Origin of the sequence: Paraburkholderia sp. MM5482-R2 (assembly GCF_050436125.1) — a bacterium.
GTDB lineage: Bacteria > Pseudomonadota > Gammaproteobacteria > Burkholderiales > Burkholderiaceae > Paraburkholderia > Paraburkholderia tuberum.
This window is the reverse complement of sequence record NZ_JBNDLP010000002.1, coordinates 806158-1036843: the sequence shown is the minus strand read 5'-3', so window position 1 is coordinate 1036843 and position 230686 is coordinate 806158. Positions and strand designations below refer to the sequence as shown.

Annotated in this window: 204 protein-coding genes, 1 tRNA gene, 5 pseudogenes and 1 riboswitch (2 of these 211 running past the window's edge); of the genes and pseudogenes, 99 read left to right on the top strand and 111 right to left on the bottom strand. The window is 64.2% G+C overall.

Annotated features, from left to right (window positions below):
* The 17 genes from OKW37_RS07805 to ureG all read left to right on the top strand — a co-directional run.
* A protein-coding gene (locus tag OKW37_RS07805) for a hypothetical protein (protein ID WP_429407172.1) crosses the window boundary here: on the top strand, positions 1–909 show its 3' portion. 90 nt of this gene lie to the left of the window's left edge; only the last 909 of its 999 coding nucleotides appear in the window; the start codon falls outside the window, past its left edge; the stop codon is at positions 907–909.
* Positions 910–926: 17 nt separating this feature from the next.
* On the top strand, positions 927–1298 hold the full coding sequence (locus OKW37_RS07800; protein ID WP_429407174.1) for a hypothetical protein: 372 nt from the start codon (positions 927–929) through the stop codon (positions 1296–1298).
* Between the two features lie 533 nt (positions 1299–1831).
* A complete protein-coding gene (gene urtA / locus OKW37_RS07795) occupies positions 1832–3130 on the top strand; it encodes an urea ABC transporter substrate-binding protein (RefSeq protein WP_184020929.1) in 1299 nt (432 codons plus the stop codon).
* Between the two features lie 291 nt (positions 3131–3421).
* A complete protein-coding gene (urtB, locus tag OKW37_RS07790; protein ID WP_429407176.1) occupies positions 3422–5056 on the top strand; it encodes an urea ABC transporter permease subunit UrtB in 1635 nt (544 codons plus the stop codon).
* Position 5057: 1 nt separating this feature from the next.
* Positions 5058–6257: an urea ABC transporter permease subunit UrtC gene (gene urtC / locus OKW37_RS07785; protein WP_184059694.1), complete on the top strand. Its 1200-nt coding sequence runs from the start codon at positions 5058–5060 to the stop codon at positions 6255–6257.
* On the top strand, positions 6257–7120 hold the full coding sequence (gene urtD / locus OKW37_RS07780; RefSeq protein ID WP_187611808.1) for an urea ABC transporter ATP-binding protein UrtD: 864 nt from the start codon (positions 6257–6259) through the stop codon (positions 7118–7120). Before urtC ends, urtD begins: the two co-directional genes overlap by 1 nt.
* A 50-nt stretch (positions 7121–7170) precedes the next feature.
* A complete protein-coding gene (gene urtE, locus OKW37_RS07775) occupies positions 7171–7863 on the top strand; it encodes an urea ABC transporter ATP-binding subunit UrtE (protein WP_429407179.1) in 693 nt (230 codons plus the stop codon).
* A 73-nt stretch (positions 7864–7936) separates the two neighbouring features.
* A complete protein-coding gene (locus OKW37_RS07770) occupies positions 7937–8296 on the top strand; it encodes a hypothetical protein (RefSeq protein WP_429407181.1) in 360 nt (119 codons plus the stop codon).
* 58 nt (positions 8297–8354) lie between these two features.
* Positions 8355–8552, top strand: coding sequence for a hypothetical protein (locus OKW37_RS07765; RefSeq protein ID WP_184059700.1), 198 nt, complete (start codon positions 8355–8357; stop codon positions 8550–8552).
* 71 nt (positions 8553–8623) lie between these two features.
* The gene (locus OKW37_RS07760) at positions 8624–9493 is read left to right on the top strand and encodes an urease accessory protein UreD (RefSeq protein WP_429407183.1); all 870 of its coding nucleotides are present in this window, start codon (positions 8624–8626) and stop codon (positions 9491–9493) included.
* 214 nt (positions 9494–9707) lie between these two features.
* Complete coding sequence (locus tag OKW37_RS07755; protein ID WP_429407185.1) at positions 9708–10520, top strand: transporter substrate-binding domain-containing protein; 813 nt, start codon at positions 9708–9710, stop codon at positions 10518–10520.
* A gap of 161 nt (positions 10521–10681) precedes the next feature.
* The gene (gene ureA / locus OKW37_RS07750; RefSeq protein ID WP_008923043.1) at positions 10682–10984 is read left to right on the top strand and encodes an urease subunit gamma; all 303 of its coding nucleotides are present in this window, start codon (positions 10682–10684) and stop codon (positions 10982–10984) included.
* 25 nt (positions 10985–11009) lie between these two features.
* Positions 11010–11315, top strand: coding sequence for an urease subunit beta (locus OKW37_RS07745; protein ID WP_018419648.1), 306 nt, complete (start codon positions 11010–11012; stop codon positions 11313–11315).
* 87 nt (positions 11316–11402) lie between these two features.
* The gene (gene ureC / locus OKW37_RS07740; RefSeq protein ID WP_429407187.1) at positions 11403–13109 is read left to right on the top strand and encodes an urease subunit alpha; all 1707 of its coding nucleotides are present in this window, start codon (positions 11403–11405) and stop codon (positions 13107–13109) included.
* 2 nt (positions 13110–13111) lie between these two features.
* On the top strand, positions 13112–13747 hold the full coding sequence (ureE, locus tag OKW37_RS07735; RefSeq protein WP_429407189.1) for an urease accessory protein UreE: 636 nt from the start codon (positions 13112–13114) through the stop codon (positions 13745–13747).
* The gene (locus OKW37_RS07730; protein ID WP_184059806.1) at positions 13734–14414 is read left to right on the top strand and encodes an urease accessory protein UreF; all 681 of its coding nucleotides are present in this window, start codon (positions 13734–13736) and stop codon (positions 14412–14414) included. Before ureE ends, OKW37_RS07730 begins: the two co-directional genes overlap by 14 nt.
* A 20-nt stretch (positions 14415–14434) precedes the next feature.
* On the top strand, positions 14435–15097 hold the full coding sequence (gene ureG / locus OKW37_RS07725) for an urease accessory protein UreG (RefSeq protein WP_429356728.1): 663 nt from the start codon (positions 14435–14437) through the stop codon (positions 15095–15097).
* A gap of 231 nt (positions 15098–15328) precedes the next feature.
* Here the strand turns inward: ureG and waaA are convergent.
* The 4 genes and pseudogenes from waaA to OKW37_RS07705 form a co-directional block, all read right to left on the bottom strand.
* Positions 15329–16643 (bottom strand): annotated as a pseudogene (waaA, locus tag OKW37_RS07720) (lipid IV(A) 3-deoxy-D-manno-octulosonic acid transferase).
* Positions 16644–16731: 88 nt separating this feature from the next.
* Entirely contained in the window at positions 16732–17616 is an 885-nt protein-coding gene (locus OKW37_RS07715) for a Kdo hydroxylase family protein (protein ID WP_184020906.1), read from the bottom strand.
* Positions 17617–17696: 80 nt separating this feature from the next.
* The gene (waaC, locus tag OKW37_RS07710) at positions 17697–18698 is read right to left on the bottom strand and encodes a lipopolysaccharide heptosyltransferase I (protein WP_184059725.1); all 1002 of its coding nucleotides are present in this window, start codon (positions 18696–18698) and stop codon (positions 17697–17699) included.
* Between the two features lie 175 nt (positions 18699–18873).
* Positions 18874–20268 carry a phosphomannomutase/phosphoglucomutase gene (locus OKW37_RS07705; RefSeq protein WP_429407194.1) on the bottom strand — a complete coding sequence of 465 codons (1395 nt, stop codon included), beginning with the start codon at positions 20266–20268 and terminating at the stop codon, positions 18874–18876.
* A 342-nt stretch (positions 20269–20610) separates the two neighbouring features.
* Between OKW37_RS07705 and OKW37_RS07700 the strand changes: the two genes are divergently transcribed.
* From OKW37_RS07700 to galE, 4 genes are all read left to right on the top strand, one after another.
* Positions 20611–21873 (top strand): oligosaccharide flippase family protein, encoded by a 1263-nt coding sequence (locus OKW37_RS07700; protein WP_429407196.1) that lies wholly within the window; start codon positions 20611–20613, stop codon positions 21871–21873.
* Entirely contained in the window at positions 21870–22700 is an 831-nt protein-coding gene (locus OKW37_RS07695) for a glycosyltransferase (RefSeq protein WP_429407198.1), read from the top strand. The genes OKW37_RS07700 and OKW37_RS07695 overlap by 4 nt, the downstream gene beginning before the upstream one ends.
* 143 nt (positions 22701–22843) lie before the next feature.
* Positions 22844–23992, top strand: a complete 1149-nt coding sequence (locus tag OKW37_RS07690) for a glycosyltransferase family 4 protein (RefSeq protein ID WP_090803349.1) — start codon at positions 22844–22846, stop codon at positions 23990–23992.
* Between the two features lie 13 nt (positions 23993–24005).
* On the top strand, positions 24006–25028 hold the full coding sequence (galE, locus tag OKW37_RS07685; RefSeq protein WP_429407200.1) for a UDP-glucose 4-epimerase GalE: 1023 nt from the start codon (positions 24006–24008) through the stop codon (positions 25026–25028).
* 108 nt (positions 25029–25136) lie between these two features.
* Here the strand turns inward: galE and OKW37_RS07680 are convergent, their stop codons facing one another.
* On the bottom strand, positions 25137–26690 hold the full coding sequence (locus OKW37_RS07680) for a hypothetical protein (RefSeq protein WP_429407202.1): 1554 nt from the start codon (positions 26688–26690) through the stop codon (positions 25137–25139).
* Positions 26691–26881: 191 nt separating this feature from the next.
* On the bottom strand, positions 26882–28447 hold the full coding sequence (locus OKW37_RS07675) for a methyl-accepting chemotaxis protein (protein ID WP_429407204.1): 1566 nt from the start codon (positions 28445–28447) through the stop codon (positions 26882–26884).
* Positions 28448–28695: 248 nt separating this feature from the next.
* Here OKW37_RS07675 and OKW37_RS07670 point away from each other — a divergent pair.
* Positions 28696–29797: pseudogene (locus OKW37_RS07670) on the top strand (MraY family glycosyltransferase).
* Positions 29798–29925: 128 nt separating this feature from the next.
* Here OKW37_RS07670 and OKW37_RS07665 read toward each other — a convergent pair.
* The 9 genes from OKW37_RS07665 to OKW37_RS07625 all read right to left on the bottom strand — a co-directional run bounded on the left by OKW37_RS07665 (position 29926) and on the right by OKW37_RS07625 (position 37465).
* On the bottom strand, positions 29926–30183 hold the full coding sequence (locus OKW37_RS07665) for a hypothetical protein (RefSeq protein WP_429407206.1): 258 nt from the start codon (positions 30181–30183) through the stop codon (positions 29926–29928).
* The gene (locus tag OKW37_RS07660) at positions 30164–30682 is read right to left on the bottom strand and encodes a DUF2778 domain-containing protein (RefSeq protein WP_429407208.1); all 519 of its coding nucleotides are present in this window, start codon (positions 30680–30682) and stop codon (positions 30164–30166) included. Before OKW37_RS07660 ends, OKW37_RS07665 begins: the two co-directional genes overlap by 20 nt.
* Before the next feature lie 364 nt (positions 30683–31046).
* A complete protein-coding gene (locus OKW37_RS07655; RefSeq protein ID WP_429335865.1) occupies positions 31047–31196 on the bottom strand; it encodes a hypothetical protein in 150 nt (49 codons plus the stop codon).
* Between the two features lie 79 nt (positions 31197–31275).
* A complete protein-coding gene (locus OKW37_RS07650; protein ID WP_429407210.1) occupies positions 31276–31803 on the bottom strand; it encodes a DUF2778 domain-containing protein in 528 nt (175 codons plus the stop codon).
* 493 nt (positions 31804–32296) lie between these two features.
* Entirely contained in the window at positions 32297–32554 is a 258-nt protein-coding gene (locus tag OKW37_RS07645; protein ID WP_184045459.1) for a hypothetical protein, read from the bottom strand.
* Positions 32535–33053: a DUF2778 domain-containing protein gene (locus OKW37_RS07640; protein WP_184059745.1), complete on the bottom strand. Its 519-nt coding sequence runs from the start codon at positions 33051–33053 to the stop codon at positions 32535–32537. Before OKW37_RS07640 ends, OKW37_RS07645 begins: the two co-directional genes overlap by 20 nt.
* A gap of 488 nt (positions 33054–33541) precedes the next feature.
* Positions 33542–35422 carry a polysaccharide biosynthesis protein gene (locus OKW37_RS07635; protein ID WP_429335862.1) on the bottom strand — a complete coding sequence of 627 codons (1881 nt, stop codon included), beginning with the start codon at positions 35420–35422 and terminating at the stop codon, positions 33542–33544.
* An 11-nt stretch (positions 35423–35433) separates the two neighbouring features.
* Positions 35434–36456, bottom strand: coding sequence for an MraY family glycosyltransferase (locus OKW37_RS07630; protein WP_429407213.1), 1023 nt, complete (start codon positions 36454–36456; stop codon positions 35434–35436).
* Positions 36457–36505: 49 nt separating this feature from the next.
* Positions 36506–37465 carry an NAD-dependent epimerase/dehydratase family protein gene (locus OKW37_RS07625; RefSeq protein WP_090803328.1) on the bottom strand — a complete coding sequence of 320 codons (960 nt, stop codon included), beginning with the start codon at positions 37463–37465 and terminating at the stop codon, positions 36506–36508.
* A gap of 636 nt (positions 37466–38101) precedes the next feature.
* On the opposite strand from OKW37_RS07625, the gene OKW37_RS07620 reads away from it, so the two are divergent.
* Genes OKW37_RS07620 through OKW37_RS07605 form a run of 4 tightly spaced genes read left to right on the top strand, consistent with a single transcriptional unit; the run spans position 38102 to position 45621 of the window.
* Positions 38102–39073: a glycosyltransferase gene (locus OKW37_RS07620; protein WP_429407215.1), complete on the top strand. Its 972-nt coding sequence runs from the start codon at positions 38102–38104 to the stop codon at positions 39071–39073.
* Complete coding sequence (locus OKW37_RS07615; RefSeq protein WP_429407217.1) at positions 39070–41277, top strand: glycosyltransferase; 2208 nt, start codon at positions 39070–39072, stop codon at positions 41275–41277. Before OKW37_RS07620 ends, OKW37_RS07615 begins: the two co-directional genes overlap by 4 nt.
* Positions 41270–44506 carry a glycosyltransferase family 4 protein gene (locus OKW37_RS07610; protein ID WP_429407219.1) on the top strand — a complete coding sequence of 1079 codons (3237 nt, stop codon included), beginning with the start codon at positions 41270–41272 and terminating at the stop codon, positions 44504–44506. Before OKW37_RS07615 ends, OKW37_RS07610 begins: the two co-directional genes overlap by 8 nt.
* The gene (locus tag OKW37_RS07605) at positions 44503–45621 is read left to right on the top strand and encodes a glycosyltransferase (protein WP_429356708.1); all 1119 of its coding nucleotides are present in this window, start codon (positions 44503–44505) and stop codon (positions 45619–45621) included. The genes OKW37_RS07610 and OKW37_RS07605 overlap by 4 nt, the downstream gene beginning before the upstream one ends.
* A 65-nt stretch (positions 45622–45686) precedes the next feature.
* Here OKW37_RS07605 and OKW37_RS07600 read toward each other — a convergent pair whose 3' ends face one another.
* The 4 genes and pseudogenes from OKW37_RS07600 to OKW37_RS07585 form a co-directional block, all read right to left on the bottom strand.
* Positions 45687–46592, bottom strand: a complete 906-nt coding sequence (locus OKW37_RS07600; protein WP_187615944.1) for a hypothetical protein — start codon at positions 46590–46592, stop codon at positions 45687–45689.
* Positions 46589–47180: pseudogene (locus OKW37_RS07595) on the bottom strand (histidine phosphatase family protein). Before OKW37_RS07595 ends, OKW37_RS07600 begins: the two are co-directional and overlap by 4 nt.
* A gap of 14 nt (positions 47181–47194) precedes the next feature.
* A complete protein-coding gene (locus OKW37_RS07590; protein WP_429407222.1) occupies positions 47195–48196 on the bottom strand; it encodes a glycosyltransferase in 1002 nt (333 codons plus the stop codon).
* 49 nt (positions 48197–48245) lie between these two features.
* Positions 48246–49235, bottom strand: coding sequence for a glycosyltransferase family 4 protein (locus OKW37_RS07585; protein ID WP_184045969.1), 990 nt, complete (start codon positions 49233–49235; stop codon positions 48246–48248).
* 513 nt (positions 49236–49748) lie between these two features.
* Between OKW37_RS07585 and OKW37_RS07580 the strand changes: the two genes are divergently transcribed.
* The 6 genes from OKW37_RS07580 (at position 49749) to OKW37_RS07555 (ending at position 56931) form a co-directional block, all read left to right on the top strand.
* Complete coding sequence (locus tag OKW37_RS07580) at positions 49749–50705, top strand: class I SAM-dependent methyltransferase (protein WP_429407224.1); 957 nt, start codon at positions 49749–49751, stop codon at positions 50703–50705.
* A gap of 42 nt (positions 50706–50747) precedes the next feature.
* The gene (locus OKW37_RS07575) at positions 50748–51821 is read left to right on the top strand and encodes a zinc-dependent alcohol dehydrogenase (protein ID WP_187611839.1); all 1074 of its coding nucleotides are present in this window, start codon (positions 50748–50750) and stop codon (positions 51819–51821) included.
* A gap of 77 nt (positions 51822–51898) precedes the next feature.
* Positions 51899–53050: a methyltransferase domain-containing protein gene (locus OKW37_RS07570; protein ID WP_429407225.1), complete on the top strand. Its 1152-nt coding sequence runs from the start codon at positions 51899–51901 to the stop codon at positions 53048–53050.
* Positions 53051–53252: 202 nt separating this feature from the next.
* Entirely contained in the window at positions 53253–55388 is a 2136-nt protein-coding gene (locus tag OKW37_RS07565; RefSeq protein WP_429407226.1) for a hypothetical protein, read from the top strand.
* Positions 55389–55574: 186 nt separating this feature from the next.
* Positions 55575–56525 (top strand): glycosyltransferase family 2 protein, encoded by a 951-nt coding sequence (locus tag OKW37_RS07560; protein ID WP_429407227.1) that lies wholly within the window; start codon positions 55575–55577, stop codon positions 56523–56525.
* Positions 56518–56931 (top strand): GtrA family protein, encoded by a 414-nt coding sequence (locus OKW37_RS07555; protein WP_429407229.1) that lies wholly within the window; start codon positions 56518–56520, stop codon positions 56929–56931. Before OKW37_RS07560 ends, OKW37_RS07555 begins: the two co-directional genes overlap by 8 nt.
* A gap of 266 nt (positions 56932–57197) precedes the next feature.
* Here the strand turns inward: OKW37_RS07555 and OKW37_RS07550 are convergent, their stop codons facing one another.
* From OKW37_RS07550 to OKW37_RS07470, 17 genes and pseudogenes are all read right to left on the bottom strand, one after another.
* Positions 57198–57596: a GtrA family protein gene (locus OKW37_RS07550; RefSeq protein ID WP_429407231.1), complete on the bottom strand. Its 399-nt coding sequence runs from the start codon at positions 57594–57596 to the stop codon at positions 57198–57200.
* An 82-nt stretch (positions 57597–57678) separates the two neighbouring features.
* Positions 57679–58419 carry an SDR family oxidoreductase gene (locus OKW37_RS07545; protein WP_429407233.1) on the bottom strand — a complete coding sequence of 247 codons (741 nt, stop codon included), beginning with the start codon at positions 58417–58419 and terminating at the stop codon, positions 57679–57681.
* Positions 58416–59732, bottom strand: coding sequence for an FAD-binding oxidoreductase (locus tag OKW37_RS07540; protein WP_429407235.1), 1317 nt, complete (start codon positions 59730–59732; stop codon positions 58416–58418). Before OKW37_RS07540 ends, OKW37_RS07545 begins: the two co-directional genes overlap by 4 nt.
* Before the next feature lie 3 nt (positions 59733–59735).
* Positions 59736–61161, bottom strand: a pseudogene (locus OKW37_RS07535) (UbiA family prenyltransferase).
* A gap of 332 nt (positions 61162–61493) precedes the next feature.
* Positions 61494–62627, bottom strand: a complete 1134-nt coding sequence (locus tag OKW37_RS07530) for a glycosyltransferase (protein ID WP_429407239.1) — start codon at positions 62625–62627, stop codon at positions 61494–61496.
* On the bottom strand, positions 62624–63877 hold the full coding sequence (locus OKW37_RS07525) for a glycosyltransferase (RefSeq protein ID WP_429407241.1): 1254 nt from the start codon (positions 63875–63877) through the stop codon (positions 62624–62626). The genes OKW37_RS07530 and OKW37_RS07525 overlap by 4 nt, the downstream gene beginning before the upstream one ends.
* Positions 63870–64991 carry a non-hydrolyzing UDP-N-acetylglucosamine 2-epimerase gene (gene wecB / locus OKW37_RS07520; protein WP_429407243.1) on the bottom strand — a complete coding sequence of 374 codons (1122 nt, stop codon included), beginning with the start codon at positions 64989–64991 and terminating at the stop codon, positions 63870–63872. The genes OKW37_RS07525 and wecB overlap by 8 nt, the downstream gene beginning before the upstream one ends.
* Positions 64988–66565: a polysaccharide deacetylase gene (locus OKW37_RS07515; RefSeq protein ID WP_429407245.1), complete on the bottom strand. Its 1578-nt coding sequence runs from the start codon at positions 66563–66565 to the stop codon at positions 64988–64990. Before OKW37_RS07515 ends, wecB begins: the two co-directional genes overlap by 4 nt.
* Complete coding sequence (locus OKW37_RS07510; RefSeq protein ID WP_429509788.1) at positions 66562–67944, bottom strand: phenylacetate--CoA ligase family protein; 1383 nt, start codon at positions 67942–67944, stop codon at positions 66562–66564. The genes OKW37_RS07515 and OKW37_RS07510 overlap by 4 nt, the downstream gene beginning before the upstream one ends.
* 190 nt (positions 67945–68134) lie before the next feature.
* Positions 68135–68911 (bottom strand): ABC transporter ATP-binding protein, encoded by a 777-nt coding sequence (locus OKW37_RS07505; RefSeq protein ID WP_429407247.1) that lies wholly within the window; start codon positions 68909–68911, stop codon positions 68135–68137.
* 4 nt (positions 68912–68915) lie between these two features.
* Positions 68916–69734, bottom strand: coding sequence for an ABC transporter permease (locus OKW37_RS07500; RefSeq protein WP_429356691.1), 819 nt, complete (start codon positions 69732–69734; stop codon positions 68916–68918).
* Between the two features lies 1 nt (position 69735).
* The gene (locus OKW37_RS07495) at positions 69736–71151 is read right to left on the bottom strand and encodes a mannose-1-phosphate guanylyltransferase/mannose-6-phosphate isomerase (protein WP_187611851.1); all 1416 of its coding nucleotides are present in this window, start codon (positions 71149–71151) and stop codon (positions 69736–69738) included.
* Positions 71152–71437: 286 nt separating this feature from the next.
* Entirely contained in the window at positions 71438–72364 is a 927-nt protein-coding gene (rfbD, locus tag OKW37_RS07490) for a dTDP-4-dehydrorhamnose reductase (RefSeq protein ID WP_429407250.1), read from the bottom strand.
* 9 nt (positions 72365–72373) lie between these two features.
* Positions 72374–72925: a dTDP-4-dehydrorhamnose 3,5-epimerase gene (gene rfbC / locus OKW37_RS07485; protein ID WP_429356688.1), complete on the bottom strand. Its 552-nt coding sequence runs from the start codon at positions 72923–72925 to the stop codon at positions 72374–72376.
* The gene (rfbA, locus tag OKW37_RS07480) at positions 72910–73803 is read right to left on the bottom strand and encodes a glucose-1-phosphate thymidylyltransferase RfbA (RefSeq protein ID WP_184065112.1); all 894 of its coding nucleotides are present in this window, start codon (positions 73801–73803) and stop codon (positions 72910–72912) included. The genes rfbC and rfbA overlap by 16 nt, the downstream gene beginning before the upstream one ends.
* A gap of 10 nt (positions 73804–73813) precedes the next feature.
* Complete coding sequence (rfbB, locus tag OKW37_RS07475; protein WP_090803281.1) at positions 73814–74875, bottom strand: dTDP-glucose 4,6-dehydratase; 1062 nt, start codon at positions 74873–74875, stop codon at positions 73814–73816.
* Positions 74876–75277: 402 nt separating this feature from the next.
* The gene (locus OKW37_RS07470; protein ID WP_429408474.1) at positions 75278–76189 is read right to left on the bottom strand and encodes a GDP-mannose 4,6-dehydratase; all 912 of its coding nucleotides are present in this window, start codon (positions 76187–76189) and stop codon (positions 75278–75280) included.
* 234 nt (positions 76190–76423) lie between these two features.
* On the opposite strand from OKW37_RS07470, the gene OKW37_RS07465 reads away from it, so the two are divergent.
* Positions 76424–77296, top strand: a complete 873-nt coding sequence (locus OKW37_RS07465; protein ID WP_429407252.1) for a symmetrical bis(5'-nucleosyl)-tetraphosphatase — start codon at positions 76424–76426, stop codon at positions 77294–77296.
* A gap of 36 nt (positions 77297–77332) precedes the next feature.
* Here OKW37_RS07465 and OKW37_RS07460 read toward each other — a convergent pair whose 3' ends face one another.
* The 9 genes from OKW37_RS07460 to OKW37_RS07420 form a co-directional block, all read right to left on the bottom strand.
* Positions 77333–78190 carry a lysophospholipid acyltransferase family protein gene (locus tag OKW37_RS07460; protein ID WP_429407254.1) on the bottom strand — a complete coding sequence of 286 codons (858 nt, stop codon included), beginning with the start codon at positions 78188–78190 and terminating at the stop codon, positions 77333–77335.
* Between the two features lie 38 nt (positions 78191–78228).
* Positions 78229–79509 carry a dihydroorotase gene (locus tag OKW37_RS07455; protein WP_187611856.1) on the bottom strand — a complete coding sequence of 427 codons (1281 nt, stop codon included), beginning with the start codon at positions 79507–79509 and terminating at the stop codon, positions 78229–78231.
* 60 nt (positions 79510–79569) lie between these two features.
* On the bottom strand, positions 79570–80595 hold the full coding sequence (locus tag OKW37_RS07450) for an aspartate carbamoyltransferase catalytic subunit (RefSeq protein WP_090803276.1): 1026 nt from the start codon (positions 80593–80595) through the stop codon (positions 79570–79572).
* A complete protein-coding gene (iscB, locus tag OKW37_RS07445) occupies positions 80592–81998 on the bottom strand; it encodes an RNA-guided endonuclease IscB (RefSeq protein WP_429407256.1) in 1407 nt (468 codons plus the stop codon). The genes OKW37_RS07450 and iscB overlap by 4 nt, the downstream gene beginning before the upstream one ends.
* Positions 81999–82458: 460 nt before the next feature.
* Positions 82459–82998, bottom strand: coding sequence for a bifunctional pyr operon transcriptional regulator/uracil phosphoribosyltransferase PyrR (pyrR, locus tag OKW37_RS07440; RefSeq protein ID WP_184062182.1), 540 nt, complete (start codon positions 82996–82998; stop codon positions 82459–82461).
* Entirely contained in the window at positions 82985–83425 is a 441-nt protein-coding gene (gene ruvX, locus OKW37_RS07435) for a Holliday junction resolvase RuvX (RefSeq protein WP_429407259.1), read from the bottom strand. The genes pyrR and ruvX overlap by 14 nt, the downstream gene beginning before the upstream one ends.
* A gap of 10 nt (positions 83426–83435) precedes the next feature.
* Positions 83436–84014 (bottom strand): YqgE/AlgH family protein, encoded by a 579-nt coding sequence (locus OKW37_RS07430; protein WP_090803272.1) that lies wholly within the window; start codon positions 84012–84014, stop codon positions 83436–83438.
* Positions 84015–84322: 308 nt separating this feature from the next.
* Positions 84323–85729: a hypothetical protein gene (locus OKW37_RS07425; protein ID WP_184062184.1), complete on the bottom strand. Its 1407-nt coding sequence runs from the start codon at positions 85727–85729 to the stop codon at positions 84323–84325.
* A 378-nt stretch (positions 85730–86107) separates the two neighbouring features.
* On the bottom strand, positions 86108–86278 hold the full coding sequence (locus tag OKW37_RS07420; protein ID WP_006047743.1) for a rubredoxin: 171 nt from the start codon (positions 86276–86278) through the stop codon (positions 86108–86110).
* Between the two features lie 382 nt (positions 86279–86660).
* Between OKW37_RS07420 and OKW37_RS07415 the strand changes: the two genes are divergently transcribed.
* Positions 86661–87524 carry a hydroxymethylpyrimidine/phosphomethylpyrimidine kinase gene (locus OKW37_RS07415; protein WP_090803266.1) on the top strand — a complete coding sequence of 288 codons (864 nt, stop codon included), beginning with the start codon at positions 86661–86663 and terminating at the stop codon, positions 87522–87524.
* A 308-nt stretch (positions 87525–87832) separates the two neighbouring features.
* Here OKW37_RS07415 and OKW37_RS07410 read toward each other — a convergent pair whose 3' ends face one another.
* Positions 87833–88000: a hypothetical protein gene (locus tag OKW37_RS07410; protein ID WP_429407261.1), complete on the bottom strand. Its 168-nt coding sequence runs from the start codon at positions 87998–88000 to the stop codon at positions 87833–87835.
* A gap of 21 nt (positions 88001–88021) precedes the next feature.
* Between OKW37_RS07410 and OKW37_RS07405 the strand changes: the two genes are divergently transcribed.
* Positions 88022–89041 carry a chondroitin 4-O-sulfotransferase gene (locus OKW37_RS07405; RefSeq protein WP_429407263.1) on the top strand — a complete coding sequence of 340 codons (1020 nt, stop codon included), beginning with the start codon at positions 88022–88024 and terminating at the stop codon, positions 89039–89041.
* Positions 89042–89067: 26 nt separating this feature from the next.
* On the top strand, positions 89068–89706 hold the full coding sequence (cysC, locus tag OKW37_RS07400; RefSeq protein ID WP_429407265.1) for an adenylyl-sulfate kinase: 639 nt from the start codon (positions 89068–89070) through the stop codon (positions 89704–89706).
* Between the two features lie 203 nt (positions 89707–89909).
* On the opposite strand, the gene groL is transcribed toward cysC, so the two are convergent.
* The 4 genes from groL to OKW37_RS07380 form a co-directional block, all read right to left on the bottom strand.
* Positions 89910–91550 (bottom strand): chaperonin GroEL, encoded by a 1641-nt coding sequence (groL, locus tag OKW37_RS07395; protein ID WP_184062186.1) that lies wholly within the window; start codon positions 91548–91550, stop codon positions 89910–89912.
* Between the two features lie 53 nt (positions 91551–91603).
* A complete protein-coding gene (gene groES / locus OKW37_RS07390; RefSeq protein ID WP_008923887.1) occupies positions 91604–91894 on the bottom strand; it encodes a co-chaperone GroES in 291 nt (96 codons plus the stop codon).
* Between the two features lie 533 nt (positions 91895–92427).
* Complete coding sequence (locus tag OKW37_RS07385; protein ID WP_429407267.1) at positions 92428–93138, bottom strand: FkbM family methyltransferase; 711 nt, start codon at positions 93136–93138, stop codon at positions 92428–92430.
* Positions 93139–93552: 414 nt separating this feature from the next.
* Positions 93553–93942 (bottom strand): hypothetical protein, encoded by a 390-nt coding sequence (locus OKW37_RS07380; protein WP_429407269.1) that lies wholly within the window; start codon positions 93940–93942, stop codon positions 93553–93555.
* Positions 93943–94292: 350 nt separating this feature from the next.
* Between OKW37_RS07380 and OKW37_RS07375 the strand changes: the two genes are divergently transcribed.
* Both OKW37_RS07375 and OKW37_RS07370 read left to right on the top strand, forming a co-directional pair.
* Entirely contained in the window at positions 94293–94916 is a 624-nt protein-coding gene (locus tag OKW37_RS07375) for a hypothetical protein (protein WP_429407271.1), read from the top strand.
* Positions 94917–94999: 83 nt separating this feature from the next.
* Positions 95000–96469, top strand: coding sequence for a hypothetical protein (locus OKW37_RS07370; protein WP_429407273.1), 1470 nt, complete (start codon positions 95000–95002; stop codon positions 96467–96469).
* A gap of 96 nt (positions 96470–96565) precedes the next feature.
* On the opposite strand, the gene OKW37_RS07365 is transcribed toward OKW37_RS07370, so the two are convergent.
* The 5 genes from OKW37_RS07365 to OKW37_RS07345 all read right to left on the bottom strand — a co-directional run bounded on the left by OKW37_RS07365 (position 96566) and on the right by OKW37_RS07345 (position 104167).
* Positions 96566–98809, bottom strand: a complete 2244-nt coding sequence (locus tag OKW37_RS07365; protein WP_429407275.1) for a polysaccharide biosynthesis tyrosine autokinase — start codon at positions 98807–98809, stop codon at positions 96566–96568.
* A 49-nt stretch (positions 98810–98858) separates the two neighbouring features.
* Positions 98859–99998: a polysaccharide biosynthesis/export family protein gene (locus OKW37_RS07360; protein ID WP_429407277.1), complete on the bottom strand. Its 1140-nt coding sequence runs from the start codon at positions 99996–99998 to the stop codon at positions 98859–98861.
* A gap of 40 nt (positions 99999–100038) precedes the next feature.
* Complete coding sequence (locus tag OKW37_RS07355; protein ID WP_429407279.1) at positions 100039–101424, bottom strand: undecaprenyl-phosphate glucose phosphotransferase; 1386 nt, start codon at positions 101422–101424, stop codon at positions 100039–100041.
* Positions 101425–101479: 55 nt separating this feature from the next.
* Entirely contained in the window at positions 101480–103081 is a 1602-nt protein-coding gene (locus OKW37_RS07350; RefSeq protein WP_429407281.1) for a sugar phosphate nucleotidyltransferase, read from the bottom strand.
* Between the two features lie 90 nt (positions 103082–103171).
* Positions 103172–104167, bottom strand: a complete 996-nt coding sequence (locus OKW37_RS07345; protein WP_184062422.1) for a helix-turn-helix domain-containing protein — start codon at positions 104165–104167, stop codon at positions 103172–103174.
* 878 nt (positions 104168–105045) lie between these two features.
* On the opposite strand from OKW37_RS07345, the gene OKW37_RS07340 reads away from it, so the two are divergent.
* Entirely contained in the window at positions 105046–105195 is a 150-nt protein-coding gene (locus OKW37_RS07340; protein WP_176109418.1) for a hypothetical protein, read from the top strand.
* Between the two features lie 288 nt (positions 105196–105483).
* Here OKW37_RS07340 and OKW37_RS07335 read toward each other — a convergent pair whose 3' ends face one another.
* The 9 genes from OKW37_RS07335 to OKW37_RS07295 form a co-directional block, all read right to left on the bottom strand.
* Positions 105484–106986, bottom strand: coding sequence for an MFS transporter (locus OKW37_RS07335; RefSeq protein WP_184062194.1), 1503 nt, complete (start codon positions 106984–106986; stop codon positions 105484–105486).
* Between the two features lie 61 nt (positions 106987–107047).
* Positions 107048–108295 carry a CaiB/BaiF CoA transferase family protein gene (locus OKW37_RS07330; protein WP_184038399.1) on the bottom strand — a complete coding sequence of 416 codons (1248 nt, stop codon included), beginning with the start codon at positions 108293–108295 and terminating at the stop codon, positions 107048–107050.
* Positions 108292–109308 (bottom strand): hydroxymethylglutaryl-CoA lyase, encoded by a 1017-nt coding sequence (locus OKW37_RS07325; RefSeq protein ID WP_429407284.1) that lies wholly within the window; start codon positions 109306–109308, stop codon positions 108292–108294. Before OKW37_RS07325 ends, OKW37_RS07330 begins: the two co-directional genes overlap by 4 nt.
* A gap of 244 nt (positions 109309–109552) precedes the next feature.
* Complete coding sequence (locus OKW37_RS07320; protein ID WP_184038395.1) at positions 109553–110446, bottom strand: LysR family transcriptional regulator; 894 nt, start codon at positions 110444–110446, stop codon at positions 109553–109555.
* A 194-nt stretch (positions 110447–110640) separates the two neighbouring features.
* Entirely contained in the window at positions 110641–111144 is a 504-nt protein-coding gene (locus OKW37_RS07315) for a lysozyme inhibitor LprI family protein (protein ID WP_429356670.1), read from the bottom strand.
* A gap of 73 nt (positions 111145–111217) precedes the next feature.
* Positions 111218–111385 carry a glycoside hydrolase family protein gene (locus OKW37_RS07310; protein ID WP_409259510.1) on the bottom strand — a complete coding sequence of 56 codons (168 nt, stop codon included), beginning with the start codon at positions 111383–111385 and terminating at the stop codon, positions 111218–111220.
* Positions 111386–111950: 565 nt separating this feature from the next.
* Positions 111951–112880: a 3D domain-containing protein gene (locus tag OKW37_RS07305; RefSeq protein ID WP_429407287.1), complete on the bottom strand. Its 930-nt coding sequence runs from the start codon at positions 112878–112880 to the stop codon at positions 111951–111953.
* 2 nt (positions 112881–112882) lie between these two features.
* Positions 112883–113314, bottom strand: coding sequence for a hypothetical protein (locus tag OKW37_RS07300; protein WP_429407289.1), 432 nt, complete (start codon positions 113312–113314; stop codon positions 112883–112885).
* Positions 113315–113443: 129 nt separating this feature from the next.
* A complete protein-coding gene (locus OKW37_RS07295; RefSeq protein WP_429407291.1) occupies positions 113444–113617 on the bottom strand; it encodes a hypothetical protein in 174 nt (57 codons plus the stop codon).
* Positions 113618–113738: 121 nt separating this feature from the next.
* On the opposite strand from OKW37_RS07295, the gene OKW37_RS07290 reads away from it, so the two are divergent.
* Together OKW37_RS07290 and OKW37_RS07285 are read left to right on the top strand one after the other, a co-directional pair.
* Positions 113739–114386 (top strand): LysE family translocator, encoded by a 648-nt coding sequence (locus tag OKW37_RS07290; protein WP_184062202.1) that lies wholly within the window; start codon positions 113739–113741, stop codon positions 114384–114386.
* Positions 114387–114641: 255 nt separating this feature from the next.
* A complete protein-coding gene (locus OKW37_RS07285; protein ID WP_090803240.1) occupies positions 114642–115430 on the top strand; it encodes a sulfite exporter TauE/SafE family protein in 789 nt (262 codons plus the stop codon).
* 41 nt (positions 115431–115471) lie between these two features.
* Here OKW37_RS07285 and OKW37_RS07280 read toward each other — a convergent pair whose 3' ends face one another.
* Together OKW37_RS07280 and OKW37_RS07275 are read right to left on the bottom strand one after the other, a co-directional pair.
* On the bottom strand, positions 115472–115720 hold the full coding sequence (locus OKW37_RS07280) for a hypothetical protein (protein ID WP_184055491.1): 249 nt from the start codon (positions 115718–115720) through the stop codon (positions 115472–115474).
* Positions 115721–116069: 349 nt separating this feature from the next.
* Positions 116070–116414, bottom strand: coding sequence for a BON domain-containing protein (locus OKW37_RS07275; protein WP_184055489.1), 345 nt, complete (start codon positions 116412–116414; stop codon positions 116070–116072).
* Between the two features lie 564 nt (positions 116415–116978).
* Here OKW37_RS07275 and OKW37_RS07270 point away from each other — a divergent pair.
* The 3 genes from OKW37_RS07270 (at position 116979) to OKW37_RS07260 (ending at position 120350) form a co-directional block, all read left to right on the top strand.
* Positions 116979–118382, top strand: coding sequence for a TAXI family TRAP transporter solute-binding subunit (locus OKW37_RS07270; protein ID WP_429407294.1), 1404 nt, complete (start codon positions 116979–116981; stop codon positions 118380–118382).
* 160 nt (positions 118383–118542) lie between these two features.
* The gene (locus OKW37_RS07265; protein ID WP_184062204.1) at positions 118543–119199 is read left to right on the top strand and encodes a 2-hydroxychromene-2-carboxylate isomerase; all 657 of its coding nucleotides are present in this window, start codon (positions 118543–118545) and stop codon (positions 119197–119199) included.
* A 200-nt stretch (positions 119200–119399) separates the two neighbouring features.
* Positions 119400–120350 (top strand): LysR substrate-binding domain-containing protein, encoded by a 951-nt coding sequence (locus OKW37_RS07260; RefSeq protein ID WP_090803229.1) that lies wholly within the window; start codon positions 119400–119402, stop codon positions 120348–120350.
* On the opposite strand, the gene xdhC is transcribed toward OKW37_RS07260, so the two are convergent.
* From xdhC to xdhA, 3 genes are read right to left on the bottom strand one after another with little or no spacing between them, the layout of a single operon-like run.
* The gene (gene xdhC / locus OKW37_RS07255; RefSeq protein ID WP_429407296.1) at positions 120347–120937 is read right to left on the bottom strand and encodes a xanthine dehydrogenase accessory protein XdhC; all 591 of its coding nucleotides are present in this window, start codon (positions 120935–120937) and stop codon (positions 120347–120349) included. The two genes, OKW37_RS07260 and xdhC, sit on opposite strands and share 4 nt — an antisense overlap.
* Positions 120938–120968: 31 nt before the next feature.
* Positions 120969–123338, bottom strand: a complete 2370-nt coding sequence (gene xdhB / locus OKW37_RS07250; RefSeq protein WP_429509786.1) for a xanthine dehydrogenase molybdopterin binding subunit — start codon at positions 123336–123338, stop codon at positions 120969–120971.
* A gap of 34 nt (positions 123339–123372) precedes the next feature.
* The gene (gene xdhA / locus OKW37_RS07245) at positions 123373–124890 is read right to left on the bottom strand and encodes a xanthine dehydrogenase small subunit (protein WP_429407298.1); all 1518 of its coding nucleotides are present in this window, start codon (positions 124888–124890) and stop codon (positions 123373–123375) included.
* Between the two features lie 386 nt (positions 124891–125276).
* Between xdhA and OKW37_RS07240 the strand changes: the two genes are divergently transcribed.
* Positions 125277–126488, top strand: coding sequence for an MFS transporter (locus OKW37_RS07240; RefSeq protein ID WP_184055477.1), 1212 nt, complete (start codon positions 125277–125279; stop codon positions 126486–126488).
* A 115-nt stretch (positions 126489–126603) separates the two neighbouring features.
* On the opposite strand, the gene OKW37_RS07235 is transcribed toward OKW37_RS07240, so the two are convergent.
* The 6 genes from OKW37_RS07235 to OKW37_RS07210 form a co-directional block, all read right to left on the bottom strand.
* Positions 126604–127893 (bottom strand): oligosaccharide flippase family protein, encoded by a 1290-nt coding sequence (locus OKW37_RS07235; RefSeq protein ID WP_090803222.1) that lies wholly within the window; start codon positions 127891–127893, stop codon positions 126604–126606.
* 31 nt (positions 127894–127924) lie between these two features.
* Positions 127925–129661, bottom strand: coding sequence for a hypothetical protein (locus tag OKW37_RS07230; RefSeq protein ID WP_429407301.1), 1737 nt, complete (start codon positions 129659–129661; stop codon positions 127925–127927).
* 58 nt (positions 129662–129719) lie between these two features.
* The gene (locus tag OKW37_RS07225) at positions 129720–130634 is read right to left on the bottom strand and encodes a glycosyltransferase family 2 protein (protein WP_429407303.1); all 915 of its coding nucleotides are present in this window, start codon (positions 130632–130634) and stop codon (positions 129720–129722) included.
* Between the two features lie 157 nt (positions 130635–130791).
* Positions 130792–131997: a hypothetical protein gene (locus OKW37_RS07220; RefSeq protein ID WP_184062219.1), complete on the bottom strand. Its 1206-nt coding sequence runs from the start codon at positions 131995–131997 to the stop codon at positions 130792–130794.
* A 4-nt stretch (positions 131998–132001) separates the two neighbouring features.
* Positions 132002–133102, bottom strand: a complete 1101-nt coding sequence (locus tag OKW37_RS07215; protein ID WP_429407305.1) for a glycosyltransferase — start codon at positions 133100–133102, stop codon at positions 132002–132004.
* 142 nt (positions 133103–133244) lie between these two features.
* The gene (locus OKW37_RS07210; RefSeq protein WP_429407307.1) at positions 133245–135464 is read right to left on the bottom strand and encodes a GNVR domain-containing protein; all 2220 of its coding nucleotides are present in this window, start codon (positions 135462–135464) and stop codon (positions 133245–133247) included.
* Between the two features lie 221 nt (positions 135465–135685).
* Here OKW37_RS07210 and OKW37_RS07205 point away from each other — a divergent pair, with 221 nt between their 5' ends.
* The gene (locus OKW37_RS07205) at positions 135686–136069 is read left to right on the top strand and encodes a hypothetical protein (RefSeq protein ID WP_090803213.1); all 384 of its coding nucleotides are present in this window, start codon (positions 135686–135688) and stop codon (positions 136067–136069) included.
* A 463-nt stretch (positions 136070–136532) separates the two neighbouring features.
* On the opposite strand, the gene OKW37_RS07200 is transcribed toward OKW37_RS07205, so the two are convergent.
* The 5 genes from OKW37_RS07200 to OKW37_RS07180 form a co-directional block, all read right to left on the bottom strand.
* Positions 136533–137777, bottom strand: a complete 1245-nt coding sequence (locus OKW37_RS07200; RefSeq protein ID WP_184062222.1) for a glycosyltransferase — start codon at positions 137775–137777, stop codon at positions 136533–136535.
* 92 nt (positions 137778–137869) lie between these two features.
* Complete coding sequence (locus OKW37_RS07195; RefSeq protein ID WP_184062424.1) at positions 137870–138754, bottom strand: polysaccharide deacetylase family protein; 885 nt, start codon at positions 138752–138754, stop codon at positions 137870–137872.
* A gap of 61 nt (positions 138755–138815) precedes the next feature.
* Positions 138816–140069, bottom strand: coding sequence for an NAD(P)-binding domain-containing protein (locus tag OKW37_RS07190; RefSeq protein WP_429407309.1), 1254 nt, complete (start codon positions 140067–140069; stop codon positions 138816–138818).
* A 34-nt stretch (positions 140070–140103) separates the two neighbouring features.
* Complete coding sequence (locus OKW37_RS07185; protein ID WP_429407311.1) at positions 140104–141093, bottom strand: carboxylate--amine ligase; 990 nt, start codon at positions 141091–141093, stop codon at positions 140104–140106.
* Between the two features lie 719 nt (positions 141094–141812).
* Positions 141813–143036 carry a pyridoxal-phosphate-dependent aminotransferase family protein gene (locus tag OKW37_RS07180; RefSeq protein WP_184062225.1) on the bottom strand — a complete coding sequence of 408 codons (1224 nt, stop codon included), beginning with the start codon at positions 143034–143036 and terminating at the stop codon, positions 141813–141815.
* Positions 143037–143259: 223 nt separating this feature from the next.
* On the opposite strand from OKW37_RS07180, the gene OKW37_RS07175 reads away from it, so the two are divergent.
* A complete protein-coding gene (locus OKW37_RS07175) occupies positions 143260–144255 on the top strand; it encodes a 2-hydroxyacid dehydrogenase (RefSeq protein ID WP_018419530.1) in 996 nt (331 codons plus the stop codon).
* A 44-nt stretch (positions 144256–144299) separates the two neighbouring features.
* Here OKW37_RS07175 and OKW37_RS07170 read toward each other — a convergent pair whose 3' ends face one another.
* Complete coding sequence (locus OKW37_RS07170; RefSeq protein ID WP_429407314.1) at positions 144300–144881, bottom strand: plasmid fertility inhibition factor family protein; 582 nt, start codon at positions 144879–144881, stop codon at positions 144300–144302.
* A 140-nt stretch (positions 144882–145021) separates the two neighbouring features.
* On the opposite strand from OKW37_RS07170, the gene OKW37_RS07165 reads away from it, so the two are divergent.
* The 5 genes from OKW37_RS07165 to OKW37_RS07145 all read left to right on the top strand — a co-directional run bounded on the left by OKW37_RS07165 (position 145022) and on the right by OKW37_RS07145 (position 150253).
* On the top strand, positions 145022–145840 hold the full coding sequence (locus OKW37_RS07165) for a crotonase/enoyl-CoA hydratase family protein (protein ID WP_429407316.1): 819 nt from the start codon (positions 145022–145024) through the stop codon (positions 145838–145840).
* 99 nt (positions 145841–145939) lie between these two features.
* Entirely contained in the window at positions 145940–146332 is a 393-nt protein-coding gene (locus tag OKW37_RS07160) for an SRPBCC family protein (RefSeq protein ID WP_429407318.1), read from the top strand.
* A gap of 198 nt (positions 146333–146530) precedes the next feature.
* A complete protein-coding gene (locus tag OKW37_RS07155; RefSeq protein WP_429407320.1) occupies positions 146531–147688 on the top strand; it encodes an MFS transporter in 1158 nt (385 codons plus the stop codon).
* A gap of 71 nt (positions 147689–147759) precedes the next feature.
* Positions 147760–148344 carry a hypothetical protein gene (locus OKW37_RS07150; RefSeq protein ID WP_260321293.1) on the top strand — a complete coding sequence of 195 codons (585 nt, stop codon included), beginning with the start codon at positions 147760–147762 and terminating at the stop codon, positions 148342–148344.
* Between the two features lie 112 nt (positions 148345–148456).
* Positions 148457–150253 carry a PQQ-binding-like beta-propeller repeat protein gene (locus OKW37_RS07145; RefSeq protein ID WP_429407322.1) on the top strand — a complete coding sequence of 599 codons (1797 nt, stop codon included), beginning with the start codon at positions 148457–148459 and terminating at the stop codon, positions 150251–150253.
* A 107-nt stretch (positions 150254–150360) separates the two neighbouring features.
* Here the strand turns inward: OKW37_RS07145 and fahA are convergent, their stop codons facing one another.
* The 3 genes from fahA to OKW37_RS07130 form a co-directional block, all read right to left on the bottom strand.
* Positions 150361–151659 (bottom strand): fumarylacetoacetase, encoded by a 1299-nt coding sequence (fahA, locus tag OKW37_RS07140; protein WP_184062232.1) that lies wholly within the window; start codon positions 151657–151659, stop codon positions 150361–150363.
* Positions 151656–153002, bottom strand: a complete 1347-nt coding sequence (gene hmgA, locus OKW37_RS07135) for a homogentisate 1,2-dioxygenase (RefSeq protein WP_187611083.1) — start codon at positions 153000–153002, stop codon at positions 151656–151658. The genes fahA and hmgA overlap by 4 nt, the downstream gene beginning before the upstream one ends.
* Before the next feature lie 62 nt (positions 153003–153064).
* Entirely contained in the window at positions 153065–153205 is a 141-nt protein-coding gene (locus tag OKW37_RS07130; protein WP_184062434.1) for a hypothetical protein, read from the bottom strand.
* Between the two features lie 267 nt (positions 153206–153472).
* Here OKW37_RS07130 and OKW37_RS07125 point away from each other — a divergent pair, with 267 nt between their 5' ends.
* Positions 153473–154306, top strand: coding sequence for an EAL domain-containing protein (locus tag OKW37_RS07125; protein WP_184062236.1), 834 nt, complete (start codon positions 153473–153475; stop codon positions 154304–154306).
* 41 nt (positions 154307–154347) lie between these two features.
* Here the strand turns inward: OKW37_RS07125 and OKW37_RS07120 are convergent, their stop codons facing one another.
* Positions 154348–155133 carry an IclR family transcriptional regulator gene (locus tag OKW37_RS07120; RefSeq protein WP_429407325.1) on the bottom strand — a complete coding sequence of 262 codons (786 nt, stop codon included), beginning with the start codon at positions 155131–155133 and terminating at the stop codon, positions 154348–154350.
* Positions 155134–155227: 94 nt separating this feature from the next.
* On the opposite strand from OKW37_RS07120, the gene OKW37_RS07115 reads away from it, so the two are divergent.
* Complete coding sequence (locus OKW37_RS07115; protein WP_429407327.1) at positions 155228–156418, top strand: acyl-CoA dehydrogenase; 1191 nt, start codon at positions 155228–155230, stop codon at positions 156416–156418.
* A 74-nt stretch (positions 156419–156492) separates the two neighbouring features.
* Here OKW37_RS07115 and OKW37_RS07110 read toward each other — a convergent pair whose 3' ends face one another.
* A complete protein-coding gene (locus tag OKW37_RS07110) occupies positions 156493–157131 on the bottom strand; it encodes a peroxiredoxin (protein ID WP_429356645.1) in 639 nt (212 codons plus the stop codon).
* Positions 157132–157479: 348 nt separating this feature from the next.
* Here OKW37_RS07110 and OKW37_RS07105 point away from each other — a divergent pair, with 348 nt between their 5' ends.
* From OKW37_RS07105 to OKW37_RS07095, 3 genes are all read left to right on the top strand, one after another.
* Positions 157480–157782, top strand: coding sequence for a DUF883 family protein (locus tag OKW37_RS07105; protein WP_026225611.1), 303 nt, complete (start codon positions 157480–157482; stop codon positions 157780–157782).
* 131 nt (positions 157783–157913) lie between these two features.
* A complete protein-coding gene (locus OKW37_RS07100) occupies positions 157914–158303 on the top strand; it encodes a phage holin family protein (RefSeq protein ID WP_429356644.1) in 390 nt (129 codons plus the stop codon).
* A 57-nt stretch (positions 158304–158360) separates the two neighbouring features.
* Positions 158361–158876, top strand: coding sequence for a DUF3318 domain-containing protein (locus OKW37_RS07095; protein WP_184034343.1), 516 nt, complete (start codon positions 158361–158363; stop codon positions 158874–158876).
* A 79-nt stretch (positions 158877–158955) separates the two neighbouring features.
* Here the strand turns inward: OKW37_RS07095 and OKW37_RS07090 are convergent, their stop codons facing one another.
* The 7 genes from OKW37_RS07090 to glyA all read right to left on the bottom strand — a co-directional run bounded on the left by OKW37_RS07090 (position 158956) and on the right by glyA (position 163771).
* Positions 158956–159387 (bottom strand): type IV pilin protein, encoded by a 432-nt coding sequence (locus tag OKW37_RS07090; protein ID WP_429407330.1) that lies wholly within the window; start codon positions 159385–159387, stop codon positions 158956–158958.
* A gap of 22 nt (positions 159388–159409) precedes the next feature.
* Positions 159410–159880, bottom strand: a complete 471-nt coding sequence (locus OKW37_RS07085; RefSeq protein WP_429407332.1) for a pilus assembly PilX family protein — start codon at positions 159878–159880, stop codon at positions 159410–159412.
* A gap of 128 nt (positions 159881–160008) precedes the next feature.
* Positions 160009–160815, bottom strand: a complete 807-nt coding sequence (locus tag OKW37_RS07080) for a PilW family protein (RefSeq protein ID WP_429407334.1) — start codon at positions 160813–160815, stop codon at positions 160009–160011.
* Positions 160812–161261, bottom strand: coding sequence for a type IV pilus modification PilV family protein (locus OKW37_RS07075; protein ID WP_429407336.1), 450 nt, complete (start codon positions 161259–161261; stop codon positions 160812–160814). The genes OKW37_RS07080 and OKW37_RS07075 overlap by 4 nt, the downstream gene beginning before the upstream one ends.
* Positions 161258–161824 (bottom strand): GspH/FimT family pseudopilin, encoded by a 567-nt coding sequence (locus OKW37_RS07070; protein WP_429407338.1) that lies wholly within the window; start codon positions 161822–161824, stop codon positions 161258–161260. Before OKW37_RS07070 ends, OKW37_RS07075 begins: the two co-directional genes overlap by 4 nt.
* Positions 161825–162037: 213 nt before the next feature.
* Positions 162038–162520, bottom strand: coding sequence for a transcriptional regulator NrdR (gene nrdR / locus OKW37_RS07065; RefSeq protein ID WP_008919734.1), 483 nt, complete (start codon positions 162518–162520; stop codon positions 162038–162040).
* 3 nt (positions 162521–162523) lie between these two features.
* A complete protein-coding gene (gene glyA, locus OKW37_RS07060; RefSeq protein ID WP_429407340.1) occupies positions 162524–163771 on the bottom strand; it encodes a serine hydroxymethyltransferase in 1248 nt (415 codons plus the stop codon).
* A gap of 178 nt (positions 163772–163949) precedes the next feature.
* A riboswitch (ZMP/ZTP riboswitch) is annotated at positions 163950–164076 on the bottom strand.
* A 247-nt stretch (positions 164077–164323) separates the two neighbouring features.
* Here glyA and ydfG point away from each other — a divergent pair.
* From ydfG to OKW37_RS07010, 10 genes and pseudogenes are all read left to right on the top strand, one after another.
* Positions 164324–165070, top strand: a complete 747-nt coding sequence (gene ydfG / locus OKW37_RS07055; protein WP_090803174.1) for a bifunctional NADP-dependent 3-hydroxy acid dehydrogenase/3-hydroxypropionate dehydrogenase YdfG — start codon at positions 164324–164326, stop codon at positions 165068–165070.
* A gap of 103 nt (positions 165071–165173) precedes the next feature.
* A pseudogene (gene ybgC / locus OKW37_RS07050) lies at positions 165174–165639 on the top strand (tol-pal system-associated acyl-CoA thioesterase).
* Positions 165640–165826: 187 nt separating this feature from the next.
* Positions 165827–166504, top strand: a complete 678-nt coding sequence (tolQ, locus tag OKW37_RS07045) for a protein TolQ (protein WP_090803171.1) — start codon at positions 165827–165829, stop codon at positions 166502–166504.
* Between the two features lie 10 nt (positions 166505–166514).
* Positions 166515–166961, top strand: coding sequence for a protein TolR (gene tolR / locus OKW37_RS07040; protein ID WP_184062426.1), 447 nt, complete (start codon positions 166515–166517; stop codon positions 166959–166961).
* Positions 166958–167995: a cell envelope integrity protein TolA gene (gene tolA, locus OKW37_RS07035; protein ID WP_184062256.1), complete on the top strand. Its 1038-nt coding sequence runs from the start codon at positions 166958–166960 to the stop codon at positions 167993–167995. Before tolR ends, tolA begins: the two co-directional genes overlap by 4 nt.
* A gap of 138 nt (positions 167996–168133) precedes the next feature.
* Positions 168134–169426 carry a Tol-Pal system beta propeller repeat protein TolB gene (gene tolB / locus OKW37_RS07030; RefSeq protein WP_429407343.1) on the top strand — a complete coding sequence of 431 codons (1293 nt, stop codon included), beginning with the start codon at positions 168134–168136 and terminating at the stop codon, positions 169424–169426.
* A gap of 32 nt (positions 169427–169458) precedes the next feature.
* Positions 169459–169965: a peptidoglycan-associated lipoprotein Pal gene (gene pal, locus OKW37_RS07025; protein ID WP_018419502.1), complete on the top strand. Its 507-nt coding sequence runs from the start codon at positions 169459–169461 to the stop codon at positions 169963–169965.
* 20 nt (positions 169966–169985) lie between these two features.
* Complete coding sequence (gene ybgF, locus OKW37_RS07020; protein ID WP_184034372.1) at positions 169986–170735, top strand: tol-pal system protein YbgF; 750 nt, start codon at positions 169986–169988, stop codon at positions 170733–170735.
* 183 nt (positions 170736–170918) lie between these two features.
* Positions 170919–170994, top strand: a tRNA-Lys gene (locus OKW37_RS07015).
* Positions 170995–171321: 327 nt separating this feature from the next.
* The gene (locus OKW37_RS07010; protein WP_429407345.1) at positions 171322–173064 is read left to right on the top strand and encodes a hypothetical protein; all 1743 of its coding nucleotides are present in this window, start codon (positions 171322–171324) and stop codon (positions 173062–173064) included.
* A gap of 100 nt (positions 173065–173164) precedes the next feature.
* Here the strand turns inward: OKW37_RS07010 and OKW37_RS07005 are convergent, their stop codons facing one another.
* From OKW37_RS07005 to OKW37_RS06995, 3 genes are all read right to left on the bottom strand, one after another.
* Positions 173165–174547 carry a sensor histidine kinase gene (locus OKW37_RS07005; RefSeq protein WP_429407347.1) on the bottom strand — a complete coding sequence of 461 codons (1383 nt, stop codon included), beginning with the start codon at positions 174545–174547 and terminating at the stop codon, positions 173165–173167.
* Entirely contained in the window at positions 174525–175247 is a 723-nt protein-coding gene (locus OKW37_RS07000; RefSeq protein WP_429407349.1) for a response regulator transcription factor, read from the bottom strand. The genes OKW37_RS07005 and OKW37_RS07000 overlap by 23 nt, the downstream gene beginning before the upstream one ends.
* A gap of 148 nt (positions 175248–175395) precedes the next feature.
* Positions 175396–176124, bottom strand: a complete 729-nt coding sequence (locus OKW37_RS06995) for an acid phosphatase (RefSeq protein ID WP_429509784.1) — start codon at positions 176122–176124, stop codon at positions 175396–175398.
* A gap of 119 nt (positions 176125–176243) precedes the next feature.
* On the opposite strand from OKW37_RS06995, the gene OKW37_RS06990 reads away from it, so the two are divergent.
* The 8 genes from OKW37_RS06990 (at position 176244) to OKW37_RS06955 (ending at position 184273) form a co-directional block, all read left to right on the top strand.
* Positions 176244–178415: a TonB-dependent receptor gene (locus OKW37_RS06990; protein WP_429407353.1), complete on the top strand. Its 2172-nt coding sequence runs from the start codon at positions 176244–176246 to the stop codon at positions 178413–178415.
* A gap of 14 nt (positions 178416–178429) precedes the next feature.
* The gene (locus tag OKW37_RS06985; protein ID WP_184062266.1) at positions 178430–179119 is read left to right on the top strand and encodes a MotA/TolQ/ExbB proton channel family protein; all 690 of its coding nucleotides are present in this window, start codon (positions 178430–178432) and stop codon (positions 179117–179119) included.
* A 2-nt stretch (positions 179120–179121) separates the two neighbouring features.
* Complete coding sequence (locus OKW37_RS06980) at positions 179122–179520, top strand: ExbD/TolR family protein (RefSeq protein ID WP_090803146.1); 399 nt, start codon at positions 179122–179124, stop codon at positions 179518–179520.
* 1 nt (position 179521) lies between these two features.
* Positions 179522–180250: a TonB family protein gene (locus tag OKW37_RS06975; RefSeq protein WP_429407355.1), complete on the top strand. Its 729-nt coding sequence runs from the start codon at positions 179522–179524 to the stop codon at positions 180248–180250.
* Between the two features lie 85 nt (positions 180251–180335).
* Positions 180336–181415 carry a hypothetical protein gene (locus tag OKW37_RS06970; RefSeq protein WP_429509782.1) on the top strand — a complete coding sequence of 360 codons (1080 nt, stop codon included), beginning with the start codon at positions 180336–180338 and terminating at the stop codon, positions 181413–181415.
* A 577-nt stretch (positions 181416–181992) separates the two neighbouring features.
* Complete coding sequence (locus OKW37_RS06965; RefSeq protein ID WP_429407359.1) at positions 181993–182652, top strand: hypothetical protein; 660 nt, start codon at positions 181993–181995, stop codon at positions 182650–182652.
* A gap of 234 nt (positions 182653–182886) precedes the next feature.
* Positions 182887–183261 (top strand): hypothetical protein, encoded by a 375-nt coding sequence (locus OKW37_RS06960; protein WP_429407361.1) that lies wholly within the window; start codon positions 182887–182889, stop codon positions 183259–183261.
* A 193-nt stretch (positions 183262–183454) separates the two neighbouring features.
* Positions 183455–184273 carry a mechanosensitive ion channel family protein gene (locus tag OKW37_RS06955; RefSeq protein WP_429407363.1) on the top strand — a complete coding sequence of 273 codons (819 nt, stop codon included), beginning with the start codon at positions 183455–183457 and terminating at the stop codon, positions 184271–184273.
* A 123-nt stretch (positions 184274–184396) separates the two neighbouring features.
* Here the strand turns inward: OKW37_RS06955 and OKW37_RS06950 are convergent, their stop codons facing one another.
* The gene (locus OKW37_RS06950) at positions 184397–185068 is read right to left on the bottom strand and encodes a VTT domain-containing protein (protein WP_176078921.1); all 672 of its coding nucleotides are present in this window, start codon (positions 185066–185068) and stop codon (positions 184397–184399) included.
* Positions 185069–185262: 194 nt separating this feature from the next.
* Here OKW37_RS06950 and mutL point away from each other — a divergent pair, with 194 nt between their 5' ends.
* A complete protein-coding gene (mutL, locus tag OKW37_RS06945; protein WP_429407365.1) occupies positions 185263–187359 on the top strand; it encodes a DNA mismatch repair endonuclease MutL in 2097 nt (698 codons plus the stop codon).
* Between the two features lie 47 nt (positions 187360–187406).
* Complete coding sequence (gene miaA / locus OKW37_RS06940) at positions 187407–188348, top strand: tRNA (adenosine(37)-N6)-dimethylallyltransferase MiaA (RefSeq protein ID WP_429407367.1); 942 nt, start codon at positions 187407–187409, stop codon at positions 188346–188348.
* Between the two features lie 121 nt (positions 188349–188469).
* On the opposite strand, the gene purM is transcribed toward miaA, so the two are convergent.
* Positions 188470–189537, bottom strand: a complete 1068-nt coding sequence (purM, locus tag OKW37_RS06935) for a phosphoribosylformylglycinamidine cyclo-ligase (protein WP_090803131.1) — start codon at positions 189535–189537, stop codon at positions 188470–188472.
* On the opposite strand from purM, the gene OKW37_RS06930 reads away from it, so the two are divergent.
* The 7 genes from OKW37_RS06930 (at position 189536) to panB (ending at position 194997) form a co-directional block, all read left to right on the top strand.
* A complete protein-coding gene (locus OKW37_RS06930; RefSeq protein WP_184062286.1) occupies positions 189536–189739 on the top strand; it encodes a hypothetical protein in 204 nt (67 codons plus the stop codon). The genes purM and OKW37_RS06930 overlap by 2 nt on opposite strands.
* 74 nt (positions 189740–189813) lie before the next feature.
* Complete coding sequence (gene hda, locus OKW37_RS06925) at positions 189814–190566, top strand: DnaA regulatory inactivator Hda (protein ID WP_090803130.1); 753 nt, start codon at positions 189814–189816, stop codon at positions 190564–190566.
* Positions 190559–191245: an HAD family hydrolase gene (locus OKW37_RS06920; RefSeq protein WP_090803128.1), complete on the top strand. Its 687-nt coding sequence runs from the start codon at positions 190559–190561 to the stop codon at positions 191243–191245. Before hda ends, OKW37_RS06920 begins: the two co-directional genes overlap by 8 nt.
* Positions 191242–192873, top strand: a complete 1632-nt coding sequence (gene pcnB, locus OKW37_RS06915; RefSeq protein WP_429407369.1) for a polynucleotide adenylyltransferase PcnB — start codon at positions 191242–191244, stop codon at positions 192871–192873. Before OKW37_RS06920 ends, pcnB begins: the two co-directional genes overlap by 4 nt.
* Positions 192874–192924: 51 nt before the next feature.
* A complete protein-coding gene (folK, locus tag OKW37_RS06910) occupies positions 192925–193467 on the top strand; it encodes a 2-amino-4-hydroxy-6-hydroxymethyldihydropteridine diphosphokinase (RefSeq protein WP_429407371.1) in 543 nt (180 codons plus the stop codon).
* The gene (locus tag OKW37_RS06905) at positions 193464–194144 is read left to right on the top strand and encodes a deoxynucleoside kinase (protein ID WP_090803123.1); all 681 of its coding nucleotides are present in this window, start codon (positions 193464–193466) and stop codon (positions 194142–194144) included. Before folK ends, OKW37_RS06905 begins: the two co-directional genes overlap by 4 nt.
* 37 nt (positions 194145–194181) lie before the next feature.
* A complete protein-coding gene (gene panB / locus OKW37_RS06900; RefSeq protein ID WP_429407373.1) occupies positions 194182–194997 on the top strand; it encodes a 3-methyl-2-oxobutanoate hydroxymethyltransferase in 816 nt (271 codons plus the stop codon).
* A 48-nt stretch (positions 194998–195045) separates the two neighbouring features.
* Here the strand turns inward: panB and pabB are convergent, their stop codons facing one another.
* The 4 genes from pabB to grpE form a co-directional block, all read right to left on the bottom strand.
* Positions 195046–196932 (bottom strand): aminodeoxychorismate synthase component I, encoded by a 1887-nt coding sequence (pabB, locus tag OKW37_RS06895; protein WP_429407375.1) that lies wholly within the window; start codon positions 196930–196932, stop codon positions 195046–195048.
* Positions 196933–196950: 18 nt separating this feature from the next.
* Positions 196951–198090, bottom strand: a complete 1140-nt coding sequence (dnaJ, locus tag OKW37_RS06890; RefSeq protein WP_018419484.1) for a molecular chaperone DnaJ — start codon at positions 198088–198090, stop codon at positions 196951–196953.
* A gap of 269 nt (positions 198091–198359) precedes the next feature.
* A complete protein-coding gene (gene dnaK / locus OKW37_RS06885) occupies positions 198360–200309 on the bottom strand; it encodes a molecular chaperone DnaK (protein WP_018419483.1) in 1950 nt (649 codons plus the stop codon).
* Positions 200310–200640: 331 nt separating this feature from the next.
* Positions 200641–201228 (bottom strand): nucleotide exchange factor GrpE, encoded by a 588-nt coding sequence (gene grpE / locus OKW37_RS06880; RefSeq protein WP_429407377.1) that lies wholly within the window; start codon positions 201226–201228, stop codon positions 200641–200643.
* Between the two features lie 365 nt (positions 201229–201593).
* Here grpE and OKW37_RS06875 point away from each other — a divergent pair, with 365 nt between their 5' ends.
* Positions 201594–201755, top strand: coding sequence for a hypothetical protein (locus OKW37_RS06875; protein ID WP_167368620.1), 162 nt, complete (start codon positions 201594–201596; stop codon positions 201753–201755).
* On the opposite strand, the gene OKW37_RS06870 is transcribed toward OKW37_RS06875, so the two are convergent.
* The 3 genes from OKW37_RS06870 to hrcA all read right to left on the bottom strand — a co-directional run bounded on the left by OKW37_RS06870 (position 201727) and on the right by hrcA (position 204414).
* A complete protein-coding gene (locus OKW37_RS06870; protein ID WP_184055537.1) occupies positions 201727–202134 on the bottom strand; it encodes an RNA-binding S4 domain-containing protein in 408 nt (135 codons plus the stop codon). The two genes, OKW37_RS06875 and OKW37_RS06870, sit on opposite strands and share 29 nt — an antisense overlap.
* Positions 202135–202142: 8 nt before the next feature.
* Positions 202143–203213 (bottom strand): ferrochelatase, encoded by a 1071-nt coding sequence (hemH, locus tag OKW37_RS06865; RefSeq protein ID WP_429356621.1) that lies wholly within the window; start codon positions 203211–203213, stop codon positions 202143–202145.
* A 181-nt stretch (positions 203214–203394) separates the two neighbouring features.
* Positions 203395–204414 carry a heat-inducible transcriptional repressor HrcA gene (hrcA, locus tag OKW37_RS06860; protein WP_090803113.1) on the bottom strand — a complete coding sequence of 340 codons (1020 nt, stop codon included), beginning with the start codon at positions 204412–204414 and terminating at the stop codon, positions 203395–203397.
* A gap of 210 nt (positions 204415–204624) precedes the next feature.
* Between hrcA and OKW37_RS06855 the strand changes: the two genes are divergently transcribed.
* Complete coding sequence (locus tag OKW37_RS06855; protein ID WP_184055543.1) at positions 204625–205527, top strand: NAD kinase; 903 nt, start codon at positions 204625–204627, stop codon at positions 205525–205527.
* A 66-nt stretch (positions 205528–205593) separates the two neighbouring features.
* Positions 205594–207261, top strand: a complete 1668-nt coding sequence (recN, locus tag OKW37_RS06850) for a DNA repair protein RecN (RefSeq protein ID WP_429407380.1) — start codon at positions 205594–205596, stop codon at positions 207259–207261.
* A 105-nt stretch (positions 207262–207366) separates the two neighbouring features.
* Here the strand turns inward: recN and glnE are convergent, their stop codons facing one another.
* Positions 207367–210162 carry a bifunctional [glutamate--ammonia ligase]-adenylyl-L-tyrosine phosphorylase/[glutamate--ammonia-ligase] adenylyltransferase gene (gene glnE, locus OKW37_RS06845; protein ID WP_429407382.1) on the bottom strand — a complete coding sequence of 932 codons (2796 nt, stop codon included), beginning with the start codon at positions 210160–210162 and terminating at the stop codon, positions 207367–207369.
* Between the two features lie 264 nt (positions 210163–210426).
* Between glnE and OKW37_RS06840 the strand changes: the two genes are divergently transcribed.
* From OKW37_RS06840 to OKW37_RS06815, 6 genes are all read left to right on the top strand, one after another.
* Positions 210427–214689: a YhdP family protein gene (locus tag OKW37_RS06840; RefSeq protein ID WP_429407384.1), complete on the top strand. Its 4263-nt coding sequence runs from the start codon at positions 210427–210429 to the stop codon at positions 214687–214689.
* Positions 214690–214842: 153 nt separating this feature from the next.
* Positions 214843–215706 carry a carbon-nitrogen hydrolase family protein gene (locus OKW37_RS06835; RefSeq protein WP_184062298.1) on the top strand — a complete coding sequence of 288 codons (864 nt, stop codon included), beginning with the start codon at positions 214843–214845 and terminating at the stop codon, positions 215704–215706.
* 87 nt (positions 215707–215793) lie between these two features.
* Positions 215794–217260 (top strand): metalloprotease TldD, encoded by a 1467-nt coding sequence (gene tldD, locus OKW37_RS06830; RefSeq protein WP_090803105.1) that lies wholly within the window; start codon positions 215794–215796, stop codon positions 217258–217260.
* Between the two features lie 415 nt (positions 217261–217675).
* Positions 217676–218749 (top strand): 3-deoxy-7-phosphoheptulonate synthase AroG, encoded by a 1074-nt coding sequence (gene aroG / locus OKW37_RS06825; protein WP_090805593.1) that lies wholly within the window; start codon positions 217676–217678, stop codon positions 218747–218749.
* A 203-nt stretch (positions 218750–218952) separates the two neighbouring features.
* Positions 218953–219297, top strand: a complete 345-nt coding sequence (locus tag OKW37_RS06820; protein ID WP_184055553.1) for a type II toxin-antitoxin system RelE/ParE family toxin — start codon at positions 218953–218955, stop codon at positions 219295–219297.
* Positions 219294–219626: a helix-turn-helix domain-containing protein gene (locus OKW37_RS06815; RefSeq protein WP_090803102.1), complete on the top strand. Its 333-nt coding sequence runs from the start codon at positions 219294–219296 to the stop codon at positions 219624–219626. The genes OKW37_RS06820 and OKW37_RS06815 overlap by 4 nt, the downstream gene beginning before the upstream one ends.
* Before the next feature lie 54 nt (positions 219627–219680).
* Here OKW37_RS06815 and OKW37_RS06810 read toward each other — a convergent pair whose 3' ends face one another.
* Complete coding sequence (locus OKW37_RS06810; protein WP_429407386.1) at positions 219681–220235, bottom strand: cob(I)yrinic acid a,c-diamide adenosyltransferase; 555 nt, start codon at positions 220233–220235, stop codon at positions 219681–219683.
* Positions 220236–220458: 223 nt separating this feature from the next.
* On the opposite strand from OKW37_RS06810, the gene OKW37_RS06805 reads away from it, so the two are divergent.
* From OKW37_RS06805 to proC, 6 genes are all read left to right on the top strand, one after another.
* Positions 220459–221877, top strand: a complete 1419-nt coding sequence (locus OKW37_RS06805; protein ID WP_429356615.1) for an FAD-linked oxidase C-terminal domain-containing protein — start codon at positions 220459–220461, stop codon at positions 221875–221877.
* A gap of 167 nt (positions 221878–222044) precedes the next feature.
* On the top strand, positions 222045–223538 hold the full coding sequence (locus OKW37_RS06800) for an FAD-linked oxidase C-terminal domain-containing protein (RefSeq protein WP_090803097.1): 1494 nt from the start codon (positions 222045–222047) through the stop codon (positions 223536–223538).
* Between the two features lie 182 nt (positions 223539–223720).
* The gene (gene glcE, locus OKW37_RS06795; RefSeq protein WP_090803095.1) at positions 223721–224809 is read left to right on the top strand and encodes a glycolate oxidase subunit GlcE; all 1089 of its coding nucleotides are present in this window, start codon (positions 223721–223723) and stop codon (positions 224807–224809) included.
* Between the two features lie 8 nt (positions 224810–224817).
* Positions 224818–226044 (top strand): glycolate oxidase subunit GlcF, encoded by a 1227-nt coding sequence (glcF, locus tag OKW37_RS06790; protein WP_184062304.1) that lies wholly within the window; start codon positions 224818–224820, stop codon positions 226042–226044.
* 36 nt (positions 226045–226080) lie between these two features.
* Complete coding sequence (locus OKW37_RS06785) at positions 226081–226779, top strand: YggS family pyridoxal phosphate-dependent enzyme (RefSeq protein WP_429407389.1); 699 nt, start codon at positions 226081–226083, stop codon at positions 226777–226779.
* 76 nt (positions 226780–226855) lie between these two features.
* Positions 226856–227671, top strand: a complete 816-nt coding sequence (gene proC / locus OKW37_RS06780) for a pyrroline-5-carboxylate reductase (protein WP_429407391.1) — start codon at positions 226856–226858, stop codon at positions 227669–227671.
* 132 nt (positions 227672–227803) lie between these two features.
* Here proC and ubiA read toward each other — a convergent pair whose 3' ends face one another.
* The 4 genes from ubiA to OKW37_RS06760 form a co-directional block, all read right to left on the bottom strand.
* Positions 227804–228667, bottom strand: a complete 864-nt coding sequence (gene ubiA, locus OKW37_RS06775; protein WP_429407393.1) for a 4-hydroxybenzoate octaprenyltransferase — start codon at positions 228665–228667, stop codon at positions 227804–227806.
* Between the two features lie 233 nt (positions 228668–228900).
* Positions 228901–229398: a Dps family protein gene (locus OKW37_RS06770; RefSeq protein WP_184034504.1), complete on the bottom strand. Its 498-nt coding sequence runs from the start codon at positions 229396–229398 to the stop codon at positions 228901–228903.
* Positions 229399–229551: 153 nt separating this feature from the next.
* Positions 229552–229716: a hypothetical protein gene (locus OKW37_RS06765; protein ID WP_184034506.1), complete on the bottom strand. Its 165-nt coding sequence runs from the start codon at positions 229714–229716 to the stop codon at positions 229552–229554.
* Positions 229717–229812: 96 nt separating this feature from the next.
* Positions 229813–230686, bottom strand: the 3' portion of a protein-coding gene (locus tag OKW37_RS06760) for a catalase (protein WP_429407395.1). It continues 581 nt past the right edge of the window; only the last 874 of its 1455 coding nucleotides appear in the window; its start codon lies off the right edge, out of view; the stop codon is at positions 229813–229815.

Genomic DNA, 230686 nt, shown 5'->3' with positions numbered 1-230686 from the left:
GATTATCTGATCGCTGCCGATCCGGGCAGCGACTTCGTATCGATCGTCGACATACCTATGTCCTTGTCCGTGTTTGAGATGCACTCCGTGGAGCTGCGCTGTCAGAGGCCCTTGGGTGCTTGTTATGTAATCTGTGATGAGTGGCATTTCAAGGCGTGCCTGAGGAAGGCCGCCGACCTCGAGAGGGCCAAAGCAGATACCAGGGAATTTCTCGGTATCGCCGGACTGAACCATAGCGAGTGGGAACGGGACCAGGATCTGATCAAAAGCATTGGGCGGCGTCTGTCCCTACCGTTTCAAGCTTTCCGAGACCGTGACCCTGACACCGATGGCTGGTGGGTCATCAATGCGCTTCTCGCAGAGGTGCGGCGGGGAGGCCTGCTTGCCGTCAAAGGCCGTCGTGCTGACCTGTTTCCGCAAACCCATAGCACGCCGCTGACGAATTTTGCGGTGAGGGCAGCCGATCTCCCGAACGACAGACTCATACGGTCCGGCCCGTACGAGCAGGTCACGCGGCAAGTCCGGTTGTTTGCCGCACCTGCCGCCGCGTCTGGTCGCAGTAGCGACGGCAGTCTGCTCGATGTCGCTGTCGCCGTGATCGGTGCGCGAGCCGGCGATGGAGACGCATCGACGCTGCTTGGTGACGCGCAGCCGTTCGAATACCAGTCGGGTATCGCTGATGTTGACTCATTCGACATTGCCAAAACTCCAAACGAGGGCGAGCCGGGAACGTGGTACACGAATCCGGGCAGTGGGCAGATGCGGCTATTCGGAGATGATGGGAAACCTGTTGTAGACCTGGATTTCGACCATTTTCACAATGGCATGAAACCGCACGCACATAACTGGAATGGCAGCGCGCGAGACGGTGGGGGCTTGGTTGTACCCTTCAGTCCTTGGAACCCCTGATGGATGGATGACCCAAGATGAAAATCATTGAACAGTACGTATCATTTCACGACTGGTACCTGCTCGGTATAGCAGCGGACATGGACAAGGAGGTTGTCGAACTTCGTCTGATGTTCGATAACAAGAAAGACCGAGTACGGCTGTTGTTCGGCGGGGCCACCCGATGTTGGGCCAACGACTTTCTGATACAGAACATCGTCTACTCAATCAAGGTGCTAACCGATTTCAATTCGGATGAGTACCGGAAGGCACTAGCCTCGCTGGACAAAGCTTACTCGTGGGGGACAGGGAAGCCGTTGAAAAACATTGCGGTTCTTGAGGCCACACTAGGCGCTGAATTACTTATAGAGTTTGATTCCCTTGAAGTAGAACCCGAATCATCGGTTTAGGACACTGGCACGATAGCAGGCACTGGCATCGTGCTTACAAGGCAACTATCCGCTTCCTATAAAGAATGCCGGCTTGTCTATGGCCCCGGTGGAATCGTCAAGCAGATTAGCTGCGACTAGCAAGTCCCCCTGAAGGCTGACATATCGGATGGGCTGTCGGGGGCGCGTTCTGTCGTCATGCACAAAGACGCGGCGCCCCGATGCCGCCGATGCACCGCCCATGCACCGCCGATGCCCCACGCGCGCCAGCGGCGCTTCGCTGGCGGCAAAGTGCGCTTCGTCGCGGCGCGACACGCACCCGAACGAGGCGCGGCGCGCGCGACTGCACCACTTTCGCGCCGCGGCATCGATGGCTCGACGCGCCGCCCTCGCGCCGATAGCCGCGCCGCAACGGGCATCGCACGCGCATCGCACCGAATATGTCACATGGCATGTGCCTTGCAGTAGACGATCGGCTAGTCGTGCGAGCTCAGCCAGGCTGGCTGAAATCGACGCTCATAAAACAGTGACCATCAATGACAAGGGGAAAGCACATGAAACGTCGCAGTCTGTTGAAGTTCGGCTCCATGTCCGGCGCGCTCGCGCTCGCGGGCCGTGTGCCGTTCGCGCACGCGCAGTCCGATAGCGGCCCGATCAAGGTGGGCATCCTGCATTCGCTGTCCGGCACGATGGCGATCTCCGAAACGTCGCTGAAAGACACCGCGTTGATGACGATCGCCGACATCAACAAGAACGGCGGTGTGATGGGCCGTCAGATCCAGCCCGTGGTCGTCGACCCAGCGTCGAACTGGCCGCTGTTCGCCGAGAAGGCGCGCCAGCTTCTGACTCAGGACAAGTGCGCGGTCGTGTTCGGCTGCTGGACCTCGGTGTCGCGCAAGTCGGTGCTGCCGGTGTTCGAGGAGCTGAACGGCCTGCTGTTCTATCCGGTGCAGTACGAAGGCGAGGAAATGTCGCGCAACGTGTTCTATACGGGCGCCGCGCCGAACCAGCAGGCGATTCCCGCGACCGAATACCTGATGAGCGCCGAAGGCGGCGGCGCAAAGCGCTTCTTCCTGCTCGGCACCGACTATGTGTATCCGCGCACGACCAACAAGATCCTGCGCGCGTTCCTCAAATCGAAGGGCGTGCAGGAAGCCGACATTCAGGAGGTCTATACACCATTCGGCCACAGCGACTATCAGACCATCGTCGCGAACATCAAGACCTTCTCGCAAGGCGGCAAGACCGCGGTGATTTCGACCGTGAACGGCGATTCGAACGTGCCGTTCTACAAGGAGCTCGGCAACCAGGGGCTGAAGGCGTCGGATGTGCCGGTCGTCGCGTTCTCGGTCGGCGAAGAGGAGCTGCGCGGCATCGATACGAAGCCGCTCGTCGGCAATCTCGCGGCCTGGAACTACTTCATGTCGTTGCGCAACCCGACCAACGAGAAGTTCAAGAAGCAATGGGCCACGTGGGTCAAGGACAACAACCTGCCGGGCGGCACGAAGCGCGTGACCAACGATCCGATGGAAGCGACCTTCGTCGGCATGCATATGTGGAAGCAGGCGGTCGAGAAAGCAAAGAGCACCGAGGTCGACAAGGTGCGCGTCGCGATGGTCGGCCAGACTTTCGCCGCACCGTCGGGCTTCACGCTGGAGATGGACGGCAACCACCATCTGCACAAGCCGGTGATGATCGGCGAGGTACGCGCGGATGGCCAGTTCAACGTCGTGTGGCACACCAAGGGACCGATTCGCGCGCAACCGTGGAGCCCGTTCATCGCCGGCAATGCTGGCAAGCCGGATGTGGTCAGCTCGATTCCGGCGTTCCTGCGGCGCTCGCGCGTCGCATGACGTGTCGGCGTGAGCCTCGTTGCGGCTCGCGGCGGCGGTGGGGCGCGCGGGTCACCGCGCGGGTATCGCCGCTCCGGTCGCGACGCGCGACCTGCGTGCCGACGCGCGCGCGGCTCGCGCGTGACCCAGACGCCCTGCGCTTCGCGCCGCCGCCGCGCGTTCGCTGCGTCGCGCGGCGTGACCGCGCACGCCAATGCGCGGCAACGTCCCGCTGAAGCGGCGGCGACGTCTGACGCGACGCCCTCGCGCTCTCGAGCGGCTCATCGATTCAACCCAGTGCAAAAGGCCATCATGGCGTTTTCATTTCCGACTTCCGTACGACGACGCGGCGCGACGCTCCTGCTGCCGCTCGCGGTCCTTCTCGCCGCCGCGCCGGGCGCCGCATTCGCGCTGACCCAGGCCGACGTCGCGCCGCTCGCGGGCGACGACTTCGAGGCGAAGTCCGCCGCGATCGACAAGCTGATCTCGACGCACGATGCCGCGTCGCTCGCGGTGCTCAAGGCGCTCGCCGACGACAACGCGCTCGCCACCGACGCAGGCGCGGTACTGCTGCAGGACGGCGACGCCACCCGCGATGCCGTCACCGGCCAGCCCGTCGCCACGAGCGACGCGCAACCGGTCACGCTGAACAACCTGCTGCGCTCGAAAGTGGCGGGCGCGCTGTCGGGTCTGCAACTCGCCTCGCCCGATCAGGCGACGCGCGCAGCCGCCGTCGATGCGCTGCTGCAAAACCCCGATCCGTCGATCAAGCCACTCGTCGACGCGGCGCGCGCAAAAGAAACCGATCCCGCTCTGAAGAAACGTCTCGACACGCTGTGGGCGATGAGCGCATTGCACGACCCGGATCCGGCCAAGCGCCTCGATGCGGTGCAACTGGTCGCCGCGCGCCACGACCTCGACATGAACGAACTGCTGCGCCCGTTGGTCGCGAAGAAAGCCGACGGCACGTTTGCCGAAGCCGACGAACGCGTGCGCGCGGCCGCGCAAAGCGGCATCGATGAGCTCGATGCGATCCAGCGCCGCAGCCAGATCGCGGGCACGCTGTTCGCGGGGCTGTCGCTCGGCAGCGTGCTGCTGCTCGCCGCGCTCGGCCTCGCCATCACATATGGCCTGATCGGCGTGATCAACATGGCGCACGGCGAATTCCTGATGATCGGCGCGTACGCGACCTATGTCGTGCAGAACCTCGTTCAGCGCTTCGCGCCTAACGCGTTCGACTGGTATCCGCTACTCGCGATACCGGCCGCGTTCGTCGCGGCGGCGCTGGTCGGCATCGTGCTCGAACGGCTCGTGCTGAAGCACCTGTACGGCCGCCCGCTCGAAACGCTGCTGACCACCTTCGGCGTGAGCCTGATCCTGATTCAGGCCACCCGCATGCTGTTCGGCGCGCAGAACGTCCAGGTCGTCAATCCGTCGTGGATGAGCGGCGGCGTCACCGTGCTGCCGAATCTGATCCTGCCGTACAACCGGCTCGCGATTCTCGCGTTCTCGCTGATCGTCGTCGCGATCGCGTGGGCCGTGCTCACGCGCACGCGGCTGGGTCTGTTCGTGCGCGCAGTCACGCAGAACCGTCGCATGGCCGCGTGCGTCGGCGTGAAGACCGCGCGCGTCGATTCGTATGCGTTCGCGTTCGGCGCGGGCATCGCGGGGCTCGGCGGCTGCGCGCTGTCGCAGATCGGCAATGTCGGGCCGGACCTCGGCCAGAGCTACATCATCGATTCGTTCATGGCGGTCGTGCTCGGCGGCGTCGGCCAGCTCGCGGGCACCGTGCTCGGCGGCTTCGGGCTGGGACTCGTCAGCAAGGCGATCGAACCGTTCTGGGGCGCGGTGCTCGCGAAGATCGCGGTGCTCGTGCTGATCGTGCTGTTCATCCAGAAGCGTCCGCAGGGCATGTTCGCCTTGAAGGGCCGTAGCGCGGAGGCATGAGATGACATCGGCTACTTCATCGGCAGACCCCGCTTCCGCTTCGTCGTCGCGCGCCGGCGCCGCCGGCGCTGGCGGCGCGCGCGAGTCCAACACCGGCTTCGCGCTCGGCCTGCCACCGCGGCCCGCGCTGTTGTCGCGTCGCGCGTGGCTCGCGCTGATCGCGCTGATCATCGTGTTCGGCCTCGGCGTGCCGTTCGCCGCGCTGGTGATTCCGGAGACGAGCGCCTTGCATCTGTCCGCGTATGCGATGACGCTGACCGGCAAGTTCATGTGCTATGCGATCGCCGCGCTCGCACTCGATCTGGTGTGGGGCTACTGCGGCATCCTGAGTTTGGGTCACGCTTTGTTCTTCGCGCTCGGCGGCTACGCGATCGGCATGTACCTGATGCGCGCGATCGGCCACGATGGCAAGTACGGCAGCGATCTGCCCGACTTCATGGTGTTTCTCGACTGGCACCAGTTGCCGTGGTACTGGCAGGGCACGCAACATCTCGGCTACGCGCTCTTGCTCGTCGTGCTGGTACCCGCCGTGCTCGCGTGGGTGTTCGGCTTCTTCACGTTCCGCTCGCGCGTGAAGGGTGTCTATCTGTCGATCATCACGCAGGCCATGACCTTCGCCGCGATGCTGCTGTTCTTTCGCAACGAGACGGGCTTCGGCGGCAATAACGGCTTTACCGACTTCAAGCGCATCGGCGGTTTTCCGATCACGCATCAGGGCACGCGCGCCGCCTTGCTGCTCATTACGTTCGCGGTGCTGATCGCCGCGTTCATCGGCGCGCGCGCGATCGTCACGTCGAAGCTCGGCCGCGTGGTGAGCGCGGTGCGCGACGGCGAAACGCGGCTGATGTTCCTCGGCTACAGCCCGCTCGCGTACAAGCTGTTCGTGTGGACCGTGTCGGCGGTGCTGTGCGGCATCGCGGGCGCGTTGTACGTGCCGCAGGTCGGCATCATCAATCCGGGCGAGATGTCGCCGGGCAACTCGATCGAAATGGCGATCTGGGTGGCGGTCGGCGGACGCGGCACGCTGATCGGCCCCATCATCGGCGCGTTCGCCGTGAACGGTGCGAAGAGTTTCTTCACGGCGAACTTCCCCGAATACTGGCTGTTCTTTCTCGGCCTGATCTTCGTGCTGGTGCCGCTGCTGCTGCCGAACGGCATCATGGGGCTCGCCGATCTGCTGACGCGTAAAAGGGACCGCTGATGAACGAAAACCCGATGGTTCCCGATCTGGATTTACCCGAAGCACCACCGGAACGCTCGCTGAGCGGCGTCGCGAGCATGGGACACGCGGTCGTGCCCGGCGAGATCGACGTATCGCACGGCACGATCCTCTACCTCGAAGACGTGACGGTCAGCTTCGACGGCTTTCGCGCGCTGAACGCGCTGTCGCTCGCGATCGACGCGGGCGAACTGCGCTGCATCATCGGCCCGAACGGCGCGGGCAAGACGACGATGATGGACGTGATCACGGGCAAGACCGCGCCCGATCACGGCAAGGTGTTTCTCGGCCAGTCGATCGATCTCACGCGCATGAACGAACCGGCGATCGCGCGCGCCGGCATCGGCCGCAAGTTCCAGAAGCCGACCGTGTTCGAGCAGCATCCGGTGTGGGAAAACCTCGAACTCGCGATGAAGACCGACAAGGGCTGGTGGGCGTCGCTGCGCGCGCGGCTCGATGGCGACGCGCAGGCCCGCATCGAGGAAACGCTCGCGCTGATCGGGCTGGAAAGCGAAGCGCGAAGGCTCGCCGGCGAGCTATCGCACGGCCAGAAGCAGCGCCTCGAAATCGGCATGCTGCTGATGCAGCAACCGGCGCTGCTGCTGCTCGACGAACCCGCGGCCGGCATGACCGACGACGAAACGATGCAACTCGCCGAATTGCTCAACCACCTGCGTGGCACCTGCTCGATGATGGTCGTCGAGCACGACATGGAGTTCGTCGCGGCGCTCGCGGGCGACACAGGCAAGGTGACGGTGATGGCCGAAGGCCGCGTGCTCGCGCACGGCACGCTCGACGAAGTCAAGCGCGACGAGACGGTGATCGAGTCTTATCTAGGCCGCTGATTGCTGCTGGAAGCGGCACCGCATCGTCAACCCGACAGGACGACTGAACAATGCTCGAAGTAGACCGACTGAACCAATACTACGGCGGCAGCCATATTCTGCGCGACGTGAAGCTCACGGTGCCCGACGGCAAGCTGACGGTGCTGCTCGGGCGCAACGGCGTCGGCAAGACCACGCTGCTGCGCTGCCTGATGGGCGTCGTGCCCGCGAAAAGCGGCGCGATCGCATGGCGCGGCGAACAGTTGATGAAACTGCCGACCCATGCCCGCGTCGCTCAGGGGCTCGCCTACGTGCCGCAGGGCCGCGATATCTTTCCGCGCCTCACCGTCGAGGAAAATCTGCTGGTGGGCGCCGCGAGCAGAAAGGCGCCGAAGAAAATCCCCGAGCGCATCTACGAGCTTTTCCCGGTACTGAAGGACATGCGCAACCGGCGCGGCGGCGATCTCTCCGGCGGTCAGCAGCAACAGCTCGCGATCGGCCGCGCGCTGATGAGCGAGCCGCAACTGCTGATCCTCGATGAGCCGACCGAGGGCATCCAGCCGTCGATCATTCAGGACATCGGCCGCACGCTGCGGCAGCTCGTCGAGGACATGGGCATGACGGTGCTGCTGGTCGAGCAGTACTACGACTTCGCCAAAGCGATCGCCGATCGTTACTGGGTGATGAGTCGCGGCGAAATCGTCGCGGGCGGCGACGGCGCGAACATGGATGCGGATGGGGTAAGGGGATTGATTGCCGTGTAAGCGAGCTCAAGTTATCCGCCGCGCAACCGTTACACAGGCTAGGCAACCGCAACGGTTCGACGAGGTGGACACCATGGACGACAACAAGCAGGCCAGACGCGAGTTTTACAGAAACCCAGCCTCCTATTGCAGGGTGATGAACGTCGTGTCGGCGGTCACTTTTGGTCTATTCGAAGTAGACAGCGGCGGTACGGTCGGCATGCTGTCGGTGCGCTGGGAGAAGCTCGGCAACGAACTCGCGCCGCAGCTGCACGCGTATTACGACAGCTGGCACGTGCTCGCGTCGTTCCCCGACGTTCTCGCGAGAATGGCCGGGACGACCGGGCCGTCGTGTTCGCCGGAAGCTTTCTGTCAGCTATTGCTCGACTGCGGATTCATCAATCGCGCGGAACGGGGCGTAGACGATCACGCCGAGCCGACACTCGTACGCTAGACGCCGCCGCGATACGGCCTGGGTCGGCGACACAATATCGATATAGAGGGAGAAAAGCATGTCCGTGACGGTTCACGTCGAATATCAGTATTGCCAACATGGCAAGAAAGCAATCCAGACAGGCAGCGACTCGTTGACCGTCCAGGAAAACACCCCCCGCGCGATCCTTGCGTTGCTGCGACTGTTGCATCCGCAGTGGGAGGGCATCAAGGTGCTGTCGGTGACCGAAGCCTCGCCCGAGAGTACCGCGTCGTAGCCGCTGCCGCGGCTTGCGCGCTTCGACACGCGTGCTATCCTCGTCGCACGCCGATTCCCCCATCCATCCGCATGTCGCTTCACGAAAACCACGCCACGCTCGCCGCCGCGCACCCGCCGTGGCGCGCGCGACTCGAACTCGGCTTCGTCGGCGGCGACGCTCGCACGACGCTCGCGCACCGGCTGCACGACGGACCGCTGCGCGTGCAACGGCCGCTCTATCCGGAAGGCCCGTCGATCTGTCACGCGGTGATCGTGCATCCGCCCGGCGGCGTCGCGGGTGGCGATCAGCTCGACATCGACATCACGCTCGCCGCGCAAACGCATGCGGTGCTGACGACGCCGGGCGCAACCAAGTGGTACAAGTCGAACGGCCGCGCGGCGCGGCAGCGCATCGCGCTGCGTGTCGGTGAGCACGCGAAGCTCGACTGGCTGCCGCAGAACAACATCGTGTTCGATCACGCGAACGCGCACCTCGATTTTTCGCTGACGCTCGGCGCCGGCGCGAGCGCAATCGGCTGGGACGCGACCCAGCTCGGACGCCAGGCGGCCGGCGAACGCTGGTCGGCGGGTAGCTTGCGCGCGGTGTCGCGCATCGTCGGCGCGAATGGCGAGCTGCTGTGGTTCGAACGCGCGAGCCTCACCGCCGACGATCCGCTGCGCGACGCGCCGCAGGGGCTCGCCGGCTTTCCGGCCTACGGCACGCTGTGGGCCGTAGGCGCCGCTTGCGACGACGCGCTCGCCGAATCGCTGAGCGCGCAACTGCCGTTCGACGACACGTTGCGAGCAGCCGCCTCGTGCGTGACGAACGGCGTGCTGCTCGTGCGCGCGGTGTCGCGCTCGATGGAAACGCTGCAGCACGCGCTCACGCGCTGTTGGCTGCAATTGCGGCCGGTCGTGCATGGTGTCGCGGCGGTGCCGTTGCGGATCTGGTCGACCTGACAGCGCGGCTTCCCGCTTTCGTCTTCATCACGCTCTTTGCGCACCAAGGCGGCGCACGCGCACGCCCCAACCATGTGCGCGAACCGGCGTAGCACGCCGCCCCGCCACGCCGCATAGGGGTGGCACACAGCTTGCGTGCACTCGCCACTTCGCGGCCGGCCACGCTGAAGCCAGCGACGACCCGACACCCACGACACCACCACTGCTCACGCCCATGACCCGCACTCTCTCCCGCTCCGCGCGCCGCGCCTTCCTAGCCGCATTGCTCGCCTTGCCCATCGTCGCCGATCTCGCGTTTCATGCGGGCCCCGCGCACGCCGACACGCTCGACAACATCGCCAAGGCCGGCGTGCTGAAGGTCGCCGTGCCCGAGGACTATCCGCCGTTCGGCTCGGTCGGCCCCGACATGAAGCCGCAGGGCTATGACATCGACACGGCCGCGCTGCTCGCCAAAGCGATGAACGTGAAGCTCGAACTCGTGCCGGTCAACAGCGCGAACCGCATTCCGTATCTGCAAACGGGCAAGGTCGACCTCGTGATCTCGTCGCTCGGCAAAACGCCCGAGCGCGAGAAGGTGATCGACTTTTCGAGCGCGTACGCGCCGTACTACCAGGGCGTGTTCGGTCCCGCCGACATCAAGGTGAGCGGTCCCGCCGATCTCACCGGCAAGACCGTCGGCGCGACGCGCGGCGCGCTCGAGGAAATCGGTCTCACGCAGATGGCGCCGAACGCGACGATCAAGCGCTTCGAGGACAACAACGCGACGATCGCCGCGTTCCTGTCCGGCCAGGTGCAGTTGATCGCGGCCGGCAACATCGTCGCGGCCGCGATCCTCGCGAAGAATCCGCCGCGCCGTCCGGAGCCGAAGTTCGTGATCAAGAACTCGCCGTGCTTCGTCGGCATGAACAAGAACGAGCCGCGCCTGCAACAGAAGGTCGATGCCGCGATCGCCCAGGCCAAACACGACGGCACGCTCGGTGCGATGTCGAAAAAGTGGTTCGGCGCACCGCTGCCCGCCGATCTGTAATTTTGCAGACGCGGTGGCATGCGCGGTCGCAAACGTAGTTGTAAGCGCGCCGTTAGCCGGACTTGATACCGTGACCGGATGATCGCGCGACGCCAGGCCCCCGTCACCGCGACGCGACCACGACGCCGCCACGACACATCAAACGCCGAGACCCACACCCGATGAAGCTGACACCTCGCGAGAAGGACAAGCTGCTGATCTTCACCGCCGCGCTGCTCGCCGAACGGCGCCGCGCGCGCGGCCTCAAGCTGAACTATCCGGAGGCGGTCGCCTTCATCACCGCCGCGCTGATGGAAGCCGCGCGCGACGGCAAGAGCGTCGCCGAGGTGATGCACTATGGCACCACGCTGCTCACGCGCGCCGACGTGATGGAGGGCGTGCCCGAGATGATCCCCGACATCCAGGTCGAAGCGACGTTTCCCGACGGCACCAAGCTCGTCACCGTCCATCACCCGATTCCCTGAACTCCTCTTCGTCAAGGCAGGCCCCATGATTCCCGGCGAACTCCTCATCGACGACGGCGAGCACGAACTGAACGCGGGCCGCGCGACGGTCACGGTGGTCGTGTCGAATACCGGCGACCGTCCCGTGCAGATCGGCTCGCATTATCATTTCTACGAGGTGAACGACGCGCTGTCGTTCGATCGCGAAGCGGCGCGCGGCTTTCGCCTGAATATCGCGGCGGGCACCGCGGTGCGCTTCGAGCCCGGTCAGGAGCGCACGGTCGAACTCGTCGCGCTGGCCGGCGAGCGCATCGTCTACGGCTTCAACGGCAAGGTGATGGGCAAGCTGTGATGCGCTGCCCGCGCCCTGGCGTTTCGACCGCCCTGCTCCGCCTTGCCTTGCCTGTCGCTCGCTTGTAGCTCATTCCGGACCCACACCATGACACTACGCATTGGCCGCCGCGCATACGCGGAGATGTTCGGCCCTACCACCGGCGACCGCGTGCGCCTCGCCGACACCGAACTGCTGATCGAGATCGAGCGCGACTTCACGACCTACGGCGAAGAGGTCAAGTTCGGCGGCGGCAAGGTGATTCGCGACGGCATGGGCCAGTCGCAGCGCGTGCATGCCGAGGTCGTCGATACCGTCGTGACGAACGCGGTGATCCTCGATCACTGGGGCATCGTGAAGGCCGACATCGGCATCAAGGACGGCCGCATCGCGGCGATCGGCAAGGCCGGCAATCCCGACATCCAGCCGAACGTGACGATCGCGATTGGCGCGGCCACCGAAGTGATCGCGGGCGAAGGGCTGATCGTGACCGCGGGCGGCATCGATACGCACATCCACTTCATCAGCCCGCAGCAGATCGAGGAAGCGCTCGCGAGCGGCGTGACGACGATGCTCGGCGGCGGCACCGGCCCCGCGACCGGCACCAATGCGACCACCTGCACGCCGGGGCCGTGGCATCTCGAACGCATGCTGCAAGCGGCCGACGGCTATCCGATGAACCTCGGCTTTCTCGGCAAGGGCAACGTGAGCCAGCCGACACCGCTGACCGAACAGATCGCCGCGGGCGCGATCGGTTTGAAGCTGCACGAAGACTGGGGCACGACGCCCGCGGCGATCGACAACTGCCTTGGCGTCGCCGACGATACCGACACGCAGGTCGCGATCCACACCGATACGCTAAACGAAGCGGGCTTCGTCGAAGCGACCGTCGCCGCGTTCAAGGGCCGCACGATCCACACGTATCACACCGAAGGCGCGGGCGGCGGCCACGCCCCGGACATCATCAAGGTGTGCGGCGAAGCGAACGTGCTGCCGTCGTCGACGAATCCGACGCGGCCCTACACGGTCAACACGCTCGACGAGCATCTCGACATGCTGATGGTGTGCCATCACCTCGATCCGTCGATTGCCGAAGACATCGCGTTCGCCGAATCGCGGATTCGCCGCGAGACGATCGCCGCCGAGGACATCCTGCACGATCTCGGCGCGCTGTCGATGCTTTCTTCGGACTCGCAGGCGATGGGCCGCGTCGGCGAAGTGATCATCCGCACGTGGCAGACCGCGCACAAGATGAAGGTGCAACGCGGCGCGCTGCCCGAGGACAACGCGCGCCACGACAATTTCCGCGCGAAACGCTATGTCGCGAAGTACACGATCAATCCGGCGATCACGCACGGCATCGCGCATGAAGTCGGTTCGATCGAACCGGGCAAGTGGGCCGACCTCGTGTTCTGGGAGCCGGCGTTCTTTGGCATCAAGCCGTCGCTGATCCTGAAGGGCGGCATGATCGCGATGGCGCAGATGGGCGATCCGAATGCATCGATTCCGACGCCGCAGCCCGTGCACTATCGCGAGATGTTCGCGACGCGCGGCGGAGCGCTGGGCCGTACGTCGCTGACCTTCGTGTCGCAACTCGCCGCCGATGCGAATGTGGCCGAACGCTATGGTTTGCACAAGCGCATCGTCGCGGTGAAGAACTGCCGCAACGTGACGAAGGCCGACATGATTCACAACGCGTGGCGCCCGAACATCAGCGTCGATCCGGAAACCTATCAGGTGATCGCCGACGGCCAGTTGCTGACCTGCGATCCGGCCTCCGTGCTGCCGATGGCGCAACGCTATTTCCTGTTCTGATCATGCGTACACTGAACAAACTTCTCGCGCCGCATCTGAAGATCGCGCCGGTACTCGTCAAGCGCGCGCCGACCTTGACGCTCGCGTTCGATGAACGTCGCAAGAGCCGTCTCGCCGCGACGCTCGATGACGGCGAGGAAGTCGCATTGCTGTTGCCGCGCGGCACCGTGCTGCGCGATGGCGACGTGCTCGTCGCCGATGATGGCGGGCTCGTGCGTGTCGTTGCGGCTGATGAAGCCGTGCTTGTCGTACGCGCATCGGACGCGTTGACGTTGACGCGCGCCGCCTATCACCTCGGCAATCGTCATACGCCGGTCGAAGTGGGCGCCGATTATCTGAAGCTCGAATACGATCCGGTGCTCGCCGACATGCTCAAGCGCATCGGCGCGACGGTCGAGCAGGTGTCGCTGCCGTTTCAGCCTGAAGCCGGGGCGTATGGCGGTGGACATAAGCATGGGCACGACGAGACGTTCGCCGAGGACTATGCGATCGCGCAGCAGGTGTTTGGTGAGCATCATGGGCATGAGCATGCTCATGCCCATGAGGGCTCTTCGCACTCGCACGATCACGACCATGACCACGTGCACGACGAATCGTGCGGACATGGACACCACCCGCATCGTCATGCGCATCGCTGAATTCACCGCGCTGCTGCATCTCGCGTCGCCAGCACTGCCGATCGGCGCGTTCAGCTATTCGCAGGGTCTCGAAGCGGCGATTGAAGTGCAGCTCATCACCGATGCCGACTCCGCGCGCACGTGGATTGAACGCGGCCTGACCGACGTGCTCGCGCGCGGCGAGTTGCCGTTCCTCGCGCAGCAGATCGAACGCTGGCGCACGCACGACGCCGTGGAACTCGCCGACGCCAACGCCGAATTCCTCGCGAGTCGCGAGTCCGCCGAACTGCGCCGCGAAACGGAGCAGATGGGCTGGTCGCTGCGACAGCTGTGCGTGTCGCTCGAATGGGGCGATGTGGCAAGACGCGCGACGCTCGCGTCGCTGACGCCACTCGCGCAGCCGAGCGCGTTCGCATTCGCCGCTCACGCGCACAATGCTCCGGTCGATGCCGCGCTCGCCGCCTATGCGTTCAGCTGGGTCGAGAACCAGGCCGCCGCCGCGTTGAAGGCGGTGCCGCTCGGCCAACTCGCGGGGCAACGCATCATCGTCGCGCTGCGTGAGCCGATCGAGGCGGCCGTCGCGCGCGCGCTCGCGACCTCGCGTGACGACCTCAACACGTTCGCGCCGCAGCTCGGCATTCTGTCGGCGCGCCACGAGTCGCAGTATTCGCGGCTCTTCCGCTCGTAGCACGATTCCCACGATCCATCATGAACGCATCTCATCATTCCGCTTTCCATACCGCGAGCCAGATCCGCACGAAGAAGCTGCCGCCGCTGCGCGTGGGCGTCGGCGGCCCGGTCGGCTCGGGCAAGACCACGCTGCTCGAAATGCTGTGCAAGGCGATGCGCGACCAGTACGACCTCGTCGCGATCACGAACGACATCTATACGAAAGAGGATCAGCGTCTGCTGACCGTCGCGGGCGCGCTGCCGGCCGAGCGCATCATGGGCGTCGAGACGGGTGGCTGCCCGCACACCGCGATCCGCGAGGACGCATCGATCAACCTCGAAGCGGTCGACCGCATGCTCACGCGTTTTCCGGACGCGGACATCGTGTTCATCGAATCGGGCGGCGACAACCTCGCGGCGACCTTCAGCCCGGAGCTGTCGGACCTGACGATCTACGTGATCGACGTCGCCGGCGGCGAGAAGATTCCGCGCAAGGGCGGACCTGGGATCACGAAGTCGGATCTGCTCGTGATCAACAAGACGGATCTCGCGCCGCTGGTTGGCGCGAACCTCGATGTGATGGCATCCGATGCGAAGAAGATGCGCGGCGAGCGACCGTTTGTGATGTGTAATCTGAAGGCGCTCGAGGGCCTTGATGATGTGGTGAAGTTTATTGAAAAGAAGGGATTGTTGAAGGTGTAAGCAAGTGACGCTTCACTCGCCAGGATGGCATTCGCGCAGGACACACCTCCGCAGGAAGAGGAAGCGGTCGACGCCGTAGCGCCGACACAAGCCCCATAAGCGACGAGTCTGTCGCGAAGCAGCAATAACACTCGGACGGTTCGTATCACATAAGCAAGCGTTAGCCACAAAGTGCGTGGCGCTTGCGGCTTGAATAATTCGCTCGGCGCGGTCGTCACCGGCGTTCCGGGACTACTCCGGCAACAACGCCGCCAACACATCCACCGTCCTCGCCGTCGCCCCGCGATGCCTCGCCGCAAACGCGGCAGCCGCGCCGCCCATCGCGAGCCGCCGCGACTTGTCGCCGAACAGCTCGCGCAGCGCGCGCGCCAGATCGGCCGGGTCCTGCACCCGCACGGCGGCGCCGGCCGCGACCGCATCGGCGGTGGCTTGCGTGAAGTTGAAAACGTGCGGCCCGATCAGCACCGGCACGCCGACCGCGCACGCTTCGATCAGGTTCTGTCCGCCAAGCGGCAACAGACTGCCGCCGATAAACGCAAGATCCGACGCCGCGTAGTAAGCGCCCAACTCGCCCATCGAATCGCCGAGAAGCACGTTCACGTCGCGAGGCAACGGCGCCACGCCATCGTCGGCGGTGCGCGCCGCCGACGCGACCTTCGCATCGGGCGCCCAACTCGATCGCCGTTCGAGCCGCAACCCCGCTTTCTCGACGAGCGCCGCGACTTCATTGAAGCGCTGCGGATGACGCGGCACCAGAATCAGCAGCGCATCGTCGATGCCGAGCGCCGCGAACGCCTCGAGCACGAGCGCTTCTTCGCCCTCGCGCGTGCTCGCCGCGACCCACACGGGCCGCGTGCCGATCGCCGCGCGCCACGCGTGGCCGCGTGCCGCGAGTTCGGGCGGCGTGCTCATGTCGAACTTCAGATTGCCGAGCACCGCGACATTGCGCGCGCCGAGCGAGGTCAACCGCTCGGCATCGGACGGACTCTGCGCGAGCACGCGCGCGAAGCCGCCGAACACGTCCTTCGTCGCACCGCCGAATTTCGCCGCGCGCTTGAACGAACGTGCCGACATCCGCGCGTTGGTCAGCACGAGCGGCACGTCGGCGCGACGGCACTCGTCGATCAGGGTCGGCCACACCTCGGTTTCCATCACGAGACCGAGCGACGGCCGCCACCCGCGCAAGAAGCGCCGTACCGCATGCGGCATGTCGTACGGTAGATAACTGCGCAACACGCGGTCGCCGGAAAATCTCGATGCCGGTCGCGCGGCCGCTCGGCGTCATGTGCGTAAGCAGAATGCGCGCGTCGGGGCGCGCCTTCATCAGCGCATCGATCAGCGGCTGCGCGGCGCGCGTCTCGCCGACCGACACCGCATGCACCCAGATCAACGGCGCGCTGTCCTCCAACAAGCGCCCGCGCGAATAACCGAAGCGCTCGCCGATATGCTGGCGATAACCGCGCTCCTTACGCGAACGGATCAACAGACGCAGCACCGCAAGCGGCGCGATGAGCCACCAGAGCGCGCGATAGATCGCCCTTAGCATCGGCGCCCCGCGTGATTCGGAAAGCGCAGCGCGCTCACGCGCGCGATGCGGGCCGGCATCTGCCCGGCCCTCGAATCGACCGCCGCGCTCAAACCAGCGCCCTGCCCTTCAGGCGCTCGAGAATGCCGAGCGGCGCGCATTCCGGCTGCGCCATCGCCTTCACTGGCAGGAAGAAAGTCTGCTCCAGCATGAACTGGCCGGACATCACCGCATGCGAGGTCTGGTCGGAGAAGCACACCCACACGCTGCCCGGTGGAAACGGCATGGTCTGTTGCGGGCTCGTCTTCTGATAGTCGAGGTCGGCCTTCATGCCGTCGTGCAGACTGAGCATCAGATGATCGTATTCGCTGCGCAGCGATTTGGTCACGTGCAGCAGATTCAGCAGCCACGCGGAGCCGGGCATCTGCGGCTTGATACGCGGCAGGAAGCGCTGCGCCATATCCTCGAACGGCTCGCCGACGCGCCATACGCGCGGCACGCCATGGGGATTGACGTTGGTGAACACGCGCAGGATGCGCTCGCCGTAATTCGGCCGCGACGGAAACGCGTCGACGTGCAGACGGCTATCGTCCTTGCGCCACGAGGTTTCGCGAGTCTCGACCTGATGCAGCCGCAGGCTCGTCGGCGCGACCCGCAGCTTGCCGCTGTACTCGGGAAAGAGCCCGTCGACGAGCGTGCGCGCATTCGCCTGATAACGCGCGATCAACGCGCGCACCGCCGACTGCGTGACCGCATCGCCGGCCACGCCATGCAGCGCGCCGCCGTTCGGTTCGAGGCTGATGTTCTTGCGGTTCGGATCGGCGAGCGCCGGGTCGAGCAGCGCCTGCTCGCCGCCGTCGATCGCGAAGCGCAGGTTCGGGAAGTACAGCACCTTGCCGCGCTCGACGCCGGCGAGCAGCGTCTCTCGAGGCACGGACAGGTTGCAGCCGTGCCAGTCGGCGTTCGCTACTTCGATGATCTGGGTTTCGTTCATGGTCGCCCTTTGGAACGGAGGGTGCGCAAGGCGAAGCGCACCGACAGGATGCAGCAGGTGCTGATGCCGGCCGGCCCGGGTCACAACAGCCCGAAGCCGGCAAGCACCGACTTCACCTGCTGCAGCGTAGGCGGCTGCCCCGCCGCGCCGAGATTGACGACGTTCGGCGACCAGTAGCCGCCGGTGCGCCACGCGGTCGAGAAATTGTACAACTCGACCGTGGGCCGCTTCAGCGCCGCCGCGATATGGACCAGACCTGTGTCAACCCCGACCGTCGCGGCCGCGCCATCGATCAGCCCCACCACCGCCGGCAGCGACAGCTTCGGTGGCACGATCGCGGCCGCGCCGAACTCCTTCGCGAGCCGCTCGCTGGTCGCGCGCTCGGCGTCGCTGCCCCACGGCAGCACGATCGACGCGCCGCGCCGCACCAGCGCCTGCCCGAGTTCGATCCACGCGGCATCGGGCCACTGCTTGTCGGCGCGCGAAGTCGCGTGCACGAACACCACGTACGGCACCGGCAGATTCAGATTCGCCTGCGACAGCGCGAGCGCGGCACGGCCCGTGTCGAGACCGAAGTCGATGTCGTCGGTGGGTTGCGGCGGCGGATCGTTCAGCGCCGCGGCCACCAGTTGACGCGTGCGTTCGACCACGTGCGTGCGCGGCGCGATCGGCACGCGCCGCCCGTAGAAAAAGCGCACCGGCCATTCGTAGCCGGCGCCTTCGGTACGGTTGCCGAGGCCGACGAGCGGTCCGCGCGCCATGTTCGCGAGCCACGCGGTCTTGATGAGGCCCTGGCAGTCGATCACCAGATCGTAGTGCTCGGCGGCGAGCGCGCGGCGAAACGCGCCGATCTCACGCCAGTTGTCGACGGACAGGATGCGCTTGCGCCAGCGCCGCAGCGACACCGGAATCGCGCGCCGCACACCGCTCACGAGTTCCACGAGCCCGACGAAGCTTTCCTCGACGAGCCAGTCGATCTGCGCGTCGGGATGGCGGCGCCGGATGTCGGCGATCACGGGCATGTTGTGAACGACGTCGCCCAGCGACGACACCCTCACGATCAGTATCTTTTGCGCGCTCAAGAGTGAGAAAACCGGCTATCCGGCTCGAAGATGCGTTGAAAGGACCGCAATTCTAGCGCGCCGTCCATGAAAGACATGAAAAACGCGGCGCGGTAAGGCAACCCGCGCCGCGTTCGGTAGGGGCGACGCTTCGAGCCGTCTTGACGAACTTCGAAGCGCAGCGCCGCATCAGCCGTCAGAACGGCAGTTTCGCATCGGCCTTCTCCGCGAGAATCACGCGGCGGAAGTCGTCCTGGATGCGTTTAAGCGCCGCGTCGTTGTCGGCCTCGAAACGCATCACCACGACCGGCGTCGTGTTCGACGAACGCGCGAGGCCGAAGCCGTCCGGATACTCGACGCGCAGACCGTCGATCTTCACGACGTTGTCCGCACCGGTGAACTTCGCGTTCTGCTGCATACGCGCGATCAGCTCGAAGTTCTCCCCTTCCTCGAGTTTCAGCTGCAGCTCGGGCGTGGAGTGCGAGTTCGGCAGCGAGTTCAGCAGCTTGCTCGGGTCGGCGACACGCGTGAGGATCTCGAGCAGACGCGCTCCCGTGTACAGGCCGTCGTCGAAACCATACCAGCGGTCCTTGAAGAACACGTGGCCGCTCATTTCGCCAGCCAGCGGCGCGCCGGTTTCCCGCAGCTTCGCCTTCACGAGCGAGTGGCCGGTCTTCCACATCAGCGGCTCGCCGCCCTTGTCCTTGACCCACTTCGCGAGATTGCGCGTGCACTTCACGTCGTAAATGATCTGCGCGCCCTTGTTGCGTGACAGCACTTCTTCGGCGAACAGCATCAGTTGACGGTCCGGGTAGATGATCTGGCCGTCTTTGGTGACGACGCCGAGGCGGTCGCCGTCGCCGTCGAACGCGAAGCCGATTTCCGCATCCGTTTCCTTCAGCGCGCGAATCACGTCTTCGAGGTTCTCCGGGTGCGCCGGGTCCGGGTGGTGATTCGGGAAGTTGCCGTCGACTTCAGTGAACAGTTCGACGAGTTCGCAGCCGAGCTTCCCGAACAGCTTCGGCGCGAGCTCGCCGGCCACGCCGTTGCCGGTATCGACGACGATCTTGATCGGACGCGCGAGCTTCACGTCGCTCGCGATGCGCTCGAGATACGCGTCGGCGATGTCGTACTCGGCGTAGCTGCCGCTGCCGTCGGCGAAGTTCTCGTCGACGATGCGCTGATGCAGCGCGAGAATCTGCTCGCCGTAAATGGCCGCGCCGCGCAGCACCATCTTGAAGCCGTTGTAGTCCGGCGGATTATGGCTACCCGTCACGACGATGCACGAGTCGACGCGCCGCTCGCCGCCCGCCAGTTTCAACGGTACGCTCGCCGCGAAGTAGCCGACCGGCGTGGGCACCATGCCCACGTTCACGACATCGACGCCGGCCGCACGCAGGCCGTCGGACAGCGCCCCGATCAGCTCGGGGCCCGACAGGCGTCCGTCGCGCGCGACCACGACCGCGTCGCCGCCCTGCGCGCGCACTTCGCTGCCGAATGCGCGACCGATGGAACGCGCGGCGTCGGCGTCGAGCGTCTTGCCAATGACGCCACGAATGTCATACGCCTTGAAAATGGATTTGGAGATCATGTTGGCTCACTTGCGTGCAATGGAAAATTTTGACCTGCGCACCGACCTCGACCGGTAACAATCGCCGGTTAAAACGCGGTAAAAATTCGCGTTAAAAACCACGGTAATACTCACGTTAAAAACACCTGTTACCGCGCCTCGATGCGCCCTTGCCGGAAGCGGTCCGGTTCCAACTTATAATTGCGTTTTTCTGACCAGCCTGAATACCGCCATTCTAATGCTTAGACGCCCTCCATTTGTAAAGTTGCCGTGGCTGCCGGCCGGGCGGGCGAATGCGCATAGCGCCGCATGCATGGCCGTGCGAGGCGGCTTGACCGACGCGCAGCGGCGAGCGGCCAACGGATGCTGACGGTCAAGCGCTTCGCCAATCCCGACGTCACCCGAGCGTTTACGAACATCGTCTGGCTGGGTCTCGAGCGGCTCACGCAGATCGGCGTCGCAATCGTGATCAGCGGCATGCTCGCGCGTTACTTCGGGCCCGAAACGTTCGGCAAATGGCAGTACGCGAATACGCTGCTGCTGGTACTGTCGCCGATCACCTGGGTCTGCGGCGCGGAAATCCTCGTACCGACCATCGTCAACCGGCCGCCCGAACAACTCGGCACCGTCCTCGGCAGCGCGTTCGCGTTGCGCATCTCCGTCTCGGCCGTTGCGCTGCTGCTCACGTGGCTCGGCATTGCGCTGCACTTCTTCGAACCGCTCGTCGGTGCGATGCTCGCCGGCCTCGCGGTGACGATGCTGTTTCGCGAGCCGTTCGTCGGCGTGATCAACGCGTGGCTGCAAAGCATGACCTACAGCAAGCCGCAATTGCTGACCAGCATGAGCACCGCGGTGATCAAGGCGGCTCTCGTCTATCTGCTGGTGCGCGCGACGGCCGCGCCCGCGCGTTTCGGCTGGCTGTGGGCGCTCGAATCGGCGGCGATCGGCGCGGTGCTGTTGCTCTACTTCATGCGCCGGCATGGCGGCAAGCTGGGCTGGCATGTCGAACGTTCGCTCTTCAGGCACTTCGCGAGCGCGGGCACCGTGTTCTGGCTCGGGCTCATCTGTATGTATCTGTTTCTGAAACTGGACCGGCTGATGCTCGAGCGCGCGATTTCGTTCGCCGACCTCGGTCGCTACTCGGCCGCCCAGCAGTTGAATGAAAACTGGATCACGCTCGCGCTGATGCTCGCGCAAACCATTGCGCCCGCCTTCGTCTACCGCGTGCAAGGCATCGCGCAGCTGCGCCGCAACATGTGGCGGCTCACCGCGCTGACCGCCGTGCTGATGGTGTGCGGCGCGTTCGTGCTCGATCTGCTCGCGGGCTTCATCATCCGCCGTGTGTTCGGGCCGGACTTCGAAGGCGCGATCGAAATCTTCCGCTGGGCCGTGTGGCTGTCGGTGCCCGCCGGCGTCGAGGCGATCGGCAATCTGGTCGTGCTCAAATATCAGGCCAAGTTCGTGTTGCTCGCCAAGTGGCTGCTCGCGCTCGCCGTCGCGTTCGCGGTCAATCTGCTGGCGATCCCGCGGCTCGGCGCGTATGGCGCGCTCGTCGGCCTCGCGGCCGGCTATCTGGCGGCCGCCTCGGTCAATCTTTATTACATCCGTTTCAAATTGCGCCCATGACGAATTCATCCGCCACCGCGCAAACCACGCTCGACGACGTCGCGGTGCTGATACCCGCCTATAACGGTCAGGCGGACGTCGATTCTACGCTCGCGTCGTTCGAAGAAAGTGCGCTGGTGCACGTACTGATCGTCGATGACGGCAGCACGCCGCCGATCGTCGCGCCCACGCTGCCGAACCTGAAGATCGAAGTGCTGCGCATGGCGCAGAACGGCGGCATCGAGCGTGCGCTGCGAACCGGCATCGACGCGCTCGCGCAGCGCGGCTTTCGCTATGCGGCGCGCATCGACGCGGGCGATCGCGCGGTGCCGCAGCGGCTCGCAAAGCAGCGCGCGTTCATGCAAGCGCATCCGAACGTGGCGGGCCTCGGCATGTGGACCCAGGTCGTCACGCGCGCGGGCGAGCCGCTTTTCATGCTGACGCCGCCGGCCGAGCCGAACGTGGTCCGGCGCCAGCGCTTTTTCCGCTCGTGCCTCGCGCATCCGTCGATGATGCTGCGTATCGATGCCGTCCGCACAGTCGGCAACTACCGCGCCGCGTATCGTTCGGCGGAGGACCTCGATCTGTTCGTACGTCTGATGGAACGCTATGACTGCGCGAATCTGCCTGAACTCGGCCTTTTCTATGAGCTGAACGAAGGCGGCATCAGCGCGACGAAACGGCGCCGGCAGATCGGTTCGACGCTGCGTTTGCAGTTGCGCTACTTCAACGTGGCCAATCCTTACGACTGGTTGGGCCTCGCGAAGAATCTGTTGCATCTGATGCTGCCTTATCGCACGTTGCAGCGGGTCAAGCGCGCGCTGCTCACGCCGCGCGCAAACCGTTGAGTCGCGCCGCGTGTGAGCGCTGTCGTTGTCGTTGTCGTTGTCGCTGTCGCTGTCGCTTCATTCGCTGAGGTTTGCGCCGCATCGTAGGGCGCTGTCTTCGTATCAATGGTCCACACTTCATTCAACGCCCGGCATTTCTTCGCATGAAGCCCTCTTTCAAGTCGACGCCCGCGCTACGCATTACACTCGTTTGCAACACGGCCTGGGCAATCTATACCTATCGGCAAGGGCTGATCCGCACGCTGATCGGGCGCGGCGTCGACGTGACGGTGCTCGCGCCGCGCGACCGCACCTTCGAGTTGCTCGCCGCGATGGGCTGCCGTTGCATCGAGCTGCCGATGGCGTCGAAAGGCACGAGTCCGGGCGAAGATCTGCGCACGCTCGTCGCGCTGTATCGGCAGTACAGGACCATCCGTCCGCATGTCGTGTTTCACTACACGATCAAGCCGAACATCTACGGCTCGATCGCGGCGAAGCTGGCTGGCGTGCAGTCGGTGGCGGTCACCACCGGGCTCGGCTACGTGTTCATCCAGCACAGCCGCGCCGCGCAGATCGCCAAAAGGCTGTATCGTTTCGCGTTCCGCTTTCCGCGTGAAGTGTGGTTCCTGAATCGCGACGATCAGGCCGCGTTCATCGACGGCAAGCTGCTCGTGCATCCGGAGCGCGCGCGGCTGTTGCACGGCGAGGGCGTCGATCTCGAACAGTTCGCGTTCACGCCGCTGCGCGAGCGCGCGGAGTTTCGCTTCGTGCTGATCGGGCGGCTGCTCTGGGACAAAGGCGTCGGCGAATACGTCGAGGCCGCGCGGCAATTGCGCGCGCGCTACCGCCACGCGCGCTTTCAACTGCTCGGGCCGGTCGGCGTCGACAATCCGAGCGCGATCACGCGCGAGGAAGTCGCCGCGTGGGAACAGGAAGGCGTGATCGAATATCTGGGCGAGGCGCACGACGTGCGGCCGTTCATCGCCGATGCCGATTGCGTGGTGCTGCCGTCGTATCGCGAAGGCGTGCCGCGCACGCTGATGGAAGCGTCGGCGATGGGCCGGCCGATCGTCGCGACCGACGTGCCCGGCTGCCGCGAGGTGGTGGCCGACGGCGTCAACGGCTTGTTGTGCGAAGCGCGCAATGCGCAGAGCCTTGCCGCGAGTCTCGCACGCATGCTCGACATGAGCGGCGCGGAGCGGCGCGCGATGGCGGAACGCGGCCGGCAGAAAGTCGCGACCGAATTCGACGAACGCATGGTCGTCGAAACCTATAAAGACCTGGTGCAAAAAATCACGGGTGTTTTACTTTAATGGGAGCAACAGCATGACCATGAAGGGCACGATTCTGGTAACGGGCGGCGCGGGTTTCATCGGCTCGCACACCTGCGTCGAACTGCTGAACGGCGGCTACGACGTCGTGGTGATCGACAACCTCGTGAACAGCAAGCGCGAAGCGGTGCGGCGCGTCGAGAAAATCACCGGCCGTGCGGTGAGCTTCTACGACGACGACGCGCGCGACGCAGCCGCGCTGCAGCGGATTTTCGATGCGCATCCGATCACCGGCGCGATCCATTTCGCGGCGCTGAAAGCGGTCGGCGAGTCGGTCGCGAAGCCGATCGAGTACTACGCGAACAACGTCGGCAGCCTGCTGACGCTACTCGGCGTGATGCGCGATCGCAACGTCAAGCAGTTCGTGTTCAGTTCGTCGGCAACGGTGTACGGCGTGCCGAAGAGCTCGCCTATCGACGAATCGTTCCCGCTGTCGGCGACCAATCCGTATGGTCAATCGAAGCTGATCGCCGAGCAGATCCTGCGCGATCTCGAAGTGTCGGACCCATCGTGGCGCATCGCGACGCTGCGCTACTTCAATCCGGTCGGCGCGCATGAAAGTGGCCTGATCGGCGAAGATCCGGCCGGCATTCCGAACAACCTGATGCCGTACGTCGCACAGGTCGCGGTCGGCAAGCTCGACAAGCTGCGCGTGTTCGGCGGCGACTACGAGACGCCCGACGGCACCGGCGTGCGTGACTACATCCACGTGGTCGATCTCGCGCGCGGGCATCTCGCCGCGCTCGATGCGCTCGTCGAGCGCGATGCGAGCTTCGTCGTCAATCTCGGCACGGGCCAGGGCTATAGCGTGCTCGACGTGGTGCGCTCGTTCGAGAAGGCCTCGGGGCGGCCGGTGCCGTACGAGATCGTCGCGCGCCGCCCGGGCGACGTCGCGCAGTGTTTCGCGGACCCGAGCGCGGCCGAGAAAATCATCGGCTGGCGCGCGCAGTTCGGCATCGAGCGCATGTGCGCGGACCACTGGCGCTGGCAGTCGACGAATCCGCAGGGGTTTGCCTGACGTACGTGACGCGATCGCCGTCGCGCCGGCCCGATCGATGAGTCGGGCGGGCGCCCGGCCCGCGTCACCGCCCTATCGCGCACGCGCCACCAGCGCGTGCGCTCTTTCTTACTCCGCGGATTCGCGCGGATAAAAATACAGGCCGGAAACGTTCACCGCGCCGGTCAAGCCTTCCTTCGGCACCGCCGACACCAGAAAACGCCGGTGGGGGCCTCGCATTTCGTCGGGCGTGCAGCGCGCCGACCGAGTGAACACGAGCTGCCAGTTTTGCGCGATGCAAAACGGTACGCTGCCCTGGCGTTTGCCATACGCTTCGATGCCCACCAGAATAGGCCACAGCCGTTCCCAATCCGCGGATCCATCGAGGTCGAGAACAGTCACGCCGCCCCCCGCTTCGAGAGTGCGGATAGCTGCGTAAGCAGCGGGAATTCGAGGATCGTTGTACTGGGAAACGTTTTCAGGCGGCTGATGAATCCGGATCGCAGTGAAAGCCGCCACGGCCACACAAACGATCACGGCAATGGGCGCGGTCGCAACCGTCACATTGTCGAGGAAACGCTTCGCCAGCAACGTGAGCGCCAGAGCAGGAACGACGTAGTAGAAGATCCCGACATAGGTCAGTGAAAGATCGTCGACTCCGAAAACGGCATAAAAGACAAAGGCGGCTGTCGCGCTGGCCAGCGCCAACGACAATGCCCGCTCAGGTGCGACGCGGCTTTCATTGTCGCGCGCGGGATCGTTCGTCACGAGAACAGCACAAGCCGCCGCGCCCAGCAGAATACCGAACAGTCCGTTACTCCAGAAAAGACCGGCAAAGCGCGCGGCGTCCACTAAACGATTGGCTTGGTGGGCACGGCCAAAAGCGGCATATTCAGCGAGCGGCCCGGGAAAATGAAGGATCGTCTGGATCGCGAGAGGAATCAGGAAAATCACTACGATCGCCGACGCAACAGCGATCGTTCGAAAATTGCTCGCGAGGTAATGCCGGCTCAACACCCGGGTCCCATTGGAACCCGATCTGAACGAAATCCAGGTATTGGCTATCAGCGCGCACGCCAGCATGATGCCCGTCATACCAAGAAAAGAAGCATGACCGTTCAGAAGAAATCCAAGGCTCACGGCAAGCAGCAGAAGCCCGTCTGCGCGTCCCATGATCAATGCGCCGACGGACACCGTGAACGCCGCAAAAGCAAAGTAATAGAGATGTGGGAACCAGGGACCGGCAAAGGCCTGGTAGTTGATGTAAGCGGTGACACCGACGAATAAGGCCGTGGTGAGGACGGCTGCCGCAGTGGCTCCCCTCGTCGCCGGCTGCATCCTGATCAAAAGCGTCCCGATTGCCGCGATCCAGAAACCGGAAAGCAGCGCAACCGCATGGATCTGACCGGAAAACGGCGACGCGACCGAGCGCGTCAGGTCGAAAAATACGATCTCGCCCGCGGCAAGCGCGTAAAGAAACGCGGGGCCGGGATGATTGAACCCGACGCGCGAGTAATGTCCGACGAGCAGCTTCAGATGCTTCGCGTCGACGATCAGCAACGAGTTCGCCGCAAAGTCTCCGACCTCGTGCAGTTGCGCGGACGGAAAGGTCTGACCGAACACGATAATGAACAGCCCGACACAGAGCGCCGAAAGAAGAAATGCTGCCAACCCTTTGAGCATCGAACACCTGTTTTCGAGTTATCCAACGCTTGGCCATGATCGGGTGCGGTTCCCCGATCAACCACTTCCACTTGATGAAGAACATGGAAGAAACCGGCAGCACCAGCGGAGGTCGAGATGGAAAACAGGATTCTAAGGTAGCTGTCGGCGCGCTATGTCATCGACAGCCAGACGTTTTTCCGGGCTGGACTCTAAGCCGCCGCGCCCGACTCCTCAAGCCGAAACACGGCAATGGCCTCCTTCAGAACGATGGCCTGCTCTTCCAGCGACTTCGCCGCGGCCGCCGCCTGCTCGACGAGCGCCGCGTTGTGCTGCGTGACCTCGTCGATCTGCGACACCGCCTTGTTGACCTGCTCGATGCCGTCGCTCTGTTCGAGCGCCGACGCCTCAATCTCGCTCATCACGCCGGTCACGCGCTCGACGGCCTTCAGCGCTTCCTGAATCGTCTTCTGCGCATCCGACACCAGCGAGGCACCCTGCTCGACCTTCGCCGCCGACTCGCCGATCAGCTCCTTGATCTCCTTGGCCGCCGCGCCCGAGCGCTGCGCGAGACTGCGCACTTCCGAGGCGACCACCGCGAAGCCGCGTCCCTGCTCGCCCGCGCGCGCCGCTTCGACGGCCGCGTTCAACGCGAGAATATTGGTCTGGAACGCAATCCCCTCGATCATGCCGATGATCTCCGTGACCTTGCGCGACGACTCGCTGATGCCGTCCATCGTCTCGGTCACGCGCGACACCACCTTGCCGCCGCGCGTGACCGTATCGAGCGCGCCGTGCGCGAGGCGGTTCGCCTGCCTGGCGTTGTCGGCGTTCTGTTTCACGGTCGCCGACAGCTGCTCCATGCTCGCCGCGGTCTGCTGCAGCGCGGCCGCCTGCTGCTCGGTGCGCGCCGACAGATCGGCATTGCCCGACGCGATTTCGTTCGCGCCCTGCGCGATCGCGCTCGTGCTGCCGCGCACCTTGCCGACCGTTTCGACGAGGCCGTCGCGCATCCGCGTCAGCGCGCCGAGCAGTTGGCCCATCTCGTTGCGCGATTTCACCTTGATCGCGACGCTCAGGTCGCCGGCCGCGATGCGCTCGAAGTGCTTGACCGTCGCGTTGACCGGCTTGATCAGCGCCGACGACAACGCGACCCGAGCGCCCACCGCGATCACGAGCGCGATCACCGCGATCGCGCCGAACAGCACTGTCGCGAGCTGGAAGCGTCGCGCGCCGGTCGCGGCCTGCTGATGCTGATTGTCCATCTGCGCTTTTTCGAGCGCGTCGATCGCTTTCGAGTAGGACGCGTACAGGCTGTTCGCCGTGTCGCCCTGGATGTTGCGGAAGGTGTTGAAGTCGAAGTCGATCAATGCCTTGAATTCCGGTTCGATCGCCTTGTCGACGAGCGCCGCGCGCGCGTCGCCGACGCTCTGCGCGAGCTTGCGCTCTGCGTCGCTCGCGAACGGGCCGGCCATGTAGTTGCGGAAGTCGTGGTTCGATTCGAGCAGCACCTTGTGCGCGGCCGGCAGCAGATCGTCGGTCTGCTTGCCGACGCTGAACAAGGTCTGATAGGTGCCCAATGCGAGCTGCACCTGCAGAAGCTTCTCGGAACTCGCCTTCAGATGCGACAGCGCGACCGCACTGCGCTGCGTGTCGTCGAGGCTGTCGTTGGCGAGCTTCAGCGCGCCGTAGCCGACAGCGATCACCGTCAGAAGGAAGGCGACGAATACGCTGATCACGAGCGTCAGTCCGCCACGAATTGTGATGTTATTAAGCATTGGGTCTCCGGAACGCCTTTGTTGCGCGCGACTTACACTTCGTCGCATCCAGGTTTACGGTTGCGGCGCGCGCGCGCCGCATAGGGGGAATCCATGAGGAGCGAGCGCTCACGGGCCTGTGCGGGCCACTTCGGTCTCGCTATCTGGGATTTTTTGCCGGCCTGGATGAAAGCTTCGCGCCCGTGCCGCGCGCCGGCCGCCGCACGTTTCGTTTGTATAATTCCGCGTCTTCGCTCAGGCCCACTTTCATGCTTAGTTTTGCGCTCGGCTTTCTCGTCTCTCTGCTGATCACGCTGTTGATCGTGCGCTATGCGCATCTGCATGAAAAGTTCTCGACCGACACCGATCTGGCCGGCGTCCAGAAATTCCACGTGCGGCCGGTGCCGCGCATCGGCGGGGACTGGGATTCTGGTCGGGCTGATCGTCTCCGCGGTGCAATTGCATCGCGCGTATCCAGCCGTATCGGGCAGCATTCTCGGGTTGATCGCGTGCGGCATGCCGGCGTTCGGCTCGGGGCTCGTCGAGGATCTGACCAAGCGCGTGTCGCCGCTCGCACGCCTGATCTGCACGATGGCGGCCGCCGCGCTCGCCTGGTTCTTTCTCGACATCGCGGTCACGCGCATCAGCGTGCCGCCGCTCGACTTTCTGCTGTCATATGCGGCGATCTCGTTCGTGGTCACGGTGCTCGCGGTCGCGGCGCTCGCCAACGCGATCAATATCATCGACGGCTTCAACGGCCTCGCGTCGATGGTCGCGTTCATGATGTTCGCGTCGCTCGCGTATGTGGCGTTCCAGGTGCACGACCCGGTCGTGCTGTCCGCGTCGTTCATGATGATGGGCGCGGTGCTCGGCTTCTTCATCTGGAACTTCCCGGCCGGGCTGATTTTTCTCGGCGACGGCGGTGCTTACTTCATCGGCTTCATGCTCGCCGAGCTGTCGATCCTGCTCGTGATGCGCAATCGCGACGTATCCGCGTGGTATCCAATGCTGCTCTTCATGTACCCGATCTTCGAGACCTGCTTCTCGATCTACCGCAAGAAGTTCATTCGCGGCATGTCGCCGGGCATTCCGGATGGCGTGCATCTGCATATGCTGGTCTACAAGCGGCTGATGCGCTGGGCGGTCGGCGCGCGCACCGCGCGCGAGCTGACTCGCCGCAACTCGCTGACGTCGCCGTATCTGTGGCTGCTGTGCCTGATTGCGGTCGTGCCGGCGACGCTGTTCTGGCGGCACACGCTGCATCTGTTCTGCTTCGTTGTCGTGTTCGCCGCGACGTATGTGTGGCTTTACGTGAGCATCGTGCGGTTCAAGTCGCCGCGGTGGATGGTGGTGAGGAAGGGGAAGCGGTGAGCAGAAACGACAAAGGCTGAAATCGGCTCACTCGGCTCGAAATGTAGCAATAAATCCTCTCTTCACGAGATTCCTCCAAATTCATCAATGCACGGGATAAACAAAAGCCCCGTCGCCGGGGCTTTTGTTTATCCCGTGCGATACCACCGCCATAGCTTCAGGATCGCCACATACGCCAGCGCCGCCACGATCAGTTCGATAGTCACCCACACCATGTAATACAGGTCATCAGGGTCACGCACACCGAGCCAATCGGAAGCCGCCCAATATACATTCGACTCGCTTTCTGTCCACTCGTACGGATACGGCCGGACATAAAGAACTGAGAGAACAAACAGCGCCAGAAACAACGTGACCTTGAACAGTCTACGGGCAAGTGTTGCCATATGTGATGACCTCAATTGTTCCGTAGGCCCGAAGCCCCGAAATGCCGGCAGGGATCGTCATGGTGCGCAGCAGCGCATTGCGGATTCTCATGAAATCGCTATGGCTCGGCAAGGTAATGCAACCAAGTGATGCGCGGTGCCCGCCTGCTGGATGCAACCGGAACTGCCCACGCTTGACACCATTGACCCAAGTGAAATCATCGACTAGTCCATCATCCCGATACAGGGCGAACCAGTCACCGTGATTCGACGGATGGCCGAAAACGGCATTCAACGCGTCTTTTCCCAATGCGTAAGCCTGTGAACGGATGCCACCAGTCGGACGGTCGACGATCCAGTATTTGCCGGCGGGAATCGGCCCCTTGCTAGGCACAGCCGTGCAGCCGCCCCGATTGCGGTATTGCCGGTCGCCAGAATAAGCGTCAAAGGTGCCGATGCCAGAAATGGTGAGCGGTGATAGTGGCTCGTTATTCACGAGGAATTTGCCGGTGTAGGCCATATGTCACACCTCCTGATTACGCTGACTGTAGGTCATTGCGTCCTGCACAGGTTCCTCCCGTCGTGGAACCTTGACCGTAAGCGCGCGTGCCCCTGGCGCGCTACAGGTCGATTCCCGATTTGCCGCCTCCTTCGCCTGGGCAAGAAAAAGCGCGCCACAAGGGCGCGCAAAACATTTGCATCACAGATAAAAGAGCTAACCGAACCGCCACCTCAGCGAGAAAGCGATACCGGGTTGCGACGATTCAATGCTAGGTGTATGTGCCGGGCGCAGGCTTCAGACGACTCCGAAAAGCCGGGGCGTGCGCGATGGTCGTCAACTCTCCTGAGCAAAAATAGAAAAATCCCGTCGCCGGGGCTTTCGTCTACTTCGTGCGGTGCCACCGCCATAGCTTCATGATCGCCACATACGCCAGCACCGCCACGAGCAGTTCGATAGTCATCCACAGGCCGATATACAGGTTTTCGGGATCGCCGATACCTAGCACCTCCGAAGCGTGTATCCATGCACGCATCTCAGACTCGGTCCACCCATCGTCGTACGGTCGGACAAATCGGAATGACAGAAGGTACAGACCTATAAACAGCAGGACTTTAAGCACCCTTCGGACAGGTGTTGCCATCGGTGATGACCTCAATTGTTCCGTAGGCGCGAAGCCCCGAATTGCCGGCAGGGATCGTCATGGTGTGAAGGAGTGAGTTGCGGATTCTCAGGAAATCCGTACGGCTCGGCAGGGTAATGCAGCCAAGCGAAACACCCCGACCACCTGCCGGATGCAACCTGAAGTTTCCACGCCGCACGCCGTTGATCCATGTGTAATCGTCGATTAGCCCATCATCACGATACAGTGCAAACCATTCACTGTGATCGGTCGGGTACGACGAGTAGTAATTGAACTCATCTTTTAACCACGTTTCTGCCGCAGAGCGCACGCCGCCAGTAGGGCGCGGGACGATCCAGTACTTGCCAGCGGGGATCGGCCCGTTATTGGGAACCATTGTGCAGCCGCCCCGATTGCGGTATTGGCCGTTGCCGGAATAGGCGTCGAATGTGCCGATGCCATTAATGGTGAGCGGTGACAGCGGCGCGTTGTTCACGAGAAATTTGCCGAAGTAAGCCATGTTTCACGCCTCCTGATTGCGCTGGCTGTAGGTCATTGCGTCCTGCATAGGTTTCTCCCGTTGGTGAGCCTGGACCGTAAGCGCGCGTGCCGCTGGCGCGCTACAGGTCGATTCCGGATTTGCCGCCTCTTGCGCCTGGACAAAAAAAAGCGCCACAGGGGCGCGCAATACCTTTGCATCACAGAAAAAGAGCCAACCGGGGCGCCACCTCAGCGGGAACGACATACCGGGCGGCGATGGTTCAATGCTAGGTGTATGTGCCGGGCGCAGGCTTCAGACGACTCCGAAAAGCCGGGGCATGCGCGATGGTCGTCAACTCTCCTGGGCAAAATCGGGATAGGGGCAGGCCTCGCGGCCCGACCCCTCCCACATACATGGACGCCCCCGTTTTGCCAGGCCTTCACCACCATCAGGTTGGACAGGGGACTCACACCCCCAAGCTGTTGCGCATGCTCGGCGCACAATAGAAAAGCCCCGTCGCCGGGGCTTTCGTCTACTTCGTGCGATACCACCGCCATAGCTTCATGATCGCCACATACGCCAGCGCCGCCGCGATCAGTTCAATCGTCACCCACACCACGAAATACAAATCTTCGGGATCGCGGACACCAAGCCAACGTGAAGCACCAAACCATGCGCGCGACTCGCTTTCTGTCCACTCATAATGGTACGGACGGACATAGAGCAGAGAGAGATAGCACAGGCCGATAAACAGGGCGACCTTGAACACCCTACGGGCAAGTGTTGCCATATGTGATGACCTCAATTGTTCCATAGGCGAGAAGGCCCGAACTGCGCGCGGGAATTTTGACCGTGTGCAGCAGCGCGTTGCGGATTCTCATGAAATCGCTATGGCTCGGCAGCGCGATGCAGCCAAGCGAAATCCCGCGTCCGCCTGCCGGATGCAAACGGAACTGCCCGCGTTTGACGCCATTAATCCACGTCAGATCATCAATCGTCCCATCATCACGATATAGCGCGAACCAATCACCGTGATTCGATGGGTGACCCATTGCTGCATTCCACTCATCTTTTGCCCATGCAAACACCTGAGAACGGATGCCGCCCGTGGGGCGGTCCACGATCCAGTATTTACCGGCAGGGAGCGGCCCATCATTAGGCACCATCGTGCAGCCGCCCCGATTGCGATATTGATTGTTGCCTGAATACGCGTTGAACGTGCCGATGCCAGAAATGGTGATCGGTGATAGGGGCTCGTTATTCACGAGAAATTTGCCCGTGTAGGCCATGTGTCACGCCTCCTGATTGCGCTGGCTGCAGGTCATTGCGTCCTGCATAGGTTCCTCCCGTTGGTGAACCTTGACCGTAAGCGCGCGGGCCACTGGCGCGCTACAGGTCGATTCCGGAGTTGCCGCCTTTTGCGCCGGGACAAAAAAAAGCGCCACGCGGGCGCGCAAAACCTTTGCATTACAGAAAAAGAGCCAACAGAGCCGCCAGAGCCGCCAGAGCCGCCAGCTCAGCGGGAACGACATACCGGGCGGCGACGGTTCAATGCTAGGTGTATGTGCCGGGCGCAGGCTTCAGACGACTCCGAAAAGCCGGGGCGTGCGCGATGGTCGTCAGCTCTCCTGGGCAAAAATAAAAAAAGCCCCAGCAGATCTGTAGGGGCTCTTATCTATAAACATCCGGCGGCCAACTTCAACGGGTCAACTGACCTGCCTTCGCGGGTACTGATTCAATGCTTCGACTACTCCGATGACTCGCGGCGGCGGAACGCCTACGACACCCGCGTCGCCGGCGCCACACTACGCAGCGTCGTCGCCGTCGCCGGCAGATACTCCGGCACCCAGCGCCGCAGATCGCGCCGCACTTCATCGTCGGCCGGCACGCGATGCTGCATCAGCCACGGCAGCAGATTGTCGATCAGGCTGTCCGGCACCTCGCGCGCCTGCGCGATGCGCAGTTTCGGGTGCGGTGTGCGCGTGGTGGTTTCGTCGTCCGCGAGCAGTTCTTCGTAAAGCTTCTCGCCCGGACGCAAACCCGTGAACACGACGCGAATCTGCTCTTCGGTGAAACCGTACAGGCGGATCAGATCGTGCGCGAGATCGGCGATTCGCACCGGCTTGCCCATGTCGAGAATGAAAATCTCGCCGCCGCGCCCCATGCTCGACGCCTGCAACACGAGTTGCGACGCCTCCGGAATCGTCATGAAGAAACGCGTGATTTCCGGATGCGTGACGGTCACCGGCCCGCCGCGCGCGATCTGCTCCTGGAACTTCGGAATCACGCTGCCCGCGCTGCCGAGCACGTTGCCGAAGCGCACCGTCTCGAACTGCGTGCGCCGCGCGCCCTGCTGCTGCAGCGCCGAGCACGCCATCTCCGCGAGCCGCTTGCTCGCGCCCATCACGTTGGTCGGGTTGACCGCCTTGTCGGTCGAGATCAGCACGAAATGCGCGACGTCGTGGCGGATCGCCGCGCGCGCGACGCGGTACGTGCCAAGCACGTTGTTGCGCACCGCCTGCCACGTGTTGACCTCTTCCATCAACGGCACATGCTTGTAGGCCGCCGCATGAAACACGATGTGCGGACAGTAGCGCGCCATCACCTGATCGAGCAGCAGCGAGTCCTTCACGTCGCCGACGATCGGCACCACCGACACTTCCGGATATTTGTCGCGCAGCTCTTCGTTCAGCCGATAGATCGAGAACTCGGAGATGTCGAACGCGACCAGTTGCACCGGACCGAAGCGCAGGATCTGCCGGCATAGCTCCGAGCCGATCGAGCCGCCCGCGCCCGTCACCATCACGACGCGGTTTTTCAGCAGCGCGGCGACGTGCTCGGTGTCGATCGTCACCGGGTCACGGCCGAGCAGGTCTTCGAGATCGATCTGCCGCACGCGCGACAGGAACGCCTGACCTTGCGTGAGCGGCGTGAGCGCGGGCAGCGTCATCGCGCGTACGCCGGCGCGCACGCACAGCGTGGCGATGCGCCGATGCGCCTCCACCGACGCCGACGGCACCGCGATGATCACATGCTCGACCTTCAGCTCCGTGCAGATTTTCTGCAGATCGCTGATCGCACCAACCACGCGATAGCCGTAGATTTCACGGCCCTGCTTGATCGGATCGTCGTCGAGCAGACCGACGAGGCGCCATTGGCCCGAGCGCTTCAGCTCGCGCACGAGGTTCGCGCCGGCATTGCCCGCGCCGAGCACGAGCACCGGCTTGCCCTGGCCGACCAGTCCGCCGTAGCGATAGAACTCCTTGGCCGCGCGATACAGCGCGCGTGAGCCGCCCATCGTCAGGAACAGCAGCATCGGCGACACGATCAGCACCGAGCGCGGCACGACCGGCGCCGGCTGCAACAGCGCCGAGCCGATCACGACGACCAGCGCGCCGACGCCGATCGCTTTCGCGATCCGCACGAGATCGGGCAGGCTCGCGAACACCCACATGCCGCGATAGAGGCCGTAGCTGCGGAACATCACCGCGTAGATCAGCAGCACCCACACGAGCGCATGCAGCCCGCTCGACCAGAACGGCGCGGGCACCGGTCCGTTGAACCGGATCACATAGGCCAGCAGCCAGGCCATTGCCACCGCGCACAGGTCGAACGCAAACGCACTGAACGAAAGCCATCTGGCTTTGAAGCTTTTCATTGCGCAGAACCTCAGATTGGCCCGGAACGGGACACATGGCGCCGCCAGCGGCGATCGATACACAGCCCCGCGATGACCAGCACGGCAGCCCATGCGACGACAACCAGCCATTGATACAGAAGAGCGAATTGTAGCGCCCAGATAGCAAGCATTATGCCCACCGCCATGAACAAATACCAAATCCACGCGGTCGATGCGTGCCCCAACCCCGACTGCACCAGTCTTTGATAGTAGTGTTCACGATGCGCCTGCCAAAATTTTTCACCGCGCAGCAGACGCTTGAGCAGCGTGACCGACGCATCGCCGATGAACGGCGCGAAGCACAGCGCCGGAAACCACACCGGCCATACACCCTCGCGCCACCCCCAATAGCCGAGCGCGCCGGCCAGAAAGCCGAGCGGGATCGAGCCGGCGTCACCGAGAAAGATGCGCGCTGGGTGAAAGTTGAACAGCAGAAAGCCCGCGGCCGCGCCTGTGACGATCAGGCTCGCCGTCGCGAGCGCCGGGTCCGCGTGCGACGACAGCGAGGCGGCCACCGCATAGCCGCCGAAGCCGAACAGCGCCATGCCGCCAGCGAGGCCGTCCGAGCCGTCCATGAAGTTGTAGAGATTGACGAGCCACACGAGTAGAACCGCCATGCACGCGAGCGCCCACCACGGCACGTCGGCCGGATAGACGGCGATCAGTGCCGCCACCGCCGCCGCATGACCGCCGAAGCGCACGCGTGCGGGCAGGCCACGTCGATCGTCGAGCTGCGATAGCGCCGCGAGCAGCGCCGCGGCAAGCGCGGGCAGCCACAGCGACGGCGCCGCCAGCGCGATCAGCAGCACCGCGACCGGCACGATGCCCCAGCCGCCGACGCGCGGCGTCGGGCGCGTGTGCAGCGAGCGGTCATTGGGAACGTCGGTGGCAAGCCGCCACGCGAGGCCGGTGCGCAGCAGCGTCCACAGGATAGCCGCGCAGGCGGCGAGCGCGGCGACGCCCCACGGCAGTAGAGAGACGACGGAAGAGGCGGAGTGTGCAGCGAGCGGCATCGATAGCGTTAGCGGGTCAGGTCGGAGTCAAGGCGGGTTCAACCCGTGGTCAATGCGTTGAGCGATACCACGCCGCGGTTTCGAGCAGCCCATGCTCGACCGTATGCGGCGCAGACCAGTTCAGACATTCGCGGATATGCGAACTGTCGACGCGCAGCTCGCCGGTCAATCGATCGATCTGCGCCGAGCGGCCGGTCAGGCGACCCGCGAGACGCAGCAGGCTGGCCGGCACCGGCACGAGCCGCGCGGGCACGTGAAGCTGCGTGGCCAGCAGACGCGCGAGTTCCGGCACGCTGAGGTCGCGGCCGTCGGTCACATGGAAGGTTTCGCCGGCCGCGCGCGGATCGGTCGCGCAATGCACGAGCGCGTCCGCGAGGTTATCGACGAACACGAGGCTGCGCAGCGCGCTGAGCGCGCCGAGCGGCAACGGAATGCCTCTCGCGACCGCGTTCATCAGTTGCAGGAAGTTCGCGCGCACGCGCGGCCCGTAGACCAGCGGCGGCCGCACCACGACGACTTCGAGACCCGTCGAGCGGCCGTAGTCGAACAGCGCGCGCTCGGCTTCCAGTTTCGAGATGCCATACGCATCGGACGGCGCGGGCTGATCCGTTTCAGCGATCGGCCGGCCGCTGCTCGCCTCGCCCATCGCCTTGATGCTGCTGACGAACACGAAGCGCCTCGCGCCCGCGCGCCGCGCCGCGGCCGCGACGCGCAAGCTGCCCTCGACATTGGTCGCGCGATAGGCGGCGAGCGGCTCGGTCAGGGTCTCCCGCATCACGTGCACGCGCGACGCCAGATGGATCACCGCATCGCAAGTGAGCGCGACCGGCCAGCGCTGGTCGATGCCCGCAAAGTCTTCGGTATCGAGCAGCCATTCGCGCACGCCCTCGGCGGCCGTCTGCGGCCGGCGCACCACGCCGGTCACGCGATCGCCCCGCCGCAGCAACGCGCGGGACACCGCCTGGCCGACGAAGCCGTTGGCGCCGGTGACGAGGATCTGCAGACTCATCGCAATGCTCCGTCATGCACTTCGCGGCGCACGATTACGCCCACGCCATGCCGCGCGACCCACGCAAACAGACGATCGCCGTCAGGACTCGACGCGGCCGCAAACGGCGGGAAAGGCGGATCAGACACGCTACAATCTGGCATCGGCGGTGCTTTCTCAGGAAGTCTGGCTGGGAACGTATTGTATTCGGGCGACACCCGTCGCGGCCTGCGAGTCGTCAGGGATGGCATCGCGCCACCTGGGCGCTAGAATGTCTGCGCTGCCGCGACCACGCCGGCAGCCCCAACACGCGGCACGAGCCTCGGGCCGTGATAATAAAACGGACCTGCGCCTGCTGGCGCGTCGTTCGTACACTTCGTAACAACTCAAACATATTCGCGCATGTGGAATTCGTGGTATCGATCCGACGTGCTCGACAACAGCACACGCCGGCCTGCTCGCTGGCCGTGCGATCAGGCCCCGGCCCGCGCACGGGCAAGTCCGCGCCTGAAGGCCGCGCAAGCGCGCGGCGAGCATCCACGTGAATGCCCCCGAAACCTGCCGGTCTCGCCGCCACGTTCGCGCGTTACGCGCAGCGGCGTGCCGCGACGTGCTGGTCTGAAGAAAAGAACTGTTTGAGCGACTAGAGTCCCACCTATGAAAGTGCTGCTCGCCACCTACCCGATGGCTTTCCATACCCCCGGCGGCGGAGAAATCCAATTGCTTGCGTATCACAAGCATCTGCCCGCGCATGGCGTCGACGTTACGCTGTTCGATCCGTGGAAGCCGCGTTTTCTAGAACACGACGTGGTGCATTTCTTCTCGTGCGTCGGTGGCTCGGTGCACTTCTGCAACTTCGTCAAGCAACTCGGCTTGCCGCTCGTCGTGTCGTCGAGTCTGTGGGTGACGGAGGAAACCAGGCATCTCTATCCGATCGGCGAGATCCACCATCAGTTCTCTCTCGCGGACCGCGTGGTCGCGAACTCCGAGATCGAATGCGACACGCTCGCTCGCATCTTCGATCTGCCGCGCGAGAAGTTCGCGAGCGTGTTGAACGGCGTCGAACAGAGCTTTTACGAGCCGGTCACGGCGGAGCCGTTTCGCTGTGAATCCGGCATCGAGGGCCGCTTCATCCTGAACATCGGCAACATCGAGCCGCGCAAGAACCAGCTCGCGCTGATCCGGGCGATGAAGTCGTTCCCCGACCTGAAGCTCGTCCTGATCGGCCATCAGCGCGATCCCGAGTATGCGAAGGCATGCTTCGACGAGGGTGGCGCGCAGGTCGTCTACGCCGGCACGCTGCCCCACGATTCGCCGCTGCTGCGCTCCGCCTACGCGGCCTGCGAAGCGTTCGTGCTGCCGAGCACGCTCGAAACGCCGGGGCTCGCCGCACTAGAAGCGCATGCCGCCGGCGCCCGCATCGCGGTGACAAAAGTTGGCTCTACCCAGGAATATTTCGCGCAGCACGTTGCCTACCTGGATCCGTTCGACGTCGACAGCATCACCGGGTCGATTCGCGCGGCGCTCGCGCAACCGCGCGGCGCTGCCGCTGCCCCGACGCGCGATCTGACCTGGAAGGCCGTCCTGTCGCCCTTGAAAGACCTCTACGATTCCCTGCTGACGAAATGACAAAACCCGTGACGAACCTCGTGAAGAACCTCATGAAGAACTTCGAACTTCGTCCCTTGAATAACGTCGAGGCGTCCTCGAATTCCGGGTTCGCCTGGAACGCGACGAACGGCGATCCGCAGTTCGAGCTGACGGGATGGGAAGAGCTGTCGGGTCGCGCCGCGCGTATTTCGTTCGAGCTCGCGAAAGAAGACATGCCGGCCTCGCCATGCATGATCTATTTCGACGCGGGCGCGGGCATGTCGGAGCACGCGACGATCGGCCTCGTGGTCGACGCTGACGGCAAGGTGGATCAGGTCGTCGCGTTTCCGCCGCTCGTCGGTCCGTTGCGCCTCGATCCGATCGCGCGCGCGGGACTGTTTTCGATCACCGGCTTCAACGTCGAACTGGTGGCCGACGCCGACTGCCCGACGGAACTGCTCGAACGCGTGCGCCGGATGGCGTCGTGGGGCGGTGGCGCTCAGCCCGCGCCGGCGCCAACCGTGGGTCATACGTATCAGGAATGGATCGAGCGGCACGAGCCGCCCGCGTCGCATTACCCGGAACTGCGCGCGCGCTCGAAGGCGTGGGCGCTGCAACCGCTGATCAGCATCGTGATGCCGACCTACAACACGCCGGCCAGGTGGCTGCGCATGGCGATCGATTCGGTCGTCGACCAGGTCTACGAGAATTGGGAATTCTGCATCGCCGACGACTGCTCGACGAACCCCGAAGTCAAGCAGGTGCTCGACAGCTACGCCGCCAAAGATCCGCGCATCAAGGTCGCGTACCGCACGACGAACGGCCACATCAGCAGCTCCAGCAACACGGCGCTCGAGCTTGCCGTCGGCGAATTCGTCGGCCTGCTCGACCACGACGACGAATTGCATCCGCTCGCGCTCTACTGCGTCGCCGAGCTGATCAACGCGCATCCGGACGCGACGGTGATCTACAGCGACGAAGACAAGATCTCGATCGACGGGGTCCGCTCGGACCCGTACTTCAAATGCGACTTCAACTACGATCTGTTCCTGAGCCAGAACATGATTTCGCATTTCGGCGTCTACAAGACTTCGGTCATGAAGGAGGTCGGCGGCTTCAGAACCGGCTTCGAAGGCTCGCAGGACTACGACCTCGCGCTGCGCGTGATCGATCGCGCGGGTCATCACACGGTGTATCACGTGCCGCGCGCGCTGTACCACTGGCGCATGATCCCCGAGAGCACGGCGGCCGGCCATGAAGCCAAGCCGTACGCGCATATCGCGGCGATGCGCGCGCTCGACGAACACCTGGCGCGCAACGGCATCAACGCCCACACCGAGCACGCGCCGGGCACGGACGCCTTCAACAAGGTCGTGTACGACTTGCCCGAGGTGCTGCCGTCGGTGGAGATCATCATTCCGACGCGCGATTCCGCCGGACTCGTCGAGCAATGCGTGGAATCGGTGCGGCAGAAATCGAGCTACCCGAACTTCCGCATCACGATCATCGACAACGGCTCGCTCAAGCAGGAAACGCACGACCTGTTCGCGCGCCTGCAAGAGGACGAGCGCATCAAGGTCGTGCGCGACGATTCGCCGTTCAACTACTCGGCGCTGAACAACCGCGTCGCGCTCGCGAGCACGGCGGACTTCGTCTGTCTGATGAACAACGACATCGAAGTGATCAACGCCGACTGGCTCGAGGAAATGGTGTCGGTCGCGCTGCAGGCGAATGTCGGCGCGGTCGGCGCGAAACTGCTGTATCCGGACGACACGATCCAGCATGGCGGCGTGGTGCTCGGCGTCGGCGGTATCGCGAGCCATGCGCACAAGCATTTCCCCAATTCGCACCCCGGCTACTTCGCGCGCGCACGCCTGCGCAACGTGATGTGCGCGGTGACCGCCGCGTGCCTGCTGATCCGCCAGTCGATCTACGAGGAAGTCGGCGGCCTCGACGAACAGTTACACGTCGCTTACAACGACATCGATTTTTGCCTGCGTGTGCGGCAAGCGGGCTACCGCAATGTGTGGACGCCCTACGCGGAGCTTTATCATCACGAATCGGCAACCCGCGGCGCCGAAGACACACCGGAAAAAATCAGCCGCTTCAACCAGGAATCTGAGTTGGTCAGACAGCGCTGGGAGCATCTGTTGATGAATGATCCCTGCTATTCACCCAATCTGACACTGACTGCCGACGATTTTTCCTTTGCTTGGCCTTCAAGGATTGCAAATCTTGATTAATCTGGGACCCAAAAAAAACAAGACCGGATGGCTGGCGGAGTACCGCCATCCATCGCCGGGGGAACTGTTCTGCCTGCCGAGCGCGATCTACTTTCTGATGAAGTTCAGAGCCGATCTCGCGCGCTTCAATTCCAAAGTGCTGGATGACCGCGTCACGCTGTATTTCTGGTGGGAAATGTCGGCGCGCGAAACGTATCCGGACTTCAACTGGGTGCTGCGACAGGAAGACCTCGAATATTTGCGTCAGCTCGACAACGACACGCTGATCGAGCGGCATCCGGACGCCGTCACGTACTGGCTCGGCTCGACCAAACCGAGCGTGCTCGATGCGAAGCATCTGAGCGAGACGCTGCACGAGCCCGTCACCGTGCTCGAAGAAGCCGGCCTGCAATTGCCGAAGCTGATGACGACGGTCGTGCGCAATCGCGGCGATCTGTCCCAGGCATTCAACCTGAACACGCTGACCGGCTATCTGAACTGCCTCGACTGGTGGGAGCAGTACGGTCAGGTCACCTGCCCGCGCGTGACGTGGCGTCCGCCGATCGCGTGGCCCGGGCTGCTGGAACCGATCGAGGCGCCCGACTCCAGCGCGATGCCGTTTCCGCGCTTCCTCGCGCTGATCACGACCGAGCGGCCCGATCTGCGCAGCGCGTTCAATCTGAACAGCTTCACCTCGCGGCTCAACGCGCTCAGCTGGTGGGAAGACCACGGCCAGCGCGAGTATCCGCGCATCAAGTGGTCGCAGCCGCCGATCGGCGGCTTCATGCTCGAGCCCGAAGCGCCTCCCGCGGACGGTGGCCCTTACGTGCCGCGCTTCCTGAGCGAGATCTACAAGGACCGGCCGGACCTGCAGGCGACCTTCACGCTGCAGTCCTTCCGCGGGCGGCTCAGCTGTCTGTCGTGGTGGATCGAACACGGCCAGCATCAGTACCACGCGATCAAATGGGTGCCGCCCACGCCCTCCGCCGTGATGTTCGAGCCCGAATTTGGCTCGCACGCCGACTGGCTACCGGTGCCGCGCTTCCTGCGGCTGCTGCACGGTGAGCGCCGGGACCTGCAGGAGCTCTGCTCGCTCGACAGCTTCACCGGGCGCCTGAAGTGCCTGTCGTGGTGGATCGAGCATGGGCAGCACCAGTATCCGGCGATTCACTGGGGCATCCCGCCGTTGCCCGACACCCTGTTCAGGATGGAAGCCGGCGAGCAAGGCGCGCTGCCGCTGCTGCCGCGCTTTCTGCCGCTGATCTGGAACGAGCGGCCCGACCTGCAGGCGTCGTTCAACCTGAGCAGCTTCCGCGAGCGGCTCGCGTTCATTTCGTGGTGGGAAAAGCACGGGCACAGCGAGTACTACGCGATCGAATGGTCGCCGACGCATCTCGCCGAAGAACGCGAGGGCGAATGGGTGCCGCCCACCACACCCGCATTGATGTTCGAGCCCGAATGGGGCACGCACGCCGACTGGCTGCCGGTGCCGCGCTTCCTGCGGCTGTTGCATGACGAGCGCCAGGATCTGCAGGAGCTCTGCTCGCTCGACACCTTCACCGGGCGTCTGAAGTGCCTGTCGTGGTGGATCGAACACGGGCAGCATCAGTATCCGGCGCTTCACTGGGCCATCCCGCCGTTGCCCGACAGCCTGTTCGGCGCGCAAGCCGGCGAGCAAGGCGCGCTGCCGCTGCTGCCGCGCTTTCTGCTGCTGATCTGGAACGAGCGGCCCGACCTGCAGGCATCGTTCAACCTGAACAGCTTCAGCGAACGGCTCGGCTTCATCTCGTGGTGGGACAAGCACGGGCACGACGAGTACTACGCGATCAAATGGACGCCGACTCATCTGGCCGAAGAGCTCGCGAGAATCGACGACGAGCAGCCGGCGGACGACACCTTGCTGCCGCGCTTCCTGACGATGATCGCGAATGACCGCCCGGATCTGCGCGAAGTGTACGACCTGAACACCGCGGATGGCCGCGACCAGCTCGTGCGCTGGTGGAACGAATGGGCGTCGACCGAATATCCGCTGGTCGGCTCGCTGAAGGTGCGCTGGACCGACAGCGCCGACGACGAAGCCGATGACGACGCGCACGAGCCCGCGCGCTATCACGCGCGCGTCGAAGGCATCGGCTACGACTTCGGCGTCAACATCATCGGCTTCCCGCAAGGCGTGCTCGGCCTCGGCGAAGACGCGCGCATGGCCGCCCGCGTACTGCAACTGTCGTCGACGCCGGTCACGCTGCTCAATGCGCCGATGGCGGGACCCGCGCGCCTCGAACACTCGGTCGATCATCTGATCAGCGACGAGCTCAAGTACAACATCAGCCTGATCTGCCTGCCGGCGCCCGAAATGGTGCGGCTCGCGCTGGAAGGCGGCCGCAGCCTGATCGACGCGCCCACGCACAAGATCGGCGCATGGCCGTGGGAACTGCCCCACTGGCCGAACGCGTTCGGCAACGTGCATCAGATGGTCGACGAAATCTGGGCGCAGAGCCGCTTCGTGCAGAGCGTCTACAGCCGGCTCGGCAACACGCCGGTCTACCAGATGCCGATGGCGGTCGAGGTCCCCGCGCCGCTCCAGCCGAAGCGCGAGCGCTTTGGCCTGCCGGCCAACGAGTTCCTGTTCTACCTGATGTTCGACGGCAACTCGTGGCTGAGCCGCAAGAATCCGCTCGCCGGCGTGCAGGCGTTCAAGCAGGCGTTCGGCGAGAGCTCCCGGGGCGTCGGGCTCGTCATCAAGGCGATGAACGTGCGCGACGACGACCCGGTGTGGCGCGCCGTGCTCGACCTTGTCGCGGGCGATAGCCGCATTCACATCGTGTCCGAGCGCCTGAGCCGCCAGGACTCGACCGACTTCATGGCCTGCTGCGACGCCTACATTTCGCTGCACCGTAGCGAAGGCTTCGGCCGCGTGATCGCGGAGGCGATGGCGTTGGAGCAGCCGGTCGTGGTCACGAACTTCTCGGGCAACGTCGACTTTTGCGAACCCGACACCGCGTTCCTCGTGGATGGCGAACTCGTGCCGCTGCGCCCCGGCGACTACCTGTTCGCCGAAGGTCAGTACTGGTGCGATCCGGAGGTATCGATCGCGGCGGAACAGCTCAAACGCATGATCGACGATGCGCCACTCCGTGAGCGCATCGCACTGGCGGGGAAGGCGCGCATCGAGCGCGACTACTCAGTTGAGGCAGTCGCACGCGCGTATGCGCGACGGTTGAACGACATTGCGGAGGCGAAGACGATATGACGCTGCGGGTATGTGCTCCGGACATTTTCTCGGGCGATGCGGTGGGTAACCACTGCATCGGTTTCGTACGCATGGCTGAACGTCTCGGCATGAGGGCCGAGCTGTATGCAAGCGGTTTCGAGGAGGGAACGAATGGAGTGCGCCCGCTTGACGCATTATTCGAAGAGGTCACTCGCGACGATGTGGTTCTGCTGAGTTACTCGATCTACGATCCGTACCTCGAGCGGATACTCGCGCTCGATTGCAGGAAGATCTGCTACATCCACGGCGTGACGGACCCACAGTTGCTGCGCGCGCTCGAACCGCGCACCGCACAGTTGTGCGAGAAGGCACTCGCGCAACTGCCGCTGCTCGCGCACTTCGACACCGTCGTCGCGAATTCGCGCAGCACGGCGGCGAGCCTCGCCGGCATCGTCGCGGCGGACGCCATCAAGGTCGTGCCGCCGATCTTTCCCGACATGTACGTGTTCCGGCGCGAAGGACCGCGCAAGGGCCGCAAGCGCCCTGAGCCGAACCTGCTGATGGTGGGCCGGGTGGTGCCGCATAAACGCATCGAGGACGGCATCGAGATTCTGTCGCTGCTGAAGCAGCGTGATTTCGGCGCGACGCTGAGCATCGTCGGCAGCACGCCGAACTACGATTACCTGAAATTTCTGATCAATCACGCGCGGCGTCTCGGCGTGCTCGAGCAGGTCGACTTCAAGGGCATGCTCGACGACGCCGATCTGTTCGAGTGCTACGAATCCACCCACGCGTTGCTCGCGACGAGCCGCCACGAGGGCTTCTGCGTGCCGGTGCTCGAAGCGATGCATTACGGCAAGCCCGTATTCGTGCGTGGCGGCACGGCCGCTCAGGAGATTTGCCCGCCCGACTGCGTGTTCGACGCCCATGCCGAACTCGCCGCCTGGATACCCGTGATCACGCAGCGCCTCGGCCAGACCCACGGCCGCTGTCCGATCGACACGGCCTTCGTCAAACACGCCGACGGTGTGCTGCAACGTGCCAGCGACGAGGTATGGCGCAACATCTTCATCGGCGCCGGGGTCGGCATGGCGGCCGCGTCGACGCATGCGCGCGCGGGTACGGCGGCCGTTTCGCTGAAAAGAGATAGATAGTCAGCGCCGCCGCTCACCAACGCATCCCGGCGCCCATCGGCGCGATCCAACCCGATCGCGCCGCCTCACTCGTTCGCTGGCGGCTTGCCGGTCCTGTCGAAGTCGATCGGTTGCCCCGTATGCGGGTGCGGCGTGAACGAGAAATGCGCGCGCACGTACTTCTGCGATAGCGTGCACAGCAAGTCCATCAACGCAATCTGTTCGGGCGGAAAGACCGGCGCGCGATCCGCCGCGTCGATCGGTTTTTGCATGTAGCGCACGATGTCTTTTTCGAAATCGCTGACGCAATAGTCCAGCACCCGATCGCCTTCGATCGGATAGGCCGCCACCTTCAGTTCGGGATGCAGCGACAGATACGTGCTGAACAGACGCTCGGCAACGAATGGCAGGAACGGTGCGTCGTCCGAGTGGATCGTGGGCTCCAGCACCCCGCGCGCGGCCTCGGTGCCGCTCTGCGTTTCGAGGAACGTGGCAATCGGCTCAAGCACCTTGCCGACGTAGCTTTCCCAGAATGACTGCGAACCGACCCAGAAATTGCAATAGCACAGCGTATGCGGCGACTGACGGGGCGCCTCACGCAGATTCCACGCGATGCCGCAGGCGTCGAGCAGTTGCTGGCTGCGCTCGACGAGTCCCGGATGCGCGTGCTCGCCCTGCATCCACGCGGTGTACGAGAAATACGCAAGTTGCGGAAACGGATTGATCATCCAGACGTCGGCGTCGGCATTGGCCTGCACGAACTCCAGAAACCGGCTGCCGTCCATGCGCGCCTTCAGCGCGAACTTCGGCGAAAAAAGACCGGTGATCTGCTGCTGCCGATGCATGCCCTTGCGGTACATGTCGACGAGAATATAAAACTCGCGCCACGCGGCGTGCGCGTTATCGCGCAGTTCGAGCGGATGAAAAGCCTGTTCGGACAGGACCTGTCCCGGCGCGTAAAGCGGCTCGAAGATCTTGATCGATGCACTCATGACAGCCCTGCGATCTGCAGATAATAGTTTCCGGTATGCACGTTGCGCCGGAACAGCGTGAGCGATGCATTCGGCACCAGCACGTTGGGAAAGCGGGACAACGGCACGTTCAGCAGGTATTGCGAGATCACCGAGATCGGTCCCGCGTGACACACGGCGGCGATCAGGCCAGGCTGCTCAGCGTGCCGCAGCACCTCCTCCTCGAGCCAGTTCACCGAACGCGCGGCCAGTTCGAGATGCGACTCGCCGCCCTGCGTAACGGTCCGACAGATGTTTGCCCCAGTCGGGAAACGCCAGACGAAAATCTTCGGCCTTCCAGGTCGCGAACCGCCCCGCATTGGTTTCGCCGAGACGGGCGTCGACGGTCCAGTCGCTGTTGTCCTTGAACAGCACTTCAGTGGTCTGCAACGCGCGCCGCCAAGGGCTCGAAAAAACGCGGTCGGGCGCGAAACCGTGACTTTCCATCAGCGTGCGTAGCTTCGCGGCCTGCTGCAGGCCATGCTCGGTCAACTCGTCCTGCTCGGTCGAGTTCAACAGGCCAGCCACGTTGGCGTGCGATTGGCCGTGGCGAATCAGAAGAAGATCCATAGGTGTTAGCTGCTTTAAGGCTTGGGGTCGGGCAAGGCCTTCAGGAACATCGACGAAATGCGTCGCACGCTGAAACGGTCGAACACGTCGGCGTAGGCATTGCGGCGGATCGACTGGCGAAGCTGCGGGTCGCCCAGCATGTCCTCCAGCGCTCGTGCCCAGTTCTCGGCCGTGTTCGACGCAATGTATCCCGTCTCACGATGTCTGACGTTCTCGCGGTAGGTCGGGCAATCCGAATAGATGCTCGGGATGCCGAGGCTGCCGTAGTCCGCGTATTTGATCGGCGACTTGCACGAGTTGAAAAACAGCGTCTCCGGATCCTCTTCGGCGCCGAGCGGCACGATCGCGAACGTGTAGCCTTCGTCGCGAATCGTCTTCTTGTATTCGAGGTTGCCGCGGCTGCCGCGATGCGTCATGCGGGCAATCGTGTTGAGCTCCGGAAACGGATCGCCCCAGAAGTCGATCGACACGTTTTCGTGGCGCGCGAGAAAACTGCGCAAGGTGCCGAAAAACTCCTTGCGAAAACTCACGAGCTTGATGCCGTCGAGATTGGAGAAGATGATCTTCGGCGGCTGGGTTTCGGTCCACAGTTCCGGCGACAGGTCGAACGCCTGATCGTCGAAACCGTTCGGGATGATCAGCACGTCGTCCGAGCGCCGCACTTTGCGCATGCGCTCCTGCAACAGCGAGTTCGACGCCGTGGCCGCGCTCGCTTCGCGAATCATCGCGAGCACGTTGTAGAGCACGTCCTCGTTCATTTCGAGCACGCTCCACGACGGCAGATCGAGCAGCCAGTCGTCGAGATCGTAAATCGTATGAAGACCGAGTTCGTTGGCCATCCGCATGATCTTCAGCGACAGATTCGACACGTGCTTGTTGAACAGCACGACGTCGAAGCGATGCAGATGGCTGACGCCAACGTCCGCCTCCGAGATCTGCTCCCATTCGATCAACCGATGGCGCTGCATGTACGAAAGCAAAGGCGCGAAGCGCGCGCCGATGGTGCGCGAATTCATTCGCCCATCGGTCATGGAGCGCCGCTGAACGACGAGCAGTCGGGGAATCTTAGTAATTTGTGAGGCCGGCATCGATCAGGTGTCTGATTAGGTCTGCTGCTACCGTGCTCGACGAGTGCCGTGCATAGACGCGTTCGTAGTTACTTTCAATCTTTTCGTCCCTGTCCGGGTCGGTCAGGGCAGCCTGAATGGCGGGAACGATGTCCGGCGCGCGGGTGGAAGCCGCGTACCAGACATTGTCGTCGAAGTGCTCGCGCTGCCAATCCCCATCAACCATGACGAGGGGCTGCTTCACGAACGCGCCTTCGAGGCACGAGCGCCCGGGCGGATCGAGGCTCGGCTCCGCCACTACCATCGCGCTGGCGAGCGCGGAGCGCAACAGCGCGCTGCAGGGCTGGATGAACGGCAGGAAATGAATGCCGCGACGCGCTTCGCGAACGCACTGCCGGTAATACTCCTCGTCCCTGAAACCGCCGACCATCAGGCCGTTCATGTCGAGCTGGTTCAGTGCGCGGATCAGTTCGAGCTGATTCTTGATCGGCTCGATCAAGCCGAGGCACAGCACGTAGTCCGAGACATCGCAGACCGTGGGAAGCAAATCCTTGTCGGCCGGCAGCAGGAAGCGGTCGGATATGCCGGAGCCCACCACCACGCATTTACCTGGATCGACCGTGATGTACCTGTTGAAGTGCGCGAGTTCGGCGGAGGACTTGAACAGTAGCCGCTCGGCACGCTGCACGAACGCCTCGATGCGGCTGATTTCCGCCGGGTCGGGCGCGCTCAGCCACCAGACGTTCGGCCACAGGAACAGCTTCTTGCCCTGATTCACCGTTTCGCGAACGATCGCTTCGCCGTCCGCATGGACGGAGAAGTGCATCACCGCGTCGTAAAAGCGTAGCGGCCGGCTGCGAATGCCGTAAATGTCGGCCTGTACGTCCGAATCGTTGAGAAGTTCGGCGACCTGCACGAGTTCCGACTCACCACCACCGCTCGTCATGAACGCGGTACTGTGAGTGGTCAGGAGAATTTTAAAATGCATATTGCGGGCTCCGTCCCGAATCGTCCCGAATCGTGGGCGCTGCTGCCGTCCGCCGGACGGTGCGGAATTCACGCGTTCGCGCGACCTGTGAAACAGGCGCGGACTATTATCGGCAGGGGCTCGATTTTACGCCAAATCGTAACGCAGACGATCGCCCACGAGCGACGCGCAGAGCACCTGCTGCATGCTTTCGTCGGCTTACGTGGCTTACGAAACGATGACCGTTCCGCCCTCTTCTGCCGCGCACTCGCGACTCACGCGCGGTATCCACGGAAAACGGACGGCACATGACACTTGGCGTCGCGGCTGTGCCGATTGCTACGACGAATAATTTGTAAGTAACGGTAAATGCGGGCTCATGTCGGAACATCAGGAAATGTTGGACGTGCAGAATACTGGGGGTACGATAGACTGGCCGGCCGGGAGGGCCGGCTCGCCAGCCAGTCGGCATATCGGTATGAATTCGCTGTTCTGTCATGGCTTTTCGCAAATTCTTTCAAGCGGAGAAACAAGATGTCGGCATCGCCCGAGCTTCTCGATTCACTTGCCGCGCAGCATCCCGAGATTGCAGAACTGATCGCTGAACGGGACAAGTATCGCGACGCGCTTCAGGTCAATATTCCGCACTTTTCGAATCTCGGCGACGTGCCTCCAGGCCACTACTATTCGCCGATCCCGTCGATCCCCGACATCAAACAGAATGAAGCACGGCTGTTCGGTAACGTCTCGCGCACGCTGCCCGGCATCGAGTTCAACGAAGAGGCGCAGGTGCGGCTCGTCGGCGAGTTCGCCGACAAGTACTACGGCGAAATGCCGTTCGAGCCGCACAAGAAAGACGGCCTGCGCTTCTACTTCGAGAACGTGATGTTCTCGTATGGCGACGCGACGTCGCTGTACTGCATGATTCGCCACCTGCGGCCGCGCCGCATCGTCGAGATCGGCTCGGGTTTTTCGTCCGCCGTTTCGCTCGATACCAACGACCTGTTCTTCGACGGCCAGATCCAGTGCACCTTCGTCGAACCGAACAATGAACGCTTGCTGTCGTTGCTGACCGAGAAAGACAAGGTCACCTCGAAGATCGTCAAGTCGCTCGCGCAGGACGTCGACCTGTCCGTATTCGCGGAACTCGAAGCGAACGACATACTGTTCGTCGATTCGTCGCACGTGAGCAAGATCGGCAGCGACGTGAACCGCATCGTCTTCGAGATACTGCCGATCCTCGCGCCCGGCGTGCAAATACACTTTCACGACGTGTTCCTGCCGCTCGAATACCCGCCGCAGTGGATCTACGAAGGCCGCGCGTGGAACGAAGCCTATCTGCTGCGCGCCTTCCTCCAGTACAACAGCGCGTTCGAAGTTGTCCTGATGAATACGTTCATGGGACACTTCCATGCGGACCTGATGAACGCGCGGATGCCGCTCTTCATGCGCAATCCCGGCGCGAGCTTCTGGATTCGAAAGACACGTTAGGCGCCGCGGCGCAAACGTCTCAAATTTTGCGGAGATTGATAGATGACTTCGACGAACGCGCTCGAGCATCGCACCGAAGGCGCGTCCATGCGAGCCGGCTTGCAAGACGGGGTGCGCGCGATGAAGGTCGGCCGCATCCCGGTACCTGAGTTGCTACCCGGCACCGTGATCGTCAAGGTGGCGAGCGTCGGTATCTGCGGCAGCGATCTGCACGCTTACCGGAACGTCGACGTTCATCAAAGCTTTCCGAACGGCCACGAACTGAGCGGCACCGCGGTCGAAATCGGCGAGGGCGTGACGAGCGTGCGCGTCGGCCAGCGCGTGACGATCGACATGGTGATGGGCACCGCGTGCGGCAAATGCGAGTACTGCAAGCTCGGCACGCCGATTCACTGCCGCGCGCGCGAATTTCCGTTCGGCGGCGGCTTTGCCGAATACGTGCGCACCAAGGAATCGGGCGTGTTCCCGCTGCCCGATGCCGTCGACGATCAGCTCGGCGCCATCGTCGAGCCGGTGGCGGTCGGCATCCACGGGTGCCGCAAGATGCCGATTGCGCGCGGCTCGGTCGGCGTCGTGATCGGCGCGGGCACGATCGGCCTCGCGGCACTCGCCGCGGCGCTGGACGCTGGCAGTGAAAATGTCTACGTGGTCGCAAGACACGCGGCTCAGGCGCGCGCGGCGCTGGCGATGGGCGCCACCGCGATCCTGCCGGCCGATCGCGCCGAAGCGCTCGCCATGGTCGAACAGGCAACCGGCGGATTGGGCGCGCACTACGCGATCGAAGCGGTCGGCGGAACGGCCGACACGTTCGACTTCGCCTGTCAGTTCGTGCGCCCGCTCGGCCACGTGTGCGTGCTCGGTGCCTTCGATCACGGCTTCAGGAACATCGAAATCATCAAACCGCACATCAAGGAACTGACGATTCATCTGCCGAACTGCTACGGCTATATCGACGGTCAGCACGACTTCGCGCTCGCGATCGATCTGCTGGCGCGCAAGGGCGATACGTTGCGCGCCATGATCACGCACGACCTGAGCCTCGACGACGTCGACGAGGCCTTTCGTCTGGCCAGCGACAAAAGTTCGGACTCCATCAAGGTGCAGATGCATACCTGATGGTGTAAGCGGTCTCGCGCAATGCAGTGAACATCGGTCATAACTGGAAGCTGTGCCGTCCAATACGAGGAGGCAACATGGCGAAGGAAGACAATGCTCCAAGCATCGATGAATTTCGAGATAAGCGGCGTTGCCGTTTGCTGAAAGGCCTGAACGTCAAGGAAAGCGTCGGCGTGGAAATAGGCCCGCTTTGCTGGCCTCTCGTGCGACGCAGCGACGGCGGCGAGATCATTTATGTCGACCATACGGACACGCCGCACCTGCGACAGAAGTACAAGGACGATCCTAATCTCGACATCGAAGAGATTGTCGATGTGGACGCGGTGTGGGGGCGCAACACGCTGCATGAAGCGATCAGGGGCCGCTATGTCGACTACGTGGTGGCCTCTCATGTCGTCGAGCATGTTCCAGATCCGGTGACGTGGCTCAGAGAGCTGGCCGCGGTCCTCAAACCGACCGGCGAAGTGCGTCTTGTGGTTCCCGACCGGCGCTTCACCTTCGACTATTTCCGCCGCGAAAGCCGCCTGCCCGAAGTACTGGCCAGCTATATCGCCCGTGCGCGGGTACCGCAGCCCTACTCGCTGCTCGATCATTGCCTGTCCGCCGCGGATGTCTCGGCCCACGAAGCGTGGCAAAAGCGGATCGACCCGCACTCGGTCAAGCGGCATCACACATGGCAGGGCGCGCTACATCTCGCACGCGACGCCTTCGAAAACGGCACCTATCACGACGTTCACTGCTGGGTTTTCACGCCGCGCTCGTTTGCAAAACTGATCGCCGATCTTTGCGAAATGGAGTTGATCGATTTCGCTTGTGAAGATTTCAACGACACGCTGCACAACGATATCGAGTTTTCTGTCGTGATGAGGCGCTCGCGCGATCGCGAATATATTGCCGACAGCTGGCGGCGAATGGAGCGCGAGGCCAGCGACGCGACGCCGGCCGTGCCGTTCTGGCGCACGCATCGCAAACTCAAGGAGCTATGCGCCGGACCGAACGCCCGTAAGAGCACGCCGCGCGTGAGCGGACAGCCCAGCGAACTGGACCCGGACGTAGCGGTCGAATTGCCGCCGGGTTTCAACGAGCAGGAATATCTCGCCGTCAATACGGACGTGGCGGCGGTGGGCGTGAACGCGGGTCAGCATTACCTTCAATATGGGTGGCGGGAGGGGCGGGCCATTCGCCGCTCCATGGTTGTTCCGGTGCCGGTCCTGTCCGACGCCCGCTGAGCAAGCGGGGGAAATGCGGGCGTTGGGGGGCTGGAGGATGCCTTAGAGACATTGAAATGCTAGGATTGCGCGCTGTTACCATTCCTTCGGCCCGCAGCACATGCATCCTATTGAATCTGCTGAGCGACTACCGCAACGCCGCCAGTTCGCGATATGCGTCGCCATCGTCATACTCGCCCCCCTACTGGTCAAGGCTCCCTTATTGTTCGGGATTCTGATTTCCGATCCGGTCGCGCTTTATACCGGAATCGCCACCAACGTGTTGCCAGGTCCCTTCGGCGGCTTTCCTCCGATGCCGACCATCGACCCGAATATCGCGTTCACGAGCCACGCGCTCGGCTATCGTGCCGCACTCGATGTTCTGTCGGGCCACCTGCCCTGGTGGAATCACTACGAGGGTGTGGGCGCGCCGCTTGCCGGCGAAATGCAGGCGGCAGCGCTATCGCCGTTGAACGTACTGCTCGCGCTTCCAAACGGCCAGCTGTACATGCATCTTTCGCTGCAGATCATCGCCGGGCTGTCGACCCTGGCGTTGCTGCGCAAGCTCGGCTGTGCACCGCTCGCCGCCCTGGCCGGTGCGCTGGCCTTCGAATTCAACGGCACGTTTGCCTGGCTCGCCAACGCAATCGTCAACCCTGTGCCGTTCCTGCCGATGGTGCTGCTGGGCGTCGAAAACCTCCGGGAGCGCGTCGCTGAGGGCCGCCGCGGCAATGCAGCATGGATCGTCGTCGGCATCGCCGCGTCGCTGTATGCGGGCTTTCCGGAGGTCGCCTATCTGAACGGCCTGCTGATCGTCGTCTGGACGCTGGTGCGCGCGGCCTCGCTGCCTGGCGCGCAGCGTTTGCGCTTCGTCGTGCACGTCGCGGTGGGTGGACTCGTCGGGCTGGCCATCTCGGCGCCGATCGTGCTCGCCTTCTTCGATTACCTTCCGCTCTCTGAAACGGGCGGCCATGCGGGCGATGGATTCGCGACCGTGTACATGCAGCGCTCGACCGTGCTCGGCACCTGGATGCCTTATGCATTCGGCGGCATCTTCCAGTTGCCAGGTATCGAGGGGTTCTGGGGCGCGATTGGCGGCTATGCCGGCATTGCATTGTCCGTGCTGGCGGTATATGGCATGTTTGGCACGCGGCTGCGCGGCCTGCGTATCGCACTTGCCATCTGGGTTGTCGTGACGCTTGGAATGACTTATGGCGTGCCGGGCATTCATAAGCTCGTCCGAGTGATCCCAGGGCTCAAATATGCGGCGTTTTTCCGCTACTTCCCGCCATCCTGGGAGCTCGCGCTGAGTGTATTGTCGGCGCTCGCGTTGACGGATATCGGCTTGCAACCTCGTCCGGTGCGACTGAAGCTCGCGGTCGTCGCAACGGCGCTCGCCTGTTTGCTCAGTCTCATCCCGATGATCCAGCATAACGTCGTGCCTACGGGCATGATCGCTCACGGTGGCGCCGCTTTCGGTCTCGCGATCCTCTTTGCTCTCGCAGTCATCGCGTGGCGGACAGAGGCGATCCGGTCGCCTGCTGCGGCGCTCGCTGCAGTGCTGATCGTTGAAAGCGTGGTCAATTTCCTCGTGCCGACGCTCAGTCATCCGCGCCACTCGACCGTTCATCTCGCCGGCGTACGTTACTTGCAGGACAACCTGGGGCTGAACCGTTTCGCGACGTTCGGACCGATCGCGCCAAACTACGGCTCGTATTTCGGCATCGCTTCGATCAACTACAACGACCTGCCGGCACCGACCGACTGGACGCGTTACATCAACGCGCATCTTGACAGCAACCAGGAGCCCATTCCAGGCGTGTCACGGCATGACCCGAACGGACCCTCCGCGGCCGATAGCCTCGTCGCAAACATAAGTGCCTACGCGCGCATCGGCGTGCGCTACGCGGTCGTGCCGGACAATCTCGACGCCCCGCGTTTCGAGAAGCTGCGTGGGTATCTGGCAAGCGCGCCGAATCCGGGCCTCAAGCAGGTCTATCGCGACGAGGCCATGCGGATTCTCGAGCTGCCTGCGCCGGCATCTTATTTCAGCGCGCCCGGCTGTACGGTCAAGCCGCGGGATCGGGACGCAGCTCACGTGCAATGCGACGCTCCGTCGACGCTATCGCGTCTCGAACTGTTCATGCCGGGCTGGCGGGCCACGATCAATGGAAGCGACACGCCGATTGCGCGTAGCGGAGAAATCTTCCAGGAGATCGCGCTGCCTGCAGGTAGCTCCGACATCCAGTTCCGCTTTTTGCCCATACATATGAAGTGGGCGTACCTCGCGCTGCTCCTCGGCTGCCTCGTATTTGTCTTCGACGTGGTGCGCGGCTTCCGCGGCGCCAAGGCGCGTTGATCTCACGACACGCGATTGCGCATGCCGCGCGGCCCGCGCGCGGCATGCGGTTCACGACACGCCACCGGGAAGCTATACGGCTTCAGGTAAAATTTCGGAAAGAGGCGATGTCTTCCGGCGCCTTTCATCATTCACAGGCGGTCTCGCTTCGCAACAAGACGCTACCAGCAAAACACCTCATAGAATATGGTTGACACCTCTGCTGTTCGAATTGCTGTAGTCATTCCCTGCTACAACGAGGCGGCTGCAATCGGCACCGTCGTCAGCGACTTCCGCGAAAGCCTGCCCACGGCTGACATTGTCGTATTCGACAATAATTCGAAGGACAACACGGCCGACGTCGCCCGCGCGGCCGGCGCGGCGGTTATTTCCGTGCCGCTGCAAGGCAAGGGCAACGTCGTGCGCCGCATGTTCGCGGACGTCGATGCGGACGTCTTCGTGATGGTCGACGGTGACGCGACTTACGATGCGGCCGCCGCTCCGATGCTCGTCGACCTGCTGATCGAAAACAGGCTGGACATGGTCGTCGGCTCGCGTCTCAGCGACGAGCAAACCGCGTATCGGCTCGGTCACCGCTTCGGCAACGTGCTGCTCACGCAATGCGCGGCGACGATTTTCGGCAAGACCTTCAAGGACATGCTGTCGGGCTATCGCGTGTTTTCGCGCCGCTATGCGAAGACCTTCCCGGCGCACTCCAAGGGCTTCGAAATCGAAACCGAGCTCGCGGTTCACGCGCTAGGTATGCGCATGCCCGTGGCTGAAGTCGAAACCCGCTATTCGTCCCGTCCCGAAGGCTCGGAAAGCAAGCTCAACACTTACCGCGACGGCTTCAGGATCCTGATGATGATTCTGAAGCTCTTCAAGTCGGAAAAGCCTTTCGCGTTTTTCACGACCGGCTTCGCGGCTTGCACGCTGCTGTCGATCGCACTCGCGATCCCGGTCTTCACCACTTATGTCGAAACCGGTCTCGTGCCGCGCATCCCGACGTTCATTCTCAGCACCGTGCTGATGTTGCTGGGCGCTATCCTGCTGATCTGCGGCATCGTTCTCGATACGGTGACCCATGGCAGAAACGAACTGAAGCGCATCGCTTATCTCGCGATCCCCGCCCTGAAGTCGCGGAGCCACGGTGGCTAAGTTGCACCGCGAATTCATCTGGTTTGCGATCGCCGGCGTTGTCGGCTTTGGCGTCGATGCCGGAGTGCTGTATGGGGCACTGGCGCTCGGTTGCGGCCCCTACGTAGGGCGAGCGATCTCGTTCCTTTGCGCCGCTTTCGTCACCTGGCAGATCAATCGGCGCATCACGTTCACCGCGGCGGCGGGCGAATCGCTGTGGCGCGAATGGTGTCAGTATCTCGCCGCGATGTCGCTTGGCGGCGCATGCAACTACGGCGCCTATGTGCTTACCTTGCATCTACTGCCGCGCAGCCCGGCGAGCCCTTTGCTGGCGGTCGCCGCCGGTTCTATCGCCGGTATGTTCGTGAACTTCGCGACGGCGAAGCTTTGGGTCTTCCGAGCCACGCCGCAAAAGGACGCGAAGTAACGCGAAAACCGATGCTTACGGACCATTGGCGAGCTTTGCCGTCCAGTTCGTCCACTGGCGAAGGCAGCAGACTGCAAAAGATCTCGTGGACCATCCGAACGCTATAGCGCAGCACGTACGGAAGAGCGCCAAATTCAAGCGGCGGCGAACCATTCGTTCCGACAGCATTCTTGTCGTCCATTCCTTTCCGACGCTTCCGGCCAAGACGCGCACATTTTCTACGGCACGTGTTTCCTGGTTCGCCGGTGCTTCAAGCGCACCTCGATTCACGCAAACACAAACTTCTTATCCAACCGATACTTGACGACGTAACCGATCACGAGCCCAATCACTCCTCCCATAAACCGCGCGGGTTCTGATTGATAAATCGCATCCGCGCCGAATTCGAAGCCCCAGAAAATCGCGGTGGTAGCGAGCCCCATCACGGTGTAGAGCATAAAACTTTGGATGCCGTGCGAGAGGTCGCGATGGCGATAGCGAAAGATCCAAATCTTGTCGAGCGCGAACTTCACCACGAGCCCGACCCCTGTCCCAACGACAACCGATAACGGCACGCTCAACGCGCCGGAATAGACCAGCAGCGAAACCTTCTGAAAGCCGATATTCGCAAGAATCGAAAGTCCCGCAAATAGCGAGTAAAACATGACGAGGCGCGACGCGCTCATCGGGGCTGCAGACGAGTTCAAGAGAAAGACCACCATGTCAGGAAAGAATAATCGACCATCCGCCCGCACGGCATGCGGCGCATTACAGCGAAAGCCGCTTGAACACGCGGCCAGGAATGGAGCGGATGATCAGCATGATGCCCGACCAGAACCACGGTGTATAAACGACATCCCTGCCCTTCTCCACCGCCCGCACGATATCGCCAGCAACCCGGTCCGGCGTCGCCACGAGCGGCCCCGGCAACGGCAAGCCCGCAGTCATCGGTGTCGCGACGAAGCCCGGCTTGATCGTCACGACATGCGCGCCCACCTTGAACAGGCGCGACCGCAAGCCCTCGCAATAGGCCGACAACGCCGCTTTCGCGCTGCCGTACAGATAGTTCGACTGCCGCCCGCGATCGCCAGCAACCGATGAAATCACCGCAATCGTGCCGCGGCGCTGCGCTTCGATTACGTTCGCAAAGCGCGTCAGCAGCGCGATCACCGACACCGCGTTGGTGTTGAACTCGCGCACTGCGACGTCGACGTCATGCTGGCAAACCTGCTGATCAGGCAATGTACCGGGTGCAACCAGCACGATGTCCAGCGCGCCGAATTCGACGGCGCAGCGCTGCATCATGGCCGCGTGCTCGCCAAGCTGATCGATGTCCAACTGCTGGCACTGCACGGTCTGCGCGCCACGCGCCTTCAGGTCATCCGCGACCTGCTGCAAACGGTCCGCATTACGCGCGACGAGAAAAAACCGCGCGCCCTGATTGGCCCACTCACGTGCACAGGCCATAGCGATCGCCGAAGTGGCGCCTACGATAACGATATTTTTCATATTCGAGTCGTTCGTTCCCAAAAGCGCGACAGCAAAGCCGGGTCGCGCAGCGCTTCGACCTGCTGCCACTGCGGATAGGCCGCGCGAAAATCCTCGCCCGACATGTGAGCATCTTTCGCCGGATACATGCGGCCGCCGCTCTCGCGCACGATCGCATCGAGCCGCTCGAACAGCTTGCGATTCGAGGTGTCGCGCTGCGGAAAATCGAGCGCAAGCGACGTCCCTTCCAGTGGAAAGGACAGCAAGCCCGGCGAGCGGATATCGCCGCAGCGCTTCAGCACCGCGAGTATCGAGCCGGTGCCGCTGCGGGCGATCACGTCGAGAATCGCGCGGGTCGCATCGCGCGCAACCGGTGCCGGTATCACGCATTGATACTGCTGAAAACCCGCTCGACCGTAAATGCGATTCCATTCGAGCAGGCTGTCGAGCGGATAAAAGTAAGAATCGTAGCTGACCGTGGAGCGCACCGCGTCCGCGCGTTGCCGTCTGTAGTACAGCTCGTTGAAGGCACGCAGCGTCAGCCGGTTGAACACGGGAATCGGCGACGTGAATGGCACCGTGCGCATCTTGCGGCGTTCAATTTCGAGCCCCCCGTCGGACGCGTGGTCGCCCACCATGAAAATGCCTCTGCCCAGCGCGGCATCGCGGCTTTGACAGTCGACCCAGGCCACGCTGTATTCATGCTGCGCATCGAGCCGCTCGGACAGCGCGAAGAATTCGTCGAGATTGGCAAAGCGGATGCTGGTCACGTCGAGCATGCTCGATTGGATTGGCATCAACTGGATCTCCGCCCAGGTGATCAGCCCGGTCATGCCGAGGCCGCCGATCGTCGCCGCGAAGAACTCGGCGTGCATGTCAGATGCGCATTCGAACTGCGTGCCATCGCTGCGCAACAGACCAAAGCGCCGCACATGCCGGCCGAATGTGCCGCGCACATGATGGTTCTTGCCGTGCACGTCGTTGGCGATCGCGCCGCCTAGGGTCGCGTATTTGGTGCCGGGTGTGACCGGCAACATCCAGCCGCGCGGGATCACCACTTCAAGGATCTGCCCGAGCGTCATGCCTGGCTCGGCGCGCAAGGTCCCGTTCTGCCAATCGGCCGAAATCAGCCGGTCCATCGGCAATGTCTGGATCACATGCCCCGACGAAGCGAGACAGCTGTCGCCATAGCTGCGTCCATTGCCGAATGCGAGCGTCGTGCGTTCCTCGTCGCCAACCTTGCGCCAGACCGCGGCTGCTGAATCGCGCCACGCGATCGGATGCGCATCTTGTGGCGCGTACGGATAGCGCCCCCAGGAGTGAACTTTCGGCATCGGCTAGATGGCCAACCAGAAAACGATGCCGCACAGCGCGAAGACCACCCAGCTGCTGTGGTCCTTGGCCGCGAACACGATCGGATCGTCGTGCATCTGCCCGCGATGCGCGATGACCCACGTGCGGCTCACCCAGTAAAGCAGGAGCGGACAGGCTATCCAGATGAACTGCGGATGCCGGTACAGGCTCGTGGTATTGCCGTCCTGAATGTAGAGCGCGAGAACCAGTACGGAAAGATAGCCCGAGGCGGCCCCAAGCGACGAGATCAGCGGCAGATCGTCAGCGACATAGCCCCGGCCGCGCGATTTGACGAGGCCGCGCTCCTGCAGCGCGAGGAGTTCCGCATAGCGCTTGACGAGCGCGAGGCTTAGAAAAATGAACATCGAGAATGCGAGCAGCCAGAACGTGAGTTTGGCATCGATCGCGGCGGCGCCGGCGATGATCCGCGTCGTATAGAGGGAGGCCAATACGACGACATCTACCATGACTCGCCGTTTCAGGTGAAACGAATAGGCCAGTGTGAGGATGTAGTAACCCAGCAGTACCAGCATGAACTCGCGCGGCAGGGATAACCACGCGATCGCGCCGCCCAACACCAGCAGAACAGGAAAAAAGCGCCATACCCCACACGAGCGGGACAGCGCCGGACGCGAGAGGCCGCCGACGTTTGGTCGGATGGTGCCGGTCGTCTTCGAGATCGAGCAGGTCGTTCAGCAGATAGACGCTCGACGCGCACAGGCCGAACGCGAAAAAGGCCAGGATGGCGGCGATGACCGCGGGGACGTGCGACAGTTGATGCGCCGCCAGCAACGGGACGAAGATCAGCAGATTCTTGAGCCACTGATGCAAGCGCAGCGATTTCGCCCACGCCCCTGGCCAGCCGGAGCGTTCGTCGATGACGCGCTCGACATTGCCTTGCTTGCGCGCTGCGCGCTCCACACCGTTCGATGGATTGACCACATATGCACGCTCGGCGGCGGCCCAAACGGCGACATCGTCGTGAGAATTTCCCGCGTAATCGAAGCCCTTCTCGCCGAACTCGGCGACCAGTCTGTCGCGCTTGCGATGCGCGGACAGATTGACCGCGCCATCCGTGGCGAAGGTCTTGTCGAAAAATCCCAGATGATCGGCAATCGCGTTCGCGTAGCGCTCATGGCTGGCAGTAGCCAATACGAGGGAGCGTCCCGCGGCGCGCTCCGCTTTGAGCCATTCGATTACCGCGGCATCGTAGGGCAGAACGGTGACATCGATATTGGTCGCTTCGGCGAGATGAGCCTTCAGGCCCGGTTTGCCCTCGCGCGCAAACCACAGAAGAGGCTCGTAAAACCGATGCGGGGCAGACTTGGCGAACGCAAAGCCGCATTCAATCAGGACATCCGATCGAATCAAGGTACCGTCGAGGTCGACAACGAGAGGTTTGCTGCTCATGCACTGGGCCGCCGCAGGACAGATTTAAGATGAAGAGCCATGAGATTTGGCAGGAATGGGTTCTGCCAGAATGCCTGGTTAATCCAAACCGCATTGGGCCTGATGTTCGAACCGCGTAAAGCGAGCACACCCTACTATCCAGCCACCGGACCTGCAAACCAACCGGAGCGCCCGTGCAGAGGCCGTCCGGTCTTGCCAGTTGCAAAACGACGCGATGCCCGGCGAAGTTTCGCCGAGCTGGGCAAATATTACAATACTTGATACGCAAGACAGTTCAGTATCCCACCAAACTTCCGCGACTCAAGGGAGTTCGAAGGAACAACTACCCGGCGTCAGACGGCCACTACCTGCCGATATAGCGCTTCGTAAGCGCTTCCCAACGCTGGCCCCGAAAACAACCGCTCATACCGTTCCCGCGCCGCCGCTCCCATGCCGCGCGCCAGTGCTTCATCCAGCGTCAGCCGGTTAATCGCGGCGATCAGCGGTTCGGGCGCCTCGGGCGGCACGACAAACCCCGTCACCCCATCCTCGTTGACGAACGAAGTCCCGGACCCCACTTCACAGCACACCATCGGTTTGCCGAACATCGCGGCTTCGACCAGCACCATCCCGAACGCTTCGGAGCGCAAATGCGAGGGCAGCACCATCGCGCGACAGCCCTCGAGCAGCGCAACCTTTTCCTCATGCGTGACCTGCCCGGCAAACACGACGTTGGTCGCGCCATGCTGCCGCGCCAAGGCGGCGAGCCGCTCGCGCTCCGGCCCCGAGCCGGCGATGACGATTTTCGCCTGCACATGCCGGGCGGCCTCGACGAGCGTGTGCAGTCCCTTGTAGTAGCGCAACACGCCGAGCGCCAGAAAATACGGCTCGCCCGGCGCCAGGCCGAGCCGGCTCTCGAGCTTGCGCCGCGCGTCGAGCGGCTGCGGCTCGTCGCGATAGTCGATGATGCCGAGCGGAATCGTCTTCAAACGCTCCTTCGACACGCACGCGGCAAGCGTCTCACTGGTCCGCGCATAGGCCGCCGACGTCGCGACCACCGCGGACATGCTGCGCAGCGTGCGCCGCATCAGCGGCCCATAGACGGCGCCGAGCAGCTTCTGCCGCACGATGTCGGAGTGGTAAGTCATCACCGTCGGTTTGCTGGTGCGTCCGAGCAGATGCAATACGTCGGCGAACGGCCACGGAAAGTGGAAATGCACGACGTCGGCCCAGTCGGCCAGCTCGCGATACCTGATCACCGAGCAGGGCCCGCCGAGATCGCACGATGCCGGCGCCGCCCACGATTTCCCGCGGATCACCTGCCCTTCCGGGCGTTCGACGACGGTCGGCGTCGGGCTCGGCGACAGCGTCAGAATGCGCGGTTCGACGCCGCGCTCGCGCGTCGCTAGCGCAATCTGGCGGATCGCTTCCTGCAGGCCGCCGGGCGGGTCCGGGAAGTACGTGCGGTACACATGAACGACCCTCACGTGCGCACCTCAGCGCCGTGTGGCCGCGCGCTGCTGCCGCACGCCTGCGGGAAGTGGAAGGTGATCGACAGCATCTTGTCCAGCCGCGCTTCCCACGTGTTCTCGCCAACCGCCGCGCGCGCTTCGTCCGCGCTCAGCTTGCCGCGTGCAAGCTGCTTCTCGATCGCCGCGATGAACGCGTCGGCATCGCTGCCCACTTCGAGCCCCGCGCGCGGTTCCTTCGCGAAATCGAGCGGCGTCGATACGACCGGCAGACCGGCCGCGAGATATTCGTAGAACTTCATCGGAAACATCGAGTGCGTGTATTCGTTGATCAGCGTCGGCAACACACCGACCCGCATGCCGCGCAAATACTCTGGCAGCACGCGATACGGCCGGTAGCCGAGCAGATGCACGTTCGGCAGACGCTTGAGCTGCGCGAGCAGGTCGCTGCGCTGCCCTTCGCGCTCCTCGCCGATGATCACCCATTGCCACTGCGGCCGCGCCTGCGCGGTTTGCAGCAGCAGCGGCAGATCGACCTTGAAGTCCGACAGCACGCCGTGATACACGAGCCGCGGCTCGTCGATCGCGGCGAGCTCGGCGGGCAGCGGCCCGTCCGCGCGCGCCGCGCCGAAGTGCGCTTCATCGACGACGTTGCCGAAGAAATGCGTATTGGGGTTAAACGGCAGGCACACGTCCTTCAGCGACTGCGCAGTCGTGAATACCGCCTCGCAGCGCCCGAGCAGGTCCTGCTGGGCATTGCGGAACGCGTCGACGTCGACGCCCGGAATCGCCGCGATATCGTCGACGCAGTGGTAGACCAGGGGCCCGCGCGGCAGCGTCGCGATCGCATCGAGCATGTACGGGTGGTACGTCCACACGACCGGCTTGACGTAGCGATGCGACCCCGCGAAGCGGTTCACCGAAAAACGCAGCATCGCCTGATTCAGCGAGCGCACGAACGGCAGATGATGCCCGGCCGGCACCATCAGCGGCGACAGCACCCAGATGCTGTCGGCGCGGCGCGGCGGGCCGAGCACGAGCGACTGCACGCCGCGCCACAGACGTCGCCACAGGCGCGACCAGTCGCGGCCGCTGGCCACTTTCGGCGAGCGGAAGCCAACGCTTTCCACATACAGAATCCGCCAGCCGCGCGCGGCGAGGATGCTCGCCGTGTGCTGCTTGTTGGTCCAGTACGGCTCGTCCCAGTCGGCGGTCGAAAACAGCACGCAGTCTTGCGGGGCCAGCACGGGGTTCTTGCCGTCAGCCAACGAACACCTCGACCGGTCGGCCGCGCAGGCTGTCGACGATGCGTCGTGAGGCCAGTCCGTCGCCGTACGGATTCGCGCGATCGCGCAGCGCCGCGCGCCGCGCGGGATCGTCGAGCCAGCCGACCACCGCGCTTTCGATGCTCGCCGCGCTCTGGCCCGCGAGCGTCGCGAAACCGGCGTCAACGCCTTCGCGGCGCTCGGTGTGATTGCGCATCACGACGACCGGCACGCCGAAGGTTGGCGCTTCTTCCTGGATGCCGCCCGAATCGCTGACCACGACGGCGCTGCCGCTGATCAGATAAAGGCTCGTCGGATAGTCGACCGGCTCGATCAGCGCGAGGTTCGGGATGCCATCGAGCTCGCGATGCACGGGCTCGCGCACGGCCGGGTTCAGATGCACGGGGAACACCCAGCGGTAATCGCTATAGCGCTGACACAGGTCGCGCAGCACGCGGCAGATGTCCTGCAGCACGTCGCCGAAATTCTCGCGCCGATGGCACGTGACGAGCACGTGCTGCTGCTGCGCGCCATGCCATGCGGGCAGCGGACTCGCCGGCGGCGTGACGCTCCAGCTCGCGCGCACTTCGCCGATCGCATCGACGACCGTGTTGCCGGTCACGACGATCTTCTCTGGCGCGACGCCTTCGCTGAGCAGGCTGTCGCGCGCGCGCGAGGTCGGCGCGAAATGCAGCGTCGCGATGCGGCCGAGCAGGCTGCGGTTCGCTTCCTCGGGAAACGGACTCGCCAGATCGCCGGTGCGCAGCCCCGCCTCGACGTGACCGACGCGGATGCCGCGCTGGAACGCCGCGAAGCCCGCGCAGAACGCGGTCGTCGTGTCGCCCTGCACGATCACCCAATCGGGACGTGTTTCGTCGAGCGCGCGATCGAGCGCGGCGATCAGGCGCGACGCGAGCGCGTTCAGCGATTGACCCGGTTGCATCGTTTCGAGCGCGATGTCCGGTTCGATGCCGAAGAATTCGAGCGCCTGCGCGGCCATGTCCCTGTGCTGCCCGCTCGCGCAGACGATCGTGTCGAACTCGCTGCGCAGCGCTCGCACGAGCGGTGCGAGCTTGATGACCTCGGGCCGCGTGCCCATCACCACCATGACTTTCATTGCAGTGCTTTCCCCGTCTCGACCTTGGTATGAGCGCCCCGGAACTCGACGCCGAGCGCGAGCGGCGTCGTGTCGGCGAAGGGCGTGACGACGCGAAAGACGCCGTCGTGTTCGACGATCTGCGCGAGCGAGCGCAAGCGCAGGAAATCGAGCGCGGCTTCCTCGTGCAGGAACAGCGGCCGTTGGGCCTTGCCGCGCATGTAGGCGATCAACTGCTCGTGCGCGTCGATGCGCGCCGCCTCGTCGGTCCAGCCGTACGCGTAGCGCTCGGAGAACGGATGGTCGAGATAGCCGAACAGCGTGTTGGTCGCGTACGCGGTGTCGAAGGCCTGCTTGAAGATCGCGAGCGGATCGCCCTCTTTCAGCATGCAGTCGCCGTGCAGCATGCACTGTTGGCTGTGACCGACGAAGCCCGCCGGCAAGCCGGCCAACGCGCCGCCGCGTGCGCTCAGAAACTCCGGATCGTTGCGGATGATGCCGCCGATGCAGCCCGCGTAGCCCGCGTCGATCAGGCCGCGCATCGCGTACGGCGGCGACTGGTGAAACGGCGACACCGCGTAGCGCACCGGCACGCCGGTCGCGCGTTCGAGCAGTTCGGCCGATTGCACGCCTTCCGCGATCGCGGTGTCGTAGCTGCCACCCCAGTTCGGCGAGTGCGTCGCCGTGTGCGACAGCACCGCGCCCTGCTGCCGGTCGGCAAGCAGTTCGCGCAGGATGTCGTGCTGGCCGCCGCGTTGCAGGTTCTGCGTATGCACGGCGAGCGTGAACGGCACGCCGAGACGCCGGTACGCGTGCCACAACGGGCGCGCCGATTCGACGTCCTCGTCGCAATCGAGCCGCGACGTGATCGCCGCGTCGTAACCCCACGGAAGTTCGCTCAGCACCGGCTGACACGGCAGCGCATCGGCCCGGTAGCCCGACAGAAACCGCTCGACGAGGCGCCATTCGAACGAATCGCACGGGCCGACCGGCCGGTTGAACCACAGCACGGCCGATGCGCCCGCATCCCACAGCGCCGCGTACGCGAACTGTCGCTCGCCGTTCACGACGACCGCGGCCAGCTCCGCTTCGGCCGGAACTTCGGGCGCCTGCGCGAGCGCCCAGATCGAGCCGTCGGCGCGAATCGCGCCGTAGCCGAGGTTGTTCCATTCGTCGGTGAAATCGAAGCGCTCGAACGGGCGATGCCATGGCTCGCCGCCGAGTGTCTGCGCGAGCGCGCCGTAGCGCACCGCCGCCGCGCTTTCGCGCGACTCGCCCGAAGGCGCCGTTGCACTGCGGCTCGCTTGCGAGAGGTCGGCGGGCAACGCCGCGGGCCGATAACGCAGATAGTCCGCGAGCGCGATCGGCATATGGCCGAACACGATCAGCTTGCGCGGCCGCGCCTGCACGAACGCGATCAGGTCGGCGCTCCACGCATCGGGCGCGTCGACCGCGACCACGACGTCGGGCGCGATCTCGTGCAGCATGTTGCGCGCAATCGCCTGGGCCTGGGTCGCGCTGACCGAGCGCCGCAGCGCCGCCAGCACGTATTGGCCGGCGTCGGCGCGCGCATCGGGATACGCGACGCCGATCATGCGCTCACCACGTGACGGAATTTGGCGCGACTGCCCACGCGCACGAAATCGTCGTGACCGACGTAGGCGATCGTGAACGCGTCCTGCCAGAAGTGGCGCAGCTTCGCGGTGGTGTCCTCCGCGTTCGCGTGCGGTTCGAGCACGATGCGCAAAGTGGGCGGCGTCGTGCGCAGATCGATCTGGAATTCCTGGATGCCGCCGACGCGGTGATCGAGCATGTCCTGGATGTGGTGCGTCGGATGCGCGACGCCGTTGATCGGCACGACGTCGTGAATCCGGCCGACCACGTCGGTCAGGAAGAAGCCCTTCTCCGTCTCCTGCACGCGCGCGAGGTCGCCGGTCGTGTAGCGGATCAACGGCATCAGCCGGTTGCGGAACCCGGTGAACACGAGCTCGTGCGCGCCGTCGGGGTTGTCCCGCGCGACGCGGCTTTCCGGCCAGCCTTCCGATTCGAGGATCTGGAAGCCGCCTTCGTGACCGTCGAGCTCATAGGCCATCACACCGAGCTCGGCGAGGCCGTAGCGGTCGATCACGCGGCAGCGCAACGCCTTCGCGATCATCTCGCGCGCATGCGGCTCGAGCAGCTCGCCGCTCGACTCGAACACCTGGAACGCGTTGCCGCCGCCGTACTTGCGCTCGACATAGCAGGCGAGCGCGTACATCGTCGACGGATGCGAGTGCGCGAGATACGGGCGGCGGCGCTTCAGCGTGCGCCACATTTCCTCGAGGCCGTGATCGTCGATGCGGTCGAAGAAGACATTGCTGCGATTCATCGCGAAGCATTTGAAGTCTTCGCGCGACGGCCACTCGGACACGACCTGATCCGGGAAACGGCACGCGAAGTGCAACTCCGAGCGATGGCGCAGCTTGCCGATCCGCTCGCGGCAATAGTTGGTGACCGCCGACGAATAATCGGCGCCTTCCTGGTCGTAGTAAATCGTCGTGGAGAGGCCGGTCGAGCCGCCGGTCTTGCACGCGTGGTGCTTGCCAGCCTCGAGCGGTCCCGACAGGAGACGCGGACCCTGCTCGCGGATGATGTCCTTGGTCAGATACGGCAGTTCTTCGAGGTAGCGCGGGTCGTTCCTGACCTTGGCGGAATCGAACTGCTTCGCCTGGAACAGGTCGCGATAGTAAGGCACCTTCGCGCCGGCGAATTCGAGCGTGGCGACGAGCCGTTCGAGCGCGATGCGGCGGCGATGCGGCATCGGCAGCGAATAGTGCTCGCGCAGCTCGCGGATTTTCGGGCGCACGTTGCGCTTTTCGGCGTTCTCCGCAATCGGATACGCGATATAGCCGCCCGCGAAACCCTTCAGCGTGCGAAACGGCTGACGCACCAGCAGGGATTCGGAGTAGCGCAGAAATGGGTGATTAGCTCGCATCAAATTCGAACCTTGTTACGCCTCGGGATTGGCCACGAGGGTGTTGCTGAACTGCGGGACTGGCTTGCGCCGGGGCGCGGTTTAGCCGATGAACCGATGGCTTTGCCTGCCGCCGTCGCGCTCGCAGCTCGCGCGTCGGCGCGCATGCGGCAGGCGCAGCATGCGCCGCGCCGGCCGCGCGCCGGCGTGCTCAGTGCGGCAACTGCGCGGTGTGGCTGATGAGCGGCTCGTCGGATTTTTCCGACGGCAGCACGGCTTCGTCGGCGACCATCTTGCCGTGTTCCATCGAGATCTTGCGGGTGCACACGCGCGCGACCAGCGACGGATCGTGCGACGCCACCACCAGCAGCGCCGCCTTGCCGACGAGGCCTTCCAGACGCTCGGCCGCCTTCACGCTGAACTCGGCGTCGCCGACGCTCAGCCATTCGTCCATGATCAGGATGTCGGCTTCGACGCTCGTCGAGATCGCGAACGCGAGGCGCAGCATCATCCCGCTCGAATAGGTGCGCACCGGCAGATTCAGGTAATCGCCAAGTTCGCTGAAGTCGGCGATCTCGTCGATCTTGCCGCGGATGCGCGCGGGCTTCAGCCCGTCGAGAATGCCGCGCAGATAGATGTTTTCGAAGCCGGTCGCGTCGGGGTCGAGGCCCATCGACACGTCGAGCAGCGACGCGATCTTGCCCCGCACCTTCAGCTCGCCGCGCACCGGCGCATAGACGCCCGACAGCGTGCGCAACAGCGTCGTCTTGCCCGAGCCGTTGTGGCCGATCAGGCCGATGCGCTCGCCTTCGCCGAAGGTGAAGCTCAGGTCGTCGATCGCGCGGACGATCGCATGGCGACCCGCGTCCTGGCCGATCCGGCCGCCCGTCGTCAAATTGAGCACCGCCTTTTTCAGCGAGCGATGCGAGTTCTCGTAAATCGGAAATTCGACGGAGATGTTACGAGCGACAATCGATGAAGAACTCACAATATCAAAGCCAGTAAGGAACGCGATTACGGAAACGCTTCATCAGGATCTGCGCGAACGCAAAGCCGACGATCAAGAGACCAATCGACCACGCCCACGACTCCCAGTGGGTCGGGCGGCCGGTGAGCGGCGCGCGCACCGTTTCGATCAGGTGATAGAGCGGGTTGTAGTCGGCGACCCACGCGCGGTCCTTCAGGATTTCCGGCGACCACATGACCGGCGTGAAGAAGAACACGACCTGGATCAGGTTCGTGACGATCGGCGGAATGTCGCGAAAGCGTGCGCACAGCACGCCGAGCGTGACGCCGAGCCATACGCCGTGCAGCAGCAGGACCACGAGCGCGAACGGCACCAGCACGATTTCCCAGCCCGGCCAGTGACCGAACACGAACAGCAGCACGACGACGACCGGCAGGCTATGCAGCAGGATCACGAAGTTGCGCCACGCGATGCGGCATACGTGGACCGTCAGCGGCAGCCTGATCTGCTTGATCAGATAGGCCGAGCCGATAAAGGCCATGCAGCCCTCGTTGGCGACCGACGCCAGATACGCCCACACGACGAGACCCACCGCCAGATACGGCAGATAGTCGGAGAGTTCCTGGTGCAGCAGCGTCGAGTACAACGCGCCGAGCACGACCACCATGATGATCGTGCTGAGCGTGAACCAGAACGGCCCGAGCACCGAGCGGCGATAACGCTGCCGGATGTCGTGCCAGCCGAGCGTGCCCCAGACCCGCACCGCTTTCATGCCGACCAGCAGGTCGTCGCGCTCGTTGTGACGTGTCAGGTCTTCCGAGTCGTTGGTAAAACTGATATCCATCTCAAGTACGTCCGTAAATGTCTTCGAAGCGAACGATATCGTCTTCGCCCAGATATTCGCCGCTTTGCACTTCGATCATCACGAGCTCGACGACGCCCGGATTTTCGAGGCGATGTTTGTGACCCGCCGGGATATAGGTCGACTCGTTGGTCGACACGAAGAACTCTTTTTCGCCGTTGACGACCTTCGCCATGCCGCTCACCACGACCCAATGCTCGTTGCGGTGATGATGCATCTGCAGGCTCAGGCTCGCGCCCGGCTTCACCTCGATGCGCTTGATCTTGAAGCGCGGCCCCTCTTCGAGCACCGAGTACGTGCCCCACGGCCGATGCACGGTGCGATGCACCTTGTACGTCTCATGGCCGCGCGACTTCAGCTCCGCGAAAATCTGCTTCACGTCCTGCGCGCGATCCCGGTGCGCGACGAGCAGCGCATCGGGCGTGTCGATCACGATCAGGTTGTCGACGCCGACTGCGCCGATCAGGCGCCCGTCGCTGCGCAGATACGAGTTCTTCACGTCGACGAGCAGCGCCTCGCCTTCGACGCGGTTGCCGCTCGCATCGGCCGGCGACAGGTCGGACAGCGCGGTCCACGAGCCGACATCGGTCCAGCCGAGGTTGCAGCACACGACCGCCGCGTGCTCGCACTTCTCCATTACCGCGTAGTCGAACGACAGCTCCGGCACCGCGCCGAAGCAGCCCGGCTCGAGACGCACCTGCGCGCCGCTCTTGCCTTCGGCGGACGGCGACTTGTCCATGCATTCGGCCGCGGCATCGAGAATGTCGGGACAATGCTCGCGCATTTCCTTCAGGATCGTGCCCGCGGTGAAGCAGAACATGCCCGAGTTCCACACGAACTTGCCCGACGCCAGATACTCGCGGGCCTTCTCCAGTGACGGCTTCTCGACGAAGCGCACGACCCGCTCGCCATCGGCTTCGATATAGCCGTAGCCGGTTTCGGGCGTATCCGGATGCATGCCGAAGGTGACCACGTTGCCGGCCTGCGCAAGCGTCTGCGCACGCGCGACCGCCGCGGCGAACGCGGTTTGATCCGCGATCAGATGATCCGCGGCGAGCACCAGCATCACGGTGTCTGCGCCATGCGCCTTCGCCGTGTGCAAGGCCGCCGTGGCAACCGCCGCGGCCGTGTTGCGGCCGAACGGTTCGAGAATGAACGAGGTCGCGACGTTCTTGCCGTTCACCTCGCGGAAATCGTCTTCGGTCTTGAAGAACAGCTCACGGTTGGTTACCGTGAGCACTTCCTTCACGCCGGGCAACGCGACCGCGCGCAGGAACGCTTTCTGCAGCAGGCTCTCGCCGTCCGCGAGACGGATGAACGGCTTCGGGTGCGATTCCCGCGAGACCGGCCAGAGCCGCGATCCCGCTCCGCCGCACAGAATGATCGGTAACAAACTCACAGCTCCCTCTCGATACCGTATTTTTTACGTGGCCATACTGGCTTGCGCGCGGTTGACGCACATGTTTGCAATCTACTGCGCATAGAACGTTAAATCCGCGCCTGGAACGCCCTCGCGTCGAGCGTCATTCTACCGCCGCACCCTTTCACCATTGTCAGGGAACAACCGTTTCGATCGCTCCCGGACCACGACGGCATCATGGCGAGCGGCGTGCGCGGCCGGACATCCGATGCGAGTGTTTCCTTCGCCGCACCGGGGCTCGCGAGCCCTGCGTCGAAACCGCGACTCAGCTGCGCGCCGCCGGCGACTTTGGAAAACCGTCCGTCAGACACAGCTTCAACGCGTCGCGCCAATGCGGCGCGGCGAGCCCGAACACGCGCGCCAGCTTGTCGTTCGACATTCTGGAATTGGCTGGGCGCTTCGCGGGCGTGGGGTAATCCGCGGCCGGAATCGGCAGCGTGTTCGGCCTGTTCGGCAAATCCGCGAGTTCAAAGATCGCCGACGCGAAACCGTGCCACGACGTCGAGTCGCCCGCGCACAGGTGATAGATGCCCGAACGCTCGTCCCACCACTTCGCGCCGTCTTCGGCGGCGAAGGACTGTGCGCACAGATGCGCGGTCAGCGTCGCGATCGTGTTGCACCAGGTGGGCGCGCCGAACTGGTCGGCCACCACCTTCAGCTCCGGACGATCGGCGCCGAGCCGCAACATCGTCAGCAGAAAGTTCTTGCCGCGCGTGCCGTACACCCAGCTCGTGCGCAATACGAGGTGATTCACGCCGCTCGCCGCGATTGCCTGCTCGCCCACGAGCTTGCTGCGGCCGTAGACGTTCTGCGGATCGGTTGGATCGTCTTCGACGTACGCGCCTTCTTTCGTGCCGTTGAACACGTAGTCGGTCGAATAGTGGATCAGCGCGGCGCCGAGCTTTTTCGCTTCCTCGGCGAGCACGCCCGGTGCTTCGCCGTTGATGCGCATTGCCAGGTCGCGTTCTTCTTCGGCCTTGTCCACCGCCGTATAAGCGGCCGGATTGACGATCAGCGCGGGACGCAGGTCGCGCACCACCGAGCGAATCTGATCGAGGTTCGACAGATCGAGCCGCGAGCGGTCGACCGCGACCACGTTGCCGAGCCCTTGCAGCGTGCGCGCGAGCTCATAGCCGAGTTGGCCATTTACGCCGGTGACGAGAATCGTCCGTTTCGCGTCGTGTGCGCTCATGCGATCCCCTTATGCGTAGACTTCGGCGTCGGCGAGACGCTTGCCCGCCGCATCCTTGGCCGCGAGCAGCGGCTCGAAGTCGACCGGCCATTCGATCCCGATCGCCGGATCGTTCCACACGATGCTGCGCTCGTGCTCGGGGAACCAATAATCCGTGGTCTTGTAGAGGAACTGCGCGGACTCCGACAGCACGACGAAGCCGTGCGCGAAACCGGGCGGCACCCACAGCTGCCGATGGTTCTCGACCGACAGCGTCACGCCGACCCACTTGCCGAAGTTCGACGAGCTCTTGCGGATGTCGACGGCGACGTCGAACACCTCGCCCTCGACCACGCGCACGAGCTTGCCCTGCGCATGCTGGATCTGATAGTGCAGACCGCGCAGCACGCCTCTCGCCGAACGCGAATGATTGTCCTGCACGAACTCGACGCCCGGCTCGACCTTCTCGGCGAATTCGAGCGCATTGAAGCTTTCGAAAAAGAAGCCGCGCGCATCGCCGAACACCTTCGGCTCGATGATCTTGACTTCGGGCAGCGAGGTTGCGGTTACCTGGATGGCCATGCGACGTGATCCGTGAGAATGTTTTGCAGGTATTGCCCGTAGGCATTCTTCGCGAGCGGTTTGGCGAGCGCGAGCAACTGCTCGCCGTCGATCCACTGACGCCGGTACGCGATCTCTTCCGGACACGCGACCACCAGACCCTGGCGCTTTTGCAGCGTTGCGATGAAGGTCGCGGCTTCGATCAACGAATCGTGCGTGCCGGTGTCGAGCCACGCATAACCGCGGCCCATGATCTCGACGTTGAGCGCCGCGTTCGCGAGGTAGCGCGAGTTCACGTCGGTGATTTCGAGCTCGCCGCGCGGCGACGGCTTGATGTCCGCGGCGATGTCGCAGACCTGCTTGTCGTAGAAGTACAGACCCGTGACCGCGTAGTTCGAACGCGGCCTGGCAGGCTTTTCCTCGATCGACAACGCGCGGAACTGCTTGTCGAATTCGACCACGCCGTAGCGTTCCGGGTCCTGCACGTGATACGCGAACACGGTGGCGCCGTCGGTCTGATCGTCGGCGCGTTCGAGTTGCTTCGCGAGATCGTGGCCGTAGAAGATGTTGTCGCCGAGAATCAACGCCGACGGATCATTGTTCACGAACTCGCGGCCGATGATGAACGCCTGCGCGAGTCCATCCGGCGACGGCTGCACCGCGTACTGGATGTTCATGCCCCACTGGCTGCCGTCACCGAGCATCGCCTCGAAGCGCGGCGTGTCCTGCGGCGTGGAGATGATCAGCACGTCGCGAATACCCGCCACCATCAGCGTGGACAGCGGGTAGTAGATCATCGGCTTGTCGTACACCGGCAGCAGCTGCTTGGAGACGACGTGCGTGATCGGATACAGGCGGGTGCCCGAGCCGCCCGCGAGAATAATGCCTTTGCGCGCCATTGCCGTGCCTTTACGCGCGCTGCGCGTAGTTGGTCTCGACCCACTTCCGGTATTCGCCCGAAGCGACTTCGTCGACCCATTGCTGGTTGTCGAGATACCACTGGACCGTTTTGGCGAGCCCCGTCTCGAACGTTTCCGCCGGCTTCCAGCCGAGTTCGCGCTCGAGCTTGCGGGCGTCGATCGCGTAACGGCGGTCGTGACCCGGACGATCTTTCACATAGGTGATCTGGTCGCGATACGAGCCGGCCGCCTTCGGGCGCTGCTGGTCGAGCAGGTCGCACAGCGTGTGCACGACCTCGAGATTCTTCTTCTCGTTCCAGCCGCCGACGTTGTACGTCTCGCCCGGCGTGCCGCGCGCGAGCACTTCACGGATCGCGCTGCAGTGGTCGCCGACGTACAGCCAGTCGCGCACGTTCTGCCCGTCGCCATACACGGGCAGCGGCTTGCCGCCGAGCGCGTTGGCGATCATCAGCGGAATCAGCTTTTCGGGGAACTGGTACGGGCCGTAGTTGTTCGAGCAGTTGGTGGTCAGCACCGGCAGGCCGTACGTGTGGTGGTAGGCGCGCACGAGGTGATCCGAACCGGCCTTGGTCGCCGAATAGGGGCTATTCGGCGCATAAGGCGTCGTTTCGGAGAACTGCGGATCGGTTGCCGACAGCGAGCCGAACACTTCGTCGGTCGACACGTGCAGGAAGCGAAACGCGGCGCGCTCCGCAACGCCCAGCGTGTTCCAGTAGCTGCGCGTCGCTTCGAGCAGCGTGAAGGTGCCGACGACGTTGGTTTGCACGAAATCGGCCGGACCGTGGATCGAGCGATCCACATGGCTCTCGGCCGCGAAATGCAGCACGGCGCGCGGCTTGTGCTCGGCCAATAGCGAATCGAGCGCGGCGCGATCGCAAATGTCGACGCGCGCGAAAATGTGTTTGGGATTGCCCTGTAGCGACTTCAGCGTGCCCAGGTTGCCGGCGTAGGTCAGTTTGTCTACGTTGAGCACCGCTTCGTCCGACGCATTCAGCCAGTCGAGCACGAAATTAGCGCCGATAAAGCCGGCACCGCCCGTTACCAGGATCATGTAATTCCCTTGTCGATGTTAGTGACAGGCGGCGAAGAGCTTGCGACCTGTTCACCCCGCATGGTGTCCGTTTCTCTGGTCGTCCGTCGCGTTCCCCGGAGAGTGGACACTCAGACGCCAATTTTATGAACCCCCAATTATAAAGCCGCCGAGTGCAAAAACTAGAACCCTAACAACTTGAAACAGCTTGACAGAATTCGTTGCCGTTGGGCTGTGAAAAGGAGCTTTTCGGTGCGGTTACACGCATTTTGGCGCCTGCAATGATGTGCGCCACATACTGTGCGGCGCGGCGCGGCGCGGAAAGAGTGGGAAACGAAGAAGAAGAACGGCGAAAGCGTCATGAAAGTCCGCAAACGCAGCCCTTCGGTGCAGACCGTCAGGCGGTTGCTCGCGCGAGCGCGCTCAGGCCGCGAGCATCCAGCGCAGCGTATCGATGAAAGGGATCGACTCGACCGCCGGCACCAGCGAATGCAATTTGGCGGGTGAACCGGCAAGCATCTTGACGTCCGTTTGCCGGACAAAGGCGGGATTGACCTGGACTTCGATGTCGTGACCGGTGAGTTCGCTCGCGGTCGTGAGGATTTCACGCAACGAATACGGCGCGCCGGTGCAGACGTTGACGATTTCGGCGGCGACATTGGAGTCGAGCAACGCCTCGTACGCGCTCGCCACATAACGCACGTCAGAGAAGTCGCGCGCGATGTCGATATTGCCGAGTTCGATCGATGCCGCGCGCCGCGCGAAGTGGCTGACGATCTTCGGCACGAGGAAGTTCACCGCCTGGCCGCGTCCGGTGTAGTTGAACGGCCGCACGATCAGGATCGGCAGGCGGTCGAACCATGTGCGCACCAGCGCTTCCATGGCCGCTTTGCTGGCCGCGTAATGATTGACCGGCATAAGCGGGAAGCTCTCGTCGATCGCGGCGCTGCTGACGTTGCCGTACACGTTCGCGCTGCTTGCGATCAGCAGCTTGCGCGGCACATGGCCGATCGCGGCACAGGCTTCGAGCAGGTTCTGCGTGCCGATCACGTTGACGCGATAAAAGTCGAGCGGATCGTTGTGCCCCACGAAGCTGATCGCGGCCAGATGCACGATGAAATCGGGCCGCACGGTGTCGAGCACGCGCCGGCAGTCTTCCGGTGAGGTGATGTCGAGTTTGACGCGTGTCGGCGTGTCGGGCTCGTCGCGGGCGGACACCGCTTCGATCACGGTATGGCCGCGCCCGGTCAGCTTCTCGACCAGATAGCGGCCGGTAAAACCGTTCGCACCGGTGACGAGCGTGCGAAATGATTGCTTCGCCGCGGAAGACGGCATGCTGGCTTCGTTCACGAGAGAGTCATCCTGTTGTTGTATTGGAATCGCGCGCGGTCCATGCGTGGCTGCCGCCGTGCCGTGTTACGGCGGTGTTCCACCCGCGTCCCGCAACGTGATCGCGCGATACCCGAACCCCAAACGGGCTATTATGTCACGCTATCTTGCTGCCCTGCCCTGCCCAGCGTGGCATGCGTCGTGCAGCACCGCGCGTATCGAATCGCCTTGATTTCCTCGATGACACCCCTCAACGCTTCCAGTACCTCCGCTCCCCTCGTCCCTCTTGCTTTCGGCGATCTGCAAGGCTGCCGCGCACCGTTTCAGCGACTGCTGGCCAAAGCCGCGCCGCCGGACGGCACACCGCTGTGGTTCGCCGGCGATCTGATCAACCGCGGCCCCGACTCGCTCGACACCTTGCGCGACGTGATCGCGTTCGGCGAGCGCGCGGTGCCGGTGCTCGGCAATCACGATCTGCATCTGCTGTCGGTGTCGGCGGGGATTCGCAAGTCGAAGAAAGGCGACACGATCGAAGAGATCCTCGCCGCGCCCGATGCCGCCGATCTGCTCGAGTGGATACGCCACCGCCCGCTCGCGCATTTCGACAACGGCATGCTGATGGTGCATGCGGGCGTGCTGCCGCAATGGGATGCGACGCTGACGCTCGAACTCGCCGACGAGTTGCAACGCGCGCTGCGTGCGCCGAACTGGAAAGAGACGCTTGCCGGCTTGTACGGCAATGAACCGAACCGCTGGAAGCCGGGCCTGAAGGGTATCGAGCGTCTGCGCGTCACGTGCAGCGCGTTGACGCGCATGCGCTTTTGCAGCGCCGATGGCGTGATGGATTTCAGCAGCAGCGGCACGCTCGCATCCACGCCGAGCGGCTGCATGCCGTGGTTCGACGTGCCGTCGCGCCGGACCGCCGACGTGACCGTCGTGTTCGGTCATTGGGCCGCGCTCGGCCTGATGTTGCGCGACAACCTGATCGGCCTCGACTCGGGTTGCGTGTGGGGGCAGAAGCTGTCGGCGGTACGGCTCGCGAAAATCCCGGCTGAGCGGACGTTGACGCAAGTCGATTGCGATTCGCGCGGCGTGCCGCGCGGGGGCAACTAAACAGAAGACGGCGGCGCTGCCCGGCAGCGCCGCCGCTTAGACCGAGCGGCGCGGCTGATCGACGGGCTCGATCAGCGTTTGCGCCGTCTCAGCGGCGTCGCTCGACGACGCAGCATCTACAACGTCGCCCTCTTGCGCGACCGTCCCCGCTACTGCGTTGCCGGCCTGCATGTCCCGCAACGCGTTCGCCACCACCTGCTGAGCCTGCGCCGCGAGCACCCGGCGGTCCGCGTCCGGCGCGAGCGGTGCGCCAACATATACGTGGGCGGTCAGCGGACCGCCACGCAACAGCATGTCGAGCGAGTCGGACAACGACACGTCGTCGATATATGCGGGTGCCGTCGACTGCCGGCCCTGCACGTCCTCGTACATGATGCACAGCGGCTGCACCGGCACACCGGCCGACACCGCGGCCTGGAACAGGTTCGCGTGAAACGGCAGCAACTCGAGCCCGTTCGACGTCGTGCCTTCGGGGAACACGCACATCAGTTCACCCGCTCTGAGCCGTGCGGCGAGTTCGTGCATGATGCGCTTCGCGTCACTGCGCTTCTCGCGCTGGATGAACACCGTATCGAGCTGCTGTGCGAGCCATCCGACCACCGGCCATTGCCGGATCTCCGCCTTCGAGACGAACGGCGTCGGCCGCCACGCGTTGATTACGTAGATGTCGATCCACGAGATGTGATTGGCGACGACGAGCACGCCACGATCGAGCCGCACCGCGTCGTTATGCACGACGAGGCGCATGCCGCACAGCCGCAGCATCTTCAGCGACCACGCGCGATTGAGCGCGTGACGCCGCTCGGCGCTCGCGTTCGGAAAGCGCGTCGCGACGGTCCACATGCCGTGCAGCAGATGCGTGATGAGACGGACCTTGCGTAACGCGAGCTTCATGGCCGGAGCTTTCCTTGACTGGACCGAAACGATACCGCTCAGCGCTGTTCGTAGGCGAGCTGACCGGACACGACGGTCGCGCGCACCTGTGCCGGCAGCTCGTAGCCGAGGAACGGCGTGTTGTGCCCCTGGCTCTTCAGCGCACGCGGCTCGACGCGCCAGTGAGCGTGACGGTCGAACACGCAGAGGTCGGCCACCGCGCCGAGCGCGATGCGGCCAGCCGCTTCGAGGCCGAGCACCTGCGCCGGCGCCGCGGTGATGCGATTGAGCGCGGTCGCGAGCGGCACGCCCGCTTCGTCGGCCCACTTCACCGTCAGCGACAGGAACAATTCGAGGCCGGTTGCGCCCGGCGTCGCTTCGGCGAACGGCAGCAGCTTTTCGTCGTCGTCGACCGGCGTGTGCGCGGAGCAGATCGCATCGATCGTACCGTCGACGAGGCCCGCGCGGATCGCTTCGCGATCGCGCTGCTGGCGCAGCGGCGGATCGAGCCGGAACTGCGCGTCGAAGTAACCGATGTCGAGGTCGATCAGATGCACGTGGTTCACGGTGACGTCGCACGACACCGGCAGGCCCTCGCCCTTCGCCGCGCGCACGAGCGCCACGCCCGCCGCCGACGACACATGCGACACATGCACGCGCGCGCCGGTTACGCGCACGAGTTCAAAGATCGTATGCAGCGCGATCGTTTCGGCCGCCACCGGGACACCCGACAGCCCGAGCCGCGACGCCAGCGCGCCGCTCGCGGCGACGCCGCCCTTGCCCAGATACGCATCGACGGGACGCAGCCACACGGTGAAATCATAGGTCTTCGCGTATTGCAGCGCGCGCATCAGCACCTGGGTATCGACGATCGGCGTGTCGGCCTGCGAGAAGCCGACGCAGCCCGCCTCGGTGAGCTGGACCATCTCGGTGATGACCTGCCCCTTGAGACCGACCGTCAGCGCGCCGAGCGGATACACGTGCGCCTTGTTCTGATTGCGCGCGCGGAACTTCAGCATTTCGACGAGGCCCGGTTCGTCGAGCGTCGGATCGGTGTCCGGCGGACATACGAGGCTCGTCACGCCGCCCGCGAGCGCCGCGGCCATTTCCGAGCCGAGCGTCGCCTTGTGCTCGTAGCCCGGCTCGCGCAAACGCGCGCACAGGTCGACGAGACCCGGCGCGATCGACAGACCGCGCGCGTCGAGCGTGCGCTCCGCCTGGAAGCCGGCCGGCGCGTTGCCCAAGGCGGCGATCTTGCCCGCCTCGATAAAGATGTCCTGCTGCTGTTCGGTGCCCGCTGCCGGATCGATCAGCGTGCCGCCTTGAATATGAATCTTCATGCGCTGCCTTTGTTAAACCTGTGGTTCAGCCTATCGTTCGGCTTCCCGATCAGTCGTTGCTTAGTCGTTATTGCCCGCGACGATCCCCATCACCGCCATGCGCACCGCGATACCGAACGTGACCTGATTCAGGATCACCGATTGCGGGCCGTCCGCGACCTGCGAGTCGATCTCGACGCCGCGGTTCATCGGGCCGGGGTGCATCACGATCGCATCGGGGGCGGCGAGCGCGAGACGCTCGGGCGTGAGCCCCCAGCTCTTGAAGTACTCCTGCGACGACGGCAGCAGCGCGCCGCTCATGCGTTCGTTCTGCAGGCGCAGCATGATGATCACGTCGACATCCTTGAGACCTTCGTCGAGGTTGTGGAACACGCGCACGCCCATCTGTTCGAGCCCGCCCGGCAGCAACGTGCGCGGACCGATCGCGCGCACTTCGGGCACGCCGAGCGTGGTCAGCGCATGAATGTCCGAGCGCGCGACGCGCGAATGCAGGATGTCGCCGACGATCGCCACGCGCAGCTTCGTGAAGTCCTTCTTGTAGTGGCGGATCGTGTACATGTCGAGCAGACCCTGCGTCGGGTGCGCGTGACGGCCGTCGCCGGCGTTGATCACGTGCACGTGCGGCGCGCAGTGCTGCGCGATCAGGAACGGCGCGCCGCTCGACGCATGACGCACGACGAACAGATCCGCGTGCATCGCCGACAGGTTGTTGATCGTGTCGAGCAGCGATTCGCCCTTGCTGGTCGACGACGCGTTGATGTTCAGATTCAGCACGTCGGCCGACAGCCGCGTGGCCGCGATCTCGAACGTGGTACGCGTGCGCGTCGAGTTTTCGAAGAACAGGTTGAACACCGACTTGCCGCGCAGCAGCGGCACCTTCTTCACTTCGCGATCGGTCACGCTGACGAACTGGTCGGCGGTCTCGAGAATGTGATTGACGATGGCCTTCGGCAGCCCCTCGATCGACAGCAGATGTTTGAGCTCGCCGCTCTTCGTGAGCTGCGGGTTGCCCTTCAGGAAGCCGTAGCGGAAGCGCTCGGATGCGCTAGCGGAGGAATCTTGCGGAGCCGGGGTGGCGGTGTTCATCCTTCATCGCGGGAAACCTCGGCCGCCGGGCCGGGGAGGGATGGCGCGGGCCGCATAACAGCCCCTACTCCCGCTTCTCCTTTGTTAGTTGCCATCCTTGAGTAGCCATAGCCGTCTGCGCGCTGCAGCAACCGACAATAGCGGTGAGCAACGCCCTGTACGACCCGGTCGTGGGTTTGAATGTTGAAATTCCCCTTGGCGCGCACGGCTACACGCCCATGATATGTGCCTGCTTTTTTGCCTGTAGGCACGTCCGCCCGCACAACGTCTCCCGTCCCGAACCCTTGAACGCGTTTTGCCCGCATCAGATAGCCGACAGGAAAACCATACTTGTTTCGGCGCGTTCGCTGATAGCTGCCCCGACCAGTGCACTTCACCTGCAATGTCGGCTTTCGCCACCCCAACACAGTCGAAACGTCGCCCACGCACACGGCATCCAGCGCATGAGTCTTCGGGATGCCAAGTTGGCTACGGTTGTGTTTCGTTCGTCCCCCGGAAGCTGTTTCGACAGGAACACCCGTGGCGCGCAAGGCATTGACCAGCGCCCAACGGGTGGTATTGACCGCCGATGCATCCTTCAGGGGGCGCAGGGCTTGGGCAATGATGCGCGCGAGGCGCGCCTCGTCCTTTACGAAGACGTCGAGCCGCCGCGCGCCCTTGCTGACGTTGCAGGCTACACAAGCAATTGCCAAGTTGGAAACCCGTTTTGAGCCACCGCGCGCGCGCGGCACCAAGTGCTCGATATTCAGAGGCACGTTCTGAGCGTCACAGTAGCAGCACTTGTGTGTCCACTTCTGCAGCAGATACTCACGCAGCTCATATCCGAAAAGAGTTCCATGCTGATACTCGATGCCGGTGACTTCTGGGTTATCGAGTGCCTGCATGTCAAAGCGTACGAGTTCAGTACTCACCACCGCTATCGGGGCCCAACACCGAAGCCGTTCGACCCAAGCGAGCGTCGTATCCACCCGGTGTTGCAGCGATGGGGGGAGCCATCCTGCAGGGCGGGTACGGTTTAGAAATCGCGGTGCACGATAGCGCAGGGTGCTGCGCCGATGGCGCCGCATGGTGCGGCGCGCAGTAAGCGCCTCACTGATTTGCCGACCGCGGTGGATCAACTCGAACAGGTTAAGCACCACGGCGCCGCGATGGATTTCTCCCGTCGAGGTGTCGACGTGTTCCGCGTCGCGCACAAGCGCCAGTCCGGTGGCCTTGCTGCCGGGGTCCAGCTTGATGCGCAGGGGTTGCAATGCACTGCTGTGAAGCTCCCGGTCGACGAGCCGAATAGCGAAGGGCATGAGGCGATGAACCCGCGCACGTCCACGCGCGAGCAACAGCCTCGCGCGCTTCTCGCTGCACGGCATCAACGGCCGCCCAACCTTGTCTAAAACGAATACCGCCAACTGTAGCTCCTGGTGCCCAACCGGAAAAACTCCGGCGCGTTGCCCTTACGGGCCTGGTGACGGGCGCCTCGCGGCGCCGCTCCCCTCGACCATGTTGTGCAGCAGGGGCGGATTACTCCTACCGGCCGCAGCCCGTTTCACACCTACCCGTGGCTTGTCTGCTGCTGCGACTTCCAGAGCGCCAGACTGAGGAAGCATCCGGCGGTGGGTCTGCAATCTTCTGCACAACGGTGCGTCTTGCGACGCATGGTCTGGTCAATCTCAGACTCGCGGACTTTTACCCCCGCAAGCCTCGGCCTATAGGCCGGGGTGATTGACGATGTACCTGCTTCAAACACGGACCTCAAGTCTATCGCTGCAGATGCACGCTGCTTGCCACGGTTCGGGGCGACTCCAGCATCTCACCAAACGCAGCGCGCTCCACGTATGTTGCGTGGCATTGCGTTGCGCAAAACTGCCTTCAATCGACGCGTGCTTCAGTGTGAAAAGAAAACCGCTGGCCGCCCGCGCCGTCGTCTTCACGGGCCAGCACGAGCGTCGCGTCGGCGGGTACGTCGACCACGCCACCGACGAAGCGCGCCGCCACCGGCAACTCGCGTCCGCCCCGATCGGCGAGCACCGCGAGTTCGACCGATGCCGGCCGGCCATAGTCATACAGCTCGTTGACCGCCGCGCGAATCGTGCGGCCGGTGTACAGCACGTCGTCGACCAGCACGATGCGCCGGCCATCGACCTCGAACGGTAGCGAGGTCGGGCTTGCTTGCGCGTGCAGCCCTTTCTTCGCGTAGTCGTCGCGATGCAGTGCGACGTTCACCACGCCGAAGCTCGGCAGTTTCAGGTCGCGCGCGAGCCGCTCGGCGAGCCACGCGCCGCCGCTATGGATACCCGCCAGTACCGCCGCTTCGGCACCGTCTTGCGTGGCGGCGAGCTGGTCGCCATACGCCGCTCGAATCTGGTCGAGCAACGCGCGATACAGCGCTTCGGCGTCAATGGAACTCATGATCGTCGGAAAGTCCGTTTAGATATTGCTGGAGGATGATGCTCGCGGCTTCGGCATCGAGCATGTCGGCGCGGGCATTGCCGGCGCGGATTTCCGCCTCGGCCTCGACCGACGAGTAGCGCTCGTCGACCCACGTGACCGGCAGATTGAAGCGGCCGTTCAGCTGGTTGCCGAAGCGCTTCGCGAGTTGCGTGCGCTCGTGCGGTGTGCCGTCGGGGTGCATCGGCAGGCCGACCACCAGCGCATCGGGCTTCCATTCGGCGATCAGCTTGCCGAGCGCTTCGAAGCGGTACTCCCTGCTGCGGTTCTGCACGACGACGAGCGGCCGCGCGCGGCGCGTCAGCGAATTGCCGACTGCCACGCCGATGCGTTTCTCTCCGTAGTCGAACGCAAGCAGCGTCGCCTCACGTCCGGCCGACAGATTCATGCGCGGCCCCTCATGCGTGCCCGGCCTCGCCCGACAGCATCGACAACGACACGCCCAGCAGCGCGAGCGCCGCTTCGAGACGATCTTCGGCGGGCACGTCGAAAACGATCTTCGGATCGGCCTCGACCGTGAGCCAGCCGTTCTTGGAGATTTCGTCTTCGAGCTGACCCGCGCCCCAGCCGGCGTGGCCGAGCGTCAGCAGGAAACGCTCCGGACCGTTGCCGCTCGCGACGGCCTCGAGCACGTCTTTCGACGTGGTCATTTCGAGCCCGCCCGGCACCGACATCGACGACGTGTATGCGCTGCCGCCTTTCGGATCGTGCAGCACGAAGCCGCGCTCGGTTTGCACCGGGCCGCCGAAATACACGGGGACATGGAGAAGCGGTTCGATCTCGAGCTTCAGATCGATGCGATTGAAGAGCGCTTGCAGGTCGATATCGGTCGGCCGGTTGATCACGAGGCCGAGCGCGCCGCGCTCACTGTGATCGCAAAGGTAGACCACCGTTCCTGAAAACGTCGGATCGGCCATGTTCGGCATGGCGATCAGGAACTGGTTGGTCAGATTGATGCGATCGGTACTCTTGGACATAGTTCGGATTTTAGCAAAGACGATGCGTCATGGCGGGCTGCTTTGAGCATTGCAACGCGTTGGGTTGCACGCTACGCGACGCGCCATCGACGCCGGATCAAGTTGCACTCTATCACGCGCGCGACTTGCGCCATGCCGCGATCAGGCGCCGAAACACCGCGTAGAACGGCACGTTCGGCGCCCGTCGCGAAGTTGCGGCATTGTGACTTGTCACAATGGGTTTCAGCGGGTTCGGCGCGCGTCGGTCGAAGCGTTGCGGACGCAATTCGCGCGCCACGTCGCGCGTTTGGTTCGACCCGGCTTGCGCTTCACGCGCCGCCCTGCTCGATCGCACGCGTGAGCGCGGCGAGCGCCGCCTGCGTGAAGCTGCCGCCCGCCGGCCCAACGCCCGCGGCGACCTTGTGCAGCGACGCACGCAAGGCCTCGGCGGCCTGCTCGAGCGTGTCGGCCGGCGGCGCGCCGACGATCACGTGCGCGCGCACCGCCGGCGTCGCGACGCTCGCATGCGCACGACGCCGCCATGCGAGACCGAGCGCGTCGGCGAGCAGCGCCACGTGACCGAGACCGAGCGCGCAGGCGGCCGAGCCGAGCCGGTAGGCGGCCGAGCCCGCCTGCAGCGCTTCGCTCGGGTCGGCTTTTTCCGGCTGATCGGCCGCGCGCGCATGGGCGGCCAGCGCCTCGATGGACGCGTCGGCGGTCTGCAGGAAGTCTTCGTACGCGTTCGCGTTGACGCTCAGCACGCCGAGATCGCGCGTGTGCGGCAGCGACTGCGCCTCGAGCGCGCCCGCCTCCCACAGCGCTTCCGACGACTGCGTGCCGGCGACGTGCCAGTCGACGGTCAAGCCATAATCGTGCAGCACCTCGACCTGGTCGGCGTCTTGTGCGGCCGCGCCGAACAGCGCGTAGTCGCGCCACAGCAGCGCGAGCGTCGCGCGCACCAGCGAACGCGGCGCGCGCTCGATGCCGCGCGCGTGATCGGCGAGCGCCAGATTGCAGCGCGCGTAGAAGCGCCGCGCCTCGATATCGCGGATTGCGTGGCCGCGCGCGCGCAGCGCCTTCGCGCAGGCGCGCGCGAGCCGCCAGAAGTCATACGGATCCGGGCCGGCGAGTTCGGTGAACACGGCGTCGAGCTCGTCGAGCGCGGCGTTCGTGACCGCAAGCGCTACCGCGCTGCCTGTGTCGGCCTGCGAGCGCAGCACCGGCAGCAACGCGCGCTCGTAGCGCGCCCGCTGATGGGCAAGCTGATCGGCCGATTGCGCGTGCAGCGAAGCCGGCGGCACTGGCCGCGCGCACAGCGCGAGGTCTTCGAACGCAACGGCGGAGCCCGGCGTGGGTTCGATGAGTTGCGCACACAGCTCGCGGTAGTGGTTGAACAGCGTCGGCGAGCAACTGAGCTCGCGCAGATTGTGACGCTCGAGCGCCGCGCGGAAGTCGCGCAGCGCCGCGCCGAACACTGGCCGCGCGCTTTCCGCTTCGGCTGGCTCGCCGCACGCGAGCGGCGAGAGCCGCACGAGGGCGTCGGTGAAACGCTGCGCGCTGAGCCAGCCCGCCGTGCGCAATGCATGCGACGCGCGCAGCAGCGCGGCACCGCTCTCGTCGCGCTGCTCGAACGCGAGCGACGCCTCGGCGAGCGCGAGTTCCGCAGGGCGGACCGCGCCGCCGCGCGGGTTCGGCAGTGCATCGATGGAAACGGGTGCTGCGGATCGAAGAGTCATGGGCAGGCGACACGAAGCTGACGGGGCCGTCGCTTCGCGCCGCATGCTGAGTGAGCGGCCACCGCGCGAACCGGCGACAGGACAATGACAGACTACCGTTGCGACACGACGCGACCGGCGATGTTCCGCGCCGGCGCGCTCAGACAGGCGCCGGGCGTGCCGGACGCATCAAGCGATTGCAGCAATTGCGCGGCGGATGACGCCGCTGACTTTTCGGGATCGAAGCTCAGGGTTCAGGTTCGGACCGAATCTCGGGACCCGGTTTGGGGGCCGAAGCTTCCGGCGTGTCGCACGAGCCCATCAAACCGCGACGCCGGAACAATGATCAAGCGACGCGAACGACCGACCGACCGGCTGACGCCGGCGGCTTGCCGAACTTCAGATCTGGACCATTTCGAAGTCTTCCTTGCGCGCTCCGCACTCCGGACACGTCCAGTTGATGGGCACGTCTTCCCAGCGTGTGCCCGGCGCAATGCCTTCGTCGGGCAAGCCGGCCTCTTCGTCGTAAATCCAGCCGCAAATCAGGCACATCCAGCTTTGATATTCCATTCTTTTGTCGCGTCGTTGAGTCCGTGGAAGCGGGAGCCATGATGGTACCGTGTTGCCGCCCCCATGCCTAGCAATCGAAAACTCGCAATCGTAGCGTGGACCGGGCTTCGGCGGTGCGCCCGCGCGCCGTGCGCACGACGCTCGCGGCGTCATGCCGCATGGCGGTGGGGACACCCGGCAGCGCGATAGGGGGCGCCTCGGCAAGCTCGCGGCGCTAGCGTGGCAACCTCAAAGCAATCCCCGCCGGCTGCGCGTCAGCGGGCCGCGAGCCAGCCTCTGGCAGTCCCCGCCGCGCGAAAAAACGCCCTCTCCACGGTTTAGGCCGCATAATTGAGCCAATTGCGCATTGCGCGCCGAAATCCTGCTTTCCTTATCCATTTTCATGCCCAGCGACACGCCTCCGATCGTCCTCACCTTCGGTCTCTCCGACCCCACCGGCGGCTCCGGCCTGCAGGCGGACCTGTTGACACTTGCCAGCATGGGCTGCCACGGCGTTTCCGTGCTCACGGGCTATACCGTGCGCGACTCGGCGAACTGCGACGAAGTCACCGGGCTCGACCCGGACATCGTCGCGACGCAGGCGCGCATGCTGCTCGAGGACATGCCGATCGCCGCATTCAAGGTCGGCGCGTGCACGCGCGCCGAAGTGGTCAGCGCGATCGCGGAAGTTGTCGCCGACTACGACGACATCCCGCTGATCCTCGCCCCGGACTTCACGCTCGACGACGAGCACGTGCTCGCCGCCGACGAACTGCGCGAAGCGATCGCCGATCTGCTCGCGCCGCAAACCACGCTGCTAGTCGCCGACTCGGCGACGCTGCTCGCGCTCGCGCAGCCCGACGGCGACGCGGAGGCGCCGAGCCTCGACGCGGCGATCTCGCATCTGCTGTCGCAGGGCTGCGAGTACATTCTGTCGACCGAAACCGGCACGCATCGGCTCGTCAACACACTCTTCAGCGAGGACGGCCAGTTGCGTCAGGACATGTGGGACCGCGCGCCGCATCGGTTGACGGGCCTGACCGATACGCTCGGCGCGGCGATCGCCGCGCTTCTCGCCAACGGCCAGGAGCCCGCGGAAGCGGTGCGCGAAAGCCAGGAGTATCTGTATCAGGCAGTGCGCAATGCGTTCCGGCCCGGCATGGGGGCGTACATGCCCGATCGCTTCTTCTGGGCGCGCAGCAGCGATGAAGACGAAACGCCGCCCGCGCAAGGCAAGGGCGCGGCGCCGGGGGAAGCGCGGCACTGAGCTCGCCATTCGTCGGCATCGACTAAAAACCCGCTGTCAGCCGTTTTTTTCATTAATGCGACTTTCGCGATTGGTGCGACTTTCCATTCGATTTATCCAAATTGAACAATGTAATTAGCGCGTAGCTATCGATACTGCCGCGCCCAGTTCGTCTCGCGGGCATCCTGGTCAATTTATTTTGCATAGCCGCATGAATCTTGCTGTCGGCGATGCAACCGGACGTTTTATCGCGTAATCAAACGTTACAACGCCGATGACATCTTTTGTCTAGACTTTACGCATCACGATCAGTCATATGTCCCCACATGTCATTTCCCACCTTCTTCATCCATCCACCGAAATGCGGCGGTTCGACCGTTATTTCGTTTTTTGATTTGAATAAAGGTAATGACCAATTCATTAGCTTTGTCTGGGATCAGGATGGCTGGGGAAACTGTCGCGCAAAGCTGCTCGCGACGCAGGTAGGCGGCGGTCATCTACCGTATGGCATTCATCGGATGATCAAACATCCGGTCAACTACTGCACGATCCTGCGCGATCCGCTCGCGCGCCAGATCTCGCACTACTGGTATGCGGCGAACGGCAAGAACGGCCAGATCACGCGCGGCGTCAGCGTGTCGGCGACCGAGGCTCTGGCGCTGCAAGGTGTACTGTCGCTCGACGAGTGGGTCAGCGAATCGCTCGGCGGCAGGAACCTGTTCGTGCAGATGCTGAGCGGCGAGCCGGCGGTCAACGAAGCGAGCCTCGCCGTCGCGCAAATCCATTTGCGCGAACAGATCGGTACCGTCGGCGTCTGCGAGGACATGAGCGAATTCTTATTGCGGCTGTGCGGTTCGACAGGGATGAAATTACCTTTCTGTTTCGTAGCGAATCGCACCAATGGTGCGCCGAAAGGCAAAGCTCACATCAGCGAAGCAGCCAGACAAAAGTTCATCGACGACAATAGCCTCGATTACGAACTGTTCCGCGACGCGAACCGAATCGTCGAAGCCTATGCGAATGAAACGGGCAGCGTCTTTTCGAATGCGCTCGAATTGGTCCGCGTGATTCAGTCCGAAATAAATCAGCTCGAGAATCCGCACGTCTACAGCGCGACGGTTTTCGGCATCGATGGCTCATTCCTGTCGCGCGTGCATGAGGTGATCCGCCGCTTCGATCTCGCGCCGATCGACACCTATCTGGAGTTCGCGCGAAGCCGGCAGCGTCCGCCGGTCGACCTGTTCGACGGTTTTGTCGACACGGTGCGCGACGGCGTAGTGTGCGGCTGGGCCGTCAACCTGAGCGAGCCGCAGCGGCAGGTACCGCTCGAGGTGCGGGTCGGCACGCAGATCGTCGCGACCGGCTGCAGCGGCGAGCCGCGGCCCGATGTGGCGAGCGCCGGCTATCCGAGCGCATACAGCGGATTTTCGATTCCACTGCCGAATGATATTCCGGAAGGCTTTCGCGTTACCATTGCCAATTCCACCGAAAGCCTGCACAACGCCGGCACGTGGCGGCAAGGCTGGCACTGCGAATGAGCCAGAAGAGCCAAGAGAACCGATCCATGAAAGAGCCGCCCCAGTTCGTGCAACGCTTCCACGGCAAGATCGCGGTGCAGGACCGCATACGCATGTTCGATCAGATGCCCGCCACGATCTGGCTGACCGGCCTGTCCGGCGCCGGCAAATCGACGCTCGCGTTCGCGCTCGAGGAGCAGCTGATCGCGCTCGGTCACGCCTGCTATGTGCTCGACGGCGACAACATCCGCCACGGTCTGGCGAGCGACCTTGGATTCGAGCCCGACGACCGGCGCGAAAACATCCGCCGGGTCGCGCACGTCGCCCAATTGATGAACGACGCGGGTCTGATCGTGATTTCCGCGCTGATTTCGCCGCTACGCGAAGATCGGGCAATGGCGCGCGCGATCATCGGAGCCGACAAGTTCGTCGAAACCTATGTGTCCGCCTCGCTCGCCACCTGCGCGAGCCGCGATCCCAAAGGTCTTTACGCGAAAGCGAGGTCTGGCGAGATCAGCTCGTTCACCGGCGTATCAGCGCCCTATGAAGCGCCGATCGATCCCGACCTGCACGTCGACACGGGAACGCTGAGCCCCGCGCAAAGCGTCGCGCAGATCTTCCACTACCTGCGGGAAAAGTGCCTCGGAAGGTCCTCTCATCGCACGGCTCGCGCCGCGGGCGCCTGATCCGGACAAAAGGGCGTCCGGAAGCGCTCGCCAGCAAGCGCATCAACGCCGGCCCCAAACGAAAAAACCCGCATAAGCGGGTTTTTTCGTTTGGGGAAACGCCTCGCGGCGCACTCCCCACATGGACTTCCAGCCGGGCCTCGGCCGTGATCCAGACGCGCGGCAGTTCAACCACGCGGCCGGACCACGAGGCCCGAGCGGAATTACATGTCCATGCCCATGCCGCCCATGCCGCCGGGCATGCCGCCAGGCATCGGAGCATCTTCCTTCGGCAGTTCGCAGACAGCTGCGTCGGTCGTCAGCAGCAGGCCAGCAACCGAAGCTGCGTTTTGCAGCGCCGTGCGCGTCACCTTCGTCGGGTCCACGACACCTGCGTCGACCAGGTCGACGTACTCGCCGGTCGCTGCGTTGTAGCCGTAGTTGCCCTTGCCAGCAGCAACCGCTGCCACGACGACGCTCGCTTCTTCGCCACCGTTGGCGACGATCTGGCGCAGCGGCTCTTCCATGGCGCGCAGAACGATCTTGATACCTGCGTCCTGATCGGCGTTAGCGCCCTTCAGGCCAGCGATTGCCGTACGTGCACGGATCAGCGCGACGCCGCCACCCGCCACGATGCCTTCTTCCACAGCCGCGCGCGTTGCGTGCAGTGCGTCTTCGACACGTGCCTTCTTTTCCTTCATTTCGACTTCGGTCGCAGCACCGACCTTGATCACTGCAACGCCGCCTGCCAGCTTGGCGACGCGTTCTTGCAGCTTTTCACGGTCGTAGTCCGAGGTCGCTTCTTCGATCTGCGTGCGCACTTGCTTGACGCGAGCTTCGATGTTCGCTGCTTCGCCAGCGCCGTCGATGATCGTGGTGTTTTCCTTGCCCACTTCGATGCGCTTCGCCTGGCCCAGTTCAGCCAGCGTTGCCTTCTCGAGCGTGAGGCCGGTTTCTTCAGCGATGACCTGACCGCCGGTCAGGATCGCGATGTCTTCCAGCATCGCCTTACGACGATCGCCGAAGCCCGGAGCCTTGACGGCAACGGTCTTCAGGATGCCGCGGATGTTGTTGACGACCAGCGTTGCGAGCGCTTCGCCTTCGACGTCTTCAGCGATGATCAGCAGCGGACGGCCAGCCTTCGCGACTTGCTCGAGCACCGGCAGCAGGTCACGGATGTTCGACACCTTCTTGTCGTGCAGCAGCACGAACGGGTTCTCGAGCACGGCGACTTGCTTGTCCGGGTTGTTGATGAAATACGGCGACAGGTAGCCGCGGTCGAATTGCATACCTTCGACGACGTCCAGCTCGTCTTGCAGCGACTTGCCGTCTTCGACGGTGATCACGCCTTCCTTGCCGACCTTGTCCATTGCTTCAGCGATGCGCTCGCCGATCGACGAATCGCTGTTCGCCGAGATCGCGCCAACCTGGGCGATTTCCTTGTTGGTCGTGCACGGCTTGCTGATCTTGCGCAGTTCTTCGATTGCGGCTGTAACGGCCTTGTCGATACCGCGCTTCAGGTCCATCGGGTTCATGCCCGATGCGACGTACTTCATGCCTTCGCGGACGATCGATTGCGCGAGAACCGTAGCGGTCGTCGTGCCGTCGCCTGCGTTGTCGCTGGTCTTGGAAGCGACTTCCTTGACCATTTGCGCGCCCATGTTCTGGAGCTTGTCTTTCAGTTCGATCTCTTTCGCGACCGACACACCGTCCTTGGTGACCGTCGGGCCGCCGAAGCTGCGCTCGAGAACCACGTTGCGGCCCTTCGGACCCAGCGTGACCTTCACGGCGTTGGCGAGAATATTCACGCCTTCGACCATCTTGGCACGGGCGGAATCACCGAATACGACGTCTTTAGCTGCCATCTTCTAACTCCTTGAATACTTTGGATATAACCGGTGAAGTAGCGACCTTGCGCTTACTTCTGCACCACGGCCATGATGTCTTCTTCGCGCATCACGAGCAGTTCGTTGCCGTCGACCTTGACGGTCTGGCCTGCGTACTTGCCGAACAGGACGCGGTCGCCGACCTTCACGTCGAGCGCAATGGCTGCGCCCTTGTCGTCGCGCTTGCCCGGGCCGACTGCGAGGATTTCACCTTGATCCGGCTTTTCCGCTGCGGCTTCGGGGATCACGATGCCCGACGCGGTCTTGGTTTCCTGATCCAGACGTTTGACGATCACGCGATCATGCAAAGGACGAAGGTTCATACATACTCCTCTCTGATTGAGACTGAAGAACGCTGAGAAAAACCCGGCTGGCCGAGCCAACCGGAGATGTTGTTAGCACTCTCGTGCAGCGAGTGCTAATTATATGGACGGGCAGTGACAAATTCAAGAAGCGGGGAACGCGGTCGAAGTTCACTCACCCTGAAACGTGATTCGCTCGGGCTTGAACCCCGCCCCGTGCGGAACGTCTGCCGTTCGGTATTTTCTCTAAGAAAACAATAATTTACCGACGTGTTGCGTTGAGATTCGGCCCTTCGTGAAGGAAGAGGCGAGCCATGACGAGGCAGCGACTTCGGAGCGGAGCGCCCGCTCGAAACGTCAAACCCAGGGAAATCCCCCATAAGCGCGGGCCGTTACGATAGTCAGCCTTCAGGCAAGTCGAGGGGGCTCATGAATGTGCTTCACGGCTGAAGCACCAGTCGGTCCAGGTAGATCTGGACCGTTGCAGCGGCCGTTGATAGTGGGATTGTGAAATTGATAGCAGCTGCAAGGACGATACGTGCGGAACCGTAACGCTATAACTGGGTGCGAAAGATTTGAGATCTTTCCACTCTGAAGATCAGCGACAAATATGTCCAACTGACCAGTCGGTAATTGCGCTCCTCCAGATAGCGAAATATGGCTGAATCTATTACTTCCCTGATCGAAGTCAGCGTAAACTCCACAATAATGATCTTTGGTTTATACCTGCTGATATCAATCGATCGCAAGACTTCGTAATCGTGACCTTCCACGTCGATGGAAAGCAGATCGATTTTCTGATCGGCGTACGGGGTGTGCTCGAGAACGTCGTTCAATGTGGTAGTTTCAACGGTCCGGACGGAGATAGGCTTCTGGACTTCGGCCGCAGCCACTATGGGATCTATGGTCGAAGTCAACCCATAATTTGAAAAATTATAGACTTCCTTGAGCTGTTTCTCGTTCGAGACGGCCGCACATACATTGACATCACCGGACCGCGCAAGAGAAAACGTTTCAATTTTCACTGGATCCATGTCTATGTTGATGCCGCGCCAACCACGCTTGTAAAGCGCATGTGTGTTCGAGAACTTGACAGGGTGGTATGCACCAACGTCGACATAAACACCCTTATTGCACCGGGGACTGATTATCTCGCGCAACACCGCGTCCTCTCCAAACTGCGAGTAGTACAAACGCGGCCCGCGTGTTATCCACGTCTTGCGGACGAGCCAAAGGAAGTGTCCGAACGTCTTCGGGTTCAACATAACCGCTCCTCACTTCGAAACGATAACGGCAAAAGGTCAAACAGCGTTTGATCTGGAAGCTTGCCCCAGCAGAAGGTCGGTCCGGCATTACGTTAGCTAATATTCACTATGGCAGGCCTCATTACCGCCGCAAATGTGCCGCAGTACGGACCAAACGATATTCGCGAATTAGTTACATGCTCGAAAGGTCGTTGAGCGTTACATCTGCAGACTACTCGACGGTTAGCCGAACATTAAGCGAAAGTCATAATAATGTGTATTTTTGGCCGAAACCGTCGAGTATGCAAAAAGCTTCCGGTTCCAGTCGGTTCGCGTGTCGTCGACTACAGCCGCGCGAGATTCAGCCCGGCGAAGCCTTCTGCATGAGGCTACGATCCGCCAGTTTCGGTCGCCCGACAGCGCGCTCGTTTCACTTCACTTCTGCGCAGGCCGGTGCAACGCATTACCCGCCATCCACTTGAGCCGTTCGCAATTGACCTTGATGCGCGCCGCGAATTCCTTCGGATCTCGCTCGCGCAGTGCGTTCATCTGGCTATTGGTGATGTCGGCGCGGTGCCAGCCCGTGTCCCAGTGCTGATCGAAATCGGTCGCACCGGTCAGGACCTTTCGGAGCCGCTCCTTATAGGCGCCGATCCGCTCGGGCGACACGTCGCAAAACGCCCGCGCGAAGCTTGCGCGCTCACCCGCCGTCTCCGCGCTCATGTTGGCGTCGCTCGCGCCGCTCGCGAGCGGCGCGGCGAGCGACAGCACCGACAGACAGAACGCTGCGCAAAGCGGCCGATAGCGATACGATAGGTTTTTCATCTTCGACTCCTGACGATCCTTCGTGGCGACCAGGGATTGTCCCGATCTTCAACGCCGCCTCGCCGATTGTGTCCTGATTGCACTGCACGATGGCGTTTTCGCGCGCTATCCGATGCATCGCGTGGCCAAACCGCGGTGCTACGCTCGTTAAAGCGGCATTCGCGACGTGCCCGTTCCGGGGAACCGTGGCGCCAAGCACCGCAACGCCACGGCCTATCGGCAGGCCGCGACAGAAGCACGAGCGCCAGGCATGAGAACGAGCTCGAACACGACGCGCAACGAGCACAGAACGAAAGCACGACACGAAATCAAACACAAAAAGGCGAGACATCGCTGCGGGAGTGACTGCGATGGCATTTAGAACATATACCGTACTGACGCTGTTGGTGACGAGCACTGCCGCGTTCGCGTGGCGGCCTGTCACCTATCCGATCCGAAGTCAGAGCCCTTACGAGCGCAGCATCGACAACGCGATGTGCTACGCCGAGGCGAACCGCGTGACCGGGGTCAACATGGCCCACGAGTCGCAGATTCCGCCGCGTCAACCGCGCGCGGCCAAAGGTGCGTCGACCGGCGTACCGTCGAAGCCGCCGCTTCCGCCTAGTTCCTTCTCAGCCACGCCGCTGCCGTGGAGCGCGAGCGCGCCCGAAGCCGCGAGCGCGCCGTTGGCTGAGGCGCAAGCGCCTGGCGGTGCATCGTCGGCGAAACCGGTGAACGAAGCCGCGGCCGGCGCCAGCGCGCCAGGCGCGCCAGCCACCGCGGCGGCGAATGCACCGCCGAACGCATCGGCAGCGGCAACGGGCCCCAGTGCGACCGCGGCACCCGGCGCGTCGGATGGGGCGGCCGCTTCGCTGCAGGCCAACGCGGCGTCGAACGTAAAGCTGCCGCCGCTGCCCGCGCCCGAGCCACCGATGACCCGCTATTGGGCCGCCTACGGCGCGTGCATGCAGGCGCGCGGTTACGTCGTTCAGTAGTCCGGCCGACGCCGCTTGCGGGCGTCGTTGCATTCATTCTTTTTGATGGCGCCGCCCTTCGGCGCCAGTGGAGCGACACGGCCATGCCGCGCGACACGACCTCCGACCAGCCATTTTTCCATCACTGCGCATACTGCGGCGTGCCGCTGTCGGGCCGCTTTTCGCCGTGTCCCGCATGCCACGCACTGCCGATCGATTCGTTCGATACGGACGACAAGCCCGGCGAGCGCTCCGCGCGATCCCGGGCGCTGAGCGCATCGCGCACGCAACTCGAACCGCTGCCAGCGGCCGCGAGCTTGCCCGCGGACCGTTCGTCGCGACGCTCCGCGCAAACGAAGATGAGCCCCTACGATCTGATCGACGAAGCGACGTTCGAGCCGGGCGGGCGTCGACGGCGGCATCCGCTCGCGCTTGCCGCAGCCGCGCTCGCGACGCTCGGCGTCGTGTACGTCGGCTTCGTTCTACTCAACGACGACGATGCGAGCGTCGACACGCCGGTCACGGTCTTCGGCACGGTGCGCCCGGACAACCCTGGCCAAGCCCCTGCACAGAACGTTGCGCAGAATGCGGCGCCGTCGGTTGCCGCGGCGCCGAAGCCGGCGTCGATCGTCGCGCAACGGCCGCGTCCCGTTGTCGTCGCGCGGCAGCAACCGGCGAACGTGCACGCGGCCCACGTCGCGCCACCGGCACCGCCCGTCGTTGCGACCGCACCGACCGTTGCGCCATCGTCACCGCCGGTCGTTGCGACCGCGCCTGCCGTAGCGCGATCGAGCCCGCCCATCGTGGCGACCGCACCGACCGTTGCGCCATCGTCACCGCCGGTCGTTGCGACCGCGCCCGCCGTAGCGCGATCGAGCCCGCCCATCGTGGCGACCGCACCGACCGTTGCGCCATCGTCACCGCCGGTCGTTGCGACCGCGCCTGCCGTAGCGCGATCGGCTCCACCCGTCGTGGCGACCGCGCCCGCCCCAGCGCGACCGTCAACGCCCGTCGTCACGACCACGCCGACCGCAGCGCGACCGACACCGCCCGTTGTCACGACCGCGCGCGCCGTAGCGTCAACGAAGACATCGAGCGCGGCCATCTCCGCGCCCACGCCGCGTGGCACGGCGCTCGCGTCGACCAGCACCAACACCAACACCGACACGATGGCCGCCCCGCTCACGCAAGCCGACAAACAGCGCGCCGACGCCGAGCGCAATCTGAAAGCCGCGCACGGCTATCTGCAACGAGGCAATCTGGCGGCGACCAGAGCACGCCTCGCCGCCGTAATCACCGCGCAGCCCGACAATCGCGGCGCGCGCAGCATGCGCGCCCAGGTGAGCACGCTAGAGCAGCAACGCGACGCGTTGCTGAGCCTCGCGCGCGGCTGCAGCAACGTGGGACATTGGGAGTGCGCGTCGCACAACGCCAACGAAGCGTTGCGGATCGATTCGAGCAGCAAGGCCGCGCAACGGCTCGTCGCCCTCGCGTCGCACGAGTCGGCGTGGCAAACCATGCAACCGACGGCGGAAGAGTCGCGCGCATTGCGCGATCTGCTGCGTCACCACTAAGGATTGCGAGGTATCTCGCGGGACGGCGGCACGGGCGTGCAGTCGATCACGCCCGCCCGCGCGGCGCCCCGAAAGACGCGCGCGCGGGCAGCAGTGTCAGCCGGCGATGCTGTCGTAGCCGTAATAGCCGCCCTGATACCCCGAGCCGAGGAACGCCGCTTCCTGCGGCACGTCGGTGAGCAGCACGCCGCGCAGACCGACGCCACCGTTACGCAGGCGTTTGGTGGTTTCGATGATCTCATGCAGCGGTTGACGCCCATGCCGCACGACGAGCAGCGTCGTCGCCGCGTATTTGCCGATCAGCGTCGAGTCGGTCACGGCGAGCACCGGCGGCGTGTCGATGATCACGACGTCGTATTGCGGCTTCAACGCCTCGAGCATCGCTTCGAAGCGTTTGCTCATCAGCAGCTCGGCCGGGTGCGAGGGCAGCGTGCCTTTCGCGAGCACGTCGAGGTTGGGCAGCACGTCGCGCTGGATCATCGCGTTGAGATCGCCGCCGCACAGCACGTCGGACAGTCCCGGCCGATGGCTGACGCCGAAATGCGAATGCACGTCGCCGCGTCGCATGTCGCCGTCGATGATCAGCACGCGCTTGTTCGCCGACGCGACCAGCGTCGCCAGATTCACCGACAGGAACGACTTGCCCGCATCGGGCCGCGAGCCGGTGATCATCACGACGTTGTTGGCCGCATGATCGAGCGACAGCTGCAGCGAGGTGCGCAGATTGCGCACCCCTTCCACCGCGATATCTTCGGGCGCCTGTTGCGCCAGCACATGCTGCCCGCGCTGGCGCAGCGACACCTTTTCCTGCAGGCGCAATTGCGTCTGGCTGCGCGGCACCACCGCGAATACCGGCACGCCGAGCATCCCCTCGAGTTCGTCCGGGCGCTCCACGCCGCCGCGCATCGCGCGCCGCAAGAAGACCAGCAGCAAGCCGAGCGCGAGGCCGCCGCCGAGCGAGATCAGGATCACCAGCATGCGCTTCGGCCACACCGGATCGTCGGGCGTTTCGGCGAAGTCCACCACGCGCACGCCGCTCACCTGCCCCGCCTGCGCGACCCGCAGTCGCTGCACGCCGTTGAGCAGGTTCGTGTACAGATCGGTGTTCACGTGCACGTCGCGCTGCAGACGCAGCGCGGTCTGCTCGGTGTCGGGCATCGTCGAGACGCTGTGGTTCATCGTGCTCTGCGCGCCCTGCAACGCGGCGATCTGCGCATCGAGCGCGGCGACCATCGGATGATTCGGCGTAAAACGCTGCAACAGCTCCGCGCGCTGCTGCTGCAGATCGAGCAGCTTCGTCTTGTTGTCGACGATCTGCTGCAGCAGCAGCTTGCTTTCTTCACCGAGATCGACGGCGCCATGTGTATTGCGGAACTTGCCGTAGCGCTCTTCCGCGTCGTCGAGCGCCTTGCGCGCGTCGGGCAGTTGCTGTTCGAGATACGCGAGCGTGTGGTCGGATTCGGTCGAATGGCTCGCGAGATCCTGCCGCACGAACTGGCGCGCCACGTTGTTGACGATCGCCGCGGTCAGCGCCGGATCGGCGCCTTCGAGACTCACGCGGATCACGCCGGAGTCCTCCGCCGTTTCCTGCACGACCATTGTCTTCGCCAGACGCTCCACCGTGCCGAGCGTCGACGCGCGCGTCAGCTCGAAACGCGAGCCGGGCGCGCCGACCAGTGTGTCGACGTGCAGCGTGACCGGGCCGACCGCGGTATCGGTTTGCACGGTCTCGCCGACGCGCCCCGACAGGATCGCGCTGCCGTGAGGATCGCGCAGCATGAAGGTGTTGCCGGCGCCCGCGACTAGCGTGAAGGTCTCGCCATACAAGTCCTTCGACGTGTCGAAGCGCGACACCGCGATGCTCTCGTTGCCCCACGCGAACCCGCGCAGGTTGACGAACGACGGCAGCCGGAACCACCAGTGCCCGTTCACGAGTCCGGCGATCTTGCTGCCGATCACCGGCAGATAACGCGGCTTCGCCGTGATGTCGAGGTGCAGCGCGCGGACCGCCTCCTCGGTGACGAGACGCGACTTCAAAAGCTCGATCTGCGCCGCGGTCGACGGCTTCGAATCGTACGCGCCGGGAAGCGGCGCCGCCGCGTCCCGGCCGTTCGCATTGACGTTCATCGCGTTCGCCGTCCTGTCCTGGACGTGAAACAGCACGTCCGAACGATAGACCGGCGGCGTGAGGAACGCGTACGCGCAACCGAGCGCGAGCGCGATCAGCGTCACGGTGAGGATCGTGCGCCAACCGCGCACGATCGTGCGCACGTAGTCCGACAGATGCAACTGCCCCGGTTCATACACGCCGGCGTAACGGTTTTCGTAATTGATTGCCATGTTTTCACCCAACAAGGCCTGCCGGTTCAGATATCGCGTCACGCATGCGTCACTTCGACACGACGACTCCCGTCACCGCCGCGTTGATCGCGGGCAACAGCAGGTTCAACACACGGTTGAAGCGAACCAGACCGCCCTGACCGACGTACACGATGTCCTTCGGCTGTAGCTCGAACTGGTTCGCGAGCAGCATCGCCACCGGCGAGGTCGCATCGAGGTGATAGATCTGCGGCGAGTCGCTGGTCGAATTGCGGATCACGAACAGCTGCTGCCCCGAGGCCGTATTCGAGTCGAAGCTGCCGCCGTCGGAGATCGCCTGCGACAGCGTCAGCGAGCCGTTGCGCAACGGCAGCACCGTGGCCGGCTTGTTGACTTCGCCCATCACGTAGACGCCGCTGTCTTCGCGGGCGTTCACGCGCACGGTATCGCCCGGCTGCAGATAGATATCCGACGGATTGAGGCCGCGCTTGATGAGCTCGTCGATGTTCAGCCTATAGGTCTTGCCGTCGCGGATCAGATCGACCCGGCTGCGATCCGCGGTCGTGTTGAAGCCGCCGCTCAGGCCGATCGCGTTCGTCAGCGACAGCGGAATGTCGTTGATCGATTGCGTGCCCGGTGTGCGCACTTCGCCGTCGATATACACCGTCGCGTTACGGAACGACGCGACGCGCACCGTCACCTCGGGCTTCTGATAGACCTTGCTCAGCCGCGAATACAGCTCGCGCTGGATCGTCGCGACGTCCTTGCCGGCGACGTGCAGGTTGCCCGCGTACGGAAACTGGATGTCGCCGTTCTCGTCGATCAGGAAGCCCGGAATTGCATCGGAAGGGCGCGAGGTCGTCGGCGGCTGTCCCAGCGCGGCCGCGAGTTCCGGGTGATCCCACACGACGATCTGCAGCACGTCGCCGGGGCCGACCCTGTACATGGCCGGCTTGCCGAACAGACCCGTCGTCGTCGGCGGCAACACCGAGGCAGTCTGGTCGGCATTCATCTTCTTCAGCAGTTCCAGATTGATATCGGTGATCGGAATCTGCTTCTGCTGCGAGGCTTCGGTACTGAATTCGCCACCCGTGTCCTGAATCGCGGCCGGCGTGACCATCCGTTGTCCCGGTACGATCTGACATCCGGAAAGCAATGCTGCGCTTGCGAAAACCACAAGACTTCCTGTGCGAAAACCAAGTGAGCTCATGATCTTTACTCCTTCGCCCCGAGGCGTTGTTATCGACTTTCTAGTAAGCGTTTCGATGCACCAGTCCGGCGACAATCGTCGCGCCGATGATCCGCATGTCGAGTGCGAACGACCAGTGACCCAGGTAGTACAGGTCATGTTCGACGCGACGCTCCATCTTCTCGATGCGGTCGGTTTCGCCACGGAAGCCGTTGATTTGCGCCCAGCCCGTGATTCCCGGTTTGATCCGGTAGCGATTGATATAGCCCGCGACCACCTTCTGATAGAGGTCGTCGTGCTCGAGCGCATGGGGACGCGGTCCTACGACCGACATGTCGCCACGCAACACGTTGAAAAATTGCGGCAGCTCGTCGAGGCTCGTGCGGCGCAGAAACGCGCCCACTTTCGTCACGCGCTTGTCGTCGCGCGTCGCCTGGCTCAAGGTGCCCTTCGCTTCGGTATGCACGCGCATCGAGCGGAACTTGTAGATCGTGAACACTCGGCCGTCCGCGCCCTTGCGCTTCTGCTTGAACAGCACCGGTCCGCGCGAGGACAGCTTGACCGCGATCGCGATGCCAAGCAGCAGCGGCGCGAGGGCAACGATCGCGGCCGCGGCGAACAGCCGGTCGAAGACTTCCTTTTTCAGCATCGCGTTGGCCGACAGCGGCGAGGCGACCAGATTGATCGCCGGCACGCCGAGCAGATCGACCACGCCACTGCCTTCGAACAGCGCATGGCTGCGCACGTCCGGCATGAAGCGGATATTCACGAGGTCGTCGCGGAACTCGTCGATCAGCGCGCAGATCAGCGGCTCCTCGGACAGCGACAGCATCAGCCATAGCTCGTGCACGTCGTTGGTGCGGATGTAGTCGGCCAGCAGATCGACGCGATCGAACACCGGCACGCACGGATTCGTCACGCCGGAGTCGTCCGGGCGCGTGTTGTAGACGGCGGTCGCGCGAAAGCCCGCGGTCGGCGCCGACTCGATGCGGCGCAGGAGCGCATCGCACTGCGAACCGCTGCCGACGATCGCCACCTGATGCAGGTTCATACCCGCGCCGCGCGCCCGCGCGAGCACCGCGTGCGCGATCACCCGATTCGCGATCAGCAGGCCACCCGTCGTCGCGGTCCAGTACGAGAACCACAGCCGCGACACGATATCGATGCGATGCAGCGAGTACATCAGCACGAGCGCGCAGGCCTGCACGATCAGCCACGCGAGCGACACCTGACCGGCGAGACCGAGCTTCGAGCGGCCGCGCCATGATTCGTAGACGCCGAACGCGGGGAAGATCGCGAGCGCGAACGCAGCCGAAAACATCACCAGCGCCCAGTAGAAACCCGACTGGCCGAGATAATCAAAGCGGATCCGCGACGCCACGGTCGCACCCGCCAATACCAGAGCGACATCGAAAATCCGCGCGAGCAGATCCTGAAACTTGCGCATTTTACTTACCTCGTTCTGCCGTTCCTGTACGCAAAAAGGGGCGTGCATGGGCTGCCTACGGGCAGCGGCCGTAGTTGTCGTCAAACCTCACGATGTCGTCTTCGCCGAGATAGGTACCCGACTGGATTTCGATGATTTCGAGCGGCACCCTGCCGGGGTTTTCGAGCCGGTGACGCGTGCCGAGCGGAATGTAGGTCGATTCGTTTTCGCTGAGCAGGAACTGCTCTTCGCCGCGCGTGACGAGCGCGGTGCCGCGCACGACCACCCAATGCTCAGCGCGATGATGATGGAGTTGCAGCGACAGCTTTGCGCCGGGCGTCACGACGATGCGCTTGACCTGGAAGCGCTCGCCGCGATCGATCGAGTCATAGAAGCCCCACGGGCGCCGCACCTTGCGATGCGCGTCGGCCTCCGGCGCGTGCTGCGCCTTGATGCGCGACACGAGCCCCTTGACGTCCTGCACATGCGAGCGATCCACCACGAGCACCGCGTCCGCGGTCTCGACCACGACGACGTTCGCGGTGCCGACGCACGCGACGAGCCGCCCTTCCGAATGCGCATAGCAGGACACCGCGCCTTCGAACGCCACGCGGCCGCGCCCGGCGTTGCCGTTCGGGTCCTTCTCCATCGCGGCCCATACCGCGTCCCATGAGCCGAGGTCGGACCAGCCGGCTTCGAGCGGGATCACGACGCCGGGGGGAATGACCGCGGCTCGACTTTGAGCTTGCATATCGTTCTGTGCCGCGCCTTGCGCTTCGACGTTGCTCGCGCTGTCGTCTTGCGCCGGCGCCGGTTCGGTCAAACGCTCCATCACCGCGTAGTCGATCGAATCGGCGGGCACGTCGAGGAACGCGTCGTGCGATGGCCGGAATACGTCGCCGTCCTGCTTGCCGCTCGCGAACGCGGTTGCGCACGGCGCATGCATGTCGGGCCGCAGCGCCGCGAGCGTGTCGAGCCACACGCGCGCACGCACGATGAAGATGCCGCTATTCCACCAGTAGGTGCCGGCCGCCAGGTATTGCCTCGCGATTTCCTCGGCGGGCTTCTCGACGAAACCGTCGATCGTGTGGCCGCCAGCGGCCAATGCCGCGCCGATCCGGATATAGCCGAAGCCGGTGTCGGCACGCGTCGGCGGCACACCGAGCGTCGCAATCGCGCCCTCGCTCGCGTGGTGCGCCGCGCACGCTAGCGCGCGCTGCAGGGCAGGCACGTCCGCGATCGCGTGGTCGGCCGGCATCACGATCAGGATGGCGTCGTCGCCGGCCGCGCACGCGAGCGATGCCGCGAGCGTCAGCGCGGGCGCCGTGTCGCGGCGCGCGGGCTCGACGATCAGACGCGCGTCGACGCCGTTTTCATGCAACTGTTCGGCGATCACGAAGCGATGCTCCTCGCCGCACACGACGATCGGCGAAGCGTCGACGCTCCAGCCCGCCGGGAAGCTCTCGAGCCGCCGCGCGGTCGCCTGCAGCAGCGAGTCGGAGCCGACCACGTCGATCAGCTGCTTCGGAAAGTTTTCGCGCGACACCGGCCAAAGCCGCGTGCCCGAGCCGCCCGCGAGAATGACCGGGACGATGTGCGCGCAGCGCGCGCCAGCAACCCCGGCGCTTGCGCCGTTCGGCTCGACGGATCGGGCGCTCACACCTGCCTGCGTCAACATATCGGGAATCCTTTTCGATCTGCAAGGTACGACGAACAACGGACCCGTCCCCGCCTGTCACGCGCGGTTAGCGGGCTGGCTCCGTCGGTGCTACTCGCCTGCCATGCGGCGGCTTTGAATCCTGAACTCGGTCGGCGAAATCCTCATCCGCTTGCGAAACACTTTCGCTAGCCGGTCGCCGTTGCCCATCCCGGTGCGCCGGGCGATCTTGTCGACCGGCAATTCCGATTCGGTCAACAGGCTGCACGTCACCGCGAGGCGCTCGTGCAACAGGAAACTCGACGGCGTGATACCCATTTCCATCTTGAAGCGGCGCAGAAAGTTGCGCTCGCTCATCGCCGCAAACTGCGCGGCATCCGCAATCGAAATCGCCTGCTGGCAGTTTTCCTGCAGCCAGCGCGCCGCCGCGCGAACCTTGTCGCCGGGACTCATGCCGCCGTCCTCGCCGAGCAGCGGCGCGAGGTTCGTGCACGAGTCGGACAGCAGCCGCTCGGCAGCCGAGCGCGCGGTCGCGTTGCCCAGATCGCGCTTGATCATCGCGAGCGCACTGCGCATCGATTCCAGCCGGTCGTTAAGGTCGACGACGCCCTGCTCCGCCGAGCCCGCGCCAATTCTGGCCAAGGCCGGCTGGTGCGGGTCGCTCCCGTCCTTGTCCTCGGGCAGGGCCGCCGCGTCGAGCACCGCGCGCCCTTCGGCGATCGGCCGGATCATCGAGGTGTTGCGACGCACGCGCCGCAGCCATCCAAGCAGACGCTCATCGCGCGCCGCCGACGCCGCGCCCTTGCCGCCCGCCACATAGAGCGCGTCGAAGCCGCCGTAATGGCGCGCGTCGAGTCCGTCGGTCCAGACGCGCAAACCCGACGACGAAATCACCATGCCGCCGCCGGCGGACAAGAACGATACGTCGTACAGCCACGCGCCCGAACCGGAAGTGGCGAGTTCGTTGGCAGCCTGGAACACCTCGGCGATCACGCCCGCCCCTTGCAGCGAGCAGTCGTTGAACAACAGAATCGCGACACGACGCACGCCCTTGTTCGGAGCATGCACCCAGCGCAGCATTGCAGACTCGAGACTCGCGCAGGTCATAGTCATCCTCTCGACAGAAAACGATCTACTACACCTTTTACGATCACGCACAATGCGAACTCCGCGCAGTGCATCATAGCGACGGCCTCCGGCGCTCTGCCGTCATGTCCGAAAGTGCAGACATATTGGCACTATGAATACGTGATCGGCCAGTGCAATTCGGCACAATACCGAAACGACCGTCTTTTCACTGGATTAATCGTCTAACCGCATATGGTTGAATATGCACTCGCAAATCTTAATGCAATTTAAAAAATGAATGCGTACGCCAGCGCACACTGCGCGGCTACTCGAAAAACGGCGTGTCCCGCCTTATGTGCCCACCGAGGCGGCATTTTAAAAGAGATTTTTTGCCGGAATTGGCTATCGATGAGTGAAAACCCCCGGCCCTACCAAGCGGGTCCGGCTGCGTCGACAACTTCCCCTGACGATCCGCGCAAGCGCCGCGCAACCGACCCTTCCGCCGTCCAATGCAAGCACTCAACGCGCCAGAACAGATTATTTAATCTATTTTTTATTGATGACGGGAATATTAACGTGGCGATTAACGTTTCAAACCTGAAACAAGGATATCGGACGACTTTAGCGCCCCCGCAATAGATGGGCCAATGGCGGAATAAGTCGGGTGCGAGCGGGTGCATTTCCGCCAACCGATTGCGGAAATGGACTACGAGGTTTCCGCAAAGGGGCTTGGGGACAGCGAACGAAGTCCGCCATCCCCTATGCAACGACTGTTACACCCGTCGAGAACGCGCCGCGTAATGGCACGACGCGACGATAGTTCGGCGTCGCCTGACAGGTTTACGGCGGGCAAGCGCACATAAAAGTGGTTCTGAACGGGGTACGATGCCCCCGACAAACGCGCCGGAACCGCACACATGAACGGCATTTCATGGATCACGCTGATACTTGCCACGATGATCGGCGGGTTCCTGTTCGCAATGATCGGCGTGGTGCTGCTCGCGCTGCTGCTCGGCAACGTATCGGACCGGCTGTCGAGCAACGACGAGACTCGCCAAGACTCATAGGGCCTGTTCACGCTAATAACGGGCTTGCGCTGGCCGCCAGAAGGGCCGAGCGCAAGGAATGCGACGCAACGAATACTCGACGTATTCGCAAGGAGCATGACGCGGCGATCGGCCCTTCTGGCGGCCAGCCCCTTGAAGGTTTTTTTAATACAGGGGAACGTGCCTTTCCGCCCGTATTGCGGCGTCGGTCGTCGCTTGTTTGGCTCGGCCAAACGGCGCTCCTCTCTCCTTGCACTACGCGCGCAAAGGCACGTTCGCAAGCCCGTTATTAGCGTGAACAGGCCCTAGCTACTTCGAAAGATCCTCGAGCGCGACATCGCGCGTCTTCGGTCCCAGCGTACCGATCGCGACCATGACGATCGCCATTGCCCCCGAGATGAACACGAACACGCCGTTCACGCCGAAGCGACCGAGGCAGGCGGCGATCACGAACGCCGAGAACATCGCCGAAATCCGGCTCCACGAGTAAACGAAGCCGACCGCGCGCGCGCGGATGCCGGTCGGAAACAGTTCGGCCTGGTACGCGTGATAGCTGTATGAAATGATGTTGCCCGCGAGCACGAGGCACACGCCGAGACTCACGAGCAGCACCGTCTCGCGCGCCTGGCTGAACGCGAGTCCGCACACGACGTTGACCGCCGCCATGCAGACGATGACGGTCTTGCGCTCGAAGCGATCGGCGATCAGCAGCCCCAGCAACGGCCCGAGCGGCGCCGCGATCGCGATGATGCTCGCGTACATCAGACTCGTCGTCACCGTGATGCCCTGCTTCATCAGCAGCGTCGGAATCCAGTTCGCGAAGCCGTAGTAGCCCATCGTCTGGAACACGTGAAAGATGATCAGCATCAGCGTGCGCCTGCGATACGGCGGCACCAGCAGATCGCGAAACGCCGCCCGCGCGCGCACCGGTTCGGGCAGCGCCGGCTCGGGCAACGGCAGGCCGCATTGGCGCCGATACTCGCGCGCGACGCGTGCTTCGAGACGCGTCATCACCGCGTCGGCTTCGTCGAGGCGGCCTTTTTGCGCGAGCCAGCGCGGGCTCTCCGGCAAGCCGCGGCGAATCCACCACACCACGATCGCGCCAATCGCGCCGATCAGCACGACCACACGCCAGCCGTCGAGACCGAACAGGCGTTGCGGCACCAGCAGATACGACAGGAACGCGACGATCGGCACCGCGCAGAAGCCGACCGCCTGCGAGCACGCCGAAGCGCGCCCGCGAATGTGCTTCGGCACGAGTTCGGAAATATATGTGCCGATCGTGACGATCTCGACGCCGATGCCGACTCCCGCGATAAAGCGCCAGCAGTTCAATCCGAGCGCCGTGTGCTGGAACGCCATCACGACGTTGGCCGCCGTGTACCACAGCAGCGACCAGGTGAAGATCGCGCGCCGGCCGAAGCGGTCGGCGAGAAAGCCGCAGGCCGCCGTGCCGATGAACAGGCCCGCGAACAGCGCGGCGATGAAACTCGCGACGCCGCTCGTGCCGAACAGGCCGCGCGTCGTGGCCGTCAGCAGGCCGCTGTGCACGAGTCCCGGCGCGATATAGCCGGAGTACATCAGGTCGTAGAGTTCGAAGAACATGCCGAAGCTCAGCAGCATCACGAGCTGCCAGATCGTGCGGGTCGCGGGTAGCCGGTCGAGCCGCGCGGAAATGCGCGCGCCGTCGAGCGCGATCGCGCCGGCGCGGTCCGAGCCTGCCGCATCCGCGCCCGCGTCCGTGGGTGAGCCGTCGAGCGCGCCGGCATCGCCGAGCGCCGTTGAGTACATCGCCTGATTCGACGATTTCATCGTCTGTCTCCAGAATTATTGGTCTATTGCCCGCTGCAGCGGGTCAAGCGCGGCACGACGCTCACGCAGCCGCGCGCGGCGCCCGCGATTGCACGCCACCGCCGAGCTCCGCGATCCGCGCGTCGTCGAACCCGAGTTCGCGCAGCACCTCGACGGTGTGCTCGCCGATCTTCGCGATCGGCCGACGCGGCCCGAGACGCGCACCGTCGAGCGAAATCGGCAGCAACGGCATCGCGGTTTCGCTGCCGTCGTCGAGCGTCAGCGGCACGAGGCCGCCACTCGCGTTCAGGTGCGGATCGTCGAACAACTCCTCGGGCTTCGTGATCGACGCGAACGGAATGTGATTGCGCTCGAACAGCGGCACGAGTGTCGCGCCGTCGAGACGGCTCAGGCTTTCGCCGAGCGTCTGCAGCAGCCAGCCGCGCGCGAGCACGCGGTCGTTGTTGGTCGCGAGGCGCGCATCGGCGAGCAGATCGTCGCGTTCGAGAATCGCGCACAGCGCGCGCCACTGCGCGTCGCCGGTCGCGGCGATGAACATCTGCTCGCCGTGCGCGAGCGTAAACACGTCGTAGACGGCCCAGGCGCTGATGCGCTCGGGCATCGGCGCGGCGGCCACGCCGGTCGCCGCGAACTGCTGCATGTGCTGCGCCGAGAGCAGCACGCAGTTCTCGAACAGCGCGCTCTGCACCTCCTTGCCGCGGCCGCTCGCGTGCCGTTCGTGCAGCGCCGCCAGCACGCCGATCGCGCCGAACATGCCGCCCATGATGTCGTTGACCGAGCTGCCCGCGCGTAGCGGACGGCCCACCGGACCGGTCATGTACGCGAGGCCCGCCATCATCTGCACGACTTCGTCGAGCGCCAGACGATGTTCGTACGGACCATTGAGAAAGCCCTTGTGGGACACGTAAATCAGCCGCGGATTGCGCTCGCGCAGCGTCGCGTAATCGAGGCCGAGACTCGCCATGCGGCCGGGTTTGAAGTTTTCGACGAAGACGTCGGCGCTATCGACGAGTTGCTTCAGCGCGGCGAGACCGGCTTCACTGTCGAGATCGAGCGCGACGCTCTTCTTGTTGCGATTGAAGGTGCGGAAAAAGCCCGCGCCGGTGCCGAGCAGCCGGCGCGTGCTGTCGCCGCGCGGCGGCTCGACCTTGATCACTTCGGCGCCGAGGTCGCCGAGAATCATGCCGCAGGTCGGACCCATCACCATATGCGACAACTCGATCACGCGGATGCCCGCGAGCGGCAAGGTACCCGGCTGCGGCGAGGACGTCGACGACGAAGCTGAAGTAGCGGAGGAAAGCGGAGTCATTGCGGCACCTGCGGAACGGAAGAATGGAGACAATGCAAAGATTCGGCGTAGCTGGCGGACTCGCGCGCGACCGCTTGCGCATGCGCGAACTGTTTCGGCAATCCCGCTCGCGCGAGATAGCCGTACAGCGGCTCGCCCGGCAGCGCTTGCGCCAGCACCGCGCGCGATGCGAGTAGCCGCGCGATGTCGATACCGGTGTCGTAGCCCATGCTGTGAAGCATGAACACGAGGTCTTCGGTATTGACGTTGCCGGTTGCGCCCGGCGCATGCGGACAGCCGCCGAGACCAGCCAGCGACGCATCGAACTCGCGGATCCCGTGCTGCAGCGCGACCAGCGTGTTGGCGAGCCCGAGGCCGCGCGTGTCGTGGAAATGCAGCGAGCGCAGCCTGTCGCCCGCGACGTCGCGCACCAGCTCGATGACCTCGCCAACCTGACGCGGCGTCGCTTCGCCGGTCGTATCGCCGAGCGCGATCACGTCGGCGCCGGCCTGCACCGCGGCGCGCGCGATCGCGGCGATATCCGCGTACGGCACGGCACCCTGCAGCGTGCAGCCGAACACCGTCGACAAACCGGCGATCAACTCGACGCGGCGCCCACCTGCCGGGGGCGCGCCATCGATCAGCTCGCGCATCGCGGCGAACGCGTCGATCATCTCGGCGGGTGTCTTGCGCACGTTCGCGGCGCTATGCGCGGCGCTCACCGAGATCGGCGCGACGATGCGCTCTACGCCAGCCTCGAGCGCGTGCTGCGCGCCCTTCAGGTTCGGCACGAGCGCGCTCACGCTGAGATCGTCGTAGCTACGGGCGTGGGCGACTACGTCGGCGGCGTCCGCCATTTGCGGCAGCAGCTTCGCCGGCACGAACGACGCGACTTCCATGTGGCGCACGCCGGCCGCGTAGGCGGCGTCGATCCAGCGCCGCTTGTCGTCGGTGGACATGATGCGGGCAATGCTTTGCAGACCGTCGCGCAGACCGACCTCGGTCACGACGACGCGCTCGCGGGTTTCATTCATCGGTTGGAATCCTGGTCGTGGACGCGGGCTTCAGAGGCCCGTTGGATGGAAGTGATGCGCTGACTGGATCACAGCGTGCCCGCGTGACGACGCGCGGCAAAGTCTGCTTTGACGAAGCACACCATCGCCGCTCGCGATGGCCGCTCAGGCCGATGGCGCGGGCGTTGGCGCTCGCCTGGGTGAAATGCTTAGGGGTTTGTCTGGGGAGGTGGCGAAGCGCGGGTGACGAAGTGCGTCGCCCGTCTTATCTGGCGCTCAGCAGATGTTCGAGCAATCGCGCGGCCGCCAGCGTCAGCGCCGCGCGATCGCGCATGCAGATCACGAAGCGCCGCGCGGCCCACGCCTCGCGCAACGGCACGGCGACGATGCCGTACTCGTCGGCCGCATGGCGCGGCAGCGCCTCGCGCGGCAGGATCGCGACCGCGAGACCCGCCTGGATGAAGCGATAGGCGGCGTCGAACGTCGATACATAGGTGCGGTAATTCAACTCGCTGCCCTTCTCCAGCGCGATGCGCTGCATCAGCGCATTGACCGACGCATTCGATGCGAGCCCCAGATGATCGAACCCGAGCGTCTGCTCGAAGCCGATCTGCGTCTCGCCCGCGAGCGGATGCGCGCGCGGCACGATCAGCGCAAGATGGTCGGCGCGATACGGCAGCGTGTCGAGACTGCCGAGCGGCACCGTGTCGCGGCAGATGCCCAGATCGGCCACACCCTCTTCGAGCCCGCGCACGATGTCCGCGCTGACGCGCTCCTCGACGTCGACGCGAATCGCCGGATTCGCCTGCAGAAACGCCGACAACGCCTCGGGCAAAAACTCCACCATCGACGACACGTTGGCGAGCACGCGCACATGCCCACGCGCGCCGGCCGCGTACTCGCTGAGCTCGGCCTGCAGGCGTTCGTGGCCGCGCATGATGAGCCGCGCGTGGCGCAACAGCGCTTCGCCGGCGGCGGTCGCGCGCACGCCGCGCTGGCTGCGCGACAGCAACGCGACATCGACGAGCGCTTCGAGATCGGCGAGCCGCTTGCTGACCGCCGACGGCGCGATGAACTCACGCTCGGCCGCGCGCGCGATCGTGCCTTCCTCGCACACGGCGATGAACAAGCGCAGCGTCACCTGATCGATTTGCCACATCGGCGCAGCGGATTTGTGGGTTGGGGGTGGGGGGAATTATGGTTGATCGTGGAAGGCCGTGGAGGATTTCTGTCGCTTGCGGTGCGGCTCGAACCACGGCTTGCCGTGCAAAGCAGTGCAGAAACAAGCACGTTGACGCTCGAATGGAAAGCCCGCAAACCGGGGCGACTTGTTTGAGGCGCGGTTGCCTTCCGTTAGTCTTCCGTGCTCTTCAGATCGCTTATCCGCCCTTTCGTTATGCGCGCCATGCAATCCCAAAACGTCATATAACGCACCGACGCTTCGCCTAATGAATAGCTCTCAGCGTAACACTGGTTGTCGCGATACTCGACCCATGCCCTTTGTCCTTTCTCAAAGTAAGGCAATGCAACAGGATTGTTATCGACCTTCAAATCAACATCGCCTTTCCTCAACTCAGTTTCCAACGATTTAATCGTGGAATTCAATTCTGCGTAAATTTGTTCGAAATTCCTGTGGCTGCACGCAGCGATATCGGCGGTTGCCGCGTGCTCACCGGTCTTGCAAAGACGGTCAATTTCCTCGCGCAATTTTCCAGAAAAATAAACCGATGATGGCGCTGCTTTTTTGTAGTCGAACTGCACCGAGTAAATTGTTTTGCTCAGCGCAGTTGAATCAAGAAAATTAAACATCGAAACCATGATAAGCCGCACAGCAAGCATTCTAGTGGGACGCATCATATACACCTTCAGAGAACACTCCAACCTCCGTTTCCCGGCGTTGACGCAAGCTCGAGGAACAGCGAAATCTTTTTTATGTAATTCGGAATATTTCGGCAGTCACCTGATTTTCGCGATGCGTCAATTCGTCCGCAGCATGGTCTGCTACAGCATTAAAAGAAACACTCACCAATGCATCGTACACGTACTGAAACAACGGTACGTGCACTTTTGCATTGATGGCGCGTTCTGTTCGCCTCAAGTCCTTTCAAAAACTCTCTGGCGTGTTGACTGATACTGCTCTGCCCAAGGTGCAGATTGTCTTCCGGCAAGACAAGATGGAAGGTCCCACAAAGCGGGCCAACGATTGCGGTCATAGGATGCGCAAGCTATTGTGTTTGGGCTGGCTCGACTTCAATAGAGTCCAGCGTTTCCGTAATCGAAGTGGTTCCGCGTAGATCGCTACCGGTTATTTGCCGACGGTGGCGATCAAAAAACTCCGTTTTAGTATCAATTACAAGAGTAACAGGAGTGTCGCCACGCGGACTATGCCAGATAGCCTGGAATCTGTATGGTCCCATTCGCGCGCCGCCCATATGGGGCATTGTCGGACTATTTATTCGGATCCCCCATCCCGTATCCGTAACCGAAAACGATTGCAGTATAAATTCCTTAAATTGGGGGCGATCCTTCAGCATCGGCACGATGTAATCGTTGAAGCTAATCGACCCGTCAGCGTAGACAGTCGGAACAAGCAACGTACAAAACAACCCGGCGCTGAGTCTATGTGCTAAGCGTTGTTTACTCATAACTCTATTCCTCGACGGTCATCCAATATACTTAACTTTGCGCTGCGTATTGTTTACCGCCCCATGCTCCCAAGCGGACTGGACAACGGCGCCCGCACCGACGAAATTGTCGATGTGATGGCCGGTAATCGCGCTGCCAGTATCATCGGCGAAGCGTCTGCCGACGATCTCTATTTCGACTTGAGCGTGCTTCGGTATGACGTTAGGATCGACCGCTATCGAACGATTCTCCGTAACCGGTCCGAATGCGCCTTGCACTGAATCCGTGTAAGAGAAGGCTACGCCATCCGGGTTGTTGAGATAGTCGCGATTGCCGTGACTATTTCTATGCCAACCTGAATTCACCTGTATTGGTCGAATATAGCGCCCGTTAGATGCTTTACCGGTTCCCTGCATGACAACGCCTCGCGCGCCATAGAGAAAATCGCGCTTGTGTTGATCGTTGGTTCCGCGAGCAATCACAACTTCACCTGTAAAATCCTGTTCGAAGCAAACGTGATACCCCGTAATAAGAAACGTGCTCTCGTACCATGCGTCCTTGAACCTCAAACGCAGCGGGACCGAGGTTATATCTTCGTCAGCTACGGTGAGTGTCAAATCCCCGGGTTCGCGCGATTCGAGAATAACCGTCGCACAACCGTCTAAATCGGTCGGACCTGAAATCCGTATTGTGTCGCCCGGACGGCTGCTCCTGATCGATAGGGCACGCCCGAAAACCGAATCTCCTCGACGACTTTTCACTGCGGCCTGGATAGCCAGACGGTACAGAATCTTTCCGTGCATCACACGCGAGGATGAGGGAATGATAGGCAACTTGTCACCATAACTGTTGTCTGGAATATTCCACGACAACAGGTTCGCTGCAATCCGAACTTCAACGCATGAGTTCGGGTTCGTGTTTGTACACGCGGTGTCGTGAACCGTTAGCCAATCCGGACTTTCCGGCATTCCTATTTCTCCAATTGAAGTTTGAGGCTTGCCGTTCCGCGAGTAACTACGCGCACAGTGTGTCCGCTCTGGCTTGTGGTTCCCGTTATCACCCGTTTACCGTCAACGACAATTCTGTAACGCACGTTGGCGAGGGGTTGGCCATCGCTTTTTTTGAGCACGTAATACTCGTCGTGAGTGCGAATTTTCGACGTCAGCGCTGAGGCCGCCGTGCGACCGCGGCAATCGCACGCCCATGCATAACCCAGGGCGTCGGCCATTTCGTAACCGTTCGAATACGACCGAAGCCTATCCTGCGGAAACCATTCGCCAGTTTCGACGTTCATCGCCATTGCAGACGGCATTGGCGGGAAGTTTGCGTATATTGAATAGGTGACACGACAAACTTGGCACTCTTCCTCGCCCGCGGCACCTGCCTGTTTCTGTTGTCCCATTTGACCTCTTTTGATTTTCCAGAAAACACCCGGCAAATTAAGCATCTAAACGGGGGCACGGTCAATGATTTTAATTTGAGACAAAAACTTCATTGACAGATATTAACGATTGCTCTGGCCATCTCATTTTTAGGCGAATTTTCCCGATATCACGGCCCAACAAAAAAGCGGCATTGAGCCGCAATGCCGTTCAGTTAAGCAACTGAGCGGCATTTTTGTTTTTCTGACAAAAGAGCCGTTGTAAGCGAGCGCGGCGATGTCAGCTTTCATCGCCATGCTGGCCGATCCGCTGAAGCGAGTCATCGCGCGTCGAGTCTCACCCATCCCCGCCCTTGCCCGCGATTTTCGGGATGGCTATGCTGGCGGGTGCGCCGGCTGCCCGCAGGCGACCGCCCCAACCAGAACAACGCTCGAGAACCTGCCCATGTCCACCACCAGTCTGTTTTTCACGGCCGCCGGCGTCGGCCTCGCGATCGCCGCGCCGGTCGGCCCGATGGGCATGCTGTGCATCCGCCGAACGCTGAGCGGCGGTCCGCGCGCGGGACTCGCGATCGGCTTCGGCATCGCCAGCGGCGACGCGGCCTACGGGCTGATCGCGGCGCTCGGCCTCGTCGGCATTTCTCAGTTCATGCTCGCGTACGACCGCCCGCTGCATCTGCTCGCGGGCCTGTTCCTGCTGTATCTCGGCGTGCGCGCGCTGCTGCAGAAGCCGCCCGCTGAAACCGCCGACGGCAATGGCAACGGCAACGGCAAGCTCGCGCAGATCGGCCGCGCCGGCGCGCTGCGTGCGTACGCGAGCGCGCTGCTGTTGACGCTGACCAATCCGCAGACCGTCATCATGTTCGCGGCGCTATTCACGACGCTCGCGCCACGCGGCGCGTTCTCGCCGGCCATCGCGCTGACGACGGTCGGCGGTGTGTTCGCCGGCTCGATCGCGTGGTGGTGCTGTCTGGTGACCATGGTGTCGCTCGCGCGTCATGCGATCGGCAGCAGGCTACGCGTCGCGATCGATCGCGTGGTCGGCTTCACGCTCGCGGCGTTCGGCGTCGTCGAAATCCGCCGCGCGCTCTGAGCGGCACCTCACACGCCACGCGGCACATCAGCGCCGCACACGCCGAACGCAGCCCGCTGCCAGCGGCGACGCGCTCCCCCTGAACAAGTGCCGCACGCTGGCGCGGCAGTTTTGCGACAATAGCGCCTTTCGCCGCTGAGGCGCCGGCCGACGCGGCCGTGCAGCGCACCGCACGCCGCCGCACCCACCCGCCCCGGCGCCTACGCCGGTCTTGCCGCCCAACCCTTCACCCGCGCTGCGTCAGCTTTCCGTTCAATGGCTCTACCCCACATCGATCTGCTGTACTCCGTCTCCGGCCTGTTCGTCGGCTTTCTGGTCGGGCTGACGGGCGTCGGCGGCGGCTCGCTGATGACGCCGATCCTCGTCCTGCTGTTCAAGGTGCACCCTGCCACCGCGGTCGGCACCGACCTGCTGTACGCGGCCGCCACCAAGGCGACCGGCACGCTGGTGCACGGACTGAAGGGCTCGGTCGACTGGCAGGTCACGCTGCGCCTCGCGGCCGGCAGCGTGCCCGCGGCGACCGTCACGCTGATCCTGCTGCATCGCTATGGAATGGATACGCCTGGCGCGGGCCGGCTGATCCAGGTCGTGCTCGGCGCGGCGCTGCTGATTACCGCGATCGCGCTGGTGTTCCGTCCGCAGCTCGCGGCGCTCGGCGCGCGCAAGCAACGCGCGCCGAGCCAGGCACGCACGCTCGCGCTGACCATGCTGACCGGCGCGACCCTCGGCGTGCTGGTGTCGTTGACGTCGGTGGGCGCGGGTGCGATTGGCGTGACGGTGTTGATGCTGCTGTATCCGATGCTGCCGACGACGCGCATCGTCGGCTCCGACATCGCGCACGCGGTGCCGCTGACCTTGCTCGCGGGCGCCGGACATTGGCTGCTCGGCTCGATCGACTGGTCGATGCTGCTGTCGCTGCTGGTGGGATCGCTGCCCGGCATCGCAATCGGCAGCTATCTGGCCTCGCGCGCGCCGGACGCACTGCTGCGCAATCTGCTCGCCGCGACGCTGACGCTGGTCGGCGTGCGGCTGGTGTTGTCGTGAGGCGCTGAAGACGCGTCAAGCGCGCACACCGCAACCCGTGTCTATTTGAAAAACCGGCAGGTCAGATCCGCCTCGAACTGCCTGACCCACTGACCGTGGCGGTCGTAATACGACTGTGACCAGCTGCCGCGCCGCACGGTGACGACCCGCTCGTGCGCCGGCTCACCGGGTGCCACGCTCGCGCTGATGTCGAAATGCGCGGGCGCGAAACCGTGTCGCGCGCACACCAGTTCGAATGCCGCGCGATCGCCGATCGGCAGATCGATATAGCGAAACAGCGTGGTTTCCATGACCTTGGCTCCCCCTTCCCTCTTGGTCACAGTACGCCTTGCGATGCGTCGGTAATGTGTCGCAGCGCACGAATCCGCGACGGCCGCGCCTCCATCAGGACCTGTGCGTGCGGCAAGCCGCATTGCTGCGGTCCCGCAAACCTCGCGACTGCCACGCCATAAAACCGGCGGCGAAAAAAAAAGCTCCGGCGATCATGCCAGAGCCTCCAGGTTGATAGATAGACCTCGCGACGCGATGCAAGCGCGGCGTCAAATCGTCTACGCGACGCCGGTGACGGCGCCCATGCACCAAGCCGCTGCGCACCACCGCGCGACGCGGGCCTTGCGGCGCCGCGCGCACGCGTACCGCTTACTGCTGCACCACTTTGAGCTTGTTGGACACTGACATTACGCCGTCGACACCCTTGGCGGCTTCGCCGGCCGCATCGATCTGTCCCTGGGTCGGCACCGAGCCGGTCAGCGTCACTGCGCCGCCGCGCGCGCGCACGGCGATGTGCGACACGTCGAGACCCTGGGTCTTCGTCAGCGCGTGGCGCACCTTACGGCCAAGTTCGTGATTCGCTGCCTTGCCGGCCTTGACGGCGGCTGCCGCCGACGCCGTATCGGTTGCCGGAGCGTTTTGGGCGTAGACGTTGCACGCCACCACCATCGCCACCACCGGACCCAGTGCTTTCAGAAAACCGACCGTCTTCATAGCTCTCTTCTCCTTGGCTTCACATTGGACCGCATGAACAAGCGGCATCGTTACGACTACGGGCGGCCGTCATCGCGCGAACGCGCGCGTGAGCGACGGCCATCAACGGCTGTGACACGATGTGCAAGAGGCGAGAGAGGCTGATTACCGGTAACCGGCAAACCGCGACGTCCGCCGACGCACCCGGTTCTTGTCCGTCTCGCCGGGGTCGCGCCGCAAACGTTGGATCGCGGTAGCGATGCACAATTTAATCTAGCCGGCACAGAAGCGCAAAGGATTTAGCGCGCGGCGTGGCGCGCCGACAGCGGGTGCGTCATGCGTGCCGGAGAGAAGCAGACACGCTCCGTGGTCGCGCAAGAATTTGCACCGGCATCATGCCAGCGCTCATGCCGGCGTTCACCGCGGTGCTCACCATTTGTTACGCGTTTGTCGGCGTGACGGGCGGCTACGCGTTTCGCGGCCGCGCCAATCTCAGGTACCATCGGCGCGACGCGTGCTGGCGCGCGCCGCCCAAGCCGCCTTCGCGCATTCGAGCCCGATCGACCGCCGCTTTCAGATGATCCGATGAAGCCTGACACCGGCCGCACCCGCCCTACCCATCTCGTCGCCCGTTTTGTCGCGATCTCGTGGCGCGACCTGGCGGTCTCGTTCGGCCCGCTCGTGCTGCTCGTGATCGTCGCAATCTGGGCCGCCGTGCGGCTGATCCAACCCGCCCCGCCGAATACGCTGACGATTAGCGCCGGTCCCGTCGGCAGCACCTTCTGGATCGCCGCACAAAAGTACAAGACGATCCTTGCGCGCAATCGCATTACGCTGAACGTGCTGGCCTCGCAGGGCTCGCAGGAAAATCTGAAGCGGCTGTTGGACCCGAACGCGGACGTCGACGTCGGCTTCGTGCAGAGCGGCATCGCGCCCGCCGGGCTCGACAAGGACAAAAGCCTGATGTCGCTCGGCAGCGTCGCTTACGTGCCGCTCGCGATCTTCTACCGCGGCGCCCCCGTCGACTGGCTGTCCGGGTTCAAGGGCGAACGCCTCGCGATCGGCCCCGAGGGCAGCGGCACGCGCGAGCTCGCGCTCGCGCTGCTGAAGGCCAACGGCATCGTGCCGGGCGGTCCGACCCAATTGCTGCCGCTAACGGGCGACGCCGCCGCCGACGCGCTGATCGACGGCACGATCGACGCGACCTTCCTCGCGGGCGACTCGGCGCAGCCGGCCGTGATGGTCAAGCTCTACCGCACGCAGAACGTGCGTTTCTACGATTTTTCGCAGGCCGACGCGTACACGCGCCGCTTTCCGTACCTGACGCAGCTGAAGGTGCCGATGGGCGCCTTCGACCTCGGCAAGAACCTGCCGGCGAACTCGATCAGCATCGTCGCGCCGACCGCCGAGCTGATCGCGCGCGATTCGCTGCATCCGGCGCTGTCCGATCTGCTGATCGAAGCCGCGCGCGAGGTGCATGGCGGCGCGACGACGATGCAGCGCGCCGGCGAATTCCCCGCCCCGCTCGCGCACGACTTCCCGCTTTCCGACGACGCCGCGCGCTACTACAAGTCGGGCAAGAGCTTCCTGTACCGAACGCTGCCGTTCTGGATCGCGAGTCTCGCGGACCGCCTGCTGGTGATCATCGTGCCGCTGATCGTGCTGCTGGTGCCGGCGCTGCGCATCGTGCCCGGGTTGTACGCGTGGCGCGTCAAATCGCGCATCTATCGCTGGTACGGCGCGCTGATCGCGATCGAGCGCAGCGCGCTCAGCGAACATGCGTCGGCCGAACGCGCGTCGCTGATCGAGCGGCTCGACACGATTGAAGACTCGGTCAACGGCATGAAGATGCCGCTCGCGTACGCGGACCAGTTCTACGTGCTGCGCGAGCACATCGGCTTCGTGCGGCGGCGGCTCACGGAAAGCCGCGACACGCGGGGCGGGCTGGACGAGGCCGACGAGCAGGCGGCCGATAAAGTCAAAGGCTGAGCGCCCCTGACGGCACCGCCGGAACCTACGCCCACCGGCCGCCACCAGGGGATATCGACCGGTGCAAGCCGGGACCGCACCGCGTAAGATCGCTACAATTTTGATGAGGTAACGGACGCACCGTCCGCATCGTCCGACACAGGCAATCCGGGAGACATTTATGACCGTTGGCATCGACGCCCAACAGCGGCAGTGGTTTTACGATTTCGTCTCGCCGTTCACCTACCTGTTGCTCGAGCAATACGACAAATGGCCCGGCTTCGACTTCGCGTTCACGCCGGTCGTGCTGAACGATCTGTATCGCCACTGGGGCCAGCGCTCCGCGTACAGCGTGCCCGCCAAGCGCACCTTCATGTACCGGCACGCGCTGTTTCGCGCGGAGCAGCTCGGCATTCCGTACAAAATGCCGCCCGCCCATCCGTTCGATTCGATGAAGCCGCTGCTGCTCGCGACCGCCGCGAACGGCGACGTGCAATTCGTGCGCGAGATTTTCCGCTTCATCTGGCGCGAGGGGCGCGATCCGTCGAGCGACGAAGCGTTCGCCGAGCTGTGCGAGCGCGTCGGCAAGCCGGACGGCCCGGAACTGATCCAGGACGAAGCCGTGAAGGCGCAATTGCAGCGCAATACCGCCGATGCGGTCGAACTCGGCGTCTATGGCGTGCCGACGTTTCGTCTGAACGATCAGCTGTTCTGGGGCGAGGACGCGCTGCCGATGGTGCTGTACTGCGCGCGCACGCCGAACTGGCTCGAATCGCGCGAGGTGAAGCGGATCAGTTCGCTGCCATGGGGGCTGCCGGACAAACCAACACCGGCATAACGCGGCGGCCGCAGCGGGCCGCGCCCTGGTTGCGGCTTCGGCCCGAACGAATCGACGCCGGCAGGCGTCGCGCTGATGCCGGCCATACCGTGCCCGCTATGCCGCCGAAGCGCAAACGCGCCTAAGGTTAAGCTTTCGCACCCCACGCGCGCGCCGCGCGGCGAGCTCATCGGCAGCGCCCGCGCCGCCACGCTTCGATCATGGACGACACCGCCGCCTCCCTCGATATCTGGCTCGTGCGCGTGCTGCGCACGCTGCTCGTCGAGCGCAGCGTCACGCAGACCGCGTTGCGGCTGAACCAGACCCAGCCCGCGATCAGCACCGCGCTGCGCAAGCTGCGCGACACGCTCGGCGATCCGATTCTGGTGCGCGGCAAGTCGGGCATGGTGCCGACCGAATACGGCGAGTCGCTGCTCGCGGCCGCGCAGCGCGTGTTGCGCGATGTCGATTTCGTCGCGACGCCGCATGGCGATTTCGACCCGGGCCGCTCGCGCCGCACTTTTCGCGTCGCCGCGCCCGACTATCTGAACGACTTCTTCATGCCGACCGTGATCGCGCGGTTTCGCGAAGCGGCGCCGCATGCGCGGCTCGAAATCGAATCGCTGGGGCCGCTGCTCGATCATTCGGCCGCGCTCGACGCCGGCGAACTCGATCTGGTGATCGGCAACTGGCCGAAGCCCGATCCGCGCTTCGAGCGCAGTGACCTGTTCGCCGATACCGTCGTGTGCATGATGCGCGCGGACCATCCGCTGACTCACGAGCCGCTCACCCGCGAAGCCTATCTGGCCGCGCCGCATCTCGCGCCGACACCCTACAGCGGCGCGCGCGGCGGCGCGATCGATACCGGCTTCGCGCGGGCGAAGGCCAGCCGGCGCATCGTCGCGACGCTGCCCTACTTCGGGCTCGTCGCGCAGACGCTACTGCAATCGGATCTGATCTTCACGACGACGCGGCGCTTCGCGATGCACTACGCGAGCATGTTGCCGCTCGCGGTCGTCGACGTGCCGATCGCGTTTCCGCGCATCCGCTGCTATCAGTTGTGGCATCCGCAGCCGGATCGGCCGAGCGATATCGGCTGGCTGAGGACGTTGATGTCCGAGGTGTCGGGTGAGCTGGTCGCGCGCAAGCCCCCGTTGCGCCGTATGGCCTAAACCGTGATCTGCTCCGTTGCGCGGACGTGGTTCGCGGCCTGCCCCAACGCATGAACCGTCGCGGCCTGCCGTGTCCTCAGTCGCAGCAGTTGCGCGCACACCGCAATCGCGATCGCGGCGGGCGCCTTGTCGATGATCCCTTCGACGCCGATCGGGCAGGTCATCTCCGCGAGCCGCTCCAACTCCACGCCTCGTTCGAGCAGTCGCCGCTCGAACTTCACGCGCTTCGTGTTCGAGCCGATCATGCCGAAGTAGCTGAAATCACGCCGTCGCATGATGCGCGAGGCCAGCGAAAAATCGAGCGCATGGTTGTGCGTCATCACCAGAAACCACGCGCCGGGCGGCGCCGCGTCGACGATCGCCTCGGGCGTGTCGGTCGCTTCGACCTGCACGTTGGGCGGCGTTTCGTCGGGGAACAGCTCGTCGCGTTCGTCGACCCACTGGACCACGCACGGCAGGCTGCCAAGCAGATGCGCGAGCGCATGGCCGACGTGTCCCGCGCCGAACAGCACGATGTGCATCGGCGCCGGCCGCGGTGCAAGCTCGGGTCCGCTCCCGCCCGGAGAACAATTCAGGCGTGCTTCCATATTGCGCTCCCAACTCGTTTGCCACTCGCCATCACGCCTGCCGCGCGGCCGCCGTCGCGGCCCGCACCGCGCCGACCGCCTTCAGGATTTCCTCGCTGGTCGCGGGTGCATTGAGCGGCGGATTGACCTGATGGCCGCCGACCGCCGACACCGCGTCGCGCACCGCGAAGAACACCGAGAACGGCAGCAGCAGCGGCGGCTCGCCGGTCGCCTTCGAACGATGGATGCTGTCTTCCGCGTTGCGGTTCCTGAACAGCCTGACATTAAAAACCGGCGGCACGTCGTTGACGGTCGGGATCTTGTACGTCGAGGGCGCGTGCGTCATCAGCTTGCCGCCCGCGTCCCACCACAGCTCCTCGGTGGTGAGCCAGCCCATGCCCTGAATGAACGCGCCTTCCACCTGGCCGATGTCGAGCGCCGGATTTAGCGAGGCGCCGACGTCGTGCAGCGCATCGGCGCGCAGCACGCGCATTTCGCCGGTCAGCGTGTCGATCACGACTTCCGATACCGCCGCGCCGTACGAGTAGTAGTAGAACGGCCGTCCTTGCAGCTTCGACTGATCCCAGTAGAGCTTCGGTGTCGCGTAGAAGCCGTCGGACCACAACTGGATGCGCGCGAGATAAGCCTTCGCAACCACTTCCTCGAACCGCACGGCGACCTCGCCGACCATCACCCGATCATGCGCGAAGCGCACGTCCCGCGGATTCACGCTGCCCGCGCCGAAGCGCTCGGCCGCGAACGCGGCGAGCCGCTCGCGCAACTGGCGCGCGGCGTCCTGCGCGGCTTTGCCGTTCAGGTCGGACCCGGTCGACGCGGCCGTCGCAGACGTATTGGCGACCTTGCTGGTATCGGTCGCGGTCACCCGAATCCGGTTGAAACCAACGCCGAGTTCATGCGCGACGACCTGCGCGACCTTCGTGTTCAGCCCCTGGCCCATTTCGGTGCCGCCGTGGTTCACGAGCACCGAGCCGTCGGTGTAGATATGCACGAGCGCGCCGGCCTGGTTGAAGTGCGTGACGTTGAACGCGATGCCGAACTTGACCGGCGTGAGTGCCAGGCCCTTCTTCAGGATCTCGTTGTTCGCGTTGAATGCGTCGATCTCCTTGCGGCGCGCGCGATAGTCGCTGGTCGCTTCGAGCTCGTCGATCAGCTCGTGAATCACGTTGTCTTCGACCACCTGGCCGTACGGCGTCTGGTTGCGCTCGGTCTTGCCGTAGAGATTGCGGCGGCGCACGTCGAGCGCATCGATGCCGCACGAGCGCGCGACGTTGTCGAGGATGTACTCGATCGCGAACGCGCCCTGCGGGCCGCCGAAGCCGCGAAACGCCGTGTTCGACTGCGTGTTGGTCTTGCCGCAGAAGCCGTCGATCGAGACGTCCGACAGCCAGTACGCGTTGTCGAAGTGGCACAGCGCGCGCGTCATCACCGGGCCCGACAGGTCGGCGGAAAAGCCGCAGCGCGAGGTCATGTCGACCGCGACGCCTTCGATCACGCCCTCTGCGTCGTAGCCGACTTCGTAGGTGTAGTGGAAATCGTGACGCTTGCCGGTCACCATCATGTCGTCGTCGCGGTCCGGGCGCAGCTTGACCGGGCACAGCAGCTTCCACGCGGCGAGCGCGGCGCAGCACGCGAACAGCGCCGACTGCGATTCCTTGCCGCCGAAACCGCCACCCATGCGCCGGCATTCGATCAATACGTTATGCGATGCAACGCCCAACGTGTGCGCGACGAGGTGCTGCATTTCGGTCGGATGCTGGGTCGAGCAGTAGACGTGCATGCCGTCGTCGTCCTTCGGCACCGCGTACGAGATCTGCCCTTCCAGATAGAACTGCTCCTGGCCGCCGAGCCACATCTCACCGGCCTCGCGATGCGCGGCACGCGCCATCTTCGTGCCAGCGTCGCCGCGCGCGAGCTTCATCGGCGGCAGCACGAACTGGTTCGCGGCGCGCGCCTGCTGCGCGCTCAGCACCGCCGGCAGTTCCTCGTAGACCACCTCGGCGCGCCGTGCGCCGAGCCGCGCCGCCTCGTGCGACGTCGCGACCACGATCAGCATCGGCTGGCCGACGTATTGCACGACGCCGTCGGCGAGGATCGGATCGTCGCCATGAACGATCGGGCCGACGTCGTTGACGCCGGGGATGTCGTCGGCGGTGAAGACCGCGACGACGCCGGGCGTCGCGCGCACCTTGTCGAGCGCGATCGAGACGATCTTCGCGTGCGCCTTCGACGACAGCCCCAGCGCCGCGTGCAGCGTGCCGGCCAGCTCGGGAATGTCGTCGGTGTAGGTCGCGCGGCCGCTTACGTGCAGATGCGCGGACTCGTGCGGACGCGACACGTGCACCTGGGTGAAGTCGTCGAGTTCCTGAACCTCTTTCAGGAACGGTTCGGCTTGCTGGTTCATGGTTGTGTTCTCCGTATCCTTGAACGCGCGGGGCTCAGGCGCTCGCGCCGGCCGGCGCGACCGCGCGCACGTCGAGCGCGCTTTTCGGCAGCGGCTGCCGCGCGCGCGTTTCGAGCCAGAAGCGGAACAGCGTGTTCTTCGCCGCTTCGAGGCGGTAGTCGCTGCTCGCGCGCATGTCGGTGAGCGGCGCGTAGTCAGTGCCCAGCGCGAGCATCGCGGCCTGCGCGGTCGCCTCGTGCCATTCGGCGTCGCGCAGCACGGCTTCGGCCTGGAGCGCGCGCTTCGGCGTCGCGGCCATGCCGCCGAACGCGATGCGCGGCTCGCGGATCGCGTCGCCGTCGGCGATGAACGAGAACGCCGCGCAGACAGCCGAGATGTCCGAATCGAAGCGCTTCGACAGCTTGTAGGTACGAAAGCGCAGGTTCGCGCGCGCACCGCCGCGCGCGGGCACCTTCAGGCCGACGACGAACTCGTGCCCGGCCATGTCCTGCTTCTGATACGCGAGGTACAGGTCTTCGAGCGGCATCTCGCGCTCGATGTCGCCGCCCCGCACGATCACGCGCGCGCCGAGCGCGATCAGCCCCGGCATCGAATCGCCGATCGGCGAGCCGTTCGCGATGTTGCCGCCGAGCGTGCCGGCGTTGCGGATCGGCAGCGACGCGAAGCGCTGCCACATTTCGGTCAGCTCCGGGTACTGCTTCGCGATCTCGGCATACGCTTTTTCGACGCTGACGCCGGCGCCGATCTCGATCCAGTCGTCATTGGTTTCGAGCTTTTGCAGCTCGGCGATCTGTCCGACGTAGACGAGGTCGCCGAGCTCGCGCATCTGCTTGGTGACCCACAGGCCGATGTCGGTGCTGCCCGCGAGCAGGCGCGCGGCCGGTTCCTGCTGTTTGATCCGCGCGAGCGCCGCGACCGTGCGCGGCGCGGCGAAGCGCTGGCCCGCGTGCTCGTACTGAAACGTGTCGCGGCGTTCGAGCGTCGCGAGCGTGTCGGCGAGCGCCTTTACGTCGACTGGCGCTTGCGGCGCGGGCGCGTCGAACATGCGCTCGGCCGCGTCGACGATCGGCCGGTAGCCGGTGCAGCGGCACAGGTTGCCGGTCAGCGCATTGCCGATCGCCTCGCGCGACGGCACCGTGCGGTTCGCGCAGCCATGCTCGTGGCCGTGCTTCTCGTAGAGCGCCCACATCGACATGATGAAGCCCGGCGTGCAGAAGCCGCACTGCGAGCCGTGGCAGTCCACCATCGCCTGCTGCACCGGATGCAGCGAGCCGTCCGGCTGGCGCAGGTCTTCGACCGTGAAGAGCGCGCGGCCGTCGAGGGTCGGCACGAACTGGATGCAGGCGTTGACCGCCTTGAACTCGACGCCGCCCGCCGGATTGCGCTCGCCGATCACGACGGTGCAGGCGCCGCAGTCGCCTTCGGCGCAGCCCTCCTTGGTGCCGGTGCAATGCGCGTCCTCGCGCAGATACTGCAGCACCGTGCGGGTGACGGGCGCGTCCTCGATTTCGCGGATCGCGTTGCGGTGATAGAAACGAATCGGCTCGGTCATGTCTCGGTGCTCTCGTCTGTTCCGTGTTTGCGCGGACACGCCGCGTCGATGGTTTGAAAGCTATCACCGTCAATAAACGCAACCCATAGCTCGAATCGCATGGGGGACATATTCCTCGCGCGATATCGAGGTGGATTTGCGTACGGCAGCGCTTATGTTGATCTGACGCTTTTGCTGTTTTTATCGATTTTTGCCGGTTTAGCGGACATGCCAGATTTTGGCATGCCCCTCGCCTCGCCGAACAATCTCGCGCTAGCGGCTGAAAACCGACCTTTATCACGTCACAACCCGCCATTGATTCGTCCCATTTTTAAGCAAGCCCTGCAAGGGAATCGGTTCCATGGGAGAATCACGCCTTCCCGCCGAATTCAAGTGTGGTTTTCCCGATGTCCACCGACTCCGCGTCCGCCCGCAGCGAATTTGCGACGACCCTGCAGATCATTCCGGTCGTCTTTTTCACCTTTCTTTGCTACCTCGCGATCGGTATTCCGCTCGCGGTGCTGCCCGGTTATGTGCACGGCGACCTCGGCTACAGCGCGGTGCTGGCCGGCGCGGCGATCAGCGTGCAGTACCTCGCGACGCTCGCGTCGCGGCCGCTCGCGGGCCGCTCGGCCGATACGCTCGGGCCGAAGCGCACGGTGTCGATCGGTCTGCTCGGCTGCGGCGCGAGCGGTGTGCTGCTGTTGCTCGCCGCGCTGACCGGTCGCTGGCCGGGGCTGAGCCTCGCACTGCTCGTGTGCAGCCGGCTCGTGCTCGGTTTCGGCGAAAGTCTGTGCGGCACCGGCGCGATTCTGTGGGGAATCGGCCGGGTCGGCACCTCCAACAACGCCCGCGTGATTTCGTGGAACGGCATCGCGACCTACGGCGCACTCGCGATCGGCGCACCGCTCGGCGTGATGATCTCGCGCTCGATCGGCTTTACCGCGCTCGGCATTCTGGTGATCGCGCTCGCGGGGCTCGGCTATTACCTCGCGCGTCTGATCGCGCCGGTGCCGGTCGTGCACGGCGAGCGGATGTCGTATCGCAGCGTGTTGACGCGCGTGCTGCCGCACGGTATGGGTCTCGCGCTCGGCTCGGCCGGCTTCGGTTCGATCGCGACCTTCATCACGCTGTTCTATGCGGCGAAGCACTGGCCGAATGCGGCGCTGTCGCTGACGCTGTTCGGCACGCTGTTCATCGGCGCGCGCCTGCTGTTCGCGAACACGATCAAGACCTACGGCGGCTTTCGTGTGGCAATCGCGTCGTTCTCGTTCGAATGCGCGGGTCTATTGATGCTGTGGCTCGCGCCCGAGCCGCATATCGCGCTCGCGGGCGCCGCGCTGACCGGCTTTGGCTTCGCGCTGGTGTTTCCGGCGCTCGGCGTCGAGGCGGTCGGGCTCGTGCCGCCGGCGAGCCGCGGCGCAGCGCTGTCCGCGTACTCGGTGTTTCTCGATCTGTCGCTCGGCATTACCGGGCCGCTGGCGGGGTATATCGCCGGCGAGTTCGGTTACGGCTCGGTGTTCCTGTTTGCCGCGATCGCGGCTGCCGCGGCGGTCGTGCTGTCGACGGTGCTGTATCTGCGCAACGCGAAAGTAACCAGTCTGTCTACCGCGCAGTAAGCACTCGCAGTGAACGCGCGCAACGAACGCGCGGCGCTGACGCAACAAGGCCGCGACGCGCAAAGTCTTCACGACGCGCGCCGCGGCCATTCGATCCCACTGTCCATCCTCGCGGCTAATCTCTCTCCGCCGCCATCTCCTGCTTGATCGTCGTCTGCGCGCGCACCGCGATCTGGCCGTGATTGATTCGGCTCGACACGTTGTACACGCCGATCAGCATGAACAGCTCGGTCGCGGCCACCGAGCACGCGGTGCCGACACCGCCCCAGAAGTAGATGCTGATCGGTGCCTGCACCAGATGGAACAGCGCGCCGTAGATATAGATCCGCTTCAGCAACGACTGATTGCCCGACGCGATGATCGTCAGCATCACCTGGGTCGTCGTCATGCCGACGATCGCCGGCACGAACACGAGAATGCGCAAAATGCGGAACGTCTCGCCGAACGCCTCGCCGAGAAAACGTCCGACGAACCATTCGCCAAGCACCGTAAAGCCGACCAGAATCAGCACCGCCGACGCCGCGAACGCGACCATGAAGCCGCGGTTGACCTTGTGGATATAGGCGATGTCGTTGCGCTCGTAAGCGACGCAGATCTTCGGAAAGAACGCCTGGATGGCCGGCGCCGTGCACGCGCGTAGCGCGTTGGTGAGTCGCTCGGCCGCCACGTAATAGCCGACCGCGCCCGGGCCGCTGATCATGCGCAGCATGATCACGTTCGCGTACATGTACACGGACGTCAGCGCCGAACCGAGAAAGATGTGATACGCCTCTTTCGCCTCGGCCATCACGTCGGCCCAACTGACCCGCACGCTCAGCAGGATCTCGCGCTTCCAGATCAGCGCGCCCATCAGGATCACGCCGCACACGAAGGTCGGCGCATATTGCAAAGCGGCCGCGAGCATCACGTCGTCGCGAGTCCTCACGAACAGGAACAGCGGAATCAGCAGACCCACGCGCGTCGCGAGCAGCGTGCCCGCGAGCACCGGCAGGCGCTGCGTGCCTTCGTAGAAGCAACCGGGCGTCAGCACGCCGCCCCAGATCACGAGCGAGCCCAGCAGCGTCGCACCGCGCTCCTGCGGCGACATGTGCGCGGCGAAGGCCCAGCCGACCAGCACCAGCGAGCACAGCAACGCGAGAATCGCGCGGCCGATCGTGGTCGACCAGTAGATGCGGTTCACGACCTCCGGGTTATCGATGTGCACCGCCACCTTGCGCGCGCTCGACAGGCCGAAGCCGAAGTCGACGATGACGAGAAGAATCTGCGAAATCGATTGCGCGTAACCGATCACGCCCAACCCGGCCGGCCCAAGTACGTGCGACAGATACGGCAACGTAACGAGCGGCAGCACGTAGTTCAGTGCGTACACCGAATACAGCGCGATGATGACGTTTCTCGTCGACACAATCGTCCTGTTTGCAGTAGGCGGTTAAAACTCAGGTCGAAAAAACAGAATACGACACGAAAGCAGGTTCACTTAGTGCGATATCGATCTTGTTGTAGCGATCGTCTTCGCCATTTGCGTTCAACACCGCGCTCTTCACCGCATTGCCGATCAGATTGCTTACCACGGTCTTGTAGTTGGCATCGGTTGCGTCGGTTGCGAACAGGATTTCGGCGAGTAGAGCATGGCCGCGTGTGGCCGCGCGCAACACCACGCGGCCCGAGGTCGAGCGCAGCACGTTGATCGCGATGCGCGTCGTCTCCTGCGACACGGTCTGGTTTCCGCAATGCAGCGCCGCCGCGACGCCGCCGCGTTCGTAGCCGACGCCGAGATTCAGCGCATGCACGAGGCTCGCGTCCTTGCCGCCCGCGATCGCGCCGCCGCCCGGATACGCCTTGGCGTAACCGACGATCGTGTCACCCGCGCGATCGCCGAAATTGCCCTGAATCGTGATGCCGTCGAGCGGTGTGCTGCCCGGCGCGGTCGAACTGCCGTACACGAACTGCGGGCCGTCGCAGCCGGCGTTCTCGTCGTCCTGGCCGGGACGGTAGCGATTGCCGACGATCGTCGCCGCCTGCTGGTAATCGATCTGGATGTGGCAACTCTGACCGGGCGGCACATCGAGGTACGACGGATGGCCGCGCGTCGAGAATTTCCAGCGGCCGATCTTGCCGTCGCCGCCGCAACCGTTGCGCGAGAAGTAATTGCCGTTCACCACCTTGCCCCAGTTGCCGCTCTTCATATAGACGCCGGCAAAGCCATTGCGATCGAACACCGCGCCGACGATCAGCGACTCCGCGCCGAGAATCACGCCGTGTCGCGCGTTCCATTCCCAGCGTCCGCCGATCACCTGCCAGAAGTTGTCGACGATATCGGCGCCGGCCGTATGGCAGAACATGCCGATGCAATTGATCAGCGAGCCGTCGGTGTGCTCGGTCGCGTAGAAGCCGCGCTCGCACATGTACGCATAGCAGCGCTCGAGCGTCGAGGTGACGCCGAGTTCGTAGCCCGCGCGCGAAAAACCGATCGCCGTGCAATGACTAGCCCCGGCCGACGTACCGAAGTGGATGCCGATCGCCGTGTTGCCGGTGTGCGCCGGGTAGTTGGCGAGGTAGTAGATGACCTTGTCGTAATGCGCGGGCCGCACCTGCACATGCTCGACGAACGCCGAGTCGCCCAGCGTCAGCGCCGCCGACCTCGGGCCGCCCGAGTCCTGTCTCTCCAGCACGGTCGCCCCCATCGCGATGTCGGTGATCACCACGTATTCGCCGCCGCCGTCGCCGCGCAGTCTCGAGCCGTTCGCGGTGGTCAGGTCGCCGGTGTAACGCCAGATGCCGCGCGGTAGATACAACCCGCGCGCACCGCTCGCGAACGCTTCCCTGAGTTCAGCGCCGCAGTCGTAACCGGACGCGCCGCGCTGGATCGCCGCCAGCCGGTGCGGATCGACGAAGCGCGCGACGCTGACCTCGAGTCCCGCGACGATATCGCTGAGCGTCTTCAGATAGCTCGGTGCAACCGGTTCCGATGCGGCACGCTCGGGCACGGACGCGGCGACGCGCAGGATGCCGCCGGCGCCGTCGCCCGCGCCGTTACCCATACTCGCGAACGCGCCGCGCTCGCGCAGCGCGTGCCCGGTCGCGCGCGCGATGCCCAAATCGGCTGTGCTTGCACTGGCCCCGGCCAGGCCGCCGAGCAGGAACGTCTTGAGCGCCTGTCGCCGGGTTTTCATCTAGCCTTCCCCCATTGCGTTACTCCGTTCTTTTTTCACGTCGAGACATCGACAGGCATCAGTCCACCGTGATGCTTTGCCCCTGCTCGGCGGCCGCCGGACGCGCGCTCACGGTCATGGGCACCGGCACCGCACGCGCCTTCGCGCTGCGACTCAGGCCCTGCACGCCTGGCGGTCTGAACAGCGGCACACGATACTTGCGGCTGAAACGCCACAAGCTGTTCATATGCCGGCGCCCCGCCTTGCTCAGGAAGCCCGCTGCCGACGCACGCTGATGCTCGTGCGTGAGTCGCGCGCCCGGCACGCACAGCACGCGGTAGCCCGCCTGCCAGATGCGCGCGCAAAAATCGACGTCCTCCATATAGAGAAAGAAGTGCTCGTCCATGCCGCCGAGTTCGCCGAATAGCGCGCGCCGCACGATAAAGCCCGTGCCCAGCACCCAGTCGGCCTCGAACGGCGTGCCCGCGGCCCACGCTTCGCGCATCATGTGGTTGTCGATGCGGCGCTTGAACGCGCCGAGCCGCCCGAGCGGCGACCGCCGGCCGAGTATGTCGAGCACCGAATAAAAGCGCCGCGCGGAAAACTGCCGCTCGCCATCCGGATAGACCAGATCGAGACCGACGAGGCCGACATCCTTCTCCGTTCTGAACAACTGCACCGCCTTTTCGAGCGATGTATCGACGAAATAGGTGTCCGGGTTCAGCACGAGCACGAGTTCGCGCAGACAACCGACCATGCCGAAATTGACGCCGGCTCCGAAGCCGCGATTGATCGACGTTTTGACGAGCCTCACTCCCGTCGGAAGCGTCTCCCTCAGATAGGAAAACGAATTGTCGGGTGAAGCGTTGTCCACCACGACGATGTCCTCCTTATCCGCAATCGAAAGTTCTAGCACGGAGCGCACGCAATTTCCGACCAGTTTTGGCGTGTTGTAATTGACGATCACCACGCTAAACATTCCCTTCAGGTTCATCCCCACCTCCTGCTTTACATCAGGTGTTCGTGGAATTACCCCCAAACACGGCTTTCTGGTTCTTGCACCTTGCTTCGCGCTGTTCGCGCGCACTACCGACTACCCACTGCTCGTCCGCGCGATGCAGACGATCTGGAGCGCACTGCCTTCTGGTTCGCTACGTGCTGTCTGGACGCGGTCCGCCCACGTAATCGAACACTGGCAATGTCATCAGGATGAAGACAAACGGAATCACTTCGATCGATTGATAGAAGAGCGTTTGAAATAGAGCGGCCCACATGCACAACGAAATCCGGCTCGCGCTGCTCGCGAGTTTCGTCACCGATATCAGCACGCCGTAATAGAAGATCGCGCCCATCAGGCCGATATTCAGAATCTGCTGCAGCACGCTCGATTCGACGACGCCGAACTCCTGTTTCACCGGCTCGGGTGCCGAGTTCGTGACGAGCCCAAAGTACGTGCCGGCGATCACGTTGACCGGCAATACGAGCGACTTGGCCTTTTCCCATGCTTCGGTGCGCCCGTCGTTGCCGTCCGATTGCAGATCGGTCGCGCCTATGATCCGTTCGGTGCCGACGTTGACGACACTATCGTTCTGACTGCTCACCGCAACGCCGAAGATCATGATTGCCATCGTCGCGAACACGGTGGCAACGATCAGTTTCGCGTTTCTCGTGATGAACTGGATCGGCGCCTGCACGAACGCGAGCCCGAACGTGCCGAGAATGATCAGCATGCCGCTACGCGACAGCGCCGAGAAAATCGCGAAGCTGAGCACCGCGCACGCGAGGCCCGACAGCACGTTCTTGCGCACCAGATAGTCGACGCCGCACAGCGACGCGGCAATCGCGACGAACAGCGGGTAGTGCAGATAGCTGCCGGTCAGCGACGGCGCGCGCAGATTGTCGAAGCCGTACGTCGCGCCGGGCAGATCGATCGGGAAGACGTTCTGCTGCTGCGCGAGCGCGACACCCGCCTCGATCAGCGCGATCAGCACGAGCCCCGCATAGGCGACCCGCGGCTGCACGAAGCGCCTCTGATAGTTCGAGATCGCGTAGAAGTAGATGAACAGCGTGAAGATGAAGACGAACAGATAGGACGGCCCGAACTCACCGGTGAGCGCGAGCGTCGCGACGATCGACAGCCCGGTCGAGAACAGCATGCCCACGAGGAAGCCGAACGACAGGCGTCCTTCGTCACGGAAGTAAGCGGCGATCGCCGTCGGCGAGATGTACCACACGAGCAGCCCGACGATGCCGCCGACCTGGATCAGATAGGCGGCGTCCTTGCCGATCAGATACTCGAGCACGCCGCGCGAGGCACACAGCACGACGGCCAGCAGATAGGCGATGGTTGCGATCATGGTGTCAGGCCTGATACGCCACGGAGGCGTTGACGTTGACCGGATCACCGCGGTAGATGCGCTCGATCACGTCCTGGAACTCATCGATTTCGCAGACGTTGAGCAAGCTGCCGTCGTGTTCGACGCCTTCCGCGCCGAGCGGCGTCGAGACGACCGGCAGTTTCGCCGCGAGCATTTCGAGCGTCTTGAGCTTGACGCCGGCGCCCGACAGCAGCGGCACCACGCCGATATCGGCGGACTCGAAGTACTTGCCCGGATTTTCGACGAAGCCGGTCACGCAAATATCGTCGCTATTCAGGCGCTTTACGCGGTCGCTCGGATCGGAGCCGACCACGAACAGCTTCAGTTGCAGGCCGCGCCGGCGCAGCGGCAGAAAAATCGTGTCGATGAAATTGAGCAGCGCCTCTTCGTTTTCACGGCGTTGCATCGCCCCCCAGAACAGGATGTTGCCTTTCTCGACCGTGTCTTTCGAGCGCCGCACTTCCTTCAGAAACGCCGGCAGTGAGATCGGCACGACCTGCAACGTGCCGACCCCGGGGTACAGGCCGTTGATCAGCTGCGCGTCCTTGCTGGACAGCACGAGCACCTTGTCGGCCAGCTTCAGCAGACGCTGCTCGAGCATGAAGGTCTGCCGGGTGAACAGCCATCCTTCGATGGACTTGACGCGCAAGATGACCTGGATCTGCAAGTCATGCGCGCACATCACGATCTTCACGCCGTCGTGGAAACGCTCGCGCAGATTCTGGGCATACGCAAAGCATTGCGAGAACTCGAGCCGCACGGTGTCGTATCGGTTCCTGTCGACGAGCTCGCAGAGGAACTTGCCGATCGCGGGCTTATAGCGCGAGAACAGGCGCGGTGAAAAAGTCAGCGGATTCGCGAGGAACGACGGAATCAGGTCGAACCGGCTCACGTACTGGATGTACACGTTGCGCACGTTCGCGCGGAACTCGATGGCTTTTTCGTCGACCGGCACGCGCGACACGATCAGCACGTCGAGCTCCGACTCCGCGCTCAGTTTGATCAGGTAGTCGTAGGCCAAACGGTGGCCAGCTTGCGGCGCGTTTTTCTGAGGCAGAAAAGGCGTGACAAATAGCTGTTTCATCCGAGTAGTCCCTTGCCTGTACGGTATGCGCTCGGCAGGCGCGGCCGTAAGATCCCTTCGCATTGCCATGTTGGTGTTCTGATCGGTCCAGTCGGGCGCTACGCCCCGCACCGCGGGCGCGTCGCGAACCAGGCGCCCGGGCTTATCTGTCGTACGGTTTGTAGATGTAGGCTGCGTAGCGATAGCGTCCGTAGCCGTAGCTGTAGCGTCCCGGCCGCATCCGCAGTCCGTTCATGATCACGCCGCGCACCGGCAGGCCGACCTTCTGCATCTGGCGGACCGACTCACGCAGCTCGCCGATGCCCGTGACACCCTGACGCGCGACGAAGAACGTCGTACCTGCCACGCAGGCGAGCCGGACCGCATCCGCGGCGAGCAGCACCGGCGGTCCGTCGAGCAGCACGACGTCGTAGCCGGTCGCGACCTGGCGCAGCACCGCTTCGAGCCGTGTGTTCGACAGCACGTCGCTCGGGCTCGCCACCTGGCGGCCGCTCGCGATGAAGTCGACACCCTGGAAACGGGTCGCGCGAATCAGCTCTTCGGGACGGTACGCGCCCTGGATCAGATCGGTGAGGCCAGGACCGCGATCGCCGCCGAGATGCCGATGCAGGAAGCCGCGACGCAGGTCGCCGTCGATCAGCAGGACGCGCTTGCCGGTCGCACCGATTACCGCGGCGAGATTCAGCGACACGAACGACTTGCCGATGCCCGGCGTCGGGCCCGTGATCAGCACGATATGGTTGCGCGCCTTGGTCATCGTGAATTCGAGCGCGGTGCGAAAGCCACGCAGACTTTCGATGGCCGGATCGATCACCGCTTCGCCCGCAAGCACGAGCGCCTTCGATTCCGGACGGCGACGGCTGTGCGCGAACCGCTCTTCCTGACGGCTGAACGGCACGCTCGCGTAGACCGGCAAACCGGTGCGCAACTCGACTTCGTACGGATCGTCGATCGCGTCGAACAGACGCTGACGCACGAGCGCGATCACCGAGCCGACGAACACGCCCAGCATCAGCGCGCCGATGATGATCAGCAGCGGCTTGGGCCGCACCGGCGTATCGGGCGCGACAGCGCCGTCGACGATGCGCACGTTGCCGGACTTACCCGCCTTGATCAGCTTCAGCTGTTCGAGCGTATTGCGCAGCGACGTATCGAGCTCGGTGCCGACCTGCACGTCGCGCTGCAGGCGCAGCACGTTCTGTTCGAGCGGCGGCAGCGATTGCGTCCGGCTCGCGAGATCTTTCGCTTCCTGTTGCGCCGCATGCAACTGCGCGTTGACCGACTGCACGGCCGGATGCTGGTCGGTGAAGCGCGTCAGCAGTTCATTGCGCTTCTGTTGAAGTTCCGCGAGCCGCGTCTGCGCCTGAACCGACAGCTGCAGCAGGTTGGTCGCTTCCTCGCCGAGATCGACGGTGCCATGCTTCGCGCGGAAGTCGTTGAAGCGCGTTTCCGAAGCGGAAAGCTGCTGGCGCATTTCCGGAAGCTGTATTTCGAGGAAACGGATCGAACGCTCCGCTTCCTCGGATTTGCGCTTCAGGTTCTGGCTCACGTATTCGCCAGCGATGGTCGCGAGAATCGCGCTGATCTTCTTCGGATCGCTGCCTTCGAGCGACACGCCGAGGATGTCCGATTCCTTGCCTTTTTCCGAGATCGTCAGCTCCTTGCGCAGCTTTTCGGTCGTCGTCAGCGCGGACTGGCGCCGCACTTCGAAGGTCGCGCCGGGATTCGCCTCGATCCGGTCGACGACGAGCGTGAGCGGCCCGTAGTTGGTCGTCGCGCTCAGCGGTTGGCCGACCGTGCCTTCGAGCTTCAGCTTGCCGTATTGCAGCTCGTAGCTCGATCCCTCGCCCATCTTCAGCACGAACGGACGGTCGAATAGCTCTTCGGGGACGTCGAATTTCGACACCGTGATGCGCTCGTTGCCGTACACGTAGCCGTGCGGTCCCGGCGTCGACAGATGATCGGAGTGACGGGCGAGCCAGCGGCCGAACAGCGGGAAGTAGCGCGGCGCCGCTTCGATGTCGAGATTGAGCTTGTCGACCGCGCGGCCCACCACCATGCGCGAGCCGATCACCTGTGCCTCGCCTGACGTCGCGGTCTTCACGTCGAACATCGCGGACACGTCGCCGATCACGCTCCTGGACGAGGTACCCGCGTTCTCCTCGACCTGCACCAGAATGTCCGCGCGATACACGGGTTGGGAGAACACCGAATAAGCGATGCCGAGCGCGACCGCGATGGCCGTCGTGATCGCAATCAGCTTGCGATTGTCGTACAGCGCATCCAGATAATTCGCGAAGCCTGCCGGCGCATGTTCGCTGTTGTTGTTGCGGCTATCGAATGGTGCACTGCTTTGGTTCATGCGAGTTCTCCCAAAGTCTCTAACGGATTGCCACTTGTTCCCGGCGCCGGGACCGGCACCTCGCCGCATCCAGTCACGCCTGTGTCCAGCGAGCTGACCGCCTCGATCGGACGGGGGTAGCTGATTGACGCCACATCGGCTACCTTTGTGTGTAACAGCGCCTATGCGAGGTCGGCTCTTTTCCCTAACATCGCACCACATGCTTTCTTACGGATCCCGAAATGAAAAAACTTCTTGCCGCCGTCATGCCCGTCTTGCTGAGCGCCCAGGTGGGTTACGCCCAGAGCATCGTGTCCGCCGCCTCTTCGGCTTATGCGCCGAGTTATGTCGCCAAACACTCGCAACTCGACGCGATGACGCCTCATGCGGCCAGTTCCACCACGCTCTACGGCTCCTCGTCGGATTTCGCGTACGCTAAAAAGAACCGCTATGTCGCGCCCAACGTGTACACCCAAACCAAAAACAGCCTTCCGAAGCAGAAACGTACAAGCGTTGCACAGCCTGTCCGCGGCAAGAACTCAGCGGACCCCTACGGCAGCGATTTGTGGAATTCAGACCAGACCTACGCGTCTCCCGAGACCGCCGATCCGTACAGCGTGCGCTGAGCTGTAGCGCATCACCGTCTGGACCCCCCGTATCGCCGATGTGGCCGCTTGCGGCCACATTCCTGTTTGGTTTGAACTGACTGCCGGGCCCGGTCGCGAAGATTCCCCGATTAGCCGCGTCTCGTCCGCCGTTTTTCCACGCAAACGCTCACGACATGCACATGCTTTTGTTCTGATGAGTCTGGCTTTTTCGCCGACCCATTGAGCCGGTCATCGCCAACTCCGCGCCGTCACCGCGGCTTCGTTTACTCTGTCGAGCCACGCGCTTCAGCGCTCGATAAAATGCCTTTCCTTGGCGATCATAATATTCAGAGAGCCCGTCCTTACAACGTTCGGCAGCGCACACAAAAGCCGATTGCTACAGGATTGCTTCAGACAAATCACGCGATAAAAAACACGTCTTTAAAGCGACGATAACGGCACGGATATACACGCCGTTTGCCACAATCAGCGCCGACTATTTTCAGGGCGCCGGACGCGGATTATCCGCATAGCGCGCGCGACGGCGCGACGGCGCGACGTGCGTCGAACTTTCGCCAATGTGCATGATTTCAGCCAGACGCCGCGCGTAATGCTCGGGCAGATATTCTTCGACGTCGTACTTTCTGTGCTCATCGGCCAGATGAATGGCGAGTTCGCCGAGCGCCTGTTTCAGGCTGCCCGGTTCGAACTTGAACTTGATCTTGTTGCCGACCGATTCCGCGGTCACCGCCATGCTGCCGCCGTCGCGAACCAGCACCGGCAGACCGAGCATCGCCGCCTCGATCACGACAAGCGGCGCGTTCTCCGCGCCCACCGACGGCACGACCACCGCATCGGCGAACTCGCGCATGGCGGGAAACAACTGTTGCTGCGGCATCGTGCCGAACAGGATCAGCTTGCGCTGTGCGATCAGCGACGCGTAGCGCTGCTCGATCGCCGCGCGGTCCGGGCCGTCGCCGTACACGCCGATGCAATTGATGCGCTCGAAGCCCGTCGCCTCGCAGAGCGTCAGAAATTGCAGCAGGCCTTTCTCCGGCGAGATCCGTCCGACGAACGCGATGTTGAAGCGCTCCTTGTCCCGCACCGTGACGATTGGCATCGCGCTCGGCACCGCCGACGGATTGTGCACGATGACCGTATTCTCGATGCCGACGCGATGCAGCGCCTGCTGCATGAACAGGCTCGGACACAAGATCCTGTCGAACACGCGCGCGGGCTGATAGGCCGCGCGCACCGCGTGCCACCACGCCTTCGTCATCAGATCGTGCACGAGGCCCTTCGGCGTCGGCCGCAACGTGAAGACCGCGCGTGTGCGCAGCACGTCGAGCGGCAGAATGATCGGACGCTTATCCTTGTCGAAGTACTGCAGCGACGGGTTGTAGTAGACGAGGTGATAGTCGTGGCAGGTGTGATACGCGCGATAACCGAACTGACGCTCGTGCCGCGCGATCACGCTGAGAATCGAAGGCGACAGCACGTTGTGGTAGTTGTGCACCATCAGCCGATGCGGCCGGAAACGATGCAGCGCCTTTTCGAGCGCGCGGGCGGCGGTCGTGTTCCAGGAGCGCGACAGCATCGTCGAGCGCGCGGAAAACTGGCTATCGTCGAAACGCTCGACCTCGACGCCGGGCAGCGTGCCCAACAGCTCGGCCGATTGTTGATAGACCACTTCCGCGCCGCCCATGTGCGCGTAATCGTTGATCACCAGTACCCTGCAGCGCTGCATGTCCCCTCCTGTCGTATGCCCCTCGTGCCGTCTCGCGAAAAACCCGGACGGCGTTGCCCGGACGAATCGCTTCGTCCAGGCGCTCCCTCTGTTCAAAACTGCGGAAACTTGCCGCGCCAGCCTCCACCCTCGCGCAGATAGCGCAGAAACAGCGCAATGCCGCTCAATTGCGCCGCGAAGCGCAGCGTCGATGCCGCATCGTCGATGATGATCGTGCGCAGCCGGTACGGATCGGTGTGCTGATCGTTCCAGCCGATGTCGCAGGTGCGCGCGGTTTTGAAGCCGGCGGCCCGCACGAACTCCACTTCGCGTTCGCCGTAATTGCCGTTCGGATACGCGAAGTGCTCGCACGGTTGTTGCAGCAGCGCCGCGATCTCATGGCGGCTGTCGCGGATTTCGGCCTCGCTTTCAGCGTCGCTGCAATGCGTGAGGATCGGATGGAAGCGCGTATGCGCCTGGAAGTCGATGTGCTCGCGCATCGCCTGCATCGCTTCGATCGACAGGCCGGTCGGCCGGTCATCGCCGTCCTGCTGGTAGCCTTGGGCCGCCAGCGCGGCGAGGCGCTCGTCGTTCGTCATCCGCTTCAGACGTTCATGGCCGACGCGCAGCGAGCCCGGATGCAGCCACCAGTGACTGCGCGGCCGTCCGACGATGCGGCTGCACAGGAAGATCGTCGGGCGCACGTTGTGCTTGACGAACACGGGCAACAGCTTCGCGTTGCCCGCGTGACCGTCGTCGAGCGTGATCGCCACGCGTGGCCGGCCGCGGCCGGGCGCGCTGACGTCGGTCAACGGCACGAACTCGCACAGCTTGCCGAGATAAGTCAAGTGACGGTCGAGCGTGTCCGGATCGGGATCGTGATAAAGCAGCACGGCCACGCGATCGCGCCACAGCACCTTGCGCGTGAACCACGCGAGACCCGAAATCAGGACGAAGCCCGCGAGCATCTCCTTCACGAGCGTCTTGTAGCGCTTCATGCGGCGCCCGCGGTCGCTGTCGGACAGGTGCGAGCGCGCAGACGCGCCCGTTGCTTGGGTCTTATTCACCTGAGCGCTCCGGCATGGGTGCATGGGCGACGGGCCACGTGCGTTGCCGCGCACCCGCTTTCAACGAACCGATAATGTGCCGCGCCACGGTCGGCGACGCGTGCTTGGTTCCATAGACGAAGCGCATCACGGGCCCGAAGCTGTGCGCGCACGCGGGTCCGATCACATAGAGGCCGCGCACGCGCGTTTCGTAGTGCGACGTCAGGTCGGGCATGCCGCCCTGATTCGAAATCGCGTCGGCCAGATCTTTGGACAGGAACGCGTGCTGCCGCATGTCGGTTTTGAAACCGGTCGCGGCGATCACGTGATCGGCGCTCACCCGCGCTTGCTTGCCGTCGCTCAGCACGTTCAGTACGACGCGGTCGTTTTCGACCGCCGCGGAGCGCACCACGGTGCGATGCGAGATCTGCACCTTGCCGACCACGCGATCGTGCAGCCACCACGCGCCGGACGCGCCGTACGTATGCTCCATGATCTGCTTGCGGCGTCGCGGGTCGAGCATGTGGAACACGCCGGGAAACTCGGACAGGAACAGCGAGCGCCAGCCGCGCCCCAGTCCCGCGTCGGGCCCCTTGATGCGCGACAGGATGTTGCGACCGCCGTGCGGCCGCTCGTGCCACACCACGCTGCTCTCGCGCATCAGCACGTGTGCGCGCGCGCCGAGTTCGTTGAGCAGCGCGGACAGCCCGAGCGCCGACTGCCCGCCGCCGACGATCGCAATGTCCTTGCCGCGCGCCCACTCAAGGTTCCCATACAGCTCCGAATGCGACGCATATTGCGCCGGCAAGTCCCGCAGCGCCGGCGGGGTTTGCGCGAAGCCCTTCAGGCCGAGCGCGATCACGACTCTGCGCGCGGCGAGCGAGCGGCCGTCGCTCAGCGACAGCTGGAACTGATCGCCGACGCGGCGCAATGCGAGCACGTCGACCGGCTGGATTTCGCCGACCAGATTCGACTGGAACCACAGCCCGTACTCGACGAAGGTTTCGAGCGGCAGCGCCATGCCGAGCGGTTGGTAAGGCAGCCCTGTCAGGCGGCAGTAGTCTTCGACGGTAAAGCCGCTGCGCGGCGCGTGCAGGCTCGACGCGAAAGCCTCGGAGCGCAGCAGCATGCCGGGCGGCATGTAGTTGCGCCACGCTCCCATCGGTTCCCCGAGGATCTGGTGATCCACGCCGGCGGCCTTCAGATGCGCGGCAAGAGATGACCCGTAGGGCCCCGCGCCAATGATGATGGTATCGGTCAAAGACATGCTGGTCTCCAGGGGAACGGCTTCGTTGCCAGCGTCAGGCTTTGGCCTGACGCGACTCGGGCGCCCTGATCGCTTTTTTCCAGCTGCGCTTCATGCGTCGCAGCGGATTCATCACGACATAGTGCTGCAACGCTGGGAACGGATCGTTCCAGCGGAAATAGCCATCGAAAATTTTCGTGCGCTCGCTCAGCAATTCGGGCGGCGGCCGATCGGAAAACGTCGCGCGCCACGCGACCGATTGCCGGCTCAGGCGCTCGACGGGCAATGGCAGGCCGAGTTCATGGCGGTACGCGGCAAGCGGAATGTTGACGCCGCACAGCGTCGCGATCTCCTCCTGCCAGTCCGTGCGGCCGACCGTGGGCTCGACCATCACGAACTCGTTGTAGTTGTCGTCCCACTTGTACTCGATGCTGCCCATGCCGTCGAAACCGGCCAGCTCGGCGAAGCGCCGCGTCAGCGGTTCGAGCGTCCCGCGCGCTTCGGGCGCGGCCACGCAGATCGCGGTATTGCCGACGCCCGGCGGCGAGCTCAACACCTTGCGGCCGGTGAACATGCTGACCATGTTGCCGTCGGCGCCGCGATAGAACAGCGTGAAGTGGATGTTGCTGTCAGGCCCCTCGATCCACTCCTGCGCGATGATGCCACCCGGCGTCGCGAGCATCGCGATAGCGCGATCGCGTGCATGCTGCAGCATGTCGACGCGCACCGCGCGTTCTTTCTCGCCGCGCAGCACGTTGCGCTTGTCGTCCGGTTTCAGCACGCACGGGTAGCGCAATTCGGCCAGCCGTTCGATGTCGGCAAGCTTATCGAGCACGACCGAGCGCGGCACCGAAAAGCCATGCCGCTGCGCGAATTCGTGAAAGCGCGCCTTGCTCGACAACATCTTGACGGTGTCGTCGGCCGGCAAGCGGAACCGATACCAGTGCGACAAAGCCGCCCGATTTTCCGACACCGCATGCACCGCGTCTTCGTCGGTGAGAATCAGAACTGGCAGACGATCGAACCGCTTGCCGAGTTCGATCATTTCATCAACGAATATTTTCCCGACAAAACTCTTTACCTGATGCGCATGAACGTGTCGGCACCACGTCGCCGCGCGGGTCCTCGTATCGACTGCGATAACCGGAACGCGGGCCTGCGCGAGCGATCGCGCCACCCCCAGTCCGTTCAACTCTGCTCCAACGATAACCCCTGCCGATTGACCTGAGTCGTATGCGCTCGCCATAGTGTCGATATCCTTGCTTCGTACGTGCGTGGACCCTCGAAGACAGTCTTCGAGACTCCACGCGATCGAATTATCGAATCGGATAGAAATCCTTTTTTGTCGCCTCGCGGGGGCGCTTTGGCGTTAAAGCTTGGTTCCGGCGGCATGCATGCATGAGCGCGGCAGGCACGTCCTGGCAAGCGCCGTGTGTCGAATCATGGTCTTGCGATTTACCGCAGCGTGAGCATTGCGCTGCTCTTGCCTTGACCTACTTTACGTTTCGGCCTGATCTCGATACGTGCGCCGGCGCACAGAGAACAATAGAAAGTAAGAAAGGAAGAAAACCCTTTAGAAAGGCGCAGAGCCTTATTCCGTAAGGGTTTCGGAGATTTCGCCATTGTTATGTAAAAAGGTTGCGAAGCATTAATTTATTGCAACGCAATAATGGCGGGAAAAAACTTTCTAATGCGACTATAAAGTGCTGGATCGCACAAAAGATATGCGCTGCGAATGCTATTCGTAGCGCATCGGAAAAATGCTTATTTACCTTCGCTCAAGCCGCGCTCGAGCGCCGCGACACCCGCCGGCAGATCGACGTTGACGCCGAGATCGACCATCGTGCGGCCCAGCGCATGCACGGTGCGAAACAGGTTGTGCTCGCGGCACTGTTCGCCCATCTGGCCGATACGCACGATCGGCAGACCGAACGAGCCGGAGATTTCCACCTGATGCTGCCGCGAGATATGCGCGCAGACGTCGGCGGGACTGAGGCCGTCCGGCACGTCGATGCCGACCACCGAATTCAGGCGGCAATTCTCCGGCGCATACAGTTGCAGGCCCATCGCGGTGACGCCTTGTTGCAACGCGAGCGAGCATTTCAGATGGCGCGCGAAGCGCTTCTCCAGCGTCTCCGCGCAGACGAGCCGCAGCGCCTCGTGCAGCGCGAGCACGCCCGACACCGGCGCCGTGTAGTGATACCCGGCGTTGTGCCAGAAGTTTTCCGCCAGCGACGCATCGAGGCACCAGTGCGTATTGGGCGCCGTGCGGCCTTTGACGCGCGCCCAGGCGGCGTCTGAAAACGCAATCAGCGACACGCCCGGAATCGATGACAAGCCCTTCTGGCCGCCGGTGATCACCGCGTCGATGCCCCAGGTATCCATTTCGAGCGGCATCGTGCTCAGCGTGCAGACCGCGTCGACGATCACGAGCGCGCCCGCTTCCTTCGCAAGCGCGGCGATGTCTTTCAGATGATGATTCCACACGGTGTTCGAGGTCTCGCCCTGCACGACCGTGACGACCTCGGGACGCTCGCGGCGCAGCGCGTCGGCGATCTGGTCGAGACTCGCGACCGTGCGGTCCGCGACTTCGAGCATGCTCACGCGCGCGCCGACGCGCCGGCCCATTTCGCCCATGCGGTCGCTGAAGAAGCCGTTCTTGATGCACAGCATGCGCGTGCCTTCCCACGCGAGATTGGAGATCGCCATCTCCATCGCGCCCGATCCCGGTCCCGCGACGCCGAGCACCCACTTCGACTGCGTCTGGAACACGTAGCGCGCCATCGTTTTCACCTGGTTCACCACCTTCGCCATCGTGCCGCCCAGATGGTTGATCACGATCGCATTGGCCTTCGCGACCGCGGCGGGAATCGGCACGGGGCCGGCGCCCATCATCAGCAGCGGTTCTTCGGGAAGGATCGCGTCGAGCGATTCGACAATCGGACAGGGGACGGACGAAGCAACGGTAGTGGAGGTTGAAGTCGGCATGATCGGTATATGAATGTGAAGCGCAAAGGAACGAACGGCCTCGCGGCAGGCACGCCGCTCGAGGCCGTTCGTCCGATCATTCACCGAACCGCGCGATCGCGCAAGTTTTTTGGCCAAGGTAGCCAGCCGTCATGCGCGAGCGGTACCCGCGTTCACAACATCACCCTACTCTTTCATTCGCGAAGTCGCCTAACATCGAGAAACAGCTTCTTCGGAGCCCGATATGCGCACGATCCTGTTCAGCAGTCGTCAATACGACGTCGATACATTCACCGAGGCCAATGCCGCGCATGGCTATGAACTGCATTTCCAGGAATCCCCTCTCGACAGCGAGACCGCGATCCTCGCGCATGGCTACGACGTGGTCTGCCCGTTCGTCAACGACAGCGTCGACGCCGCCACGCTCGAACGGCTTCATGCGGGCGGCACGCGCATGATCGCGCTGCGCTCGGCGGGCTTCAATCACGTCGACCTCGCGGCGGCCGAGCGGCTCGGCATGCCGGTCGCACGCGTGCCGGCCTACTCGCCGTACGCGGTCGCCGAACATGCGGCCGGGCTGATTCTCGCGCTGAACCGGCGCCTGCCGCGCGCGGTCGCGCGCACGCGCGAAGGCGACTTCTCGCTGCATGGGCTGCTCGGCTTCGACCTGCATGGCAAGACGGTCGGCGTGATCGGCGCGGGCATCATCGGCCGGGTGTTCGCGCGCATCATGGCGGGCTTCGGCATGCAGGTGCTCGCCTACGATCCGGGGCCGCCGGCCGACGAACTGCTCGCGCTCGGCGCGCGCTACGTGCCGCTCGATACCTTGCTCGCCGAATCGGACGTCGTCAGTCTGCATTGCCCGCTGTTGCCCGACACCTATCACCTGATCGACCGCGCCGCGCTGGCGAAGATGAAGCGCGGCGCGATGCTGATCAACACCGGGCGCGGCGGGCTCGTCGAGGCGAACGCACTGATCGGCGCGTTGAAGGACGGCCAGCTCGGCCATCTCGGGCTCGACGTGTACGAGGAAGAAGGCGGCATCTTCTTCGAGGATCATTCGAATCTGCCGCTACAGGACGACGTGCTCGCGCGTCTGTTGATGTTTCCGAACGTGATCGTCACCGCGCACCAGGCGTTCTTCACGCGCGAGGCGATGACCGAGATCGCGCAGACCACGCTCGCGAACATCGCTGCGTGGCAGGCGGGCACGCCGCGCAACGTCGTGCAGGCGGGGTAGCCGTGATAACCGTGGCGTACGCGAATTGCCGCGGACCGCGAAAGTTAGACGTCGCTGTCGCTGCCCGACTGGGTCGCGCGAATCGCGGTGCGGGCATCATCGGCCGCGCCGCACAGCTCACGCAGCAATCCCGCCTCGCGCTCGTGCACTTCGACCGGACACCAGCGCGCGCCCGCCTCGGCCAGATAGCGCGCGCGATGCTGGCCGTTGCGAAACGCCACCACCCCCTCGCGCTCGATGCCGACCCAGCCGAGCAATCCCGGCGCGCGACGCGTGGAGATCGTCACGTAGGGCATCTGCGGAATCCGCGGGCTGTCGGGATCGAGAAACTCGCGAATGCCGCGGACCTTGCCCGAGTGCCATTCGGCGACTGGCTTCAGCACGTAATCGGTGTTGTCGCGATCCGCGCACACGAGCAGCTTGCGCAGATCGACGAGCACGACCTGGTGACGTGTGCCGTCGGCGACGAAGACGCGCTTCAGGCGCACATGGTCGTACCACGAGTGGTCCTGCAACGGCACGACCCACACCGTTCCGGCGCAGGCTGGCGCGGCGGCCGGCGATGAATTGGGCAAAGGCAAGGACAAAGGTAGGCTCGGCAAGCTGGCGACAGGACGCCAGCGCATCAATAGAGCGCTAACGCTACGAGCCGGATGTGATGGAAACATGACAACTCACCGGATTAATTGCGCTGCATGAGCGTGCTGTAACACTGCCGGATCAACAGGCCAGCAGCGACCTTCAGGTACCCTTAAGGTACATAACGATGATAGCCAACCAATATTTCAATAACCATGTGCGAATCGAGTCGAATGACGGCAACGGCGTCGCTACGATCGTGCTGGAGAGGCCCGCGCGGCGCAATGCGGTCGATCGGCAGGTGGCCGAGGCGTTGAGCGCTGCGTTCAGCCGCTTCGAGGCCGAGCCGGCGTGGCACGCGGCCGTGCTGTTCGGCGCGGGCGGCACATTTTGCTCGGGCGCGGACCTCGGCGCGCTCGCCGACGCGACGCGCCGCAATGAGCTGCACGCGGACGGCAGCGGCCCGGGGCCGATGGGACCGACACGCACATGCTTCAGCAAGCCGGTGATCGCCGCGATCGCCGGCTATGCGGTGGCGGGTGGGCTCGAGCTTGCCGCGATGTGCGACCTGCGCGTCGTCGAGGAAGATGCGTTGCTCGGCGTGTTCTGCCGGCGTGTCGGCATTCCGCTGATCGACGGCGGCACGATCCGGCTGCCGCGACTGATCGGTCTGTCGCGTGCGCTCGATCTGATCCTGACCGGCCGCGCGGTCGATGCGCGCGAGGCGCTTTCCTTCGGGCTCGCCAACCGCGTGGTGCCGAAGGGCGAAGCGCGCGCGGCTGCCGAGCAACTGGCCGCGGAGCTCGCCGCGTTTCCGCAGGCGGCGCTGCTCGCCGATCGTCGCTCCGCGCTCGAGAACAGCACGCTGAACGATCTCGCCGAGGCATTGCGGCGCGAAGGCGCGGGCGGCTACGCGGCGGTCTTCGCCGAGGGCGTGGCGGGCGCGGCGCGCTTTGTGTCCGGCGCGGGCCGTCATGGCGACACGTTCGACGCGGATCGCGGATAAGACGGCGCCGCGCGATCGGCGACAGGTTTGCAATCGCCGGTCGCGACACCCCCGCGCGCACGAGACCAGGGTTGCCCGAAACGAACAGGAGGAAATGCGATGGCGACGATCTACCGGGAAATCGCCGTGGCAACCACCGCGGCCGATGCGTGGGCCGCGCTGCGCGATCCCGCCGGGGTCGCCCGCGTATTCGCGGGCGTGCTGATCGCGGCGCGCATGGAAGGCGACCTGCGCTGGGTCACCTTCGCCGACGGCACCGTGGTCGAGGAACGCGTGATCGCCGTCGACGATGCCCACATGCGGCTCGCCTACTCGGTGGGCGGCGGGCGCTTCGAGCATCATCATGCGACGCTGCAGGTCGTGGCCGACGCGTCCGCACATTGCCGCGTGATCTGGATCGCCGACTTCAAGCCCGACGATCGCAGCAACGTGGTCGAAGCGCTGACGGATGCGGGCTGCGCGGCACTCGGGCGCAACCTCGCGCGGCGCTGAACGCCGCCCGGCGGCTCGGGCTCCCGCCGCCGCGTTCCACAAAAAACAACAGCTTTCCGGACAGCCTGCAAGCCAGATTTGACTTAGGTAGAATCCCCTACTGTTTTTCCCTGGCCGGCAATAGCGTTTCCGCCTTCGGAATCGCCCGCCCGGCGCCCGTTGTTCGCGCCGCTTCACGCGTCACACCCCATCATCGCCATGCCATTGCCTCTGCTTGCCCTTGCCGTTGCCGCGTTTGGAATCGGTACCACCGAGTTCGTCATCATGGGCCTGTTGCCCGATGTCGCGCGCGATCTGTCCGTGTCGATTCCGGCGGCTGGCATGCTGGTGTCCGCGTATGCGCTCGGCGTCACGATCGGCGCGCCGATCGTCGCGATCGCGGTTGCCAACATGCCGCGCAAAAAGGCCCTGATGAGCCTGATCGGCGTGTTCATCGTCGGCAATCTGCTGTGCGCGATCGCGCCCGGCTACGCGGTGCTGATGGCCGCGCGCATCGTCACCGCGTTCTGCCACGGCGCGTTTTTCGGCATCGGCTCGGTGGTCGCGGCCGGGCTCGTCGCGCCGAATCGCCGCGCGCAGGCAATCGCGCTGATGTTCACCGGCCTCACGCTCGCCAACGTGCTCGGCGTGCCGCTCGGCACCGCGCTCGGCCAGGCGGTCGGCTGGCGCGCTACTTTCTGGGCCGTGACCGGCATCGGCGTGCTGGCGGCGGCTGCGCTCGCGGTGTGTCTGCCCGCGAAGATCGAGATGCACAAGGCGAGCCTCGTGCGCGAATTCAGCGTGCTGAAGAACCCGCAGGTGCTGATGGTGCTCGGTATCAGCGTGTTCGCGTCGGCGAGCCTGTTTTCGACCTTCACCTACATCACGCCGATTCTCGAAGACGTGACCGGCTTCACGCCGCACGCGGTCACGCTAGTGCTGCTCTTGTTCGGCCTCGGCCTGACGGTCGGCAGCACGCTCGGCGGCAAGCTCGCGGACTGGCGGCTGATGCCCTCGCTGGTCGCGTTCCTGATGGCGATCGTCGTGATCATGTGCGTGTTCGCGGGCACGATGCACGCGCGCACTCCGGCGATGCTGACCGTGTTCGTGTGGGGGGTGCTCGCATTCGCGATCGTGCCGCCGCTGCAGATGCTGATCGTGGATCGGGCGAGCCACGCGCCGAATCTGGCATCGACGCTGAATCAGGGGGCGTTCAACCTCGGCAACGCGACCGGCGCATGGCTCGGCGGCATGGCGATCGGCGCCGGCGCGCCGCTGACGACGCTGCCGTGGGTCGGCGTCGCGACCGCGCTCGGCGCGCTGTTGTTGACGTTGTGGTCGGTGTCGATCGAGCGGCGGGTGGCGGTGGCGGGGTGAGCTGGCCGGCTCGAAGTCATGGTTCGAGAGAGCGATTACACCGTTCTGCACTTTGCCTATAAACCTCTTCGATGAAGCATCCCACCGTCTACACGACTCCCCCTGCCACCGGCGTTTCGGCCATCGTGCGGTGGGATGAACAAAGCTCCACGCTGACCTGTGAGGTCAAATATCCACCTTTGGCTTCGCTGCCGGAACCGCAAAACAATCTCAGCGACTTGCTGGATGCGCGTTTCCGCATTGGCGCGCCCTCTTATGTCCTCACGGCGGGCACGTTGTCGATGCTTGTCGATCAGCATCGCCGGTTGATCGGATTGGACTTTTACACGAATCCCGAGCGATGGACCGTCCGCACGTCCGAACTCGCAGACCCAACCGACGAAACTCCGCACATCGAGTCAGAATTCGACGCGCACGGACATGCGCACGACATGGGAGCGCCAGAGGTCTGTTACGAGCCTCGCGACGGCACCCTTTATCTGTCGTGGGGTACCGTATCTCACTGGTACGGTATTGCGTCAGCGCTCGCGATCGGCGTCGATGAGGAAAAGCGCCTCACGCAGATCCGGCTGCGCGGCGCTCGCGTTTCTGGCGGCGCCGTTGTGGGAGCGTCGGCGGATCGCGCTGCGGGCGCCGAGTTGACGAATAGACGCTAATTGCTGGCTTTTACGATCTATACGCAGGGTGATAATCTCAACCCACGTTGCGCGGACACTCGACGAACGGCCCATATTTCGTGGCGCCGCCGCAAGCAACGGGGAGTCCGCCATGGTCTCGATGCGCCTGTTGCTCCGTGCCAGCCTGTTGGGCACGGCGATCGCGGTAGCCGCGATCGTCGCGGCGAACTGTGGAGGCGGCGGAGGCGGAGACAGCAGTGCCCCGACGGGCGCGAGCGTAGGCGTCGGCGGCAGCGGCGCGTCCGGCGCATCGGCCCCGGCCGCAGCGAGCGGCGGCAGCACCACCAGCGGTGGCACCACGAGCGGCGGCACCACCACCGGTAGCACCGACGGCTCGGGCAGCGGCTCGGGCACCCCGATGGGCGGCACATCGGCGGCAGCCGTGCGCGACGTGCTCACCTATCACGACGACATCGCGCGCACCGGCCAGAACCTCGGCGAAACCACGCTGACGCCCGCCAACGTGGCGGCTTCGACGTTCGGCAAGGTCGGCTTCTTTAGCGTCGACGGCAAGGTCGACGCGCAGCCGCTATTCGTCGCTGCGCTGGCGATCGCGGGCGGCACGCACAACGTGCTGTACGTCGCGACCGAGAACGACAGTGTGTACGCATTCGATGCCGACACCGGCGCGACCCTGTGGCAGGTGCGCACACTCGGCACCGGCGAAACCCCGAGCGACGACCTCGGCTGCAGCCAGATCGTGAACACCATCGGCATCACCTCGACACCGGTGATCGACCGTTCGCGCGGCACGCACGGCACGATCTACGTCGTCGCGATGTCGAAGGACGCGGCCGGCGGCTACCATCATCGCATTCACGCGCTCGACCTCGCGACCGGCGCCGAGCTGCTGAACGGTCCCACCGAAGTCGCCGCCTCTTTCCCGGGCAGCGGCGCGGGTAATACGAACGGCGTCGTGCCGTTCACCACGTCGTTGTACGCGGAGCGCGCGGGGCTGCTATTGCTCGGCAACACGGTCTACACGACGTGGACCTCGCACTGCGACGACGGCGGCTATACGGGCTGGATCATGGGCTACGGCGCCGACACGTTGCAGCAGACCACCGTGCTCAACCTGACGCCTAACGGCATCGGCGGCGCGATCTGGATGAGCGGCGCGGGACCGGCGTCGGACGGCTCGTCGATCTATCTGCTCGATGCCAACGGCACGTTCGACACGACGATGACGTCGAGCGGCTTCCCCGCCAACAAGGATTTCGGCAATACGTTCCTGAAGCTCGGCACGGCGGGAGGCCTGTCGGTGACGGACTACTTCGCGATGACGAACGTCGTGCAGGAGGCCAACGACGACATCGACCTCGGCTCCGGCGGCGCACTGGTGCTGCCGGACCTGACCGACGCGAACGGCACCCTACAGCATCTGACGCTCGGCGCGGGCAAGGACAGCACCATCTACGTGCTGAATCGCGACTCGATGGGCAAGTTCAACCCGGCGGCCGACAACATCTATCAGGAGATTCCCGCGCAGCTGGCCGGCGGCGAGTTCGGCATGCCCGCCTATTTCAACGGGCGCGTGTATTTCGGCTCGGTCGGCGATCATCTGAAGGCGTTCACCGTGACCAACGCGAAGCTGTCGATCACACCGACCGCGCAAAGCGCGATGACGTTCGCCTATCCCGGGACGACGCCGAGCATCTCGGCGAACGGCACCACGAACGGCATCGTGTGGGCCGCCGAAAACGGCACCGTCGCGGCCTTGCATGCGTTCGACCCGAGCACGCTCAACGAGCTGTACAACAGCAACCAGATGGGCACGCGCGATCAGTTCGGCACGGGCAACAAGTTCATCACACCATTGATCGCAAACGGCAAGGTGTATGTCGGCACGACGAATGGGGTGGCCGTATTCGGGTTGCTGGGTGGGTGAAGCGGACGACGCGCCGATTCATTGCGACACGGTATGCCCAAGGTCTCGCACAAACGACGAGGGCCGGCATACCGCGCCGGCCCTCTCTCATCGTGACTGCCGCGCGCTCACCCTCGCGCCGGCAGAATCTCTGCGGCACACGCGCCGAACCCCACGCGATACCCGTCGCCCTGGCACCAGCCGACGAGCGTCAACTCATCGCCGTCCTCGATGAACGTGCGCGTGCCGCCCTCCTTCAACGCCAGCGGCTTCTTGCCGTTCCACGTCAGCTCCAGCAGGCTGCCGTACGAATCCTCGGTCGGCCCGCTGATCGTCCCCGAGCCCATCAGGTCGCCCACCCGCGTATTGCAGCCCGCCACCGTGTGATGCGCGAGCTGCTGCGCCATCGTCCAGTACATGTATTTGAAGTTGGTCCGCGCGATCGTGCTCGCTTGCCGCGCGGGTTGCGCACGCAATGTCACTTCGAGGTGAATGTCGAACGCATGCTTTCCTCGATGCCGCAGATAGGCGAGCGGCTCCGGCTCCTGCACCGGCTGCGCGACGCGGAAGGGTTCGAGCGCATCGAGCGTGACGACCCACGGTGAGATCGTCGTCGCGAAGGTCTTCGCATTGAATGGGCCGAGCGGCACGTATTCCCATTGCTGGATGTCGCGCGCGCTCCAGTCGTTCAGCAGCACCATGCCGAAAATGTGCGCCTCCGCGTCCTCGCACGCGATCGGCTCGCCCAGCGCATTGCCGCCGCCGATGATGAAACCCGTCTCCAGTTCGATATCGAGCTTGCGGCTCGCGCCGAACACCGGACGCTCCTGGTCGGGCAACTTCAGCTGACCATTCGGACGACGCACCGGCGTCCCGCTCACGACCACCGACGATGCCCGTCCGTTGTAGCCGATCGGCATCTCCGACCAGTTCGGCAGCAGCGCATTCTTCGGATCGCGGAACATCGCGCCGACATTGGTCGCGTGTTCCTTCGATGAATAGAAATCCGTGTAGCCCGGAATCTGCACCGGCAGATGCAGACGCGCATCGGCCGCGCGCACGAGCACCTTCGCGCGCAACGCGGCATCGTCGCGCAGCGTCGCAGTGTCGCGCGTGAGCAGTTGGCTCAGCTGGATACGCACGCTGCGCCACACGTCGCGGCCAAGCGCGATGAAATCGTTCAGCGCATCGCGCGCGAACACGTTGTGCGCCGGCACGCTCAGCAGACCCGCGGCCTGCAATCCGGCGAGATCGACGATCCGATCGCCGATCGCGACGCCCACGCGACGCGCGTCGTTGCCACGGTCGCTGAAAATGCCGAACGGCAGGTTCTGGATCGGGAAGTCGCCAGCCGGGTCGTTGGCCGACTCGATCCAGCTCTTGCGCGACGCATCGAGCGTCGCCTGGAGATCGTTCACCGCGTTCATCGTTGCTCCGGATTGAAGTGTTTCTTGAGGCCTTGCCAGCACTCGTAGTAATGCGCCTGCAGTTGCGCGGTTTCGAGCGCGAAGCGCGTCGGCTTGATCAGCGTGCGGGTCTCGAACATGAAGGCCATCGTGTCGTCGACCTTCTTCGGCACCGAGGTATCGAGATGCGACGCCTTCTCGAACGTGTCCGCGTCCGGGCCGTGGCCCGTCATGCAGTTGTGCAGGCTCGCGCCGCCGGGCACGAAGCCCTCGGCCTTCGCGTCGTAGACGCCATGCACGAGGCCCATGAACTCGCTCGCGACGTTGCGATGGAACCAGGGCGGCCGGAACGTATCTTCGGCGGCGAGCCAGCGCGGCGGGAAGATCACGAAGTCGATCGTATCGACGCCCGGCGTGTCGCTTTGCGATTGCAGCACGAGGAAGATCGACGGATCCGGATGATCGAAGCTGATCGAGCCGATCGTGTTGAAGCGGCGCAGGTCGTATTTGTACGGCGCATAGTTGCCGTGCCATGCGACCACGTCGAGCGGCGAATGGCCGATGTCCGCGCGCCACAGATTGCCGTTCATCTTCGCGACGAGTTCGAATGCGCCTTCGCGGTCTTCGTATGCGGCGTGCGGCGTCAGGAAATCGCGCGGATTCGCGAGACCGTTGGAGCCGATCGGCCCCAGTTCCGGCAGACGCAGCAGCGCACCGAAGTTTTCGCAGATATACCCGCGCGCGCTGCCGTCCGGCAGGCTGACCGCGAAGCGCACGCCGCGCGGAATCACCGCGATCTCGAACGGCTCGACATCGACTCGGCCCATTTCGGTCGCGATATGCAGGCGCCCCTGTTGCGGCACGATCAGCAGTTCGCCGTCGGCGCTGTAGAAGAAGCGATCGTGCATCGAGCGGTTCGCCGCGTACAGATGGATCGCGCAACCGCTCATCGCTTCGGCCGAGCCGTTGCCCGCCATGGTGACCCAGCCGTCGATGAAATCGGTCGGTTCGCTGGGCATCGGCAGGGGGTCCCAGCGCAGTTGGTTCGGCGGCGTCGGCGGCACCTCGGCGAAGTTCGCGACGAGCCGCTCCGACGGCATCGACGTGAACGGCTTGTGCATGGCCGCCGGACGAATCCGGTACAGCCACGAGCGACGGTTGTGACCGCGTGGCGCCGTAAACGCCGTGCCCGAAATCTGTTCGGCATACAAACCATAGGCCGCGCGTTGCGGCGAATTGCGACCGGTCGGCAGCGCGCCCGGCAATGCCTCGGTCGCGAATTCATTCGCGAAACCCGACTGATAGCCGGGCTCGATTTCAGGACGCAGGCGTTCGTCGGCCGGCGTACGTGTTGAGGTATCCATACAAGGTTCTCCGCGAGTTGCCCGATTCTTTCCCGGTTGATACGTGATCTTTGCAGTCAGGCTCAGGCCGGCTCCGCTTCGGCCGCGCGGCTGGGTTGCCGCGTCGCACCGGCGAGCACGACCACCAGCAGCGCCGAGCACAGCACCGGCAGCGCCGCCGCATGAAACAGCGCGGCATTCGACCAGTTCAACGCGATCAGCATTGGGTCGTCCCCTCAGGCTGGCTAAAATTGTGTTTTACGAATAGTAAAACGAATTATGAATAGTGAAACTAACGTATACCCTTGGAAACACGCCGGCGAACCTCGTCATTCCGCGCTCAGCCCCGGCCGATAAGCGTGAGGCCAATAACGATATGAGCATTTTGTTAATCTGCGCAGGGCGCGTACTGCTACCATCAGTGAATGCGGCCATCGCGTCGCGCTGCCACGCGCCCGGTGCGCGTTCATCGTCGCCTTTCATTTGCCTTCATGATTTCGCCGACCATCCCCGATCTGATCGCCCGCGCCGCTCATCACCCGTTTCTCGGCGAGCATCTGGCAATGGGACAAGGCGGGCACGCCGGCATCGCGCTCGCACATTTCGATGGCATCGAGCTCACGAGTGCCTACGAGCCGATCTTCGACATCAGCGTGCACGGGCTTGCGCAGTCGCTGTCATGCGGCGCGGAAGGGGTCGACCGCTTCGGTGATGAGCTCGGCTTTCAGGCGGTCACGCACCGGCTCGACGCGCCGCCATTCGAGGTGTTCGATCCGTTCGACAACATCGCCGACGATCAGCAACTGGTCGCGCTAGACCGCATGTCGCGCGCGCTGCACGCAATCAACTTCTTCGGCCCGCAGCGGCATGGGTTGCTGTTTTTGCGGGTGCACGAGAGGCTGTTGAAGAGCGTGAAGTACGACCACGGCCGGCATTTTTCGAGCGTGCTGACCTCGTTCAATTTGAGTCCGACGCGCATCGTGATCGAGTTGCCGGCGGCGGCGGTCGCACACAAGACGTTCCTGGGCTATCTGACGCGCAGCTATCAGCACTATGGGTTCAAGGTGGCGGGCAATCTGTCGAACGCGGGGCAGATCCTGTCGGTATCCGAAACCGCGCGGCTCGACTTCATCAAGATGGATGCGGCGGCCGCATTGCGCGACGCGACCGTGAAGCCGCTCGTCGGCTACGCGGGCCGGCTGCGGGTGCCGCTGATTTTCAATCGCGTGATGGATGAGGCGCAATTCTCCGCGCTACAGCAGTACGACGTGCGGTTCGTGCAAGGGCCATTATTCAACGCGCATTATCACGACCGGGCGGCGTGACACGGTGGGGGCCCGGTTAGCCGGGGCGCCCCGGCATTACCTCAGCCCGGCTCCCCCAGCCGCGCCGCGAGCGCCTTCAGGCGCGGCGCGACATTCTCGCGAAACACTTCCTCCCCCATCGACGACGCAGGCCCGCTGCAGCTGAGCACGAGCCAGCGCTTTTCGCGCGGCTCGCGAAACGGCACCGCGACTGCGTTCACGTCGTCATGCCACGCACGAAACGAGTAGCAGCATCGCTCGGTCGCGAACGCGGCGATCTCCTGTTCGGCTTCGGCGACGAGCATCGCCCCCACTCTGCCAGCCGCTTTTTTCAGTTCCGCGAGTAACGCGGTACGCGCGTCGGGCGGCTGCACGGCGAGATAGGCGCGGCCCATCGAGCTCGTCAGCATCGACAGTTTCGAGCCGGATGCCAGGCCGAGCGTCAATGCGGTTTCGCTGCGAATCGTCTCCAGATACACCATGTCGAGCCCGTCCCGGCACCCGAGCGAGACCGCCGCGCCGACCTCGCGCGCCAGGCTGCGCAGGTGCGGGCGTGCCAGTTCGAGCATGTCGGTGCCCGACAGCAGCGCGAAACCGAGCGACAGCACGCCCGCGTCGAGCGCATATTTGCCGTGTCTTTCGTCCAGCCGCAGATAGCCGAGCACGGTCAGCGTGTAGGCGAGCCGGTTCACGGTTGCCTTCGGCAAACCCGTGCGTTCGACGAAATCTCGATTGCCGAGCATCGTCTCGCCTGGCCGGAACGCGCGCAACAGGTCCAGCCCGCGAGCAAGGGCGACGACGAATTTGCGTTCGTCGAGCGAAGCGGAGAAAGTGGATGGCGGCGTCATAGGGTGATACACTCGGGCGTCATTTGCAAAACATTGTTTCGCAAAGCGGAACTCTAGTCAAGCGGGTTCTGAGCGAGAAATCAGGAGATACGTCATGGCCGTAGCCGCGCAGTTTCACTGGGAAGACCCGTTGCTGCTGGATCAGCAGCTCACCGAAGACGAACGTATGGTGCGCGATGCCGCTGCGGCTTACTCGCAGGACAAGCTGCTGCCGCGCGTGCTGGAGGCGTTCCGCCACGAAAAGACCGATATCGGGATCTTTCGCGAAATGGGCGAGCTTGGCCTGCTCGGTCCGACGATTCCCGAACAGTACGGGGGCCCCGGTCTGAACTATGTCGCGTACGGGCTGATCGCGCGTGAAGTGGAACGCGTCGACTCCGGCTATCGCTCGATGATGTCGGTGCAGTCGTCACTGGTGATGGTGCCGATCTACGAATTCGGCTCGGACGCGCAGAAGGAAAAATATCTGCCGAAGCTCGCGCGCGGCGAGTGGATCGGCTGCTTCGGCCTGACCGAGCCGAACCACGGCTCCGATCCGGGCAGCATGGTCACGCGCGCGAAGAAGGTCGATGGCGGCTACTCGTTGTCGGGCTCGAAGATGTGGATCACCAATTCGCCGATCGCGGACGTCTTCGTCGTATGGGCGAAGCTCGAGGAAGACGGCAATGACAACATCCGCGGCTTCATTCTCGAGAAGGGCTGGAAGGGTCTGTCGGCACCGGCGATCCACGGCAAGGTGGGTCTGCGAGCGTCGATCACCGGCGAAATCGTGCTCGACGAAGCGTTCGTGCCGGAAGAGAACATCATGCCGGGTGTCAGCGGCCTGCGCGGTCCGTTCACGTGTCTGAACTCGGCGCGCTACGGCATCGCCTGGGGCGCGCTCGGCGCGGCTGAAGCGTGCTGGCACATCGCGCGTCAGTACGTGCTCGATCGCAAGCAATTTGGCCGGCCGCTCGCCGCGAACCAACTGATCCAGAAGAAGCTCGCCGACATGCAGACCGAAATCACGCTCGGGCTGCAAGGCGTACTGCGCCTCGGCCGCATGAAGGACGAAGGCACGGCCGCGGTCGAAATCACCTCGATCATGAAGCGCAATTCGTGCGGCAAAGCGCTCGACATCGCCCGCCTCGCGCGCGACATGCTCGGCGGCAACGGCATTTCGGACGAGTTCGGCGTCGCGCGTCATCTGGTGAACCTCGAGGTCGTCAACACCTACGAAGGCACCCACGACGTTCACGCGCTGATCCTCGGCCGTGCGCAGACCGGTATTCAGGCGTTCTTCTGATTCCGATGCTGGTGTATCGATAATGCAAAAAAGCCGGTTCCTTCGAACCGGCTTTTTGGTTCATGCCGCGCCGCTTACCGGTTCGGCTGCGGCGTCAGGCGCAGGTACGGACGCAACGCCTTGTAGCCCTTCGGGAATTTCTGCTTGATGACTTCCTCGTCCTTCAGCGACGGCACGATCACGACGTCATCGCCCTGCTGCCAGTTGCCCGGCGTCGCGACCGAGTGACTGTCGGTCAGTTGCAGCGAATCGATCACGCGCAGCACTTCGTCGAAGTTGCGGCCGGTGCTCGCCGGGTACGTGATGATCAGACGCACCTTCCGGTTCGGATCGATGACGAACAGCGAGCGCACCGTGAACGTTTCGTTCGCGTTCGGGTGAATCATGTCGTACAGCCCGGAGACCTTGCGATCGCCGTCCGCGAGAATCGGAAAACCGACGTTGGCAGCCTGCGTCTCGTTGATGTCCTTGATCCACTCCTTGTGCGACTCCGCGCTGTCGACCGACAACGCGATCGTCTTCACGTTGCGCTTTTCGAACTCGCCCGCGAGCTTCGCGGTCAGGCCCAGCTCGGTCGTGCAGACCGGCGTGAAGTCGGCCGGATGCGAGAACAGCACGCCCCAGCTATTGCCGAGCCACTCGTGAAACCTGATGCGGCCAATGCTCGACTCCTGTTCGAAATCCGGCGCAATGTCGCCAAGACGTAGACTCATAGTGCATCTCCTGTAGGTATTCGGAAGGTATCCGGATAAGGTCGCGGGCGTGTGCCCGCGGCGGCCAGTCACGATAAAGCATAAGGCCGCGGTGGTACATGGCGAACCAACATCGCGTCAGTACTTTATGTGTTTTTGTAATTTTCTCCCGTTTGACGGAAACTTTGCGGGACAGATCAACTCAATCCAGATACCGGTCTGGAGCAGAGTGCCCTCAAACGGGTGTCTTGACGCCACGCGCTGGCGGGAACGAATCGTGCAGCGGCGGCATGCAACCGGCACTATGCTCGCCAGCGACCGTTTCTTTGGTTACGATTTACGCGTAGCGTGAGACAAAGGGAGCTGTCAATGTCGGAAGTCAACAAGGAGAGATTGATGTCGGATATCAAAACCGTCCTCGCGGACGCTGAAGACCTGCTGAAACAGGCCGCGAGCGCTACCGGCGAACGCGCGTCGGAACTGCGCGAAACCGCGCTGACGCGCCTGAAGCAGGCGAAAGAAAAGGCAGCCGACGTTCAGGTCGTGGTCGTCGAAAAAGGCAAGAAGGCCGCCCGCGCCACCGACGACTACGTGCACGAGCATCCGTGGGCGTCGATCGGCATCGCCGCGGGCATCGGCGTGGTGGTCGGTCTGCTGATCAATCGCAAGTAAAGGCCGGTGAGGCCGCCGGAGCAGGCATGTCCGGCGCACCGGCGACACGGGCGGACCGGCGCGAGCCTCGCCGGTCCCCTTCTGCTGGCGCGCACGCGCCGGCCAGGCCCTCACGCGCAACGCCCACAGCCATGACGACCGAAACACACTCGCAGCGCGCAGAACGCAGCCCGTTGCGCCGTATTCTCAGTTCCGTGTTTGCGATCCTGCAGACGCGGCTCGAACTGGTGGGCATCGAACTCGCCGAGGAAAAAGACCGCCTGCTCGGCGTGCTGTTTCTCGGTCTTGCCGCGACGATGCTCGCCACGATGGCCTTGATCGCGTTGACCGCACTCGTCGCCATTGCCTTCTGGGACACCTACCGATGGCAGGCGCTTGCCGGCATCACCGCGGTCTACGCGATTGCCGGGCTCGCCTGTGCGCTGAAGGCGCGCAGCGGTTTGCGCAACGCGCCGATGATATTCGAAGCGACCATCGCGGAGTTCGAAAAGGATCGCGAAGCGTTTCGCAGCCGCGACTGATGGGAAAGTTCGTCTGCATCCGATCCATCGCCTCACCCTCACTGCCGCCGACACGCCATGAGCCCTTCCCGTCCTGATACCGCCTTTCGTAACAAGCGCCATCCGTCGAAGGACCTGAGCGCGCCGCATCTGCGGGCGCTGCGCAAGGAATTGCTGCTCGTGCGCGCGGACGTCGAGCGCGTCGAGCTTGCACAGGCCACCTTCGAACTGCGCCAGGCCGTCGCGCATTTCAGCTGGCTCAGGTTCGTGATCCCCGGCTTTGGCGGCGTGCGCGTCGGTAAAGGGCCAAAGGCGAGCGTGCTCAACGCGGGCACGATCGGCGCGTTGCTCAAGCAGTACCCGTTCATCAGCTCGATCGCTTCGCTGTTGCTCGCCAAACCGCTGCGCGCGAGGGTCGTCGCGAGCGCTAAGCCCGTGCTCAAGTGGGGCAGCCTTGCGCTCGGCGCGTGGGAAGCGTTCCGGATCTGGCAACAGATGAAGAACGAGTCGGCGGCGGCACGGGCGGCCGCGGCGGCTTCCGCTACGGCGCAGTCGCCGGCTGCGCAGGACGATTCGTTACGAAGCGGCTATTGAGGTCGTGGCCACTGCGAGTGGCAGCAATCTATCGGACCTCCCGCTCGCAAGGTTGCGTGTGTCGGACTTCAATCACCCGCTAACTGGTATTCCAGCATTCGCTGCTCGTGGGCGTCGCGCCGCTCGCATCGTTTCTATTGCCTCGCTGACCCGTCGCATCTAGCGTGAACGTGCCGCACGGGTCGTCGCGCATCGCGCCCGCTTCCGCGGGCGCCGCTTCGATCGAATAGCCGCCGTTCGTGTCGTCCGCGGGCAGCACGCGCACTCGATACACCGGGGCGCCGAACTGCGGCGCCTGATCGATACCCGGTGGCAAGGCCGGCACGCCATCGCTCGCCGCGGCCTCGACGAATTGCGCAGCCCGATATAACGCCGACGCCGCATCGATGCGATGCGTGCGCGCAATGTGGCTGCGGTACGAAGGGATCGCAAACGCGGCGAGCGTGGCGGCAATCGCGAGCGCGATCACGAGTTCGAGCAGCGTGAATGCGGATGTGTTCGGCCTTTTCATACGTGTCCAGTCGGTGCGTTCCTCAGAATGGTCTTGCTGCAACGCGCCGCCAATGACGTTCGATCGCGCCATCTTCGGTCACGACCTCCATCTGCAACCAGACCTGCGACTCGCTGCTCCGCCCGAAGCCGCGCGCGGTCAGCAGATAAGCGCTGGCGTTGGGTCGACTCGCGAGACGCCAAGGCTCGATCAGGCATTGCGGCGCGCGCGATGATCCCGGCCATTGCGCCACAGGCGTGATGGCGCCTGCGTCGAAAGCGGTTTCAAGCCTCCATTGAGTCGGCTCGCCGGACGTGAGCGGTGCATCGCGCGCGTCGCCACTTGCCGATAGCACGTTGCGCTCGCACCAGGTCAGCGCCGAATCCGCCGCGTGGAAAGCCTGCAGATAGTCGCGCACATTGGTCGCCGCGCGAGCGGCCGCGAGCGATGTTTCGAACCATATCGCGGACGTGGCGAGCATCATGGCCGAGATCAACAGCACGATGGCTAGCACGACGCCGCGTTGATGCGCCCGTCGGGCACCGCCCTGACAATTTCGCCGACCTAAGTGTTTCGCTGTTCCGCCTGGCCCGCCGCATATGTCGTACGCGCGGCCGCGTTGCGTTGCTGTGCCGCGATCCATCACGACGACGCCTCCGCGCGATTACGCAGCGCAACGCGGCGGGAAAACACCTGTCGAGGCCGCAGGTCGGTACCGAGTGTACTCACGCCATCGCAGTCGATGTACTTCGAACGCTGTCCTTGCGGCGCGCCGCGCACCAGCACGCAGACATCGACCGCAACGACGTTCGCCCATTGATCCGCCGCCACGGCCGACGCATTCACCGCATCCGCCGCGCCGTCCAGCCAGTAGCGCAACCGCACGCGCTCGACGCCTTCGATCAGCGGCTGCGCGGACCCCGCGTTGCCGCTGCCCACGCAGTAAAGCTCCGGCTCGCCGGTCGAGCCGCTGACGTTGGCGAAGTAGCGATTGACCACCGGCGCGCCCTCATCGCCAAGGACCGCGTCGCTGCTTTTGACGGCCTGTCCGACACAGTCGGTGACCTGACCGCTCGACGATGGCCATGTCGATACGACGTCTGCGACGTAACGGATCGCGACGCCATCCGAGCCGGTGCTCAAGGTGGTGCAAGCGAGGCTGTCGTCGGCGCCGGTCGGACGACCGCCCGAGCAGCCGAATAGCGCAGGCGCCGCGTTGTAGCCAATGACATTGGCAGGGACGAAGCCGGCCATCTGCAATTGCTGGCCGATCAGCATCAGCGCGGTCAAGCCCGCTTCGCGGATTCGGGTCGCGTTGCTCGCCTGCACGAACGCGTTGCGCTGCGCCGTGTAAAGGGACACGGCGCCCGCGATCACGAGCAACCCGAGCGCCATCGCGATCAGGAATTCGATTAGCGTATGACCGAGTGGGCAATGCGGCCGCTTCATTTCGCGAACGCCAACGCGACACACGACGATCCAGCCGGTGCATCGACGTCGCCGCAAGGCTCCGCCGGCTGGGCGCTCGCATCGCCCAAAGCGGGCCGGTCCCGCACGGACGCCCACGTCACGCGCGCCGCCGCGACCGCGCCGCTCTCGCCAATCGATGCGTCGCCGTGCGGCAGCAGAACGCTCGCCCAGGTGCGCCATTGATTGAGCGCGACATCGCCCGTGGAAGGCGTGCGCGTCGCTTCGGCAATCGAGTCGGCTATCCACGCGGCGCTCTCGCGCAGCGTCATCGCGCGCGCTTCGCGTGCGATCCACACCTGAACCGCGATCAAACCCAGCGCGCTCACCGCGACCAACGCGACCGCCAGCATCACCTCGATCAACGAGCTGCCATTCCATCTCGATGCGTGCACACGCAAATCGGTCTTGAATGCGGGCTGTCTCATGACGTCGCTCCGCACGCGCCCTCCGAGATCCGCGCGCGACCTCCTGCAGCGACACTGATGCAGCGCCGCCACGAGTTCCCCTGCATCGATTTCGATGGGCTTCGCGGCGCGATATCAAAACTTCGAAACGCGCCGATCAGTTGCCCAGCCGGCGGCGTGAACGTCATATCCGTCTGCACGCCGGCGATGCTCACCGCCGCGAGCGCCGGCTGCGCGCGCAACAACGACGGCTTGCCGCCACGTTCGGCGAATACGGCCCAGCCGCAGGCCCAGTCGGCGATGCCGCCGGCGCAGGCTTGGCCCGACGCGAGACAGACGCGCGCTGCATCGACGCGGCACACCGTGATGCGCGCACCGCGCCGCAGCGCCTCGCTGCGCGCGTAGGCGAACGTGGACAGCAGCGCCTTCGTGCGCGCGTCGACCTGATCGCGCATATGCCATGCGGCGAACGACGGCACCGCCATCACGGCCATCAGCATCACGAGAGCTATCACCGCCAGCGTTTCGACGAGTGTGAAACCGGCGCGCGATGGCCGGCAAATCCCCTGGAATTTCATCTGCATCCCTGAGCGTTACGAACGGATGCAGCCAATCTAGCGATTTGCGAGCGCGCCGACCATCGTCCGAATGGCCAGGTGGCATTCAGACGTTAGCGCGCGCAACAATGCACGTGACGATCGATCACGGAGGCGGGAGAAGCGATGCGTGAAAAAAAGCGCGAAATGCGCGAGGCGATGGATGCGAATGACCGCAGCTCAGCTGCGACACGCGTGCGCTCAGCGCTTGCGGGAAGGCTTGGGCGGGGAAGAGGCGCGGCGGAATTCCTCGATCACGTCCTCGAATTCGGAGACGTCTTCGAAGCGCCGGTACACGGAAGCGAAACGGACGTAAGCGATCGTGTCGAGCGCGCGCAACTCGTTCATCACGAGTTCGCCGAGGCGCTCGCTACGCACCTCGCGCTCGCCGCTGCCGAGCAGCTGATACTCGATACGGGCGACAGCCGCTTCGATCGCGTCCACCGCAACCGGGCGCTTGCGCAGCGCCAGTTGCATGCTCGCGACGATCTTGCGGCGATCGAATTCCGTGCGCGTGCCGTCCTTCTTGACGACCGACGGCAACGCCAGCTCGACCCGCTCATACGTCGTGAAACGCTTGTCGCAGGCCGGGCAGCGGCGGCGCCGGCGGATCGTCGCGCCGTCTTCGGATACGCGCGAGTCGACGACTTGCGTATCGGCATGGCGGCAGAAGGGGCAATGCATGGTTTAGCCGTAGACCGGAAAGCGCTTGGTCAGATCGGCGACCTGAACCTTCACGCGCTCGATCGTCGCGGCATCTTCCGGGTTGTCCAGCACGTCGGCGATCAGGTTGCCGACCTGCTCGGCTTCCTTCACGCCGAAGCCGCGCGTGGTCATGGCCGGAGAACCGAGGCGGATACCCGAGGTCACGAACGGCTTTTCCGGATCGTTCGGGATCGCGTTCTTGTTGACCGTGATGTGTGCCGCGCCGAGTGCCGCTTCCGCAGCCTTGCCGGTGATCTTCTTCGCGCGCAGGTCGACCAGCATCACGTGGCTTTCGGTGCGACCCGACACGATGCGCAGACCGCGCTTGACCAGCGTTTCAGCAAGCACACGCGCGTTCTCGACGACCTGCTGCTGATACGCCTTGAATTCCGGCGAAAGCGCTTCCTTGAACGCGACGGCCTTCGCGGCGATCACGTGCATCAACGGACCGCCCTGGATGCCCGGGAAAATCGCCGAGTTGATCGGCTTCTCGAACTCGGCCTTCATCAGGATCACGCCGCCGCGCGGGCCGCGCAGGCTCTTGTGCGTGGTGGTGGTGACGAAATCGGCGTGCGGCACCGGGTTCGGATAAACGCCCGCGGCGACGAGACCGGCGTAGTGCGCCACGTCGACCATGAAGTACGCGCCGACCGACTTCGCGATCTTCGACATGCGTTCGAAATCGATGCGCAGCGCGAACGCGGACGCGCCCGCTACGATCAGCTTCGGCTTGTGTTCTTGCGCGAGCTTCTCGGCGGCGTCGTAGTCGATGTCTTCGGCTTCGTTCAAGCCGTAGCTGACCACGTTGAACCACTTGCCCGACATGTTGACCGGCGAGCCGTGCGTGAGGTGGCCGCCGTGCGCGAGGCTCATGCCCATGATCGTGTCGCCCGGCTTGAGCATCGCGAAGAACACGCCCTGGTTCGCCTGCGAGCCCGAGTTCGGCTGCACGTTCGCGGCTTCGGCGCCGAACAGCTGCTTCACGCGGTCGATCGCCAGCTGCTCGGCAACGTCGACGTATTCACAGCCGCCGTAATAGCGCTTGCCCGGATACCCTTCGGCGTACTTGTTCGTGAGTTGCGAGCCTTGCGCGGCCATCACGGCCGGGCTCGTGTAGTTTTCCGACGCGATCAGTTCGATGTGCTCTTCCTGACGGCGGTTTTCCTGCTCGATGACCTTCCAGAGTTCAGGATCGACGTTGGCGATGGTGCTTTGGGCTCTGTCAAACATACGGGTTCCGTTGAGTGTTTTCAGGTTGACCGGATCGTGCGCCGAATCCTGCGTAGAGGGTACACAGCGGGGTACGCAGCGCTTTGGGCGGCGAGGCTTGCCCTGACGTGGCGAATGGAGAGTCGCCGCACACGCGAGGCGAGCCAGCCACCGTCAGCGCAGATTAATGCGCGCGGTTCACGGCTGCCCAGGCGAACGGCAAAACGGCACCCTGCGCTTCACGGTGGGTTGTTCCACCTTGAACCCGATTGGTTGAATCGGCTGAGTCGGACGACTCGGTTCTATCGCCAGTCACGCAGGGTCGAGCGCGTTAGTGTATTGGAAGAGGCCCGAATAGGCAACCGGCTTGCGGGTGCTCCGGCGGCCGCTGGCGGGGCCTCCGGACGGTTTGGCGGCCCCGCTGCGCAACCATCTGAGGAAAGCGCGCCGGTCGCGCCGCGCACCCGTTGCGCGCCGCCGCGGCAGCCGCCGATCCGGCTCGTGCATCCTTGCCGCAGCGTGCCATTGGAAGTAGGCTTTGGGCCTTTGTCTCTTACCGACCAGGGAACTGCAATGATCGTGTTTGTCACAGGAGCGTCGGCCGGATTCGGCGCCGCCATCGCCCGCTCGTTCGTCAAGGGCGGCCATCGTGTCGTCGCCACTGCACGCCGCAAGGACCGTCTGCAAGCACTCGCCGACGAGCTCGGCGACGCGCTGCTGCCGTACGAACTCGACGTGCGCGATCGCGCCGCCGTCGAAGCCGTGCCCGCCTCGCTGCCGGCGGACTTCGCCGCGATCGACGTGCTCGTCAACAACGCCGGCCTCGCGCTCGGCACCGAGCCGGCTCACAAGGCAAGCCTCGATGAATGGAACACCATGATCGAGACCAATTGCACGGGCCTCGCGCAGGTCACGCATGCGCTGTTGCCCGGCATGGTCGAGCGCAACCGCGGGCATATCTTCAATCTGGGTTCGGTGGCGGGCCGCTGGCCGTACGCGGGCGGCAACGTGTACGGCGCGACCAAGGCGTTCGTGCGCCAGTTCAGCCTGAACCTGCGCGCCGACCTCGCCGGCACCGCGCTGCGCGTGACCGACATCGAGCCGGGTCTGTGCGGCGGCACCGAATTCTCGAACGTGCGATATCGCGGCGACGACGACAAGGCCGCCAAGGTCTACGAAAACGTGCAGCCGCTGACGGCCGAAGACATCGCCGATTCCATCTACTGGATCGCCACGCGCCCAGCCCACGTCAACATCAACACGATCGAGCTGATGCCGGTCGCGCAGTCGTTCGCCGGTCTGTCCGTGCATCGCGGCTGAGTTTGAAGGCGGGCGGCCGGCAAAGCCGGCTCCCATCGCCGCCGACGCCCGCCACAAGCAACTCACACTTCGAAACAGACCCCGGGTTGTGCGTTCCGGTAGAATGCGCCGCATGAATATGTCGACCAGCCAGCCAGGCACGGAAATCGGCTATACGTGGCCCATCCGCGTGTACTACGAAGATACCGACGCCGGCGGCATCGTGTTTTACGCCAATTACCTGAAGTTTTTCGAACGCGCTCGCACCGAATGGCTGCGCGCGTGCGGCGTCGACCAGGCACCGGCTTGCGGAAGAAAACGACACGATTTTCATCGTGCGCAGTACCGCGGTCGATTACCGGGCTCCGGCCAGACTCGACGACATCGTGAAAATTATCAGCCGGATCGAGCGTCTTGGCCGAGCTTCGGTAGACTTCGTGCAGGAAGCATGGCGCGAAGGCACGCTGCTTGCCACCGGTTCGGTCCGGATTGGCTGTGTGGACCGCGCGACGCTGCGGCCAGCCGCGATCCCGCCGTCGGTTCTCGCCGCGCTGCGGCACGGGCCGGGCACTAGCGAGAGCGCTGACTGAACGACGGCGGCATGTCAACGGACGATCCCTGAGCCTCGTTGTTACGGGGCCAGTGAACTCATACCGGTCAGGTAACACAAAGCATGGTTCGGCTTCGATATCGCCGAAGCTTCCGTTTTGCCCACGGCAAGCTTGAAGCGACCTTGCAGCCGGACGCCCCCTTCCCGGGACGTTAAAACGAACCTTTATGAACACTACACAAGATCTGTCGATCGTTTCACTCGTACTCAACGCGAGCCTGCTGGCCCAGGCCGTCATGGCTCTGCTGCTGTTGCTGTCGCTACTCTCCTGGACTTTCATCTTCCGCAAGTGGTTTGCGATTCGCCGGGCGCGCGCGCAAACTGAACGCTTCGAGCGTGATTTCTGGTCGGGCGGCGACCTGCAGGCGCTGTATCAGAGCGCCGCGAACAACCGTCACAGGATCGGCGCGCTCGAGCGGATTTTCGAGTCCGGCATGCGGGAATTCCTGAAGGGCAAAGAGAAGCGCCTGAACGATTCGGGCGCGATTCTCGACGGCGCCCGGCGCGCGATGCGCGCGGCGTTCCAACGCGAAATGGACGTTCTCGAAGCGAATCTGGCGTTCCTCGCGTCGGTCGGTTCGGTCAGCCCATATATCGGTCTGTTCGGCACGGTGTGGGGGATCATGAATGCGTTCCGCGGCCTCGCCAACGTGCAGCAGGCCACGCTCGCGAACGTCGCGCCGGGCATCGCCGAGGCCCTGACCGCCACCGCGATCGGCCTGTTCGCCGCAATTCCGGCCGTGGTCGCCTACAACCGCTACGCGCACGACATCGACCGTCTGGCGATCCGTTTCGAAACCTTCATCGAAGAGTTCTCGAACATCCTGCAGCGCCAGGCACACTGAGGAGGCCATGATGGCAGGCTCCCGTTCCTCCAGCATGCGCGGCTCGCGCTCGCGTCGCGCAATGGCCGACATCAACGTCGTGCCGTACATCGACGTGATGCTCGTGCTGCTAGTGATCTTCATGGTCACGGCGCCGCTCGTCGCGCCGTCGATCGTCAATCTGCCGACCGTCGGCGGCGCGGCGCCCCAACAGCAGACGCCGCCCGTCATCGTCAACATCCGCGCGGACGGCAATATGAGCGTCAAGTACAAGGACGACTCCGGCGCGCAGCAGCAGGAAGACATGACGAAGGCTGGCCTCAACGGTTTCATCGCCGATCGGGCACAATCGCACCCCGATCAGCCCGTCGTGATCGCCGCCGACAAAACCGTGAAATACGAAGTCGTGATGAACGTGATGTCCGATCTGAAGGCTCGGGGCGTCAAGCGCGTCGGATTGCTCGTCAAATCGCAATGATCCGCAAGAACTCCGAATACCCGCTTCAGCCGCCGCGTGAACGCGGCACCGGGCGAGCTTTTCTGTTCGCGCTGGTGATGCATGCGCTGCTCGGATTCTTCCTGTATCGCGGCATCCAATGGCAGAACAGCACGCCCGAGGGCGAGCAGGCGGAACTGTGGACAGAGGTGCCGGATTCGGCGATTCCGCGTCCCGTCGTCACGCCGCCGCCCACGCCGGTCGCCCCTGCTCCGCCCGTGCGCGACGAACAGGCCGACATCGCGCTGCAGGAAAAGAAGCGTCAGCAGCAGGAAGCGGCTCGCGCGGCCCAACTGGCCGAACAGCAGCGCCAGCTGAAGCTGAAAGAGCAGCAGGAAGCGGAAGCGAAGCGGCAGCAACAGCTGGCGGCCGAACAGGCGGCCCAACTCGCGGCGCAGAAGGCCGCGAAGCTCAAGCAGCAGCAGGCGCAACAGCAGCAACAGCAGCAGGCCGAGAAGCTCAAGCAACAGCAGCTCGCCGAGCAGCAGAAGCAACAGCAACTGAAAGAACAGCAGGAGCAGCAGCAAAAGCAGGCTCAGACAGAAGCGCAGAAGAAGGCTGAGGCGGAGAAAGCGGCGAAGGCCAAGGCGCAAGCCGATGCGGCCGCGCAGGCGAAAAAGCAGCTCGACAACGAACGTCGCGCGCGGCTTGCGCAGATGCAGGGTCTGGCTGGCGGCGTGGGCGGCAGCAGTTCGAGCAGCAACGGACTGGGCAAGAGCGGAACGGGTAGCGGCTCGGGCGGCACGGCGGCATCGCCGGGTTACGCGGACAAGGTACGACGGCTGGTGCTTCAGCATGTGAACTGGGGCGGCGAAACGGAAGGTCTCGAGACCGTGATCGCCGTGCGTTGTTCGCCGGACGGCAATCAGCTGAGCGCAAACATTACCCACAGCAGCGGCAACGCCGCGTGGGACGCCGCCGCGTTGCGGGCGGTGAAAGCCTCCGATCCGATGCCTCGGGACGTCAATGGCAAGACGCCGGACTACTTCACTATCACGCTGCGTCCGGCGGCTTGATGTGCAGGCTGACAGCCGACCAGCGGCCAACGCCGCGCCCCACCCGGCGCGGCGTTGCGCGGGAACGAAATAGCCGTTTTCCGGTCTGTCTGCTGACTTCGAGTATTAAGTAAAACCGTTTTGAGGAACCCATACAGCATGAGTTTGATGACCAAGCTAGGCCTGCGAACACTCGTGGCAACGTGCCTGATCGCCGTCGGCGGCGCCGCCAACGCACAACTCAACGTCCTCGTGACGGGCGTCGGATCCACTCAGTTTCCGATCGCAACGGCGAATTTCGCCAATGAAGCGAACTCCCCGCAGCAGGTCAGCACGATCGTGCGTCAGGATCTGCAACGCAGCGGCAAATTCACGAATATCGACGCAGGCTCGACGCCGGTGTCCGAGACCGATTCCGTCGACCTCGGCGCATGGAAGGCGAAGGGCGCCAACGCGTTCGTCGCGGGCAGCGTGAACCGCCTGCCGAACGGCCAGTACGAAGTGCGCTTCAAGCTGTACGACACGGTCAAGGGCGAAAGCCTCGGCGGCCTCGTGCTGGTGAGCCCGGAAAGCGGTCTGCGCATGAGCGCGCACAAGGTCGCGGACTACATTTACGCCAAGCTGATGGGCAATCGCGGCGTGTTCGCCACGCGCCTGTCGTATGTGATCAAGTCGGGCAACCGCTACCAGCTGCAGATCTCGGATTCGGACGGTCAGGACGCGCACATCGCGCTGTCGAGCCCCGAGCCGATCATCTCGCCGGCCTGGTCGCCCGACGGCACCAAGGTCGCTTACGTGTCGTTCGAGAAGAAGAAGCCGATCGTCTATATCCACGACCTGCCCACGGGCCGGCGCGTCGTCGTATCGGACCAGAAGGGCAACAACAGTGCGCCGGCGTGGTCGCCGGATGGCCGCACGCTCGCCGTCGCGCTGTCGCGTACCGGCAATACGCAGATTTTCGCGGTCAACGCGGACGGCAGCGGTCTGCGTCGTCTGACGCAAGGCAGCTCGATCGACACCGAGCCGACCTACTCTCCTGACGGTCAGTGGATCTATTTCACGAGCGACCGCGGCGGCGCACCGCAGATCTACAAGATGCCGGCGCAAGGTGAAAGCGCGGGCGGCGCGCAACGCGTCACGTTTACGGGCAGCTACAACACCAGCCCGCGTGTGAGTCCTGACGGCAAGGAGCTTGCCTACATCTCGCGCGTCGGCGGTGCATTCAAGCTGTACATCCAGGACCTGCAAGGCGGATCCGCCACGGGCCTGACGGACACGACACATGACGAATCGCCGAGCTTCGCGGCGAACGGTCAGTACATTCTTTACGCCACTCAGGTGAACGGCCGTGGCGTGTTGGCCGCAGTATCGACCGACGGTCGCACTCGGCAGGTCCTGTCCGTTCAGGGGGGCAGCGTACGCGAGCCGTCCTGGGGCCCGTTTATGCAATAACGTTGATGCAATAACACAAGGAGAGTAATCAAATGATGTCCAAACTTCGTTTCGCATTCGCCGTCGTGATGGTCGGTGCACTGGCCGCATGTCACTCGGGCGTCAAGCTCGACGAAAACGCCAACAAGGGCGCGGGCTCGGCCCAACCGAACCCGAACGACGTCGCGACGGTCAACGTCGACCCGCTGAACGATCCGAACAGCCCGCTCGCGAAGCGCAGCATCTACTTCGACTTCGACAGCTACTCGGTGAAGGATGACTATCAACCGCTGCTGCAACAACACGCGCAATATCTGAAGAGCCACCCGCAGCGTCACGTGCTGATCCAGGGCAACACCGACGAGCGCGGCACCAGCGAATACAACCTCGCACTCGGCCAGAAGCGTGCTGAAGCCGTGCGTCGTTCGCTGTCGCTGATGGGCGTGTCGGATTCGCAAATGGAGGCCGTGAGCCTCGGCAAGGAAAAGCCGCTGGCAACGGGTCATGACGAAGCGTCGTGGGCACAGAACCGCCGCGCCGACCTCGCGTATCAACAGTAAGTCAACGGGTGGTGAGCCGAATGACGCATCGTTTCTCCTGGCTGCGGTTTGCCGCAGCGGCCTGCGTCGCAGGCACGGCCCTCACGGCCGTGCCCGCCCATGCGGGCATGTTCGACGACGATCAGGCCCGCCAGGCCATTCTCGATCTGCGCTCGAAGACCGATAGTCTGTCGAGCCAGCTATCGGCGGCGCAACGCACGATCCTCGATCAGTCCAACCGTCTCGACCAGCTCAACCAGCAGGTCGCGACGCTGCGCGGACAGAACGAGGACATGGCGAACCAGCTCACGACGCTGCAAAAGCAGCAGAAGGACTACTACACCGATCTCGACACGCGCCTGAAGAAATTCGAGCCGCAGCAACAGACGGTGGACGGCGTCCAGGGCGAGGTGCAGCCGGGTGAAACCGATGCGTTCAACGCGGCTTCACAGCAATTCCGCAGCGGCGACTTCAAGAACGCGGCGGCATCGTTCCGCAGCTTCATCTCCAAATATCCGAACAGCCCCTATCAGCCGACCGCGCAATACTGGCTCGGCAACGCGCTGTATGCACTGCGCGACTACAAGGGTTCGACGACTGTCTGGCAAGGTGTCGTGAAGAACTATCCGCAGCATCCGCGTGCACCGGAAGCGCTGCTCGCGATCGCGAACAATCAGCTCGAACAAGGCCAGAAGGCCGCGGCGAAAAAGACGCTCGAGCAGATCGTCGCGCAATACGCCGGCTCGGACGTCGCGCAGTCGGCGCAGAACAAGCTGTCGCAGATCAAGTAGATCGTGGTGTCGGATTGATCACGTTTTGATGTAGTTGGCGGTAACGCGCAGTGTCCGAAGTGATAGCCACGCGCGCCTCTCGCTGGAAAGCCCGGGTAGTGATGCCCGGGCTTTTCATTTTGGGCGACGGTCTTGCCGAGTTGACAGGGCATGGGTGCGCCGATATAATTTCGCTTCTCTTTTGGGTCGTTAGCTCAGCTGGTAGAGCAGCGGACTTTTAATCCGTTGGTCACAGGTTCGAATCCCGTACGGCCTACCAAAAGATTCGAGGGCTGACATGCGAAAGCATGTCGGCCCTTTTCTTTTTCCTTTGCCCGCGTGTGCAAACAGGTACGCGTGCGGCAAGCGAGCCGCCTCTTCCCGTCCGCCTCAACGTAGCCTTCCGTTCAGGCACTGCCCTCCGCCCTCCAACGCCGCCAAAAAACACCAGGCATCCCGCAACGACTCGCGCCAACGCGCCAGCGCATTCTTATCTTTTTAGTAATTTTCGATTCATGTTTGTGCCACGGGTGGTTTGTAGCCTCGCGACTTGCAATACCGGCTGCAACTTTCAAAAAATTTCACCCACCCTACTCAAACACACAGAATGCAAACCACCCTGAAGGCGCTTCCGATCGCGGTTCTGATCTCCGCCATCTACGGCTGCGGCGGCAGCACCCAAAACCCGTCGAGCACGAGCGCGCCGCAAGGCACCACGAGCAGCACCCCGGCCACGACGACGACGCCCTCGACTTCCGCCAGCAACTACACGGCTGGCAACCTGCTGATCTCGCGCACGGCCTATGATCCGGCGTACGTCGTGAGCGGCACGCTGCCTTATAACGCGACGCCCACGACCACCAATACGTCGCCCGTGACGGCCGTCACGCCCGGCGGCTTTCCGAACGTATTCACCAACGATTCGAACGACGCCAACTTCGGCGTGACGTCGGAAGCGTATCTGGACCAGTGGGCACCGAACGCGACGAGCCCGTCGCAAACGCTGGACATCACCGCGCTGGCCGCGAAAAGCAACGTGAATTTCGCCACCAGCTTCGCCTCGAAGTCGGAGCTCGCGCTGAACGTGTCGCTGGATCAGAAATCGCTGACCTTCACCGGCTACAACGCGTCGATCGACCAGCTCGATATCTCAAACACGAATACGCCAGGCGTGGTCGACACGACGAATACCGACATCGCAACGCCTACCTACCGTACCGTCGCGCAGCTGAATTTCGCCGATAACAGCCTGTCGTTCACGAACACCAACGCATACGCCGGCAACAACAGCCGCGCGGCCGTGCTCGCCAACGGCATGTACTACATCGTCGGCAATGCCGGCAATTCGGGCAAGAATCCGAAGCCGACGACGGCCCAGCTCGACATGCTGACGATGAACACCGGCGTGCAAAGCATCGCTCCGGGCAGCCAATGCGCGTTCACGCAAGTGATCGGCGCATTCCAGTCCGGCACGGGCACCGGCACATACGCGGTCGCACCGGCTGGAACGGCGTGCTCGCTGGCGTCGATGGGTTCGATCACGGGCGGTAGCTCGACGGGCGACCAGTTCGGCTTCTCGATCGCGAGCCTGCCGACCACGCCCGCGACGGCCGCCGACAAAACCGGCAAGGACGCCAACTACCGCGGCCTGTTCGTCGGCCCGGACGGCACGATGTATGTCTCCAAGGGCAGCGGCAGCAATGGCGTGAACACCGTGTACCAGGTCGGCGCGACCGGCGCGCTCGCCAATGGCGGCAAGTTGCCGCAAAACGCCGCGACGACGATCGTGCCTGGTTTCCCGACGGCCCTCGCGACCAACCTGACGGCGCTCACGTCGCCTAGCCAGGTGACCGGCACGGTCTATCCGTTCGGCATGTGGATCCCCGCGTCGAATCCGTCGATCATGTTCGTCGCTGACGAAGGCGACAGCACGCCGGGCGACCAGGTGAGCGGCAGCGGCGGCCTGTGGGTCTATCAGAACCAGAACGGCACGTGGAAGCCGCTCGCCAACCTGACGACCGGCCTGAACCTCGGCACGGCCTACACGGTGACGGACACGACCGGCGCGTACGGTACGAAGGGCGCGAGCTATACGACGACGCCTGACGGCTTGCGCAACATCACGGGCCAGGTCAACAGCGACGGTTCGTTCACGATCTACGCGGTGACCTCGACGATCGGCAACAGCCTCGGCACCGCGTTCGATGCGGGCGCCGACTCGAACCAGCTCGTCAAGATCACCGTGAGCATCAACGGTTCGACGGTGAGCTCGGCGAAGGGCTTCACCGTGATGCAGACCGCGCCGTATGGCCAGGCGCTGCGCGGCGTCGCACTCGTGCCGAAGTCCTGAGCGGGTTAGTAGATTCAAAAGAAACGACCTGCCATCCGGCAGGTCGTTTTTTCTTGCACGCTCCAACGTAAAATCCGTCGCGAGCAATCGCCGTCTCGCCTCAACGCGCCGGCAGTCCCGCATTGAACCGCAACACGATCCTGCAGCCTGGCGTGTTGTCGTGAATCTCCACGACGGCCTCGTGCACCCGCGCGATCGCGGCCACGAGACTCAAGCCGACGCCATGCCCCGAAGTCGCCGCCTCCTGCCCGTTTCTGCTGCGATAGAACGGACGCAGGACTGCATCGCGCTCACCTGCCTCGATTCCGGGTCCAGTATCCGCGACCTGCACGACGGGCCTTCCCGCTTCAAGCGTTGCTTGCAGCGTCACCGCGCCGCCACCGGGCGTAAACTTCAGCGCGTTATCGAGCAGATTCTCGATAGCGCCGAACAGCAGATCCACGTCGCCGCGCGCGAAAACTGGTTCGGACGCAAGCACCGCGACCGACAAACGACGGTTCTCCGCGACCGGCTCGTACAACTCCGCGACGTCGCGCAGGATGGTGTCCAGCGACACGTCGCAGAAGCTCGCGCGTCTGACATCCGCTTCGACCTCCGCGATCCTCAATAGCGCGGTGAAACGGTTCAGCACGACGTCCGATTGCGCGATCGCGGTGTCGACGGCGCTCGTGTAGTCGTCGACGGTATGCGAGCGCCGCCGCGCGCGTTCGAGGCCCGCGCGCAGATGCGTCATCGGCGTGCGCAGATCGTGCGCGATGCCCGCGCACACGCCGCGCACTTCGGCCACCAGCCGCTCGATTTCATCGAGCATCAGGTTGACGATTTCCGCCAGACGGTCGAGATCGTGATGCGTGCCGCGATTCGACAGACGCCGGTTCAGTTGACCCGCCATGATCTCGCGCGCCGTCAGACTCATCGAGCGGATACGCCGGTTCGACATCGCGTGAAGCGCGGCGCCGCAGCCGACGGCAAGCAGAATCGTCAGCATGAGCCCGAGGCACAGGATCTTCACGAGCGTATGGTCGAAATGAATGATCTCGTCGATCGAGTGACCGATGACCACCCGCAGACCGCTACGCGTCGGCACGATGATGCCGCGAAAATGACTGGCCAGCGACGGCGGCCCGTCGTCCATTGCTTGCGTGTAGTAGTACGGCCGGCGCTCGCGCTCGGCCGGCAACGCATGGATATTGCCGGCGAGCCAGCGGCCTTCTTCGTCGAACACGCCATAGGGCCGGCTGCTCGCGATGTCGCGCCGGCTCAGCGCCGCGATATTGGCGATCGCCTCGGCGCGGCCGATCGAGCTGAACTCGGCCACTTCTCCGCGCAGCCGTTCATCGACCTCGTGCAGCAGATACGTGTGCATCATCCAGTAGAGCATCGCGAACAGCACGACCGCGCAACTGATGAACACCATCAGCAGCCATGTGACGTTGTTCGCCGGCAGGCGCAGCCAGCGCCTATTCGCCGGCACGGAGGACATAGCCGACATTTCGAACCGTGTGGATCATCAGCGAAAACCGTCCGTTCAGACTGATCTTGCGGCGCAGGTGACCGATATGCATATCGATCACGTTGGTCTGCGCATTGAAGCGGTAATTCCAGACCGACTCGAACAGCATCGCGCGCGTCACAGGCTGCTCCGTATGCAGCATCAGGTATCTGAGCAACTGGTACTCGCGGGGCTTCAACTCGATCGACTCGCCCGCCCGGCTGACCTGGCGCGTGCCAATATCGAGCACGAGATCGCCGACGCTCAGCACCAGCGGTTGCTCCGAAGAAGAGCGGCGGCGCAGCAGCGCATTGAGGCGCGCGGTCAGCTCGAGACTGTCGAATGGTTTGGTCAGGTAATCATCGCCGCCGGCGCGCAGGCCGCGTACGCGTTCGTCGACCGCCGAAAGCGCGCTCAGTATCAGCACCGGGGTCTCTTTGCCGACGTTGCGCAGCGTGGAGAGGATCGACAGACCATCCACGTCGGGCAGCATCCGGTCGAGCACGACTGCGTCGAAATCGCCGTTGAGCGCGCGCAACAGGCCGGCATGGCCGCTCGGCACGCTTTCCACCGCGAAGTTGTAGTCCTCGAGCGCGGTGGACACTTCGAGCCTCACACGCTCGTCATCTTCGACGACGAGAATGCGGGGTCTGCGCCCCGCAGGGTAGTTGATCGCTGCTCTGCTTTCCAAGAGGACATCGTTTCCTGTGGTCGTGCGTCGCCGCATGAACGGCGACGTCAATAGCGGGGGCCGCCTATGCGGGCGCGGAGTATGACATGGTCATGTTGCTGCTTCATGACGCGTCCCGGGCGGAGCCGAAAACCGTTCACACGTGCAACTAGTCGAGCTTCAGTGCCGCGCGCACTTCCGCCTTCGCATCGGCAAAGTCGCGCTGAAAATCCGGATTGGCCATCAGCGCCGCCGCGACGAGCGTTCCGTCGATGCGACCCGCTTCGACATCGCCCGGATAGTGGACGCCGTCGACGACGCGGTTCATGCCAAATTCGCGCTCACGCGCGAATAGCGCATCGCGCTTCTCGGGGACCATCTGCGCGAGCAGGATCGCGCACAGATAGCCGAAGGTCGCATGACCGCTCGGGTACGAGTTGTAGTCGTCGCCGGGCCGCTTCGGCACGATCGGTTGCACGTCGCGGCTCGCGATGAAGGGCCGCGCGCGGCTAAAGAAATGCTTGCCGCCTTTTGCGACCCGCTCGGCATCGTGATCGACGGCTTCGAACAGCGCAGCGGTTTTCGGACGCCAAGCGGAATTTGACGGGCGTCGAGATAGCTCGCCTGCGCGGACGGTGCGGCGTAACTCGCCGCACTTGCAGCGACGAAGAGGGAAGCCGCGAGCGGCAAGTAGGTAAAGCGTTTCATCGTGTACGAGAAATGAAGAGAGATTGCAGCGAAGTGGCACGGCGCTATCGCCGCCAGGAGAAAAGGCGTGATTCACCGCCTGAACGGTGCTGCCGATGCTAGTGCGCACGTATGAATGCGCGGTGTCCACAAACTTACAAACGTGAGCGCATCGCGTAGCGTCAGTGCGGATCGTGCTGTTGTGGGGCATCCGTAATAGCAACTTTAGATTCGTAAGATACCGATCACTTCGCATTAACGGACGGTTGATAGCATCCCGCCTCGTTCGACTACCAGTTCATCGCCCCACTCGCGAAAGGATGCTGCACCATGCAACGGGTTAGTTTTCCCCTTAGAAAGAAGCCGCTGACGCAATTCGTTCTTGCCACACTGTGCGCGGCCGGCGCGCAGATCTCGCATGCCCAGACCTCGGGCGATCTCGGCTCCGTGCAAAGCACGGCCGTCTCGTCATCGAACAGCGGCACGGCCACCAGCACCAACGTGCAGTCGGCACCGGCACAGGCGCCTTCGCAAGGCTCGCTCACCGCAACCCAACCGCAGTCGGTGATCAGCCGGCACTACATCGAAAACAGTACCGCTCCGACCGCGAACTACAGCGAGATCGTGCAGATCGCGCCGAGCGTGTCGAATGTTGCTCCGAACGGCTCCGGCCTGATGGAATCGCAGAGCCTGTCCATTCGCGGCTTTCAGGACGGTCAGTACAACGTGACATTCGACGGCATCCCGTTTGGCGATACCAACGACTTCACCCATCATTCGACGTCGTTTTTCTCGAACCGGGTGCTCGGCAATATCGTCGTCGACCGCGGTCCCGGCGACGCTTCGCAGATCGGCTTCGCCACCTTCGGCGGAACGATCAGCCTGCAGTCGAGGGATCCGTCGGCATCGCCGGCATTCTCGGTGCTCGGCTCGTACGGCAGCTTCGACACATGGCAGGCCGGCGCCGAGTTCAATACCGGCTATCTGCAGCAATGGGGCGATGCGCGCGCAATGGTCGGCTATGCGCAGAGCAGCAGCGACGGTTATCTGACCAACGCGGACCAGCGCCGTCAGAACGTCTACTTCAAGCTCGACAAGCCGATCGGCGACAACACGCTGCTCACGCTGTTCGCGACTTACAACAACATCCACCAGAACGTGCCGCTCGGCGCGACGGCCGCGCAGATCCAGCAGTTCGGTCCCAACTTCGGTCTTGGCGCCGACCCGACGAGTCAGGCCTATGCCGGCTACAACTTCGACAAGATCAACACGGACTTCGAATACATCGGCGTGAAAACGAAGGTCGCCGAGTGGGTGATCGACAACAAGCTCTATACGTACGGTTACTACCACAACGGCTTCAACGGACTTGACCCGAACGGTGAAACGCCAAACGGCACGATCTTCGGCCCGAACAACGTGCCGGGCCAGGAAATGAACAACAACTACCGCGCGTTTGGCGACGTCCTCGCGCTCGAGCGGCAGCTCGGTCCCGGCAAGCTGCAGACCGGCATGTGGATCGCGCACCAGTCCAACTTCCGCGACAACTTCAATGTCGATTCGTCGCTGAACTTCGCGTTCATCTCGCAGAACTTCACGATGAACGACACGATGCTGACGTTTCAGCCGTATCTGCAATACGCCTGGCAACTGCAGAACGGTTTGACGATTACGCCGGGACTCAAGTACGTGTCGTTCAACCGCAGCATCGATACGCCGATGAACCAGAAGACCGGTGAGCCGCTCGATTTCAGCCACACGTGGGACAAGGTGCTGCCGTCGTTGACGCTGCACCAGCAGATCACCCCGCAATGGAGCGCGTATGCGCAGTACGCGCAGGGCTTTCTCGCGCCGAACCTGAATGTGTTCTATGTCAACGATCCGACCGTCTCGGGACAACCCGATCCGGAACAGACCGACAACTACCAGATCGGCACGACGTACAAAACGGGGCGTCTGACCGTCGCCGCCGATCTGTACTACATCAACTTCCGCAACGCGGTGACGAGCCGCACGGTCGGCAACAACGTGATCTTCTCAAATGCGGGTGGCGCGACCTACAAGGGGGTCGAAACCGAAGCGACCTTGTCGGTCGGCGACGGCTTCAGCCTGTACGGCAATCTGACCTTCAATTCGGCCAAACAGAAGAGCACCAATACGTGGATGCCCAACGCGCCGCAATCGACGGCCGCCGCCGGCGTGCTCTACGAACGCGGGCCGCTCAACGGTTCGTTGCTGATGAAGTTCGTCGGCCATCAGTATGGCGATACCGGCAACACCCAGCCGATCGGCGGCTATGCGATCACCAACTTCGCCAGCTCATACACGTTTGCCCGACTCGCACCGTGGACGCATGACACGCGCCTCGGCTTGCAGATCGACAACCTTTTCAACCGCACCAGCATCAATGCGCTGGCCGGCTACACCGCCGCGGACAACACACCGCTTTACTGGACCATCCCGGGCCGCGCGTTCGTCGCGACGCTGTCCACCGATTTCTGAACGGAGCTTCTTTCATGACTGTCGATAACCTGCTGCACCTCGCGAACAATTCCGGTGGCGTGTTGTATGTGATTGCCGCCATGCTGTTCGTTGCCCTGACGATCATCATCGAGCGCTCGTGGTTCCTGCAGCGCGCATCGAGCGGCAGCCGCGCGGTGCTCGACCAGGTCGACCGCCTCGAACAACTGAACGCCGCCTCGCTGACGGCATGCGCCGAACCGTTTCAGGCGCTGCCGATGGCGAGCCTGCTGAAGGTCGCCGGCCGGCTTGCCGGTCAGACGTCGCGCGATGAGCTCGATGCGTGTCTCGACGAAGCGATCATGCGCGAAGCACCGAACATCGACCGCTTCCTGTGGGTGCTCGACACGATCGTCACGCTCGCGCCGTTGCTCGGTCTGTTCGGCACGATCGTCGGTATGTTCAACGCGTTCCAGGTGCTGTCGAATCCGGGCAACGCACCGACCCAGGTCACGGGCGGCGTGGCCGAGGCACTGATCGCGACGGCCTCGGGTCTGTTCGTCGCGATGATCGGCCTGGTGTTCTTCAACGGTCTGCACAACCGCGTAAGAGGCGTCGTCCATCAGCTCGAAACCCTGAAGGCGGCGCTCGTGAACCGGCTTGCGGCCAGAACGCATGAGTCGCTCAAGCCGGTGCATGAAGTGCCGCGCCCGGTGGTCGGCAAATTCGCCTCGCAGGGAGTCTGACGATGAAGTATTTCGAGGCGCGAAAGGCGCGCATCGAGATCATCCCGATGATCGACATCATGTTCTTTCTACTGGTGTTCTTCATCATGATCACGCTGCACATGATCCCGAACGCGGGGCTGCGCTCGCAGCTGCCGTCGAGCGCCACGGCGCAAGCGCTGCCGCCGCCGCAGGTCACGGTAACGCTCGCGACCGACGGCAGTCTGTCGGTCGACGGCCGCACGCTGAGCCTTGCGCAATTGACCACCCTGCTCGCCGCCCGCACGGACGTCGCGCATACGGTCGTGACGATTGCCGGCTCGAAGCAGGCGCAGATCCAGCACCTCGTCTCGGTGATGGACGCGTGCCGCGCCGCGGGTGTATCGCAAATCGCGCTCGCCGCGCAGCCCGTGGCGAACTGATATGGCAACCGTACCCGCCTGCGGGACCGTGCAGGAACGAACGCGCCTATTGCCGGCCGCCGCCATCGCGCTCGTCGCAGAAGCGCTGGTGCTCGGCGCGACGATTGCGCTGCTCACGCATACGACCCGGGTGTCTTCCGTGTCGCATGAAGCGCCGCCAACGCTGCTGACGCTGGCGGCACCGGCTCCCGCGCCGCAACCGCCGCAGCCGCCTGCGAAGCCCGTGCCGCCTCCCGCGCGGCCGGTCGTACCCGCGCGCCATGCTGCGCACACGCCCGCGAAGCCCGTGACGGCCGCGGTGCCGAAGCGCGTGCCGACTCCGGTGCCGGTGCAGCCCGCGGCGACACCGACCGAGCCGCCATCCGCGCCCGCGCCGCAACCGCCAGCTCAGCCCGCGCGGCAACCGCCCGCACCCGCTGCGGCGCCGGTTGCAGCCGCGCCTACGCCAAGCTTCGAGGGTGCGCTGCGCACGGCGATTGAGGCCGCGCTGCGCTATCCCGAGTCGGCCCGCATGGCTGGCATGACGGGCCGCACACGCGTCGCGTTCCGGTATCGCGACGGCGTCGTGTCCGACCTCAGCGTCGTGGTGTCGAGCGGTATCGGACTGCTGGACCGCGCAGCGCTCGCAGCCGTGCGCGACGCCGCTTATCCGAAACCCGAGTCCGCATTCGTGGGCAAAACGCTCTCGGAGCAATTGTGGGTCGACTTCAAACTCGACGATCGCCAATGATGATCCACTAACGCCCAACCGCACGAGAGACGTCATCCGCCCACCGGAATGGCGTCCCTCTTCCCAATCCATCCGCAGTACTAATATGAATCTACTCAACGCGAAACTGAAAAATATCCTGTCCGCCCTGATCGCCGGCGGCGTCGCTTCCCTGCTCGCGCTGTCGAACGTCCATGCGGCGACGGGCGCCAACGGCGATCAATTCGAAATCGCGAAACGCTATGGCCTCGAAGGCGGCGAGCGTTGGGATTACGTGGCGTACGACGCTGTTCGCCAGCACCTCTTCATCAGCCGCGACACGCACGTGCAGGTGATCGATACGCGCACCGGCAAACCGGTCGGCGAGATCGCCGACACCGACGGCGTGCACGGCTTCGCGTTCGTGGAGGACCTCAAGCTCGGCTTCGTCACCAACGGCCGCGCCAATACGGTGAGCGTCGTCGATCTCGACACCCTCAAGGTCGTCGACAGCATCAAGGCCGCGGGCCCCGACCCGGACGGCATCCTCTACGTGCCGGCCTTGCGGCGCATCTTCGTGAGCAATGGCCACGACGGCAGCGTCAGCGCAATCGACGTCGCGACGCGCAAGGTGGTCGCCACGATGAGCGTGGGCGGCAAGCCGGAGGCGCTCGCGGCGGACAGCCACGGGCACGTGTTCGTCAATGTGGAAGATCGCGCCGAGATCGTCGAGATGGACGGTCGGTCCGCGACGGTGCTGGCGCATTGGCCACTCGCGCGGTGCGAGTCGCCGACCGGACTCGCGATCGATCCGGCGAGCGAGCGCCTGTTTTCGGTTTGCGCCAATCACCGCATGATGATCGTCGATGCGACGTCGGGCCGTCGCGTGGCCGAGGTGCTGATAGGGGGTGACCCCGACGCGGCGGCTTTCGATCCGGCCTTGAAGCTCGCGTTCAGTTCGAACGGCGCGGACGGCACGCTGACGATCGTGCATGAAGACGATGCGGACCATTACACGGTCGCGCAGAACATGCCAACGCTGGAAGGCGCGAAAACGATGGCGCTCGATGAACAGCAGCACCGGATCTATCTGGTGTCGTCGAAGTCCGGCGCGGCCGACCCGGCCACGGCTGCCAATTCTCATCCGCGCGCGACGGTCATCCCCGGTACGTTCGAAGTGCTCGAGGCGCAGCTCAAGGCACGCTGACGCGCGGCATCGACGCACGGCCGCCCGTTGATCGCGGCGGCGCGTCAAACGTCGGTTCGCCTAGATGAGGCCGTGCGCGACGCCGCTCGGCGTCGCCCAGCGCTCGCTGTCGTTCGACACGCCGAAATCGGCGGCCCGTAGTGAAACGGTGGCCGAGCAGGTTGGCTCGTTTGCGTCTTGCCACGAGCCGCCTTATGCGCGCTGAGTCGGAAGCTGAAAAGACACTCGCCACCTGCTGGATGAAGGCGTGGGCAAGCGTCATCGGCGATGCGCAGTTCCCTAAGCTTCCTTACCGACCGGCCACACCCAAAGCGAGGCGGCGCTCCTCGCCAAGGCTCCGCGATTGACATCTGTCGTCGCTCGAACTGAATGGCGACGCGGCGACATCGTCGCGCACTCCAACCCCATTCATTGACCGTATGGTTCGCCACCTCACAGACCGTCTACGCCCTCTGCTCGCATGATCGCTTCACGACGCCTTCGAGCGTGCGCGACAAACAGAGCAATAAAGAAGAGACGACAAAACGGCGAGCGCGTCCCGTAACGATCGGGCTGCCCCGCCGCTCCGGGGGTACCCATGAAAGCTGGAAAGGTAATCTGGGTAGTGGCTTTGCCGTGTCTGATCGAAACGTCGCATGCGCAGGAGGTCTATCTGCAAGGCGGCACGCTGGGCATCGGGGTTGGCGCGGCGTGGAGCGTCACGTCGTGGTTCGGCGTGCACGCGGACTTCAACGCGATCAATTTGTCGCACAACTTCGAGGTTGGGGGCAATCGCTACGAAGACGGCATACGGCTGCGTCAGGGCGGTCTCTACGGCGATTTCTTTCCGTGGGCCGGCACCGGCTTTCGCGCGACAGCGGGCCTGCGTCTGACCGACAACGAAGTCAGCGGCAACTCGGTTCCGACCAACGGCATGTACGTATTCGAGGGCAAAGCCTCGCCGGCCTTTCCTGGCGAATACGCGACGGCGACCGCCCGATACCCGACCGCGATGCCCTACCTTGGCATCGGCTATGGCTTGCACCCGAGAGCCAAAGGCTGGGGGCTCGTGGTCGATCTCGGTGTCGCCTACGGCATTCCGAAGACCTCGTACACACTGTCGCCGGCACTGTCGCAGGCCGCGGGACCGCAGATGAGTCAGCAGATCATCGACACCGGATTGCAGCAACTGCGCGATAAGGTCTCGCCTTATCGATGGTATCCGACGTTGCAGGTCGGCATTTCTTATCGCTTCTGAGGCGCAGCGCACGGAAACCGTCGCAGTACTATAAATTTGCGAAGGACTTTTCACATTCCGATTGCATAAAAAACAAACGAAAGAGAGAGCGATACGACTTTCGCTTTTTCTGGTTATTTATCGAGATGAAAAGATATGCAATGATCGCCGCCGAATCAGCGGAGCATGTCTGAACCTTGCGCCAGCATACGTTCCGGCAACCCCACGGCCCATTGCTTTTTCATTGAACCGATAATGACCACCTTTCTGTTCGATCTGCTGTCGAACCTCGCCTTGTTCGCCATCGTATCGATGGCCTGTCGACTGTATAACCGGTTCGGGTCGGGTGCCGCGCTGAGCGGCCCTGCGATTTTCATCGTGATCGCGCTGGCCGCGTGCGTGCTCGACGGCTTGTTGACGTTTGTCGTGTTCGCCGACGCGCAGAACCGCTATGGACAATTCGCCCTGCCGACGTCGTTTCTTCAGCGTGCTGGCGCGTATGCGCTCGCGATCGTGATCGCGTTCTCGTGGCACCGGATGTCGAGGCGCCGGCGCCCCGTGAAAAGCGCCCCGGACGACGCGGTTGTCATCCAGACGTCACCGTACTCCGAATCGCGGCTGCGCATGTGAGCCCGGCACGCCCCGACCGGCCTTTCACGTACGCCCCGCCATGTTTCATCTCTGTATTGCCGCCGCGAGCAGGGCAGGAACGGTCCTTGCGCATGCGGGCGCCGTCGGCTATAACTCCCGAAGACCGCGCGTTGTGGGTCATGGCACCACCGTCGTTCAATCCGTTGATGGCAATCTATAACGAGGAAACATCTTGGATATCGAAACCGTACGTGCATTCGTCATGACCCGTGGCATCGACATCGGCACCAAGGTCATCGGCGCAATCGTGCTGTGGCTCGTCGGCCGCTGGATCATCGGGCTGATCTCCAACCTGTCGCGCAAGCTGCTCGCACGCAACGGCCGGGTCGACCCGACACTCGCCCACTACCTCGCGTCGATTCTAGCCGGGTTGCTGAACCTGCTGCTCGTCCTCGCGATCCTGGAAATCTTCGGTGTGCAGACGACGTCGTTCGCCGCGTTGCTCGCCGGCCTCGGCCTCGCGATCGGTACTGCGTGGGGCGGCCTGCTCGCGCACTTCGCGGCCGGCGTGTTCATGCAGGTGCTGCGGCCGTTCAAGGTCGGCGATTTCGTCATGGCCGCGGGCGTCACCGGCACCGTCACGGAGTTGGGCCTGTTCGGCACCACGATCGTGACGCCGGACAACGTGACGACCATCATCGGCAACAACAAGATCTTCTCCGACACGATCTCGAACTACAGCGTGCTGCCGTTCCGGCGCGTCGAGCTGACCGCGAAGATCGCCAATGGCGTCGATCCGACCGATGCGATCGCGCGTTTGAAAGCCGCCGTCGCGAAGATTCCGAACGTGGCCGAAAACCCCGCGCCGGATATCGAGGTCTTGAGCTTCACGCCAGAAGGACCGCTGCTGTGCGTGCGCCCTTACTCGTCCAACCAGAACTACTGGCAGGTCTACTTCGACACCAATCGCGCGATCGGCCAGACCTTCAAGGAAGCCGGCTATCCGACGCCGGAAACGCCACTCGCACCGCGAGCGATCACGCGCGATTGATCTGATCGAACCTCCGCGGGCACCCGACACGGGTCGTCGGCATGGCGGCATGAAAAAAGGCGTCGCGAGATTCGCAACGCCTTTCGTGTTTTCAAGGCCCGAAATACCGCAAACAACTCGTCATCAACGCGTACTCGCGTTCGCGCCATTCTTGCGCAGCATCTTCCACAGCGCGCCGAGCACGATCGGTACGATCGCCGCGCCGATACCGACCAGCACGATCACGTTCAGATACTGACGGATGAACGGGATGTTGCCGAAGAAATAGCCGAGCAGTGTCAGCAGCAGCACCCACAACAGCGCGCCGACGACGTTGAACATCTGGAAGCGGCTCCACGTCATCGACGACGCGCCCGCGACGAACGGCGCAAACGTCCGCACGACAGGGATGAAACGCGCGAGCACGATCGTCTTGCCGCCGTGTTTCTCATAGAAGTTGTGAGTCTTCTGCAGCGCGGCGCGATCGAGAAAGCGCTCGAGCACCGGAATGTGCGTATTGAACACGCGCGGTCCGATCGCGCGGCCGATCAGATAGTTGGTCGTATTGCCCGAGACCGCCGCCACCAGCAGCAACAGGATCAGCAGTCCGAGATGCATCTGCCCGGTCGCGCAGAACGCGCCGCCGATGAACAGCAGCGAATCGCCCGGCAGAAACGGCAGCACCACGAGCCCCGTTTCGGCGAACACGATCGCGAACAGCACCGCGTAGACCCAGGCACCGTACACCTGAATGAAGTCTCCGAGAAACTTGTCGATGTGCAGGACAAGATTGGCGAAATGTAGCAGCGTATCCAAGGAACGTCCTTTTAAACCAGTGTATGCGTAGAGGGAAAACGGCCACCGCGCGACCCTGCAACAGGCGCAGCGAGCGGCGGGCCGACCGCTGCGAATTGACCGCGACATGATACCGAAAGTGCCTCGGGTCGAATGAAAATCTGCTGGTTGGGCGTCTGCGCGGGCGGCGTGCGCCAAGTCGCTATAATTTCGCCATGTCCGAATTCTCCGAAACGCCTGCGGGCACCGCGGCCGCGGCCGCAACTTCCGACGCCTCCCGCGCGGCGCCCGCGCCGCGTCCGTTGCGCGCCATCCAGCCGCTCCCCGATCAATTGATCAGCCAGATCGCCGCAGGCGAAGTGGTCGAGCGGCCGGCGTCGGTAGTCAAGGAGCTGCTCGAGAATGCGCTCGACGCGGGCGCGCAGACGCTGCGCATCCTGCTCGACGAAGGCGGCGTCAAACGCATCTCGATCACCGACGACGGCTGCGGCATCCCCGAGAACGAACTCGTGCTCGCCCTGACGCGCCATGCGACCAGCAAGATCCGCTCGCTTGCCGAGCTCGAAGCGGTCGCGACGCTCGGGTTCCGCGGCGAAGCGCTGGCGTCGATCGCGTCGGTCGCGCAGATGAGCATCACGAGCCGCACCGCAGATGTGCCGCACGCGGTGCGCATCGACGCGGAAACCGGCGTGCTGAGTCCCGCCGCCGGCACCCAGGGCACGACGATCGAAGTCCGCGAGCTGTACTTCAACACCCCGGCACGCCGCAAATTCCTGAAAAGCGAACAGACCGAACTCGGCCACTGTCTTGAACAGATCCGCCGCGCCGCGCTCGCGCGGCCGGACGTCGCGATCTCGGTGCTGCACAACGGCAAGGCCGTCGAGCACTGGAACGCGAGCGAGCCGCCCGCGCGGGTCGCGAAGATTCTCGGCGAGACGTTCGCGACCGCCCATCTGCCGCTCGGCGAATCCGCCGGTCCGCTTGCGATCTACGGCTGCGCCGGTCTGCCGACCGCGAGCCGCGGTCGCGCCGATCAACAGTATTTCTTCGTTAACGGCCGCTTCGTGCGTGACAAGCTGCTCACGCACGCGGTGCGCGCCGCGTATGAAGACGTGCTGCACGGTGAGCGTTATCCGTCGTACGTGCTGTTCCTCGATTTGCCGCCCGAAGGCGTCGACGTGAACGTACATCCGTCGAAAATCGAGGTGCGTTTCCGCGATTCGCGCTCGATCCACCAGTTCGTGTTCCATGCGGTGCAGCGCGCGCTCGCGCGGCACGCGGGCGCGTCGCCTGAAACGACGGCGGGCGGGCATGCGGCGCACCTGGAACCGTCGGCCGGTGGACCGGCTTCATCTGGTTCGACGCCGCCGGGTGTCACAAGCGGCGTAGCCGACGGCATCGGCGCGGGCGCCGGTCTTTCGAGCGGCGCGGGCTTCGGCGCGGGAAACCGCGGCGTCCTTGGCGGCGGCAGCGGCTTCGGCGCCCCGGGCGCCTCGCAGCCTGGCAACACGTGGATGCGCCAGGCACGCATGACGCAAGGCACGCTGCCGGTCGCGCAACCGCTCGCCGGTTACGACGCGCTGTTCGGCCGCAAGGATCCGCTTGCCGGCCGGGTCGAAGGCGCGTCGCTGTTCGAAGCGCGCGACTCCGCAACCGACGCGACGTCGCCATACGACGCAGCGCCGTTCGCGCCGCGCCCGGCTTCCCGCGCATTCGACGCCACCGACGACCAGCCGCTCGGCTTCGCGCTCGGCCAGGTCCACGGCATCTACGTGCTCGCGCAGAACCGCCAAGGGCTCGTAATCGTCGACATGCATGCGGCACACGAGCGCATCCTGTACGAGCAGTTCAAGAGCGCGCTCGCCGACCGCGCAATCGCCGTGCAGCCGCTGCTGATCCCGCAGACGATGCAGGCCGATCCGGTCGAAATCGGCACGGTCGAGGAAGAGCGCGATACGCTCGATGCGCTCGGCTTCGACCTCGCGGTGCTGTCGCCGACCACGCTCGCGATCCGCGCGGTCCCCGCGTTGCTGAAGGACGCCGACCTGCAAGCGCTGGCGCGCGCGGTGCTGTCCGACCTGCATGCATTCGGCGGCTCGCGCGTGCTGACCGAGCGTCAGCACGAACTGCTCGGCACGCTCGCGTGCCATCACGCGGTGCGCGCGAACCGGCGTCTGACGCTCGACGAAATGAACGCGCTGTTGCGCCAGATGGAAGCGACCGAGCGCGCCGATCAGTGCAACCACGGGCGTCCGACCTGGTATCAGCTGACGCTGGCCGATCTCGATCGGTTGTTCATGCGCGGGCAGTAACGGCGCTGCGTTTCGATCACACCGTTGCGCCGCGCGCCCGCTTGCCCATGACGTCACACCCTACCCCCATCCCGTGCCTGCTCGGTCCGACCGCGTCCGGCAAGACCGCCGCCGCGCTCGCGCTCGCCGCGCGGCGGCCGGTCGAAATCATCAGCGTCGACTCGGCGCTCGTCTATCGCGAGATGGACATCGGCACCGCGAAGCCGACCGCGGAAGAACGCGCGGTCGCGCCGCATCATCTGATCGATATCGTCGATCCGGCCGACTCGTACTCGGCCGCGCAGTTTCGCGCCGATACGCTGCGGCTCGTCGGAGAAATTCATGCGCGCGGGCGGCTGCCGCTGCTGGTCGGCGGCACGATGCTTTACTACAAGGCGCTCACGCAGGGGCTCAACGACCTGCCCGCCGCCGATGCCGAAGTACGCGCGAGGCTCGACGCCGACGCCGCCCGCGACGGCTGGCCGGCGCTTCACGCGCGGCTCGCCGCGCTCGATCCGGTCACGGCCGCGCGTCTCGCGCCGAACGATTCGCAGCGCATCCAGCGCGCGCTGGAAGTGTTCATGCTGACCGGCCAGCCGATGTCGACGCTGCTCGCCGCGCCCGCGCGCATCGACGACGCCGCATCGGCAAGCTTCGTGCCGGTCGCGCTGGAGCCGTCCGAGCGTGGCGAGCTGCACGCGCGCATCGAGCAGCGCTTCGATTCGATGCTCGCGCACGGTTTCGTCGATGAAGTGGTGAAGCTGCGCGCGCGCGGCGACCTGCTGCCGGAGATGCCGTCGATGCGCTGCGTCGGGTATCGGCAGGTGTGGGAATACCTCGATGGCGCGGTCGACTATCGGACCATGCGCGACAAGGGCGTCTTCGCGACGCGGCAACTCTGCAAGCGGCAGCTCACGTGGCTGCGCAGCATGCCGGAAAGACAGGTGGTGGATTGCTGCGATCCGCACGCGACGGCGCGGGTGGTAGAGTTGATCGAAACGCTGGTTTGAGGCGCCGATCAGCGTGGGGGAATCGGAGGGACGTAAAGCAGGAATTTGAAGCGGGAAATGTGAAGCAAAGGATTCGAGGCCTGCGCGGCGCACCATTGCGGCACGCCGCCCTCGTCAACCTTTAAACCACGACCGTCTGCGCTTCACCCGCTGCGCTTTCACGGACCGTGCCGATCTTCCAGACCTGCTCGCCCGCCGCGGACAGCAGACCGATCGCCGCTTCGGCATCCGCGGCCGACACGATCACCGCCATACCGATACCGCAGTTGAACACGCGGTGCATTTCCGCATCGGCGACGCCGCCGTGCTTCTGCAGCCACGAGAACAGCGGCGGCAGCGGCCACGCGCGATGGTCGAGCTCGGCGGTCAGGCCTTCGCGCAGCACACGCGGAATGTTCTCGACCAGGCCGCCCCCCGTGATGTGCGCCATACCCTTGACCTCGATCTGCTGCATCAGCGCGAGCAGCGGCTTCACGTAGATGCGCGTCGGCGCCATCAGCGCGTCGGCGAGCGTGCGGCCGTCGAAGTCCGCGTTCAGATCGGGATTGGCACGCTCGATGATCTTGCGCACGAGCGAAAAGCCGTTCGAATGGATGCCGCTCGACGCGAGCCCGAGCACCACGTCGCCCGACGCGATCTTGCTGCCGTCGATGATCTTGCTCTTTTCCACCGCGCCGACCGCGAAACCAGCCAGGTCGTATTCGCCGTCCGGGTACATGCCCGGCATTTCCGCGGTTTCGCCGCCGATCAACGCGCAACCCGACAGCTCGCAGCCGTGCGCAATGCCCTTCACGACGGTCGCCGCCGTGCCGACGTCGAGCTTGCCGCAGGCGAAATAGTCGAGGAAGAACAGCGGCTCGGCGCCCTGCACGAGGATGTCGTTGACGCTCATCGCGACCAGATCCTGGCCGACCGTGTCGTGCTTGTTCAGCTGGAACGCCAGACGCAGCTTGGTGCCGACGCCGTCGGTGCCGGACACGAGCACCGGCTCCTTGTACTTCTTCGGCACTTCGAACAACGCGCCGAATCCACCGATGCCGCCCAGCACGCCGTCGCGCAGGGTTTTCTTGGCAAAGGGCTTGATGGCGTCGACGAGGGCGTCACCCGCATCGATGTCCACGCCGGCGTCGCGATACGACAAACCTTGGGCCGAATCGGTTGAATGCTCGGCGGATTTCGGTTGATTCATGGGGAAAAGCTCGAAGGTCGGTAAAATGCGATTTTACCCGATGCTGGCCGCCTGGCTGGAATTCACGCGTTCCGACGATATCCTGGAAACGACATTGCAACACGACACCCCGATTCCGGCGCCGCCGACCCGCGCAATTGCGCCAGCCGTGCTTCGCGACGCGCGGCCTCACGACCCGGCGAGCACGCTTCACGACAACTGAGCGCCTGGCAACCTTCCAGGCCCCGAGGTCCGGGCCACTCGCGGCCTGAGCCTCATTTTCGGCATTAACCTACTGTGCTTCGTCAACTGACGCTCGATCTCGGCACCCCGCCGCCATCGACATTCGACAATTTCTTCGCCGGCGCGAACGCCGAGCTGGTCACGCGCCTGCGTGAGCTCGACGACGCGCTCGCCTCCGGACCGGTCGCCGATCGCACCTTCTACATCTGGGGCGAAGCCGGCAGCGGCCGCACGCACCTGCTGCAGGCGCTCGTGCACGAAGCGCCGCCGGGGCATGCGCGCTTCGCCGGGCCGCAAAGCAGCCTCGCCGCCTTCGGCTTCGATCCGCGCGTCGCGCTCTATGCAATCGACGACTGCGACGCGCTGTCGGCCGCGCAGCAGATCGCCGTGTTCAACCTGTTCAACGAAGTGCGCGCGCATCCGACCAGCGCGCTCGTCGCCGCGGGCAACGCGGCGCCGATCGGCATGACGGTGCGCGAAGATTTGCGCACGCGCCTCGGCTGGGGACTGGTGTTTCACCTTGCGCCGTTGCCCGACGACGCGAAGGCCGCGGTGTTGAAACGCGCGGCGCGCGAGCGCGGCATCATGCTCGCCGACGACGTGCCCGCCTACCTGCTCACGCACTTTCGCCGCGACATGCCGAGCCTGATGGCGCTGCTCGACGCGCTCGACCGCTTCTCGCTCGAACAGAAACGCGCGGTCACGCTGCCGCTGTTGCGCACGATGCTCGCGTCGCCCGACCCCGCCGCCGCACCGGGTTCACACGCCGCTCTTCCCGCTTCAAGTAAAATAGGCGCCCATGGCTAACCTTGCACTCTTCGATCTCGACCACACGCTCATTCCCACCGACAGCGACCACGAATGGGGCCGCTTCATGGTGAAAAAAGGCATGGTCGACGCCGAAAATTTCGCCCGTGAAAACGATCGCTTTTACGCCGACTACAAGGCCGGCAAGCTCGACATTCACGCTTATCTGATCGCCATGCTGACGCCGCTCGCGAAGTACACACGCGCGCAGCTCGCTGACTTTCACGCGCAGTACATGCACGAGGTCATCTCGCCGGCCATCCAGCCGGTGGCGCTCGAACTCGTGAAACAGCATCGTGAAGCGGGCGACCTGTGCTGCGTCGTCACCGCGACCAACGAGTTCATCACGCGGCCGATCGCGCAGGCGTTCGGCGTCGACACGCTGATCGCGTGCGAGGCGGAGACCGTCGGCGGGGAGCCGCACGGCGCCTACACCGGTCGCCCCACCGGCACGCCGAGCTACAAGGAAGGCAAGATCGTGCGCACCGAAATGTGGCTCGCGTCGCTCGGCAAGAGCTGGAGCGACTTCGAGCACAGCTATTTCTATAGCGATTCGCACAACGACATCCCGCTGCTCGAAAAAGTCACCGATCCCATCGCGACCAATCCGGACGACACGTTGCGCGCCCATGCGCAAGCCAAAGGCTGGCGCATCCTCGAACTCTTCCAACCCTCGTGATCAAGAAACTCATCCGCAAGCTGTTCGGCCAGGACACGGCGACCGCTGACGACACGCTCTCCGCCGCCGCCAGCGTCGACGGCAATGCCAATGGCAAGCCGCCGGCGCGCGGCAAGTCCGTATCCGGCACGACCGTATCCGGCACGACGGCTTCCGGCACGGCCGCGCGGCCGCGCCGCAAGTCCGCAGGTGCCGCTGCTGCCGCGCAAGCGCCGCGCGAGCCGGACGTACCCGTCATCATTCCGCACGACGTGCACGGTATCGACCCCACGCTGATCTCGCGCAATGCGATCCGCGTGACCGAGGGCCTGCAACAGGCGGGCTTCCGTGCGTTCATCGTCGGCGGCGCGGTGCGCGACCTGCTGCTCGGCGTGAAGCCGAAAGACTTCGACGTCGCGACCGACGCGACCCCCGAACAGGTGCAGAAGCTGTTCCGCCGCGCGCGCATCATCGGCCGGCGCTTCCAGATCGTGCACGTGCAGTTCGGCCAGGAAATCATCGAGACCTCGACGTTCCGCGCGCTGGTCGATCCGCCCGCGGCCGACGCGCCGCCGCCGAAGCGTCTGAAGCGCGACGAGCTCGACCGCCGCACCCACGCGGTCGATGCGAGCGGCCGCGTGCTGCGCGACAACGTGTGGGGCGAACAGCACGAGGACGCCACGCGCCGCGACTTCACGATCAACGCGATGTACTACGATCCGGCCACACAAACGGTGCTGGACTACCACAACGGCATGGCCGACATGCGCGCGCGCCTGTTGCGCATGATCGGCGACCCGGTCACGCGCTATCGCGAGGATCCGGTGCGCATGCTGCGCGTCGTGCGCTTCGCCGCCAAGCTCGACTTCGACATCGACGACGCCACGCGCGCGCCGATCGAGAAGATGGCCGATCTGATCAACAACGTGCCCGCCGCGCGTCTGTTCGACGAAATGCTGAAGCTGATGCTGTCGGGTCACGCGCTCGCGTGCCTGAAGTGGCTGCGCCAGGAAGGCCTGCATCACGGGCTGTTGCCGCTGCTCGACGTCGTGCTCGAGCAGCCGACCGGCGAAAAATTCATTTCTCTGGCACTCTCTAACACAGATGCACGCGTGCTCGCCGGCAAGCCGGTGTCGCCGGGCTTCCTGTTCGCGACGCTGTTGTGGCACGACGTGCAGCAGCGCTGGCAGAAGTTCGAGGCCGAAGGCGAGTATCCGGTGCCCGCGCTGCATCGCGCGATGGACGAAGTGCTCGACATGCAGACCGAAAAGCTCGCGATCCACAAGCGCTTCTCGGCCGACATGCGCGAGATCTGGGGCCTGCAGCTGCGCCTCGAAAAACGCTCGGGGCGCAGCGCGCTGAAGCTGCTCGAACACCAAAGATTTAGAGCGGGGTATGATTTCCTCCTGTTGCGCTGCGCATCGGGCGAACTCGACGAGTCGGTCGGTGCATGGTGGACGGAGTTCATCGAAGGAGACGTCGCCGCGCGCGAGACATTGCTCACGCAAGGCGGGAAGGACCGGAGCCCAAGAAAACGACGGCGGCGCGGTGGCGCCAGAAGCCGCAAATCAGGTGACGGAGTGGAGGGCGGCTCGTCCGCCGAACGCACGGACAACGACGCGGGCCTCGAAGGCTCGCACGAAGACTGACGCGGCGTTCGCGGAAAAGCCGTCAAAACGATAGTTGCAGGAAGATATGCCATGACGGTTGCTTATCTTGGCCTCGGCGCGAATCTCGGGGACGCGCGCCAGACCCTGAAAGACGCGGTGGTGTGCCTCGCACAACAGCACACCATCACCGTGCTCGCCAAATCGAGCCTGTATCGCACTGCCCCGATCGACGCGGGCGGCGACGACTTTTTCAACTGCGTCGTGAAGCTGGAAACGACGCTCCCCGTGCGGCATCTGCTCGCGCTGTGCCACAAGATCGAGCATCAGTTCGGCCGTGAGCGGCCGTTCCGCAATGCGCCGCGCACGCTCGATCTCGACATCCTGCTGTATGGCGATCAATCGATCGACGAAGCCGATCTGATCGTGCCGCACCCACGCCTCGTCGAGCGCGCGTTTGCGCTGGTGCCGCTCGTCGAGATCGACGCGGCGATCGTCATTCCGCTGCATGGCCGGGCCGCCGCGCTGCTCGACAGCGTGAGCGATCAGCGCATCGAGAAAGTAAAGTCGCCCTGCCAGTGCCCGATGCTCAATGCGCTGACCGGCAATTCCGCCGAGAAAGGCCGCTGCGAATGAGTTCGCCGCCGCTCACGGTCACCGCGCCGCAGCTGCGCCCGCCGTTCGGCTATATCGCGATCGAAGGGCCGATCGGCGTCGGCAAAACCTCACTTGCGCGGCGCCTCGCGCAACGCTGGTCGATGCACGAACTGTTCGAACGCTCGCAAGACAATCCGTTCCTTGAACGCTTCTATCGCGACACCACGCGCTATGCGCTACCGGTGCAGTTGCACTTCGCATTGCAACGCGCGCAGCAGGCGCAGGAAGTCAGCGCCGCGCAGGCGAGCGGCACGCCGCTGATCGCCGACTTCATCACGCAGCGAAACGACATCTTCGCGCGTCTGACCTTGCAGGAAGACGAGTGGCAGTTGTACCGCGCGCTTGCCGTGCGGCTCGACGTCAGCGCGCCGGAGCCGGACTTCGTCGTTTATCTGCAGGCGAGCCCAGAGGTGCTGTTCGCGCGCATCCAGAAGCGCGCGGTGCCGATGGAGCTGCAGATTTCCGATGCCTATCTGCGCGCGCTGTGCGACGCGTACAACGAATTCTTCTACCACTACGACCGCACGCCCGTGCTGACGGTCAACGCCGAACACCTGAATCCGCTCGACTCCGACGCGGACCTTGCGCTGCTCGCCGAACGCATCGAGACGATGCGCGGCCGCAAGGAATTCTTTGTCAAAGCCACGTCGCTGTAAGCGGCGCGGCTAGTTCATTTTCTTCACTGGATTGACCATGACTTATTTGCAGGAAGCGAGCCGGAGCGCGATCACCGTGCCGAAACTGCAGGCAATGCGCGACGCTGGCGAAAAGATCGCCATGCTCACCTGCTACGACGCGAGCTTCGCCGCGCTGCTCGATCGCGCGGGCGTCGACGTGCTGCTGATCGGCGACTCGCTCGGCAACGTCCTGCAAGGCCAGGCGACCACGCTGCCGGTGTCGCTTGCCGACATCGCGTATCACACGGCGAGCGTCGCGCGCGCGCGGCCGTCGGCGCTGATCGTCGCGGACCTGCCGTTCGGCACCTACGGCACGCGCGAAGACGCATTCAGGAGCTCGGTCGAACTGATGCGCGCGGGCGCGCAGATGGTCAAGCTCGAAGGCGGCGAATGGCTCGCCGGCACGGTGCGGTTTCTGGTCGAGCGCTCGATTCCGGTGTGCGCGCATGTGGGTCTCACGCCGCAGTCGGTGCATGCGTTCGGCGGCTTCAAGGTGCAGGCCAAGACCGAAGCGGGCGCAAGCCAGCTGCTGCGCGATTCGCTCGCCGTGCAGGAAGCCGGCGCGCAATTGATCGTGATGGAAGCGATCCCGTCGCAACTCGCGAGCGAGGTCACGCAGCAGCTGCGCATTCCGACAATTGGTATCGGCGCGGGCCTCGGCTGCTCGGGTCAGGTGCTGGTGCTGCACGACATGCTCGGGATTTTTCCTGGCAAGCGACCGCGCTTCGTGAAGGATTTCATGCAGGGACAGCCGAATATTCAGGCGGCCGTCGAGGCGTATGTGCGGGCGGTAAAGGACGGCACGTTTCCCGGTGCCGAGCACACGTTCTGATGCTTCATTGCCGCGCGAGCGCGCGGCATTCCCGTATTTTTCAGTGCTCTAACCAACAAGCCGTGCCGGCACCGCGCCGCGCAACGCGTTGCACACGAGCAGCGCTTCGGCGTTCAGCACATCCGCCCGTGTCAGCACTTTTTCACCTGCCCGCAAGCCCGACGCGTCGTCGAGCAACACGCTTCGCATTACACCTGGCAGCACGCCTGACGCGAGCGGCGGCGTCCACCATTGTCCCGCGAGCTTCACGAACACGTTCGACCTGCCGCCTTCGGTCAGTTCGCCCCGTTCGTTGAAAAACAGCGTATCGAAGGCGCCCTTCGCTTCGGCTTCGCGCCAGCCGCGGTCGTAGTCTGCCCGGCGCGTAGTCTTGTGGCGCAGCAGCGGATCGGCGGCGTGGGTCGGCGCGAACTGCGCTTCGGGGCCGAGCAGAACACCAACGATCGCATCCGCTAACGGCGCAAGTATCGCGGCCGAGATCTGGGTCACCCCGCTCTTGCTCAAAGCAAGCCGCATTCGATGCGGCATATGCGCCGGGAGCGTGGCGCACCGCGCTGAAATCTCCCCACGAATGCGCGCTTCGTCGAACCCGAAGCCAAGCGTCGCGGCGCTCGACGACAAGCGCCGCAGATGCCGCTCGACGTGCCGCACGCCGTCTTCCCGCGTCGCGTACATCGTTTCAAACAGTTCGAAACCCGGCTCGGCGCCCATCAGAAAACGTGCTTTCAATCGACACTCCTCGTGCTCGTCGGCGGCCACGCTGTCGAGCACGATGCCCGCGCCGATGCCCATGCTGCCGCGCAGACCGTTCGTGCCACCGTCTGACGCCGATGACGCAGTCAACGTCAACGTGCGAATCGCGACCGACATGCAAAAGTCGCCGCAATCGTGATCATCGCCCGGCGCATCGAGCCAGCCGATCGCGCCGGTATAGAGCCCGCGCGGCGTGCTTTCCAGTTCGTCGATCAACTGCATCGTGCGATGCTTCGGCGCACCGGTAATCGAGCCGCAGGGAAACAGCGCGCGCAGGATCGTCGCGAACGAGGTGCCGTCGAGCAACGTCGCCTCGACAGTCGACGTCATCTGCCACACCGACGCATACGGCTCGACCGAAAACAACGCCGGCACGCTGACCGAGCCGATCCGCGCGACTCGCGACAGATCGTTGCGCAACAGATCGACGATCATGACGTTCTCGGCGCGGTTCTTCGGATCGGTCGCGAGGAACTCGGCGTTACCCCGGTCGACGGCAGGATCCTGCGAGCGCGGCGCCGTGCCCTTCATCGGCCGCGCGCGCAACGTCGGGCCGTGCTTTTCGACGAATAGTTCGGGCGAACACGACAGCACCCACGCATCGTCCGGCAACGCGATCAGCGCGCCGAACGACACGGGCTGGCGCGCGCGCAACCGCCGATAGAACGCGAGCGGCGAGCCGAACACGTCGAAGCCGAGGCGGTACGTGTAGTTGACCTGATAGGAATCGCCCGCGCGCAGGGCGGCGTGAATCGCGTCGATCGCCGCGTCGAACTCGGCGCGATCGACGCTCTCGCGCACGTTCGCGGTGCCCGCGACCGACGGCTCGAAAGCGCCGTTGTCCCGCGCCGTCAGCCACGCGTCGACCTCGTCGCGCGAAAGCTTCGCACAACGTTCGAACAATAAAAAACGCAGCGTGGCATTGCCACGCTGCGTTTCAGAAGACCGGCGCGCATCGAAACCCATCAGCGCGCGGCCAAATTCATAATCGGCGAGCACAACGGCGTGCAAACCGCTCCGGGTATCCGCCGCGACGCTGTCGCACACGGCTTCGAGCTGCGCCGCCTCCGTGCAGACCCGCTCGCGCACGAAACCCGTGTACAAGCGGCTCGACGGAAGCGCCGCCGTTGCACCGCAATCGTCGAGCAGCGCGAACGCCGCGCCGCGACTGTCCACCGTCATACTGACCGCCGAATCAAATCAATCGAAAAAGCTCTTTACGCGATCGAACCAGCTCTTGCTTTGCGGACTATGCCGCGAACCGCCTTCCACGAGCGCCTTTTCGAACTGCTTGAGCAGATCGCGCTGCGCTTCGGTGAGCTTGACCGGCGTTTCAACCTGCACGTGTACGTACAGATCGCCGGCGATGCTCGAACGCAGCCCCTTGATGCCCTTGCCGCGCAAACGGAACGTCTTGCCGGACTGCGTGCCTTCCGGCACCGTGAAGCTGGCGCGACCGGCGAGCGTCGGCACCTCGATATCGCCGCCGAGCGCCGCGGTAGTGAACGGGATCGGCATCTGGCAATGCAGATCGTCGCCGTCACGCTCGAACACCGAGTGCTGCTTGATATGAATCTCGACATACAGATCGCCCGACGGACCGCCGTTGATGCCCGGCTCGCCGTTGCCGGCCGAGCGGATGCGCATGCCGTCGTCGATACCGGCCGGGATCTTCACTTCGAGCGTCTTGGTTTCCTTCACCTTACCCGCGCCGTGGCAGTGATTGCACGGCTCGGGGATGTAGGTGCCGGTGCCGTGGCACTTCGGGCAAGTCTGCTGGATGCTGAAGAAGCCCTGCGACATGCGCACCGAACCCGAGCCGCTACAGGTCGGGCAGGTTTCCGGCTTGGTGCCCGGCTTCGCGCCCGAGCCATGGCAGACTTCGCACGAAACCCAGCTCGGCACGCGAATCTGCGTGTCGTAGCCGTGTGCGGCCTGCTCGAGCGTGATTTCCATGCTGTAGCGCAGATCGGCGCCGCGGTACACCTGCGGGCCCGCGCGGCCGCCTCCGCGTGCGCCGCCGCCGGCCGCCTGGCCGAAGATGTCGCCGAAGATGTCGCCGAATGCATCGGCAAAGCCGCCGAAACCTTGCGCGCCGGCCCCACCCATGTTCGGATCGACGCCCGCGTGACCGTACTGATCGTACGCGGCGCGCTTTTGCGAATCCGACAGCATTTCATAGGCTTCCTTCACTTCCTTGAAATGCTCTTCCGCATCCTTGTGACCCGGATTGCGGTCGGGGTGGTGCTTCATCGCGAGCTTGCGATAAGCCTTCTTGATTTCGTCGTCGCTCGCGTTCTTTGCGACGCCCAGAACCTCGTAGTAATCCCGTTTCGCCATATCGGTTCAACGCCGCCGCGCAAAGCGACGCGGTAGCTCCTTGTGAATGCTGTGGAGTCTCACGACTCGTCCGGCCGCTGTCTGCGCCGCGCCAGGGCACGGTTCAAAACAACGCCCTCCATAAAACGAACGTGCCCGGAGAGCCCCAAAAAGGCTCGCCAGGCGCGAAAACCGCTCTTGCACTTTGGGCGCCCCGGGGGCGCCGTTCTCGTGCAGCCGGGCCGCGCACATTGCTGTGCACGGCTTTACGGTCGGATGCCGACCTGGCTTTAGTCTTTCTTCACTTCCTTGAAGTCAGCGTCGACCACATCGTCGGCCTGCTGGCTCGCACCCGCCGATGCACCGGCACCGCCCGCCGCGCCCGCCGCCGCTTCGGCACCCTGCGCAGCCTGCATGTCGGCGTACATCTTCTCGCCCATCTTCTGCGAGGCCGTGGCCACCGCTTCGATCTTCGCTTCGATCGCGGCTTTGTCGCTCGAGTTGCTCTTCAGCGTGTCTTCGAGGTCCTTCAACGCGGCTTCGATCTTGTCCTTCTCGCCAGCTTCGAGCTTGTCGCCGTACTCGGTCAGCGCCTTCTTCGTGCTGTGGACGAGCGCGTCACCCTGGTTGCGGGCGTCGGCCAGCTCACGCAGCTTGTGATCTTCTTCCGCGTTCGCTTCGGCGTCCTTCACCATCTTCTCGATTTCGGCTTCGGACAGACCCGAGTTCGCCTTGATCGTGATGCGGTTCTCCTTGCCGGTCGCCTTGTCCTTCGCGCCGACGTGCAGAATGCCGTTCGCGTCGATGTCGAAGCTCACTTCGATCTGCGGCACGCCGCGCGGTGCCGGCGGAATGCCTTCGAGGTTGAACTCGCCGAGCAGCTTGTTGCCCGCTGCCATTTCGCGTTCGCCCTGGAACACCTTGATCGTCACGGCGCCTTGATTATCATCAGCCGTCGAGTAGACCTGCGCGTGCTTGGTCGGGATCGTCGTGTTCTTGTTGATCATCTTCGTCATCACGCCGCCGAGCGTTTCGATGCCGAGCGACAGTGGGGTCACGTCGAGCAGCAGCACGTCCTTGCGGTCGCCCGACAGGACCTGGCCCTGGATCGCGGCACCAACGGCCACGGCTTCGTCCGGGTTCACGTCACGGCGCGGATCCTTGCCGAAGAACTCCTTCACCTTTTCCTGCACCTTCGGCATACGGGTCATACCGCCGACCAGGATCACGTCGTCGACTTCGCCGACCTTCACGCCCGCATCCTTGATCGCGACGCGGCACGGCTCGATGGTGCGTTCGATCAGGTCTTCGACCAGCGCTTCCAGCTTGGCGCGCGTGATCTTCAGGTTCAGGTGCTTCGGACCCGATGCGTCCGCCGTGATGTACGGCAGGTTGATTTCGGTCTGCTGGCTCGACGACAGCTCGATCTTGGCCTTTTCAGCCGATTCCTTCAGGCGCTGCAGCGCGAGCACGTCTTTCGACAGATCGACGCCCTGCTCCTTCTTGAACTCGCCGATGATGTAGTCGATGATGCGCTGGTCGAAGTCTTCGCCGCCGAGGAACGTATCGCCGTTCGTGGATAGCACTTCGAACTGCATTTCACCGTCGACGTCCGCGATTTCGATGATCGACACGTCGAACGTACCGCCGCCCAGGTCGTACACCGCGATCTTGCGATCGCCCTTTTCGGCTTTGTCCAGACCGAACGCGAGAGCCGCGGCGGTCGGTTCGTTGATGATCCGCTTGACTTCCAGACCGGCGATGCGGCCGGCGTCCTTGGTTGCCTGACGCTGGCTGTCGTTGAAGTACGCCGGCACCGTGATCACGGCTTCCGTGACGGTCTCGCCAAGGTAGTCCTCAGCGGTCTTCTTCATCTTGCGCAGGACTTCGGCGGAGATTTGCGGCGGCGCGAGCTTCTGGTCGCGCACTTCGACCCACGCGTCACCGTTGTCGGCCTTGATGATCTTGTAGGGCATCAGGCCGATGTCCTTCTGCACTTCCTTCTCTTCGAAGCGGCGGCCGATCAGGCGCTTGACCGCGAACAGCGTGTTCTTCGGGTTCGTGACCGACTGACGCTTGGCCGGCGCGCCGACCAGGATCTCGCTGTCATCCATGTAAGCGATGATCGACGGCGTGGTGCGCGCGCCTTCCGAGTTCTCGATGACCTTGACCGAGTTGCCTTCCATGATCGCCACGCACGAGTTAGTCGTGCCGAGGTCGATACCGATGATTTTGCCCATTTTTACAAATCTCCTGACTTTGATCGCTGCGGAAAGCGCCCGGTTGACCCATCTGGCGGCGGGACGATCCGCTCTCAATTCATACCTGCACTCAAAATAAGTGCGGCCACATCGTTTTCAAGACCTCTTTTGCGATGCGGTCTTTAATTTTTTTCAATCACGGGGCGAGGCGCCTGAATCTTCGCTGCGAGCCCGCTCGGTCAGTCTGCGCGGCGCCCCCGGCGTGGTTCGCCGGAAGTGCCTGAATCGATGGATCTTTGCGGCACGTAGCGATGCGAAGCGACGCAGCAGACGCCACCGGCGCAAACGCCCGGAGCGAGTGTCAACGTGATTACTTCGGCGCCGCGACGGTCACGAGCGCGGGACGCAGTACGCGATCCGCGATCACAAAGCCCTTTTGCAGCACCGCGACGACGGTGTTCGGCTCCTGGTCGGCCGGCACCATCGAAATGGCCTGATGGCGATGCGGATCGAACTTTTCGCCGACCGGATTGATCGCCACGACGCGACCCTTCTCGAGCGCGCCGCTCAACTGCCGCAGCGTGAGCTCGACGCCTTCGCGGACCTTCTGCAAGTCGTCGGACGAATGGGCGACGGCCGCCTCGAGACTGTCGACCACCGGCAGCAGATGCTCGGCGAAGCTCTCGATCGCATACTTGTGCGCCTTGGCGACGTCTTCCTGAGCGCGCCGGCGCACATTTTCGGTTTCGGCCTTCGCGCGCAGGAAGCTTTCCTGCAACTCGGCGATCTTCGCCTGAGCGTCGACCAGCGCCTGCTCGGCGGCACCCTGGGCCGGTTCCGCGGGGGCGCCGGTGTCCGGCTGTTGAGCAGCGGCCCCGGCCGCCTCGGCGGCCTGGCGCGCGGCTTCGTCGGCGGGCGTGGGATTCTGGCTCGTCGGGTTCTCTTGCGTGTTTTCCATGTCGCTGAAAGTCGTTAAAAAGTAAAAGCCAAAGGCGGTGCAAGCCGTTCCGACACAGTACGATTCATGCTTTGCAAAATCGCGACACGCGTCTTCGCGCCGATCCGCCAGACCGGACCCCAGATGGGGCCTGAAAAAGCCGTTTCAAGCGGGTCGAGGGTTTTTTCGCACCACCGACGTGCAGGCGAAATGCGCCGTAACAAGCCTCAACGTGGCGCAATCAGATAGAGATTGAGTGCAGCCCGCAACTGACCTATTCTCCAGTCAGGGAGCGGCAACGCCACGTTAACCCTAATCTGACGTAAGCGTTACCGACACCTGACAGTCGTTCCGATAGCCTGTTTCAGCCCATCAAGGGGAGTACCGTGAAACTGACCTTTGCAATCGGCGTGGTCGCACTGGTACTGATCGCGGGCACCACGACCATCTGCATGTCCGGTGCGGTCAACGACCACACCACCGAGTACGGCGGCGCACACGCCACCGTGGAGCAGTTTCTCAATCCCCACCTGAAAATCTGTCGATAGTGCGCCGGTCGCGTTTGGTCGGTCGGCCGTGCAGCGCGGCGGCCGGCTCGTGGTAGACCTTGCGCCGTTCCTGCTCGACCTGCCGCTTCGCCTTGCTCTGCGCGGTTTCCAAATAAAGCGTCTGCGCGACGCTCGCCGGACCGCGTACGTCGCATACGCCCAGCACCTCCACCTGCCACACGTAGCGCTCGATCTCGATTTCGACCAGATCGCCGACACGCACGTCCTTCGCCGGCTTCACGGCGACGCCGCCGATACGCACCCGCCCCTTGTCGACCGCCTCCGCGGCCAGCGAACGCGTCTTGAAGAAGCGCGCGGCCCACAGCCATTTGTCGATGCGCAGTTTCGCGCCCGGTTCGGTTGAAATGCGGTAGTTCATCTGCGTATTCAAGCTCCTGTCGTGTGCGGCACCGGCACCGCCTGCACGGGCCAGCCCTGCAGATGCTGCGCAACGATTTCGCCAAGCGCGGCAACCCACGGCTGCGACGCGTTCAGACAGGCGATCCGGTGAAACTCCTTGCCACCCGCCTGCAGAAATTCGCCGCGCCCTTCCATGCCGATTTCCTCGATCGTTTCGAGGCAGTCGGCGGTGAAACCCGGGCAAAACACGTCAGCACGCCGCACGCCTGCCGCGCCGAGCTCCTTCAACGTCGGCGCCGTGTAGGGCTGCAGCCATTCGGCCTTGCCGAAGCGCGACTGGAACGTGATGCGGCATTCGACCGACGTCAAATCGAGCGCCTGCATCAGCAGCGCGCCGGTCTGCTGGCATTGCTCGTGGTACGGGTCGCCGAGGTCGAGCGTGCGCTTGGGCACGCCGTGGAAACTGAGCACGAGCTTGTCGCCCGCCGCGAAATCGGGGCGGCCGTGCAGATGCCAGTAGTGGTGCACCTGTGCGGCGAGCGCCGCGATGTACGCCGGGTGATCGGCGTACTGGCGCACGGTGCGGACTTCCGGCTGGTTGCGCATGCGCTTGAGCGCGGAAAAGGCTTCGTCGAACGCGGTCGCAGTGGTCGACGCCGAATACTGCGGATACATCGGCATCAGCAACACGCGCTCGGCGCCCGCGAGCTTCAGCTGGTTCAGCATTGCCGGAATGCCGGGCGTGCCGTAGCGCATCGCGTAGTCGACCAGCACCGTGTAGTCGTTCAGTTGCAGCAGATGGCGCAGGCCCTCGACCTGCTTTTCGGTGTGGACGCGCAGCGGTGAGCCCTCGGGCATCCACACCGCCGCATACTTCTTCGCAGAGCTGCGGCCGCGCAACGGCAGAATCAGCAGACGCAGAATGAGCTGCCACAGCAGCGCCGGAATTTCGACCACGCGAGGATCGGACAGGAACTGCGCGAGGTAGCGGCGCACCGCGCGCGGCGTCGGCGCGTCGGGCGTGCCGAGATTGATCAGCAACACGGCGACGCGATGCGACGTGGCGTTCTGTGAAGGCCGCTCGAGGTCGAAGCGCATAGGTAGCAGAAATCACCGCATTTTGCGGCGAGTCGATTCAATGGAGATTCATTATAGCGGCGCGAGTTCTGCCCGGCGCCGCCAGAGACCCCTGGCCATTCGGACGATTGGCAGACACCGCGCGTTCGCGCATCATGATCGCCACGGACTGCGATGACGCCAGTTCCGCGGAGCCCGAGGACTACTGCTGGCTGAGCGTCATGGACAACAGCCGCGCGGTTATGTCCACGATCGGAATCACGCGGTTGTAGGCCATGCGGGTCGGTCCGATCACACCGAGCGTGCCGACGATCTTGCCGTTCACCTCGTACGGCGCGGTGACGACGCTCATTTCCTCGATCGGTACCAGATTCGATTCGCCGCCAATGAATATTTGCACGCCCGCCGCGTGACTCGACACGTCGAGCAACTGAAGGAGGCTGGTCTTCTGGTCGAACACATCGAACAGCTTGCGCAGGCGCGCCATGTCCGACGAAAGATCGGCGACTTCGAGCAGATTGCGCTCGCCCGAGATCAACACGGTCTCGCCGGTGTCGGATTCGTCGGTGCTGGCGGTGACGGCCGCGTGCATCAGCGAGGTCATGTCGCCACGCAGCTCGTCGATTTCCTCGCGCAGGCGGCGGCGCACCTCGTCGAACGAGAGGCCCGCGAAGTGCGCGTTGATGTAATTGGAGGCTTCCACCAGTTGCGAAGGCGAAAAGTCGCGCTGGGTGGCGAGGATGCGGTTTTGCACGTCGCCTTCGGGCGTCACGATGATCAGCAGAATGCGCTGGTCGGACAGGCGCATGAATTCGATCTGCTTGAACACGTGGCTGCGACGCGGCGTGAGCACGACGCCGGCGAACTGCGACAGATTTGACAGCACGCTCGCCGCCGCGGCGACGATCTTCTGCGGCTCGCCCACCTGCAGCGTGGTCTTGACGGTGCGCGTCACCGCCTCCTCGTCGGCGGCGGATTCGACGGTCAGCATCGTGTCGACGAACAGGCGGTAGCCGCGTGGTGTCGGAATGCGCCCTGCCGACGTATGCGGACTGATCACGAGCCCCAGATCCTCGAGGTCCGACATCACGTTGCGGATCGTGGCCGGACTCAGTTCGAGGCCCGAATAACGTGACAGCGTGCGAGAGCCGACCGGCTGACCTTCGGCGATGTAGCGCTCAATCAGCGTTTTGAGGAGGGTTTGTGCGCGAGGATCTAGCATGACGAAAAATTTTAGCTCAATGGCATCGCAGCCGAGAGCGCCCGCGGCGCCCGCTCCCGGCGAATGCACCGCCGTCGGCGGGCTCGCATGTCATCGGGTCTTCACCATTCTAACGATAATCGCGACATACGCAGACGCCCTGCGTGCGCCGCCCCACAACCGGGTTGGTCTGCGGTTCTTTTCAGGCCCTACCTATGGTGTAATGCCGGCATGCAAGTGACCAGCCAGTTCAAGACCGTCGCGCTCGTCGGGCGCAGCAATACGCCAGGCATCGGCGAGCCGCTGACCGCGCTCGCCGCCTGCATCGCGAAGCTCGGCCTGGAAGTCGTGTTCGAAGCCGACACCGCCGCCGAAATCGGCGTGACCGACTATCCGGCGCTGCGTCTCGCCGAGATCGGCGCGCGCGCCGACGTCGCCGTGGTGCTCGGCGGCGACGGCACGATGCTCGGCATCGGCCGCCAGCTCGCGCCGTATCGCACGCCCTTGATCGGCATCAACCACGGGCGGCTCGGCTTCATCACGGACATTCCGATCTCCGACATGCGCGAGATCGTGCCGCAGATGCTGTCCGGCAATTTCGAGCGCGAGGAGCGCGTGCTGCTCGAAGCGCGCATCGTGCGCGACGGCACGCCGATCTACCACGCGCTCGCGTTCAACGACGTGGTGGTCAACCGCAGCGGCTTCTCGGGCATGGCGGAGTTGCGCGTGTCGGTCGACGGCCGCTTCATGTACAACCAGCGCTCGGACGGCCTGATCGTCGCGACGCCGACCGGCTCGACCGCGTACGCGCTGTCCTCGCAGGGGCCGATCCTGCATCCGCAACTACAGGGCATCGTGCTCGTGCCGATCGCGCCGCACGCGCTGTCGAACCGGCCGATCGTGCTGCCGGACGAATCGAAGGTCAGCATCCAGATCGTTTCCGGGCGCGAGGTGAACGTCAATTTCGACATGCAGTCGTTCACGTCGCTGGAGCTCGGTGACACGATCGAGGTGCGCCGTTCGCGCCACACGGTGCCGATGCTGCATCCGGTCGGCTACAGCTACTATGCGACGCTACGCAAGAAGCTGCACTGGCACGAGTACCCGTCGCACGAAGAAGACCCGAGGCCGTAAGCGGCACTTTGATTTCGCACGCCGCCGCGGCCGCCACCCGAATCCCAAGCTCACCCGACGACCTCCATGCTTCGCCACCTCTCGATACGCGACTTCGTCATCGTCGCCGCGCTCGACCTCGAATTCGACAGCGGCTTTACCGTTTTCTCGGGCGAAACCGGCGCTGGCAAATCGATCCTGATCGACGCGCTCGCGCTGGCACTAGGCGCGCGCGCCGAGGCGAGCGTCGTGCGCACCGGCGAGAGCCGCGCCGACATCACCGCGGAGTTCGAGACGCACGCACAGGTCGATCAATGGCTCGACACCCAGGCGCTCGGCGCGGCCGACGACGGCCAGCACGGCGGCACCGTGATGCTGCGGCGGGTGGTCGACGCGAACGGCCGCTCGCGCGCGTTCATCAACGGTACGGCGGCCACGCTCGCGCAGCTGCGCGAGGTCGGCGAGATGCTCGTCGATATTCACGGCCAGCACGCGCACCAGTTGCTGATGCGCCCGGACGCGCAGCGCGAGCTGTTCGACACGCACGCGGGCCTGTCCGACCTGGCCGCCGCCGTCACGCGCGCGTGGCGCGCGTGGCGCGACAAGGCGCAGGCCGTCGAGCAAGCGCAAACGCGCGATCGCGAGCTGCAACTCGAACGCGAGCGACTCGCGTGGCAACTCACCGAACTCGACAAGCTCGCGCCACAGCCGGGCGAATGGGAAGAAGTCAACACCGAGCATCGGCGGCTGTCGCATTCCGCGAATCTGATCGATGGCGTGCAGGGAGCGCTCGGCGCGCTATCCGAATCGGACGACGCGATGATCACGCATCTCGGCTCGATCGTGTCGAAGGTGCGCGACCTCGCGGAGATCGACCCCGCGCTGAACGACGTGCTCGCCGCGCTCGAACCGGCCGAAATCCAGTTGCAGGAAGCCGCGTATTCGCTGAGCCACTACGCGCAGAAGCTCGAGCTCGATCCGGAGCGGCTCGCGCAGGTCGAAAAGCGCCTCGACGCGCTGCACTCGGCCGCGCGCAAATTCCGCCTGCAACCCGAGACGCTGCCGGAAGAACACGCAGAGCGGCGCAAGCAACTGGCCGCGCTCGACGCCGCCGCCGACCTCGACGGCCTGCGCGCCGCCGAAGCGCAAGCGAAGGAAGTGTTCGTCGCCGAGGCGAAAAAGCTGTCGAAGGCACGCGCGAAAGCAGGCAAGGCGCTCGGCGAGGCGGTCACGACCGGCATGCAGGAACTGTCGATGAAAGGCGGCAGCTTCGACGTCGCGCTGGTGCCGCTGCCCGAAGGTGGCGCGCACGGGCTCGAGCAGATCGAGTTCCGCGTCGCCGGTCATGCCGGCGTGCCGCGGCGGCCGCTCGCGAAGGTTGCGTCAGGCGGCGAACTCGCGCGTATCAGTCTCGCGCTCGCAGTAATCGCGAGCGCGGCCAGCCCGACACCGACCCTGATCTTCGACGAAGTGGATACGGGCATCGGCGGCGGCGTGGCCGAAGTGGTCGGACGGCTATTGCATCAGCTCGGCGAGGCGCGCCAGGTGCTGTGCGTGACTCATCTGCCGCAGGTCGCCGCGCGCGGCGATCATCATTTCCAGGTCGCAAAGACGAGCAACGGCACCGGCGGCACGCTCAGCAGCGTGAGCTCGCTCGACAAGGCGAGCCGCATCGAGGAAGTCGCGCGAATGCTCGGCGGCCTCGAAATCACGGCGACCACGCGCAAGCACGCGAAGGAAATGCTGGCCGCCTGAAATTGCGCCGCGCATAGGCGGCCGCACACGGCTGAGTCGGCTTGGCCGGGACATCACACCGATCCCGGCCGCGCATGATGCGCTACGCGAAGTGCGTGAGCGCCCTTACCCAAACACCCTCTTCCACAACGCCAGCACCGCCTCGCGCTCGGCCGCGACCAGCGCCGGATCGACCCGCGCCTTCTCCATCCCATCGAGCCGCAGCGTGTGCTGCAGCTTGCGATAGCGCCGATAGGCGGCGCCGACCGTCTCCGCTTCCGCTTCGCTCATCAGCCCGAAACGCGACACCTCACGCAGCAGCGCGATATTGCCGGTATTGCGGATCAGCTCGGGATCGCGCGCCGCATGCAGCAGCACCCAGTACTGCACGGTGAACTCGATATCGACCATGCCGCCGCGGTCGTGCTTCAGGTCGAACAGCGCCGGCGTATGGTTCGGATGTCCCGCCTCGACACGCGCGCGCATCTCGACGATCTCTTTCGCGAGCGGCGCCGCTTCGCGCGGCGTCGTCAGCACCTGTTCGCGGATCGCCTCGAACTTCGCGCCGATCTCCGGATCGCCCGCGCAGTAGCGCGCACGCGTCAGCGCCTGATGCTCCCACACCCACGCGGTATTCGCCGCGTCGCCCTCGCGCAGCTGGTAGCGGCGGAACGCATCGAGGTCGGTGACGAGCAGGCCCGACTCGCCGTTGGGCCGCAGCCGCAGGTCGATGTCGAACAATGTGCCGGCGCCGGTCGCGGTGGTCAGCCATGTGATCAGACGCCGTGTGTAGGTTGCGTAGACGTCGGCGGCGGCATCGCCGGGATCGTCGTACAGGAAGATCACGTCGAGGTCCGACGCGTAGCCGAGCTCCTTGCCGCCGAGCTTGCCGTAGGCGATCACCGCGAAGCGCGGCACGTCGCGATGACGTTTGGCCAACTGCTTCCACACGGCTTCGATCGTCACGTCGAGCACTGCGTCGGCGAGCTCGGACAGCCGGTCGCTGACGTGCTCGACGGACAGCTTGCCGGCAAGATCGATCAGCAGAATGCGGAACACCTCGGCCTGATGCGCGTGACGCAGCAGATCCATCTGCTGCTCGACGCCATCGGCGGCGGCGAGCCGCAAACGCAACGTACGCTTGAATTCAGCCCAGTCGAACGGACTGTTGATCGCCTCGACGTCGAGCAGCTCGTCGAGCAGCTGCGGATGGCGGATCAGATAGCCGGCCGCCCAGCGCGAGCCGCCCAGCACCGACAGCACCTGGTGCAGCGCCTGCGGATACTCGGTCAGAAGCGCCAGATACGCGCCGCGCCGGCTCACCGCTTCGAGCAGATCGAACAGGCGCGCGACCGTATCGCCGCGGCGCCCGGCCGGCTCCAGCGTGCGCGCGGCTTCGAGCGCGCGCTGCGCGACGATGTCGAAACGCTGCCGGCTGCGCTCGTTCAGGCCCGTGTAGCGCGACGAGCGCCACACCGCCTGCAGCCGGGCGAGCAGCTCACCGGGCTCGGCCACCCCCAGTTCGACGAGGCGCGCGCGCAGTGCGTCGTCGGCGCTATCGTCGGCGAGCGCGCTGCTCCACACCCACGCGGCCGCGCCGTCCTCGGGCGCGCCGCAACCGTCGCGGCCGCCCACCTTGTCGGCGAAAATCTGGTCGAACTGCTGTTCGACCAACTCGCGATGCGCGTCGAGCTTCGTCATCAATTGCGGGTAGTCGTCGCAGCCCATCACGCGCGCGAGCGCCATGCGGTCTTCGGCATCGACGGGCATCGCGTGGGTCTGCGCGTCGTTGCGATATTGCAAACGATGCTCGAGCTCCCGCAGAAAGCGATACGCCTGCGACAGCTTCACGCACACCGACGGATCCATCAACCCATTCGTGGCCGCGTGGCGCAGCACGGCGAGCGTCGGCCGCACGCGAAAGCCGGCGTCCTGGCCGCCGCGGATCAGCTGGAACACCTGCGCGCTGAATTCGATTTCACGGATGCCGCCACGGCCGAGCTTGATGTCGTCGGCCTTGTCGGGGCGCATCGACGCGCGGCGCTGCGCCTCCTGGCGGATCTGCAGATGCAGCGCGCGAATCGCGCTGATCACGCCGAAATCCAGATAGCGTCGATAGACGAACGGCGTGACGATCGCCCCGAGCTGCTTTTGCAGCCGCTGCGCCGAGGCGCTCGCGCCCTCGGACACGAGCCGGCCCTTGATCCACGCGTAGCGCTCCCACTCGCGGCCCTGCACATAGAAATACTCTTCGAGCATGCCGAGGCTGCATACGAGCGGCCCCGAATCGCCGTTCGGCCGCAGACGCATATCGACGCGAAACACGTAGCCGTCGGCGGTGACTTCGGCGAGCGCGCCGATCAGCCGCTTGCCGAGCCGCGTGAAGAACTCCTGGGTCGCGAGCGGCGGGCGCTGGCCGCCGGCGGTCTCGCCGTCGTCCTCATAGACGAAGATCAGGTCGATATCCGACGACACGTTCAGCTCGCGCCCGCCGAGCTTGCCCATACCGACCACGCCGAGCGTGAGCCGTTCGCCCTGCTGGTCGCGCGGCTCGCCATACAGCGCTTCGAGCTCGGCGCTCAGCACCGTCAGCGCGCGCTGGATCGTCGTTTCCGCGAGATCGGTCATCGCGCCGGTGACTTCGGCGATATCGGCCTCGCCGGCCAGGTCGCGCTCCATCACCGCGCAGAATACTTCGGTGCGCAGCTGGCGCAGCGCGCGCTTCAGCGCATCTTCGTTGACCGGCGCACCGGCTGGGCCCGCCGCCTCGGCGCACAGTTCGTCGAGACGCGCGTCGATGCGCTCGCGCGTCAGCGGTTCGTCGGCCAGCGCGCCGACATGCGCGACCAGTTGCGGGCGGGCCGCGGCGGCGCGCGCGGCATAGTGCGAATAGCTGGAACTCAGGAGGGTGGCGTCAGTCATCAAAAATCTGGCTCGCTCGTTGCTTGATCGAATTTGTCCGGCGGTATTCTGACGGTGTCCGGGTGTCGTTCCGGGGTCGTTGTCGTGTCGTTCCGTCGTGCCATCGGGATGCGGCGACAAGCGTGCCGGCCCCCGTGCGGGACGGCCTCGCCAATCGCCGTCACGGGCCGTCGGACAGGGTTTGCAGGAGGTCCGCCGACGCTTTCCCGTGTGATACATTTCGTCGTTAACACGCAAAACTACCATACGCCCAGCCGCCGCAGCATGTCCGAGCGAAACGAATCCGCCGACCCGCAAACCCCACCGCAGGTCCGGCATGTGAGCGGAAGCGACCACATCGTGCTGCGTCGGACGTTGCGCGTGCTCGCCGCGCTCGCGCTCGTCCTCTATTTCATCGCGGGCGGACTGTTTCTGGGTTTGCGCTACGTGGTGCTGCCGCGCGCCGACATGTTCCGGCCGCGCATCGAAGCCGCGGTCTCCGACAAGCTGCGCACCCAATTCACGATCGGCCGGCTCGCGCCGCACTGGAGCGGCTTCCAGCCAGGGCTCGATGTCACGAATCTCGTCATCCGCGATCACGACGGCCAACCCGCGCTGACGATTCCGCACGCCACCGCGTCGTTGTCCTGGCGCTCGCTGTGGGAGTTTCATCTGGCGCTGTCGAGCCTGATCGTCGATCAGCCGGACGTGCTGGTGTCGCGCAGCGAGGACGGCGTGCTGTCGGTCGCGGGCGTGCCGGTGCCGACGCGCCACAGCGGCAACGACGCGCTGTCCACCTGGTTGTTGCGTCAGCAGGCGATCGTCGTGCGCGGCGGCGTGCTGCGCTGGCGCGACGCGACGCGCAACGAACCCGAACTGGCGCTGCGCGACATCCGCATCGCGATCCTCAATGACGGCCGCGACCACCGCATGGCGCTGCAGGCGCCACCCGACGGCCAGGTGCTGAAAGGCCCGCTCGACTTCCGCACGCACTTCCGCCACGCGCCGCTCTCGGCGCTCGGCAAGCCGATCAACTGGAGCGGGCAGGTGTACATGTCGACGGGTCCGGTCGATCTGCCGACGCTCGCGCGCTACATCCAGTTCCCGATCGAGACGTTCGCCGGCCGCATCGACAATGCAATCTGGATCGACTTCAGCGAAGGCCGCATGACCCAGGCGACCGGCCAGTTGAGCGGTTACGACGTCGCGATGCGCGTGCGCCCGACCCAGCCAAGGCTGCTCGTGCCGATCACCCACTTTCTGTGGCGCGTCGAGGCAAACGAAGGCGAGTACCGGCTGCAGCTGTCGGACCTGCGTGCCGAGCTCGGCCAGCCGCCGCTCGAAGACGGCACGCCGCTCGCGCGCATCCTGCGCTTCCGGACCCTCGACAGCCGCTATCGGATGGCCTCGCAGCAGCATGGGCAGCTTTTGAGCGTCAGCGGCGATCGCGTCGATCTCGGCATCCTCGCCGAATTCAGCCGCGCGCTGCCGCTGCCGCGGCACTTTCTCAATGAACTCGTGCGCATCAATCCGCGCGGGCGCGTCGCGAACTACGTGATCGAGCTCGAGCGCGGCAAGCCGGAATCCGGAGAAGTGGGTAGCGACCATCGGCCGACGGGTGCTGAACCGATCGAGCGTTATCGCTTCAAGGGCGATTTGCAGGGCATCAGCTTTGCCGCCCAGGAGCCGGGGCCGGGCCTGACGCCGCGCGGCCACCCGCGCGCCGGCGTTCCCGGCATCGAAAACCTGTGGGGCAACGTCGACGCCGATGAAAAAGGCGGCCACGCGAACTTCGATACGACCAACGTGGCGATCACGCTGCCGGGCGTGTTCGACGATCCGCGTCTCACGCTTGCGCGTCTGCACGGCCGCGCCGACTGGACGATGGGCACGAAGGCACCGGGCGACACGCGTCCCGCGTTCGCGCTCAAGCTCAACGATTTCAGCGTATCGAACCCTGACGTCGAGGCGAGCGCGACTGCGAGCTACAGCAATCCCGGCCACGGCCGCGGCTCGCTCGACCTGAAAGCCGACTTCCAGCGCGCGCAGGTGACGCACATCGCCCGCTATCTGCCGACCGCGGTCAGCGAAAAGCTGCGCATTTACCTCGGCCACGGCTTGCAGGCTGGCGTGTCGCGTGGCGGCACGATCGAAGTGCACGGCGACCTGACCAAGTTCCCCTACGCGCGCGACCCCGACGCCGGCATCTTCCACATCGTCGCGCCGTTCACCGGCGGCAAGTTCGATCCGACGCCGTTCCCGCCGCGCAACATGCGCAACGGCACGCCAAACGTTTGGCCGCCGCTCGACGGCATCGACGGCGTGTTCGAGCTCAGGCAGAACGTGCTGCGCTTCGACATCGACCGCGGCCGTTACAAGCGCGTCGCGCTGACCGGCGTGAACGGCCGCATCGACGACCTCGGCACCAAAGGCTCGAACCTCACCATAGAGGGCAACGGCCGCGGCCCGCTCGCCGATATGCTCGACTACGTGAACGGCAGCTCGCTCGGCATCATGGCGCGGCACCAGACCGAAAAGATTCGCGCGGAAGGGCCCGCGTCGCTCGCGCTGAAGCTGACGATCCCGCGTACGCCGAAGCCGCATATCGGCGTGGAAGGTGCGCTCGGCTTCCAGAACAATCGCCTGAGCGTGAGCAATGCGCCGTCGCTGTCGCAGCTGAACGGCCGGGTGCGCTTCACCGAACGCACGGCCGAGGTCGAGCGGCTCTCCGGCCAGTTCCTCGGCGGTGACGTGCATGCGAACGGCGGCTTGCGGCAAGACGGCACGTACGCGCTCGCGCTCAACGGCCACATCGCCGTCGATGCCGCGCGCGAACTGCATCTGCATGGCCCGGCCGCACAGGTGCTCACGCATATGAGCGGCAGCGCGCCTTATGCATTGCGCGTCACCGGCGCGAAGGGCCGCCTGCCGGAGGTCAGCGCCAACTCTGATCTGAGCGGCCTCGGGCTCGATTTTCCAGCGCCGTTCAAAAAGACTGCCGGCACGCCGATGCCGCTGCACTTCTCGGTCAATCCGTCGACGCTGCCGGGCGAAGCCGGCCTCGAACGCGCCGACCTGACGTTGGGGCCGGTCGCCGCCGCGTATCTGCTGCGCTATCGGCCGAACGCGCAGCCGCGTACGTCACCGACCGTCGTGCGCGGCGCGATCGGCGTGAACCGGCCGGTCGACCTGCCGTCCGAGGGCGTGGTCGCCGCGGCGGACATCAAGGAGATCGATGCCGACGCCTGGCGCGCGCTCGCCGCGCAGCTGCGCGCGGGTGTGAGCGCGGGCGGGGCGAATGGCGTGAACGGCGCTGCGAACGGCGGCAATACCGCCAGCAGCGCGGCCACACCCGCGGCCGCGCCTACGGCCGTGCCGAATCCCATGCTCACGCAGTTCCTGCCGAACCGCTTCGCGCTGCACATCGACATGCTTACGCTGCTCAAGCGTCACTGGGACAACGTGATCGTCGGCGCGTCGCACGCGGACCGCACGTGGCAGGCGAACATCGCGTCGAATCAGGTGTCAGGCCACGTGTCGTGGCTGCCGGGAGCGACCCGCGAATCGCCGGGCGAACTGCAGGCGCGCTTCGCGCGCGTCGTGATTCCGTCGGTCGCGGACAAGGACCTGCTCGGTCCGGCGATGTCGGCGCCCGCGCTGAACATGCCGTCGATCGATCTGGTCGTCGACGAGCTGATCGTGCACGATCGCAACGTCGGCCGGCTCGAGGTCGACGCGCACAACTTCGAAGAAAACGGCGTGCCGGTCTGGCAGCTCGACAAGCTCGACGTGACGAACCCCACCGCGACGCTGACCGCGACCGCGAACTGGCGTACCTCGACCGAACTGCCCACCTCGGCCGACGAAGCCATGCCGCGCCGCACCGTATTCGATTTCAAGCTCGACATCAAGGATGCCGGCGCGATGCTCGAGCGCTTCGGTCTGCCGAGGACGCTCAGGGGCGGCACCGGCTCGATTCAGGGCAAGGCCGTGTGGCAGGGCGGCCCGACCACGATCGACTATTCGACGCTGAACGGCAACCTCGCGCTGGATCTACGCCACGGTCAGATCCTGAAGGTCGATCCGGGCGTCGCGACGCTGCTCGGCGTGCTGAGCCTGCAAAGCCTCGCGCGCATCGCCACACTCAATTTCCACGATGTGATCGGCGAGGGCCTGCCGTTCTCGAGCGTGACGGGTACCGCGCAGATTCATGACGGCATCGCCCGCACCGACAACTTCAGGATGGTGACCGCGCCGGCCCGCGCCGAGATGGTGGGCTCGGTCGACATCGCGCAGAAGAGCCAGGACCTGCACCTGCACGTAGTGCCGACCGTCAGCGCCGGCTCCGCGGTGATCGCCGCGACGGTCATCAATCCGCTGATCGGCCTCGGCGCGCTGATCGCCGATATCGCGTTCACGCATGGGGTGTCGCACGTATTCGCGCGCGACTACGCGATCACCGGCTCGTGGTCGAAACCGCACGTCGAGCGGGTGACGGGCGAACGGGGTAAGATTGACGCTCCGGCTTCGACCGTGGAAGCGCACTGAGCTCCGGTTTCCCTGGCGCCGCCGTCTCGAACCACGCGGCCGCTCGTGCCGCTCTATCGACTCAATGCGCCAACGGGGCCGAGCCAGCCCAGAACCATGCATGCGGCGCCCGCGCTTCACACCGCCGCCCGCCGGGAGTCTTTCGACACGCTCATGAGCGAAACACACGTCACTTCATCCGCATCCGCCGCAACGTCCAGCGGCCTTGTAGCCAGCCCCTTCCGGGTCGCCGCGCTGCAGATGGTCAGCTCGCCGGATCGCGATCGCAATCTCGCCGACGCAGAGCGCCTGATCGCCGAAGCCGCCGCCGACGGCGCGCAACTCGTGCTGCTCCCCGAGTATTTCTGTTTCATGGGCTTCAAGGACACCGACAAGCTCGCCGTGCGCGAGCCACATCAGGACGGCCCGATCCAACGCTTTCTCGCCGACGCCGCGCGCCGCCACCAGATCTGGGTGATCGGCGGCACCCTGCCGCTGAACGCACCGGAGCCGTCGCGCGTACTGAACACGACGCTGGTGTTCGACCCGAACGGCAACGAGGCCGCGCGCTACGACAAGATCCACCTGTTCAACTTCGAAAAGGGCGAAGAATCGTTCGACGAAGCGCGCACGATTCGACCCGGCACCTCGGTGCAAAGCTTCGAGGCGCCATTCGGCCGGGTCGGCCTGTCGGTCTGCTACGATCTGCGCTTTCCCGAGCTGTACCGGCGCATGGGCGACTGCGCGCTGATCGTGGTGCCGTCGGCGTTTACCTACACGACCGGCCGCGCGCATTGGGAGCTGCTGCTGCGCACTCGCGCGATCGAAAACCAGTGCTACGTGCTCGCCGCGGCGCAAGGCGGCAAACATGAAAACGGCCGCCGCACCTGGGGCCACAGCATGCTGATCGACCCGTGGGGCGAGATCGTCGCGGTGCGCGACGAGGGCGCCGGCGTGGTCGCGGGCAACCTCGAACGCGCGCGCATCGACGAAGTGCGGCAAAGCCTGCCGGCATGGCGTCATCGCGTGCTGACCTGAAACCGACATTGAAACTGCGGCGCCTGCCACGCATATAGCGACGCAGGCGCTCCCCGACCCCTTCGTATCGAGCAGAACATACTTCGCATGAACATCATCGAACCCGGTATCCGTAATCTCGCCGCCGCCAAGGACATCCTCCTCACGCCCTATGGTCTCGACGAATCGCTGCTCACGCGCACGCTCGCCGAAATCTTCACGCACCGCGTCGACTACGCGGACCTGTACTTCCAGACCACCCGCAGCGAAGCGTGGAGTCTCGAGGAAGGCATCGTGAAGTCGGGCAGCTTCAGCATCGATCAGGGTGTCGGCGTGCGCGCCGTGTCGGGCGAGCGCACCGCGTTCGCCTACTCGGACGACCTGTCGCCCGAAGCGATCCGCCAGGCGGCCATCGCCACGCGCGCGATCGCCAAGGCAGGCGGCGGCAAGCAGAAGATCCAGGTGGCATCGTCGCTGACCGGCATCGCCGGGCGCGATCTGTACCTGCCGTCCGACCCGCTGCATTCGCTCGACGCCACCGCCAAGGTCAAGCTGCTCGAGCGCATCGAGCAGATGGCGCGCGGCCGCGACCCGCGCATCCAGCAGGTGATGGCGGGCCTCGCCGGCGAATACGACGTGGTGCTGGTCGCGCGCAGCGACGGCGGCTTCGCGGCCGACATCCGGCCGCTCGTGCGTGTCTCGGTGACGGTGATCGCCGAGCAGAACGGCCGCCGCGAAATCGGCAGCGGCGGCGGCGGCGGGCGTTTCGACTACGGCTATTTCACCGATGAAGTGCTGTCGCGCTATGTCGACGACGCCGTGCACGCCGCTCTCGTCAATCTCGACGCGCGTCCGGCGCCGGCCGGCGCGATGACCGTCGTGCTCGGGCCGGGCTGGCCCGGCGTGCTGCTGCACGAGGCGATCGGCCACGGGCTCGAGGGCGACTTCAACCGCAAAGGGTCGTCGGCATTCGCGGGACGCATCGGCGAGCAGGTCGCCGCGAAGGGCGTCACCGTGGTCGACGACGGCACGCTGCCGAATCGTCGCGGCTCGCTCAATATCGACGACGAAGGCAATCCGACCCAGTGCACGACGCTGATCGAGGACGGCATCCTGAAGGGCTACATCCAGGACACCCTGAACGCGCGTCTGATGAAGATGCCGGTCACCGGCAACGCACGGCGCGAATCGTACGCGGCGCTGCCGATGCCGCGCATGACCAACACGTACATGCTGAACGGCGACAAGGACCCGCAAGAAATCCTCGCGTCCGTGAAGAACGGCCTGTATGCGGTGAACTTCGGCGGCGGTCAGGTCGACATCACGAACGGCAAATTCGTGTTCTCGGCCTCCGAGGCGTACATGATCGAGAACGGCAAGATCACGTATCCGGTCAAGGGCGCGACGCTGATCGGCAGCGGACCGGAATCGCTGAAGTACGTCACGATGATCGGCAACGACATGAAGCTCGATTCGGGCGTGGGCGTGTGCGGCAAGGAAGGCCAGAGCGTGCCGGTGGGCGTCGGTCAACCGACGCTGCGCATCGAGCGGATGACGGTCGGCGGCACGGCCTGATTTCGTCACGGATGCACGCTTCGCGCACGCAAGGCGCGAAGCGTGCGGGTTTTCCGCATTTTTCGACGCCCCAGCTTGTCAGCCGAGCCTGTATCGGGTTATAAACTCACTCACCCTTTTTGACCAGCGACGCATTCACTTCGCCATGTCCGCCAAGTTTTATTTTTACTTTTTTTGGTATCTCAGACCGCTGGCGGATCGAGAGGGGTGTTAGTGCACGCAGGACACCGAGAATTCCCGAAAAACCGCCAGCTAGCCTGGCGGTTTTTTTTCGTCTCACGCTTTTCGATACCTGACTGACATTTTGTCGTTGACCATTTTTTGATCGTCGTCCGCTCTGGCCTCGCTGTTTGATCACTGACTGATCGCCCCGTTGCCCGCGCGAACACGCTACGAACCGATTCAGGAGAACAACATGCCCCCGCACAATACCGATGATGTCCGCATTCGCGAATTGAAGGAACTCACGCCGCCCGCTCACCTGATCCGCGAATTTGCCTGCGACGAGACGGTTTCCAACGTGATCTACGACTCGCGCACCGCGATGCATCGCATTCTGCACGGCATGGACGATCGTCTGATCGTCGTGATCGGCCCGTGCTCGATTCACGATCCGAAGGCCGCGATCGAATACGCGGGGCGTCTGATCGAGCAGCGCAAGCGCTTTGCCGGCGAACTCGAAGTCGTGATGCGCGTGTACTTCGAAAAGCCGCGTACGACGGTGGGCTGGAAGGGTCTCATCAACGACCCGCATATGGACAACAGCTTCAAGATCAACGAAGGTCTGCGCACCGCGCGCGAGCTGCTTCTGCGCATCAACGAACTAGGCCTGCCGGCCGGCACCGAGTACCTCGACATGATCAGCCCGCAGTACATCGCGGATCTGATCTCCTGGGGTGCCATCGGCGCGCGCACGACCGAATCGCAGGTGCACCGGGAGCTGGCTTCGGGACTGTCGTGCCCGGTCGGCTTCAAGAACGGCACGGACGGCAACGTGAAGATCGCCGTCGACGCGATCAAGGCCGCCTCGCAGCCGCACCATTTCCTGTCGGTCACGAAGGGCGGCCACTCGGCGATCGTATCGACCGCGGGCAACGAGGACTGCCACGTGATTCTGCGCGGCGGCAAAACGCCGAACTACGACGCCGACAACGTCAACGCGGCCTGCGCGGACATCGGCAAGGCGGGTCTCGCCGCGCGTCTGATGATCGATGCGAGCCACGCGAACAGTTCGAAGAAGCACGAAAATCAGATTCCGGTGTGCGCGGACATCGGCCGTCAGATCGCCGCGGGTGACGAGCGGATCGTCGGCGTGATGGTGGAGTCGCACCTCGTCGCGGGTCGCCAGGATCTGCAGGAAGGCTGCGAGCTCACGTACGGCCAGAGCATTACCGATGCGTGTATCGGCTGGGACGAAAGCGTCGCGGTGCTCGAAGGCCTTGCCGAAGCGGTCAGGCAGCGCCGCGTCGCGCGCGGCAGCGGCAACTGAACACCTGCCCCGCCGCCACTGCGGGGGCTTGTCGGCAGTCCGTAGAAGAAACCCGGTTCAATATCGAACCGGGTTTTTTTATTGGCCATTCGGACGAATGGTACTCAGCCTGCTGCCTCGATATCGTCATAGCTCGTTGCCTGGTCGCTTACACGCTTGACCAGGCTGGAGAATGCGTATAAGATTTTATACATGAGGTGGCGATGGAGCAGGAAAAAGAAATTCGCTGGTTAGGCTCCAGCTACCGTGATTTGCTCGCTTTTCCCAACGAAGCGCGTCGTCTCGCAGGGTTTCAGCTTCACAAGATTCAGTCAGGACTCGACCCTGACGACTGGAAACCGTTCGAGTCTATCGGCGCGGGAACGCGCGAAATTCGTATCAGAGACGAGGACGGCATTTTTCGCGTGATGTACGTCACGAAATACGCCGAAGCGCTGTACGTGCTGCATTGCTTTCAGAAGAAAACGCAGAGGCTCGGACCGCACGACAGAAGAATTGCCGAAACGCGCTACCGCGCCATCACCCATTACAGGACCACCCAGCCATGACGATCGACACCAACATTCGTCACGTAACGCGAGCCGGCGCGAACGTGTTCCTCGAACTCGGTTTTTCCGCCGATGAAGCGAAGCGCCTTCACGCGGCGTCGCAAAAGCAGATCAACGACACGCGGCTGCTCAAGGAACAGCTGATGACCGAGCTGTCCACGTGGATCGAACAGCATCATCTGAAGCAGGCCGAGGCGGCCGAAATCCTGATGGTGTCGCGCCCGCGCGTGTCCGACGTCGTCAACAAGAAAACCACCAAGTTCACGATCGACACGCTCGTGGAAATGCTGAGCCGCATCGGCAAGCCGGTCACGCTCGCCGTCGGTTGAGCCTCGGCTCGTGCGACGCACCGTGCGTGTCCATGCGCACATGTGCGTCGCCATTCAAGGCGCGCCGCGATCGTGCTGCCACAGCACGTCGGTGCCGCCGTCCGCGCGATTGAGCACGCGCGCCAGCACGAACAGCAGATCGGACAGCCGGTTCACGTACTGACGTGGCGCCGCGTTCAGCGCCTCGTGTTCGCCAAGCGCGACGATCGCCCGCTCCGCGCGGCGGCAAACGGTACGGCACACATGCGCGAGCGCGGCCGCGCGCGAACCGCCCGGCAGAATGAATTCCTTCAGCGGCGGCAGCGTGGCGTTGTAGTCGGCGAGCCAGCCGTCGAGCTGCGCGAGATGCTGTTCGGCAATCATCGTGTGGCCGGGAATGCACAGCTCGCCGCCCAGATCGAACAGGTCGTGCTGGATTGCGACCAGCGCCGCGCGTACGTTCTCGGGCAGGTTCTCGCACAACAGCACGCCGAGATTCGAATTGAGTTCGTCGACGTCGCCAATCGCGGCGATTCGCGCGCTGTCCTTGCGCACGCGGCGGCCGTCGCCGAGACCGGTGGTGCCGTCGTCGCCGGTGCGAGTAACGATCTTGCTGAGGCGATTGCCCATGACGTCTCCCATGTATTAGTGACGATGCTGCCAGCTGGTTTGTCCATATTGCACGCATCGCGAAATCGCCGCCATTATATGAGCGGAAGCCGTCCCAGCGCTGCCTGGCGGGCGAACGGCGTAAAATGAAACACTTGCTGCAAACAGACCGTTATCTAAAGAAACTTTCATGGGACCGGAGTAAGCGCTGCAGCGCTAACTCCGGTCGACACAGGAGACATGCGTGAACCATCCCGTGCCGCCGGCGCCGCTACGCCGGCCGTTTCCCGCCGAATTGCTGAACCGGCTCAAAGCCGCTTTCGGCGATCGGGTTTCCGTTGCCGAAGCCGTGCGTGCGCACCACGGCCGCGACGAATCACCGTTCGATCCGCAACTGCCTGACGCCGTCGTGTTCGCGCGTACAAGCGAAGACGTGCAAACCGCCGTCAAGCTGTGCGGCCAGTACGACGTGCCGATCATTCCGTACGGCAATGGCTCGTCGCTCGAAGGACATCTGCTTGCCGTGCAAGGCGGCGTGTCGATCGATCTGTCGGAAATGAACCGGGTGTTGTCGATCAACGCCGAAGACCTGACCGTCACCGTCGAGCCCGGCATCTCGCGCAAGCAACTGAACGAAGCGCTGCGCGACACCGGCCTGTTCTTCCCGATCGACCCCGGCGCGGACGCGAGCATCGGCGGGATGTCGGCAACCCGCGCGTCGGGTACCAACGCCGTGCGCTACGGCACGATGCGCGAGAACGTGCTCGGCCTGACGGTCGTGCTCGCCGATGGCCGCGTGATCAAGACCGGCTCGCGCGCGCGCAAATCGTCGGCGGGGTACGACCTCACGCGCCTGTTCGTCGGCTCGGAAGGCACGCTCGGCGTGATTACCGAAATCACGCTGCGCCTCTATCCGCAGCCGGAGGCGGTGTCGGCCGCGGTGTGCACGTTCCCGTCGATGGGCGATGCGGTGCGCGCGGTCATCGAGACGATCCAGATCGGCGTGCCGATCGCGCGTGTCGAGTTCGTCGATTCACTTGCGATCCGCTCGATCAATCGCCATTCGAATCTGACACTGCGCGAAGCGCCCACATTGTTCTTCGAATTTCACGGCACCGAGGCCGGCGTCAAGGAACAGGCCGGACTCGTGCAGGAAATCGCCGCACAGAATGCCGGTGAAGGCTTCGAATGGGCGACGCGCCCCGAAGACCGCAGCCGTCTGTGGAACGCGCGTCACAACGCCTATTTCGCGATGCTGCAACTGAAGCCCGGCTCGCGCGCGGTCACCACCGACGTCTGCGTGCCGATCTCGCGTCTCGCGGAGTGTGTGGTCGAAACGGAGCAGGATCTGTTGGCGTCGCCGCTGCCCTGCCCGATCGTCGGCCATGTCGGCGACGGAAACTTCCACGTCGCGATCCTGATCGATCCGGACAAGCCCGAAGAGCTCGAGGAAGCCGAGCGCCTGAACCATCGCATCGTGCAGCGCGCGCTGCGGATGGACGGCACCTGCACCGGCGAGCATGGCATCGGCCTGCACAAGATGGGCTTTCTGCTCGAGGAGCACGGCGACGTCGCGGTCGACACGATGCGCTCCATCAAGCGCGCGCTAGACCCTCGCAATCTGATGAACCCGGGCAAGATTTTCGCTTGGGCGGCGGCCTGATCGACACTGCGCATGCCGGCCGCGGCAAACCGCTGACACGCCCGGCGGCGACCGCGCCAAGCTGAACACGCAAGTGATGCGAAGCAGGCAGCACGAAACAGGCAGCACGAAACGGCCGGCTCGAACCAGCAAGCCGGACCGGCGCAAGCCACGAGGAGACAACTCACATGAATGCACCCGCTGAACTGTCGGCCGAAGTCCTCGCGCAGCGTCAGCGCGAAGTCGTGCAGGCGCTGATGGCCGTGTTGCCGACCCACTGTCTGCTGTATCGCGAAGAAGACACCGTCGCGTACGAATGCGACGGACTCGCCGCGTACCGGCGTCTGCCGCTTGCGGTCGTGTTGCCGGAAACCGAATCGCAGGTGCAGCGCATCGTGCAGATCTGCCATCGCCTCGAGGTGCCCATCGTGCCGCGCGGCGCGGGCACCGGGCTGTCCGGCGGCGCGATGCCGATTCGGCACGGCGTGGTGGTATCGCTCGCGCGCTTTCGCAAGATCGTCGAAGTCGACTCGTACGCGCGCATCGCGACCGTGCAGCCGGGCGTGCGCAATCTGGCGATCTCCGAAGCCGCGGCGCCGTATGGTCTTTACTATGCGCCGGATCCGTCGTCGCAGATTGCCTGCACGATCGGTGGCAACGTGTCAGAGAATTCGGGCGGCGTGCATTGTCTGAAGTACGGCCTCACCGTGCACAACGTGCTGCGCGTGCGCGCGGTCACGATGGAAGGCGAGATCGTCGAATTCGGCTCGCTCGCGCCCGACGCGCCGGGGCTCGATCTGCTCGCGGTGCTGATTGGCAGCGAGGGCATGTTCGCGATCGTCACCGAGGTCACCGTCAAGCTGATCCCGAAGCCGCAAACCGCGCAGGTCATCATGGCCAGCTTCGACGACGTCGTCAAAGGCGGCGACGCCGTTGCGGGCATCATCGCGGCGGGCATCATTCCGGCCGGCCTCGAGATGATGGACAAGCCCGCCACGCGCGCGGTCGAGGAGTTCGTCAACGCCGGCTACGACCTCGACGCGGCGGCGATCCTGCTGTGCGAATCGGACGGCACGCCCGAGGAAGTCGCGGCCGAGATCGTGCGCATGACCGCGGTGCTGCGCGAGCACGGCGCGACCCGTATCCAGATTTCACGCACGGAAGCCGAGCGCCTGCGCTTCTGGTCCGGGCGCAAGAACGCGTTTCCGGCCGCCGGCCGCATTTCGCCGGACTACTACTGCATGGACGGTACCGTGCCGCGCCGCAGTATCGGGCCGCTGCTCGCGCGCATCGAGGAGATGGAGAAGACCTACCAGTTGCGCTGCATCAACGTATTCCATGCCGGCGACGGCAACATGCACCCGCTGATCCTGTTCAACGGCAACGACCAGGACGAGTGGCATCGCGCCGAGTTGTTCGGTTGCGACATCCTCGAAGCTTGCGTCGAGCTGGGCGGCACGGTGACGGGCGAGCATGGCGTCGGCATCGAGAAGATCAATTCGATGTGCGTGCAGTTCTCGCCCGAAGAGCGCGATACGTTCCACGCGGTCAAGCGAGCATTCGACGCGCCCGGCCTGTTGAACCCCGACAAGGGCATCCCGACGCGGGCGCGCTGTGCCGAATACGGCAAGATGCACGTGCGCGGCGGCCTGCTGCCTCATCCCGAGCTGCCGCGCTTCTAGCGGCTGGCGTTTGCAGCGCGCATCCACCGTTCGCCGCGCCCGCGCTGATGCTGGCGCGGCCTGCGCGGCGCTTTGCGCCCTCCCCTCCAGACCGATGTCGCGCCCCGTCATGCGGGTGCGCTCCGGCTTGCCAGCGAGCCGCCGCCCGGTACAATCAAACGAAACACAACGAGCAGGACACCATGGAAGAGGACGACATCGTCGCCGTATGGTCCGAACGCGTGCGTTCGGCCAGCGCCGAGGGACGCGCGCTGCGCATCCGCGGCGGCGGCACCAAAGACTGGTATGGCCAGACGCTGGAAGGTGAGATCCTCGACACGCGCGCTTATCGCGGCATCATCGCGTACGATCCGGCCGAGCTCGTGATCACCGCGCGCGCGGGAACACCGCTGCTGGAAATCGAAGCCGCGCTCGCCGAGCACAACCAGATGCTGCCGTTCGAGCCGCCGCACTTCGGGCCGCAGGCCACCTTCGGCGGCTGCATCGCCGCTGGCATTTCGGGGCCGCGCAGGCCGGCCGTCGGCGCCGCGCGCGACTTCGTGCTCGGCGCCGTCGTGATGAACGGCCAGGGGCAGGTGCTGCACTTCGGCGGCCAGGTCGTCAAGAACGTCGCGGGTTACGACGTGTCGCGGCTGCTCGCGGGCTCGCTCGGCACGCTCGGGCTGATCCTCGAGCTGTCGGTCAAAGTGCTGCCGCGGCCGCAGGTCGAAGCCACGCTGAAGTTCGACATGAACGGCACCGACGCGGTACGCAAGCTCAACGAATGGGGCGGCCGGCCCCTGCCGATCACCGCGAGCGCATGGCGCAACGGCACGCTCGCGGTGCGCCTGGGCGGCGCGGAAGCCGCGGTCAAGGCAGCGCGCACCGGGCTCGGCGGCGAAGTCGTCGATGCGGTCGAAGCTGAACGCTTCTGGGCCGGCCTGCGCGAACAGACCGATTCGTTTTTCGCGGGCATTCCACCGAAGGCCGCGCTGTGGCGTCTCGCGCTACCGTCGATCACCGAGCCGCTGCAGCTGCCCGGCGCGCAACTGATGGAATGGGGCGGCGGCCAGCGCTGGTGGATCACCGACACCGACGCGCAAACCGTGCGCATCAGCGCGAAACAGGCCGGCGGCCACGCGACCATCTTCCGCAGCGGCCACGGCTACGACCGCGGCGCCGGCGTATTCACACCGCTGCCCGCGCCGCTGATGAAAATCCATCGCGGCCTCAAACATGCATTCGACCCGGCCCGCATCTTCAACCGCGGCCGTCTCTACTCCGACTTCTGAGCGACGCGATGCAAACCAACCTCGCGGACTTCATTCGTAATACGCCCGATGGCAACGAAGCGGACGCCATCCTGCGCAAATGCGTGCATTGCGGTTTTTGCACCGCCACCTGCCCAACCTACCAACTGCTTGGCGACGAGCTCGACGGCCCGCGCGGGCGCATCTATCTGATCAAGCAGATGGTCGAAGGCGCGCCGGTCACGCGCAGCACGCAGGTTCACCTCGACCGCTGCCTGACCTGCCGCAATTGCGAATCGACCTGCCCGTCGGGCGTGCAATATGGGCGGCTCGTCGAAATCGGCCGCAAGCTCACCGAAGAGAAAGTCACGCGTCCGCTCAATCAGCGGCTGATGCGGCGCCTGCTCGCGAGCGTGCTGCCGAACAGCGCGATCTTCACGCCGGCGATGCGGCTGGGTCAGCACGTGCGCGGCCTGCTGCCGAAGAAGCTGCGCGACAAGGTGCCCGCGCGCCAGCACCCGCTCGAATGGCCGAGCGCAAAACACGAACGCAAGGTGCTGATGCTGGCGGGCTGCGTGCAACCGTCGATGATGCCGAACGTCAACATCGCGACCGCGCGCGTGTTCGATGCGCTCGGCATCGAAACGCTGATCGCGCCCGACGCCGGCTGCTGCGGCGCGATCCGCCTGCACCTCGGCTACCACGACGAAGCGCTCGACGACCTGCGCGCGAACATCGACGCATGGTGGCCCTACGTCGAACAGGGCGTTGAAGCGATCGTGATGAACGCGTCGGGCTGCGGCGCGACGGTCAAGGAATACGCGCACCTGCTGCGCCTCGATCCGAACTATGCCGAGAAGGCGCGCCGCATCGTCGAATTGACGCGCGACGTCTCCGAGATCCTGCCCGAGTTCGAAGAACGGCTCGTCGCCATCACGCGCCGCCGCTCGGTACACACGGTCGCGTTTCATCCACCCTGCACGCTGCAGCATGGCCAGCAGATCCGCGGCAAGGTCGAGCAACTGCTCAGCGCGCTCGGCGTCGAAGTGCGCCTGCCCGCCGACAGCCATCTGTGCTGCGGCTCGGCCGGCACCTACTCGCTGCTGCAGCCGCGCATGTCGTACGCGCTGCGCGACCAGAAGCTCGAGCGTTTGCAGGCGCAGGAGCCGCAGGTGATCGTGTCAGCGAACGTCGGTTGCATCGCGCATCTGCAAAGCGGTACGTCGACGCCGGTCGCGCACTGGATCGAATTGGTCGAGCACATGCTGTCCGTATAATCGGGGCATCGTCTTCGCTGAACACCGGTTCGTTCCATGTCCGATCTGCCTCACAATCTCGCCGACGTGCACGAGCGCATCGCCAGGGCCGCGCAAGCGGCCCACCGCGACACGCAGTCCGTGACGCTGCTCGCGGTCTCCAAAACGTTCCCCGCCGATGCCGTGCGCGCCGCTCATGCGGCCGGTCAGCGCGCATTCGGCGAGAACTACGTGCAGGAAGCGCTCGACAAGATCCAGACACTTGCCGATCTGCGCGCGTCGCTCGAATGGCATTTCATCGGGCCGCTGCAATCGAACAAAACGCGGCCCGTCGCCGAGCATTTCGACTGGGTACATTCGGTCGATCGGCTGAAGATCGCGCAGCGGCTGTCGGAGCAGCGCCCGGACAACCTGCCGCCGCTCAACGTGTGCCTGCAGGTCAACGTCAGCGGTGAGGCGTCGAAGAGTGGCGTCGCCATCGCCGAGGCGGCCGCTATCGCGCAGCAGATCGCCGCGCTGCCGAAGCTGAAGCTGCGCGGACTGATGTCGATTCCCGAACCGGGCGGCGATCTCGCAGAACAACGCGCGCCGCATCGCCAATTGCGCGAGCTGTTCGAGCGCTTGCGTAACGACGGGCTCGCGCTCGATACGCTGTCGATGGGCATGTCGGCCGATCTCGAAGCAGCCGTGCTCGAAGGCGCGACGATCGTGCGCGTCGGCACCGCGATCTTCGGCGCACGCGATTACTCGCGCTGAGCATTTCCACGGGCCTTGCGCGAACCTGGCTGCGCGAAGCCCTCACCGCATCTCATCTGAACCTACCCGGACCATCATGAAAATTGCGTTTATCGGCGGCGGCAACATGGCCGCGGCGTTGATCGGCGGCCTCATCAAGCGGGGCGTCGCGCCCGCGGACCTGTACGCGGTCGATCCGAACGAAGACGCGCGCCAGCGCAACGAGCAGCAATTCGGCATCCGCACCGGCGCGGCCGCCGACGTCACGCTCGCCGACTACGACGCGGTCGTGCTCGCGGTGAAGCCGCAGATCCTGAAGAGCGTCGCCGGGACGCTGGCGCCGCATCTGCGCGCGTCGCAACTCGTCCTCAGCATCGTCGCGGGCATTCGGATCGGCGACATGTCGCGCTGGCTCGCTGGCCACAACCGCGTCGTGCGCGTGATGCCGAACACGCCGGCGCTGATCGGCAGGGGCGTCACGGGTCTCGTCGCCAGCGGCAGCGTCGACGAAGCGGGCCGCGCGCTCGCGTCACAGGTGCTCGGCGCGGTCGGCGAAACCGTCTGGTTCGACGACGAAGCGAAGATCGACGCGGTCACCGCGATCTCGGGCAGCGGGCCGGCCTACGTGTTCTATTTCATCGAAGCGCTGCAGGAAGCCGCGCGCCAGCTCGGTATGGACGAAGCGCAGGGCCGCGCGCTGGCGGTCGCGACCTTCACGGGCGCCGCGCAACTCGCGGCCAATTCCGACGAGCCGCCGAGCGTGCTGCGCGAGCGCGTGACATCCAAAGGCGGCACGACCGCGGCAGCACTCGCCTCGTTCGAAGCGAGCGGCATCAAGGACGCGATCGTGCGCGGCGCACTTGCCGCCGACGCGCGGGCGCGCGAGATGGGCGACGAATTCGGCAAGCAGTAACGCGAACCGGCGTCGAAAAGAAACAGCGGAAACAGACACGCCGTAGCGCGACTGTCCTTCTTCTCATCAGGGCAGGCGCCTACGGCGTGCAGAAACAGCAGCGGTCTGAAGCCAGAAAAGCGCTGACGCGAATTAAAACGAAGCCACCACGTAATGCGCGGCGATCCCCGCGAACAACGCGCCGCCGAGCCAGTTGTTGTGACGGAACGCGGCAAAGCACGGCATGCGCTCGCGATGGCGGATCAGCGTGTAGTGATAGATCGCGCAACCCACCGCGACCGCCCAGCCGAGCCAGTACAGCGGACCAAACCCGAGCGTCACGCCGATGCCGACGTAAATCCCGAGCGTCACCGCATAGCACAGCATGACCGCGGCCACGTCGAAACGGCCGAACGTCAGCGCCGACGTCCGGATGCCGATCTTGATGTCGTCGTCGCGATCGACCATCGCGTATTCGGTGTCGTACGCAACGGCCCAGAAGATATTCGCGACCAGCATCGCCCACGCGAGCAGCGGCACGTGATCCTGCACAGCGGCGAACGCCATCGGAATACCGAAGCCGAACGCGATGCCCAGATACGCCTGCGGAATCGCGAAGAAGCGCTTCACGAACGGATACGTGCCCGCGACGAACAGCGCGACCACCGACAACTCTTTGGTCAATGCATTGAGCGGCTGAATCAGTAGAAACGCGACCAGCGACAGCACGGTTGCCAACACGACCGCTTCCCACGCATTGATCTTGCCGGACGTGATCGGCCGGTTTTCGGTGCGCTTCACGTGACGGTCGAAATCGCGGTCCGCGTAGTCGTTGATCGCGCAGCCGGCCGAGCGCATCAGCACCGTGCCGAGCGTGAAGATCACCAGCAATTGCCACGACGGATGACCGCCGGACGCGATCCACAGTGCGTTGAGCGTCGGCCACAGCAGCAGCAGGCTGCCGATCGGCTTGTCCATGCGCACGAGGCGCAGATACAGGGGAAGTCGGGCGAACATGGGACGAATTCGGTGAAGTGCGAACACGGTGCGCCTATTTTACGGGAAGCGCACGGCGGCCCAGGATTCGCGCGGCCGCGTATCGAAGTGCAACGCGCTCGAATCTGTGCGTCATGCGGCAGCGGCGCAAAAAACAAAGCCTCCCGTGCAGGGAGGCTTGTGCGTTTTTAGCACGGCGCGCGCGATGCCGGCGCCGGCATCGGACTCGACTCGACCGGCTCAGCTGCGCCAAATCAGGCGAGCAGCGAGCGCAGCATCCATGCGGTCTTTTCGTGTGTCTGCATGCGTTGCGTGAGCAGGTCGGCGGTCGGCTCGTCGTTGGCGGCTTCCGTCGACGGGAAAATCGCGCGCGCGGTGCGCACCACGGCTTCCTGACCTTCGACCAGCTGACGGATCATGTCTTCCGCGGCCGGCACGCCGTCCGCTTCGGGGATCGACGACAGCTTCGCGAAATCCTTGTAGCTGCCCGGCGCATGCACGCCCAATGCACGGATGCGTTCGGCGATCGAGTCGACCGCGAGCGCGAGTTCGTTGTACTGCGTTTCGAACATCAGGTGCAGCGTATTGAACATCGGACCCGTGACGTTCCAGTGGAAGTTGTGGGTCTTCAGGTACAGCGTGTAGGTGTCGGCGAGCAGACGCGACAGCCCTTCGGCGATCTTCTTGCGATCCTTGTCGCTGATCCCGATGTTGACGTGCTGTACTGCTGCGGCCGCTTCTTTCTTGGCCATGATGACTCCTTTGAAGAGTGATACGAACCGGTCGGCAGATGACGGTCAGCGAAAACACGAATAAAACGTTCGACAGTGTAGCGTGAATGCCGCAAGGTTTGCGCAACGCGTGCCCGAGAGCCTTGCTGCGCAGCCATTCTGGCGGTACTGCGCTCAGCCGCCCAGCGCGTGTTGCAACGCCTGCGCGGCGATTACCGCAAAGCCGCTCGCGACGATCGCAAAGCCCAGCGCCTTGCGAAACATCAACGCCTGCCATTGCGCCTGCATGCTCGGCGCGGCGGCCCGACCGCCAATGCTCGCCATCATCATCCTTATCATGATCGTACTCCGGGTTCGTCTCGTGACGGACCGCAGCAATGCGCCGCGCCGTCGATGACTTTGCCAATGCTTTACCATCCGCCGCGTATATGACGCCTAGCGGTTCCCGCCTTCCCGCAACGCGGCGAGCGCCGCGATCACACCTTCCGCGTAAGCCGGATCGGCGCGGCGGAAATGCTCGATCTGACGCGCGACGATCTCCTGCGGCACGCCGTCGATATGTCGCGCGATATTGCCGAACAGACGCTCACGTTGCGCGTCGTCGAACAGCGCGAACAACATGCGCGGCTGCGTGTAGTAGTCGTCGTCCTCGCGATGCTCGTAACGGGCGACCGCGCCCGCCGCGAGCGGCGGCTCGGACGCGTTCGCGTCCTGCACGAAGTCGCCGAACCGATTCGGCTCGTAATTCACGTTGCCGCCGCGATTGCCGTCGGTGCGCAGCGCGCCATCGCGATGAAACGAATGCGGGTTCGGCACGCGCGGCGCATTCACCGGAATCTGGTGATGATTGATGCCGAGCCGGTAACGCTGCGTATCGCCGTACGAGAACAGCCGCCCCTGCAACAGACGGTCCGGTGAAAATCCGATGCCCGGCACCACGTTCGCCGGCGTGAACGCCGCCTGCTCGACGTCCGCGAAATAGTTCTCCGCGTTGCGATTCAGTTCGAGCGTGCCGACGTCGATCAACGGATAGTCCTTCTGCGACCACACCTTCGTGATGTCGAATGGATTGAAGCGGTAGTTCGCCGCATCCGCTTCCGGCATCACCTGAATTGCGAAGCGCCACTTCGGAAAGTTGCCCGCGTCGATGCTGTTCACCAGATCGCGCTGCGCGCTTTCGCGGTCATTGGCGACTACCTGCGCGGCATCGGCGTCGGTGAAGTTCTCGATGCCTTGCAGCGACTTGAAATGGAACTTGACCCAAAAACGCTCGTTGCTCGCGTTGATGAACGAGTACGTGTGCGAGCCG

Bases quoted from the DNA above. Each gene is read 5' to 3' on its own strand.
- OKW37_RS07800 (WP_429407174.1), top strand. From the start codon at position 927: ATGAAAATCATTGAACAGTACGTATCATTTCACGACTGGTACCTGCTC.
- urtA (WP_184020929.1), top strand. From the start codon at position 1,832: ATGAAACGTCGCAGTCTGTTGAAGTTCGGCTCCATGTCCGGCGCGCTC.
- urtB (WP_429407176.1), top strand. From the start codon at position 3,422: ATGGCGTTTTCATTTCCGACTTCCGTACGACGACGCGGCGCGACGCTC.
- urtC (WP_184059694.1), top strand. From the start codon at position 5,058: ATGACATCGGCTACTTCATCGGCAGACCCCGCTTCCGCTTCGTCGTCG.
- urtD (WP_187611808.1), top strand. From the start codon at position 6,257: ATGAACGAAAACCCGATGGTTCCCGATCTGGATTTACCCGAAGCACCA.
- urtE (WP_429407179.1), top strand. From the start codon at position 7,171: ATGCTCGAAGTAGACCGACTGAACCAATACTACGGCGGCAGCCATATT.
- OKW37_RS07770 (WP_429407181.1), top strand. From the start codon at position 7,937: ATGGACGACAACAAGCAGGCCAGACGCGAGTTTTACAGAAACCCAGCC.
- OKW37_RS07765 (WP_184059700.1), top strand. From the start codon at position 8,355: ATGTCCGTGACGGTTCACGTCGAATATCAGTATTGCCAACATGGCAAG.
- OKW37_RS07760 (WP_429407183.1), top strand. From the start codon at position 8,624: ATGTCGCTTCACGAAAACCACGCCACGCTCGCCGCCGCGCACCCGCCG.
- OKW37_RS07755 (WP_429407185.1), top strand. From the start codon at position 9,708: ATGACCCGCACTCTCTCCCGCTCCGCGCGCCGCGCCTTCCTAGCCGCA.
- ureA (WP_008923043.1), top strand. From the start codon at position 10,682: ATGAAGCTGACACCTCGCGAGAAGGACAAGCTGCTGATCTTCACCGCC.
- OKW37_RS07745 (WP_018419648.1), top strand. From the start codon at position 11,010: ATGATTCCCGGCGAACTCCTCATCGACGACGGCGAGCACGAACTGAAC.
- ureC (WP_429407187.1), top strand. From the start codon at position 11,403: ATGACACTACGCATTGGCCGCCGCGCATACGCGGAGATGTTCGGCCCT.
- ureE (WP_429407189.1), top strand. From the start codon at position 13,112: ATGCGTACACTGAACAAACTTCTCGCGCCGCATCTGAAGATCGCGCCG.
- OKW37_RS07730 (WP_184059806.1), top strand. From the start codon at position 13,734: ATGCGCATCGCTGAATTCACCGCGCTGCTGCATCTCGCGTCGCCAGCA.
- ureG (WP_429356728.1), top strand. From the start codon at position 14,435: ATGAACGCATCTCATCATTCCGCTTTCCATACCGCGAGCCAGATCCGC.
- OKW37_RS07715 (WP_184020906.1), bottom strand. From the start codon at position 17,616: ATGAACGAAACCCAGATCATCGAAGTAGCGAACGCCGACTGGCACGGC.
- OKW37_RS07705 (WP_429407194.1), bottom strand. From the start codon at position 20,268: ATGATCTCCAAATCCATTTTCAAGGCGTATGACATTCGTGGCGTCATT.
- OKW37_RS07700 (WP_429407196.1), top strand. From the start codon at position 20,611: ATGCTGACGGTCAAGCGCTTCGCCAATCCCGACGTCACCCGAGCGTTT.
- OKW37_RS07695 (WP_429407198.1), top strand. From the start codon at position 21,870: ATGACGAATTCATCCGCCACCGCGCAAACCACGCTCGACGACGTCGCG.
- OKW37_RS07690 (WP_090803349.1), top strand. From the start codon at position 22,844: ATGAAGCCCTCTTTCAAGTCGACGCCCGCGCTACGCATTACACTCGTT.
- galE (WP_429407200.1), top strand. From the start codon at position 24,006: ATGACCATGAAGGGCACGATTCTGGTAACGGGCGGCGCGGGTTTCATC.
- OKW37_RS07680 (WP_429407202.1), bottom strand. From the start codon at position 26,690: ATGCTCAAAGGGTTGGCAGCATTTCTTCTTTCGGCGCTCTGTGTCGGG.
- OKW37_RS07675 (WP_429407204.1), bottom strand. From the start codon at position 28,447: ATGCTTAATAACATCACAATTCGTGGCGGACTGACGCTCGTGATCAGC.
- OKW37_RS07665 (WP_429407206.1), bottom strand. From the start codon at position 30,183: ATGGCAACACTTGCCCGTAGACTGTTCAAGGTCACGTTGTTTCTGGCG.
- OKW37_RS07660 (WP_429407208.1), bottom strand. From the start codon at position 30,682: ATGGCCTACACCGGCAAATTCCTCGTGAATAACGAGCCACTATCACCG.
- OKW37_RS07655 (WP_429335865.1), bottom strand. From the start codon at position 31,196: ATGCGTGCATGGATACACGCTTCGGAGGTGCTAGGTATCGGCGATCCC.
- OKW37_RS07650 (WP_429407210.1), bottom strand. From the start codon at position 31,803: ATGGCTTACTTCGGCAAATTTCTCGTGAACAACGCGCCGCTGTCACCG.
- OKW37_RS07645 (WP_184045459.1), bottom strand. From the start codon at position 32,554: ATGGCAACACTTGCCCGTAGGGTGTTCAAGGTCGCCCTGTTTATCGGC.
- OKW37_RS07640 (WP_184059745.1), bottom strand. From the start codon at position 33,053: ATGGCCTACACGGGCAAATTTCTCGTGAATAACGAGCCCCTATCACCG.
- OKW37_RS07635 (WP_429335862.1), bottom strand. From the start codon at position 35,422: ATGAAAAGCTTCAAAGCCAGATGGCTTTCGTTCAGTGCGTTTGCGTTC.
- OKW37_RS07630 (WP_429407213.1), bottom strand. From the start codon at position 36,456: ATGCCGCTCGCTGCACACTCCGCCTCTTCCGTCGTCTCTCTACTGCCG.
- OKW37_RS07625 (WP_090803328.1), bottom strand. From the start codon at position 37,465: ATGAGTCTGCAGATCCTCGTCACCGGCGCCAACGGCTTCGTCGGCCAG.
- OKW37_RS07620 (WP_429407215.1), top strand. From the start codon at position 38,102: ATGAAAGTGCTGCTCGCCACCTACCCGATGGCTTTCCATACCCCCGGC.
- OKW37_RS07615 (WP_429407217.1), top strand. From the start codon at position 39,070: ATGACAAAACCCGTGACGAACCTCGTGAAGAACCTCATGAAGAACTTC.
- OKW37_RS07605 (WP_429356708.1), top strand. From the start codon at position 44,503: ATGACGCTGCGGGTATGTGCTCCGGACATTTTCTCGGGCGATGCGGTG.
- OKW37_RS07600 (WP_187615944.1), bottom strand. From the start codon at position 46,592: ATGAGTGCATCGATCAAGATCTTCGAGCCGCTTTACGCGCCGGGACAG.
- OKW37_RS07590 (WP_429407222.1), bottom strand. From the start codon at position 48,196: ATGAATTCGCGCACCATCGGCGCGCGCTTCGCGCCTTTGCTTTCGTAC.
- OKW37_RS07585 (WP_184045969.1), bottom strand. From the start codon at position 49,235: ATGCATTTTAAAATTCTCCTGACCACTCACAGTACCGCGTTCATGACG.
- OKW37_RS07580 (WP_429407224.1), top strand. From the start codon at position 49,749: ATGTCGGCATCGCCCGAGCTTCTCGATTCACTTGCCGCGCAGCATCCC.
- OKW37_RS07575 (WP_187611839.1), top strand. From the start codon at position 50,748: ATGACTTCGACGAACGCGCTCGAGCATCGCACCGAAGGCGCGTCCATG.
- OKW37_RS07570 (WP_429407225.1), top strand. From the start codon at position 51,899: ATGGCGAAGGAAGACAATGCTCCAAGCATCGATGAATTTCGAGATAAG.
- OKW37_RS07560 (WP_429407227.1), top strand. From the start codon at position 55,575: ATGGTTGACACCTCTGCTGTTCGAATTGCTGTAGTCATTCCCTGCTAC.
- OKW37_RS07550 (WP_429407231.1), bottom strand. From the start codon at position 57,596: ATGAGCGCGTCGCGCCTCGTCATGTTTTACTCGCTATTTGCGGGACTT.
- OKW37_RS07545 (WP_429407233.1), bottom strand. From the start codon at position 58,419: ATGAAAAATATCGTTATCGTAGGCGCCACTTCGGCGATCGCTATGGCC.
- OKW37_RS07540 (WP_429407235.1), bottom strand. From the start codon at position 59,732: ATGCCGAAAGTTCACTCCTGGGGGCGCTATCCGTACGCGCCACAAGAT.
- wecB (WP_429407243.1), bottom strand. From the start codon at position 64,991: ATGAAAGTCATGGTGGTGATGGGCACGCGGCCCGAGGTCATCAAGCTC.
- OKW37_RS07515 (WP_429407245.1), bottom strand. From the start codon at position 66,565: ATGATCGGCGTCGCGTATCCCGATGCGCGCGCCGACGCCGGCCAATAC.
- OKW37_RS07510 (WP_429509788.1), bottom strand. From the start codon at position 67,944: ATGCGAGCTAATCACCCATTTCTGCGCTACTCCGAATCCCTGCTGGTG.
- OKW37_RS07500 (WP_429356691.1), bottom strand. From the start codon at position 69,734: ATGGATATCAGTTTTACCAACGACTCGGAAGACCTGACACGTCACAAC.
- rfbD (WP_429407250.1), bottom strand. From the start codon at position 72,364: ATGAGCGCACACGACGCGAAACGGACGATTCTCGTCACCGGCGTAAAT.
- rfbC (WP_429356688.1), bottom strand. From the start codon at position 72,925: ATGGCCATCCAGGTAACCGCAACCTCGCTGCCCGAAGTCAAGATCATC.
- rfbA (WP_184065112.1), bottom strand. From the start codon at position 73,803: ATGGCGCGCAAAGGCATTATTCTCGCGGGCGGCTCGGGCACCCGCCTG.
- rfbB (WP_090803281.1), bottom strand. From the start codon at position 74,875: ATGATCCTGGTAACGGGCGGTGCCGGCTTTATCGGCGCTAATTTCGTG.
- OKW37_RS07470 (WP_429408474.1), bottom strand. From the start codon at position 76,189: ATGCCGTCTTCCGCGGCGAAGCAATCATTTCGCACGCTCGTCACCGGT.
- OKW37_RS07465 (WP_429407252.1), top strand. From the start codon at position 76,424: ATGACACCCCTCAACGCTTCCAGTACCTCCGCTCCCCTCGTCCCTCTT.
- OKW37_RS07460 (WP_429407254.1), bottom strand. From the start codon at position 78,190: ATGAAGCTCGCGTTACGCAAGGTCCGTCTCATCACGCATCTGCTGCAC.
- OKW37_RS07455 (WP_187611856.1), bottom strand. From the start codon at position 79,509: ATGAAGATTCATATTCAAGGCGGCACGCTGATCGATCCGGCAGCGGGC.
- OKW37_RS07450 (WP_090803276.1), bottom strand. From the start codon at position 80,595: ATGAACACCGCCACCCCGGCTCCGCAAGATTCCTCCGCTAGCGCATCC.
- pyrR (WP_184062182.1), bottom strand. From the start codon at position 82,998: ATGAGTTCCATTGACGCCGAAGCGCTGTATCGCGCGTTGCTCGACCAG.
- ruvX (WP_429407259.1), bottom strand. From the start codon at position 83,425: ATGAATCTGTCGGCCGGACGTGAGGCGACGCTGCTTGCGTTCGACTAC.
- OKW37_RS07430 (WP_090803272.1), bottom strand. From the start codon at position 84,014: ATGTCCAAGAGTACCGATCGCATCAATCTGACCAACCAGTTCCTGATC.
- OKW37_RS07425 (WP_184062184.1), bottom strand. From the start codon at position 85,729: ATGACTCTTCGATCCGCAGCACCCGTTTCCATCGATGCACTGCCGAAC.
- OKW37_RS07420 (WP_006047743.1), bottom strand. From the start codon at position 86,278: ATGGAATATCAAAGCTGGATGTGCCTGATTTGCGGCTGGATTTACGAC.
- OKW37_RS07415 (WP_090803266.1), top strand. From the start codon at position 86,661: ATGCCCAGCGACACGCCTCCGATCGTCCTCACCTTCGGTCTCTCCGAC.
- OKW37_RS07410 (WP_429407261.1), bottom strand. From the start codon at position 88,000: ATGACCGCCGCCTACCTGCGTCGCGAGCAGCTTTGCGCGACAGTTTCC.
- OKW37_RS07405 (WP_429407263.1), top strand. From the start codon at position 88,022: ATGATCAAACATCCGGTCAACTACTGCACGATCCTGCGCGATCCGCTC.
- cysC (WP_429407265.1), top strand. From the start codon at position 89,068: ATGAAAGAGCCGCCCCAGTTCGTGCAACGCTTCCACGGCAAGATCGCG.
- groL (WP_184062186.1), bottom strand. From the start codon at position 91,550: ATGGCAGCTAAAGACGTCGTATTCGGTGATTCCGCCCGTGCCAAGATG.
- groES (WP_008923887.1), bottom strand. From the start codon at position 91,894: ATGAACCTTCGTCCTTTGCATGATCGCGTGATCGTCAAACGTCTGGAT.
- OKW37_RS07385 (WP_429407267.1), bottom strand. From the start codon at position 93,138: ATGTTGAACCCGAAGACGTTCGGACACTTCCTTTGGCTCGTCCGCAAG.
- OKW37_RS07380 (WP_429407269.1), bottom strand. From the start codon at position 93,942: ATGAAAAACCTATCGTATCGCTATCGGCCGCTTTGCGCAGCGTTCTGT.
- OKW37_RS07375 (WP_429407271.1), top strand. From the start codon at position 94,293: ATGGCATTTAGAACATATACCGTACTGACGCTGTTGGTGACGAGCACT.
- OKW37_RS07370 (WP_429407273.1), top strand. From the start codon at position 95,000: ATGCCGCGCGACACGACCTCCGACCAGCCATTTTTCCATCACTGCGCA.
- OKW37_RS07365 (WP_429407275.1), bottom strand. From the start codon at position 98,809: ATGGCAATCAATTACGAAAACCGTTACGCCGGCGTGTATGAACCGGGG.
- OKW37_RS07360 (WP_429407277.1), bottom strand. From the start codon at position 99,998: ATGAGCTCACTTGGTTTTCGCACAGGAAGTCTTGTGGTTTTCGCAAGC.
- OKW37_RS07355 (WP_429407279.1), bottom strand. From the start codon at position 101,424: ATGCGCAAGTTTCAGGATCTGCTCGCGCGGATTTTCGATGTCGCTCTG.
- OKW37_RS07350 (WP_429407281.1), bottom strand. From the start codon at position 103,081: ATGTTGACGCAGGCAGGTGTGAGCGCCCGATCCGTCGAGCCGAACGGC.
- OKW37_RS07345 (WP_184062422.1), bottom strand. From the start codon at position 104,167: ATGACCTGCGCGAGTCTCGAGTCTGCAATGCTGCGCTGGGTGCATGCT.
- OKW37_RS07340 (WP_176109418.1), top strand. From the start codon at position 105,046: ATGAACGGCATTTCATGGATCACGCTGATACTTGCCACGATGATCGGC.
- OKW37_RS07335 (WP_184062194.1), bottom strand. From the start codon at position 106,986: ATGAAATCGTCGAATCAGGCGATGTACTCAACGGCGCTCGGCGATGCC.
- OKW37_RS07330 (WP_184038399.1), bottom strand. From the start codon at position 108,295: ATGACTCCGCTTTCCTCCGCTACTTCAGCTTCGTCGTCGACGTCCTCG.
- OKW37_RS07325 (WP_429407284.1), bottom strand. From the start codon at position 109,308: ATGAATGAAACCCGCGAGCGCGTCGTCGTGACCGAGGTCGGTCTGCGC.
- OKW37_RS07320 (WP_184038395.1), bottom strand. From the start codon at position 110,446: ATGTGGCAAATCGATCAGGTGACGCTGCGCTTGTTCATCGCCGTGTGC.
- OKW37_RS07315 (WP_429356670.1), bottom strand. From the start codon at position 111,144: ATGATGCGTCCCACTAGAATGCTTGCTGTGCGGCTTATCATGGTTTCG.
- OKW37_RS07305 (WP_429407287.1), bottom strand. From the start codon at position 112,880: ATGCCGGAAAGTCCGGATTGGCTAACGGTTCACGACACCGCGTGTACA.
- OKW37_RS07300 (WP_429407289.1), bottom strand. From the start codon at position 113,314: ATGGGACAACAGAAACAGGCAGGTGCCGCGGGCGAGGAAGAGTGCCAA.
- OKW37_RS07295 (WP_429407291.1), bottom strand. From the start codon at position 113,617: ATGACTCGCTTCAGCGGATCGGCCAGCATGGCGATGAAAGCTGACATC.
- OKW37_RS07290 (WP_184062202.1), top strand. From the start codon at position 113,739: ATGTCCACCACCAGTCTGTTTTTCACGGCCGCCGGCGTCGGCCTCGCG.
- OKW37_RS07285 (WP_090803240.1), top strand. From the start codon at position 114,642: ATGGCTCTACCCCACATCGATCTGCTGTACTCCGTCTCCGGCCTGTTC.
- OKW37_RS07280 (WP_184055491.1), bottom strand. From the start codon at position 115,720: ATGGAAACCACGCTGTTTCGCTATATCGATCTGCCGATCGGCGATCGC.
- OKW37_RS07275 (WP_184055489.1), bottom strand. From the start codon at position 116,414: ATGAAGACGGTCGGTTTTCTGAAAGCACTGGGTCCGGTGGTGGCGATG.
- OKW37_RS07270 (WP_429407294.1), top strand. From the start codon at position 116,979: ATGAAGCCTGACACCGGCCGCACCCGCCCTACCCATCTCGTCGCCCGT.
- OKW37_RS07265 (WP_184062204.1), top strand. From the start codon at position 118,543: ATGACCGTTGGCATCGACGCCCAACAGCGGCAGTGGTTTTACGATTTC.
- OKW37_RS07260 (WP_090803229.1), top strand. From the start codon at position 119,400: ATGGACGACACCGCCGCCTCCCTCGATATCTGGCTCGTGCGCGTGCTG.
- xdhC (WP_429407296.1), bottom strand. From the start codon at position 120,937: ATGGAAGCACGCCTGAATTGTTCTCCGGGCGGGAGCGGACCCGAGCTT.
- xdhB (WP_429509786.1), bottom strand. From the start codon at position 123,338: ATGAACCAGCAAGCCGAACCGTTCCTGAAAGAGGTTCAGGAACTCGAC.
- xdhA (WP_429407298.1), bottom strand. From the start codon at position 124,890: ATGACCGAGCCGATTCGTTTCTATCACCGCAACGCGATCCGCGAAATC.
- OKW37_RS07240 (WP_184055477.1), top strand. From the start codon at position 125,277: ATGTCCACCGACTCCGCGTCCGCCCGCAGCGAATTTGCGACGACCCTG.
- OKW37_RS07230 (WP_429407301.1), bottom strand. From the start codon at position 129,661: ATGAAAACCCGGCGACAGGCGCTCAAGACGTTCCTGCTCGGCGGCCTG.
- OKW37_RS07225 (WP_429407303.1), bottom strand. From the start codon at position 130,634: ATGAACCTGAAGGGAATGTTTAGCGTGGTGATCGTCAATTACAACACG.
- OKW37_RS07220 (WP_184062219.1), bottom strand. From the start codon at position 131,997: ATGATCGCAACCATCGCCTATCTGCTGGCCGTCGTGCTGTGTGCCTCG.
- OKW37_RS07215 (WP_429407305.1), bottom strand. From the start codon at position 133,102: ATGAAACAGCTATTTGTCACGCCTTTTCTGCCTCAGAAAAACGCGCCG.
- OKW37_RS07210 (WP_429407307.1), bottom strand. From the start codon at position 135,464: ATGAACCAAAGCAGTGCACCATTCGATAGCCGCAACAACAACAGCGAA.
- OKW37_RS07205 (WP_090803213.1), top strand. From the start codon at position 135,686: ATGAAAAAACTTCTTGCCGCCGTCATGCCCGTCTTGCTGAGCGCCCAG.
- OKW37_RS07200 (WP_184062222.1), bottom strand. From the start codon at position 137,777: ATGCAGCGCTGCAGGGTACTGGTGATCAACGATTACGCGCACATGGGC.
- OKW37_RS07195 (WP_184062424.1), bottom strand. From the start codon at position 138,754: ATGAAGCGCTACAAGACGCTCGTGAAGGAGATGCTCGCGGGCTTCGTC.
- OKW37_RS07190 (WP_429407309.1), bottom strand. From the start codon at position 140,069: ATGTCTTTGACCGATACCATCATCATTGGCGCGGGGCCCTACGGGTCA.
- OKW37_RS07185 (WP_429407311.1), bottom strand. From the start codon at position 141,093: ATGATCGAACTCGGCAAGCGGTTCGATCGTCTGCCAGTTCTGATTCTC.
- OKW37_RS07180 (WP_184062225.1), bottom strand. From the start codon at position 143,036: ATGCCGACTTCAACCTCCACTACCGTTGCTTCGTCCGTCCCCTGTCCG.
- OKW37_RS07175 (WP_018419530.1), top strand. From the start codon at position 143,260: ATGCGCACGATCCTGTTCAGCAGTCGTCAATACGACGTCGATACATTC.
- OKW37_RS07170 (WP_429407314.1), bottom strand. From the start codon at position 144,881: ATGCGCTGGCGTCCTGTCGCCAGCTTGCCGAGCCTACCTTTGTCCTTG.
- OKW37_RS07165 (WP_429407316.1), top strand. From the start codon at position 145,022: ATGATAGCCAACCAATATTTCAATAACCATGTGCGAATCGAGTCGAAT.
- OKW37_RS07160 (WP_429407318.1), top strand. From the start codon at position 145,940: ATGGCGACGATCTACCGGGAAATCGCCGTGGCAACCACCGCGGCCGAT.
- OKW37_RS07155 (WP_429407320.1), top strand. From the start codon at position 146,531: ATGCCATTGCCTCTGCTTGCCCTTGCCGTTGCCGCGTTTGGAATCGGT.
- OKW37_RS07150 (WP_260321293.1), top strand. From the start codon at position 147,760: ATGAAGCATCCCACCGTCTACACGACTCCCCCTGCCACCGGCGTTTCG.
- OKW37_RS07145 (WP_429407322.1), top strand. From the start codon at position 148,457: ATGGTCTCGATGCGCCTGTTGCTCCGTGCCAGCCTGTTGGGCACGGCG.
- fahA (WP_184062232.1), bottom strand. From the start codon at position 151,659: ATGAACGCGGTGAACGATCTCCAGGCGACGCTCGATGCGTCGCGCAAG.
- hmgA (WP_187611083.1), bottom strand. From the start codon at position 153,002: ATGGATACCTCAACACGTACGCCGGCCGACGAACGCCTGCGTCCTGAA.
- OKW37_RS07130 (WP_184062434.1), bottom strand. From the start codon at position 153,205: ATGCTGATCGCGTTGAACTGGTCGAATGCCGCGCTGTTTCATGCGGCG.
- OKW37_RS07125 (WP_184062236.1), top strand. From the start codon at position 153,473: ATGATTTCGCCGACCATCCCCGATCTGATCGCCCGCGCCGCTCATCAC.
- OKW37_RS07120 (WP_429407325.1), bottom strand. From the start codon at position 155,133: ATGACGCCGCCATCCACTTTCTCCGCTTCGCTCGACGAACGCAAATTC.
- OKW37_RS07115 (WP_429407327.1), top strand. From the start codon at position 155,228: ATGGCCGTAGCCGCGCAGTTTCACTGGGAAGACCCGTTGCTGCTGGAT.
- OKW37_RS07110 (WP_429356645.1), bottom strand. From the start codon at position 157,131: ATGAGTCTACGTCTTGGCGACATTGCGCCGGATTTCGAACAGGAGTCG.
- OKW37_RS07105 (WP_026225611.1), top strand. From the start codon at position 157,480: ATGTCGGAAGTCAACAAGGAGAGATTGATGTCGGATATCAAAACCGTC.
- OKW37_RS07100 (WP_429356644.1), top strand. From the start codon at position 157,914: ATGACGACCGAAACACACTCGCAGCGCGCAGAACGCAGCCCGTTGCGC.
- OKW37_RS07095 (WP_184034343.1), top strand. From the start codon at position 158,361: ATGAGCCCTTCCCGTCCTGATACCGCCTTTCGTAACAAGCGCCATCCG.
- OKW37_RS07090 (WP_429407330.1), bottom strand. From the start codon at position 159,387: ATGAAAAGGCCGAACACATCCGCATTCACGCTGCTCGAACTCGTGATC.
- OKW37_RS07080 (WP_429407334.1), bottom strand. From the start codon at position 160,815: ATGAAGCGGCCGCATTGCCCACTCGGTCATACGCTAATCGAATTCCTG.
- OKW37_RS07075 (WP_429407336.1), bottom strand. From the start codon at position 161,261: ATGAGACAGCCCGCATTCAAGACCGATTTGCGTGTGCACGCATCGAGA.
- OKW37_RS07070 (WP_429407338.1), bottom strand. From the start codon at position 161,824: ATGCAGATGAAATTCCAGGGGATTTGCCGGCCATCGCGCGCCGGTTTC.
- nrdR (WP_008919734.1), bottom strand. From the start codon at position 162,520: ATGCATTGCCCCTTCTGCCGCCATGCCGATACGCAAGTCGTCGACTCG.
- glyA (WP_429407340.1), bottom strand. From the start codon at position 163,771: ATGTTTGACAGAGCCCAAAGCACCATCGCCAACGTCGATCCTGAACTC.
- ydfG (WP_090803174.1), top strand. From the start codon at position 164,324: ATGATCGTGTTTGTCACAGGAGCGTCGGCCGGATTCGGCGCCGCCATC.
- tolQ (WP_090803171.1), top strand. From the start codon at position 165,827: ATGAACACTACACAAGATCTGTCGATCGTTTCACTCGTACTCAACGCG.
- tolR (WP_184062426.1), top strand. From the start codon at position 166,515: ATGGCAGGCTCCCGTTCCTCCAGCATGCGCGGCTCGCGCTCGCGTCGC.
- tolA (WP_184062256.1), top strand. From the start codon at position 166,958: ATGATCCGCAAGAACTCCGAATACCCGCTTCAGCCGCCGCGTGAACGC.
- tolB (WP_429407343.1), top strand. From the start codon at position 168,134: ATGAGTTTGATGACCAAGCTAGGCCTGCGAACACTCGTGGCAACGTGC.
- pal (WP_018419502.1), top strand. From the start codon at position 169,459: ATGATGTCCAAACTTCGTTTCGCATTCGCCGTCGTGATGGTCGGTGCA.
- ybgF (WP_184034372.1), top strand. From the start codon at position 169,986: ATGACGCATCGTTTCTCCTGGCTGCGGTTTGCCGCAGCGGCCTGCGTC.
- OKW37_RS07010 (WP_429407345.1), top strand. From the start codon at position 171,322: ATGCAAACCACCCTGAAGGCGCTTCCGATCGCGGTTCTGATCTCCGCC.
- OKW37_RS07005 (WP_429407347.1), bottom strand. From the start codon at position 174,547: ATGTCCTCCGTGCCGGCGAATAGGCGCTGGCTGCGCCTGCCGGCGAAC.
- OKW37_RS06995 (WP_429509784.1), bottom strand. From the start codon at position 176,124: ATGCCCCACAACAGCACGATCCGCACTGACGCTACGCGATGCGCTCAC.
- OKW37_RS06990 (WP_429407353.1), top strand. From the start codon at position 176,244: ATGCAACGGGTTAGTTTTCCCCTTAGAAAGAAGCCGCTGACGCAATTC.
- OKW37_RS06985 (WP_184062266.1), top strand. From the start codon at position 178,430: ATGACTGTCGATAACCTGCTGCACCTCGCGAACAATTCCGGTGGCGTG.
- OKW37_RS06980 (WP_090803146.1), top strand. From the start codon at position 179,122: ATGAAGTATTTCGAGGCGCGAAAGGCGCGCATCGAGATCATCCCGATG.
- OKW37_RS06975 (WP_429407355.1), top strand. From the start codon at position 179,522: ATGGCAACCGTACCCGCCTGCGGGACCGTGCAGGAACGAACGCGCCTA.
- OKW37_RS06970 (WP_429509782.1), top strand. From the start codon at position 180,336: ATGAATCTACTCAACGCGAAACTGAAAAATATCCTGTCCGCCCTGATC.
- OKW37_RS06965 (WP_429407359.1), top strand. From the start codon at position 181,993: ATGAAAGCTGGAAAGGTAATCTGGGTAGTGGCTTTGCCGTGTCTGATC.
- OKW37_RS06960 (WP_429407361.1), top strand. From the start codon at position 182,887: ATGACCACCTTTCTGTTCGATCTGCTGTCGAACCTCGCCTTGTTCGCC.
- mutL (WP_429407365.1), top strand. From the start codon at position 185,263: ATGTCCGAATTCTCCGAAACGCCTGCGGGCACCGCGGCCGCGGCCGCA.
- miaA (WP_429407367.1), top strand. From the start codon at position 187,407: ATGACGTCACACCCTACCCCCATCCCGTGCCTGCTCGGTCCGACCGCG.
- OKW37_RS06930 (WP_184062286.1), top strand. From the start codon at position 189,536: ATGGGGAAAAGCTCGAAGGTCGGTAAAATGCGATTTTACCCGATGCTG.
- purM (WP_090803131.1), bottom strand. From the start codon at position 189,537: ATGAATCAACCGAAATCCGCCGAGCATTCAACCGATTCGGCCCAAGGT.
- OKW37_RS06920 (WP_090803128.1), top strand. From the start codon at position 190,559: ATGGCTAACCTTGCACTCTTCGATCTCGACCACACGCTCATTCCCACC.
- folK (WP_429407371.1), top strand. From the start codon at position 192,925: ATGACGGTTGCTTATCTTGGCCTCGGCGCGAATCTCGGGGACGCGCGC.
- OKW37_RS06905 (WP_090803123.1), top strand. From the start codon at position 193,464: ATGAGTTCGCCGCCGCTCACGGTCACCGCGCCGCAGCTGCGCCCGCCG.
- panB (WP_429407373.1), top strand. From the start codon at position 194,182: ATGACTTATTTGCAGGAAGCGAGCCGGAGCGCGATCACCGTGCCGAAA.
- pabB (WP_429407375.1), bottom strand. From the start codon at position 196,932: ATGACGGTGGACAGTCGCGGCGCGGCGTTCGCGCTGCTCGACGATTGC.
- dnaJ (WP_018419484.1), bottom strand. From the start codon at position 198,090: ATGGCGAAACGGGATTACTACGAGGTTCTGGGCGTCGCAAAGAACGCG.
- dnaK (WP_018419483.1), bottom strand. From the start codon at position 200,309: ATGGGCAAAATCATCGGTATCGACCTCGGCACGACTAACTCGTGCGTG.
- grpE (WP_429407377.1), bottom strand. From the start codon at position 201,228: ATGGAAAACACGCAAGAGAACCCGACGAGCCAGAATCCCACGCCCGCC.
- OKW37_RS06870 (WP_184055537.1), bottom strand. From the start codon at position 202,134: ATGAACTACCGCATTTCAACCGAACCGGGCGCGAAACTGCGCATCGAC.
- hemH (WP_429356621.1), bottom strand. From the start codon at position 203,213: ATGCGCTTCGACCTCGAGCGGCCTTCACAGAACGCCACGTCGCATCGC.
- hrcA (WP_090803113.1), bottom strand. From the start codon at position 204,414: ATGCTAGATCCTCGCGCACAAACCCTCCTCAAAACGCTGATTGAGCGC.
- OKW37_RS06855 (WP_184055543.1), top strand. From the start codon at position 204,625: ATGCAAGTGACCAGCCAGTTCAAGACCGTCGCGCTCGTCGGGCGCAGC.
- recN (WP_429407380.1), top strand. From the start codon at position 205,594: ATGCTTCGCCACCTCTCGATACGCGACTTCGTCATCGTCGCCGCGCTC.
- glnE (WP_429407382.1), bottom strand. From the start codon at position 210,162: ATGACTGACGCCACCCTCCTGAGTTCCAGCTATTCGCACTATGCCGCG.
- OKW37_RS06840 (WP_429407384.1), top strand. From the start codon at position 210,427: ATGTCCGAGCGAAACGAATCCGCCGACCCGCAAACCCCACCGCAGGTC.
- OKW37_RS06835 (WP_184062298.1), top strand. From the start codon at position 214,843: ATGAGCGAAACACACGTCACTTCATCCGCATCCGCCGCAACGTCCAGC.
- tldD (WP_090803105.1), top strand. From the start codon at position 215,794: ATGAACATCATCGAACCCGGTATCCGTAATCTCGCCGCCGCCAAGGAC.
- aroG (WP_090805593.1), top strand. From the start codon at position 217,676: ATGCCCCCGCACAATACCGATGATGTCCGCATTCGCGAATTGAAGGAA.
- OKW37_RS06820 (WP_184055553.1), top strand. From the start codon at position 218,953: ATGGAGCAGGAAAAAGAAATTCGCTGGTTAGGCTCCAGCTACCGTGAT.
- OKW37_RS06815 (WP_090803102.1), top strand. From the start codon at position 219,294: ATGACGATCGACACCAACATTCGTCACGTAACGCGAGCCGGCGCGAAC.
- OKW37_RS06810 (WP_429407386.1), bottom strand. From the start codon at position 220,235: ATGGGCAATCGCCTCAGCAAGATCGTTACTCGCACCGGCGACGACGGC.
- OKW37_RS06800 (WP_090803097.1), top strand. From the start codon at position 222,045: ATGAATGCACCCGCTGAACTGTCGGCCGAAGTCCTCGCGCAGCGTCAG.
- glcE (WP_090803095.1), top strand. From the start codon at position 223,721: ATGGAAGAGGACGACATCGTCGCCGTATGGTCCGAACGCGTGCGTTCG.
- glcF (WP_184062304.1), top strand. From the start codon at position 224,818: ATGCAAACCAACCTCGCGGACTTCATTCGTAATACGCCCGATGGCAAC.
- OKW37_RS06785 (WP_429407389.1), top strand. From the start codon at position 226,081: ATGTCCGATCTGCCTCACAATCTCGCCGACGTGCACGAGCGCATCGCC.
- proC (WP_429407391.1), top strand. From the start codon at position 226,856: ATGAAAATTGCGTTTATCGGCGGCGGCAACATGGCCGCGGCGTTGATC.
- ubiA (WP_429407393.1), bottom strand. From the start codon at position 228,667: ATGTTCGCCCGACTTCCCCTGTATCTGCGCCTCGTGCGCATGGACAAG.
- OKW37_RS06770 (WP_184034504.1), bottom strand. From the start codon at position 229,398: ATGGCCAAGAAAGAAGCGGCCGCAGCAGTACAGCACGTCAACATCGGG.
- OKW37_RS06765 (WP_184034506.1), bottom strand. From the start codon at position 229,716: ATGATAAGGATGATGATGGCGAGCATTGGCGGTCGGGCCGCCGCGCCG.